This window comes from Shinella yambaruensis (genome assembly GCF_050859155.1).
GTDB classification, from domain to species: domain Bacteria; phylum Pseudomonadota; class Alphaproteobacteria; order Rhizobiales; family Rhizobiaceae; genus Shinella; species Shinella yambaruensis.
In genome coordinates, this window is record NZ_CP150638.1 from 4,315,001 (window position 1) to 4,532,982 (window position 217,982).

The 217,982-nt window shown below is 66.7% G+C and carries 214 protein-coding genes, 3 tRNA genes and 3 pseudogenes (1 of these 220 cut by a window edge); 121 read left to right on the plus strand and 99 right to left on the minus strand.

The window, feature by feature from the left end; genetic code table 11:
* The first annotated feature begins 84 nt into the window (after window positions 1-84).
* The 3 genes from WMC41_RS20960 to WMC41_RS20970 all read left to right on the plus strand — a co-directional run bounded on the left by WMC41_RS20960 (window position 85) and on the right by WMC41_RS20970 (window position 2,390).
* Window positions 85-161, plus strand: a tRNA-Met gene (locus WMC41_RS20960).
* A gap of 138 nt (window positions 162-299) precedes the next feature.
* Window positions 300-758, plus strand: coding sequence for a YbaK/EbsC family protein (locus WMC41_RS20965; protein WP_432346138.1), 459 nt, complete (start codon window positions 300-302; stop codon window positions 756-758).
* 339 nt (window positions 759-1,097) lie between these two features.
* Window positions 1,098-2,390 (plus strand): NCS2 family permease, encoded by a 1,293-nt coding sequence (locus WMC41_RS20970; RefSeq protein ID WP_244770449.1) that lies wholly within the window; start codon window positions 1,098-1,100, stop codon window positions 2,388-2,390.
* Between the two features lie 57 nt (window positions 2,391-2,447).
* Here WMC41_RS20970 and WMC41_RS20975 read toward each other — a convergent pair whose 3' ends face one another.
* From WMC41_RS20975 to puuE, 5 genes are all read right to left on the minus strand, one after another.
* The gene (locus tag WMC41_RS20975) at window positions 2,448-3,245 is read right to left on the minus strand and encodes an SRPBCC family protein (RefSeq protein WP_432346140.1); all 798 of its coding nucleotides are present in this window, start codon (window positions 3,243-3,245) and stop codon (window positions 2,448-2,450) included.
* Window positions 3,229-3,840 (minus strand): helix-turn-helix domain-containing protein, encoded by a 612-nt coding sequence (locus WMC41_RS20980; protein ID WP_432346142.1) that lies wholly within the window; start codon window positions 3,838-3,840, stop codon window positions 3,229-3,231. The genes WMC41_RS20975 and WMC41_RS20980 overlap by 17 nt, the downstream gene beginning before the upstream one ends.
* A 97-nt stretch (window positions 3,841-3,937) precedes the next feature.
* The gene (locus WMC41_RS20985; protein WP_432346144.1) at window positions 3,938-4,423 is read right to left on the minus strand and encodes an ureidoglycolate lyase; all 486 of its coding nucleotides are present in this window, start codon (window positions 4,421-4,423) and stop codon (window positions 3,938-3,940) included.
* The gene (alc, locus tag WMC41_RS20990) at window positions 4,420-5,436 is read right to left on the minus strand and encodes an allantoicase (RefSeq protein ID WP_432346146.1); all 1,017 of its coding nucleotides are present in this window, start codon (window positions 5,434-5,436) and stop codon (window positions 4,420-4,422) included. Before alc ends, WMC41_RS20985 begins: the two co-directional genes overlap by 4 nt.
* A gap of 10 nt (window positions 5,437-5,446) precedes the next feature.
* Window positions 5,447-6,865 carry an allantoinase PuuE gene (gene puuE, locus WMC41_RS20995; RefSeq protein WP_432346148.1) on the minus strand — a complete coding sequence of 473 codons (1,419 nt, stop codon included), beginning with the start codon at window positions 6,863-6,865 and terminating at the stop codon, window positions 5,447-5,449.
* A gap of 162 nt (window positions 6,866-7,027) precedes the next feature.
* Here puuE and uraH point away from each other — a divergent pair, with 162 nt between their 5' ends.
* Genes uraH through xdhC form a run of 4 tightly spaced genes read left to right on the plus strand, consistent with a single transcriptional unit; the run spans window position 7,028 to window position 12,145 of the window.
* Window positions 7,028-7,393 carry a hydroxyisourate hydrolase gene (uraH, locus tag WMC41_RS21000; RefSeq protein ID WP_244770443.1) on the plus strand — a complete coding sequence of 122 codons (366 nt, stop codon included), beginning with the start codon at window positions 7,028-7,030 and terminating at the stop codon, window positions 7,391-7,393.
* 3 nt (window positions 7,394-7,396) lie between these two features.
* A complete protein-coding gene (gene xdhA / locus WMC41_RS21005; protein WP_432346151.1) occupies window positions 7,397-8,881 on the plus strand; it encodes a xanthine dehydrogenase small subunit in 1,485 nt (494 codons plus the stop codon).
* Between the two features lie 3 nt (window positions 8,882-8,884).
* Window positions 8,885-11,251 carry a xanthine dehydrogenase molybdopterin binding subunit gene (gene xdhB, locus WMC41_RS21010; RefSeq protein WP_432346153.1) on the plus strand — a complete coding sequence of 789 codons (2,367 nt, stop codon included), beginning with the start codon at window positions 8,885-8,887 and terminating at the stop codon, window positions 11,249-11,251.
* A 48-nt stretch (window positions 11,252-11,299) separates the two neighbouring features.
* Window positions 11,300-12,145, plus strand: a complete 846-nt coding sequence (gene xdhC / locus WMC41_RS21015; protein ID WP_432346155.1) for a xanthine dehydrogenase accessory protein XdhC — start codon at window positions 11,300-11,302, stop codon at window positions 12,143-12,145.
* 6 nt (window positions 12,146-12,151) lie between these two features.
* Here the strand turns inward: xdhC and WMC41_RS21020 are convergent, their stop codons facing one another.
* The 3 genes from WMC41_RS21020 to WMC41_RS21030 are packed head-to-tail and all read right to left on the minus strand — an operon-like array spanning window position 12,152 to window position 13,837.
* Entirely contained in the window at window positions 12,152-12,580 is a 429-nt protein-coding gene (locus WMC41_RS21020) for a type II toxin-antitoxin system VapC family toxin (RefSeq protein ID WP_432346156.1), read from the minus strand.
* A complete protein-coding gene (locus WMC41_RS21025) occupies window positions 12,580-12,834 on the minus strand; it encodes a type II toxin-antitoxin system Phd/YefM family antitoxin (RefSeq protein WP_244770438.1) in 255 nt (84 codons plus the stop codon). The genes WMC41_RS21020 and WMC41_RS21025 overlap by 1 nt, the downstream gene beginning before the upstream one ends.
* A gap of 37 nt (window positions 12,835-12,871) precedes the next feature.
* Window positions 12,872-13,837 carry a LysR family transcriptional regulator gene (locus WMC41_RS21030; protein ID WP_432346158.1) on the minus strand — a complete coding sequence of 322 codons (966 nt, stop codon included), beginning with the start codon at window positions 13,835-13,837 and terminating at the stop codon, window positions 12,872-12,874.
* 140 nt (window positions 13,838-13,977) lie between these two features.
* Here WMC41_RS21030 and WMC41_RS21035 point away from each other — a divergent pair, with 140 nt between their 5' ends.
* Together WMC41_RS21035 and guaD are read left to right on the plus strand one after the other, a co-directional pair.
* Window positions 13,978-15,219, plus strand: coding sequence for a urate hydroxylase PuuD (locus WMC41_RS21035; protein ID WP_432346160.1), 1,242 nt, complete (start codon window positions 13,978-13,980; stop codon window positions 15,217-15,219).
* Entirely contained in the window at window positions 15,216-16,556 is a 1,341-nt protein-coding gene (gene guaD / locus WMC41_RS21040) for a guanine deaminase (RefSeq protein ID WP_432346162.1), read from the plus strand. Before WMC41_RS21035 ends, guaD begins: the two co-directional genes overlap by 4 nt.
* A gap of 182 nt (window positions 16,557-16,738) precedes the next feature.
* Here guaD and bhcR read toward each other — a convergent pair whose 3' ends face one another.
* Window positions 16,739-17,560 carry an HTH-type transcriptional regulator BhcR gene (gene bhcR / locus WMC41_RS21045; RefSeq protein WP_432346164.1) on the minus strand — a complete coding sequence of 274 codons (822 nt, stop codon included), beginning with the start codon at window positions 17,558-17,560 and terminating at the stop codon, window positions 16,739-16,741.
* A 265-nt stretch (window positions 17,561-17,825) separates the two neighbouring features.
* Here bhcR and gcl point away from each other — a divergent pair, with 265 nt between their 5' ends.
* From gcl to WMC41_RS21065, 4 genes are all read left to right on the plus strand, one after another.
* Complete coding sequence (gene gcl / locus WMC41_RS21050) at window positions 17,826-19,610, plus strand: glyoxylate carboligase (protein WP_432346166.1); 1,785 nt, start codon at window positions 17,826-17,828, stop codon at window positions 19,608-19,610.
* 20 nt (window positions 19,611-19,630) lie between these two features.
* A complete protein-coding gene (gene hyi / locus WMC41_RS21055; protein WP_432346168.1) occupies window positions 19,631-20,410 on the plus strand; it encodes a hydroxypyruvate isomerase in 780 nt (259 codons plus the stop codon).
* Between the two features lie 43 nt (window positions 20,411-20,453).
* Window positions 20,454-21,338, plus strand: a complete 885-nt coding sequence (locus tag WMC41_RS21060; protein WP_432346170.1) for a 2-hydroxy-3-oxopropionate reductase — start codon at window positions 20,454-20,456, stop codon at window positions 21,336-21,338.
* A 247-nt stretch (window positions 21,339-21,585) separates the two neighbouring features.
* Window positions 21,586-22,854 carry a glycerate kinase type-2 family protein gene (locus WMC41_RS21065; RefSeq protein ID WP_432346172.1) on the plus strand — a complete coding sequence of 423 codons (1,269 nt, stop codon included), beginning with the start codon at window positions 21,586-21,588 and terminating at the stop codon, window positions 22,852-22,854.
* 237 nt (window positions 22,855-23,091) lie between these two features.
* Here the strand turns inward: WMC41_RS21065 and WMC41_RS21070 are convergent, their stop codons facing one another.
* Window positions 23,092-24,090 (minus strand): aldo/keto reductase, encoded by a 999-nt coding sequence (locus WMC41_RS21070; RefSeq protein WP_432346174.1) that lies wholly within the window; start codon window positions 24,088-24,090, stop codon window positions 23,092-23,094.
* A 152-nt stretch (window positions 24,091-24,242) separates the two neighbouring features.
* Between WMC41_RS21070 and WMC41_RS21075 the strand changes: the two genes are divergently transcribed.
* A complete protein-coding gene (locus tag WMC41_RS21075) occupies window positions 24,243-25,133 on the plus strand; it encodes a LysR substrate-binding domain-containing protein (protein ID WP_432346176.1) in 891 nt (296 codons plus the stop codon).
* Between the two features lie 21 nt (window positions 25,134-25,154).
* On the opposite strand, the gene WMC41_RS21080 is transcribed toward WMC41_RS21075, so the two are convergent.
* Together WMC41_RS21080 and WMC41_RS21085 are read right to left on the minus strand one after the other, a co-directional pair.
* Complete coding sequence (locus WMC41_RS21080) at window positions 25,155-25,598, minus strand: GNAT family N-acetyltransferase (RefSeq protein WP_133035507.1); 444 nt, start codon at window positions 25,596-25,598, stop codon at window positions 25,155-25,157.
* Between the two features lie 3 nt (window positions 25,599-25,601).
* Complete coding sequence (locus WMC41_RS21085) at window positions 25,602-26,552, minus strand: aldo/keto reductase (protein ID WP_272807202.1); 951 nt, start codon at window positions 26,550-26,552, stop codon at window positions 25,602-25,604.
* 156 nt (window positions 26,553-26,708) lie between these two features.
* Here WMC41_RS21085 and WMC41_RS21090 point away from each other — a divergent pair, with 156 nt between their 5' ends.
* The gene (locus WMC41_RS21090; protein WP_432346179.1) at window positions 26,709-27,695 is read left to right on the plus strand and encodes a Gfo/Idh/MocA family protein; all 987 of its coding nucleotides are present in this window, start codon (window positions 26,709-26,711) and stop codon (window positions 27,693-27,695) included.
* A gap of 141 nt (window positions 27,696-27,836) precedes the next feature.
* Here WMC41_RS21090 and WMC41_RS21095 read toward each other — a convergent pair whose 3' ends face one another.
* The gene (locus WMC41_RS21095) at window positions 27,837-28,496 is read right to left on the minus strand and encodes a peroxiredoxin (RefSeq protein ID WP_432346181.1); all 660 of its coding nucleotides are present in this window, start codon (window positions 28,494-28,496) and stop codon (window positions 27,837-27,839) included.
* Between the two features lie 308 nt (window positions 28,497-28,804).
* A complete protein-coding gene (locus WMC41_RS21100) occupies window positions 28,805-29,386 on the minus strand; it encodes an IMPACT family protein (RefSeq protein WP_432346183.1) in 582 nt (193 codons plus the stop codon).
* Window positions 29,387-29,538: 152 nt separating this feature from the next.
* Between WMC41_RS21100 and WMC41_RS21105 the strand changes: the two genes are divergently transcribed.
* The gene (locus WMC41_RS21105; protein WP_244770423.1) at window positions 29,539-29,727 is read left to right on the plus strand and encodes a hypothetical protein; all 189 of its coding nucleotides are present in this window, start codon (window positions 29,539-29,541) and stop codon (window positions 29,725-29,727) included.
* 98 nt (window positions 29,728-29,825) lie between these two features.
* On the opposite strand, the gene WMC41_RS21110 is transcribed toward WMC41_RS21105, so the two are convergent.
* Window positions 29,826-30,827 (minus strand): glycoside hydrolase family 5 protein, encoded by a 1,002-nt coding sequence (locus WMC41_RS21110; RefSeq protein ID WP_432348389.1) that lies wholly within the window; start codon window positions 30,825-30,827, stop codon window positions 29,826-29,828.
* 316 nt (window positions 30,828-31,143) lie between these two features.
* Between WMC41_RS21110 and WMC41_RS21115 the strand changes: the two genes are divergently transcribed.
* Complete coding sequence (locus tag WMC41_RS21115; protein WP_432346185.1) at window positions 31,144-32,949, plus strand: ABC transporter ATP-binding protein; 1,806 nt, start codon at window positions 31,144-31,146, stop codon at window positions 32,947-32,949.
* Window positions 32,950-33,290: 341 nt separating this feature from the next.
* On the opposite strand, the gene polA is transcribed toward WMC41_RS21115, so the two are convergent.
* Entirely contained in the window at window positions 33,291-36,278 is a 2,988-nt protein-coding gene (gene polA / locus WMC41_RS21120) for a DNA polymerase I (protein ID WP_432346187.1), read from the minus strand.
* Between the two features lie 435 nt (window positions 36,279-36,713).
* On the opposite strand from polA, the gene WMC41_RS21125 reads away from it, so the two are divergent.
* From WMC41_RS21125 to WMC41_RS21145, 5 genes are all read left to right on the plus strand, one after another.
* A complete protein-coding gene (locus tag WMC41_RS21125; protein ID WP_432346189.1) occupies window positions 36,714-37,154 on the plus strand; it encodes a MarR family winged helix-turn-helix transcriptional regulator in 441 nt (146 codons plus the stop codon).
* 117 nt (window positions 37,155-37,271) lie between these two features.
* A complete protein-coding gene (locus tag WMC41_RS21130) occupies window positions 37,272-38,663 on the plus strand; it encodes a dipeptidase (protein WP_432346191.1) in 1,392 nt (463 codons plus the stop codon).
* A 196-nt stretch (window positions 38,664-38,859) separates the two neighbouring features.
* On the plus strand, window positions 38,860-39,807 hold the full coding sequence (locus tag WMC41_RS21135) for a lysylphosphatidylglycerol synthase domain-containing protein (protein ID WP_244770417.1): 948 nt from the start codon (window positions 38,860-38,862) through the stop codon (window positions 39,805-39,807).
* Between the two features lie 101 nt (window positions 39,808-39,908).
* The gene (locus tag WMC41_RS21140; protein WP_398432458.1) at window positions 39,909-40,337 is read left to right on the plus strand and encodes a BA14K family protein; all 429 of its coding nucleotides are present in this window, start codon (window positions 39,909-39,911) and stop codon (window positions 40,335-40,337) included.
* A gap of 206 nt (window positions 40,338-40,543) precedes the next feature.
* On the plus strand, window positions 40,544-42,760 hold the full coding sequence (locus WMC41_RS21145; RefSeq protein ID WP_432346194.1) for a transglycosylase domain-containing protein: 2,217 nt from the start codon (window positions 40,544-40,546) through the stop codon (window positions 42,758-42,760).
* A gap of 9 nt (window positions 42,761-42,769) precedes the next feature.
* Here WMC41_RS21145 and WMC41_RS21150 read toward each other — a convergent pair whose 3' ends face one another.
* Window positions 42,770-43,138 carry a hypothetical protein gene (locus WMC41_RS21150; protein WP_432346196.1) on the minus strand — a complete coding sequence of 123 codons (369 nt, stop codon included), beginning with the start codon at window positions 43,136-43,138 and terminating at the stop codon, window positions 42,770-42,772.
* 81 nt (window positions 43,139-43,219) lie between these two features.
* Window positions 43,220-43,699 (minus strand): hypothetical protein, encoded by a 480-nt coding sequence (locus tag WMC41_RS21155; RefSeq protein WP_432346198.1) that lies wholly within the window; start codon window positions 43,697-43,699, stop codon window positions 43,220-43,222.
* A 1,080-nt stretch (window positions 43,700-44,779) separates the two neighbouring features.
* On the opposite strand from WMC41_RS21155, the gene dnaK reads away from it, so the two are divergent.
* On the plus strand, window positions 44,780-46,696 hold the full coding sequence (dnaK, locus tag WMC41_RS21160; RefSeq protein ID WP_064332092.1) for a molecular chaperone DnaK: 1,917 nt from the start codon (window positions 44,780-44,782) through the stop codon (window positions 46,694-46,696).
* Window positions 46,697-46,936: 240 nt separating this feature from the next.
* The gene (gene dnaJ / locus WMC41_RS21165) at window positions 46,937-48,067 is read left to right on the plus strand and encodes a molecular chaperone DnaJ (protein WP_244770413.1); all 1,131 of its coding nucleotides are present in this window, start codon (window positions 46,937-46,939) and stop codon (window positions 48,065-48,067) included.
* Between the two features lie 182 nt (window positions 48,068-48,249).
* Here the strand turns inward: dnaJ and WMC41_RS21170 are convergent, their stop codons facing one another.
* Window positions 48,250-48,870, minus strand: coding sequence for an HAD-IA family hydrolase (locus WMC41_RS21170; RefSeq protein ID WP_432348391.1), 621 nt, complete (start codon window positions 48,868-48,870; stop codon window positions 48,250-48,252).
* Window positions 48,871-49,313: 443 nt separating this feature from the next.
* Between WMC41_RS21170 and recF the strand changes: the two genes are divergently transcribed.
* Together recF and moeB are read left to right on the plus strand one after the other, a co-directional pair.
* Window positions 49,314-50,438, plus strand: coding sequence for a DNA replication/repair protein RecF (gene recF, locus WMC41_RS21175; protein ID WP_272807209.1), 1,125 nt, complete (start codon window positions 49,314-49,316; stop codon window positions 50,436-50,438).
* A complete protein-coding gene (gene moeB, locus WMC41_RS21180) occupies window positions 50,435-51,208 on the plus strand; it encodes a molybdopterin-synthase adenylyltransferase MoeB (RefSeq protein WP_432346201.1) in 774 nt (257 codons plus the stop codon). The genes recF and moeB overlap by 4 nt, the downstream gene beginning before the upstream one ends.
* Before the next feature lie 94 nt (window positions 51,209-51,302).
* Here moeB and WMC41_RS21185 read toward each other — a convergent pair whose 3' ends face one another.
* Window positions 51,303-52,307: a 2-hydroxyacid dehydrogenase gene (locus tag WMC41_RS21185; protein ID WP_244770409.1), complete on the minus strand. Its 1,005-nt coding sequence runs from the start codon at window positions 52,305-52,307 to the stop codon at window positions 51,303-51,305.
* Between the two features lie 180 nt (window positions 52,308-52,487).
* Here WMC41_RS21185 and WMC41_RS21190 point away from each other — a divergent pair, with 180 nt between their 5' ends.
* Complete coding sequence (locus tag WMC41_RS21190) at window positions 52,488-53,027, plus strand: SH3 domain-containing protein (protein WP_244770408.1); 540 nt, start codon at window positions 52,488-52,490, stop codon at window positions 53,025-53,027.
* On the opposite strand, the gene WMC41_RS21195 is transcribed toward WMC41_RS21190, so the two are convergent.
* Together WMC41_RS21195 and efp are read right to left on the minus strand one after the other, a co-directional pair.
* Window positions 53,020-54,012 carry an adenosine kinase gene (locus WMC41_RS21195; protein WP_432346204.1) on the minus strand — a complete coding sequence of 331 codons (993 nt, stop codon included), beginning with the start codon at window positions 54,010-54,012 and terminating at the stop codon, window positions 53,020-53,022. The two genes, WMC41_RS21190 and WMC41_RS21195, sit on opposite strands and share 8 nt — an antisense overlap.
* A 278-nt stretch (window positions 54,013-54,290) precedes the next feature.
* A complete protein-coding gene (gene efp, locus WMC41_RS21200; RefSeq protein ID WP_064332100.1) occupies window positions 54,291-54,860 on the minus strand; it encodes an elongation factor P in 570 nt (189 codons plus the stop codon).
* Between the two features lie 161 nt (window positions 54,861-55,021).
* Here efp and epmA point away from each other — a divergent pair, with 161 nt between their 5' ends.
* The 5 genes from epmA (at window position 55,022) to WMC41_RS21225 (ending at window position 60,381) form a co-directional block, all read left to right on the plus strand.
* Window positions 55,022-56,077, plus strand: coding sequence for an EF-P lysine aminoacylase EpmA (gene epmA / locus WMC41_RS21205; RefSeq protein WP_432346207.1), 1,056 nt, complete (start codon window positions 55,022-55,024; stop codon window positions 56,075-56,077).
* Window positions 56,074-57,135: a lysine-2,3-aminomutase-like protein gene (locus WMC41_RS21210; RefSeq protein ID WP_432346209.1), complete on the plus strand. Its 1,062-nt coding sequence runs from the start codon at window positions 56,074-56,076 to the stop codon at window positions 57,133-57,135. Before epmA ends, WMC41_RS21210 begins: the two co-directional genes overlap by 4 nt.
* A 228-nt stretch (window positions 57,136-57,363) precedes the next feature.
* On the plus strand, window positions 57,364-58,068 hold the full coding sequence (locus WMC41_RS21215) for a GntR family transcriptional regulator (protein ID WP_244770404.1): 705 nt from the start codon (window positions 57,364-57,366) through the stop codon (window positions 58,066-58,068).
* 121 nt (window positions 58,069-58,189) lie between these two features.
* Entirely contained in the window at window positions 58,190-59,152 is a 963-nt protein-coding gene (locus WMC41_RS21220; RefSeq protein WP_432346211.1) for a dihydrodipicolinate synthase family protein, read from the plus strand.
* A 302-nt stretch (window positions 59,153-59,454) separates the two neighbouring features.
* Window positions 59,455-60,381 (plus strand): IS110 family transposase, encoded by a 927-nt coding sequence (locus tag WMC41_RS21225; protein ID WP_432346213.1) that lies wholly within the window; start codon window positions 59,455-59,457, stop codon window positions 60,379-60,381.
* Window positions 60,382-60,527: 146 nt separating this feature from the next.
* Here the strand turns inward: WMC41_RS21225 and WMC41_RS21230 are convergent, their stop codons facing one another.
* Window positions 60,528-61,565: an Ldh family oxidoreductase gene (locus tag WMC41_RS21230; RefSeq protein ID WP_432346215.1), complete on the minus strand. Its 1,038-nt coding sequence runs from the start codon at window positions 61,563-61,565 to the stop codon at window positions 60,528-60,530.
* A 149-nt stretch (window positions 61,566-61,714) separates the two neighbouring features.
* On the opposite strand from WMC41_RS21230, the gene WMC41_RS21235 reads away from it, so the two are divergent.
* The 7 genes from WMC41_RS21235 (at window position 61,715) to WMC41_RS21265 (ending at window position 69,514) form a co-directional block, all read left to right on the plus strand.
* Window positions 61,715-63,271: an aldehyde dehydrogenase (NADP(+)) gene (locus WMC41_RS21235; protein WP_432346217.1), complete on the plus strand. Its 1,557-nt coding sequence runs from the start codon at window positions 61,715-61,717 to the stop codon at window positions 63,269-63,271.
* Between the two features lie 178 nt (window positions 63,272-63,449).
* Entirely contained in the window at window positions 63,450-64,259 is an 810-nt protein-coding gene (locus WMC41_RS21240; RefSeq protein WP_064332107.1) for a transporter substrate-binding domain-containing protein, read from the plus strand.
* A 65-nt stretch (window positions 64,260-64,324) separates the two neighbouring features.
* Entirely contained in the window at window positions 64,325-64,990 is a 666-nt protein-coding gene (locus WMC41_RS21245) for an amino acid ABC transporter permease (RefSeq protein WP_432346220.1), read from the plus strand.
* Window positions 64,991-65,002: 12 nt separating this feature from the next.
* Window positions 65,003-65,653, plus strand: coding sequence for an amino acid ABC transporter permease (locus WMC41_RS21250; RefSeq protein WP_272807218.1), 651 nt, complete (start codon window positions 65,003-65,005; stop codon window positions 65,651-65,653).
* Entirely contained in the window at window positions 65,646-66,368 is a 723-nt protein-coding gene (locus WMC41_RS21255; RefSeq protein WP_272807219.1) for an amino acid ABC transporter ATP-binding protein, read from the plus strand. The genes WMC41_RS21250 and WMC41_RS21255 overlap by 8 nt, the downstream gene beginning before the upstream one ends.
* 7 nt (window positions 66,369-66,375) lie before the next feature.
* A complete protein-coding gene (locus WMC41_RS21260; protein ID WP_432346222.1) occupies window positions 66,376-67,626 on the plus strand; it encodes an NAD(P)/FAD-dependent oxidoreductase in 1,251 nt (416 codons plus the stop codon).
* A gap of 205 nt (window positions 67,627-67,831) precedes the next feature.
* A complete protein-coding gene (locus tag WMC41_RS21265; protein ID WP_432346224.1) occupies window positions 67,832-69,514 on the plus strand; it encodes an aconitase X in 1,683 nt (560 codons plus the stop codon).
* Window positions 69,515-69,629: 115 nt separating this feature from the next.
* Here WMC41_RS21265 and WMC41_RS21270 read toward each other — a convergent pair.
* Window positions 69,630-69,719, minus strand: a tRNA-Ser gene (locus WMC41_RS21270).
* 234 nt (window positions 69,720-69,953) lie between these two features.
* Here WMC41_RS21270 and WMC41_RS21275 point away from each other — a divergent pair.
* The 3 genes from WMC41_RS21275 to WMC41_RS21285 all read left to right on the plus strand — a co-directional run bounded on the left by WMC41_RS21275 (window position 69,954) and on the right by WMC41_RS21285 (window position 72,217).
* The gene (locus tag WMC41_RS21275) at window positions 69,954-70,274 is read left to right on the plus strand and encodes a hypothetical protein (protein ID WP_244770395.1); all 321 of its coding nucleotides are present in this window, start codon (window positions 69,954-69,956) and stop codon (window positions 70,272-70,274) included.
* An 82-nt stretch (window positions 70,275-70,356) separates the two neighbouring features.
* Window positions 70,357-71,007, plus strand: coding sequence for a peptide-methionine (S)-S-oxide reductase MsrA (gene msrA / locus WMC41_RS21280; protein WP_432346227.1), 651 nt, complete (start codon window positions 70,357-70,359; stop codon window positions 71,005-71,007).
* A gap of 217 nt (window positions 71,008-71,224) precedes the next feature.
* The gene (locus WMC41_RS21285; protein WP_432346229.1) at window positions 71,225-72,217 is read left to right on the plus strand and encodes a BMP family lipoprotein; all 993 of its coding nucleotides are present in this window, start codon (window positions 71,225-71,227) and stop codon (window positions 72,215-72,217) included.
* 106 nt (window positions 72,218-72,323) lie between these two features.
* Here WMC41_RS21285 and WMC41_RS21290 read toward each other — a convergent pair whose 3' ends face one another.
* Complete coding sequence (locus WMC41_RS21290; RefSeq protein WP_244770457.1) at window positions 72,324-72,548, minus strand: SlyX family protein; 225 nt, start codon at window positions 72,546-72,548, stop codon at window positions 72,324-72,326.
* 161 nt (window positions 72,549-72,709) lie between these two features.
* Here WMC41_RS21290 and WMC41_RS21295 point away from each other — a divergent pair, with 161 nt between their 5' ends.
* The 7 genes from WMC41_RS21295 to deoA are packed head-to-tail and all read left to right on the plus strand — an operon-like array spanning window position 72,710 to window position 79,637.
* Complete coding sequence (locus WMC41_RS21295; protein ID WP_432346231.1) at window positions 72,710-74,245, plus strand: ABC transporter ATP-binding protein; 1,536 nt, start codon at window positions 72,710-72,712, stop codon at window positions 74,243-74,245.
* A complete protein-coding gene (locus tag WMC41_RS21300; protein WP_064332134.1) occupies window positions 74,242-75,375 on the plus strand; it encodes an ABC transporter permease in 1,134 nt (377 codons plus the stop codon). The genes WMC41_RS21295 and WMC41_RS21300 overlap by 4 nt, the downstream gene beginning before the upstream one ends.
* A gap of 5 nt (window positions 75,376-75,380) precedes the next feature.
* Complete coding sequence (locus WMC41_RS21305; RefSeq protein WP_432346233.1) at window positions 75,381-76,352, plus strand: ABC transporter permease; 972 nt, start codon at window positions 75,381-75,383, stop codon at window positions 76,350-76,352.
* Between the two features lie 2 nt (window positions 76,353-76,354).
* The gene (locus tag WMC41_RS21310) at window positions 76,355-76,747 is read left to right on the plus strand and encodes a cytidine deaminase (RefSeq protein ID WP_432346235.1); all 393 of its coding nucleotides are present in this window, start codon (window positions 76,355-76,357) and stop codon (window positions 76,745-76,747) included.
* Window positions 76,744-77,556 carry a purine-nucleoside phosphorylase gene (locus tag WMC41_RS21315; protein WP_432346237.1) on the plus strand — a complete coding sequence of 271 codons (813 nt, stop codon included), beginning with the start codon at window positions 76,744-76,746 and terminating at the stop codon, window positions 77,554-77,556. Before WMC41_RS21310 ends, WMC41_RS21315 begins: the two co-directional genes overlap by 4 nt.
* A complete protein-coding gene (gene deoC, locus WMC41_RS21320; RefSeq protein ID WP_432346239.1) occupies window positions 77,549-78,322 on the plus strand; it encodes a deoxyribose-phosphate aldolase in 774 nt (257 codons plus the stop codon). The genes WMC41_RS21315 and deoC overlap by 8 nt, the downstream gene beginning before the upstream one ends.
* Window position 78,323: 1 nt before the next feature.
* Complete coding sequence (gene deoA, locus WMC41_RS21325; RefSeq protein WP_432346241.1) at window positions 78,324-79,637, plus strand: thymidine phosphorylase; 1,314 nt, start codon at window positions 78,324-78,326, stop codon at window positions 79,635-79,637.
* Here the strand turns inward: deoA and WMC41_RS21330 are convergent.
* The 7 genes from WMC41_RS21330 to WMC41_RS21360 all read right to left on the minus strand — a co-directional run bounded on the left by WMC41_RS21330 (window position 79,627) and on the right by WMC41_RS21360 (window position 85,163).
* Complete coding sequence (locus tag WMC41_RS21330) at window positions 79,627-80,163, minus strand: TIGR02281 family clan AA aspartic protease (protein ID WP_432346243.1); 537 nt, start codon at window positions 80,161-80,163, stop codon at window positions 79,627-79,629. The genes deoA and WMC41_RS21330 overlap by 11 nt on opposite strands.
* A 262-nt stretch (window positions 80,164-80,425) precedes the next feature.
* Window positions 80,426-81,055: a uracil phosphoribosyltransferase gene (gene upp / locus WMC41_RS21335; protein WP_064332141.1), complete on the minus strand. Its 630-nt coding sequence runs from the start codon at window positions 81,053-81,055 to the stop codon at window positions 80,426-80,428.
* A 105-nt stretch (window positions 81,056-81,160) separates the two neighbouring features.
* Entirely contained in the window at window positions 81,161-82,117 is a 957-nt protein-coding gene (locus tag WMC41_RS21340) for an adenosine deaminase (RefSeq protein ID WP_432348392.1), read from the minus strand.
* Between the two features lie 8 nt (window positions 82,118-82,125).
* Window positions 82,126-83,355 carry a phosphopentomutase gene (locus WMC41_RS21345; protein WP_432346245.1) on the minus strand — a complete coding sequence of 410 codons (1,230 nt, stop codon included), beginning with the start codon at window positions 83,353-83,355 and terminating at the stop codon, window positions 82,126-82,128.
* A gap of 98 nt (window positions 83,356-83,453) precedes the next feature.
* Window positions 83,454-84,065, minus strand: a complete 612-nt coding sequence (locus tag WMC41_RS21350; RefSeq protein ID WP_288078718.1) for a TadE/TadG family type IV pilus assembly protein — start codon at window positions 84,063-84,065, stop codon at window positions 83,454-83,456.
* Window positions 84,065-84,670: a TadE/TadG family type IV pilus assembly protein gene (locus WMC41_RS21355; RefSeq protein ID WP_432346248.1), complete on the minus strand. Its 606-nt coding sequence runs from the start codon at window positions 84,668-84,670 to the stop codon at window positions 84,065-84,067. The genes WMC41_RS21350 and WMC41_RS21355 overlap by 1 nt, the downstream gene beginning before the upstream one ends.
* Window positions 84,671-84,794: 124 nt before the next feature.
* The gene (locus WMC41_RS21360) at window positions 84,795-85,163 is read right to left on the minus strand and encodes a pilus assembly protein N-terminal domain-containing protein (protein WP_317633324.1); all 369 of its coding nucleotides are present in this window, start codon (window positions 85,161-85,163) and stop codon (window positions 84,795-84,797) included.
* A gap of 366 nt (window positions 85,164-85,529) precedes the next feature.
* Here WMC41_RS21360 and WMC41_RS21365 point away from each other — a divergent pair, with 366 nt between their 5' ends.
* From WMC41_RS21365 to WMC41_RS21405, 9 genes and pseudogenes are all read left to right on the plus strand, one after another.
* Window positions 85,530-85,709, plus strand: a complete 180-nt coding sequence (locus WMC41_RS21365) for a Flp family type IVb pilin (protein WP_244770379.1) — start codon at window positions 85,530-85,532, stop codon at window positions 85,707-85,709.
* Window positions 85,710-85,826: 117 nt separating this feature from the next.
* Window positions 85,827-86,330, plus strand: coding sequence for an A24 family peptidase (locus tag WMC41_RS21370; RefSeq protein ID WP_244770378.1), 504 nt, complete (start codon window positions 85,827-85,829; stop codon window positions 86,328-86,330).
* A 191-nt stretch (window positions 86,331-86,521) separates the two neighbouring features.
* Window positions 86,522-87,327: pseudogene (gene cpaB / locus WMC41_RS21375) on the plus strand (Flp pilus assembly protein CpaB).
* Between the two features lie 13 nt (window positions 87,328-87,340).
* A complete protein-coding gene (locus tag WMC41_RS21380) occupies window positions 87,341-88,888 on the plus strand; it encodes a type II and III secretion system protein family protein (RefSeq protein ID WP_432346250.1) in 1,548 nt (515 codons plus the stop codon).
* A 59-nt stretch (window positions 88,889-88,947) separates the two neighbouring features.
* Window positions 88,948-89,616: a CpaD family pilus assembly protein gene (locus WMC41_RS21385; protein WP_272807250.1), complete on the plus strand. Its 669-nt coding sequence runs from the start codon at window positions 88,948-88,950 to the stop codon at window positions 89,614-89,616.
* A 62-nt stretch (window positions 89,617-89,678) separates the two neighbouring features.
* Complete coding sequence (locus WMC41_RS21390) at window positions 89,679-90,962, plus strand: AAA family ATPase (protein ID WP_244770374.1); 1,284 nt, start codon at window positions 89,679-89,681, stop codon at window positions 90,960-90,962.
* A 36-nt stretch (window positions 90,963-90,998) separates the two neighbouring features.
* Window positions 90,999-92,465 carry a CpaF family protein gene (locus WMC41_RS21395; RefSeq protein ID WP_432346253.1) on the plus strand — a complete coding sequence of 489 codons (1,467 nt, stop codon included), beginning with the start codon at window positions 90,999-91,001 and terminating at the stop codon, window positions 92,463-92,465.
* A gap of 9 nt (window positions 92,466-92,474) precedes the next feature.
* A complete protein-coding gene (locus WMC41_RS21400) occupies window positions 92,475-93,485 on the plus strand; it encodes a type II secretion system F family protein (protein ID WP_432346255.1) in 1,011 nt (336 codons plus the stop codon).
* 11 nt (window positions 93,486-93,496) lie between these two features.
* Entirely contained in the window at window positions 93,497-94,480 is a 984-nt protein-coding gene (locus WMC41_RS21405; protein ID WP_244770371.1) for a type II secretion system F family protein, read from the plus strand.
* A 134-nt stretch (window positions 94,481-94,614) separates the two neighbouring features.
* Here WMC41_RS21405 and WMC41_RS21410 read toward each other — a convergent pair whose 3' ends face one another.
* Window positions 94,615-95,352: a tetratricopeptide repeat protein gene (locus WMC41_RS21410; RefSeq protein ID WP_432348394.1), complete on the minus strand. Its 738-nt coding sequence runs from the start codon at window positions 95,350-95,352 to the stop codon at window positions 94,615-94,617.
* A gap of 213 nt (window positions 95,353-95,565) precedes the next feature.
* Here WMC41_RS21410 and WMC41_RS21415 point away from each other — a divergent pair, with 213 nt between their 5' ends.
* The 3 genes from WMC41_RS21415 to WMC41_RS21425 all read left to right on the plus strand — a co-directional run bounded on the left by WMC41_RS21415 (window position 95,566) and on the right by WMC41_RS21425 (window position 98,279).
* Window positions 95,566-96,957: a leucyl aminopeptidase family protein gene (locus WMC41_RS21415; RefSeq protein WP_432346257.1), complete on the plus strand. Its 1,392-nt coding sequence runs from the start codon at window positions 95,566-95,568 to the stop codon at window positions 96,955-96,957.
* 68 nt (window positions 96,958-97,025) lie between these two features.
* A complete protein-coding gene (locus WMC41_RS21420) occupies window positions 97,026-97,376 on the plus strand; it encodes a MarR family transcriptional regulator (RefSeq protein WP_244770368.1) in 351 nt (116 codons plus the stop codon).
* Between the two features lie 36 nt (window positions 97,377-97,412).
* Window positions 97,413-98,279 carry an NlpC/P60 family protein gene (locus WMC41_RS21425; RefSeq protein ID WP_432346260.1) on the plus strand — a complete coding sequence of 289 codons (867 nt, stop codon included), beginning with the start codon at window positions 97,413-97,415 and terminating at the stop codon, window positions 98,277-98,279.
* Window positions 98,280-98,316: 37 nt separating this feature from the next.
* Here the strand turns inward: WMC41_RS21425 and WMC41_RS21430 are convergent, their stop codons facing one another.
* The 5 genes from WMC41_RS21430 to WMC41_RS21450 all read right to left on the minus strand — a co-directional run bounded on the left by WMC41_RS21430 (window position 98,317) and on the right by WMC41_RS21450 (window position 105,199).
* Window positions 98,317-99,276: a 2-hydroxyacid dehydrogenase gene (locus WMC41_RS21430; protein ID WP_432346262.1), complete on the minus strand. Its 960-nt coding sequence runs from the start codon at window positions 99,274-99,276 to the stop codon at window positions 98,317-98,319.
* 70 nt (window positions 99,277-99,346) lie between these two features.
* The gene (locus WMC41_RS21435) at window positions 99,347-100,981 is read right to left on the minus strand and encodes an ABC transporter ATP-binding protein (protein ID WP_432346264.1); all 1,635 of its coding nucleotides are present in this window, start codon (window positions 100,979-100,981) and stop codon (window positions 99,347-99,349) included.
* The gene (locus WMC41_RS21440; protein ID WP_432346266.1) at window positions 100,978-102,117 is read right to left on the minus strand and encodes an ABC transporter permease; all 1,140 of its coding nucleotides are present in this window, start codon (window positions 102,115-102,117) and stop codon (window positions 100,978-100,980) included. Before WMC41_RS21440 ends, WMC41_RS21435 begins: the two co-directional genes overlap by 4 nt.
* Window positions 102,117-103,196, minus strand: coding sequence for a microcin C ABC transporter permease YejB (locus tag WMC41_RS21445; protein ID WP_432346268.1), 1,080 nt, complete (start codon window positions 103,194-103,196; stop codon window positions 102,117-102,119). The genes WMC41_RS21440 and WMC41_RS21445 overlap by 1 nt, the downstream gene beginning before the upstream one ends.
* 152 nt (window positions 103,197-103,348) lie before the next feature.
* Entirely contained in the window at window positions 103,349-105,199 is a 1,851-nt protein-coding gene (locus WMC41_RS21450) for an extracellular solute-binding protein (RefSeq protein WP_432346270.1), read from the minus strand.
* Window positions 105,200-105,396: 197 nt separating this feature from the next.
* Here WMC41_RS21450 and mepA point away from each other — a divergent pair, with 197 nt between their 5' ends.
* The 6 genes from mepA (at window position 105,397) to WMC41_RS21480 (ending at window position 111,697) form a co-directional block, all read left to right on the plus strand.
* Window positions 105,397-106,452 (plus strand): penicillin-insensitive murein endopeptidase, encoded by a 1,056-nt coding sequence (gene mepA, locus WMC41_RS21455; RefSeq protein WP_244770362.1) that lies wholly within the window; start codon window positions 105,397-105,399, stop codon window positions 106,450-106,452.
* Window positions 106,453-106,709: 257 nt separating this feature from the next.
* Window positions 106,710-107,090 (plus strand): methylglyoxal synthase, encoded by a 381-nt coding sequence (locus WMC41_RS21460; protein ID WP_432346272.1) that lies wholly within the window; start codon window positions 106,710-106,712, stop codon window positions 107,088-107,090.
* 50 nt (window positions 107,091-107,140) lie between these two features.
* Complete coding sequence (locus tag WMC41_RS21465) at window positions 107,141-108,166, plus strand: glucokinase (protein ID WP_432346274.1); 1,026 nt, start codon at window positions 107,141-107,143, stop codon at window positions 108,164-108,166.
* Window positions 108,167-108,286: 120 nt separating this feature from the next.
* A complete protein-coding gene (locus WMC41_RS21470) occupies window positions 108,287-110,083 on the plus strand; it encodes an ABC transporter ATP-binding protein (protein WP_244770359.1) in 1,797 nt (598 codons plus the stop codon).
* 79 nt (window positions 110,084-110,162) lie between these two features.
* On the plus strand, window positions 110,163-110,981 hold the full coding sequence (gene dapB / locus WMC41_RS21475) for a 4-hydroxy-tetrahydrodipicolinate reductase (RefSeq protein ID WP_244770358.1): 819 nt from the start codon (window positions 110,163-110,165) through the stop codon (window positions 110,979-110,981).
* 80 nt (window positions 110,982-111,061) lie between these two features.
* Window positions 111,062-111,697, plus strand: coding sequence for a 2,3-bisphosphoglycerate-dependent phosphoglycerate mutase (locus WMC41_RS21480; RefSeq protein WP_133035461.1), 636 nt, complete (start codon window positions 111,062-111,064; stop codon window positions 111,695-111,697).
* Window positions 111,698-111,929: 232 nt separating this feature from the next.
* Here the strand turns inward: WMC41_RS21480 and WMC41_RS21485 are convergent, their stop codons facing one another.
* Window positions 111,930-112,802 carry a bifunctional helix-turn-helix domain-containing protein/methylated-DNA--[protein]-cysteine S-methyltransferase gene (locus WMC41_RS21485; RefSeq protein ID WP_272807263.1) on the minus strand — a complete coding sequence of 291 codons (873 nt, stop codon included), beginning with the start codon at window positions 112,800-112,802 and terminating at the stop codon, window positions 111,930-111,932.
* Window positions 112,803-112,925: 123 nt separating this feature from the next.
* A complete protein-coding gene (locus WMC41_RS21490; protein ID WP_432346278.1) occupies window positions 112,926-113,426 on the minus strand; it encodes a DUF2244 domain-containing protein in 501 nt (166 codons plus the stop codon).
* A 75-nt stretch (window positions 113,427-113,501) separates the two neighbouring features.
* Between WMC41_RS21490 and nth the strand changes: the two genes are divergently transcribed.
* The gene (gene nth, locus WMC41_RS21495; protein WP_432346280.1) at window positions 113,502-114,257 is read left to right on the plus strand and encodes an endonuclease III; all 756 of its coding nucleotides are present in this window, start codon (window positions 113,502-113,504) and stop codon (window positions 114,255-114,257) included.
* On the opposite strand, the gene WMC41_RS21500 is transcribed toward nth, so the two are convergent.
* Window positions 114,247-114,822 carry a TetR/AcrR family transcriptional regulator gene (locus WMC41_RS21500; RefSeq protein WP_432346282.1) on the minus strand — a complete coding sequence of 192 codons (576 nt, stop codon included), beginning with the start codon at window positions 114,820-114,822 and terminating at the stop codon, window positions 114,247-114,249. The two genes, nth and WMC41_RS21500, sit on opposite strands and share 11 nt — an antisense overlap.
* Before the next feature lie 138 nt (window positions 114,823-114,960).
* Between WMC41_RS21500 and WMC41_RS21505 the strand changes: the two genes are divergently transcribed.
* The gene (locus WMC41_RS21505) at window positions 114,961-115,386 is read left to right on the plus strand and encodes a VOC family protein (RefSeq protein WP_244770353.1); all 426 of its coding nucleotides are present in this window, start codon (window positions 114,961-114,963) and stop codon (window positions 115,384-115,386) included.
* Here the strand turns inward: WMC41_RS21505 and WMC41_RS21510 are convergent.
* Window positions 115,369-116,094 carry a sulfate transporter family protein gene (locus WMC41_RS21510; RefSeq protein ID WP_432346284.1) on the minus strand — a complete coding sequence of 242 codons (726 nt, stop codon included), beginning with the start codon at window positions 116,092-116,094 and terminating at the stop codon, window positions 115,369-115,371. The two genes, WMC41_RS21505 and WMC41_RS21510, sit on opposite strands and share 18 nt — an antisense overlap.
* 155 nt (window positions 116,095-116,249) lie before the next feature.
* Between WMC41_RS21510 and WMC41_RS21515 the strand changes: the two genes are divergently transcribed.
* Window positions 116,250-118,280, plus strand: coding sequence for a HAMP domain-containing methyl-accepting chemotaxis protein (locus WMC41_RS21515; RefSeq protein WP_432346286.1), 2,031 nt, complete (start codon window positions 116,250-116,252; stop codon window positions 118,278-118,280).
* A gap of 107 nt (window positions 118,281-118,387) precedes the next feature.
* Here the strand turns inward: WMC41_RS21515 and WMC41_RS21520 are convergent, their stop codons facing one another.
* Window positions 118,388-119,053, minus strand: coding sequence for a GntR family transcriptional regulator (locus WMC41_RS21520; RefSeq protein ID WP_288078708.1), 666 nt, complete (start codon window positions 119,051-119,053; stop codon window positions 118,388-118,390).
* Between the two features lie 192 nt (window positions 119,054-119,245).
* On the opposite strand from WMC41_RS21520, the gene WMC41_RS21525 reads away from it, so the two are divergent.
* From WMC41_RS21525 to WMC41_RS21535, 3 genes are all read left to right on the plus strand, one after another.
* On the plus strand, window positions 119,246-120,277 hold the full coding sequence (locus WMC41_RS21525; protein WP_244770350.1) for a trans-3-hydroxy-L-proline dehydratase: 1,032 nt from the start codon (window positions 119,246-119,248) through the stop codon (window positions 120,275-120,277).
* Between the two features lie 209 nt (window positions 120,278-120,486).
* Complete coding sequence (locus WMC41_RS21530) at window positions 120,487-121,164, plus strand: FadR/GntR family transcriptional regulator (RefSeq protein ID WP_244770349.1); 678 nt, start codon at window positions 120,487-120,489, stop codon at window positions 121,162-121,164.
* A complete protein-coding gene (locus WMC41_RS21535) occupies window positions 121,161-122,438 on the plus strand; it encodes a CynX/NimT family MFS transporter (protein ID WP_432346289.1) in 1,278 nt (425 codons plus the stop codon). Before WMC41_RS21530 ends, WMC41_RS21535 begins: the two co-directional genes overlap by 4 nt.
* On the opposite strand, the gene WMC41_RS21540 is transcribed toward WMC41_RS21535, so the two are convergent.
* From WMC41_RS21540 to WMC41_RS21555, 4 genes are all read right to left on the minus strand, one after another.
* Complete coding sequence (locus tag WMC41_RS21540) at window positions 122,402-123,115, minus strand: 5-formyltetrahydrofolate cyclo-ligase (protein WP_244770456.1); 714 nt, start codon at window positions 123,113-123,115, stop codon at window positions 122,402-122,404. The genes WMC41_RS21535 and WMC41_RS21540 overlap by 37 nt on opposite strands.
* Window positions 123,116-123,172: 57 nt before the next feature.
* The gene (metB, locus tag WMC41_RS21545) at window positions 123,173-124,339 is read right to left on the minus strand and encodes a cystathionine gamma-synthase (RefSeq protein WP_432346291.1); all 1,167 of its coding nucleotides are present in this window, start codon (window positions 124,337-124,339) and stop codon (window positions 123,173-123,175) included.
* A 119-nt stretch (window positions 124,340-124,458) separates the two neighbouring features.
* Window positions 124,459-124,806: a DUF488 domain-containing protein gene (locus WMC41_RS21550; protein ID WP_432346293.1), complete on the minus strand. Its 348-nt coding sequence runs from the start codon at window positions 124,804-124,806 to the stop codon at window positions 124,459-124,461.
* Window positions 124,778-125,413 carry a carbonic anhydrase gene (locus tag WMC41_RS21555; RefSeq protein ID WP_432346295.1) on the minus strand — a complete coding sequence of 212 codons (636 nt, stop codon included), beginning with the start codon at window positions 125,411-125,413 and terminating at the stop codon, window positions 124,778-124,780. Before WMC41_RS21555 ends, WMC41_RS21550 begins: the two co-directional genes overlap by 29 nt.
* 362 nt (window positions 125,414-125,775) lie before the next feature.
* Here WMC41_RS21555 and rnk point away from each other — a divergent pair, with 362 nt between their 5' ends.
* Window positions 125,776-126,201, plus strand: a complete 426-nt coding sequence (gene rnk, locus WMC41_RS21560) for a nucleoside diphosphate kinase regulator (RefSeq protein WP_244770344.1) — start codon at window positions 125,776-125,778, stop codon at window positions 126,199-126,201.
* 179 nt (window positions 126,202-126,380) lie between these two features.
* Window positions 126,381-126,887 carry a hypothetical protein gene (locus WMC41_RS21565; RefSeq protein WP_432346296.1) on the plus strand — a complete coding sequence of 169 codons (507 nt, stop codon included), beginning with the start codon at window positions 126,381-126,383 and terminating at the stop codon, window positions 126,885-126,887.
* A 17-nt stretch (window positions 126,888-126,904) separates the two neighbouring features.
* Here WMC41_RS21565 and gdhA read toward each other — a convergent pair whose 3' ends face one another.
* Both gdhA and WMC41_RS21575 read right to left on the minus strand, forming a co-directional pair.
* On the minus strand, window positions 126,905-128,260 hold the full coding sequence (gene gdhA, locus WMC41_RS21570) for an NADP-specific glutamate dehydrogenase (protein ID WP_432346298.1): 1,356 nt from the start codon (window positions 128,258-128,260) through the stop codon (window positions 126,905-126,907).
* 89 nt (window positions 128,261-128,349) lie between these two features.
* On the minus strand, window positions 128,350-129,501 hold the full coding sequence (locus WMC41_RS21575) for an HPP family protein (protein WP_432348396.1): 1,152 nt from the start codon (window positions 129,499-129,501) through the stop codon (window positions 128,350-128,352).
* On the opposite strand from WMC41_RS21575, the gene WMC41_RS21580 reads away from it, so the two are divergent.
* Window positions 129,497-129,655, plus strand: a complete 159-nt coding sequence (locus WMC41_RS21580) for a hypothetical protein (RefSeq protein ID WP_432346300.1) — start codon at window positions 129,497-129,499, stop codon at window positions 129,653-129,655. The genes WMC41_RS21575 and WMC41_RS21580 overlap by 5 nt on opposite strands.
* Before the next feature lie 247 nt (window positions 129,656-129,902).
* Here the strand turns inward: WMC41_RS21580 and WMC41_RS21585 are convergent, their stop codons facing one another.
* Window positions 129,903-130,874 carry a GlxA family transcriptional regulator gene (locus WMC41_RS21585; protein WP_432346302.1) on the minus strand — a complete coding sequence of 324 codons (972 nt, stop codon included), beginning with the start codon at window positions 130,872-130,874 and terminating at the stop codon, window positions 129,903-129,905.
* Window positions 130,875-131,005: 131 nt separating this feature from the next.
* On the opposite strand from WMC41_RS21585, the gene WMC41_RS21590 reads away from it, so the two are divergent.
* The 4 genes from WMC41_RS21590 (at window position 131,006) to WMC41_RS21605 (ending at window position 134,110) form a co-directional block, all read left to right on the plus strand.
* Entirely contained in the window at window positions 131,006-132,157 is a 1,152-nt protein-coding gene (locus WMC41_RS21590) for a DJ-1/PfpI family protein (RefSeq protein WP_432346304.1), read from the plus strand.
* A 161-nt stretch (window positions 132,158-132,318) separates the two neighbouring features.
* Window positions 132,319-132,762, plus strand: a complete 444-nt coding sequence (locus WMC41_RS21595; RefSeq protein WP_432346306.1) for an SRPBCC family protein — start codon at window positions 132,319-132,321, stop codon at window positions 132,760-132,762.
* 44 nt (window positions 132,763-132,806) lie between these two features.
* The gene (locus WMC41_RS21600; protein WP_272807541.1) at window positions 132,807-133,280 is read left to right on the plus strand and encodes a VOC family protein; all 474 of its coding nucleotides are present in this window, start codon (window positions 132,807-132,809) and stop codon (window positions 133,278-133,280) included.
* A gap of 110 nt (window positions 133,281-133,390) precedes the next feature.
* Window positions 133,391-134,110, plus strand: a complete 720-nt coding sequence (locus WMC41_RS21605; protein WP_432346308.1) for a GIY-YIG nuclease family protein — start codon at window positions 133,391-133,393, stop codon at window positions 134,108-134,110.
* 37 nt (window positions 134,111-134,147) lie between these two features.
* Here WMC41_RS21605 and WMC41_RS21610 read toward each other — a convergent pair whose 3' ends face one another.
* Both WMC41_RS21610 and WMC41_RS21615 read right to left on the minus strand, forming a co-directional pair.
* Window positions 134,148-135,053 (minus strand): LysR family transcriptional regulator, encoded by a 906-nt coding sequence (locus WMC41_RS21610; protein WP_432346310.1) that lies wholly within the window; start codon window positions 135,051-135,053, stop codon window positions 134,148-134,150.
* Window positions 135,054-135,056: 3 nt separating this feature from the next.
* Window positions 135,057-135,539: a GNAT family N-acetyltransferase gene (locus WMC41_RS21615; RefSeq protein WP_432346312.1), complete on the minus strand. Its 483-nt coding sequence runs from the start codon at window positions 135,537-135,539 to the stop codon at window positions 135,057-135,059.
* Window positions 135,540-135,646: 107 nt separating this feature from the next.
* On the opposite strand from WMC41_RS21615, the gene WMC41_RS21620 reads away from it, so the two are divergent.
* Together WMC41_RS21620 and WMC41_RS21625 are read left to right on the plus strand one after the other, a co-directional pair.
* The gene (locus WMC41_RS21620; protein WP_432346314.1) at window positions 135,647-135,856 is read left to right on the plus strand and encodes a hypothetical protein; all 210 of its coding nucleotides are present in this window, start codon (window positions 135,647-135,649) and stop codon (window positions 135,854-135,856) included.
* Between the two features lie 70 nt (window positions 135,857-135,926).
* The gene (locus WMC41_RS21625; protein ID WP_432346316.1) at window positions 135,927-136,964 is read left to right on the plus strand and encodes an aldo/keto reductase; all 1,038 of its coding nucleotides are present in this window, start codon (window positions 135,927-135,929) and stop codon (window positions 136,962-136,964) included.
* A gap of 303 nt (window positions 136,965-137,267) precedes the next feature.
* Here WMC41_RS21625 and cas7c read toward each other — a convergent pair whose 3' ends face one another.
* The 8 genes and pseudogenes from cas7c to WMC41_RS21665 form a co-directional block, all read right to left on the minus strand.
* On the minus strand, window positions 137,268-138,218 hold the full coding sequence (gene cas7c / locus WMC41_RS21630) for a type I-C CRISPR-associated protein Cas7/Csd2 (protein ID WP_432346318.1): 951 nt from the start codon (window positions 138,216-138,218) through the stop codon (window positions 137,268-137,270).
* A complete protein-coding gene (cas8c, locus tag WMC41_RS21635; RefSeq protein ID WP_432346320.1) occupies window positions 138,215-139,978 on the minus strand; it encodes a type I-C CRISPR-associated protein Cas8c/Csd1 in 1,764 nt (587 codons plus the stop codon). The genes cas7c and cas8c overlap by 4 nt, the downstream gene beginning before the upstream one ends.
* Entirely contained in the window at window positions 139,975-140,643 is a 669-nt protein-coding gene (gene cas5c, locus WMC41_RS21640; protein WP_432346322.1) for a type I-C CRISPR-associated protein Cas5c, read from the minus strand. The genes cas8c and cas5c overlap by 4 nt, the downstream gene beginning before the upstream one ends.
* 59 nt (window positions 140,644-140,702) lie before the next feature.
* Window positions 140,703-142,943: a CRISPR-associated helicase Cas3' gene (gene cas3, locus WMC41_RS21645; RefSeq protein WP_432346324.1), complete on the minus strand. Its 2,241-nt coding sequence runs from the start codon at window positions 142,941-142,943 to the stop codon at window positions 140,703-140,705.
* A gap of 36 nt (window positions 142,944-142,979) precedes the next feature.
* Window positions 142,980-143,117 (minus strand): hypothetical protein, encoded by a 138-nt coding sequence (locus WMC41_RS21650; RefSeq protein ID WP_432348419.1) that lies wholly within the window; start codon window positions 143,115-143,117, stop codon window positions 142,980-142,982.
* A gap of 123 nt (window positions 143,118-143,240) precedes the next feature.
* Window positions 143,241-143,827: pseudogene (locus tag WMC41_RS21655) on the minus strand (Arm DNA-binding domain-containing protein); the annotation flags it as partial.
* 118 nt (window positions 143,828-143,945) lie between these two features.
* Window positions 143,946-144,030 (minus strand) — tRNA-Leu (locus WMC41_RS21660).
* A gap of 136 nt (window positions 144,031-144,166) precedes the next feature.
* The gene (locus WMC41_RS21665; protein ID WP_432346326.1) at window positions 144,167-145,597 is read right to left on the minus strand and encodes a phosphomannomutase; all 1,431 of its coding nucleotides are present in this window, start codon (window positions 145,595-145,597) and stop codon (window positions 144,167-144,169) included.
* A 126-nt stretch (window positions 145,598-145,723) separates the two neighbouring features.
* Here WMC41_RS21665 and WMC41_RS21670 point away from each other — a divergent pair, with 126 nt between their 5' ends.
* Complete coding sequence (locus WMC41_RS21670) at window positions 145,724-146,101, plus strand: BA14K family protein (RefSeq protein WP_244770329.1); 378 nt, start codon at window positions 145,724-145,726, stop codon at window positions 146,099-146,101.
* 40 nt (window positions 146,102-146,141) lie between these two features.
* On the opposite strand, the gene WMC41_RS21675 is transcribed toward WMC41_RS21670, so the two are convergent.
* Complete coding sequence (locus WMC41_RS21675; RefSeq protein ID WP_244770328.1) at window positions 146,142-146,444, minus strand: SelT/SelW/SelH family protein; 303 nt, start codon at window positions 146,442-146,444, stop codon at window positions 146,142-146,144.
* A 178-nt stretch (window positions 146,445-146,622) separates the two neighbouring features.
* On the opposite strand from WMC41_RS21675, the gene WMC41_RS21680 reads away from it, so the two are divergent.
* Window positions 146,623-147,072: a DoxX family protein gene (locus tag WMC41_RS21680; RefSeq protein ID WP_272807290.1), complete on the plus strand. Its 450-nt coding sequence runs from the start codon at window positions 146,623-146,625 to the stop codon at window positions 147,070-147,072.
* Here WMC41_RS21680 and WMC41_RS21685 read toward each other — a convergent pair.
* A complete protein-coding gene (locus WMC41_RS21685; RefSeq protein ID WP_432346329.1) occupies window positions 147,063-147,461 on the minus strand; it encodes a hypothetical protein in 399 nt (132 codons plus the stop codon). The two genes, WMC41_RS21680 and WMC41_RS21685, sit on opposite strands and share 10 nt — an antisense overlap.
* Before the next feature lie 188 nt (window positions 147,462-147,649).
* On the opposite strand from WMC41_RS21685, the gene WMC41_RS21690 reads away from it, so the two are divergent.
* On the plus strand, window positions 147,650-148,411 hold the full coding sequence (locus WMC41_RS21690) for a Crp/Fnr family transcriptional regulator (RefSeq protein ID WP_244770325.1): 762 nt from the start codon (window positions 147,650-147,652) through the stop codon (window positions 148,409-148,411).
* 58 nt (window positions 148,412-148,469) lie between these two features.
* Here the strand turns inward: WMC41_RS21690 and pyrC are convergent, their stop codons facing one another.
* From pyrC to WMC41_RS21715, 5 genes are all read right to left on the minus strand, one after another.
* On the minus strand, window positions 148,470-149,510 hold the full coding sequence (gene pyrC, locus WMC41_RS21695; RefSeq protein ID WP_432346331.1) for a dihydroorotase: 1,041 nt from the start codon (window positions 149,508-149,510) through the stop codon (window positions 148,470-148,472).
* Window positions 149,511-149,632: 122 nt separating this feature from the next.
* Window positions 149,633-150,256, minus strand: a complete 624-nt coding sequence (locus tag WMC41_RS21700; RefSeq protein ID WP_432346333.1) for a nucleoside triphosphate hydrolase — start codon at window positions 150,254-150,256, stop codon at window positions 149,633-149,635.
* Entirely contained in the window at window positions 150,253-151,032 is a 780-nt protein-coding gene (locus WMC41_RS21705) for an ATP-binding cassette domain-containing protein (RefSeq protein ID WP_244770322.1), read from the minus strand. The genes WMC41_RS21700 and WMC41_RS21705 overlap by 4 nt, the downstream gene beginning before the upstream one ends.
* Window positions 151,032-152,141 carry an ABC transporter permease gene (locus tag WMC41_RS21710; RefSeq protein ID WP_244770321.1) on the minus strand — a complete coding sequence of 370 codons (1,110 nt, stop codon included), beginning with the start codon at window positions 152,139-152,141 and terminating at the stop codon, window positions 151,032-151,034. The genes WMC41_RS21705 and WMC41_RS21710 overlap by 1 nt, the downstream gene beginning before the upstream one ends.
* A 261-nt stretch (window positions 152,142-152,402) precedes the next feature.
* Window positions 152,403-153,428, minus strand: a complete 1,026-nt coding sequence (locus WMC41_RS21715; protein WP_244770320.1) for a sugar ABC transporter substrate-binding protein — start codon at window positions 153,426-153,428, stop codon at window positions 152,403-152,405.
* A gap of 288 nt (window positions 153,429-153,716) precedes the next feature.
* On the opposite strand from WMC41_RS21715, the gene WMC41_RS21720 reads away from it, so the two are divergent.
* The 4 genes from WMC41_RS21720 to WMC41_RS21735 all read left to right on the plus strand — a co-directional run bounded on the left by WMC41_RS21720 (window position 153,717) and on the right by WMC41_RS21735 (window position 156,501).
* Window positions 153,717-154,946, plus strand: a complete 1,230-nt coding sequence (locus WMC41_RS21720; protein WP_432346336.1) for an ROK family transcriptional regulator — start codon at window positions 153,717-153,719, stop codon at window positions 154,944-154,946.
* Window positions 154,947-155,375 carry an RbsD/FucU family protein gene (locus WMC41_RS21725; protein WP_244770318.1) on the plus strand — a complete coding sequence of 143 codons (429 nt, stop codon included), beginning with the start codon at window positions 154,947-154,949 and terminating at the stop codon, window positions 155,373-155,375. It begins immediately after the preceding gene.
* 96 nt (window positions 155,376-155,471) lie between these two features.
* Window positions 155,472-155,648 carry a hypothetical protein gene (locus WMC41_RS21730; RefSeq protein ID WP_272807296.1) on the plus strand — a complete coding sequence of 59 codons (177 nt, stop codon included), beginning with the start codon at window positions 155,472-155,474 and terminating at the stop codon, window positions 155,646-155,648.
* A gap of 127 nt (window positions 155,649-155,775) precedes the next feature.
* Window positions 155,776-156,501 (plus strand): type 1 glutamine amidotransferase, encoded by a 726-nt coding sequence (locus WMC41_RS21735; protein WP_432348398.1) that lies wholly within the window; start codon window positions 155,776-155,778, stop codon window positions 156,499-156,501.
* Window positions 156,502-156,514: 13 nt separating this feature from the next.
* Here the strand turns inward: WMC41_RS21735 and WMC41_RS21740 are convergent, their stop codons facing one another.
* Window positions 156,515-157,945, minus strand: coding sequence for a PLP-dependent aminotransferase family protein (locus tag WMC41_RS21740; protein ID WP_432346339.1), 1,431 nt, complete (start codon window positions 157,943-157,945; stop codon window positions 156,515-156,517).
* 43 nt (window positions 157,946-157,988) lie between these two features.
* Between WMC41_RS21740 and WMC41_RS21745 the strand changes: the two genes are divergently transcribed.
* Complete coding sequence (locus WMC41_RS21745) at window positions 157,989-158,705, plus strand: pyridoxamine 5'-phosphate oxidase family protein (protein ID WP_432346341.1); 717 nt, start codon at window positions 157,989-157,991, stop codon at window positions 158,703-158,705.
* Between the two features lie 832 nt (window positions 158,706-159,537).
* On the opposite strand, the gene lepA is transcribed toward WMC41_RS21745, so the two are convergent.
* Together lepA and WMC41_RS21755 are read right to left on the minus strand one after the other, a co-directional pair.
* Window positions 159,538-161,370, minus strand: a complete 1,833-nt coding sequence (gene lepA, locus WMC41_RS21750; protein WP_244770314.1) for a translation elongation factor 4 — start codon at window positions 161,368-161,370, stop codon at window positions 159,538-159,540.
* Window positions 161,371-161,431: 61 nt separating this feature from the next.
* Window positions 161,432-162,682, minus strand: coding sequence for an MFS transporter (locus WMC41_RS21755; protein ID WP_432346343.1), 1,251 nt, complete (start codon window positions 162,680-162,682; stop codon window positions 161,432-161,434).
* Between the two features lie 139 nt (window positions 162,683-162,821).
* Between WMC41_RS21755 and WMC41_RS21760 the strand changes: the two genes are divergently transcribed.
* Window positions 162,822-163,400, plus strand: coding sequence for a helix-turn-helix domain-containing protein (locus WMC41_RS21760; protein ID WP_432348400.1), 579 nt, complete (start codon window positions 162,822-162,824; stop codon window positions 163,398-163,400).
* Between the two features lie 14 nt (window positions 163,401-163,414).
* Window positions 163,415-163,951 carry a GNAT family N-acetyltransferase gene (locus tag WMC41_RS21765; RefSeq protein ID WP_244770312.1) on the plus strand — a complete coding sequence of 179 codons (537 nt, stop codon included), beginning with the start codon at window positions 163,415-163,417 and terminating at the stop codon, window positions 163,949-163,951.
* Between the two features lie 74 nt (window positions 163,952-164,025).
* Here WMC41_RS21765 and WMC41_RS21770 read toward each other — a convergent pair whose 3' ends face one another.
* Both WMC41_RS21770 and WMC41_RS21775 read right to left on the minus strand, forming a co-directional pair.
* Window positions 164,026-164,643, minus strand: a complete 618-nt coding sequence (locus WMC41_RS21770) for a transglutaminase-like cysteine peptidase (RefSeq protein ID WP_244770311.1) — start codon at window positions 164,641-164,643, stop codon at window positions 164,026-164,028.
* Between the two features lie 108 nt (window positions 164,644-164,751).
* On the minus strand, window positions 164,752-165,570 hold the full coding sequence (locus WMC41_RS21775; protein WP_432346346.1) for an alpha/beta hydrolase: 819 nt from the start codon (window positions 165,568-165,570) through the stop codon (window positions 164,752-164,754).
* Between the two features lie 232 nt (window positions 165,571-165,802).
* Between WMC41_RS21775 and infC the strand changes: the two genes are divergently transcribed.
* The 6 genes from infC (at window position 165,803) to pheT (ending at window position 171,695) form a co-directional block, all read left to right on the plus strand.
* Complete coding sequence (gene infC, locus WMC41_RS21780) at window positions 165,803-166,339, plus strand: translation initiation factor IF-3 (RefSeq protein ID WP_244770451.1); 537 nt, start codon at window positions 165,803-165,805, stop codon at window positions 166,337-166,339.
* 217 nt (window positions 166,340-166,556) lie between these two features.
* The gene (gene rpmI, locus WMC41_RS21785) at window positions 166,557-166,760 is read left to right on the plus strand and encodes a 50S ribosomal protein L35 (RefSeq protein ID WP_024270153.1); all 204 of its coding nucleotides are present in this window, start codon (window positions 166,557-166,559) and stop codon (window positions 166,758-166,760) included.
* A 39-nt stretch (window positions 166,761-166,799) separates the two neighbouring features.
* Window positions 166,800-167,204, plus strand: coding sequence for a 50S ribosomal protein L20 (gene rplT / locus WMC41_RS21790; RefSeq protein ID WP_064332218.1), 405 nt, complete (start codon window positions 166,800-166,802; stop codon window positions 167,202-167,204).
* A 100-nt stretch (window positions 167,205-167,304) separates the two neighbouring features.
* Window positions 167,305-168,168, plus strand: a complete 864-nt coding sequence (locus WMC41_RS21795; RefSeq protein WP_432346348.1) for a serine/threonine protein phosphatase — start codon at window positions 167,305-167,307, stop codon at window positions 168,166-168,168.
* Window positions 168,161-169,246, plus strand: coding sequence for a phenylalanine--tRNA ligase subunit alpha (gene pheS / locus WMC41_RS21800; RefSeq protein ID WP_432346350.1), 1,086 nt, complete (start codon window positions 168,161-168,163; stop codon window positions 169,244-169,246). The genes WMC41_RS21795 and pheS overlap by 8 nt, the downstream gene beginning before the upstream one ends.
* A gap of 22 nt (window positions 169,247-169,268) precedes the next feature.
* Window positions 169,269-171,695, plus strand: a complete 2,427-nt coding sequence (pheT, locus tag WMC41_RS21805) for a phenylalanine--tRNA ligase subunit beta (RefSeq protein ID WP_432346352.1) — start codon at window positions 169,269-169,271, stop codon at window positions 171,693-171,695.
* A 259-nt stretch (window positions 171,696-171,954) separates the two neighbouring features.
* Here the strand turns inward: pheT and mbfA are convergent, their stop codons facing one another.
* Window positions 171,955-172,938 carry an iron exporter MbfA gene (mbfA, locus tag WMC41_RS21810; RefSeq protein ID WP_432346354.1) on the minus strand — a complete coding sequence of 328 codons (984 nt, stop codon included), beginning with the start codon at window positions 172,936-172,938 and terminating at the stop codon, window positions 171,955-171,957.
* A gap of 221 nt (window positions 172,939-173,159) precedes the next feature.
* Here mbfA and WMC41_RS21815 point away from each other — a divergent pair, with 221 nt between their 5' ends.
* On the plus strand, window positions 173,160-173,984 hold the full coding sequence (locus WMC41_RS21815; RefSeq protein WP_244770305.1) for a lipo-like protein: 825 nt from the start codon (window positions 173,160-173,162) through the stop codon (window positions 173,982-173,984).
* A gap of 27 nt (window positions 173,985-174,011) precedes the next feature.
* Here WMC41_RS21815 and WMC41_RS21820 read toward each other — a convergent pair whose 3' ends face one another.
* The 4 genes from WMC41_RS21820 to WMC41_RS21835 all read right to left on the minus strand — a co-directional run bounded on the left by WMC41_RS21820 (window position 174,012) and on the right by WMC41_RS21835 (window position 177,399).
* Entirely contained in the window at window positions 174,012-174,677 is a 666-nt protein-coding gene (locus tag WMC41_RS21820) for an OmpA family protein (protein ID WP_244770304.1), read from the minus strand.
* 73 nt (window positions 174,678-174,750) lie between these two features.
* Window positions 174,751-175,656, minus strand: coding sequence for an EamA family transporter (locus WMC41_RS21825; RefSeq protein ID WP_432346356.1), 906 nt, complete (start codon window positions 175,654-175,656; stop codon window positions 174,751-174,753).
* A 153-nt stretch (window positions 175,657-175,809) separates the two neighbouring features.
* Window positions 175,810-176,835, minus strand: a complete 1,026-nt coding sequence (locus tag WMC41_RS21830) for a histone deacetylase family protein (RefSeq protein ID WP_432346358.1) — start codon at window positions 176,833-176,835, stop codon at window positions 175,810-175,812.
* Window positions 176,836-176,988: 153 nt separating this feature from the next.
* The gene (locus WMC41_RS21835; RefSeq protein ID WP_432346360.1) at window positions 176,989-177,399 is read right to left on the minus strand and encodes a hypothetical protein; all 411 of its coding nucleotides are present in this window, start codon (window positions 177,397-177,399) and stop codon (window positions 176,989-176,991) included.
* 127 nt (window positions 177,400-177,526) lie between these two features.
* Between WMC41_RS21835 and WMC41_RS21840 the strand changes: the two genes are divergently transcribed.
* Window positions 177,527-178,300, plus strand: a complete 774-nt coding sequence (locus WMC41_RS21840; protein WP_272807308.1) for a helix-turn-helix domain-containing protein — start codon at window positions 177,527-177,529, stop codon at window positions 178,298-178,300.
* 2 nt (window positions 178,301-178,302) lie between these two features.
* Here WMC41_RS21840 and WMC41_RS21845 read toward each other — a convergent pair whose 3' ends face one another.
* The 3 genes from WMC41_RS21845 to WMC41_RS21855 are packed head-to-tail and all read right to left on the minus strand — an operon-like array spanning window position 178,303 to window position 180,379.
* A complete protein-coding gene (locus WMC41_RS21845; protein ID WP_244770299.1) occupies window positions 178,303-178,668 on the minus strand; it encodes a transporter in 366 nt (121 codons plus the stop codon).
* The gene (locus WMC41_RS21850) at window positions 178,665-179,372 is read right to left on the minus strand and encodes a class I SAM-dependent methyltransferase (RefSeq protein ID WP_432346362.1); all 708 of its coding nucleotides are present in this window, start codon (window positions 179,370-179,372) and stop codon (window positions 178,665-178,667) included. Before WMC41_RS21850 ends, WMC41_RS21845 begins: the two co-directional genes overlap by 4 nt.
* Window positions 179,373-179,389: 17 nt before the next feature.
* Window positions 179,390-180,379: a glycosyltransferase gene (locus WMC41_RS21855; RefSeq protein WP_272807310.1), complete on the minus strand. Its 990-nt coding sequence runs from the start codon at window positions 180,377-180,379 to the stop codon at window positions 179,390-179,392.
* Between the two features lie 179 nt (window positions 180,380-180,558).
* Here WMC41_RS21855 and WMC41_RS21860 point away from each other — a divergent pair, with 179 nt between their 5' ends.
* From WMC41_RS21860 to WMC41_RS21870, 3 genes are all read left to right on the plus strand, one after another.
* On the plus strand, window positions 180,559-182,322 hold the full coding sequence (locus WMC41_RS21860) for a hypothetical protein (RefSeq protein WP_432346364.1): 1,764 nt from the start codon (window positions 180,559-180,561) through the stop codon (window positions 182,320-182,322).
* An 81-nt stretch (window positions 182,323-182,403) separates the two neighbouring features.
* Window positions 182,404-183,990 (plus strand): exodeoxyribonuclease VII large subunit, encoded by a 1,587-nt coding sequence (xseA, locus tag WMC41_RS21865; RefSeq protein WP_432346366.1) that lies wholly within the window; start codon window positions 182,404-182,406, stop codon window positions 183,988-183,990.
* A gap of 7 nt (window positions 183,991-183,997) precedes the next feature.
* Window positions 183,998-184,588: an NAD(P)H-dependent oxidoreductase gene (locus tag WMC41_RS21870; RefSeq protein ID WP_432346368.1), complete on the plus strand. Its 591-nt coding sequence runs from the start codon at window positions 183,998-184,000 to the stop codon at window positions 184,586-184,588.
* A gap of 59 nt (window positions 184,589-184,647) precedes the next feature.
* Here the strand turns inward: WMC41_RS21870 and WMC41_RS21875 are convergent, their stop codons facing one another.
* The gene (locus tag WMC41_RS21875; protein ID WP_432346370.1) at window positions 184,648-185,130 is read right to left on the minus strand and encodes a MarR family winged helix-turn-helix transcriptional regulator; all 483 of its coding nucleotides are present in this window, start codon (window positions 185,128-185,130) and stop codon (window positions 184,648-184,650) included.
* Window positions 185,131-185,213: 83 nt separating this feature from the next.
* Between WMC41_RS21875 and WMC41_RS21880 the strand changes: the two genes are divergently transcribed.
* Window positions 185,214-186,128 (plus strand): EamA family transporter, encoded by a 915-nt coding sequence (locus tag WMC41_RS21880; protein WP_432346372.1) that lies wholly within the window; start codon window positions 185,214-185,216, stop codon window positions 186,126-186,128.
* Here the strand turns inward: WMC41_RS21880 and WMC41_RS21885 are convergent.
* The 6 genes from WMC41_RS21885 to WMC41_RS21910 all read right to left on the minus strand — a co-directional run bounded on the left by WMC41_RS21885 (window position 186,079) and on the right by WMC41_RS21910 (window position 191,634).
* Window positions 186,079-186,867, minus strand: a complete 789-nt coding sequence (locus WMC41_RS21885) for a pyrroline-5-carboxylate reductase family protein (RefSeq protein ID WP_432346374.1) — start codon at window positions 186,865-186,867, stop codon at window positions 186,079-186,081. The genes WMC41_RS21880 and WMC41_RS21885 overlap by 50 nt on opposite strands.
* Window positions 186,864-188,117, minus strand: a complete 1,254-nt coding sequence (locus WMC41_RS21890; RefSeq protein WP_432346376.1) for an aminopeptidase — start codon at window positions 188,115-188,117, stop codon at window positions 186,864-186,866. Before WMC41_RS21890 ends, WMC41_RS21885 begins: the two co-directional genes overlap by 4 nt.
* A gap of 68 nt (window positions 188,118-188,185) precedes the next feature.
* Complete coding sequence (gene ybaK, locus WMC41_RS21895; RefSeq protein WP_432346378.1) at window positions 188,186-188,659, minus strand: Cys-tRNA(Pro) deacylase; 474 nt, start codon at window positions 188,657-188,659, stop codon at window positions 188,186-188,188.
* Window positions 188,660-188,948: 289 nt separating this feature from the next.
* Window positions 188,949-190,154, minus strand: a complete 1,206-nt coding sequence (gene pcaF / locus WMC41_RS21900) for a 3-oxoadipyl-CoA thiolase (RefSeq protein WP_432346380.1) — start codon at window positions 190,152-190,154, stop codon at window positions 188,949-188,951.
* 71 nt (window positions 190,155-190,225) lie between these two features.
* On the minus strand, window positions 190,226-190,930 hold the full coding sequence (locus tag WMC41_RS21905; protein WP_432346382.1) for a CoA transferase subunit B: 705 nt from the start codon (window positions 190,928-190,930) through the stop codon (window positions 190,226-190,228).
* Window positions 190,927-191,634: a 3-oxoacid CoA-transferase subunit A gene (locus WMC41_RS21910; protein ID WP_432346384.1), complete on the minus strand. Its 708-nt coding sequence runs from the start codon at window positions 191,632-191,634 to the stop codon at window positions 190,927-190,929. The genes WMC41_RS21905 and WMC41_RS21910 overlap by 4 nt, the downstream gene beginning before the upstream one ends.
* 306 nt (window positions 191,635-191,940) lie before the next feature.
* Between WMC41_RS21910 and WMC41_RS21915 the strand changes: the two genes are divergently transcribed.
* Window positions 191,941-192,696 carry an IclR family transcriptional regulator gene (locus WMC41_RS21915; protein WP_432346386.1) on the plus strand — a complete coding sequence of 252 codons (756 nt, stop codon included), beginning with the start codon at window positions 191,941-191,943 and terminating at the stop codon, window positions 192,694-192,696.
* A gap of 99 nt (window positions 192,697-192,795) precedes the next feature.
* Window positions 192,796-193,446: a sulfite oxidase-like oxidoreductase gene (locus tag WMC41_RS21920; protein ID WP_432346388.1), complete on the plus strand. Its 651-nt coding sequence runs from the start codon at window positions 192,796-192,798 to the stop codon at window positions 193,444-193,446.
* Here WMC41_RS21920 and WMC41_RS21925 read toward each other — a convergent pair.
* Window positions 193,431-194,315 (minus strand): helix-turn-helix domain-containing protein, encoded by an 885-nt coding sequence (locus WMC41_RS21925; protein ID WP_432346390.1) that lies wholly within the window; start codon window positions 194,313-194,315, stop codon window positions 193,431-193,433. The genes WMC41_RS21920 and WMC41_RS21925 overlap by 16 nt on opposite strands.
* 115 nt (window positions 194,316-194,430) lie before the next feature.
* Between WMC41_RS21925 and pobA the strand changes: the two genes are divergently transcribed.
* On the plus strand, window positions 194,431-195,603 hold the full coding sequence (pobA, locus tag WMC41_RS21930; protein WP_288078608.1) for a 4-hydroxybenzoate 3-monooxygenase: 1,173 nt from the start codon (window positions 194,431-194,433) through the stop codon (window positions 195,601-195,603).
* On the opposite strand, the pseudogene WMC41_RS21935 reads toward pobA, so the two are convergent.
* Together WMC41_RS21935 and pcaQ are read right to left on the minus strand one after the other, a co-directional pair.
* A pseudogene (locus WMC41_RS21935) lies at window positions 195,597-196,462 on the minus strand (aminoglycoside phosphotransferase family protein). The gene pobA and the pseudogene WMC41_RS21935 sit on opposite strands and share 7 nt — an antisense overlap.
* Before the next feature lie 31 nt (window positions 196,463-196,493).
* Complete coding sequence (pcaQ, locus tag WMC41_RS21940) at window positions 196,494-197,417, minus strand: pca operon transcription factor PcaQ (protein WP_245083295.1); 924 nt, start codon at window positions 197,415-197,417, stop codon at window positions 196,494-196,496.
* 95 nt (window positions 197,418-197,512) lie between these two features.
* On the opposite strand from pcaQ, the gene pcaD reads away from it, so the two are divergent.
* From pcaD to WMC41_RS22005, 13 genes are all read left to right on the plus strand, one after another.
* Window positions 197,513-198,325, plus strand: coding sequence for a 3-oxoadipate enol-lactonase (pcaD, locus tag WMC41_RS21945; protein WP_432346392.1), 813 nt, complete (start codon window positions 197,513-197,515; stop codon window positions 198,323-198,325).
* Complete coding sequence (pcaC, locus tag WMC41_RS21950; RefSeq protein ID WP_272807324.1) at window positions 198,318-198,722, plus strand: 4-carboxymuconolactone decarboxylase; 405 nt, start codon at window positions 198,318-198,320, stop codon at window positions 198,720-198,722. The genes pcaD and pcaC overlap by 8 nt, the downstream gene beginning before the upstream one ends.
* A gap of 7 nt (window positions 198,723-198,729) precedes the next feature.
* Complete coding sequence (pcaH, locus tag WMC41_RS21955; RefSeq protein WP_432346394.1) at window positions 198,730-199,479, plus strand: protocatechuate 3,4-dioxygenase subunit beta; 750 nt, start codon at window positions 198,730-198,732, stop codon at window positions 199,477-199,479.
* Window positions 199,479-200,093 carry a protocatechuate 3,4-dioxygenase subunit alpha gene (pcaG, locus tag WMC41_RS21960; RefSeq protein ID WP_432346396.1) on the plus strand — a complete coding sequence of 205 codons (615 nt, stop codon included), beginning with the start codon at window positions 199,479-199,481 and terminating at the stop codon, window positions 200,091-200,093. The genes pcaH and pcaG overlap by 1 nt, the downstream gene beginning before the upstream one ends.
* Before the next feature lie 195 nt (window positions 200,094-200,288).
* Window positions 200,289-201,344 carry a 3-carboxy-cis,cis-muconate cycloisomerase gene (locus WMC41_RS21965; protein ID WP_432346398.1) on the plus strand — a complete coding sequence of 352 codons (1,056 nt, stop codon included), beginning with the start codon at window positions 200,289-200,291 and terminating at the stop codon, window positions 201,342-201,344.
* Between the two features lie 139 nt (window positions 201,345-201,483).
* Window positions 201,484-202,656, plus strand: coding sequence for an ABC transporter substrate-binding protein (locus WMC41_RS21970; protein WP_245083316.1), 1,173 nt, complete (start codon window positions 201,484-201,486; stop codon window positions 202,654-202,656).
* 333 nt (window positions 202,657-202,989) lie between these two features.
* On the plus strand, window positions 202,990-203,853 hold the full coding sequence (locus WMC41_RS21975) for a branched-chain amino acid ABC transporter permease (protein ID WP_432346400.1): 864 nt from the start codon (window positions 202,990-202,992) through the stop codon (window positions 203,851-203,853).
* Window positions 203,853-204,860, plus strand: coding sequence for a branched-chain amino acid ABC transporter permease (locus WMC41_RS21980; RefSeq protein ID WP_432346402.1), 1,008 nt, complete (start codon window positions 203,853-203,855; stop codon window positions 204,858-204,860). The genes WMC41_RS21975 and WMC41_RS21980 overlap by 1 nt, the downstream gene beginning before the upstream one ends.
* Entirely contained in the window at window positions 204,857-205,621 is a 765-nt protein-coding gene (locus WMC41_RS21985; RefSeq protein ID WP_272807331.1) for an ABC transporter ATP-binding protein, read from the plus strand. Before WMC41_RS21980 ends, WMC41_RS21985 begins: the two co-directional genes overlap by 4 nt.
* The gene (locus WMC41_RS21990) at window positions 205,602-206,318 is read left to right on the plus strand and encodes an ABC transporter ATP-binding protein (protein ID WP_432346405.1); all 717 of its coding nucleotides are present in this window, start codon (window positions 205,602-205,604) and stop codon (window positions 206,316-206,318) included. Before WMC41_RS21985 ends, WMC41_RS21990 begins: the two co-directional genes overlap by 20 nt.
* A gap of 206 nt (window positions 206,319-206,524) precedes the next feature.
* Window positions 206,525-208,246 (plus strand): thiamine pyrophosphate-requiring protein, encoded by a 1,722-nt coding sequence (locus WMC41_RS21995; RefSeq protein ID WP_432346407.1) that lies wholly within the window; start codon window positions 206,525-206,527, stop codon window positions 208,244-208,246.
* Window positions 208,247-208,270: 24 nt separating this feature from the next.
* On the plus strand, window positions 208,271-208,804 hold the full coding sequence (locus WMC41_RS22000) for a 2,4'-dihydroxyacetophenone dioxygenase family protein (protein ID WP_432346409.1): 534 nt from the start codon (window positions 208,271-208,273) through the stop codon (window positions 208,802-208,804).
* Window positions 208,805-208,908: 104 nt separating this feature from the next.
* A complete protein-coding gene (locus WMC41_RS22005) occupies window positions 208,909-209,085 on the plus strand; it encodes a hypothetical protein (protein WP_432346411.1) in 177 nt (58 codons plus the stop codon).
* A 69-nt stretch (window positions 209,086-209,154) separates the two neighbouring features.
* Here WMC41_RS22005 and WMC41_RS22010 read toward each other — a convergent pair whose 3' ends face one another.
* The 7 genes from WMC41_RS22010 to WMC41_RS22040 all read right to left on the minus strand — a co-directional run bounded on the left by WMC41_RS22010 (window position 209,155) and on the right by WMC41_RS22040 (window position 216,298).
* Window positions 209,155-209,913, minus strand: coding sequence for an SDR family NAD(P)-dependent oxidoreductase (locus tag WMC41_RS22010; RefSeq protein ID WP_432346413.1), 759 nt, complete (start codon window positions 209,911-209,913; stop codon window positions 209,155-209,157).
* A 3-nt stretch (window positions 209,914-209,916) separates the two neighbouring features.
* Window positions 209,917-211,368 carry an aldehyde dehydrogenase gene (locus WMC41_RS22015; RefSeq protein ID WP_432346415.1) on the minus strand — a complete coding sequence of 484 codons (1,452 nt, stop codon included), beginning with the start codon at window positions 211,366-211,368 and terminating at the stop codon, window positions 209,917-209,919.
* A 21-nt stretch (window positions 211,369-211,389) separates the two neighbouring features.
* Window positions 211,390-212,103, minus strand: coding sequence for an ABC transporter ATP-binding protein (locus tag WMC41_RS22020; RefSeq protein ID WP_432346416.1), 714 nt, complete (start codon window positions 212,101-212,103; stop codon window positions 211,390-211,392).
* Window positions 212,096-212,824 (minus strand): ABC transporter ATP-binding protein, encoded by a 729-nt coding sequence (locus WMC41_RS22025; protein WP_432346418.1) that lies wholly within the window; start codon window positions 212,822-212,824, stop codon window positions 212,096-212,098. Before WMC41_RS22025 ends, WMC41_RS22020 begins: the two co-directional genes overlap by 8 nt.
* A complete protein-coding gene (locus WMC41_RS22030; protein WP_432346420.1) occupies window positions 212,821-213,744 on the minus strand; it encodes a branched-chain amino acid ABC transporter permease in 924 nt (307 codons plus the stop codon). The genes WMC41_RS22025 and WMC41_RS22030 overlap by 4 nt, the downstream gene beginning before the upstream one ends.
* Window positions 213,741-214,613 carry a branched-chain amino acid ABC transporter permease gene (locus tag WMC41_RS22035; RefSeq protein ID WP_432346422.1) on the minus strand — a complete coding sequence of 291 codons (873 nt, stop codon included), beginning with the start codon at window positions 214,611-214,613 and terminating at the stop codon, window positions 213,741-213,743. The genes WMC41_RS22030 and WMC41_RS22035 overlap by 4 nt, the downstream gene beginning before the upstream one ends.
* A 458-nt stretch (window positions 214,614-215,071) precedes the next feature.
* The gene (locus WMC41_RS22040) at window positions 215,072-216,298 is read right to left on the minus strand and encodes an amino acid ABC transporter substrate-binding protein (RefSeq protein ID WP_432346424.1); all 1,227 of its coding nucleotides are present in this window, start codon (window positions 216,296-216,298) and stop codon (window positions 215,072-215,074) included.
* A 181-nt stretch (window positions 216,299-216,479) separates the two neighbouring features.
* Between WMC41_RS22040 and WMC41_RS22045 the strand changes: the two genes are divergently transcribed.
* Window positions 216,480-217,379 carry a helix-turn-helix domain-containing protein gene (locus WMC41_RS22045; RefSeq protein ID WP_272807341.1) on the plus strand — a complete coding sequence of 300 codons (900 nt, stop codon included), beginning with the start codon at window positions 216,480-216,482 and terminating at the stop codon, window positions 217,377-217,379.
* Between the two features lie 104 nt (window positions 217,380-217,483).
* Here WMC41_RS22045 and WMC41_RS22050 read toward each other — a convergent pair whose 3' ends face one another.
* Entirely contained in the window at window positions 217,484-217,828 is a 345-nt protein-coding gene (locus WMC41_RS22050; protein ID WP_432346426.1) for an ArsC family reductase, read from the minus strand.
* 78 nt (window positions 217,829-217,906) lie between these two features.
* A protein-coding gene (locus WMC41_RS22055) for a YitT family protein (RefSeq protein ID WP_288078558.1) crosses the window boundary here: on the minus strand, window positions 217,907-217,982 show its end. Its footprint extends 545 nt past the window's final position; 76 of the gene's 621 nt are visible here — the last part of the coding sequence; its start codon lies beyond the right edge, outside the window; its stop codon occupies window positions 217,907-217,909.

Consider the following 217,982-nt stretch of genomic DNA (forward strand, 5'->3'; position numbering starts at 1 on the left):
GAAACAATCTTCTCGGAACAAAATCGGCCAAAACCGACAAGGACCGCAAAAGCGGAAACCCCACTTCTTGAAATACCGGAATATCGCGGGGTGGAGCAGCCCGGTAGCTCGTCAGGCTCATAACCTGAAGGCCGCAGGTTCAAATCCTGCCCCCGCAACCAACGATCCCAAAGAGCCCCCTCCGTGGGGCTTTTTGCGTTTCTGGGCTGTGCCGCCTCGCCGTAACCCGACAGCGCTTCATCCCACCCCGAACATCCCAAAACATTGCAACGCAAAGGCAGGCGTGGTTATAAGACGACATGTCGCTCGAATCCGTCCGTGCCTTCTTCTGCGAAAACGCTCCCGAAATCACCGTGCTGGTCACCGAACAGAGTTCCGCGACCGTGCCCCTCGCCGCGGCCGCGCATGGCGTGGCGCCTGAGCAGATCGCCAAGACGATCTGCCTGCGCGTCGGCGAGGAGATCGTGCTCCTCGTGGCCGCCGGCACCGCCAGGCTCAGCAACCGAAAGTTCAAGGACCGCTTTGCCGCAAAGCCCCGCATGCTGGAGGCTCAGGAGGTCCTCGCCGTCACTTCCCATCCGGTCGGCGGCGTCTGCCCCTTCGGCCTGCCCTCTCCCCTGCCGGTCTATTGCGACGCCTCGCTGAAGCCCTTTGCCGAGGTGGTGCCGGCGGCCGGCGCCACGAATGCGGCGGTGCGCATCGCGCCCGAGCGCATGGCAAGCCTCGTTCACGGCGAATGGGTCGACGTCTGCGACTAGAGCATTATCCGCCGAAGCGGCTTCGCTTCGGCGGGAAATGCTCCAGGGCCGAAAGGACCGCGAAGGCGCGCGCTGCTCCCTTCCGCCGTGAAAGAGTTTCAAGCAAATCCGGGGAAATGCCGGGCTGGCGCAATTCCGCTCGAACAAGCAATATGACGAAACTGTGATCAACCGCGGCCGGCTTCCGGCGGACAGCGGCGCGCGGGCGCGGAGGACATCCGCGAGGCAGGCGGTTCGCATGGCGGAGCGTCGCGCCAGGTCCCGGGTCGCTGGAGGAGCAAACTCGACCCGGAAGTTTTGCACGGCGGCGCCGACGAGCGCACGCCAGGGGGAGAAAACATGTTCGAACGGCTTTTCAAGCTGCGTGAGCACGGCACCACCGTGCGCACCGAGGTGATCGCGGGTCTGACGACCTTCCTCACCATGTCCTATATCATCTTCGTCAATCCGGACATCCTGTCGACCACCGGCATGGACAGGGACGCCGTCTTCGTCGCGACCTGTCTTGCCGCCGCGCTCGGCTCCATGGTCATGGCGACCGTCGCCAATTGGCCGATCGGCATGGCGCCCGGCATGGGCCTCAACGCCTTCTTCGCCTTCACGGTGGTGGCGGCGCTCGGCTTCACCTGGCAGCAGGCGCTGGGCGCGGTGTTCATTTCCGGCATCATCTTCGTCATCCTGACGGTGACCGGCGTGCGCAGCTGGCTGATCGCCGGCATCCCGCATTCGCTGAGGAGCGCGATCGCCGCCGGTATCGGCCTCTTCCTCGGCATCATCGCCCTGAAGAGCTCCGGCATCGTCGTCGACAATCCGGCGACGCTCGTCGGCCTCGGCGACCTCAAGCAGACCGGCCCGCTGCTCGCCATCCTCGGCTTCTTCATCATCGCCGTGCTCGATGCACTGCGCGTCAAGGGCGCGATCCTGATCGGCATCCTCGCCGTCACGGTCCTCTCCTGGATCTTCGGCGTCAGCGAGTTCCGCGGCCTCGTCTCCGCCCCGCCGTCGATCATGCCGACCTTCCTGCAGCTCGACATCATGGGCGCGCTGCACGGCGGCCTCCTGCATGTCATCCTCGTCTTCGTGCTCGTCGAAGTGTTCGACGCGACCGGCACGCTGATCGGCGTCGCCAAGCGCGCCAACCTCATCCAGGAAGGCAAGCCGAGCCGTCTCGGCCGCGCGCTCCTGGCCGACAGCACGGCGATCGTCGCCGGCTCGCTGATCGGCACCAGCAGCACCACGGCCTATGTCGAAAGCGCCTCGGGCGTGCAGGCGGGCGGGCGCACCGGCCTCACCGCCTTCACCGTCGCCATCCTCTTCCTCGCCGCCCTCTTCATCTCGCCGCTCGCCGGCTCCGTGCCGAGCTATGCGACGGCACCGGCCCTGCTCTATGTCGCCGGCCTGATGATGCGCGAACTGACGGAAATCGAGTGGGAGGACCTGACGGAAGCGGCCCCGGCGGCGCTGACCGCGCTCGCCATGCCCTTCACCTATTCGATCGCCAACGGCCTTGCCTTCGGTTTCGTCAGCTATGTCGTGCTGAAGTTCTTTACCGGCAGGTGGAAGCAGATCCACCCGGCAACGGCGATCGTCGCGGCGCTCTTCGTCATCCGCTTCGCCTTCTTCGCGGAGTAGGGGGATTTTTCTCCGACGGGAAACGGGCCGCGTGATGAACGCGGCCCGTTTTGCATGTCAGGATTTGGCGACGCCGTCGAGCCAGGCCTGCCAGACCGGCTCGCTTGCCGCGGCTATCTCCGCGGCCCTCTTTCCGTAGAAGAAGCGGCAGACGCTGAGGCGGATCGTCTCGCCCGAGCGGTAGAGGCCGAAGAGGCCGACGCCGGGCGCCTCGCCGTCGATGCGCACGAGGACATAACGCTGCCTGTCGTCCTGCCGCACGCCGACGACCTCGCCGAAAAACGTCTCGCCGGCTTCGACGGTCCAGTTCTCGCCGACATCGGCCGTCTCGTGGCCGAGCCCGTCGAGCAGCTTGCGCCAGACGACGAGGGCCTCGCCGGTCGCCTCGGCCGAGAGCTGGAAGGAGGCGGCAGGTTGGCCGGCATGGTGCGCGAGATAGAGCCGCAGCACCTCGATGAAGGCGGGCCAGCCGGATTCGAAGCCCTCCATCTGGTCGTCCCAGTCGTCCGTCGCGCTGAAGAGGGAATGCACCATGCGCACGAGGCACTGGTCGCCCGAGCGGGCGATGATGGAGATCTCGGTGGCGACCGGCGGGGCATTCTCCGCCCAGCCCACCTCCACATAGCCGAAGCGGTGCGGCGGCTCCCAGCCGGTGACCGTGCCGCCGGAGGTGACCCCCGGCATGAAGTGGAAGGTCAGCTGGCCGCCGATCTTCTCCTCGATCTCGGCCCGGGTGAACCAGGCGGCATTGCCGGGCCCGGTCGCCATGGCCTGCCAGACCTCCTCGGGCGTGCCGGGGACGAGAAACTCCATTTCCACCCAGCGCTTGCCGCTTGCGTCAAATTTCGTCGGCATCGGACTTCCTTTCCTGGTTTGTCGGTGCGGGATAGGCGGCGACCACCAGCCGGTGTGCCCGTCCGCCCGGGGTCTTTTCGTCGTGGTAGCGGGCGACGAGGGTCGCGACCGCCTCGGTGAGGTCGGCCGTGAAGGCGGCGCGCGCTGCGGGGGAGGCGAAGCGGATCGTCGTGTCGATGGAAAGCGTGGCAAGCCGCTTGTCCGCGGCGCGGGCGCCGCGCCAGAGCGCCCCAACCTCGCGCACGATGCGGGCGGCGAGCGCCACGAGATAGCTTGCCGAAAACCGGTCGCCGGAAATGCCGGGATCGGCGCCGACCGGCCCGAGCGCGGCGGGCGAGACGACATAGGAGCGCGCCGTCGCCACCATCAGCCGCTCCGTGATGCCGCCCCATCGGCGCGCCTCGGCCTGTTCCACCAGCTTTTCGTCTTCCAGCGCCTTGAGGTGATAGTTCACCTTCTGGCGCGTCAGGCCCACCCGGCCGGCGAGGGTCGCCGCGGAGGCGGGAACGGAAAGCTCGGCGAGCAGGCGCGCCTTGATCGGATCGAGGGCAAGCGCCGCGGCGGCCGGCGTGTCGAGGATATCGAGATCGAGCATGCGGCAGGATTCCATTGACAGGAAAATTTGTCAAGGAGAATAAAAAAATGCCGGCCCGTGGAGGCGGGCCGGCGGATCCGTGATCCCGGTGGGCGGATCAGCGGATCAGGAAGGGTTCGGCGTAGAAATGCTCCTCGAGGTTCACGCCCTCGCCGCCGCGGTCCACCACGGCGAAATCCGAGACCGTGTCGAGCGGCGTCAGGATGCCGTGCCAGACATTGCGGCCGATATTGACGCCCTGGCCGGGCGCGGTGCGGAAGGCGATCGGCTCGGCGGGGCCGTTCTCCGTCTCCTCGGCGACGACGACGAGGAAGGAGGCGTCGCCGAGCGGAATGAAGGCCTGGCTGCCGAGCGGGTGGCGCTCGACCATCGCCAGCTCCAGCGGCAGCGGATAGGGCTCGCCGCGCAGGAGGCTGATCATCGGCCGGGCCTTCTCGCCCGTCGTCTCGATATTGGCGAGGTCATGGTAACGGGTGCATTTGCCCGCATTGATCGGGAAGGTATGCGCGCCTTCCCGCTCGATCACCTGGCCGAAGGGCGCGAAGGCCTCGCGGGTGAGCGGCTTGATCTCGATGGTCTTCATGTCTTTCCTCCCTCGGCCGGATGGCCAAAAACACGCAGGCGGCTCACGCCGCCGTCCGGATGGATGTTCAGGCGGACATGCGTCACGGCACCCGCCCGTTTCACGAGAGTGCCGCCGAACGTATGGATGCGGTCGGCGGCGAGCTTCTGCTCGGGCAGGATCTCCTGCCAGAACATCGACGCGGCGGTGACAAGGGTGGGGAGGTCCCCCGTCGTGCCCGTCAGGTCGGCGGCCTGCAGGGAGCAGGCATCCGGGTAGTTGCCCTTGAAATGGGCGGTATCGACGACGATGCTTTCGATCGTCGCCCGTGCTGCGAGCCTGACCACGATCCATTCGTGGCCGGGCACGCGGCGGCGGCTGGTCTCCCAGCCGTCGCCCATATTGATGCCGCGGCCGGGCGCGAGCAAGCGCTGGTGGCCGTAATGCCCGTTCGAAAGCGCGACGACCTCTCCGCCGGCGAGCGCCGCCGCAAGGTCGATCGGCTCGCCGCCGATCGCCGTCCGGTCGAGCACCGGCTTGCCGTAGACGCGCAGCCGCGCCACGCCGCCGTCGGGATAGATGCGCAGCCGCACATGGCTGTAGAGCCCGTCGTCGCCGCAGTCGAAGAAATGCTGGGCGCCTGGCCCGAGCGGGCTTGGACCCAGCACCGCCGTCCAGGATGTCCGTGCATTCGGCCCTTCCGGCGCATGGCAGGCCTCGATGGCGCAGGCCGTCGGGAAGTTGCCGGTGAAATGGGCCGTATCGACGTCGAAGCCGCGGATGCGGCCGGGCGTTGCCAGCGCGATGACGGCATGGTCGTGGCCGGGTCCCCGGCGACGGCGGGTTTCCCAGCCGTCCATCCATTTGCCGTTGTCGTCGTAGACGCCCGGCCGGTAGACCGCGGGTTCATCGGCCAGCAGGCGCGACAGCGGCCCGAAGAACTCGTCCGTCGCGAAGATGGCCCTTGCCCCGAGACCCGCCGAGGCTAGGTTGATCGTTCCGCGCGTGAAGGCGGGCAGGGCGCCGGTCGACATGGTTCCGCTCTCAGGCCGGCAGCATGGCTTTGAGCCGCAGCAGCGCGATGCGCTCCACCTGCCGGCAGGCGGTGGAAAGCTCGGTGTCGCGGTCGTTGCCGATGCGGGCCTCGAAGGCGGCGAGGATGCCGGCCTTCGTGTTGTCGCGCACGGCGATGATGAACGGGAAGCCGAATTTCCTCACATAGGCCTCGTTCAATTCGGTGAAGCGGGCGCGCTCCGCGTCGGTCAGCGCGTCGAGGCCGGCGGAGGCCTGTTCCTCGGTGGAGCTCGCGGTAAGGCGTTTCGCCTGGGCCAGCTTGCCGGCAAGGTCCGGGTGGGCGACGAGCACGCGAAGCCGCTCGGCATCGCTGGCCGCGCGGAACTGGAAGGTGAGGGCGGCGGCAAGGCCGGTCGCCGTGTCGTTTGCCGGCGAAAGTTCGTCGGCGAAGGCGCGGCGGGCGACCCAGTCGGAATGTTCGAACACGCCGCCGAAACGCGCGACGAAGGCCTCTTCGGTCATCTGCGAGGGGCGCTCGGCCGGCGGCTGCGGCGGATGGATCTTCGCCCAGTGCTCGGCGATGTCGACGCGCCGCGCGATCCAGACCTTCTCGTGGCTCTGCACATAGTCGATGAAGCGGGCGAGCGCCATGACGCGGCCCGGCCGGCCGATCAGGCGGCAGTGCAGGCCGATGCTCATCATTTTCGGGCTGCCCTTGGCGCCTTCCGCGTAGAGCGCATCGAAGCTGTCCTTCAGGTAGCTGAAGAACTGGTCGCCGCTGTTGAAGCCCTGGGGCGTCGCGAAACGCATGTCGTTGGCGTCGAGCGTATAGGGGATGATGAGCTGCTGCCGGCCGCCGTGCTCGTACCAGTAGGGCAGGTCGTCGGAATAGGTGTCGGAGATATAGGCGAAGCCGCCCGCCTCGGCGACGAGGTCGATGGTGTTCACCGAACAGCGGCCGGTATACCAGCCACGCGGCCGCTCGCCGGTGACGAGCGTGTGCAGGCGGATCGCCTCGGCGATGGCGGTGCGTTCGTCCTCCGCCGTCATGTCCTTGTGCTCGACCCATTTGAGGCCGTGCGAGGCGATCTCCCAGCCGGCCTCCAGCATGGCGGCCACCTGGGTGGGCGAACGGCGGAGCGCGGTGGCGACGCCGTAGACCGTGACGGGCACGTTCTTTTCGGTCAAAAGCCGGTGCAGGCGCCAGAAGCCGGCGCGCGCGCCGTATTCGTAGATCGATTCCATGTTCCAGTGGCGCTGGCCCGGCCACTGGGCGGCGCCGACGATCTCGGAGAGAAAGGCCTCGGATGCCGCATCGCCATGCAGCACGCAGTTCTCGCCGCCCTCCTCGTAGTTCAGCACGAACTGCACGGCGACGCGCGCCTCGCCCGGCCACCGGGCGGCCGGCGGTGTCTGTCCATATCCGTGCATGTCACGGCAATATCGCATGGGAACGCTCCTCCAAACGTTTTCGATGCGGAATTTCTAACCGCAAATCGGCTGCGCCATTCCCCACGGAAATTTTGAAAGTCTCGAACGATCCTGCTGCTTTTCAGTGGCAGGGGGCTGGTGGATAGTGATTATCGGAGCGCTGTGTTCGGGAGGAAAGACATGCAAACTCATTCGCAAGGGGCCGGCCGCCTCACGACCCATGTGCTGGACACGGCGCGCGGCAAGCCGGCGGAAGGCCTGCGCATCGATCTCTATAGGGTGGAGGGCGACACGCTGCACCTTCTCAAGACCACCGAGACGAACGACGACGGCCGCTGCGATGCGCCGCTCTTGGCCGGCGAGACGATGAAGGCCGGCACCTACGAGCTGCGCTTCCACGCCGGCGATTATCTCGGCCGTACGGGGGATGGCCCGATGTTCCTCGACATCATCCCGATCCGCTTCGGCCTTGCCGACGAGGGCGTGCACTACCATGTACCGTTGCTCGTCTCGCCCTTCAGCTATTCCACCTACCGCGGGAGCTAAGCCATGGCGGCCGCCAACATCCGCTCGGAACTGCGCTTCATTCTCAATGGCCGCGACGTCGCGCTCAGCGACGTCGCGCCGGACCAGACGCTGCTCGACTGGCTGCGCCTCGCGCGCCTGCTCAAGGGCACCAAGGAAGGGTGCGCCGAGGGCGACTGCGGCGCCTGCACGGTGCTGGTGGGCCGGCTGACGCCTGCGGGCGGCCTTGTCTACGAGGGCGTCAATGCCTGTATCCGCTTCCTCGGCTCGCTGGACGGCTGTCATGTCGTCACCGTCGAGCATCTCGCCGCCGGCGACGGCCGCCTGCACCCCGTGCAGCAGGCCATGGTGGATTACCACGGCTCGCAATGCGGCTTCTGCACGCCGGGCTTCGTCATGTCGCTCTATGCGCTGTGGATGCAGTCGCCCAACCCGACCGACCAGGAGATCGAGACGGCGCTGCAGGGCAATCTCTGTCGCTGCACCGGCTACGAGCCGATCCTGCGCGCCGCCCGCGCCATCTCCAGCTATGGCGGCACGGAGAAGGACCCGCTGCTTGCCGAACGCCAGGCGATGATCGCGCGCCTCAAGGCGCTCGCCGACGGCGCGCGCGTCGAGATCGGCGAGGGCAAGAAGCGGTTCGTCGTGCCGACGGACCTCGATGATTTCGCCGCCGTGCTGGAGGCCGAACCCGCCGCCACGGTGGTGGCCGGCTCCACTGATGTCGGCCTGTGGGTCACCAAGCACATGCGCGACATCACGCCGGTCGTCTTCATCGCCGGCCTTCAGGAGATGAAGGCGATCACGGTGCAGGACGGCGTGATCACCCTTGGCGCGGGCGTTACCTATAGCGAGGCCATCGCGACGCTCTCGCGGCACATTCCGGCGCTCGGCCCGCTCATCACCCGCATCGGCGGCCAGCAGGTGCGCAACATGGGCACGATCGGCGGCAATGTCGCCAACGGCTCGCCGATCGGCGACACGCCGCCGGCGCTGATCGCGCTCGGCGCGTCGGTGACCTTGCGCAAGGGCGCGGAACGGCGCACCATCCCGCTCGAGGATTTCTTCATCGCCTATGGCAAGCAGGACCGCCAGCCCGGCGAATTCGTGGAATCCCTTACGGTGCCCGTTCCTCCCGCGGCGGAAAAGTTCGCCGTCTACAAGGTGACCAAGCGCCGCGACGAGGACATTACCGCAACGCTCGGCGCCTTCCGCCTGGCGCTTGCCGCGGACGGCACGGTCGCCGCCATCACCATCGCCTATGGCGGCATGGCGGCGACGCCGAAGCGCGCTTTCGCCGTCGAGAAGGCGCTGCTCGGCCAGAGCTGGACCGAGGCGACGGTGGAAGCGGCCATGGCGAAATATGCCGAGGACTACACGCCGCTGACCGACATGCGCGCGACCGCGGAATATCGCGCGATGGTGGCCAGGAACCTGCTCCTGCGGTTCTATGTGGAAACGACGACCAGCGGGGAAGCCACGCAGGTGTCCAGATACGAGGCTGCGTAAGCCATGAACAAGCACACTCCAGACCTCAAGGCGGAAAAGATCACCGGCGGCGTGCATGCGAGCCCGCGCCACGATTCCGCGCACAAGCACGTCGCCGGCACGGCCGTCTATATCGACGACATCACCGAGCCCGCCGGCACGCTGCATGCCGGCCTCGGCCTTTCCACCGTCGCCCATGGCGTCGTGAAATCTCTCGACCTTTCGGCCGTGCGCGCCGCCCCCGGCGTCGTCGACGTGCTGACCCACGAGGACATTCCCGGCGACAACGACATCTCGCCCTCCGGCATGCACGACGATCCCGTGCTCGCCGCCGGTAAGGTGGAGTTCCACGGCCAGCCGATCTTCTGCGTGATCGCTGAGACGCGCGAGGAGGCCCGCCGCGCCGCGCGCCTTGCCAGGGTCGAATACGAGGAGCTGCCCGCCAATATCGACATCTGGGACCTCGACCAGAAGACGCACCGCCAGGTCTTTCCGCCGCTGACGCTGAAGCGCGGCGATGCGGCCGCCGCCCTCGACAGCGCGCCGCGCCGGGTGAAGGGCCGCATGCGGCTCGGCGGACAGGACCATTTCTATCTCGAAGGCCAGGTCTCGCTCGCCGTGCCGGGCGAGGACGACGAGGTCACCGTCTACTGCTCCACCCAGGGGCCGAGCGAGACGCAGCATCTCGTCGCCCACGCGCTCGGCGTGCCGAGCCATGCCGTGACCGTGGAGGTGCGCCGCATGGGCGGCGGCTTCGGCGGCAAGGAGACCCAGGCCAACCAGTGCGCCGCGCTCGCCGCCATCGCCGCCAAGAAGCTGGGCCGCGCCGTCAAGCTCCGGCTCGACCGCGACGAGGACATGGTGGCGACCGGCAAGCGGCACGATTTCGCCATCGACTACGATGTCGGCTTCGACGACGAGGGCCGCATCCTCGGCATCAACTACACCTTCGCGCTCAGGGCCGGTTTCTCGGCGGACCTCTCTGGTCCGGTGGGCGACCGCGCACTGTTCCACTGCGACAATGCCTATTTCTTCCCGCATGTGCACGCCAGGACGGCGCTCCTGCACACCAACACCGTCTCGAACACCGCCTTCCGCGGCTTCGGCGGCCCGCAGGGCATGGTGGGCGCCGAGCGCGTCATCGACGAGGTGGCCTTCGCCGTCGGCAAGGACCCGCTCGAGATCCGCAAGCTGAACTTCTACGACGCGATGGGCGTCGAGGGGACCCGCAACCTCACGCCCTACCACCAGAAGGTGGAGGACTGCATCATCCAGCGTATCGTCGCGGAGCTTGAGGAAAGCGCCGACTATGCCGGCCGGCGCGAGGCGATCCGCGCGTTCAACGCGAAGAGCCGCATCGTCAAGCGCGGCCTCGCGCTGACGCCGGTCAAGTTCGGCATCTCCTTCACCAAGACGGAATCCAACCAGGCCGGCGCGCTGGTGCATGTCTACACGGACGGTTCCGTGCACATGAACCATGGCGGTACGGAAATGGGCCAGGGCCTGCACCTGAAGGTGGCGCAGGTGGTGGCGGAAGAGTTCCAGATCGACCTCGACCGGGTGAAGATCACGGCGACGACGACGGCCAAGGTGCCGAACACCTCGCCGACGGCGGCTTCGTCCGGCGCCGACCTCAACGGCATGGCGGCGCAGAACGCGGCGCGCCAGATCAAGGACCGGCTGATCGATTTCGCCGCGGAAAGCCATCAGGTGCCGCGCGACCAGGTCGTCTTCCTGCCGAACCGGGTGCGCATCGGCAATGCCGAGATGGCCTTCAACGATCTTGTGAAGAAGGCCTACATGGCCCGCGTCCAGCTCTCGGCGGCGGGCTTCTACAAGACGCCGAAGATCCACTGGGACCGCTCGAAAGGCCGGGGCCACGCCTTCTACTACTACGCCTATGGCGCGGCCTGCTCGGAGGTCTCGGTCGATACGCTGACCGGCGAATATGTCGTCGAGCGCACCGACATCCTGCACGATACCGGCCGGTCGCTGAACAAGGTCATCGACATCGGCCAGGTCGAGGGCGGCTTCATCCAGGGCATGGGCTGGCTGACCACGGAGGAACTGTGGTGGGACGGCAAGGGGCGGCTGCGCACCCACGCACCCTCCACCTACAAGATCCCGCTCGCCTCGGATCGCCCGAAGATCTTCAATGTGGCGCTGACCGACTGGTCGGAAGCCTATGAGCCGACGATCCACCGCTCCAAGGCGGTGGGCGAGCCGCCGCTGCCGCTCGGCCTTGCCGTGCTGCATGCGCTGTCGGACGCGGTGGCGAGCGTGGCGGACCACAGGATCTGCCCGCGGCTCGACGCCCCGGCAACGCCCGAGCGCGTGCTGATGGCGATCGAACGCCTCAAGGCGGCCCGAGCAATTCCAGGAAAAGTGTGATGCGGTTTTCCGTCCGGAATTGCGGCAAAGAAAGCAAGGGGTGAGGCCATGCCCGCCGTGCGCGAAGACATCCGGGATTTCCTGCGCCGGGCGCCGGGGTCGATCCTGGTCGAGGTGACGGGCGCGGCAGGGTCCACGCCGCGCGATACGGACGCCTTCATGCTGGTCTCGGAACGGGAGATCTTCGCGACGATCGGCGGCGGGCAGCTCGAATATATGGCGATCGACCAGGCCCGGCGCGCGCTGCGCTCGGGCGCGGCCGCCGCGCCGATGAGCGTGCCGCTCGGCCCGGAGATCGGCCAGTGCTGCGGCGGGCGCGTCGGCCTCACCTTCACCGCCATGAACCCGGCGCTTGCGCGCGACCTTATCGCCCGCAGCGACCGTGAGATGGCCCTGAGGCCGCATGTCTACGTCTTCGGCGCCGGCCATGTCGGCGATGCGCTCGCCATGGCGCTGTCGCTCGCCCCGCTGCGCGTCGTGCTGGTGGATACCCGCGAGGACGAGCTCGTCGCCTCGACGGTGCCGCGCATCGAGACCTGCCTCACCGCCATGCCCGAGGCCGTGGTGCGCGATGCGCCGGCCGGCAGCAGCTTCGTCGTTTTGACCCACGATCACGCGCTGGATTTCCTGATCACGGCCGAGGCGCTGAAGCGCAACGACGCCGCCTATGTCGGCATGATCGGCTCGAAGACCAAGCGCACGACCTTCCGCAACTGGCTGTCGCGCGAGATCGGCCAGCCCGACCTTTTCGACCGCCTCGTCTGCCCGATCGGCGGCACGTTCGTGAAGGACAAGCGCCCGGCGGTGATCGCGGCGCTTGCGACCGCCGAGATCATGACGGCCGCGCTGACCTGGGCAGGCGCGCGTCAGGATGCGGTTCCCGTCAGGGATTGAAGCAGTCTATTTCCCGGCAGCCTTTTCCCACGGGTTGAGGCATGGGACGCCGAGCGGCTGGAAGTCCGAAAGGTTGCGTGTGACGAGGACCAGATCGTTGGCGAGTGCGGTCGCCGCGATCATGCCGTCGGCAGTCGGTTTCCTGCCGGGTGTCGGCAATCGACCTGCGATCGAGGCCGCCTGCATATCGAACGGCAGGAGCCTTGCGGAAAATTCCGGCAGCACGACGGCCGTCAGCCACAGGGAAAGGTCATCGGCAAAATCGGGATTGCGAAGACGTTCGCGTTGTATGCCGAACTCGATCTCCATGATCGTTACCGTCGATAGATAAGCGGTCTCGACATCGAACGCGTGGAGAAATTCCTGGAACTCAGCGGCCTGACGCCCAGCCTTGCGGGATGCGGAAACAACGTTCGTATCGAGCAGGAATGCCATCAGAATTCGACGTCCCGGCCCTCGAAGCTGGCGCGTTCGGGCGCAAAATCGTCATCGAACCTGGAACCCTTGTGGTTGAGGGCGTCATACAGGCTTTTCGACTTTCGCCAATGGTCCTTGAAGTCGCTGTAGCGGACAAGCACATAGCGCGCCTCGCCATGCTCGGTGATGACGAGGGGGCCTTCGTTTGCCGCCTTCTTCGCCTTGCTCGGATTCTGGTTGAAGTCGGCGCTGGTCATGGAGGCGAAGGACATGGGCTTCTCCATCTAGTACATTCTTGGAAGAAATATACTATTTCTCGCTGTCTGCTTCAACCGCCTCGGCTTTGCCGCCGTCGATATCCTCTCCGAGCAGCCGGCCGATCAGCCGCTGACATCGCTCGGCCATGAAATCGATCATCAGCCGCACCTTGGGATCCTGGAAACGCTTGTGCGGATAGATCGCGGCGAGCTGCACGGAGGCGGGCGGGCTGTCCTTCAGGATCTCCACCAGGCGGCCCTCGGCAAGATGGGCCTTCACCTCGAAGAGCGGCTTGTTGATGATGCCGCGACCTTCCAGCGCCCATTGCGTCAGCACGTCGCCGTCGTCGCTGTCATAGGGTCCGGCGACCTCGAACTTGCGCACGCCCTCGGCGGTCACCAGCGTCCAGTAATATTCCTTCGAGCCGGGATAGCGCAGCAGCAGACAGTCGTGCTTGTCGGCGATCAGTGCATCGGCCGTCCTCGGCGTGCCGCGGCGGGAAAGATAGGCCGGCGAGGCGCAGAGCACCCGCTCGCAATTGAGGATGCCGCGCATGCGCAGGTTCGAATCCTCCAGCACGCCGAGCTTGAAGGCGACGTCGACGCCCTCGGCGAGGATATCGACATTGTGGTCCGACAGGCGCACCCGCACCTCGATGTCGGGATACTTGTCGTGGAATTCCGGAATGCCCGACGCGATCAGCCGCCGGCCGATGCCGAGCGGCGCGGTGATGCGGAGCGAGCCCTTGGGGTTGCGCGACAGGTCCGCGATCGCCGCCTCCGCCTCGTTCACCGCCTCGATGATCTTCACCGCGCCCTCGTAGAACACGCGGCCGTGCTCGGTCGGCGAGAGCTTGCGTGTCGTGCGGTTGAACAGCCGCACGCCGAGATGGCGCTCCAGTTCCTTGATGCGATTGCTGGCGACCGCGGGGGTGACGCGCTGGTCGCGCCCCGCCGCCGAAAGGGTACCGAGTTCGACCACGCGAACGAAGACGCGCACATTATCGAGATAGGACATGGCTCTTTCTACCACATCGGCGTGCCGAGCAAAGAGGCGGCCATCTTTTAGATTTTTTTGAAAGTGTTCGGGATTCACCGGGATTTCCGTGAAAATCACTTGATGGCAAACAAGCCCATGGAAAATGGGAGGAGGTCCCTATGTACGAATATGCCATAGCCTGGGATTGGTTGATGTTCGCCGTCCGCTGGCTGCATGTCATCACGGCGATCGCCTGGATCGGCTCGTCGTTCTATTTCGTCGCGCTCGACCTGGGCCTGAAGAAACACCCCGCGCTGCCGCCGGGCGCCCATGGCGAGGAATGGCAGGTGCATGGCGGCGGCTTCTACCACATCCAGAAATACTTGGTGGCGCCGGCCAACATGCCGGAGCATCTCGTCTGGTTCAAATGGGAGAGCTACGTCACCTGGCTGTCCGGCTTCGGCATGCTCTGTCTCCTGTATTACGCGGGCGCCGACCTCTACCTGATCGATCCGAACGTGCTCGATGTCTCCAAGCCGGTGGCGATCGGCATTTCGCTGGCCTCGCTCGCCTTCGGCTGGATCATGTACGACCTGATCTGCAAGTCGCCCTTCGGCAACGACAACACGCGGCTGATGATCGCGCTCTACTTCATCCTCGTCGTCGTCGCCTGGGGCTATACGCAGCTCTTCACCGGCCGCGCCGCCTTCCTCCATCTCGGCGCCTTCACGGCGACGATCATGTCGGCCAACGTGTTCTTCATCATCATCCCGAACCAGAAGATCGTCGTCGCCGACCTCATCGCCGGCCGCACGCCCGATCCGAAATACGGCAAGATCGCCAAGCAGCGCTCGACCCACAACAACTACCTGACGCTGCCGGTGCTGTTCCTGATGCTGTCGAACCACTATCCGCTGGCCTTCGGCACCGAGTTCAACTGGATCATCGCCTCGCTCGTCTTCCTGATGGGCGTCACGATCCGCCACTACTTCAACACCACCCACGCCAATGCCGGCAACCCGACCTGGACCTGGCTTGCCACCGCGCTGCTTTTCGTCATCATCATGTGGCTCTCTACCGTGCCGAAGGTGCTGACCGGCGAGACGGCCGACGCGAAGGTCTCGGCCAGCCAGCAGCCCTTCGTCACGGCTGAAGCGTTCCCCAAGGTGCGCGACACCGTTCTCGGCCGCTGCGCCATGTGCCATGCCAAGGAGCCGGGCTGGGAGGGCATCATCACGGCGCCGAAGGGCGTCGTCCTGGAAACGGACAGCGAGATCGCCAACCACGCCCGCGAGATCTACCTGCAGGCCGGCCGCTCGCACGCCATGCCGCCGGCCAACGTGACCCAAATCTCCGACGAGGAGCGCCGCCTGCTCGTCGCCTGGTACGAAAGCGCCATCAGCGGGGAGAAGACCCAATGAGCGAACTCCTGATCCGCGGCCGCGTGCTGACCTTCCTCGCCGAGCCGCAGGGCATCGACGACACGGCCGCCTGGCGCTACATCGAGGACGGCGCGGTCTTCGTGCGGGGCGGCAAGGTCGTCGAGATCGGCGAGCATGCCGAGGTCTCCAGGCGCGCCGGCCCCGGCGTTGCGGTCGCCGACCATCGTCCGCACCTCGTGCTGCCGGGCCTCATCGACACGCACCTGCATTTCCCGCAGACCCAGGCGATCGCCTCCTATGGCGCGCAGCTCCTGGAATGGCTGAACACCTATATCTTCGTCGAGGAGCAGAAGTTCGCCGAGGCCGCCCATGCCGTTGCCGTGGCGGACCGCTTCATGGACGAGCTGCTCTCGAACGGCACGACGACCGCCGTCGCCTATTGCTCGGTGCATCCCGAAAGCGTCGAGGCCTATTTCTCGGCGGCCGAGGCACGCGGCATGCGCATGGTCGGCGGCAAGGTGATGATGGACCGCAACGCGCCCGACGCCCTGCGCGACACGCCGCAGCAGGGCTATGACGAGACGAAGCGGCTCATCGAAAAATGGCACGGCCGCGGCCGCGCGCACTACGCGATCAGCCCGCGCTTCGCCATCACCTCGACGCCCGGGCAGATGGAGATGAGCCAGGCGCTCGTCGCCGAGCACCCGACCTGCTTCGTGCAGACGCATCTTTCGGAGAACCGCGACGAAATCGCGTTCGCCACCTCGCTCTACCCGCAGGCGAAGGACTATACGGACATCTACGCCCGCTACGGCCTGCTGAACGACCGCATGCTGCTCGGCCATTGCATCCATCTCAGCGACCGCGAGGTTTCCGTGCTCGCCGAGACGGGCGCCGTCGGCGTCTTCTGCCCGACGTCAAACCTCTTCCTCGGCTCGGGTCTCTTCGACCGCGACAGGTTCGACCGGCTCGGCGCGCGCTGGTCGGTGGCGACGGATGTCGGCGCCGGCACCAGCTTCTCCATGCTGGAAACGATGGACGAGGCCTACAAGGTGCTGCACCTCAACGGCCAGAAGCTGACGCCGTTCAATTCCTTCTACCGCCTGACGCTGGGCAATGCCCGCGCGCTCGGGCTTGAGAAGCACATCGGCTCGCTGCATGCCGGGGCCGATGCGGATATCGTCGTGCTTGATTCCTCCGGCAAGTCGGCGATGGAATACCGCATGCGCACCGCCACCTCGCTGGCGGAGGAGCTCTTCATCCTGCAGACCATGGGCGACGACCGCTGCGTCGCCGAGGTCTATGTCGCCGGCAAGGCGATGAAGGGGAAGGGCAAGGCGGGCGCTTCTGAAAAGCGGGTTCTCGAAACGGCCTGACACATCAGGAGGCCTGGCCCCTCATCCGGCCTGCCGGCCACCTTCTCCCCGCAGGCGGGGAGAAGGAAAGGTGCCGCACCCTCCTGCCTTGATCGAGGCGAGACATTACCCCGCTCTCCTTCTCCCCGCCTGCGGGGAGAAGGTCCCGGCAGGGGGATGAGGGGCATTCCTCAGCTTCCAATTCACTTCACCCGCCCGCCCATCGCCTTGGTCAACCCCTCCGCCGCCGCCCTGACGACCGGGCCGAAGGCGTCGACCTTGCTGTCGGGCAGGCGCACCGCCGGGCCGGACACGGAAATGCCGGCCACCGCCTCGCCATATTCGTCGAAGATCGGCGCGGCCACGCAGCGCATGCCGAGCGTGTGCTCCTCGTCGTCGATAGACCAGCCGCGGGCGCGGATTCTCCCGATATCCTCCAGCAGCGTCGGGATCGTGTCGCGCGTCTTGTCGGTGAAATGCTGCAGCGTGCGGCCGGAAAGCAGCGCCTCGATGCGGGCATCCGGCCAGGTGGAGAGGATCGCCTTGCCGATGCCGGAGGCGTGGATCGGCCCGCGCCGGCCGGGGCGGAAGAAGGCGCGCATCGGCGCATGGCTTTCCACCTGCGAGATGAAGACCACGTCGCCGTCGTCCTCGATGGCGATGTTGGCGGTCTCGCCGCAGCCCTCCATCAGCTGCTTGAGGAACGGCCGGCTGATCGTGCCGAGCTTGCGGAAGCGCAGATAGGCCGTGCCGATCTCGAAGGCCTTCACGCCGATCGTCCAGGCGCCGGTCTCCGCGTCATGGGCGACCATGCCGTGCTGGGCGAGCGAGGTCAGCAGGCGGTGCACGGTGGAGGGCGCCATGGCCGACTGGTCTGCAAGGTCGGTGAGCGCCGCGCCGTCCGCCCGTGCCACGAGATCGAGAAGTCTCAGGCTGCGGTCCAGCACCTGCACCGAGGACGGTGCCGCATTCTCGCCGGCCTTGCGGCCGGGCCGCCCCCGCGTCTTCTCCTGCTGCTCCGCCATGCCCTGCCTCTTCTTCCGCTTGCCGCAAGCCCCCTCGTCCGCCTGCCGGCACCTTCTCCGGGGAGAAGGTAGCCCGAAGGGTCGGATGAGGGGGATTGCGATATGACTGCCGTTGTCGACCCCGTCCATGACATAGCCGGCCCGTGGCGATTGTTCCAGTTTCGTTGAAAATGTTTATTTCCATCTGATGGGATTGATTTCCATTTTATGATTGCGCGCAGGAACAGATGCGCTACCTTCATTCTCAAGAGACGGAGGAAATCCCATGGCTAAAATGCGTGCTGTCGATGCAGCGGTCCTGGTTCTGGAGAAGGAAGGCATCGATTGTGCCTTCGGCGTTCCGGGCGCTGCGATCAATCCCTTCTATTCGGCGCTGAAGGCGCGCGGCACGGTCCGCCACGTGCTCGCCCGCCACGTCGAGGGCGCAAGCCACATGGCCGAGGGCTATACGAGGGCCCGCGCCGGCAATATCGGCCTGTGCATCGGCACGTCGGGCCCGGCCGGCACCGACATGATCACCGGCCTATATTCGGCCTCCGCCGATTCGATCCCGATCCTGTGCATCACCGGCCAGGCGCCGCGCGCCCGCCTCGACAAGGAGGACTTCCAGGCGGTCGATATCGCCAAGATCGCCGCGCCCGTCACAAAATGGGCCGTCACCGTCATGGAGCCGGGCCTCGTTCCCTATGTCTTCCAGAAGGCGTTCCACACGATGCGCTCCGGCCGTCCCGGCCCGGTGCTGATCGACCTGCCGATCGACGTCCAGCTCGCCGAGATCGAGTTCGACATCGACGCCTATGCCTCGCTCGAACCCTACAAGCCGGCCGCCACCCGTGCCCAGGCCGAAAAGGCCCTCGCCATGCTGAACGCGGCCGAGCGCCCGCTGATCGTCGCCGGCGGCGGCATCATCAACGCGGATGCCTCGGACCTTCTGGTCGAGTTCGCCGAGATCACCGGCGTTCCCGTCATCCCGACACTGATGGGCTGGGGCACGATCCCGGACGACCACGGGCTGATGGCCGGCATGTGCGGCCTGCAGACCTCGCACCGCTACGGCAACGCGACGCTGCTCGCCTCCGACTTCGTCCTCGGCGTCGGCAACCGCTGGGCCAACCGCCACACCGGCAATATCCCGACCTATACGGAAGGCCGCACCTTCGTCCATGTCGATATCGAACCGACCCAGATCGGCCGCGTCTTCACGCCGGATTTCGGCATCGTCTCGGATGCCGGCGCCGCGCTGAAGTTGTTCCTCGACGTCGCGACCGAATGGAAGGTCGCCGGCAAGCTGCGCGACTGGTCGGCCTGGGCCGAGGAGTGCCAGGAGCGCAAGCGCACCATGCTGCGCAAGACCCATTTCGACCACACGCCGCTGAAGCCGCAGCGCGTCTACGAGGAGATGAACAAGGCCTTTGCCCGCGACACCTGCTACGTCTCGACCATCGGTCTTTCCCAGATCGCCGGCGCGCAGTTCCTGCATGTCTACAAGCCGCGCAACTGGATCAACTGCGGCCAGGCCGGCCCGCTCGGCTGGACGCTGCCCGCCGCGCTCGGCGTGCGCGCCGCCGATCCCGATCGCCCGATCGTCGCCCTGTCCGGCGACTATGACTTCCAGTTCCTCATCGAGGAGCTGGCGGTCGGCGCCCAGCACAAGCTGCCCTACCTGCATGTGGTCGTGAACAATTCCTATCTCGGCCTCATCCGCCAGGCCCAGCGCGGCTTCAACATGGACTTCGAGGTCTCGCTCGCCTTCGACAACATCAATGCATCGGGCGATTCGGAAGCCGGCTATGGTGTCGACCACGTCGCCGTCGCCGAAGGCCTCGGCTGCAAGGCGATCCGCGTGCGCAGCCCGAACGAGTTCCAGGAAGCCTTCAACACCGCGCAGGCGCTGATGAAGGAGCACCAGGTCCCCGTCGTCATCGAGTTCATCCTCGAGCGCGTCACCAACATCGCCATGGGCGCCGACATCAATGCCGTCGTCGAATTCGAGGACCTGGCCGAACGCGGCGAAGACGCCCCGACGGCGACGCTGGCCCTCCTGGACTGAGACGAAGAGAGAAAAACACCATGCCGAAATTCGCGGCCAACCTGACCATGCTCTTCAACGAGGCGCCGTTCCTCGAGCGCTTCGCGCTGGCCGCCAAGGCCGGCTTCGAAGGGGTGGAATATCTCTTCCCCTACGATTTCGACAAGGAGGCGCTGCGCGCCGCGCTTGATCTCAATGGCCTGACGCAAGTGCTGCACAACCTGCCGGCCGGCAACTGGGCCGGCGGCGAGCGCGGCATCGCGGTCCTGCCGGACCGGGTCGACGAGTTCCGCCGCGGCGTGGCCTCGGCGATCGACTATGCGACGGCGCTCGGCTGCGGGCAGGTCAACTGCCTGTCGGGCATCGCCCCGGTCGGCGTCCCGGACGAGGTGCTGCGCACCACCTTCGTCGCCAACCTGAAGCTGGCGGCTAGCGAGCTCGGCAAGCATGGAATCCGGCTTCTGATCGAGCCGATCAACCGCTTCGACATTCCGGGCTTCTACCTCAACACCCCGGACCAGGCGGCCTCCATCATCGCCGAGGTGGGCAGCGACAACCTGTTCATCCAGTACGACCTCTACCACCAGCAGCGCACCGAGGGCGAGCTGATCGGCACGTTCAGGAAGCACCAGGCGCAGATCGCCCATGTGCAGCTTGCCGACAATCCGGGCCGGGGCGAACCGGGCACCGGCGAGATCGCCTGGCCCTTCGTGTTCAAGACGCTGGACGCGCTCGGCTACGACGGCTGGATCGGCTGCGAATACAAGCCGCGCACCACGACGCAGGAAGGCCTCGGCTGGCTGGCCGAAGTCGGCCGCTGAAGACACAAACACATTCAAAGCTGAAAGTCTGGGAGTTCAGATCATGGCAAATATCGGTTTCATCGGCCTCGGCATCATGGGCACCCCCATGGCGCGTCACCTTCAGGACGCCGGCCACACGGTGATCACCTCGAAATTCGCAATCCCGCCGCGTCAGGAACTCATCGACAACGGCCTGAAGATCGTCGACAGCCCGAAGGTGCTGGCCGAGACCGTCGACACGATCATCCTCATGCTGCCCGATACGCCCGAGGTCGAAGACGTGCTCTTCGGCGAGAACGGCGTCTCCTACGGTCTTACGGCCGGCAAGCTCGTCATCGACATGAGCTCGATCTCGCCGATCGCCACCAAGGAATTTGCCAGGAAGATCCGTGCGACCGGTGCCGAATATGTCGATGGCCCGGTCTCGGGCGGCGAGGTCGGCGCCAAGAACGCCTCGCTCTCCATCATGGCCGGCGGCTCGCAGGAAAGCTTCGACCGGGCGCTGCCGCTCTTCCAGCTGATGGGCAAGAACATCACCCTCGTCGGCGATTGCGGCGACGGCCAGGTGACGAAGGTCGCCAACCAGATCATCGTCGCGCTGACCATCGAGGCGGTGTCCGAAGCCCTCGTCTTCGCCTCGAAGGCCGGCGCCGATCCGGCGCGCGTGCGCGCCGCGCTGATGGGCGGCTTTGCCTCCTCGCGCATTCTCGAAGTGCACGGCGAGCGCATGGTCAAGCGCACCTTCGATCCGGGCTTCCGCATCTCGCTGCACCAGAAGGACCTGAACCTCGCGCTGCAGGGCGCCAAGGCGCTCGGCGTCGCCCTGCCCAACACCGCGTCCACGCAGGAGCTCTTCAACCAGTGCGCCGCCCATGGCGAGGCCGGCCTCGATCACTCAGGTCTCGTCAAGGCGCTGGAGCGCATGGCGAACCACGCCGTCGCATGACGGCCTGGCCGGGCGGGGAGGGGAGCCCCGCCCGGCCACCCCTTCCGGAGGCGGCGGCGCGGCTCCTCATCCCCCGCCGCGGCTCTTTTTCATCGGGAGGTGCTGGCGGGCGGGTGAGGGGCTGTGCTTAATTGCCCGGCCCGAAGCGCCGCGCGCCCCGCGCATAGCGACGGCCGCTGTAGAATTTTGAATCTGCTGCCGGAATCCCTCGTTTCGAGGCCCGGCGCAGCGTGACCCGGAGGAACCCATGCCGCCCATCGCCGATCCGCGCGCCTTTCTCGAACATCTGTTTTCCGTCGCGGTCTCCGCCGCCGATCCGGACAAGGTGCTGGCCGCCAACCTGCCGGAAAAGCCGAAGGGCCGTACGGTGGTGATCGGCGCCGGCAAGGGCGCGGCGCAGATGGCGCGCGCCTTCGAGCGGCTCTGGGACGGCCCGCTCACCGGCGTCGTCGTCACGCGCTACGGCTATGCCGTCGCCTGCGAGCGCATCGAGATCCTGGAGGCCGCCCATCCGGTGCCGGATGACAGCGGGCTCCTCGCCTCCGGCCGGCTGATGGCCGCCGTGCGGGGCCTCACGGAGGACGACCTCGTCGTCGCCCTCGTCTGTGGCGGCGGTTCGGCCCTGCTGCCGGCGCCGGCCGGCGACCTGACGCTTGCCGACGAGATCGCCGTCAACAAGGCGCTGCTCGCCTCCGGCGCGCCGATCAGCGCCATGAACGCCGTGCGCAAGCAGGTCTCGCGCATCAAGGGCGGCCGGCTTGCCGCGCTTGCCCATCCGGCCCGCGTCGTCTCGCTCGTCGTCTCCGACATTCCCGGCGACAATCCCGCCCTCGTCGCCTCCGGCCCGACCATCGCGGACGAGACCACCCGCGCGGATGCCCTGCGCCTCATCGAGCGCTACCGCCTCGACCTGCCCGAAGCCGTGATGCGCCACATCCGCGACGGCAAGGACGAGCCGCCGCTGCCGTCCGATGCCGCCTTCGCCCGCAATGCGGTCAAGCTCGTCGCCTCCGCCGCCGTCTCGCTGGAGGCCGCCGCCGAAGCGGCGCGCAAGGCGGGTGTCGAGGCCGTCATCCTTTCCGACGCCATCGAGGGCGAGGCGGCCGAGGTCGGCCGCGTGCATGCGGCGATCGCCGCCGAGGTGGTGCGCCGCGACCGGCCTTTCCGCAAGCCCGTCGTCGTGCTGTCGGGCGGCGAGACGACCGTGACGATCAGGGGCAAGGGCAAGGGCGGCCGCAACGGCGAGTTCCTCCTGTCCCTCGCCTGCGGCATCGATGGCCTGCCGGGTCTCTTTGCGCTTGCCGCCGACACGGACGGGATCGACGGTTCGGAGGACAATGCCGGCGCCTTCGCCGACGGGACCACCGTCGCGCGCCTCGCCGACCAGGGCAAGGATGCCGCCGAATTCCTCGGCCGCAACGACAGCTGGACCGCCTTCGACGCGCTCGGCGACCTCTTCGTGCCCGGCCCGACCGGCACCAATGTCAACGATTTCCGGGCCATTCTCATCCAGTAGGAGTGGGAGAATCCGGCTAAATACAGGGCCGGGAGTGATCCGCGACCCTTTGCCATCGGGAAAGCCCCTCATCCGGCTGCCGCCACCTTCTCCCCGCAAGCGGGGAGAAGGAGGAGGAGGCAAAGCTTTCCTTGATTTCCGAAGAACATCGCTTGCGGGAAACCGGCCCGACATCCCCTTCTCCCCGCTTGCGGGGAGAAGGTCGCGGCAGCGGGATGAGGGGCGGCTGTGAACACGCTACCGGTTGGCCATCGAGGCCATGCGCTGCGGGTAGCGTCCGCCGGCCACCTTGGCCGGCGACAGGAGGTCGCCGAGGCGGGCGGCTTCCTCCGGCGTCAGGACGATAGCTGCGGCGGCGGCGTTCTGCTCCAGGTGTGGCACCTTGCTGGCGCCGGGGATCGGCACGATGAAATCGCCCTGCGCCAGCACCCAGGCAAGCGCGAGCTGCGCCGGGGCGACGCCCTTTTCCGCCGCCATCTCCTCCAGGAGGGCGACCAGCGCGAGGTTGGCGTCGAAATTCTCCGCGGCGAAGCGCGGCAGCGAGCGGCGGAAATCGTCGGCGGCAAGGCCGTCCAGCTTCTTCAGCGCGCCGGTGAGCACGCCGCGGCCGAGCGGGCTGAAGGGCACGAAGCCGATGCCGAGCGTGCGGCAGGTCTCCAGCACGCCGTTTTCCTCGACGTCACGGGTCCACAGCGAATATTCGCTTTGCACGGCGGCGATCGGGTGCACGGCATGGGCCTTGCGGATCGTCTCGCTGCCGGCTTCCGAAAGGCCGAGCGCCTTCACCTTGCCCGCGCGCACCAGCTCCGACATGGCGCCCACCGTCTCCTCGATCGGCACGTCCGGGTCGACGCGGTGCTGGTAGTAGAGGTCGATGACCTCGATGCCGAGCCGCTTCAGCGAGGCCTCGGCAACGGCCCTGACGTTTTCCGGCCGGCTGTCCGTACCCGTGATCATCTCGGCCGAGGGTTTGGCGGGATCGATGCGGAAGCCGAACTTGGTGGCGATCGCCACCTTGTCGCGCACCGGCTTCAGCGCCTTGCCGAGGAGGATCTCGTTCCTGTAGGGGCCGTAGACCTCGGCCGTGTCGAACAGGGTGATGCCGAGATCGACGGCGCGGTGCAGCGTGTCGATGGCCGCCGTCTCGTCGCTGGAGGGGCCGTAGGCATGGCTCATGCCCATGCAGCCGAGGCCGAGGGCGGAAACGTCGAGAATACCGAGCTGTCTGTGTTTCATGGCGAAATCCTTCTTCTGTGGACCCCGGGAGGCAGGTCCGCGCGGCCGGGCGGCGAACGGTCCGCCGTCATCCGGGCAAGGCCAATCTAGGACGCGGCGCCTCATCGGAAAATTGCTGCAAAAGCCAACGGCTTGTTCTATCTGTTGGAACAATGAACCGGACCCAGCTTTCCCAGCTCGCCGTGCTCGCCATCGTCGCGGAGACGCGCAGCTTTCGCAAGGCCGCGGGCGAACTCGGCATCGCGCCCTCCGCCGTCAGCCATGCGGTCTCGGCGCTGGAGGCGAGCCTCGGCGTGCGCCTCATCGCGCGCACCACCCGCTCCGTGGCGCCGACCGAGGAGGGACGCTTGCTGCTCGACACGCTGGCGCCGGCGCTTTCCGACATCGGTTCGGCCATGGAGGCGCTTGCCGACCGGCAGGGCCGCCCCGCCGGTCCGCTGCGCGTCACCATGCCGCTGATCGCCGCCGAGGACATCGTCATGCCGCGGCTCGGCGCCTTCCTCGCCGCCTATCCGGAGATCGAGCTGGACCTTCGGACCGACGACCGCTTCGAGGATATCGTCGAGAAGGGGTTCGATGCCGGGCTGCGGCTCGGCGAACATCTGGAGGCGGACATGATCGCGGTCCGGGCGAGCGGCCCCTGGCGCGGCCTCATCGTCGGCGCGCCGGCCTATTTCGAGAGTCATCCGAAACCCGTCCAGCCGCGCGACCTCATGCAGCACCGCTGCATCCGGCGGCGCTTTTCCAGCGGGCGGATCTATCGCTGGGAGCTGGAAAAGGACGGGCGGCTGGTGACGGTCGACGTCGCCGGCCCGCTGATCGTCTCCGACCAGCGGCTGATGCGCGCGGCCGCGATGGACGGCGCGGGCCTTGCCTATGTCTTCGACCAGCGCGTCGGCGAGGATATCGAGGCCGGCCGGCTCGTCGCAGTGCTGGAAGACTGGTGCCCGGCCTTCGACGGCTTTTCGATCTACTATCCCTCGCGCCGGCAGATGCGCCCGGCGCTGCGCGCCTTCGTCGATTTCTTCCGGTTCCGCGGCTGACCCGGGCTCAACGGAACTGTGTCAGGTTTTCAGCCGGTAGCGGATATGCCCGTCGGCCTCGACATAGCTGTCGTAGAGCTTGCGGGCGCGCGCATTGTCCTGGCGGGTGTGCCAGTAGATGCCGCGCCAGCCGTTGCGCCTGGAAATGGTGACGAGGTCGTCGATCAGCGCCCGGCCGATGCCCCTGCCGCGCGTGCCCTCGTCGACGAACATGTCCTCGAGATAGCCTTCCGGCGCGATGCCCCAGGTGGAATCGTGGTAGTGGTGGATGGCAAAGCCCAGCACCGTCCCGTCCTCCTCGGCAAGCCGCATCGAGACGCGCGAGCCGGGATCCAGGATGCGTGCCCAGGTGAAGGCGGTCACCTCCTCCGGCACGTCGGTCTCGTAGAAGGCGAGGTAGCCGGCCCAGAGCTTTCTCCAGGCCGCCTCGTCACCCTCCAGCGCATCGCGGATGGTGATGGCCATGGCTCACGCCCCCGCCGTGTCGAGCGCGGCCATCTGCTCCGCGCTCAGCGTGAGGGCTGCCGCCTTCATCAGGCTTGCGAGCTGGCCGAGGCTGGTCGCGCTGGCGATCGGCGCGGTGACCGCAGGCTTGGCCATCAGCCAGGCGAGCGCGATTTCGGCCGGCGTCGCGCCGGTCTCGGCGGCCACCTTGTCGAGGGCGGCGAGGATGCGCAGGCCCTTGTCGTCGAGATAGCGCACGACGCCCTCGCCGCGGGCCTTGCCCTCGGTGTCCGCCTTCGTGCGGTACTTGCCTGTCAGGAAGCCGGAGGCGAGGCTGTAATAGGTGATGACGCCGAGGTCCTCCTTCCGGCACAGATCGGCCAGCGCGCCCTCGAAACCGGCGCGGTCATAGAGATTGTATTCCGGCTGCAGCGCGCCGTAGCGCGGCAGGCCGGCCTTGTCGGCGGCTTCGAACGAGGCCTGCAACTGGCCGGCATCGAGGTTCGAGGCGCCGAAGGCGCGCACCTTGCCGGCCTTCACGAGGCCTGCATGGGCCTCCAGCGTCTCCTCGTAGGGCGTCTGCGGATCCGGCCAGTGCGAGAGATAGAGGTCGATATGATCGGTCTGGAGCCGCTTCAGCGAGTTCTCGACCGCCTCGACGATCCAGCGCCTGCGCAGGTCCCGGCGCCCCTGGCCCATGTCGGAGCCGACCTTGGTGATGACCACCACCCTGTCGCGGGCGATGCCGGAGCGCTTCAGCCACTTGCCGATGATCGTCTCGGATTCGCCGCCCTGGTTGCCCGGCGCCCAGCGGGAATAGACGTCGGCCGTGTCGATGGCGTTGAAGCCGGCGCCGGTGAAGGCGTCGAGCAGGTCGAAGGAGGTCTTCTCGTCGGCCGTCCAGCCGAAGACATTGCCGCCGAAGACGAGGGGGGCGATCGAAAGGCCGGTCTTGCCGAGGGCGCGAAACTGCATGGGGTCCTCCAAGGGGTTCGTGCTGAAAAAGCTTCCTGCAACATAGGGCGCGGCCGGCGCCTTTGCACGCCGTGGATCCGACTTTTTGCCGGCCGCCGCGCTTGCGAGGAACGTACCTCGCGACTAGTCTCCTGTCGCAATCAGGGAGAGATCATCATGCTGCGTTTCGGAATCCTGTCGACGGCCAAGATCGGCCGCGAACTCGTCGTGCCGGCCATCCAGGACGCGGAAAACTGCGTCATCACCGCCATTGCCAGCCGTGACCTCGCCAAGGCCCGCGCCATGGCCGACCGTTTCTCGGTGCCGTATGCCTTCGGCTCCTACGAGGAGATGCTGGCCTCGGACACGATCGACGCCGTCTATATCCCGCTGCCGACGTCCCAGCATGTGGAATGGTCGATCAAGGCGGCGGATGCGGGAAAACATGTGCTGTGCGAAAAGCCGATCGCGCTCAAGGCCGGGGAGATCGACGCGCTGATCGCCGCGCGCGACCGCAACGGGGTGCTGGTCTCGGAAGCCTTCATGGTCACCTACAGCCCCGTCTGGCGCAAGGTCCGCGCGCTGCTTGCCGAAGGCGCGATCGGCCGGCTGCGCCATGTGCAGGGCGCCTTCACCTATTTCAACCGCGACCCCGGCAACATGCGCAACGTGCCGGCGCTCGGCGGCGGCGGCCTGCCCGACATCGGCGTCTACCCGACCATCACCACGCGCTTTTCCACCGGCAAGGAGCCGGTCCGCGTGCAGGCGAGCACGGAGCGCGACCCGGAATTCGGCACGGACATCTATTCGAGCGTGCGCGCCGATTTCGGCGACTTCGAGCTCTCCTTCTACGTCTCCACCCAGCTCGCCCAGCGCCAGGTCATGGTCTTCCACGGCGACAAGGGCTTCATCGAGGTGAAGTCGCCCTTCAATGCCGATCGCTACGGGGCGGAGGAGATCGAGCTCACCAACCAGAGCCACAGCGAAAGCCAGCTCTTCCGCTTCCAGGATGCCCGCCAGTACAGGCGCGAGGCCGAAGCCTTCACCCGGGCGGCGCTCGGAGGGGACGAGGAGGTCGTGTCGCTGGAAAACTCGCGCCTCAACCAGAGGCTCATCGACGCCATCTACCGCGCCAGCGAGAAGGACGGCTGGGAGCCGGTCTGAGGCAGGAGGCATCCATCTCCGCCCCGGAAACGGCGCGGCGTCCCCGCTCTTCCCTTCTCCCCGCCGGGGAGAAGGGAAGAGCGGGGACGCCTCGTTTCACACGGGCCTCCGCTGCCTGGAGGGCGGAGGCGAAATGCCGGATCAGGCGGCCGGCTGCTTCGTCTTGCGCAGGTAGGGCAGGACGGTGTCGAAGGCGCCGAAGCGGGTGATGGCGTCCTCGTTGGAGACGGTGGCGGTGATGATCACGTCTTCGCCCTGCTGCCAGTTGGCGGGCGTCGCCACCTGGTGCTTGCTGGTGAGCTGGATCGAATCGATCGCGCGCAGGATCTCCGCGAAGTTGCGGCCCGTCGTCATCGGGTAGGTGAGGATCAGCTTGATTTTCTTGTCCGGGCCGATGACGAAGACGGAGCGCACGGTGGCATTGTCGGCGGGCGTGCGGCCTTCCGACGTGTCGCCGGCGGCGGCCGGCAGCATGTCATAGAGCTTCGCCACCTTCAGGTCCTTGTCGCCGATCAGCGGGTACTCGACGTCGAACCCCGTGGCGGTGCGGATGTCGTCCTTCCACTTGGCGTGGCTGTCGACCGGATCGACCGAGATGCCGATGATCTTCACGCCGCGCTTGCGGAACTCGCCCTCGACGCCGGCCATGGCGCCGAGCTCGGTGGTGCAGACTGGGGTGAAGTTCTTGGGGTGCGAGAAGAGCACCGCCCAGCCGTCGCCGATAAAGTCGTGGAAGCTGACCGGGCCGATGGTGGTCTCGGCGGTGAAGTCCGGAGCGATGTCGTTGATGCGCAGGCTCATGGGGATCGTCCTCTCTTTCATGCGGGGATCGCAGGATCGCCCCCGCGAAAATATGTCCGAGGCGGTAGATAGAACGAAAAAAACGCCTTGCCTATAGCGGCCCGCCGTCGCCTGCCGTCCGCGCGGAAGCGCATCTTTGCGCCCTTTGCGCCGGCGGGATGAAGGCTTTCGGCGGCTTGCGGATGACGCGCCAAACCGTTCCGCGAAGCCAGCGGGAAATGGAAGGGGATTTCTTTTGACCGGAAGGGCAAATTTCCGGCCCCGGCGCCATTCCGGCAAGAGAGCGCCGCGGTTTGCGCCCGAACCGTCTACTTGCCGATCCCGGCGCGCCCGCTCGTCAGGTCCGCGATCATCCGGCCGATCTCCTCCGCCTTTTCCGCCGGCACGCGGAAGGCAAGGCGCGCGCCTCGTTCATGAAAGGCCTCCTCGTCCATCACGAGGCCGGCAAGGGCGGAAAGCCGCGCCTTGACCAGCGCGAGATCGGAAAAGCCGAGCGAGACGGACAGCGCGACGCGCTCGACATATTCGGTCTTGGCGGCGGCGCGCAGGCAGGCGGCCGCCGTGCCGCCATAGGCGCGGATGAGCCCGCCGCTGCCGAGCAGGATGCCGCCGAACCAGCGGGTGACGACGACGAGCGTGCGGTCGAGCGCCTGGCCGTCGATCGCCTGCAGGATCGGCTTTCCGGCCGTGCCGCTCGGCTCGCCGTCGTCGCTGAAGCGGTAGGTCTGGCCGATGCGCAGGGCCCAGCAATTGTGGTTGGCCGCGGGGTCCGAGACCTCGGCCAGCCGGACCTTCGCCTCGGCCTCGCTCTCGACGGGGCAGGCGATCGCGCGGAACCGGCTCTTGCGGATTTCCTCTTCGAACAGCTCTGTCTGGTCCAGCGTGTACAAGGCGTCTTCCCGGTGGCGTCGGGCTGCCTCGTACTCCCTCGGCGCGGTGCGTTTCAAGGGCGGAATAGAGCACAAATTCTATAGACTATTGACAGGTGCCACGATTCCGCCATGATGTTGACCGGGACGTTAAACGAACGGGAGCCTACCGCATGATCTATCTCGGCGGCGTGACGCTTGGTTACTTCAACCTCTACCCGGTCGGCTTCCAGCCGAAGGACGAGCAATCCGCAAGCGACGACACGGCCGGCCGCGCGACGGAAGACAGGCTGCCGCTCGAAGGCAGCCGGCTTTCCTCCTCCCGCCGCCCGGTCCAGTGGCCGCTGCACGTCTTCTTCTGAGGAGGGATACTCCCTCTACAGGAAATCATCGTTGATTTCCTGTGGTCGGGCAAAGGCAGCGGGACATGACCGCTCCGCCATCGTGCCGGAGCTGGGGGTCAGGGAAGCGCCGCGCAGGTGCCGGCCTTGGCCGGCAGTCCGCCGCCGGCGATGAGCGCGGCAAGCTGGGGCCGGTCGCCCTCGGCGGTCGGCTGGATGTTGAGCGGCTCCGTCGCCGGCCACCAGTCGCCGCCCGCCCAATAGGCCCAGCCGGTCCAGACCGCGCTTTCCTTGCCGACCAGCGTGGTCATGCGGGCGAGCCCGTCGAGGCAGGCCTTGTCCGCCGCGCCGCCGAACTCGCCGAGGAAGCCGCGCTTGTTGTTGCGCTTCAGCCAGTCGGTGAAGCGCTCCAGCGCGGCCACGGCGTCGTCCGCCCGCGTGCAGGTGTCCGCCTTGCCGGAAAAATCGGCGTCGAGATACTGGTGCACCTCGTAGGCGTGATTGTCGGCGGGGTCCTCGATGCCGAGCATGACGGTGCCGTTGGCGCCGCCCTCCCGCTCCTCTTCCCAGCTGTGCGCCCCCGTCCAGATCGTGCCTGGCACGAGCACGAGGTTCTTCGCGCCCGCCTCGCGGATCGCCGCGATCGCCGCATTGGCGGAGGCGAGCCACTGCGGGGCGGATACGTCGTGCGGCTCGTTCATCAGGCCGAATTGCACGCCGCCGTCATCCTTGTAGTCCTCGGCGAGCCGGCGCCAGAAATCGGCGAAGGCGCTGTCGGGCACCTCGGCCGAGCCGACCTGCTTGTCACCGTAATAGGCGTAGTTGTGCGGGTCGAGGATGACGGTCAGGCCGGCGCCGCGCAGCGCCTTGACGGTGTCGGTGAGCCGCTTGCGCTCCGCCTTGTCGAAGCCGCGGTTCAGCCGCGGCTGCAGCCGTTCCCATTTGAAGGGAAGGCGCACGGCATTGAAGCCCTTGCCGGCGAAATAGGCGATCGTTTCGGCGGACGGATAGGTATAGTCCTTGCCGAAGGTGCCGCGCCCCTCGCCGAATTCGGCGCCGGCGAGGTTCACGCCGCTGAGGCATGCCGCGCTCGCCTGAACGGGAAGAATCAGGGCCGCCATGGCCGCCACCAGTCGAAAGCGCGCCGCCGCGCCGGATAGGGATTGCACGCCTGCCTCCGTTCCGGCCGGGCGCCGGTTGGTTCCGTGGGGTATCGCACCCCGTGCTTGGGAGCCGATCAAGACGCACACGATCTTAAGGCGGTGTTAAGGCGGCCCGTCTTTTCGTGGAATGAATTGAGAGAATACGGCGTCCCGGTGCCGTTTCGGCCTGCATCCGCCCAGGCATGCGGCCCGGGCGATTCCACTCCGCTGCAAAATGTTCTAGAGGCGGAGGGCCGTCCGATGGATCGGCCGGCCCCGACAACAGGTTCCTTCCATGCCCGCTCCCGAGACGTCCGCTCCCCTTTCCTCCGGCAAGCGCCATCCGCTGCGTGTTCTCCTGTCGCTCGTCAGCGACGAGAAGGGCCGCGTGATGCGGGCGGTCGCCTCGTCGGTCATCAACAAGATCTTCGACGTCATGCCGGAGATCCTGATCGGCATCGCGCTCGACGTGGTGGTGCGCGGCAAGGATTCCTTCGTGGCGCAGGTCGGCATCACCGATCCCGTGCACCAGCTCACCCTGCTCGGCATCGCCACCTTCCTCATCTGGTTCGGCGAATCGCTGTTCGAATATTTCTACCAGATCCTCTGGCGGGGCCTGGCGCAGGACGTGCAGCACCGGCTGCGCATCCTCTGTTATGACCACGCCCAGCACCTGCCGACGAGCTTTTACGAGGAGAACCGCTCCGGCGACCTCGTCGCCGTGCTGAACGACGACATCAACCAGCTGGAGCGTTTCCTCGACCGCGGCGCGAACGAGCTGATCCAGACCTTTTCCGCCGTCATCCTCGTCGGCGCGGTGTTCTTCATCGTCAGCCCGCTGATCGCCGTCATCGCCTTCACGCCGGTGCCGGCGATCATCGCCGGCGCCTTCTGGTTCCAGCGCCGGGCGCAGGCGCGCTACGATGCGGTGCGGGCGCGGGCCGGCGGGCTCGGCGCGCGGCTCACCACCAACCTGCAGGGCCTCCAGACCATCCGCGCCTTCGGCGCCGAGGCGCGCGAGACAGCGGCGCTGACGGCGGAAAGCCGCGGCTATGTCGAGGCGAACCGGGCGGCGATCCGCGTCTCCTCCGCCTTCATCCCGATCATCCGCATGGCGATCCTGTCCGGCTTCCTCGCCACCTTCCTGATCGGCGGCTGGCTGACGCTGAACGGTGAGATGCAGGTCGGCGCCTATGGCCTGCTCGTCTTCCTCACCCAGCGCCTGCTCTGGCCGATGACCGGCCTTGCCGAGATCGCCGACCTCTACGAGCGCGCCATGGCCTCGACGCGCCGCATCCTGCGCCTGCTCGACGAGCCGCGCGGCGAACCGCACGGCACGCACGAGGCAAAGGTCTCCGGCCGCTTCGAGATCGACGGCGTTACCTTCCGCTATGCGACGAGCCCCGGCGGCGTCACCGACATCAACCTCGCCATCAAGGCGGGCGAGACGGTCGCCCTCGTCGGCCCCACAGGCAGCGGCAAGTCGACGCTGATCAAGCTGCTCGGCCTCTTCATCCGCCCGCAGAAGGGCCGCATCCTCCTCGACGGCGTGCCGCTCGCCGACTGGTCCGGCGAATGTCTGCGCAAGAGCATGGCCTGGGTGCCGCAGGAGGTGACGCTGTTTTCCGGCTCGATCGCTGACAACATCGCCTATGGCCGGCCCGGCGCGAGCCGCGAGGAGGTCGAGGCCGCCGCGCGCATGGCGGAGGCCGACGGCTTCATCCGCGACCTGCCGGACGGCTATGAAAGCCAGATCGGCGAATACGGCCAGAAGCTCTCGGGCGGCCAGCGCCAGCGCATCGCGCTCGCCCGCGCGCTGCTGATCGATCCGGCGATCCTCATCCTCGACGAGGCGACGAGCGCCGTCGACAACGAGACGGAGGCGGCGATCCAGCGCTCGCTCGCCAGGATGAAGGGCAAGCGCACGGTCATCCTCGTCGCGCACCGGCTGAGCACAGTGGTGCATGCCGACGCCATCCATGTGATGGAGGCGGGCCGGGTGATCCAGTCGGGCTCGCACGGCGCGCTTGTGGAGCGGCCGGGGCTTTATCGCAATCTCTGGAACATCCAGACGGGACATGCGGAGATCGCGGAGGCGTAGGGGTTCCTCATTTCGCTGCTGGGACTTTCTTTCCGAAGTCCGAAGGGCAATTGCAGATAGGATTCGACGTTGCCGGTGTTCCCTTCTCCCCGCTTGCGGGGAGAAGGTGGCCCGAAGGGTCGGATGAGGCGCCAATGCAGGTGAAATCCCGCGCTCTTCCTGCCTTGGGGCTGCCCCTCATCCGCCTGCCGCCACCTTCTCCCCGCAAGCGGGGAGAAGGGGTATGTCGCACGGGTTTCCCGAAACAATGCCCTTGGGAAGGGAAGCTTTGCTCCTCGATCCCTTCTCCCCGCCTGCGGGGAGAAGGTGCCGGCAGGCGGATGAGGGGCCGTTCGCTGCCTTCAGTGTGCCTCGTCCCAATTGTGCGCCGCCCGTGCATCCACCTTCAACGGCACCTTCATCGCGAGCGCCGGCAGGGAGGCGTTTTCCATCACGCCGATGATGACGGGGATCGCCTTTTCCACCTCGCCGTCCTCGACCTCGAAGATCAGTTCGTCATGCACCTGCAGCAGCATGCGGGCGGAAAGGCCGGCGGCGGCGAGCGCCGGCTCCATCTTGACCATGGCGCGGCGGATGATGTCGGCGGCCGAGCCCTGGATCGGGGCGTTGATCGCGGCGCGTTCGTTGAAGGCGCGCACCGAGGGATTGGACGACTTGATCTCCGGGTAATGCGCGCGGCGGCCGAAGATGGTTTCGACATAGCCGTTCTCGCGGGCGAAGGCCTTGGTCTGGTCCATGTAGTCCTTGATGCCCGGGAAGCGCTCGAAATATTTCTTGATGTAGTCGCCGGCCTCCGAGCGCTCGATGGAGAGCTGGTTGGCAAGGCCAAAGGCCGAGATGCCGTAGATGATGCCGAAATTGATCGCCTTGGCGCGGCGGCGGACCTCCGGGGGCATGCCGTCCACCGGGACGCCGAACATTTCGGACGCCGTCATGGCATGGATGTCGATGCCGTCGGCAAAGGCCTGTTTCAGCTGCGGGATGTCGGCGACATGGGCGAGCACGCGCAGTTCGATCTGGCTGTAGTCGGCCGAGACCAGCTTGTGGCCGGGCGTCGAGATGAAGGCCGTGCGGATCTTGCGGCCTTCCGCCGTGCGCACCGGGATGTTCTGCAGGTTGGGATCGGAGGAGGAGAGGCGGCCGGTCGTCGTGGCGGCAAGCGCGTAGGACGTGTGCACGCGCTTCGTGTCGGGATGCACGAAGCCGGGCAGGGCGTCCGTATAGGTGGATTTCAGCTTGGTGAGCTGGCGCCAGTCGACGATCTTGCGCGGCAGGGGAATGCCCTGGGCGGCGAGGTCCTCCAGCACCTGTGCGGAGGTCGACCACTGGCCAGTCTTCGTCTTGGAGGCGCCGGGCAGGCCCATCTTGCCGAACAGGATGTCGCCGAGCTGTTTCGGCGAGCCGATGTTGAAGCGTTCGCCGGCAAGCTCGTAGATCTCCTCCTCGAGGCCGGCGGCGCCCTGCGCGAGTTCGCCGGAAAGGCGGGACAGCACCTGGCGGTCGATGGTGATGCCGCGCTCCTCCATGCGGGCGAGCACCGGCACCAGCGGGCGCTCCAGCCGCTCGTAGACGGTGGTCATGCGGTTGGCGGCGAGCCGCGGCTTCAAGACGTGCCAGAGGCGCAGCGTCACGTCGGCGTCTTCCGCCGCATAGGCCGTGGCGCGGGAAATATCCACCATGTCGAAGGTCTGCGCGCCCTTGCCCGAGCCGGCGACGTCCTTGTAGGAAATCGGCTTGTGGCCGAGCCAGCGTTCGGAGAGCGTGTCCATGCCATGCGTGCCGGCGCCCGCGTCGAGCGCGTAGGACATCAGCATCGTATCGTCGAAACCCTGAACGGTGATGCCGTGGCGGCGCATGACGAGGTAATCGTATTTGAGGTTCTGCGCGACCTTCAGGACGGAAGGGTCCTCCAGCAGGCTTTTCAGCCGTTCCAGCGCCGGCCGGATCGGGATCTGCCCCTCGGCAAGGCCGCCGCCGAGCAGGTCGCCGACGCCGTTCTTGTGGTTGAGCGGCACGTAGCAGGCGCGGATGACGGTGCCCGTCGGGTCCTTGGCATTGTCGGCGATCGCAAGGGAAAAGCCGCAAAGCTCCGCCTGCATGGCATCGAGCGAGGTCGTCTCGGTGTCGAAGCCGACGAGGCCGGTCTCGCGCGCGGCGGCGATCCAGCGGTCCAGCGTCTCGATATCCCGCACGGTCTCGTAGCCGGCATGGTCGATGGGGGCGGCCGAAAAGCGTTCGGCACGGGCCCTGGCGAGCGCCGAGGGCGTGTCGCCATCCGCGCCGGCGGTGGGCAGCAGCGTCGCGGCGGCCTCGGCCGCCGTCTCCTTGCCATCGAGCACGAGGGCGGGGCCGGCGACGTCGCCCTTGTCGAGGTCCGGGCCATGCGCCTCGGCGCCCCATTCGACCGGCACGTCCGCCGGCGCGATGGCGCCCGCGTCGCAATCGCAGGCTTCGGCGACACGGCGCGTCAGCGTGGTGAATTCCATCGCCTTCAGGAAGGCGATCAGCCGCGGCCCGTCCTGCGGGTGCAGGATCAGGTCGTCGAGCGGCGTGTCGAGCGGCGTATCGGTCTTCAGCGTCACGAGCTGGCGGGAGAGCAGCACGAGCTCGCGGTTGGCGATGATGTTCTCGCGGCGCTTGACCTGCTTGATCTCCTCGGCGCGGGCAAGCAGCGTGTCGAGGTCGCCATATTCTTCGAGGAGCTGCGCGGCGGTCTTCGGGCCGATGCCGGGAACGCCCGGAATATTGTCGGTCGAATCGCCGGTCAGCGACTGGAGGTCGATCATCTTTGCCGGCGGCACGCCCCATTTCTCGACGACTTCCGGAATGGAGATCTGCTTGTCCTTCATGCCGTCATACATCGAGACGTTCTCAGTCACGAGCTGCATGAGGTCCTTGTCGGAGGAGACGATGGTGACATCCGCGCCGTCCGCCTCCGCAAGGCGGGCATAGGTGGCGATCAGGTCGTCGGCCTCAAAGCCTTCCTTCTCGATGCAGGGCAGGTTGAAGGCGCGCGTCGCGTGGCGGATCAGGCCGAACTGCGGGATCAGGTCCTCGGGCGGTGCCGTGCGGTTCGCCTTGTAGAGATCGTAGAGGTCGTTGCGGAAGGTCTTCGAGGAATAGTCGAAGATGACCGCGAAATGGGTCGGCGTCACGCCCACATCGGTGTTGCGCGCATCCTTCAGGAGCTTCCACAGCATGTTGCAGAAACCCGAGACGGCATTGACCGGCAGCCCGTCCGATTTGCGGTTGAGCGGCGGGATGGCGTGGAAGGCGCGGAAGATGAAGCCGGAGCCGTCGACGAGGAAGAGATGATCACCTTTTTTCATGGGGTGAATGGATAGCGCGGGCGGCTTTCCGCGTCCATCTTTCATTGTGGGCAAACAGGCCTTTCCAGGGGCCGGAAAGCCTCACACGAACGTTACCGATTTGTAATTTTCCCGGGCGCTTGAAACCCTTGAAAAGCCACATTCGAACCCACAGATATTGTTCATCGGCACCTGATCAAAGCCGTTGTCTGGCACCCGGCCTGTCCCCCGCCGCGCCAGACAAAGGACAAAGGCCTCATCCCCCTCTCCGGGCCTTTGTCCATCATTCGAAGAAGCCGCCGCGACAAGCCTCCTGTCGTCGGCGGCTTCTCGTTTCTGGGGCCGCGTCGCTGAATGGGGCGAGTGCAGGGAGAAAGGCTGGGGAGCTCTCCCGCTCGCCAAAGCATCGCCTGCGATCCATTGTCTTCCGCCCAAAACCGGCTTAGCTTTCGCTTCATGGAATTTGACCGGAAGGAGTCGGCAGCGTACCTCGCCAATCTCCTGGCGAAGGCGGCGTCCCGCGCCCTTCAGGCGCGGGCGGACGGGGCCGGTTTCGCGCCCGGCCAGTTCCCGGTCCTCCTGGAGCTGTGGAGCGGCGACGGCCTCACCCAGCGCGAGCTTCTCGACCGGCTCGACATCGAGCAGGCGACCATGGCCAGCACGCTCGCCCGCATGCAGCGCGACGGGCTCATCTCTCGCCGGCGCCACCCGAAGGACAGGCGGGCCCAGCTCGTCTTCCTGACGAGCCGCGGCAAGGCGCTGCGCGAGACCGCGATGGCGGCGGCCTCGGCCACCGAGGACGCGCTCTTCCGGGGCTTCCGGCGCTTCGAGCGGGAGCTGCTCCTGGAGTATATGCGCATGGTGCTCGCCAATCTCGGCCGCGATCCGCGCCTCTGATCGTCATACGATTTGCCCTGACCGAGCCGATCGGTCTAATGTCGCGCCGAAATTCATTTGATTTGCTGCATGTTGCACCGCAAGAGCGCGCCCGCACCATGTCCTGGGGGTTCATCCATGACCAACATCCTGCCCGTTCTCGATCGCGCCAGCGCCGGCGTTCCGGCCAGCCTCGAACGCCTGTTCGAGCTGGTGCGCATCAAGTCCATCTCCACCGATCCGGCCTTCAAGGCGGAGTGCCGACGGGCGGCCGAATGGCTGGTCAAGGAGCTGCGCTCGCTCGGCTTCGATGCGACGGTGCGCGACACGCCCGGCCATCCGATGGTGGTCGCCCATCACGACGGCGCGAAGCCCGATGCGCCGCATGTGCTCTTCTACGGCCACTACGACGTCCAGCCGGTCGACCCGCTGAACCTGTGGGACCACGATCCCTTCGAGCCGGCGGTGCGCGATGCCGGCAAGGGCCGGCGCATCATCACCGGCCGCGGCACGTCGGACGACAAGGGCCAACTCCTGACCTTCGTGGAAGCCTGCCGCGCCTACAAGGAAACGGCGGGCAGCCTGCCCTGCCGCGTCACCATCCTCTTCGAGGGCGAGGAGGAATCCGGCTCGCCCTCGCTCAAGCCGTTCCTCGAGGCCAATGCCGCCGAGCTGACGGCCGATTTCGCCCTCGTCTGCGATACCAGCATGTGGGATGCCGACACGCCGGCCATCTCCGCGGGCCTGCGCGGCCTCGTCGGCGAGGAGATCGTCATCAAGGCGGCCGACCGGGACCTGCATTCGGGCTATTTCGGCGGGGCGGCGGCAAACCCGATCCATATCCTGTCGAATATCCTCGCCGGCCTGCACGACGAGACCGGCCGCGTGACGCTCGACGGCTTCTATGACGGCGTCGAGGAAACGCCGAGCCAGATCAAGGCGGCGTGGGAGACGCTCGGCAAGACGGCCGAGAGCTTCCTCGGCGAGATCGGCCTGTCGATCCCCTCGGGGGAAAAGGGCCGCTCCGTGCTGGAGCTCACCTGGGCGCGCCCGACAGCCGAGGTCAACGGCATCACCGGCGGCTATACGGGCGAGGGCTTCAAGACGGTGATCGCAGCCGAAGCCTCGGCAAAGGTCTCCTTCCGCCTCGTCGGCAAGCAGGATCCGGCGAAGATCCGCGATGCGTTCCGCGCCTATGTGCGGGCGCGCGTCCCGGCGGACTGCTCGGTGACGTTCCATGCCCATGGCGGCTCGCCGGCCATCCAGCTTCCCTACGATTCCGCGCTGCTCGGCAAGGCGAAGAGCGCGCTCTCGGACGAATGGCCGAAGCCCGCCGTCGTCATCGGCATGGGCGGCTCCATCCCGATCGTTGGCGATTTCCAGAAGATGCTCAGCATGGAATCCTTGCTTGTCGGCTTTGCGCTGTCGGACGACCGCATCCATTCGCCGAACGAGAAATACGAGCTGCGCTCCTTCGAAAAGGGCATCCGCTCGTGGGTGCGCATTCTTTCGGCGCTCGCGGCGCGCTGACACAGATGTGATGACATGGGAGGCCAGCATTAACCGGACGGAACGGAAATGCTGGTTTCCTCAAAAGACAAGGACCGCGCGCGGACAGGCGACGACGGCCCGGACATGGGGAAAGGGTGAGAATGGCGTCAGGAAAGATTGCGAGAACACCTCGCTGCCCGGGCTGTGGGGCGCCGGCAGCAGGGGGGAAGGCGGGATGAAGCGGCTGAAAAAGTTCTTCTGGCCGCTCGTCAGCACCGCCGCGATCATCCTGTCGGTCTATATCCTCTACAAGGATCTCCGCGGCCTGTCGCTCGACGAGTTCATGGCGAGCCTCCATGCCATTCCGGTCTCCGGCTGGCTGCTGGCCTGCGGCGCCACGCTCGTCGCCTATGCGGCGCTCGCCGCCTACGACCACCTGGCGCTCGAGCATCTCGGCCATCGCATCTCGCTGTGGTTCATCACCATCACCTCGTTCACCACCTATGCGCTGTCGCACAATATCGGCGCCTCGGTGTTCTCCGGCGCGCTGGTGCGCTACCGCGCCTATACGTCGAAGGGGCTGACCGGATCGGAGGTGGGCGTCCTCGTCGCCTTCTGCTCCTTCACCTTCGCGCTCGGCACGGTCATGCTGTTCGGCCTGGTGCTGGTGCTGGAGCCGGAGATCGTCGGGCGGTTCGCCGAATTCCTGCCGATCGAGGCGGCGTTCTCGACCGGTGTCTTCATCCTGGCGCTGGTCGTGCTCTATGTGGTGGGCAGCCTCGTCGGCTTCCGGCCGATCAATACGCGCTGGCTGAAGCTGGAATATCCCAAGCCCTCGCTGGTCTTCCGCCAGCTCATCATCGCGCCGATCGAGCTGATCGGCGCGGCGGCGATCATCTATTTCGTGCTGCCGGCGGAGGGCAATCCGGGCTTCTTCGTCGTGCTCGGCATCTTCCTCGCCTCCTTCTCGGTGGCGCTGCTGTCCCATGCGCCGGGCGGCATCGGCGTCCTGGAGCTCGTCTTCATCGCCGGCCTGCCGGACATGGATCCGGCGGCGGTGCTGGCCGCGCTCGCCGTCTTCCGGCTGTTCTACCTGATCATCCCCTTCATCATGGCGCTGGTGGTCATCCTCGTCTTCGAGCGGCAGCGTTTCCTCAGCCGGCTGGGCAACGGCGAGGACTGAGGCGATGGAGAAGTTCGGTTCATCCTGCATTCAGTCGAATTGTTTCATGCTGTCATCCGTCTTGATCACTGTGAAACAGTGACAATCCAAGGGAGACCGACATGAAGACAACGATCAAGGGCGGCATTGCCGCTGCCATGGCCGTCGCCATGTTCGCCACGACATTCGTATCCGCACCGGCCTTTGCCGTGCCGATGCCGAAGGTCGGCGCTTCTCAGGCGAGCGATGTCCAGCAGGTCCAGTGGCGCGAGCGCCGCGGCTGGCACAATGGCCATCGCGGCTATCGCTACGAACGTCGCGGCTATCGCCGCCATTCGGATGGCTGGTGGTATCCGCTGGCCGCCTTCGGTGCGGGTGCGATCATCGGCGGCGCGATCGCCAATGACGGCTATGCCCGGCCGCGCTACGAGGGCATCAATCCGCGCCACACCGAATGGTGCTATGCGCGCTACCGCTCGTACCGGGCCTACGACAACACGTTCCAGCCCAACTATGGCGGCCGCCGCGAGTGCCTCTCGCCTTACTATTGAGCAAGGTAAACGTGCCTGAACGGTCTGCGCCGGCAACGACGCAAGACCGGAACGCGATATCCCGGGCGGCCCGCAAGGCCGCCCGATCTTCTCTCAAATCCCCCTCAAACTGTCGCCTGCGCGTTCACCGCTTCTTAACGACCCCTTAAATCGCCGCATTTAAGGTCCACCGGACGGCGACGTTTTCGAGGTGTATCCGACCGCTTATGGCAGCCAATCGCAAATCCCAGCGCATCGAACCGTCCTTCCGGGGATCGGGTGGGCACGACGACGAGGATGATTTCCACGTCGGCGCGGGAGATCGCGTGGCAGGCGGCGGCCGCAAGGGGCGCGGCAAGCCACCGAGGGTCGAGCGGCCGGGGCGCGGCTCCGGCGGGCGCCGGCGGGCGGCCGGCGGCGGTTTCTTCGGCCTTTTCCGCCGGCTCTTCTACTGGTGCGTCGTGCTCGGCATCTGGGGCGCCATCGGCGTCGGCGGCCTCGTCCTCTACTACGGCGCGCGCATGCCGAGCGCCACGAGCTGGTCGATCCCCGACCGGCCGCCGAACCTGAAGATCCTCGCCGTCAGCGGCGACATCATCGCCAATCGCGGCGTGACCGGCGGCGAGGCGCTGTCGCTGGAGAACATGTCGCCCTATATCCCGCAGGCCGTCATCGCCATCGAGGACCGGCGCTTCTATTCGCATTTCGGCATCGATCCGCTCGGCCTCGCCCGCGCGATGCTGACCAACATCACCACCGGCCGCATGGTGCAGGGCGGCTCGACGCTGACCCAGCAACTCGCCAAGAACATGTTCCTCTCGCCGGAGCGCACGCTGGAGCGCAAGGTTCAGGAAGTTCTGCTCGCCTTCTGGCTGGAGCACAAATATTCCAAGGACCAGATCCTGGCGATGTATCTCAACCGCGTCTTCTTCGGCTCGAATTCCTACGGCGTCGAGGCCGCGGCGCGGCGCTACTTCAACAAGTCGGCGCGGGACGTCAATCTCGGCGAGGCCGCCCTTCTCGCCGGCCTCCTGAAGGCGCCCTCGCGCCTCTCCCCGGCGCGCGATCCGGAGGCGGCGGAAGCGCGTGCGCAGATCGTGCTCGGCGCGATGCGCGAAGAGGGCTTCGTCACCGACACCGAGATCAAGACCGCCATGTCGCAGACGCCGGCGCGGGCGAAGAGCTACTGGTCCGGCGCCCAGCATTATGCCGCCGACATGGTCATGGCCCAGCTGCCGGGCATGATCGGCGACATCACCGAGGACCTCGTCATCGATACGACGATCGACCTCGACCTCGAGAAGAAGGCCGACGAGGCGATCACCGCGCTCCTCGACAAGGAGGGCGAAAAGTCGAACGCCTCGCAGGCCGCCCTCGTCTCGATCGACGGCACCGGCGCCATCCGGGCCCTCGTCGGCGGGCGGGACTATGCGGAAAGCCAGTTCGACCGCGCCTCCAAGGCCAAGCGCCAGCCGGGCTCGGCCTTCAAGCCCTTCGTCTATGCGGCGGCGCTGGAAGCCGGCCGCTCGCCGCTTTCCGTGCGCAACGACGCGCCGGTCAGGATCGGCAAGTGGACGCCGGAGAACTACGACCAGAAATATCGCGGCGAGGTGACGCTCTCCTCCGCGCTCGCCCAGTCGCTGAACACGATTGCCGCGCAGCTCGTCATGGAGGTCGGCCCGGACGACGTCATAAAACTCGCCCGCAGGCTCGGCATCGAATCGGAGCTTCAGTCGAACGCCTCGATCGCGCTCGGCACGTCGGAGGTGACGCTGGTGGAACTGACCGCCGCCTACGCCCCCTTCATGAACGGCGGCTACAAGGCGACGCCGCACATCATCCGCCGCATTTCGACGGCCGACGGCCGGGTGCTCTACGAGAACACCTACGACAACCCGCCGCGCGTTTTGGAACCCGGCGTCGTCTCCCAGATGAACGGCATGATGATGCGCGTCATCACCGAGGGCACCGGCAAGAACGCCCGCATTCCCGGCTGGCCGGCGGCCGGCAAGTCGGGCACGACGCAGTCCTTCCGCGACGCGCTCTTCGTCGGCTACACCAGCAATCTGACGACCGGCGTCTGGTTCGGCAACGACGACGGCAAGTCGATGAAGAAGGTGACGGGCGGCGGGCTTCCCGCGAAGGCCTGGAGCCAGTTCATGACCGCCGCCCATGAGGGCCTTGCGCCTTCGCCGCTCTTCGGCACGGCCGGCGGCGAGCCTGCCGTGGACGGGACGGAACCGGCCCCGGAAGGCGACCAGCTCTTCGACATCATCTCCCGTACGCTGGGCAACGAGCCCGCCCGTGACGGGCAGGCGATGGCGAACGGCGAGACGGGCGCCGTTCCGCTCGACGACGGCCTTACGCCGCCCGCAGACGTCGGCCAGCAGGGACAGACCGGCACGCGCCGGACGACGCTTCTCGACGTGCTGCTGGGGGGCTGACGGTCGCGTTTATCCGAAGGCGATGACGACATTTTCCGGCTCCCTCGGGTGATCGATCCAGATCCGTATGCGCGTTTTAACGGTAGGCACCGATACGCTGGCAAACTCCGGCTCGTTGGCACCGAAGAAGACAAGCCTCTTGTCGGGCGTGTCGAGAAACCCGTCGAATGTCGGGGGCGTCGACATGGTTATTTCCGAAGCTTCTCCAACGGAAAAACTGGTGTCGCCATCATTCCAATATGTGCATGGAATACTGATGCAATCGGGAGTAGACGGTATGGTCTTCTCCCTGAAATTGTGTGAGACATCAGGTATTGGACGGCTTGCCAGATAAACACTATTGTATTCAGGCGCTATGCTGAAATGAAGAATAGCCATTTCAGAGTTTCCATCCAGCAACGATTTCATATTCTTCCGGAAAGGCAATGAAGCCGTTTGAACCATTCTGGCTCGCCATTTCTACCCCCATGCAATGATAACGTATTCGGGTTCGGTGGGGTGATCTATCCAGACCCGAATACGCGTTTTCGTGGATGGTACATCCGCGATGGCATATTGAGGCTCGTTGGCGTCGAACAAGATGAGCTCTTTGTCGGGTGTGTTCAGAATGCCTTCGAAATCGGGTTTTCTCGCCTCCGTGATCTCTGAAGCCGGTCCGAATGTCACATGCGTGTCGCCATCGTTCCAATAGAGCGCCGGAACGTTGATGCAGTCCGGTGAAGAGAATATTCCTTGCTTATCCATGTGAAGGGGAATTTTAACATTCCGACGCCCGGCGACATATATGCTGAGGTATTCAGGTGCGATTACAAGCGTTGTGACGGACATCGATTTAGTAACTCCCTTGAGAGACCAGACCGCCTTGCGACTTGCTGCACCACGAACAATGCGGATAAATCCTGCTTGGTTTACCCAGTGATCTTGGTATCTGATGGTCACCGATAAAATGACCTTTCTTGGTTCCCGACGTCTTTGTACCACACCAGTGGCATCCGTACGTGCGGCCGATGCGATCAATGTCTGCCTGCTCCGTTCTGGTAAGCCGCCTGTTGGTTGCTGGCGCGGCAATCCACTCCTTTGCAAACGGCCCGGGACCGGTCCGCGGTAGTTTTAGCTGAAGTGCGCGGAGCATCGCCTCTTGCGCTGTCGCTTCGTTGGCTCGTATCAACCCTTCAACCGTCTCGTAGATTTGCGGCGTTGGTTTCCAGTTCGGTTCACGCCTATGAACGGCGCGTAGTGCCTCTTGCATCCGACTTGTACTGATCGCCAGCCGCACCTCTTGCGCGGGCGTGATAGTTTGCGACCTGCCGAGGATACGAACTTGTCTCCCACCGCGTGGTCCGCGGCGGCTAACAAGAATCGGCCGGTTGCCGGAACCCTCCCTCACCCATTGTCCGCCATCGGGATTGCCTGCGGGGACACGCGGCTGTTCAGGGCGGAAGCCGGCTTTCAATCGAAGGCACAGGGCTAGCGCGCGGATTTCGACTGTTATCGCCGCATATCGGTAGCTTGATTGTAAAAAGCTTGGTTCGGTAGGGTCCGTCGAGATCATTGCCACACAATCCGCTCGCAATTTAGTCGGAAAAGTGTGCGCGCGTTGTCGACGACGGGGATGAACTGACCTGGAGAAAAATTTTACACTGCGTACAAGTGAAGGAAAATATTATATGTTTCCTTCCGTCGCTCTCTATTCGACATCTCCGTTCATGCCGGACGCTCTACATTTCCGGGCCTTAAGATCCCATCTCTCGGGGAGCCGCCAAGACCTCGAGCCGTTGCTTGAAACACCTGAGAGGATTGTGGTTGATTGCGGGTTGCGAGGGCGGTACACCAAGTCCATCGGACGCGCTGATTTTGCGAGCTTTGCGGCCCGGCAATGTCTTGCAGTCGTCTGGAGGGCTCCTTATATACGCCGCAAGGCAGGGCTGCGGCCCATGCTTTCGTGAAGACCATACCATTAGGGGCTGCCAATCGAATGCCTGAATGGGTTCCGGCAGTTCGCTTCAAGGAGAGAATGACATGGCTAAAGTAATCGGTATCGACCTCGGGACGACCAATTCCTGCGTTGCCGTCATGGATGGCAAGGACGCAAAAGTTATCGAAAATGCCGAAGGCGCGCGCACGACGCCTTCCATGGTCGCCTTCACCGAAGACGGTGAGCGGCTGACCGGCCAGCCGGCCAAGCGCCAGGCGGTCACCAACCCGGAAAACACCCTTTTCGCCGTCAAGCGCCTTATCGGCCGCCGCTACGACGACAAGCTCGTCGAGAAGGACAAGGGCCTCGTTCCCTACAAGATCGTCAAGGGCGACAATGGCGATGCCTGGGTCGATGCCCGCGGCAAGGGCTATTCCCCCTCGCAGATCTCCGCGATGATCCTGCAGAAGATGAAGGAAACCGCCGAATCCTATCTCGGCGAGACCGTCACCCAGGCCGTCATCACGGTTCCGGCCTATTTCAACGACGCGCAGCGCCAGGCGACCAAGGATGCCGGCAAGATCGCGGGTCTTGAAGTGCTGCGCATCATCAACGAGCCGACGGCCGCCGCGCTCGCCTACGGCCTCGACAAGAAGGACGGCAAGACCATCGCCGTCTACGACCTTGGCGGCGGCACGTTCGACATCTCGGTTCTGGAAATCGGCGACGGCGTCTTCGAGGTGAAGTCGACGAACGGCGACACCTTCCTCGGCGGTGAAGACTTCGACATGCGTCTGGTCAACTACCTCGCCGACGAGTTCAAGAAGGACCAGGGCGTCGACCTGAAGAACGACAAGCTCGCCCTTCAGCGCCTCAAGGAAGCCGCCGAGAAGGCCAAGATCGAGCTCTCGTCCTCGCAGCAGACCGAGATCAACCTGCCGTTCATCACGGCGGATGCGACCGGTCCGAAGCACCTGACGATGAAGCTGACCCGCGCCAAGTTCGAAGCGCTCGTCGACGACCTCATCCAGCGCACCGTCGCGCCCTGCAAGGCAGCCCTCAAGGATGCCGGCGTTTCGGCGGCCGAGATCGACGAGGTCGTTCTCGTCGGCGGCATGAGCCGCATGCCGAAGGTGCAGGAAACCGTCAAGCAGCTCTTCGGCAAGGAGCCGCACAAGGGCGTCAACCCGGATGAAGTGGTCGCCATGGGCGCCGCCATCCAAGCCGGCGTTCTGCAGGGCGACGTCAAGGACGTCCTCCTCCTCGACGTGACCCCGCTGTCTCTCGGCATCGAAACGCTGGGCGGCGTCTTCACCCGTCTGATCGAGCGCAACACGACGATCCCGACGAAGAAGAGCCAGACCTTCTCGACCGCCGAGGACAACCAGTCGGCCGTGACCATCCGCGTCTCGCAGGGCGAGCGCGAAATGGCTGCGGACAACAAGCTGCTCGGCCAGTTCGACCTCGTCGGCATTCCGCCGGCCCCGCGCGGCATGCCGCAGATCGAAGTCACCTTCGACATCGACGCCAACGGCATCGTGCAGGTCTCGGCCAAGGACAAGGGCACCGGCAAGGAGCACCAGATCCGCATCCAGGCCTCCGGCGGCCTTTCCGACGCCGACATCGAGAAGATGGTCAAGGACGCCGAGGCCAATGCCGAGGCCGACAAGAAGCGCCGCGAGGGCGTCGAGGCGAAGAACCAGGCCGAAAGCCTGATCCACTCGTCGGAAAAGTCGCTGAAGGAATATGGCGACAAGGTTTCCGAGGCCGACCGCAAGGCCATCGAGGACGCCATCGCCGCGCTGAAGACCGCCGTCGAGGCCTCCGAGCCCGATGCGGACGACATCAAGGCGAAGACCAACACGCTCATGGAAGTCTCCATGAAGCTCGGTCAGGCGATCTACGAGGCCCAGCAGGCCGAGGAGAACGCTTCTTCTGCCTCGGGCGAGGCCGGCGACAATGTCGTCGATGCCGACTACGAGGAAGTCAAGGACGAGGACGACCGCAAGAAGTCGGCCTGAGCCTCCTGAACTGCCGGCCGCGCTCTCTCGCGGCCGGTGCAACGGTAGCGAGAAGGCGGAAGTCAGCGCGAAGGGAAAAAGACAAGATGATCACTCCCGTTTACCGCGGCGACGATGTCTTGGCTTTTCCTTCGCTCCGGCTTCCGCCTTTTGCATGCGCGCTTTTCAGGCATGCAGGCTAAGGCAAGCTTCCAGGTCCATAACAAGAAGACCGTTCCCACGAAACGGACGTGAACCCGAATGGCAAAAGCTGATTTTTACGAGACGCTGGGTGTTTCCAAGAGCGCCGACGAGAAGGAGCTGAAGAGCGCCTTCCGCAAGATGGCGATGAAGTACCACCCGGACAAGAATCCGGGCGATGCCTCCGCCGAGCAGAAGTTCAAGGACGTCAACGAGGCGTATGACACGCTCAAGGACCCGCAGAAGCGCGCGGCCTACGACCGTTACGGCCATGCGGCCTTCGAGCAGGGCGGCATGGGCGGCGGCTTCGGCGGCGGCGGTTTCCAGGGCGGCGGCTTCTCCGATATTTTCGAAGACATTTTTGGCGAGATGATGGGTGGCGGGCGCCAGCGGCGCTCGGCCGGCGGCCGCGAGCGCGGCGGCGACCTGCGCTACAACATGGAGATCTCGCTGGAAGAGGCCTATGCCGGCAAGACGGCGCAGATCCGCGTGCCGACCTCGATCACCTGCGACGTCTGTTCCGGGTCCGGCGCCAAGCCCGGCACCAGCCCGAAGACCTGCGCCACCTGCCAGGGCTCCGGCCGCGTGCGCGCGGCACAGGGCTTCTTCTCGATCGAGCGCACCTGCCCGACCTGCCATGGCCGCGGCCAGACGATCAGCGATCCCTGCACCAAGTGCCACGGCCATGGCCGCGTCACGGAAGAGCGCTCGCTGTCGGTCAACATCCCGGCCGGCATCGAGGACGGCACGCGCATCCGGCTCTCCGGCGAGGGCGAGGCGGGCGTGCGCGGGGGGCCTGCGGGCGATCTCTACATCTTCCTGTCGGTGAAGCCGCACGAGTTCTACCAGCGCGACGGGGCGGACCTCTACTGCACCGTGCCCATTTCCATGACGACGGCGGCGCTCGGCGGCACCTTCGACGTGGCGACGCTCGACGGCACCAAGTCGCGCGTCTCGGTGCCCGAGGGCACCCAGGCCGGCCGCCAGTTCCGCCTCAAGGGCAAGGGCATGCCGGTGCTGCGCTCCACGCAGGTCGGCGATCTCTACATCCAGATCCAGATCGAGACGCCGCAGAAGCTGACCAAGCGCCAGCGCGAGCTGCTCAAGGAATTCGAGGAGATCTCCTCGAAGGACAACAACCCGGAATCCGCCGGCTTCTTCGCGCGGATGAAGGAGTTCTTCGAGGGCTGACCGCTCTCTCGAACAAACATCGCCCCAAGCACTCCGTCATCCTCGGGATTGGCCCGAGGATCCATTTTTCAATGGGTTATGGGCGGCCATGACAGAGGGGAGCTTGGCGGACTTTGTCAGCAGCGGAAAGCCGGGATGGAAACATCCCGGCTTTCCTGTTTCGTGAAACGGGAGCCTGCGTGTCAGCCCGCCGCCCGCAGCAGCGTCAACCGGCCGTCCGCATCGGCTTGCGTGGTGATGCCCTCGTAGCTCTGCAGCGTCGGATGGCCGGTCTCGATGGGGTGATGGTGCGTCGCGGTCATCACCACGACATGGGCGCCGGCGCCCTCGCCGGCAAGAATGCCCGCCGGCACGTCCTCGAAGACGAGGCAATCGGCCGGGTCGAAGCCGAGCCGCTCGGCGCCCAACCGGTAGCCGTCCGGTGCCGGCTTGCCGCGCGTCACGTCGTCGGCCGTCACGATGACCGCGGGCAGCGGAATGCCGGCGGCGGCGAGGCGGCGATGGGCGAGCGCCACCGGCGCCGAGGTGACGATGCCCCAGCGGCCGGCCGGCAGCGCGGAAAGGAAGGCGATCGCGCCCGGGATCGGCAGCACGCCCTCGACATCCTCCATCTCCTCGCGCTCGACTTCCTTCGCCTCGGCGACGGGATCGACGCCCGGCAGGCCGAGCCGCGTGATCGTGTCGATGCCGCGCACGCCATGCATGGTCGGCAGGAAGGTCGCCACGTCCAGCCCGTGCTTCAGCGCCCAGCGCGTCCAGACGCGCTCGGTGGCCGGAATGGAGTTGATGATCGTGCCGTCCATGTCGAAGAGGAAGGCGGAGAACGAACGGTCGAAGACGGGAAGGAAAGAGGACAAGGCGGAGGACCTGCGGGCTGGGAGGGGGAGAATGCAAGGCACGGCGGGAGGTTCTGGCTTACCTGCTCCGCATCATGCAGGCAACCGGCCCGGCGTCGCCAGGGGCTCATCTTCCGGCTAGCGTAGCGCGATCGGCTGCAAAGATCCCTCTGCCTGCCGGCATCTCTCCCCAAGAGCCATCGCCTATGGAAGCAAGCCGCTGCCACATTCCTTTCTCCCCGCGAGGAGAAGGGGAGAGCGGCAGGGCCGAACTCCATATGCGATAGTCTGCCCCTGCGGGCCGGGGCGGCTTGTGCGGCGCCCGGCGCCTGCCCATCTTTCTGTTGTTGCCCGATTTATGCGCCGCAGGGTGATTCCCCTTGGCGGCAAAATGCTCTAGCTCTCACCCCATGCCGCACAAGGTTTCCCTTTCCCGCCTCAAGCTCACGGATTTCCGCAACTATGCGGGCCTGTCGCTGCCGCTCGACGGCCGGCATGTCGTGCTGACGGGGCAGAACGGTGCGGGCAAGACCAACCTGATGGAGGCGGTCTCCCTGCTTTCGCCGGGCCGGGGCCTGCGCCGCGCGCCCTATGGCGATGTCGTGCGCGCCGGCGCAAGCGGCGGCTTTTCCGTCTTCGCAACGCTCGACGGCATGATGGGCGAGGTCGACATCGGCACGGGTACCGAGGGCGGCGACGAGGGCCAGGCGCGAAAACTCCGGCTGAACGGCACGCCCGCCCGCACCGTCGACGAACTGCTCGATCATCTGCGCGTCGTCTGGCTGACGCCGTCCATGGACGGCCTCTTCACCGGCCCCTCCGCCGATCGCCGCCGTTTCCTCGACCGGCTGGTGCTGTCGCTCGATCCCGAGCACGGCCGCCGGGCGGCGGATTTCGAGAAGGCGATGCGCGGCCGAAACCGGCTGCTCTCCGAGCCGCGGCCAGATCCCGCCTGGCTGACGGCGCTGGAGCGGCAGATGGCGGAGCTCGGCATCGCCATGGCGCATGCCCGCCACGAGCTCGTCGGCCTCCTTTCCGGCCTCGTGGAGGCGGCGCGCGACGACGGGCCGTTCCCCTCGGCCACCATGCGCCTTTCCGGCTTCCTCGACGGGGAATGGCAGCGCCCGGCCTACGAGATCGAGGACATCTATCTCGGCATGCTGCAGGACGGCCGCTACCGGGACGCCGCCGCCGGCCGCACGCTGGACGGCCCGCACCGCGCCGATCTCATGATCCGCCACCGCGAGAAGGACATGGAGGCCGAGCGCTGCTCGACGGGCGAGCAGAAGGCACTGCTCGTTGGCCTCATCCTCGCCCATGCCGGCCTTGTCGGGGGCATGACCGGCCATGCGCCGGTGCTGCTGCTCGACGAGATCGCCGCCCATCTCGACGCGGGCCGCCGGGCCGCGCTGTTCGACCGGGTCGATGCGCTCGGCGGCCAGGCCTTCATGACCGGCACCGACCGGTCGATGTTCGACGCGCTCGGCGAGCGCGCGCAGTTCCTCACCGTCTCGCATGGAGGCATCGTGCCATGACCGATCCGCTCAGCCCCGAAGAGATCGACCGCTACCGCCGGCATATCGTGCTCGCCGAGATCGGCGGCGCGGGCCAGCAGAAGCTGAAGCAGGCGCATGTGCTGATCGTCGGCGCCGGCGGCCTCGGCGCGCCGGTCATCCAGTATCTCGCCGCCGCCGGCATCGGCCATATCGGCGTTCTCGACGACGACACGGTCTCCCTCTCCAACCTCCAGCGCCAGGTGATCCATGACACGGCCGGCCTCGGCACGCCGAAGATCGCGAGCGCCGAGGCCGCCGTCGCCCGCCTCAACCCGCATGTCGCCTTCACCGGCATCGCCGAGCGGCTGACGGCCGGAACGGCCGCGCGCCTTCTTGCCGGCTACGACCTCCTCGTCGACGGTTCGGACAATTTCGACACGCGCTATGCCTCCGCCGATGCGGCGGAGGCTGCGCGCATTCCGCTCGTCACCGGCGCCGTCGGCCGCTTCGACGGTTCGCTGACCGTGCTGAAACCCTATGAGGCCGGGCCGGACGGCACGCTTCACCCCGGCTACCGTGACCTCTTCCCCACGGCCCCGCCGCCCGGCGTCGTTCCGGCCTGCGCCGAAGCCGGCATCGTCGGCGCGCTGACCGGCGTCGTCGGCACGCTGATGGCGATGGAGGTGATCAAGCTCGTCACGGGCGCCGGCGACCCGCTGGTCGGGCGGCTGCTGCTTTACGACGGGCTGGCGGCGCGGTTCGAAACACTGAAATACAGGCGGCGGAAGGGGAGTAGCGTTCGTTCCTGAGAGCCGGGTTGCCACCCCCCTCTGCCCTGCCGGGCATCTCCCCCCTTGAGGGGGAGAGGCCCGGCAGGGCAGAGGGGGGCTCAGCCCGCGTCGATCACACCCGGTTCGGCAGCACGCGGTCCGGCGGGCGGTGGCCGTCGAAGAAGGTGCGGATGTTGATGACGACCTTCTCGCCCATGTCGACGCGGCTTTCGAGCGTCGCCGAGCTCATATGCGGCAGGAGCACGACCTTGCCCTCGGCGGCGAGCTTCAGGAGCTTCGGGTTGACCGAAGGCTCGTTCTCGAAGACGTCGAGGCCGGCGCCGGCCATCTTGCCTTCGCGCAGGCACTTGATCAGCGCCGTCTCGTCGATGATGCCGCCGCGCGCCGTGTTGACGATATAGCTCGTCGGCTGCATCAGTTCGAGCCGGCGGGCCGACAGAAGGTGATAGGTCGCCGGCGTCGAGGGGCAGTTGACCGAGACGATGTCGACGCGCGCCAGCATCTGGTCGAGGCTGTCCCAATAGGTCGCCTCCAGCGCGTCCTCCGTGTCCGGGCGCACGCGGTGGCGGTTGTGGTAGTGGATGGAGAGGCCGAAGGCCTTGGCCCGGCGGGCGACGGCGGTGCCGATGCGCCCCATGCCGACGATGCCGAGACGCTTGCCCCAGATGCGCCGGCCGAGCATCCAGGTCGGCGACCAGCCGGCCCATTCGCCCCTGCGGTCCGTCAGGATGCGCGCCCCTTCCGCCAGCCGGCGGGGGACGGCGAGGATCAGCGCCATCGTCATGTCGGCCGTGTCCTCGGTGAGAACGTTCGGCGTGTTGGTGACGGTGATGCCGCGCCGTGCCGCCGCCTCCACGTCGACATTGTCGACGCCGTTGGAGAAGCAGGCGATCAGCTTCAGTTGCGGGCCGGCCTGCTCGATGAGCGCGGCGTCGATCCGGTCCGTCAGCGTCGGCACCAGGACGTCGGCCGATTTGACGGCGGCGACGAGCTCGGGCTGGCTGCGCGGCGTGTCGTCGATGTTGAGCTCCGCGTCGAACAGTTCGCGCATCCGGGTCTCCACGACCTCGGGTAGGCGGCGGGTGATGTAGACCTTCGGTTTTTTCTTCTGGGTCATGGGCTGTTCCGGCGTCCTGTTGACGGGTCCTTAACCAAGTTGGGCAAGGATTGCTTCATCAGGGGCATTTTCTACCAGACCCGGTCGCGAAGACAATCCGCCCTCTTTGGCGTTCCTGCGATTTGCCAATTTGCACCGGTTCGGCAGCGTCATGCCCCCTCCAATCTGTGCGGATCGTCCATGCGTCACCTTGTCCTGCGTCTCAGCCTTGCCGCCCTTGCGGGCCTCCTCGTCTCCGTTGCCGGCGTCCAGTTCGCCCATGCCCAGGCGGCCAAGGGGCCGAGCGGCCTGCCGCTGCCCCGCTTCGTCAGCCTCAAGGCGAAAAGCGTCAACCTGCGCGTCGGCCCCAGTGTCGATTATGCCGTCGCCTGGCGCTATCTCAAATCCGGCGTGCCGGTGGAGATCATCCAGGAATACGATAACTGGCGCCGCATCCGCGACGCGGATGGCACGGAGGGCTGGGTCAACCAGGCGCTGCTCTCCGGCGAGCGCACCGCCGTCACCGCGCCATGGATGCGCGGCAAGGGCGAGGGCATCTTCGTCAACATGCGCCGCGAGGCGATGTCGAACTCGACGGTCATCGCGAAGATCCAGCCCGGCGTCGTCATCAAGGTCGGCGAATGCAACGGCGACTGGTGCCGCGCCGAAGCAGACGGCACGGCCGGCTGGGTCTCGCAGAACGAGATTTGGGGCGCCTATCCGGGCGAGGCCTTCAAGTAAGGCCGGCCTTCCTGGCCTCTTCCGCCAGCGAGAGCAGCGGGCGGGGACCGACCTGCTGGATGACGAGGCCGGCGGCAAGGCTGCCGAGCCGGCCGCAATCGGCCAGCGACCGCCCGGCCGTATAACCGTAGAGGAAGCCGGCGGCGTAGAGATCGCCCGCGCCCGTCGTGTCGACGACGCTCGGAATGCTGATCGCCTCCACCCTGGTGCGTTCGCCGCCGGTCAGGATGACCGAGCCTTCCTCGCTCATCGTCACCACCGCCAGCCGGCAATCCTTGGCGATGCGCGACAGCGCCTCCTCGAAATCCTCGGTCTCGTAGAGCGCCAGGGCTTCGGCCTTGTTGGCGAAGACGATGTCGATCGTGCCGGAGCGCATGAGGTCGAGGAACTCGTCGCGGTAGCGGTGCACGCAGAAGCTGTCCGACAGCGTCATCGACATTTCCCGGCCGTTCGCATGGGCGATGCGGGCGCAGTCGCGGATCGCGTCCTTGGCGCGCGGCGGATCCCAGAGATAGCCTTCGAAATAGGTGACCTTGGCCTCGGCGACGACGCTTTCCTCCACGTCCTCCGGCCCGAGTTCCACGCAGGCGCCCAGATAGGTGTTCATCGAGCGCTCGCCATCGGGCGTGACGAAGATCATCGAGCGGGCGGTCGGCGGCGGGCCGGCCAGCGGCTTGGTCTCGAAATGCACGCCCTGGGCGCGGATGTCGTGGATGAAGATCTCGCCGAGCTGGTCGCGCGCCACCTTGCCGAAATAGGCGGCCCTGCCGCCGAAGCTGGCGACGCCCGAGGCTGTGTTGCCGGCACTGCCGCCCGAGGCCTCGAGCGCGGGGCCCATGCGGGAATAGAGCAGTTCGGCCCGTTCGGCATCGATGAGGTTCATCGCGCCCTTGATGATGCCGTTGTCCGTGATGAAGTTCTCGTCGCAGCGCGCGATGATATCGACGATGGCATTGCCGACCGTCAGCACATCGAATTTGGTCATGCGAAAGTTCCGTCTCCGTTGGGTGAGAGCCGGGAGTCGGTCTTAACGGTTTTTCCGGAAACTGGAAGGAAAAAAGCCGCCTGCCGGAAACGGCGCGGCGGCTTGGATTGTTGGCGAAGTCCGCCAAGCCTCTCTTTCGTCATGGTCGGGCCTGATGCGACCACCCATCCACCGGCACACCGTGGATTGTGGATCCTCGGGTCGAGCCCGAGGATGACGGAGGGCTTGGTGCAGGGCGTGCATCGACCCCGATCGCCCGCCGCTTCCCGCAAAACCGGTCAGTCCTTGGCGCGTTCCACGTAGGAACCGTCTTCCGTCGCGATGACGACGCGCGTGCCGGCGGTGATGTGCGGCGGCACCAGCGTGCGCACGCCGTTCGACAGGATCGCCGGCTTGTAGGAGGACGAGGCCGTCTGGCCCTTGACGACCGGTTCGGTCTCGACGATCTCGAGCGTGACGTGGCGCGGCAGGTCGATGGCGATGGCGACGCCCTCATGCACCGACAGGATGACCGTCATGCCTTCCTGGAGATAGGCCTTCAGGTCGCCGATGTCCTCGTGGGACATGGTCAGCTGGTCGTAGGTCTCCGGGTTCATGAAATGGTAGCCGTCACCATCCTCGTAGAGGAAGTTGTGCTCGCGGTCTTCCACGAAGGCGCGCTCGACCTGTTCGGTCGTGCGGTAGCGTTCGGAAACCTTCACGCCGTCGGAGATGCGGCGCATGTCGATCTGCGTGACCGGCGTGCCCTTGCCCGGGTGGAAGTTCTGCGCCGTCAGCACGACATAGAGCTTGCCTTCGACCTCGAGGACATTGCCCTTGCGGACGGAAGAGGCGATGATCTTTACCATAAGTCTTCCTTGTAACTGGATGGATCACGGCGTAGAGGACCGCCTTGAGACGCCTTCCCCGGGTGCCGAAAATGTGTTTTCGGGGCCGCAACTACCCTATATTCCGGCAAAAGACCAGTCTGTCCGCCGGCAAGCGCGAAGAAACCTGCCACAGGAACGCCATGAGCCTGAAGCCCTCGCCCTGGTGGACGCCCGATGTCCATGCCGATCGCCGGCCGTTCCTTCTTGCGCGAAACCGCATCCAGGCGGCGCTGCGCGGCTGGTTCGCCGCGCGCGATTTCATCGAGGTCGACACCGCGACGCTGCAGGTCTCCCCCGGCAACGAGGCGCATCTGCACGCCTTCGAGACCGCCGCGATCGGCCATTCCGGCGCAAGGACGCCGCTCTACCTGCACACCTCGCCGGAATTCGCCTGCAAGAAGCTGCTGACGGCAGGGGAAAGGCGCATCGCCTGCTTCGCTCATGTCTATCGCAACCGCGAGCGCGGGCCGCTGCACCACCCGGAATTCACCATGCTGGAATGGTATCGTGCGGGCGAGGCCTATGACGTGCTGATGGAGGATTGCGCGGAGATCCTCGCGCTGGCCGCCGGGGTGGCGGGAGCCGCGATGCTCGCCTACCGCGGCGCGACCTGCGATCCGGCCTTGCCGCCCGAGCGGCTGACGGTGGCGGAGGCCTTCCGGCGCCATGCCGGCATCGACCTCCTCGGCTCGATCGATCCCGACGGTGCGACGGATCGCGCGCGCCTTGCCACATCCCTGCGGGCGGCCGGCCTGCGCGTGGCGGAGGACGACACCTGGGCCGACCTCTTCAGCCGCGTGCTGGTGGAAAAGGTGGAGCCGCAGCTCGGTTTCGGCCGCGCCACCATCCTGTGCGAATATCCGACCGCGGAGGCCGCGCTCGCCCGCCCGGCGGCACGGGACCGGCGCGTCGCCGAGCGCTTCGAGCTCTATGCCTGCGGGGTGGAGCTGGCCAATGCCTTCGGCGAATTGACCGATGCGGGCGAGCAGCGCCGGCGCTTCGAGCTGGAAATGGCGGAAAAGGCCCGCGTCTATGGCGAGACCTATCCGCTCGACGAGGATTTCCTCGCCGCGCTCGCCCATATGCCCGAGGCCAGCGGCATCGCGCTCGGCCTCGACCGGCTGGTCATGCTGGCGACGGGCGCCGCGCGCATCGACCAGGTGATCTGGGCGCCGGTGGCGGAGACCGCGCCATGACGGCGGCGCGCAGCCTGACGACGGTGGCCGAGCTGGTCGAGGCCGGCCTCGTTCCCGAGGCGCGACGGGCGGGCGCGGCGGCGGTCGCCGCGCGCTATGCCGTCGCCGTCACGCCGTCGCTCGTCGCGCTGATCGATCCGGCCGATCCGAACGATCCGGTCGCCCGCCAGTTCGTGCCCGATGCCGCGGAGCTCGTGACCCTGCCGGAGGAGCGCGCCGACCCGATCGGCGACCTCGCGCACAGCCCTGTCGAGGGCATCGTGCACCGGTATCCCGATCGCGTCCTCCTGAAGGCCGTGCATGTCTGCCCGGTCTATTGCCGCTTCTGCTTCCGCCGCGAGATGGTCGGGCCGGAAGGGCTCGGCACCCTCTCCGCCCTGGCGCTCGATGCGGCGATCGCCTATATCGCGGCCCGGCCGGCGATCTGGGAGGTGATCCTGACCGGCGGCGATCCGCTCGTGCTCTCGCCGCGCCGGCTGCAGGCCATCCTGGAACGGCTTGCCGCCATTCCTCACGTGAAGATCGTGCGGTTCCACAGCCGCGTGCCCGTCGTCGATCCGGCGCGGGTGGATACCGCGCTGATCGCGGCGCTGAAGGCTTCCGGCAAGACGACCTATGTGGCGCTGCATGCCAACCATCCGCGCGAATTCACGGCCGAGGCCCGCGCCGCCATCGCGCGCATCGTCGATGCGGGCCTGGTGATGGTTAGCCAGACGGTGCTGCTGAAGGGCGTCAACGACGATGCGGCGGTGCTGGCCGACCTGATGCGCACCTTCGTCGAGAACCGGGTCAAGCCCTATTACCTGCATCATCCCGACCTGGCGCCCGGTACCGCGCATTTCCGCCTGACGCTTGCCGAGGGCAGGGCGCTGGTCGAAAGCCTGCGCGGCCGCGTCTCCGGCCTCTGCCAGCCGGCCTATATCCTCGACATTCCCGGCGGGCACGGCAAGGTGCGGGCGGATTCGGCGGCGGTCGAAGAGGCCGACGACGGCTGTTTCCGCCTTCGCGATTTCCGCGGGGAAACGCATCTCTATCCGCCGCGGCAGGACGAGACGTAGCGCCGGCGCGAGCGGCCTGCACGGGACGGAAGCGCCGTCGGGACAAAGGAGCGTTTTGCCGGGCGGGGCTTTCACACGCGTTTTTTCATCTTTGTGTGCGGCAGACGCCGGATTTCGCGGAATCCCGGCCCTCGGAGACTTGACGACAGTTTCGTCAAAATGCCCACTTTAAACGATTGATAGCGCTGCCGGACAATTGTATTTCTTTTGTCGACAAGAGGATTTTCGATGACCGATACCGATTCCAGTTCCCTGCCCGAACGCAAGCGCGGCTCCGGTGTGAAGATGGTCTATGACCTCCTGCGCGACGAGATCCTCGACCTGAAGCTTGCCCCCGGCAGCCCGATCGACGAGGTGCAGCTTGCCGAGCGGTTCAAGATGTCGCGCACGCCGATCCGCGAGGCCCTGGTGCGGCTGGCCGGCGAGGGGCTGATCGAGACCCTGCCGAACCGCTCGACCATGGTCTCGAACATCGACTTCCTCAACCTGCACACCTTCTTCGACGCGCTGGTGCTGATGTACCGCGTGACGACGCGGCTTGCGGCGCAGGCGCACCGTCCGGAGGACCTCGCCGTCATCAGGGGCTTCCACGAGGACTATGCGGCGGCGCTCGAGGCGCGCGACGCCCTGAAGATGATCGCCACCAATGCCGCCTTCCATGCCGCCATCGCCGAGGCGGGGCGCAACCCCTATTTCACCAGCCTGTTCCGCCGGCTGCTCGACGAGGGACGGCGCATCCTGCAGCTCTACTACCAGTCCTACGACGAACAGTTCCCCCGGCGCTTCGTGGACGAGCATGCCGCGATCATCGCCGCCATCGCGGCGCGCGACATCGAGGAAGCGGACCGCCTCGGCAAGGCCCATGCCGAGGCGATCGTCGCCCAGGTGCAGAAGCTGTTCAGCCGCAACGACAGGCTCGACATCACGCTCTGATGGAATTTGTATTTTTCTTGTCGACAAATAAAATACAAGATGCTATACCCGTCATCAGAGAGGGGAAAGGCCCCGTGCATGTGCCGGCCGCCCATCCGACGAACCGCCAAAGGAGACCGACATGAAGGCCAAGATTTTTTCCGGTGTCATTCCCGCCCTGATGACCCCCTGCAAGGACGACCGCACGCCGGATTTCGACCAGCTGGTGCGCAAGGGCAGGGAACTCATCGAAAAGGGCATGTCGGCCGTCGTCTATTGCGGCTCGATGGGTGACTGGCCGCTTTTGACCGACGAACAGCGCATGGAAGGCGTCGAGCGTCTCGTCAAGGCGGGCATCCCGGTCATCGTCGGCACCGGTGCCGTCAACACCGCCTCGGCCGTCGCCCATGCCGCGCATGCCCAGAAGGTCGGCGCGCAGGGCCTCATGGTCATCCCGCGCGTGCTCTCCCGCGGTTCCGTCGCCGCCGCGCAGAAGAACCATTTCAAGGCGATCCTCTCGGCCGCCCCGGACCTGCCGGCGGTCATCTACAACAGCCCCTATTACGGCTTCGCCACCCGGGCCGACCTGTTCTTTGCGCTGCGCGAGGACCACAAGAACCTCGTCGGCTTCAAGGAATTCGGCGGCGCGGCCGACATGCGTTATGCGGCCGAGAACATCACCAGCCGCGACGATGACGTCTCGCTGATGATCGGCGTCGATACCTGCGTCTTCACCGGCTTCGTCGATTGCGGCGCCGTCGGCGCGATCACCGGCATCGGCTGCGTGCTGCCCAAGGAAGTGCTCCACATGTGCAATCTCGCCCAGGCCGCCGCCAAGGGCGACCCGGATGCCCGCGCCCGCGCGCTGGAGCTGGAATCGGCGCTCGCCGTGCTCTCCTCCTTCGACGAAGGCCCGGACCTCGTCCTCTACTTCAAGCACATGATGGTGCTGAAGGGCGACAAGGAATACACGCTGCACTTCAACGAGACCGACGCGCTCTCCGACAGCCAGCGCGGCTATGTCGAGACCCAGCTGAAGCTGTTCGACACCTGGTATGCCGAATGGAGCAAGCTGCCGGGCGCCGTGCAGACCTACAAGGCGTAAGGTTGTATGCCTCTAAAGCGAAAGGCCCTCCGCAAGGAGGGCTTTTTTGTTTCGGCGGCGATGATCGGCCGCTCCTCCCGCACTCCGCACTCTGTACTCTCCGTCGTCATCCTCGGGCTTGATCCGAGGATCCTGTGTGTTTGGTCTGATGTAAGATGGTTGCGGGAAGGAGGCCGAGAGGATCCAGGCCGCCGTTTGTGACGGCAGGCCGCGGCATGGCTTGGCCCCTTCCCGCTTCGCCCATCAACCTGAACAGTTGCACGGGGCTGTCGCCACAGACCCCGCACACAGGAGCAGGCGCCATGACGATACACCATACCTTCATCGGCTGCGACATCGGCAAGGACATGATCGACATCTTCGATCCGAAAACGGCCAGGTTCTGCCGCATCCCCAACGAGCAGACCGCGCTGTCCGCTTTTGCCCGTGGTCTCGACCCGGCCACCGACCTGGTCGTCTTCGAGGCGACAGGTCATTGCGACCGGATGCTGCGCCTGTGTCTGGCACAGGCCGGCATCGCCTTTGCCCGCGTCAACCCGAAGACGGCCCGGCGCTTTGCCGAAGCGCGGGGACGGCTGGCCAAGACCGACCGCATCGATGCCCGCTCGCTTTGCGAGATGGGAACCATGTTCGGCCTGACGGCCGAGGCGCCGCCTTGCCCGGTGCGCGAGCGCCTGGCGGCCCTTGCCCGCCGCCGGGATCAGCTCGTCGATGCCCGTGCAACCGAGCGCCGGCATCTTTGCGATGCCTTCGATCCCGCCGTCCGCGCCGACATCGAGGCCATGATCGCCATCCTCGGCGAGAGGATCGCCTCGATCCAGGCTGCGATCGACGAGCAGATGAAGAATGGACATCTCGCTCAGCAGGCGCACCGCCTTACCTCCGCGCCCGGCGTGGGCAAGGTGACAGCCTTGACCCTGCTGGCCCATATGCCCGAACTCGGCAGCCTTTCGCCCAAAACAGCCGCAAGCCTTGCCGGCCTTGCTCCCTTCAATGACGATTCCGGCAGGAGATCCGGCCGCCGCCGCATCAAGGGCGGCAGGCCACGCGTGCGAAAGGCCCTCTACATGGCGGCCCTCGGCGCCATCAAGGCCTCAGCGCGCCTGCGCGCCTTCCATCAGGCCGTCTCAGCCAGAACAGGTTCCGCAAAGGCCGGCATCATCGCCGTCGCGCGAAAGCTCATCACGATCCTCAACGCAATGCAGCGCGACAAAACCAACTTCGCTTGAACACAGTTGCCATTTCACAGCGAGGACGTAGCGGGAAGGTGGATCTTCGGGTCAAGCCCGAGGATGACGACGGTGGGTGGAGCGGATATGCGTTAATGCGCCAGAGCCGCGAGACTATTCGCCGGCTAATAAAAACAACCGCGCGATCAGGAGATCGCATCCAGCCCCTTCTCCAGCAGGCGGTCGAGCTGCTCGATCTCGGCGGCGGTGAGCGTGACACCGTCCGCCTCGGATTTCCTGCGCGCCACGAAGCGGCGCTGCGAGGGCAGGCGGGCGCCCTGGCCGACGATGGCCTCGAACAGCACTTCGGCGCGGGCGAAGGGATCGCCGGGCCGGCCGGCGGAGAAGGCCTCCGGCGACATTGCGATGATCAGCTCGCCATGGAAGGGCGCAAGCGTCGTGGTGCCGAGATAGTCGAGCACTTCCGGGCTCGTCAGGTCGCCGATCATGATGCCGGCGAGCAGTTCGATCATCGTGCCGATGGCCGAGCCCTTGTGGCCGCCGAAGGGCAGCATGGCGCCGGCGAGCGCGGCTTCCGGGTCGGTGGTCGGGTTGCCCTCGGCGTCGATCGCCCAGCCCTCGGGCAGCTGTTTGCCGGCGCGGCGGTGCAGCTCGATCTCGCCGCGGGCGGCGACCGAGGTGGCGAAGTCGAAGACATAGGGCGCATCGCCCTTGCGCGGCCAGCCGAAGGCGAAGGGATTGGTGCCGAGCAGCGGCTTGTTGCCGCCGGTGGGCGCGACGGTGGCGTAGCTCGGGCACATGACGAGGCCGGCAAGGCCTTCTTTGGTCACGGCCTCCACTTCCGGCCAGAGGGCGGAGAAATGCGTGCAGTCGTTGATGACGAGCGCGGCAAGGCCGAGCGTGCGGGCGCGGGCGGCAAGAACCGGCACGCCGAGTTCGAAGGCCGGGTTGGCAAAGCCGCCGCCGGCATTGACCTTGACGATGGCCGAGCCCTCTTTGGCATCCAGCACCGGCACGGCGTCCGGCTTGACCTTTCCGGCCTTGACGGTGCGCAGCGCACCCTCGATACGGTAGATGCCGTGCGACTTGCAGGCGTCGCGCTCCCCGGCGACGATGACGCGGGCGAGCGCGCCGGCCTGCACGGCATTGAGGCCGGCCTTGCGGAAGATCGCTTCCACCCGTTCGTGAAGGGCGGCAATCGTCAGGGTGGAGGTCTGCGTCATCTTTGGTCTCTTCCGCTTTTGCCGACCGGGGCAGGTTGGCGATTGATCATTTGCATACATAGAGTATACAAGATTTCGACAAGTGCAATTCGCCCAGCAAGAGTCTATGTCAGGGGCGAATCCCTCTTCCCGTGAGAAAGGTACGTCTAATGGCTTTCACTCCCAACGGTAAACATCTCGTCGCAGGCGAATGGCTTGATGGAAACGGCACCTTCACCTCCTCGCCCGCCCATGGCCCGGCGCACGACTTTGCCGTCGGCACGGTCGAGCTGGTGAACAAGGCCGCGGAAGCCGCCGAAACGGTCGAGCTGGTGAACAAGGCCGCGGAAGCCGCCGAAGACGCCTTCCTCAGCTACGGCTATTCCTCCCGCGCCGAACGCGCCGCGTTCCTGCGCGCCATCGCGGACGAGATCGAGGCCCGGGCAGAAGCGATCACCGAGATCGGCACGCAGGAGACCGGCCTGCCGGTCGCGCGCCTGCAGGGCGAGCGCGGCCGCACCACCGGCCAGCTCCGCCTCTTCGCCGATCATATCGAGAAGGGCGACTATCTCGACCGCCGCTTCGACGCGGCCCTTCCCGACCGCCAGCCGGCGCCGCGCCCCGAAATCCGCCTGATCCAGCGGCCGATCGGCCCGGTCGCCGTCTTCGGCGCCTCCAACTTTCCGCTCGCCTTCTCCACTGCCGGCGGTGATACGGCTGCCGCGCTTGCCGCCGGTTGCCCCGTCGTCGTCAAGGGCCACTCCGCCCATCCGGGCACGGGCGAGATCATCGCCGAGGCCATCGAGGCTGCCATCAGGAAGACCGGCGTGCATCCCGGCGTCTTCTCGCTCATCCAGGGCGGCAACCGCCAGGTCGGTGAGGCGCTGGTGCAGCATCCGCTGATCAAGGCCGTCGGCTTCACCGGCTCGCTCGCCGGCGGCCGCGCCCTCTTCAACCTGTGCGCCGCCCGCCCGGAGCCGATCCCGTTCTTCGGCGAGCTCGGCTCGGTCAACCCGATGTTCCTGCTGCCGCAGGCCATGAAGGCCCGCGCGGAAGGCCTCGGCCAGGGCTGGGCGGGCTCGCTCACCATGGGCGCCGGCCAGTTCTGCACCAATCCGGGCATCGCCATCGTTGAGGACGGCGCGGATGCCGACCGTTTCACCGCCGCTGCCGTGGAAGCGCTCGGCAAGGTCGGCCCGCAGACCATGCTGACCGACGGCATCGCCAAGGCCTACCAGGACGGCCAGGCGCGCTTTGCAAGCCGCAACACCGTCAAGCCGCTGCTGACGACGGAATCCGCCGGCCGTAACGCGCTGCCGAACCTCTTCGAGATCTCCGGCGAACAGTTCCTCGCCGACCACGCGCTTTCGGAAGAGGTCTTCGGCCCGCTCGGCCTCGTCGTGCGCGTTTCCTCGGTCGACGAGATGGAGAGGCTCGCCCGCAATTTCGAAGGACAGCTGACGGCGACCATCCACATGGATGAAGGCGACCTTGAAGATGCGAAGCGCCTGCGCCCTGTCCTCGAACGCAAGGCCGGCCGCGTGCTCGTCAACGGCTTCCCGACCGGCGTCGAGGTGGTGGATTCCATGGTGCATGGCGGCCCCTATCCGGCCTCCACGAACTTCGGCGCCACCAGTGTCGGCACCATGTCGATCCGCCGCTTCCTGCGCCCGGTCTCCTACCAGAACATGCCGGAAGGCCTGCTGCCGGAAGATTTTCTGAACTGATTCAATATTCTAGCGCTCCTGACGGCCGGGCTTCCCGTGAGGAAGCCCGGCCGTCATATTTTCTCCTTCCGGGTATATACTTTTTGTATATTAGTTGTATTTTAGTGGCGGTTTACAGTCTCGGCGCAGGACGGACCTCCGCCGCGTGAATCGACAGACCAATCCAGGGAGAGAGTTTATGAAGAAGACCTCGGTCCTCGCCTTCGGCCTCGTGGCCGCCACCGCTCTGACCAGCCCGGCCAAGGCCGACAAGCTGGACGACATCATCTCGTCCGGCACGCTGCGCTGCGCCGTCGTTCTCGACTTCCCGCCGATGGGCGCGCGCGACGAGAACAACAACCCGATCGGTTTCGACGTCGATTACTGCAACGATCTGGCCAAGGCCCTCGGCGTCACCGCCGAGATCGTCGAAACGCCCTTCCCGGAGCGCATCCCGGCGCTGATGTCCGGCCGTGTCGATGTCGGCGTCGCCTCGACCTCCGACACGCTGGAGCGTGCCAAGACCGTCGGCATGTCGATCCCCTACTTCGCCTTCGAGATGGCCGTGACGGCCAACGACAAGTCGGGCATCAAGTCCTTCGAGGACATGAAGGGCAAGACGGTCGGCGCCACCGCCGGCACGTTCGAGGCCATCGCGCTCGAAAACTCGGTCAAGGAATGGGGCGCCGGCGAGTTCCGTCCGTACCAGACCCAGGCCGACGTCTTCCTCGCGCTGAGCCAGGGCCAGATCGACGCCACGGTCTCCACCTCGACGGTCGCCCAGTCCAACGTCAAGAGCGGCAAGTTCGCCGGCATCTCCGTCGTCGGCAAGGCGCCCTATGACATCGACTATGTCGCGCTCTTCACCAACCGCGAAGAATACGGCCTGATCAACTACCTGAACCTCTTCGTCAACCAGCAGGTTCGCACCGGCCGCTACAAGGAACTCTACGAGAAGTGGGTCGGCGGCGACGTGCCGGACCTCTCGGTCGGCGGCGTCTACCGCTAGGAGCCGTTTCCAAGGCGGCGCGGGACATCCCGCGCCGTCCATCGTTTCCGAAGGGTGAGACGGCAATGTTCAGTTACACTTTCCATTGGAACCAGGCGCTGAAGGCGTTGCCCCAGATGCTGGACGGCGCGCTGGTCACGCTCCAGATCGCGCTGCTCTCCATGGCCGTCGGCCTTGCCGTCGCCCTGGCGCTGACGCTCTTCCGGCTGTCCGGCAACCGCATCCTCGGCGGCTTCGCCACCGCCTGGGTCGAGATCGCGCGCAACACGCCGGCCCTCTTCCAGATCTATATGGCTCATTTCGGCCTCGGCAGCTTCGGCATCCATCTCAGCCCCTACACGGCGCTGCTCGTCGGCATCGCCTTCAACAATGCCGGCTATCTGGCGGAAAATTTCCGCGGCGCGCTGAAGGCGATCCCCGAGACGCAGACCCGCGCCGGCCGTTCGCTCGGCATGACGCCGCTCATGGCCTTCCGCTACATCGTCATGCCGCAGATGCTGCGCATCGCCTTCCTGCCCGCCACCAACCAGGCGGTCTGGGCGATCCTGATGACCTCGCTCGGCGTCACCGTCGGCATGAACACGGATCTTGCGGGCGTCACGCAGGCGCTGAACGCGGTTTCCTTCCGGACCTTCGAATTCTTCGCGCTTGCGGCGGTCATCTACTACCTGATCGCCAAGGCCGTGACGCTGGCAGCGCGCCTCGCTGCCACGCGCATGTTCCGCTACTGAGAGGGGTAAGCCATGTTCGATACCGCTCTCACCCTTGCCGATCTCGGCTTCCTCGCCAAGGGCGCGGCCATGACGCTCGCCGTCACCGCCGTCTCCGTCCTTGCGGGCACCGTGCTCGGCATCCTCTTCGGCGTCATCCGCAACCAGGCCGGCCCCTACTGGTCGATGCCGCTCACCTTCCTGCTCGACATCTTCCGCTCCGTGCCGCTGCTCATCCAGCTCGTGCTCGGCAATGCGCTGCAGTCGATCATGAAGCTCGGCTGGGCGCCGTTCACCACCTCCTGCGTGGTGCTGTCGCTCTATACGGCGGCCTATTGCACCGAGATCGTGCGCGGCGGCATCTCTTCCGTGCCGGCCACCACGCGCCGCGCAGCCAGATCGCTGGGCATGACCTGGTGGCAGGACATGCGCTACATCGTGGCCCCGCTCGCCACGCGCGTCTCGCTGCCCGCCTGGATCGGCCTGACGCTCGGCGTCATGAAGGATTCGGCGCTCGTGCTCTGGCTCGGCCTCATCGAGCTCCTGCGTGCCTCGCAGATCCTCGTCACGCGCCTGCAGGAGCCGCTGTTCATCCTGCTCATCTGCGGCGCCATCTACTTCATCATCAGCTTCCCCATCGCCCGGCTCGGCGGTTATCTCGAAAGACGGTGGTCCAATGATTGAGATCGAAAACGTCCGCAAATCCTTCGGCCAGCTCGAAGTCCTGAAGGGAATCAACCTCACCGTGGAGAAGGGCGAGGTGCTGACCATCATCGGCGGCTCGGGCTCGGGCAAGTCGACGCTGCTCACCTGCATCAACGGGCTGGAGACCATCGACAGCGGGCGCATCGTCGTCGACGGCACCGACGTGCATGCCAAGGGCACGGACCTCAACAAGCTGCGCCGCAAGCTCGGCATCGTCTTCCAGCAGTTCAACGCCTTCCCGCACCTGACCGTGCTCGAAAACGTCATGCTGGCCCCCGTCAAGGTTCTGGGCCAGTCGAAGGCCGAGGCCGAGGCGATGGCCGTCAGGCAGCTCACCCATGTCGGCCTCGGCGACAAGCTGAAGGTCTATCCGAGCCGCATGTCCGGCGGCCAGCAGCAACGCATGGCGATCGCCCGGGCGCTTGCCATGTCGCCGGCCTACATGCTGTTCGACGAGGTGACCTCGGCGCTCGATCCGCAACTCGTCGGCGAAGTGCTCGATACGCTGCGCATGCTCGCCTCCGAGGGCATGACGATGATCTGCGTCACGCACGAAATGAAGTTCGCCCGCGAGGTCTCCGACCGCGTCGCCTTCTTCCACAAGGGCGTGATGGCCGAGATCGCCCCGCCGGAAGCGCTGTTCGGCGCGCCGAAGGATGCCGACCTGAAAACCTTCCTCGCTGCGACGCACTGAGGCGATGATGAAGACTGGAATCGAACCGGGCGTCGTCGTCATCGGCGCCGGCGTGGTCGGCCTTTCCGCGGCCATTGCCGCCCAGGCCCGCGGCCTCGCCGTCACCGTGCTCGAGCGCGAAGCCCCCGCCGCCGGCGCTTCCGCCGGCAATGCGGGCGCCTTCGCCTTCACCGACATCCTGCCGCTCGCCTCGCCCGGCATCCTCAGGAAGGCGCCGAAATGGCTGCTCGACCCGCTCGGGCCGCTTTCCGTGCCGCCGTCCTATGCGCTGCAGATCGCCCCCTGGATGGTCCGCTTCTGGCGCGCCTGCTCGGCACGCCGCGTCGCCCATTCCACCGCCGCGCAGACCGCGCTGATGGACCTTTCCAGGGCCGAGCTGGAGCCCTTCCTCGGCGCGACCGGCACACTTGCCATGCTGCGCAGGGAGGGCAATCTCCAGGTCTATGAAAGCCGGGCCGACCTGACCTCCTCGCTGCCGGGCTGGAGGGCCCGCGAAGCGCACGGCATCGAATTCCGCCACATGGATGCCGCCGAAATGGCCACGATCCAGCCCGGCCTCGCCCCGCGCTTCACGCACGGCACCTTCACGCCCGGCTGGTATTCCATCGCGGACCCGAAACTCTACACGCTGGCGCTCGCCGATCATTTTCGCGCGAAGGGCGGCAGGATCGAGCGCGCCGAGGTCGCCGGCCTCAGGCCCGTCGAGGGCGGCGTCGAGATCGCGACGGCGGATGGCGGGACGCGGCGCGTGGAAAAGGTCGTGCTCGCGGCCGGCGCCTTCTCGCACCAGGTCGCCCGCACGCTGGGCGAGAGCATCCCGCTCGAGACCGAGCGCGGCTACAACACGACCCTGCCGCCCGGCGCCTTCGACCTCAGGACGCAGGTCACCTTCGGCGGCCACGGCTTCGTCGTGACCCGGCTGTCGACCGGCATCCGCGTCGGCGGCGCGGTGGAACTCGGCGGGCTGAAGCTGCCGCCGAACTTCCGCAGGTCCGAGGCCATGCTGGAAAAGGCGAAAGCCTTCCTGCCCGGCCTGAAGCCGGCGGGCGGCGTGCAGTGGATGGGGTTCCGCCCCTCGCTGCCCGACAGCCTGCCCGCCATCGGCCGCGCCCGCGCCACGCCCGATGTTGTCTACGCCTTCGGCCACGGCCATCTCGGCCTCACCCAGTCCGCCGGCACGGCGCGGCTCGTCGCCGACCTCGTGACCGGCCGGCCGGCGGCGATCGACATCGCGTCCTTCTCGCCGCAGCGTTTCTAGGCGGCTGCGCCGGAGCGGTATCGCTTCGGCGCGGGAAAACACTATCCTGGAGCAATCCGGCGCGCCGGATGTCACCGGACCTGCTCCAGGCCGTGCCCGCGTCCCTCGGGGATCGCGGGCGCCCATACCTTGGTTTTCGCGCGTTTCCGGCAAGCGCGCGCCGCCTATCCTTGATGGAACCACGCAGCAGCACAGGACCCGTCCCATGGCCGACCTCTCCGCCCGCAGCCTCCTTTCCGGCACCGCCGCCGGCCCGGTCATCGCGACGGGCGAGGCGCTGAGCTTCTGGGGCGGCGTCGATCCCGCCACCGGCCGGGTCATCGACGTGCACCACCCGCTGCATGGCGTCACGATCACCGGCGGCATCCTGATGATGCCGTCGAGCCGCGGCTCGTGCACCGGCTCCGGCGTCCTGCTCGACCTTGCCCTCACCGGCCGCGCCCCCGGCGCCCTCGTCTTCAGCGAGGCGGAGGACGTCCTGACCCTCGGCGCCCTGATCGCCGCCGAGATGTTCGGAAAATCCCTGCCGGTCCTGCGCCTGTCGCAGGCGGCCTTCGATGCCCTCTGTCGCGCCGGGACCGCAAGGATCGGCGAAACCGCCATCGAGGCTGACGGCCTCACGATCCCCGTCACCCCGCCCGCCACCGCCGCGCTCGATCTGACGGAAGACGACCGCGCCATGCTGGACGGCCGCGACGGCATCGCCGTTGCGCTCGCCATGCGCATCACCACGGCCATGGCGGCCCAGCAGGGCGCACGCGAACTCGTCGACGTCGTGCAGGGCCATATCGACGGCTGCATCTATGCCAGCCCTGCCAACCTCACCTTCGCGGAAACGATGGCGGAGATGGGCGCGAAGGTCCGCGTGCCGACCACGATGAACGCCATCTCCGTCGACCGTGCCAACTGGCAGGCGCAGGGCGTGCCGCCGTCCTTCGGCGATCCCGCCGCCCGCCTCGCCGATGCCTATGTCCGCATGGGCTGCCGCCCGACCTTCACCTGTTCGCCCTATCTGCTGGACAGCGCGCCGAAGACCGGCGAGGCCATCGCCTGGGCCGAATCCAATGCCGTGATCTTCGCCAACACCGTGCTCGGCGCCCGCACGGCGAAGCACCCCGATTTCCTCGACCTGTGCATCGCGCTCACCGGCCGCGCGCCGCTGTCCGGCGCCTATCTCGACGAGCACCGCAAGGCGCGCCGCGTCATCGACGTCGATCTGCCGGAGGGGATCGACGATGCCTTCTGGCCGCTCATCGGCTACCTTGCCGGCCGTGCCGCGCCCGACCGCATCCCGCTGCTGCGCGGCCTTGCCGCGGCAAGGCCGACGCGGGACGACCTCAAGGCCCTCTGCGCCGCCTTCGGCACCACCTCCGCCGCGCCCATGCTGCACATCGAGGGCGTGACGCCCGAGGCGGACGGCGCGGCCTTGTCCGCCGCCGACCGGGTGACGATCACCCGCGCCGACATGGTCGAGGTCTGGACGATGTTCAACGAAGGCCCCGCCGAGGTCGAGCTCGTCGCCATCGGCAGCCCGCATGCCTCGCTCTCGGAATGCGCGGCCCTCGCCGATGCCCTCGCCGGCCGCAGGTGCCACGCGGACGTCGCCGTGATCGTCACCGCCGGCCGCGACGTGATGGCGGAAGCCGGGGATACCGTTGCCCGGCTGAGGGAAGGCGGCGTCCAGGTCCTGCCCGACCTCTGCTGGTGCTCGATCTCCGAACCGGTCTTCCCGCCCAAGACCCGCACGCTCCTCACCAATTCCGGCAAATACGCCCATTACGGCCCGGGCCTTTCCGGCCGCACCGTCCGCTTCGGCAATCTCTCCGACTGCATCGAAGCCGCCCTGACCGGCCGCGTCCCCCCGCGCCTGCCCGCCTGGCTTTCCTGACCGCAGGACGACAATGCCCGCCGGGGCTTGCCGGGCGGGCGTTCAGGGAACGCCAAGGCATACGCCTTGGCGTGGATTTCCTGCGGAAAATCAGGGGAGAACCTTGAAGGGGATATGGCGGACAGAGAGGGATTCGAACCCTCGATAGAGTTTCCCCTATACACGCGTTCCAGGCGTGCGCCTTCAACCACTCGGCCACCTGTCCGTCCGCTCGCAGCCGACGGTCAATCCGGCGCGGACCGCTTTCCTGTTTCCATTCCGGCGGGACGGCGCGATATATACCGAGGTTTGCGGCGGGATCAACCGCTTTCTGACAGATTTTTGAAGGATGTTCTGGTTCGGGCGAAGGATTGCGCAGGGCTGGACGTCTCCCTATCTATAGGCAGGAATGAAGCGGAGCGGATTTGGGCTTGCGCGGGCGATATCTGGAGAGTGCGCGATGATACGGTTCATCCTGAAGGCCATCAGCCTCGTTGCTCTTGTCGTCGCCGTCATGGCGGGCACGATCGATGCGATCCAGTCGGTTTCGGCCTCCGAGCCGGTGCTCACGCCGCTGGCCGTCGCCTGGAGCACGGCCAGCCCGGACACGATCGCGCTCGTCGCCGACGGCATCATGCGCAACCTCCATCCCTATGCCTGGGATCCGGCGGCCATGTGGGTGCTCTCGCAGCCGGCCTTTGTCGTCCTGCTCGCCGTCTCGCTGTTCTTCTGGGTGATCGCCTACCGGCGCCCGCCCGTCGCGGGCCGCTTCACCGCCTGAAACACGCCTTTTCGCGCAGGTGCCGCCAAGCCAGACGCTTTGCACCTTCGCTGGAATTGCCCAACCGGCCAGGAGGCCAGAAATGTTCCTGATCGACATGTTCAACAAGAAGACCGTCATGCCCGCGCCCGGCGCAGCCCTGCCAGGCCGCGCCGAACCCATCCCGACGTCCAAGACCCACTTCGTCAACGGCCGGCCGCTGGAAGGCCCCTATCCGGACGGTTTCAAGACCGTGCTGCTCGGCATGGGCTGCTTCTGGGGCGCCGAGCGGCTGCTCTGGAAGATCCCGGGCGTCCATGTGACGGCGGCCGGCTATTCCGGCGGCTTCACGCCCAACCCGACCTATCACGAGACGACGACGGGCCTGACCGGCCATGCCGAGGTCGTACGCGTCGTCTACGATCCCGCCGAGGTGAGCCTGGAGACGCTGCTGAAGGCGTTCTTCGAGGCGCATGACCCGACCCAGGGCATGCGCCAGGGCAACGATATCGGTACCACCTACCGCTCGGCGATCTATCTCGACGACGCGGCGGACCTTGCGACCGCGCGCCGCGTGCGCGATGTCTACCAGGCCGCGCTGACGGCGGCGGGACGCACCGACAGGATCACCACCGAGATCGCCGAGGCCGGGCCGTTCTACTTCGCCGAGGATGTGCACCAGCAATATCTTGCCAAGAACCCGGGCGGCTATTGCGGCCTGCGGGGCACGGGCGTTTCCTGCGCCATCGGCTGATTTCGCAGAATTTTCAGAAGGATGCGCGCCGCCGCGAAGGGCTTTCGCGGCGGCTTCTATTTTTTACCAGTTGAAAAATTTCTGGTGAATTTTTCCCGGAGCCGTGCAAGGATGCCGCCAGCCTGACCCAAGGGAACGGGTCGGTGGCTCCGTTGCGCGCCTTTCGGGCGCCCACGCGGAAGGTCCCTATAAAACCAATAGCGAACAGGGCTGCACAATGAAAAAACCCCTTCTCACCCTTCTTGCCACGGCCGCCATGTCGGCAAGCGCGTTTGCCGCGGACATCAAGCCGGCGATCATCTATGACCTCGGCGGCAAGTTCGACAAGTCGTTCAACGAGGCAGCCTATAACGGCGCGGAGAAGTTCAAGGCCGAGACCGGTATCGAATATCGCGACTTCGAAATCGCCAATGACGCCCAGCGCGAGCAGGCGCTCCGGCGCTTCGCCAGCGACGGCAACAACCCGATCGTGATGGCCGGCTTCTCCTGGGCGGCCCAGCTCGAGAAGGTCGCGGCCGAATATCCGGACACCAAGTTCGCCATCATCGACATGGTCGTCGACAAGCCGAATGTCCGTTCGGTCGTCTTCAAGGAAGAAGAGGGCGGCTGGCTCGCCGGTATCCTCGCCGGCATGGCGTCCAAGACGAAGACCGTCTCGTTCGTCGGCGGCATGGATATCCCGCTGATCCACAAGTTCGCCTGCGGCTATATCGGCGGCGTCAAGTCGCTCGGCTCCGACATGAACGTGCTCGAAGCCTATACGGGCACGACGCCGGATGCCTGGAACGACCCGGTCAAGGGCGGCGAGATCGCCAAGTCGCAGTTCGACCAGGGCTCCGACGTGGTCTATCATGCGGCCGGCGGCACGGGCGTGGGCGTCCTCCAGGCGGCGGTCGATGCGGGCAAGCTCGGCATCGGCGTCGATTCCAACCAGAACGGCCTGCATCCGGGCAAGGTGCTGACCTCCATGGTCAAGCGCGTCGACGTCGCCGTCTACGACGCGTTCATCACCGCCAAGAACGACACGTTCCAGCCCGGCGTCAACGTGCTCGGCCTCAAGGAGAACGGTGTCGACGTCGCCATGGACGAGAACAACGCGCCGCTCATCACCCCGGAAATGAAGGCCGCGGTCGACAAGGCCCGCGCCGACATCATCGCCGGCACGGTGAAGGTACACGACTACATGTCGGACGAGACCTGCCCCTACTAAGCGGCAGCGACGGCCCGTCTGCATCGCGCAGACGGGCCGATTCCGTCTTCCCGGATCCCGGGCTTGCCTTGCGCAGGCAAACCGGTGCGCGCCTGCTGGACGTGCTTCAGTAATGCGGCGGGCGGGTGATGGCCGGGGCGTCGAGAGAGCCCTCTTCCAGCGCGAGGAACCGTTCCGTCAGCCGGTCGAGCTTCGACCGCAGTTGCTCGACCACGCGCCATTGCTCGGCGAGCTGGTCGGAAAGCTCCTCGATCGTGTTGGCCTGATGGGCGACGTGTTCCTCCAGGCGGGCGAGGCGGTCGGCCCCAGTCTCGTCGGGGCGGTCGGGCATGGTCATGGCTTTCCTCCTCGGTCGAATGCCGGGCGACAGGAGCTATAGCGGCAGAGGCCGGGGCCCGCAATCGGACTGGACAAGGGCGGCGGAAGCAACAAGACTAAGACCGGTCGGCCGAAAGGCCCGTCGGCCTCAAATCCCCGTAAGAGTGGATCGTCATGAGCGAATTGGCAATCGAACTGCAGGGCATCGACAAGAGCTTCGGCCTCGTCCACGCCAACCGGAACATCAACCTGAAGGTCCGCAAGGGTACCATTCACGGCATCATCGGCGAAAACGGCGCCGGCAAATCCACCCTCATGTCGATCCTCTACGGCTTCTACCAGGCCGACCATGGCGACATCCTCGTCGACGGCCGGAAGGCCGATATCCGCGATCCGAACGCGGCGATCGCCGCCGGCATCGGCATGGTGCACCAGCATTTCATGCTGGTGGAGAATTTCACCGTGCTGGAGAACATCATGCTCGGCGCGGAAGAGAGCCAGATCCTCAATGCCGGCATCACCAAGGCGCGCGCCGAGCTGAAGCGGCTGGAGAAGGAATATGCGCTGGAGGTCGATCCGGACGCCGTCATCGAGGAACTGCCGGTCGGCATCCAGCAGCGCGTGGAAATCCTGAAGGCGCTCTACCGCAGGGCCGATATCCTCATCCTCGACGAGCCGACGGGCGTCCTCACCCCGGCCGAGGCCGACCACCTCTTCCGCATCCTCGAGCAGCTGAAGGCCGAGGGCAAGACCGTCCTCCTCATCACCCACAAGCTGCGCGAGATCATGGCGATCACCGACGAGGTTTCCGTCATGCGCCGCGGCGAGATGGTGGCGACGCGCACGACGAAGGAAACCTCGGTGGAGGAGCTGGCCGAGCTGATGGTCGGCCGCCGCGTTCTGCTGCGCGTCGAAAAGGGCGAGGCGAAGCCTGCCGACGTCAAGCTCTCGGTGAAGAACCTCACCGTGCGCGACAGCCGCGGCGTGACCATGGTCGACGACGTCTCCTTCGACATCCGCGCCGGCGAGATCGTCGGCATTGCCGGCGTTGCCGGCAACGGCCAGTCCGAGCTGCTGGAGGCGATCTCCGGCATCCGCCGCGCGAAATCCGGCACCGTGCTGCTCAACGGCAGCCCCATCGACGTCACAGGCCATGCCGACCCGGCCGAGCTGCGCAAGCGCGGCCTCGCCCATGTGCCGGAGGACCGGCACCATGTCGGGCTCGTGCTGAAATTCGAGGAGAGCGAGAACGCCATCCTCGGCTACCACGACGATCCGAAGTACCGCAAGGGCATGCTGCTCGACATCGACGCCATCCGCGCCGATGCGGAGGAGAAGATCGCCGCCTATGACATCCGCCCGCCGAACCCGCGGCTGAAGACCGCCAATTTCTCCGGCGGCAACCAGCAGAAGATCGTGCTGGCACGCGAGATGGAGCGCGATCCGGACGTGCTGGTCATCGGCCAGCCGACGCGCGGCGTCGATGTCGGCGCCATCGAGTTCATTCACAGGCGCATCATCGAGATGCGCGACCAGGGCAAGGCGGTGCTGCTCGTCTCGGTCGAGCTCGACGAGATCCGCGCTCTGTCCGACCGCATCCTTGTCATGTTCGCCGGCCGCGTCGTCGGCGAGCGCACGCCCGATGCCACCGAAGGAGAACTCGGCCTCCTGATGGCCGGGGTGGAAGGCCGGAAGGAGGCCGCGGAATGAGTGTCCCGCACGCGAAACTGCCCGGCTGGGCCGAATACGGCTTGATCCCGCTCGTCAACCTCGCCGTCGCCTTCCTGATTTCCGGCCTCGTCGTGCTCATCGTTGGCGAAAGCCCGCTGGAAGCCGCCTATCACATGATCAACGGCGCCTTCGGCCGCGGCGAATATATCGGCTTCACGCTCTACTATACGACGACCTTCATCTTCACCGGCCTTGCCGTGGCCGTCGCCTTCCATTGCGGCCTGTTCAACATCGGCGGCGAGGGGCAGGCCTATATCGGCGGCATCGGCGTGGCGCTCGCCTGCCTGTCCTTCGACCATACGCTGCCCTGGTATCTCGTCTTCCCGATCGCGATCCTCGGCGCCGCCTTCTTCGGCGCGCTCTGGGCGCTGATCCCCGGCTGGCTGCTGGCCAGGCGCGGCAGCCATATCGTCATCACGACGATCATGTTCAACTTCATCGCCGCCAGCCTGATGAACTATCTGCTCAACAAGGTGTTCAAGCCGCTCGGCTCCATGTCGCTGGAAACCCGTACCTTCGATGCCGGCGGCCAGCTGCCCAAGCTCGACTGGCTGATGTCGATCTTCGGCCTTTCCGTCGGCACGGCGCCGTTCAACATCTCCTTCCTGCTGGCGCTTCTTGCCGCCTTCGGCGTCTGGGTGCTGATCTGGCGCACGCGGCTCGGCTACGAGATGCGCACCATGGGCCACAGCCCCGCCGCCGCGCGCTATGCGGGCATCAAGGAGGCGAAGATCATCGTCATCACGATGATGATCTCGGGCGGGCTGGCCGGTATGATGGCGCTGAACCCGATCATGGGCGAGCAGTTCCGCATGCAGCTCGACTTCGTGCAGGGCGCGGGCTTCGTCGGCATCGCCGTGGCGCTGATGGGCCGCTCGCATCCGGCGGGCATCATTCCCGCCGCACTGCTCTTCGGCATGCTCTACCAGGGCGGGGCCGAAATCTCCTTCGAGATGCCCTCCATCTCGCGTGACATGATCGTCATCATCCAGGGCCTCGTCATCCTGTTTGCCGGCGCGCTCGAGCACATGTTTCGCCCGGCCATCACGCGCCTCGTCCTCGGGCTGTCGCCGAAGACGCGCGACGTCGCCGCCACCAAGGGAGCCTGACGCCCATGGATTTCTTTCAGGTCTTCATCGAGTTGGCCCAGTCGACCGTCCGCCTCTCGACGCCGCTGATCCTTGCCGCGCTTGCCGGCCTCTTCACCGAACGGGCCGGCGTCTTCGACATCGGCCTCGAGGGCAAGATGCTGGGCGCGGCCTTCGCGGCCGGCTGCGTCGCCTATATCAGCCAATCCGTGATGATGGGGCTTTTCGCCGCCGTGCTCGTCTCGGTGCTGCTCTCGCTGGTGCACGGCTATGCCTCGATCACCCAGCGCGGCAGCCAGATCGTCTCGGGCGTCGCCATCAACTTCGTCGTCGCCGGTTCCACGGTCATCCTCGGCGAGGCCTGGTTCCGCCAGGGCGGGCGCACGCCGGCGCTGACGGAGGACGGCCGCTTCGGGCGGATCACGCTGCCGTTTGCCGATACCGTGCGCGAGGTGCCGATCCTCGGCCCGCTCTATTCGGGCCTGCTGTCCGGCCATTCGCCGCTGACCTATCTCGCCTTCCTGATGGTGCCGGCGAGCTGGTGGATCCTCTACCGCACGCGCTTCGGCCTTCGCCTTCGCGCCGTCGGCGAGAATCCGGGCGCGGTCGATACGGCCGGCATCTCGGTGATCTGGCTGCGCTACCGCGCCGTCATCTGCTGCGGCATCCTGTGCGGCATTGCCGGCGCCTACCTTTCGCTTGCCGCCAATGCCGGCTTCACCAAGGGCATGACGGCGGGCAAGGGCTATATCGCGCTCGCGGCCCTCATCTTCGCCAAGTGGCGACCGAAGAACATCCTCTTCGCCTGCCTGCTCTTCGGCTTCCTCGATGCCTTCGCCATCCGCTACCAGGGCTACGCCTTCCCGCTGATCGGCAGGGTACCGGTACAGTTCATGCAGGCGCTGCCCTATATCCTGACGGTGATCCTGCTTGCAGGCTTCATCGGCAAGGCCATTCCGCCGAAGGCCGGCGGCGTGCCCTACGTCAAGGAGCGCTGAAAATGTCCCACGACCTCTTCGAGGCGGCGCGCGCCGCGATGGCCTTCGCGCATGCGCCCTATTCGAAATTCCCCGTCGGCGCGGCGATCCGCGCCGAGGATGGCAAGATCTATGCCGGCGCCAATATCGAGAACCTGTCCTTCCCGCAGGGCTGGTGCGCCGAGCCGACCGCCATCAGCCACATGATCATGGCCGGCAACAAAAAAATCGTCGAAATGGCCGTCATCGCCGAGAAGCTGCCGCTCTGCCCGCCCTGCGGCGGCTGCCGGCAGAAGATCGCGGAATTCGCCACCGCCAGGACGCCGATCTACCTGTGCGACGAGGCCGGGGTGAAGAAGACCATGACCATGGAAGAATTGCTGCCGCACGGCTTTGCGACGGATGTGATCGGATGAGCGCGGAAACGACAGAACTCCTTCGCGCCCGCCTCGGCGGCGTCCTGCCGCGCTACGGCATCGTGCTCGGCTCCGGCCTCGGTTCGCTTGTCGAGGCCGTCGAGAACCCGCTGTGCATACCCTATTCGGACCTGCCGAGCTTTCCCGTCGGTTCCGTCTCGGGACACGCCGGCGAAATGGTCATCGGCACGCTCGGCGCGGTGCCGGTCATCATGCTGTCCGGCCGCGTGCACTATTACGAGCGCGGCGATGCCAATGCCATGCGTCCGCCCATCGAGGTGCTGAAGGGGCTCGGCGTCACGTCGCTCATCCTCACCAATTCGGCGGGATCGCTGCGCGAGGACATGCCGCCCGGCTCGGTCATGCGCATTTCCGACCACATCAATTTTTCGGGCGCCAATCCGCTGATCGGCATCGACAGCGATGACCGCTTCGTCGGCATGACCAATGCCTATGACGCGGACCTTGCCGCCCGCATGGACAGGGCGGCCGGGAAACTGGACATCCCGCTGTCGTCGGGCGTCTATATGTGGTTCTCGGGACCGAACTTCGAAACGCCGGCGGAGATCCGCATGGCGCGCGTCCTCGGTGCCGATGCCGTCGGCATGTCGACCGTGCCGGAAGTGCTGATCGCCCGCCATCTCGGCCTGAAGGTCGCCGCCGCCTCGGTCATCACCAATTTCGGTGCGGGCATGACGGGCGGCGAACTCAGCCATCACGAAACCAAGGACATGGCCCCGATCGGCGGGAAGCGGCTCGCCGCGATCCTTGCCGAAATGATCGCGGGCGGAGACGAAGACCATGCATGAGGACAGCATCAAGGCCACCGCGCTGAAGGCGCTCTCGCTGCTCGACCTGACGGACCTCACCGACACTTGCGATGCCGCCGCCATCGACACGCTCTGCGCCCAGGCGCAGACACGTTTCGGAAACACGGCCGCCATCTGCATCTGGCCGCGCTTCGTGGCGCAGGCGCGGGGCATCCTCGGCGCGGGCCACGCGGTGAAGATCGCGACCGTCGTCAACTTCCCCTCCGGCGACCTTGCGGTCGGGGACGTGCTGGCGGAGACGCAGCAGGCGATCGCCGATGGCGCTGACGAGATCGACCTCGTCATCCCCTACCGCGCCTTCCTCGCCGGCAACGCGGCGGCGGTGAGCGGGATGGTGGCGTCGGTCAAGGCCGCCTGCACGCCGCCGGTGCGTCTCAAGACCATCCTGGAAACCGGCGAGATCAAGGATGCGGCGCTTATCCGCAAGGCGTCGGACCTCGCCATTGCCGCCGGCAGCGACTTCATCAAGACCTCGACCGGAAAAGTGTCCGTCAATGCGACCCTGCCGGCCGCCGAGATCATGCTGACGGCGATCAGGGACAGCGGCAAGCCGGTCGGCTTCAAGCCGGCCGGCGGCGTGCGCACGGTCGCCGATGCCGGCGAATACCTCGCGCTCGCCGCCTCGATCCTCGGCGAAGGCTGGGCGACGCCGCAAACCTTCCGCTTCGGCGCCTCCGGCCTTCTCGGCGACATCCTCTCCGTGCTCGGCGGCCAGTCCGCGCCGCCGCCGCCCGCGAGCTACTAGCATGCTCCCGCAGGAGACGATCCGCCGCAAGCGGAACGGCGAGCCCCTCACCGCCGGGGAGATCGCCCGCTTCGTCGCCGGCCTCACGGATGGCAGCGTCTCGGAAGGGCAGGTGGCGGCCTTCGCCATGGCGGTCTGGTTCAACGGCATGGCGCGCGAGGAGACCGTTGCGCTGACGCTCGCCATGCGCGATTCGGGCGATGTGCTCGACTGGTCGGATATCGACCGGCCGATCGCCGACAAGCACTCGACCGGCGGGGTGGGCGACAATGTCTCCCTCATGCTGGCGCCGATCGCGGCGGCCTGCGGGCTTGCCGTGCCGATGATCTCCGGCCGCGGCCTCGGCCATACCGGCGGCACGCTCGACAAGCTGGAATCGATCCCCGGCTACACGATCATGCCCTCCGCCGAGCGCTTCCGCCGCACGGTCCGGGAGGTCGGCTGCGCCATCATCGGCCAGACGGCGGACCTCGCGCCGGCCGACAAGCGCCTCTATGCCATCCGCGACGTCACGGCGACGGTCGATTCGGTGCCGCTGATCACCGCCTCCATCCTCTCCAAGAAGCTTGCCGCCGGCCTCCGGTCGCTGGTGCTCGACGTGAAGGTCGGCAACGGCGCCTTCATGGCGGAGACGGGCGAGGCGGAGACGCTGGCCCGCTCGCTGGTCGCGGTCGCGAACGGGGCCGGGGTCACGACCGCCGCCCTCATCACCGACATGAACCAGCCGCTCGCGGATGCCGCCGGCAATGCCGTCGAGATCGCCAACTGCATCGCCTTCCTGAAGGGCGGGAAGGCCGGGACGCGCCTGGAGCGCATCGTGCTCGCCTTCGCGGCGGAAATGCTCGTGCTCTCAGGGCTGGAGCGGGATATCGCCGCCGCCGAAGGCCGGGCCGCCACGGCCCTTGCCAGCGGCGCGGCGGCCGAGACGTTCGGGCGCATGGTGCAGGCGCTCGGCGGCCCGGCCGACCTCATGGAGCGGCCGGAGGCCTATCTTGCGCCCGCCCCTGTCATCCGGCCGGTCATCGCGCCGCATTCCGGCTATCTTGCCGCCTGCGACACGCGTGGGCTTGGCCTTGCCGTCATCGAACTCGGCGGCGGGCGCAGCCGCCCGGACGACGGGATCGACCATCGCGTCGGTTTCGACCGGCTGCTGCCGCTCGGCACGACGGTGGAGAAGGGCGACGAGATCGGCCGCGTGCATGCGGCGGATGCGGAGAGCGCGGCGCATGGCGCGGCGCGGCTTGCCGGGCTCTACCGGATCGCGCCGGAGGCCCCCGTGCCCTCGCCGGACATCCTGACGCGCATCAGCGGGTGAGGTGCAGCTTGCCGCCCTCCACGCGGTAGGACGACAGCCCCTTCAGGAAGCTCATGCCGATCAGCGTGCCCGACAGCGCCTTGTCGTCGAGCACCATGGCGCCGACATTCTCCATGCGCACCGGGCCGATCTCGACGCGGTCGAGGCGGATATAGGCGGCGCGCGCCTTGCCGTTCGCCGTATCGACGGCATAGCGGAAATCGAGGTCCGTCCTGGCGATGCCGAGGCGCTGCGCCGTCGAGATGTTGATGGCGACCATGCTGGCGCCGGTATCGACCAGGCCCTCCTCCTTGCGGCCGTTGATGGCGAAGAGGCCGGTGAAATGACCGCTCGGATCGGCGCTGATGACGGCGCTGCGGCTGCCGGTATAGCGTGCCGCGGCCTTGCCTGTCTCCACGGCCGCCTTCTCCACTTTCGTCTCGGGCGCCTTGGCGGTCGCGTCGAGATAGCGGGTCGCAACGCCGGGCACGAAGGCCGCGGCCGCGACGAGGGAACCGACGAGAAAGACAAGGCTGCGAACGAACATGGGACAGTCTCCGGGAGGATCTGTCCCGAAATAGCACGCATCCGGCTAACGGATGGCAAAAGGGGCGCTCGACGGCGCCCCTCTCCACGATCTTCGATCGGTTTGGTAAATGGCGCGTTAAATGCTTTTGCAGCACCCAGGCCCCCCCCTCAAGTCATCCTCGGGCTTGACCCGAGGATCCATGCGGCGGGTGTGGCGTGGATGGTCGGGTCAAGCCCGACCATGACGGAGGAGAGGGCAGAGGCCCTGTCCGGTCAGCCGCTCACTTCGTGCCGTACATGCGGTCGCCGGCATCGCCGAGGCCGGGCACGATATAGCCCTTCTCGTTGAGCTGGCGGTCGATGGAGGCAGTATAGACCGGCACGTCCGGGTGGTGCGCGCGGAAACTCCTGATGCCTTCCGGCGCGGCGAGCAGGCAGAGGAAGCGGATGTTCGTCGCCCCGCGGCTCTTCAGCGTGTCGATGGCGGCGATGGCGGAGTTGCCCGTCGCGAGCATCGGATCGACGACGATGACGAGGCGCTCGTCGATGCTGTCGGGCGCCTTGAAGAAATATTCGACCGCCTCCAGCGTCTCGTGGTCGCGATAGACGCCGATATGGGAGACGCGGGCGGACGGCACCAGTTCCAGCATGCCTTCGAGCAGGCCGTTGCCAGCGCGCAGGATCGAGGCGAAGACCAGCTTCTTGCCTTCGAGGACGGGCGCGTCGATCTCCTCCAGCGGCGTCTCGATGCGCGCGGTGGTCAGCTCCAGGTCGCGCGTGACCTCGTAGCAGAGCAGGGTGGAGATCTCGCGCAGGAGCCGGCGGAAACTTCCCGTTGAGGTCTCCTTCTTGCGCATGATGGTCAGCTTGTGCTGCACGAGCGGGTGATCGATGACTGTGACGCCGTCCATGGCCAACCTTCCGAAAACGAGTAAACGCCTCTTTTTCCACGGAACGGCGCAAGGCCGCAAGAGTGGAGCGCGCCCGGCCGGCAACATCCCCAGCCGGCTTGCCCGTCAAAGCCGCGAAAGCAGCCTCTGGCGCGTCGGTTCGTCGACGAAGGCGGCCTCGATCGCGGTCCGCGTCATGCCGAGCAGCGCCTCGTCGCTGAAGCCCATGACGGAGGAGGCGACCTCGTATTCCCGGGCGAGCGAGGTGTGGAAGAACGGCGGGTCGTCGGAATTGAGCGTGACGCGCACGCCCGCGTCGTGAAGGGCGCGCAACGGGTGATGCTCGAAGTCCGGGAAGACCTTCAGCGCGATATTCGAGCCTGGGCAGACTTCCAGCACCACGCCCTCGTCGGCCAGCCGCCTTACAAGGTCGCCGTCCTCGATGGCGCGCACGCCGTGGCTGATGCGCGTGGGGCGGACATGGTCGAGCGCATCGCGCACGCTGAAGGCGCCCGAAAGCTCGCCCGCATGGATGGTGATGCCGAGGCCGGCATCGCGGGCGATGTCGAAGGCGCGCGCGAAATCGGCGACGCGGTGCATGCGCTCCTCGCCGGCAAGGTTGAAGCCCGAAATCAGCGGATGCGGCCGGCGGGCGGCATATTCCGCCGCCTTCATCACCCGTTCCGGGCCGAAATGGCGGATGCCGACGATGAGAAGGCGCGTCTCGATGCCGGTTCTCGCCCGGGCCCGCTCGGCGCCCTCGGCAAGGCCGCTTATATAGGCATCGGCGCCGATGCCGACGGCGTCCCCCTGGTCGGGCGAGACGATCAGCTCGCTATAGACGGCGCCGGCTTCGGCGATCCCGGTGAGGTAGGTCTCGGCGAGCAGGGCATAGTCCTCCTCCGTGCGGAAGAGGTTTGCCGTTGCGTCATAGCTTGCGACGAAGCTGGTGAAATCCTGCCAGGCATATTCGCCGTCGCGGATGAAGGCGGAGGTGTCGATACCGTAGCGCTGCGCCTGGGAAAGGGCGAGGGCCGGCGGGGCCGCGCCTTCGATATGGCAGTGCAGCTCCGCCTTGGGCATGGGTTTCGTCACAGAAAGCTCCTTCCATGCGGGCCCGGCGCAATGCCGAGATGGCGTGCGACGCTTTCGCCGATGTCGGCGAAGGTGGTGCGGGTTTCGAGCAGGCGCGAGCGCAGGCCCGGGCCGAAGCTCATGATCGGCACGCGCTCGCGCGTGTGGTCCGTGCCGCGCCAGGTCGGGTCGCAGCCGTGGTCGGCGGTGAGGATGACGATATCGCCGGGTTTCAGCTTGCGGTCCACCTCCGGCAGGCGCCGGTCGAAGGCCTCGAGCGCGGCGGCGTAGCCCGCGACATCGCGGCGGTGGCCGTAGAGCATGTCGAAATCGACGAAGTTGGTGAAGACGAGATCGCCGTCCGTCGCCTCGTCCATGATGCGGAGCGTTGCGTCGAACAGCGCCATGTTGCCGTTCGCCTTGGTGAGGCGGCCGATGCCCTGGTGGGCGAAGATGTCGCCGATCTTGCCGACGGCATGTACGGTGCGCCCGGCCTCCGTCAGCCGGTCGAGCAGGGTCGGTTCGGGCGGCAGCACGGAATAGTCGCGGCGGTTGCCGGTGCGCTCGAAGGTCTCCGGCGTCTCGCCGACGAAGGGCCGCGCGATGACCCGGCCGATGCGCCCGCCCGGCCGCTCGTCGAGGATCTTTCGCACCGTTTCGCAGAAGGCGAGCAGCCGGTCGAGGCCGAAGGCGTGCTCGTGCGCGGCGACCTGGAAGACGGAATCGGAGGAGGTGTAGCAGATCGGCTTGCCGCTGCGCATATGGTCGAGGCCGTGGCGGGCGATGATGTCGGTGCCGGAGGCATGGCAATTGCCGAGGATGCCCGGCACCTTGCCGGCCGCCGTTATGGCTTCCACCAGATCCGGCTCGAAGGCGTCGCCTTCCGCCGGAAAGTAGCCCCAGTCGAAGCTGACGGGCGTGCCGGCGATCTCCCAGTGGCCGGAGGGCGTGTCCTTGCCGTTGGAGACCTCGCTGGCGGCGCCGTGATAGCCGAAGACGCGCTGCGGCACGTCCATGCCCTGCGGAAAACGGCCCGTGGCGGCGCGGGCGGCGTGCAGCAGGCCGAGCGCCGACATGTTGGGGAGCTTCAGGGGCCCCTGGCGCAGACCCGGCCGGTCGGCAACGCCCGCCGCGCAGAACTCGGCGATGTGGCCGAGCGTGTCGGCGCCGAGATCGCCGAAGGCGGCCGCATCCGGACCGCCGCCGATGCCGAAGGAATCAAGAACGAAGAGAAAGGCTCGCGCCATGGATCACCTGCCGTCTGTCCGCGTCCGGATGAACTGCGAGACATGACACGGGCCTTGCAACGGGTTCAAGCGAAATCGCGAGGCGAACGGGATCGGGATCAGCAGTCGGAGCAGTCGATCGTCTTGCCGACGCGCTGGCGGAAATAGCTCGTGCGGGAAAGGTTGATCTTGTTGAGCCGCGAATCGAGGTTCGGCGCCAGAAGCAGGATGGAATAGGGCACCGACAGTTCCGTGCGCACGATGAACGTGTCCTTGGCTTCCATGTGGCTCGGCAGCGTCACCGCGCTTCCCTTGGCATAGGGCGTGCTCGCCGCCTGGTCGCGCGACCAGGCGACCTTTGCCTTGCCGTCGGCCGCAACGGCGATGCCGGTGATCTTCAGCGTATAGGCGCTTTTGGTGGGGAAAGGCGCCACGACCTTGGCGACGACGTCCTTCATCGTGTCGAGTGTCGCCTTGTTGGTCGAACTGCTCTGCGTCAGGAGGTCGGAAACGGTCGCGGAGGCCCTGCTGACCTTGCGCAGGGAGGTGATGGCGACGGTGATCTCGAAGGCACCCACATAGGCCATCATCAGCAGCGGGGCGACGATGGCGAATTCGATGGCGCCGATGCCGCGGCGATCCTCGACGAAGCGGCGCAGCCGCAGCAGCACGCCGCGCCCGGCACCCTGCCAGCCCTTGACGACATCCGGTGGGGAAAGGACCTTGCGCATCACGGATAGTCCTCGTTCTGGACGACGGCCGTCGCGATCATCAGGTAGTTCTGCCGGGAGCCGTCGGCCGCGCGGATGTTGGAGACATAGGGACGGATGAGGTCCGTCACGATGTCCCAGCGATAGTAGGCACGCACGATGTTGATGGTCCGCTTGCCGCCGGGGGCGATCTTGAAGGACGACGTGTCGAGGTCCGCGCCGACGAGCGGTGTGGTCTTCGGGATGTCCGAGAACTTCGCGAAGCTCCTGACGTCGAGAAACAGCTTGTCCGCCGTTTTTATCTCCTGGGGCGAGCAGGGCATCAGGATGGCGATCTCGTCGCAGAAGGCCTTGCGGAACGTCTCCGTGTCCACGGTGGCGTTGCCCGAGGAGCGGATTTCGCCCGTCCTGATCTTGCGCGCCATGGTTTCGGTGGCGTTGGCGAGAAGCTGTTCGGCGGAAAAGGCGACGAAGGTCTCGAGCGAGGCGAAGACGATCATGAAGAAGGGCAGGCTGAGAAGCGCGATCTCGATGGACGTCGCGCCGTCACGCCGGGCAAGGAAGCGGCCGAACAGGCCCTTCTTCGGCCTTCGGCGGACAGGTGCATCATCATGATCGAGCGACATCGCGATCCGTTCCCAAATGCTGGACACGGGCGAGGATAGGCCGCAGACCGTTTATATTTCGTATGCGGAAAGGGGAAGAATTGAACGGTTTCCCGCATTCGGACGCCCGAAGCGGGACGGGGCGTCAGCCACCGCTCCTGTTCCGGGCGACGTGCTCTTCGCAATTGGGCGTGCAGGAGAGCACCGACCGGTCCGTCTGCCGGAAAACGCGCACCGTGTTGCCCTCGTCGATCGAGACGAGGATGCGTTCGTCGATGATGGCGTTGCCGTCCGCATCGAGCAGGACCAGGTTGGTGGTTCCGAAATTGCGGCCGGTCAGGACGATCGTCTGGGAATCGGCCACGGTCGCATCGGCGACCTCCGCATTGCCGATGATCACCTTGCTGACGGGGCGGTCGAGCTTGAGCACGCGGGCGTGGTCCATGTAGACGCGCATCAGCGGTTCGTCGGCAAGGGCGGAAGCGGCTGTCGCCACAACGACGAAGCCCGCCATCACCAGCTTTGCGGTACCCGTAGCGAAGATCAAGTCGCGTCCCATAAACAGTCATCCCGGCGATAAAACACCAACAGCATCGCTGCGAATGGTGAACGAAGACTTAAGCCACTCGCTAACCTTGTAGATTTATCTGCCGCCCGTTTGACCCGCCTATCCCGTCGAGCGGCGCCAAACAAAGGGAAATACGCGCGCGTAAGGGGATTAACCGAATGCTCACCATAAATCCGGCCACCGCGTGGCAAGGCTTTGTTAACCGGTTTCCTTAAGTCGATGGAAATGGCTTGCCTGTAGGTTGCAACCATCCGAACAACGGAAACAGTTGGCGGACGTGCTGAACCAACATCGTGGAGTTAGGAGAATACCATGACCAAGATTTTCGCTCGCCTTATGAAAGACGAATCGGGCGCCACCGCCATCGAATACGGCCTGATCGCCGCACTAGTTTCCGTTGCCCTGATCGCCGGTGCCGGCGCGCTCGGCGACTCGCTGAACAACACGTTCAGCACGCTCGGCTCGAAGATGGAAGCCGAAGTGCCGAAGTAATCGGCGACCGGAGGCGTAGCCCCTATATCGGAAAGCCGCCCCGCAAAGGCGGCTTTTTGCTTTCAGTTATCCTTTCCGAAACGGACGAGGCGCATCATGCGCCGAAAGGAGAGCATCATGGCCCAGGCAATCATCTTCGTGGTATTCCCGCTTTGCCTTGCGGTCGCGGCCTGCTCCGATTTCCTGACGATGCTCATCCCCAACCGGGTCTCGGCGATCCTCCTTGTCGCCTTCGTCGTCGTGGCGCCGCTGGCGGGCCTCGGCCTGACGGAGATCGCCATGCATCTTGCGGCCGGCCTTCTCGTCTTCTCCGTCTGTTTCGCGCTCTTCGCCCTCAATGTCATGGGCGGCGGCGATGCCAAGCTCCTGACGGCCAGTGCCGTCTGGTTCGGCATGAGCCTCTCCCTCGTCGAATACCTGGTCTATGTTTCCGTCTTCGGCGGATTGCTCACCATTGCAATCCTCTCCCTGCGCGCCAAGACGAACCTGATCCTCGCATCGGGCCTGCCGGTTCCCGATCACCTGCTCAAGGCCAAGAAGGTGCCCTATGGCATCGCGATCGGGATCGGCGCCTTCCTCGCCTACCCGTCCTCGCCGCTGATGGTCGCGGCGCTCGGCTGAGGCGACCGGCCGCCATTTCATCACGATGCCTGCCTTGCCAGCCCCGGTTGAAGCGCCGGGGCCGACGCATGTCCCGCGCCTGGTTTCGTTAGTCTTGCGTTAACCATGCGCGTAAGGCGGTTATTAACCATAATTACACCATTGCCGGTTAGCGTGGGTGGATAGAAAAGTCCGCAGCCCAGGGAAACCACATGAGACCGGCGCGAATCATCATTCTGGCAGTGGCCGTCGTTTCGGCGGGCGTCGCGGGCCTTCTGGCCCTGCGGTCGCCGGCGGGGGCGCGCCCGTGCAGACCGAAGCCGTCGTCGAGCGCGAGGCGACCGTCAACGTGCTGGTCGCTAAGGAAAGCCTGCCGGTCGGCGCGCGGCTCAATCCGGAAACGATCGCCTGGACGGCCTGGCCGGAAGGCTCGATCGTCGAGGGCTTCATCACCGACAAGAACCGGCCGGATGCGATGGAGAGCCTCAACGGCGCCATCGCCCGCATGCCGATCTTCAATGGCGAACCGATCCGCCAGGAGAAGATCGCCGATTCGAGCAACCGCATCATGTCGTCGCTGCTGCCCTCCGGCAAACGGGCGGTCGCGACGGAGATCTCGGTCGCCACCGGCGCCGGCGGCTTCATCCTGCCGAACGACCGCGTCGACGTCATCATGGTGCGCAAGAGCCCGGAAGGCTCCTACATCACCGAGACCGTGCTGTCGAACGTGCGCGTGCTCGCCATCGACCAGCAGATCCAGGAAAACGAGGACGGCTCGAAATCCGCCATCGGCACCACCGCGACGCTGGAGCTCACGCCCGACCAGACCAAGGTGATCGCCGTCGCCCAGCAGATGGCCGAACGCCTGTCGCTGGCGCTGCGCAGCATCGCGGATGCACAGGAGGCCGATACCGGCGCGGCCGACTACCTGCTCAGTGGCGGCGACGGCATGCCGATCATCCAGGTGATCAAGACCGGCGAAATCGTAAACGGCGGCGAGCCCGCGGCCCAGAAGTGATCAGGAGCTGACCGTGTTTGGAACCACAAGGACATTTCGGGCTTCTGTCGCCGGCGGGCTGAGCTTCTGCCTCGCCCTTTCCGGCCTGGCGGAGACCGTGTTCAGCGGCACGCCGGCGCTCACCGCCGAAGCGGCGACCGCTTCCGTCATCCGCATCAACGACAGCGGCCCCGGTGCCCGCAAGGCGGTGAAGCTCGGCCTCAACAAGGCGATCGTTGTGGATCTGCCGACCGACGCGCACGACATCCTCGTCGCCGATCCGGGCAAGGCGGACGCGGTCACCCGCACCTCGCGTCGTATCTACCTGTTCGGCAAGGAAGTCGGCCAGACCAACATCTTCATCTTCGGGCCGGGCGGCGAGGAGATCGTCAGCATCGACCTCACCGTCGAGCGCGACATCGACGGCCTGCAGGCGAACCTGCGCCGCTTCATTCCCGACTCCGACATCCAGGTCGAGATCATTTCGGACAACATCGTGCTGAACGGCACCGTGCGCACCCCGCAGGATGCCGCCCAGGCGACGCGACTTGCCGAAATCTTCCTGAGAGGCGGCGAGGCGACGACCCGCAACATCACGGCCCAGGGCAACAATGGCGATGCGGCGATCTTCGGCGAAGTGCGCCAGCGCTCCCAGGTCGTCAACATGCTCAAGATCGACGGCGAGGACCAGGTGACGCTGAAGATCACCGTGGCGGAGGTCAGCCGCCAGGTGCTCAAGCAGCTCGGCTTCAACGGCTCCGCCCAGGGATCGAGTGGCGGCATCTCTTTCCGCAACCCGACCAATCTCGGCGGCGCGGCCGACTGGGTCTCCAATGGCGCCCTCTCCGGCACGGTCGGGGGCCTTGCCCTTTCCAGCAGCATGAGCGCCATGGAGCAGGCCGGCGTGATGCGGACCCTTGCCGAACCGAGCCTGACGGCGATTTCCGGCGAGGAGGCCCGCTTCTATGTCGGCGGCGATTTCCGCCTCCCGAGCGAGCAGACGATCGAAAGCGGCGAGGCCGGCAAGTCCCCGACCATCACCCGCACGATCACCGAGGTCGAATACGGCATCCGGCTGAATTTCCGCCCGGTCGTGCTGTCGCCCGGCCGCATCAGCCTGCGTGTCGAGACGGAGGTCTCCGAACCGACTTTCGAAGGGTCGGCGACCTATGGCGGCACCCAGGCCATTCCCGGAATGACGGTGCTCGGCATCCGGCGCCGCGAGGCCACGACGAGCGTCGAGCTGCCGTCGGGCGGCTCGATCGTCATCGCCGGCCTCGTCAAGGACGATATCCGCCAAGCCGTCTCCGGCCTGCCGGGCCTTTCGAAGATCCCGATCTTCGGCACGCTGTTCCGCTCCAAGGACTTCGTACGCAACGAGACGGAAATGGTCATCATCGCCACGCCCTATCTCGTGCGGCCCGTCGCGCGCACCGCGCTCCAGCGTCCGGACGACAATTTCAACGCGACCAACGATGCGGCGAGCTTCTTCCTCGGCAAGGTGAACAAGATCTACGGCCGCAAGGAAGACGCCATGCCGGCGGGCAACTACCACGGCTCCATCGGTTTCATCTACAAGTGACGGGACGGGACATGCGCGACACGACCAGCAAGACTTGGCTCCCCGCAAGGAACCGCACCATGCACAGGCCCCTGCCGATGCGCGCCGCGCTCGCGGCGACCCTCATCCTGTCCGCCACGCTGCTCGCCGCTTGCGGCGCGCGGCCGGACCGGTCCACGACGGCCTCGATCCCGGACGACTACCGTACGCGCCACCCGATCGTGCTGTCCGAAACCGCGCAGACGATGGACATTCCGATCGCCATCGGCGACCGGGCGCTGACGGCGGCCATGCGCGACAACATCCGCGGCTTTGCCGCCGACCACGCCGCGAAATCGCGCAGCGCCGTGCAGATCATGCTGCCGCGCAGCTCGGCCAATGCCGCGACGGCCAACCATCTGCGCAAGGACATCCGCACGACGCTGACGGCGGCGGGCATCAAGCGCGACCAGCTGATCGAGACGAGCTACGATGCCAGCGGCTACGGCGCCAATGCGCCGATCCGGCTTGCCTTCTTCGCCATCACCGCCCAGGCGGGACCCTGCGGCGAATGGCCGGAAGATCTCGTCGTCAACACGATGGAAAACAAGAACTACCAGAATTTCGGCTGCGCATCGCAGGCGAACCTTGCCGCCCAGATCGCAAATCCGATGGATCTCGTGCAGCCGCGCGGCATGACCCCGATCGATGCTGAGCAGCGCAATGTGGTGATTCAGGACTACCGCGAGTTTGGCCAGCCGCCGCTGTAATCGCCGGCTAGGGCCAGGCACATATCCATCCGGTCCGCCGGACACCAGGAACGGGCATGACGATGAGCACAGTAGATTACACCATCGAGCGCGCGGGCGCAGCTGAGGCGGAAGAGGCGGTCCGGTCCGCCGAACTGGAGGGCGTGCGTCCGCTGCCGCGCATCTCGGTCCACGCCTTCTGCGAAAGCGAGGCCATGCTGCGCACCATGGAGCGCTGCGGCCAGGACCGCCGCATGGCCAAGGTGAGCCTCCGTGTCTCCAGCGCCAGCATCGCGGCGGCGGCCAACATGTTCGCCTCGGCCCCGACGCCGAACCTTTTGATCCTGGAGACCTCGACGGAACCGCGCGGCATCATGGACGAGCTCGCCCCGCTCGCCGAGGTCTGCGATCCGAGCACCAAGGTCATCATCGTCGGCAGCTACAACGACATCCCGCTCTACCGCGACCTCCTCCGCAACGGCATCTCCGAATACATGGTCGGCCCCGTCGGCATGGCCGACATCCTCAACGCCATGTCGACGATCTTCGTCGATCCCGATGCCGAGCCGCTCGGCCGCACCATCGCCTTCATCGGCGCCAAGGGCGGGGTGGGGTCCTCGACGATCGCGCACAATTGCGCCTTCGACATTTCGAGCCTCTTCCAGACGGAGGTGATCCTCGCCGACCTCGACCTGCCCTATGGCACGGCCAATATCGACTTCGACCAGGATCCGCCGCAGGGCATTTCCGAGGCGATCTACGCGCCGGACCGGCTGGACGAGGTGTTTCTCGATCGCCTGCTGACGAAGTGCTCGGAGCGCCTGTCGCTGCTCGCGGCCCCTTCCATGCTCGACCGCGCCTACGATCTCGAGCGCGGCTCCTTCCAGCCGATCGTCGAGGTGCTGCAGCGCAGCGCGCCGGTGACCGTGCTCGACGTGCCGCATGCCTGGTCGGAGTGGACGCGCACGCTGCTGTCGGAGGTCGACGAGCTGGTCATCACCGCGGTGCCGGACCTTGCGAACCTGCGCAACACGAAGAACATGCTCGATGCCTTGAAGAAGCTTCGTCCGAACGACAAGCCGCCGCACCTGATCCTCAACCAGGTCGGCCTGCCGAAACGGCCGGAGATCGCGGCGGACGACTTCTGCGAACCGCTCGGCATCCAGCCGATCGCGGTCATTCCCTTCGACGCGCAGCTCTTCGGCACCGCCGCCAACAGCGGCCGCATGATCGCCGAGATGGATCGAAAGTCGCCGACGGCGGAAACCTTCTCGCAGATCGCCCATCTCGTGACGGGGCGCGCGACGATCAAGAAACCCAGGAAGACCGGCCTCGGCAATCTGCTCGGCCTCATCGGCAAGAAATAGGCCCGACGGGCGGCGCAACAGACTGGATGAAGTGGCATGTTCGGCAAACGCGGCAATGAAGGTTTCGGCAAGAGCGGTTCGGCGGGCCAGGCGGTCCAGGCCACGCCGGCTTCCGTCACGACCGTGACGGCGGAGCGCCCGGTCGTGGCCGCGCCGCCGCAGCCCGTCTTCGAGCCGGCCCCCGCTCCGGCACCGGCCGCGGCCGCCCGCCGCCGTGCGCCGCGCACGGAAGACTATTACGACACGAAGAGCCAGGTCTTCTCCGCGCTCATCGACACGATCGACCTGTCGCAGCTCGCCAAGCTCGATACCGAGAGCGCGCGCGAGGAAATCCGCGACATCGTCAACGACATCATCACGATCAAGAATTTCGCGATGTCGATCTCCGAGCAGGAGGAGCTGCTCGACGACATCTGCAACGACGTGCTCGGCTACGGCCCGCTGGAGCCGCTGCTGGCGCGCGACGACATCGCCGACATCATGGTGAACGGCGCGGGCAAGACCTATATCGAAGTGGCCGGCAAGGTGCAGGAATCGGAGATCCGCTTCCGCGACAATGCCCAGCTCCTGTCGATCTGCCAGCGCATCGTCAGCCAGGTCGGCCGCCGCGTCGACGAATCGAGCCCGATCTGCGATGCGCGCCTGCCCGACGGCTCGCGCGTCAACGTCATCGCCCCGCCGCTCGCCATCGACGGCACGGCGCTCACCATCCGCAAGTTCAAGAAGGACAAGCTGACGCTCGACCAGCTGGTCAAGTTCGGCTCGATCACGCCGGAAGGCGCGACGCTGCTTCAGATCATCGGCCGGGTGCGCTGCAACCTCGTCATCTCCGGCGGCACCGGCTCGGGCAAGACGACGCTGCTCAACTGCCTGACGAACTATATCGACCGTGACGAGCGCGTCATCACCTGCGAGGACTCGGCCGAACTCCAGCTCCAGCAGCCCCATGTGGTGCGCCTCGAAACCCGCCCGCCGAACATCGAGGGCGAGGGCGAGATCACCATGCGCGACCTCATCAAGAACTGCCTGCGCATGCGGCCCGAGCGCATCATCGTCGGCGAAGTGCGCGGCCCGGAGGTGTTCGACCTCCTCCAGGCGATGAACACCGGCCATGACGGCTCGATGGGCACGATCCACGCCAACACGCCGCGCGAATGCCTGTCGCGCATGGAATCGATGATCGCCATGGGCGGTTATACCCTGCCGGCCAAGACGGTGCGCGAGATCATCTCCGGCTCCATCGACATCATCATCCAGGCCTCGCGCCTGCGCGACGGGTCGCGCCGCATCACCCACATCACCGAGGTGGTCGGCATGGAAGGCGACGTCATCGTCACGCAGGACCTGATGCGCTTCGACATCCAGGGTGAGGACGCCAACGGGCGCCTCATCGGCAAGCACACGGGCACCGGCATCGGCAAGCCGCATTTCTGGGAGCGCGCCCGCTACTTCAACGAGGACAAGCGCCTGGCGGCAACGCTCGACGCGATGGAAAAGCCGTAAGGGGCCGGGATGTTCGGACTGGATATCACCATCGTCGCGATCTTCGCCCTGGCGGCCCTTTCGACCGCGGGCCTTGCCTATGGCCTGCTCTTCTCGCGCATCGAGGCGGCGAAGAAGACGGAAAGCCGCATGCGCCGCGTCCAGGCCGCCGAAACCGACCAGGGCAAGGCCAAGGCCGCGCGCGACCGCATGCAGGAATTGTCCAAGCGGCGCAAGTCGGTGCAGGATTCGCTGAAGGACCTTGAAAAGAAGCAGCAGGAACAGACCAAGCGCGCCGCCACCACCCTGAAGGCGAAGCTGGTCCAGGCCGGGTTCTCGATCAGCATCCCGCAGTTCTACCTTCTCAGCGCCGCCGCCGGCATCTTCGTCTTCCTTCTGGCCCTGCTTGCCGGCTCGGGCCTGCTCGTCAGCCTCGGCGCGGCCTTCATCGCCGGTGCCGGCCTGCCGCGCTGGGTCGTCGGCTACCTCGTCAAGCGACGGATGAACAAGTTCCTCGAGGAGTTCCCCAACTCGCTCGACGTGATGACGCGCTCGATCAAGTCCGGCCTGCCGCTGACCGACGCGCTGCGCCTGATCGCCGCCGAAGGCCAGGAACCGGTGCGCACCGAGTTCCGCCGGCTCGTCGAGGCGCAGCAGGTCGGCCTCAGCGTTCCGGAAGCCTGCGCGCGCATGTTCACCAACATCCCGCTGCAGGAAGTCAACTTCTTCTCCATCGTCATCGCGATCCAGAGCCAGGCCGGCGGCAACCTGTCCGAGGCGCTTGGCAACCTCTCCCGCGTCCTGCGCGAGCGGCGCAAGATGAAGGCCAAGGTGAGCGCGCTCTCGATGGAGGCGAAGGCCTCGGCCGCCATCATCGGCGCCCTGCCGTTCATCGTCGCCTTCCTCGTCTACCTGACCTCGCCCGACTATATCGTGATCCTGTTCCAGGATCCGCGCGGCCATCTCATCCTCGGCATCTCCGCCGTCTGGATGTCCATCGGCATCCTGGTGATGCGCAACATGATCAACTTCGACATCTGAGGGGCAGGGGCATGTCGGGACTCGTTACCACCCTTACCGATCCGGCCGTGCTGCTGCCGGCCTTCGTGATGATCGCGGTGCTCGCGACCTTCTACACGCTCGCCGCTCCCTATCTCGACCGCGGCGATCTCGACAAGCGCATGAAGTCCGTGGCGCTGGAGCGCGAGCAGATGCGCGCGCGCGAACGCGCCCGCATGAACGCCGAAGCCTCCCAGAGCAAGGCGTCGCTGCGTGCCCAGCACAACACCTCCGTGCGCCAGGTCGTCGAGCGGCTGAACCTGCGCGAGGCGCTGGTCGACGCCCATACGATGAACCGGCTGCGCCAGGCCGGCTACCGCTCTCAGAACGCGCTCAACATCTTCCTCTTCGCGCGCTTCGTGCTGCCCTTCGTCTTCGCCGCCATCGGCGCCTTCTACATCTTCTTCCTCGGCTATCTCGGCGACAAGCCGCTGGCGATGCGCATCCTGGCGACGGTCGTCATCGCCTATATCGGCTTCTACGCGCCGAACCTCTACATCTCCAACCGGGTGTCGAAGCGCCAGCTTTCGATCAAGCGCGCCTGGCCTGATGCGCTCGACCTGATGCTGATCTGCGTCGAGTCCGGCATTTCCATCGAGGTCGCCTTCAAGCGCGTGGCCGGCGAGATCGCCATGGCCTCGCCGGAGCTGGCAGAGGAGCTGGTGCTGACCACCGCGGAACTCTCCTTCCTCCAGGAGCGCCGCGCGGCCTACGAGAACCTCGGCACGCGCGTCGGCCTCGATACGGTGAAAGCCGTGACGCAGGCCCTCATCCAGGCGGAGCGCTACGGCACGCCGCTCGCCCAGGCGCTGCGCGTTCTCGCCCAGGAATGCCGCGACCAGCGCATGAACGAGGCGGAGAAGAAGGCCGCCGCCCTGCCGCCGAAGCTGACCGTGCCGATGATCCTGTTCTTCCTGCCGGTGCTTGTCGCCGTGATCCTCGGCCCCGCCGGCATCCAGGTCTCCGACCGCTTCTAAAAGAGGCTGCGGGCCGATCAAAAAAGCGCCCCGGTCGAGATATCGGCCGGGGCGAGGTCGTGCTTGGGAGCGAGTTACGAGCAGTTCCAGCAGAACTGTAAGGCGGTTTTACGTCCGCGCATCGGAGAAACGGATCAGTTGGTGTTGCCGCTGTCGTCGGCCGCGAGCTTCTTCCAGGCGTTCTGCTGGGTCATCATCGAGCGCAGATAGGTGACGTTCGCCTCGGCCTGCTCGGAGGTCAGTTCGCGGCGGGCGATGGTCTCCGCCTCCTGGAAACGGCCCTGGAGGCCGACGGCGAGCGCGAGGTTCTGGCGCACGCCGCTGTCGGCGCCGGGCTGGGAGGCGGCGGAGCGCAGATAGGTCTCGGCCGTCTTCAGGTCCCTCGCCAGGAGATAGGACATGCCGAGATTGGAGAGCACCGACGGCTCGTTCGGATTGATGTCGAGCGCCTCGCGATAGCGCGCGCGGGCTTCACCAGCGCGGCCGAGCTGGTCGAGGATCGCGCCTTCGGCCGATTTCAGCCGCCAGTCCGGCCGGTCCGGCGTCTGCGCGCGCAGGATCGTGTTCAGCGCCTGCTCGAGCTGGCCGGCGGCGGCCTGCGCCTTGCCATAGGCCGCCAGCACCTCGCGGTCGCTCGGATTGTTGATGGCGACCTGCTGCATGACGGCGAGCGCCTGGTCGTTGCGCCCGTTCATGCGCAGCACATTGGCATAGTTCATGCCGACGGTGCGGTCCTTGGGGTTCTTCGCATAGGCCCGGCCGATCGTATCGGCGGCGCCCCGCAGTTCCGTCGCATTCATCTCGGACACCGGCTTCGACATTTTCGGAATGGAGCCGGTCGTGATGTTGCTCTTGCCCGCGCAGCCCGCCATTGCCACCGCGATGGCAAGACATGCTGCGCCTCTCAAAAATCCAGCGCGAAGTGACGTACGCGTGACGGAAGCGGCCATGATCTGTCCCCGAAGCGATTCCCGCATGTCGCGGCGGTCAAGGAATCACGCCGCAATCTCCACTCCAGCAATAATCTGTTAACCCTAACAGAGTGTTAATCGCCTGATTCTCAAGCCCTGCCCAAAGGTTCCGCCATGGCCCCCTTCCAGTTCATCGACCGGCCCTCTCCCTTCAACACGAAGAACGGCAGGACGCTGCCGATCTTCGCGATCACGCCGGCCCATATCGAGACCGGCACGATCGACCCGATCGCGCTCGACTGGGCAAGGAAGGCCGGCTTCAAGGCGGAATCCGGGGCGCTGCTGATGGTGCCGACGGCGGACGGCCATCTCGGCGGCGCGCTCTTCGGCCTCGGCAAGAACCCGTCCGACGCGCCGTTCCTGACGGGCAGGCTCGCCCGCGCGCTGCCGGCCGGCGACTGGCATATCGAGACCGCGCCGCTGACGGCCAACCGCCTCGCGCTCGGCTACGGCCTCGGCAGCTACCGCTTCGAGCGCTACAAGGCCTCCGCCGCCGAAGCCCCGACCCTGCTCATCCCCAGCGATGCGGACGCCACCGACATCAAGCGCCAGATCGCCGGCGTCTTCCTTGCCCGTGACCTCATCAACACGCCGACCAACGACATGGGCCCGGACGCGCTGGAGGACGCTTTTCGCGCGCTCGGCGAACATTACAAGGCGAAGGTCTCCGTCATCATGGGCGATGATCTCCTCAAGGAGAATTTCCCGCTCATCCACACGGTCGGCCGCGCCGCCGCGCAGGCGCCGCGCCTGCTCGAACTCACCTGGGGCAAGAAGGGCCACAAGCGCGTGACGCTCGTCGGCAAGGGCGTCTGCTTCGATACCGGCGGCCTCGACATCAAGCCGGCCTCCTCCATGCTCCTGATGAAGAAGGACATGGGCGGGGCGGCCAATGTCATGGGCCTCGCGCTGATGATCATGGATGCCAAGCTGAAGGTGGACCTGCGCGTGCTCCTGCCGGTGGTGGAGAACGCGATCTCCGCCAACGCCTTCCGCCCCGGCGACATCTACAGGAGCCGCAAGGGCCTCACCGTGCAGATCGACAACACCGATGCCGAGGGTCGCCTGATCCTTGCCGATGCGCTCGCCTATGCGGACGAGGCGGAGGCCGACCTCGTCATCGACATGGCGACGCTGACGGGCGCCGCGCGCGTCGCGCTCGGCCCCGACCTGCCGCCCTTCTTCACCGACGACGAGGACCTTGCCCACGACCTCACCGAGGCGAGCCTGACGGTCGACGACCCAATGTGGCGCATGCCGCTTCACATGGGCTACGACAAGGACGTCTCCGCCCGCATCGCCGACCTCACCAACGCGCCCGCGGGCGGCATGGCGGGCTCGATCACCGCGGCGCTGTTCCTCAAGCGCTTCGTTACCCGCAACAAGTGCTGGGCGCATTTCGATATCTACGGCTGGGCGCAGGCCGAGCGGCCGCATTCGCCCGTCGGCGGCGAGGCGCAGGCCATTCGCGCACTCTACCATCACCTGCGCAAGGCGACGGCCTGAGGCGGCGGCTTTTCTTCCGGTAAACGATACGGTATCGTAACGAAAATGCCGTCCTGCCCGGAGACGCCGTGCCGCTAGATCTGACCCCATCGCAGGCGCTCGGCCTCTGGCACGCGGTGACGCTCCAGCAGGTCCATGAGGATGGACGCGACCTGACCTTGCGCCAGATGGCGATCCTGCTGGAGATCTATCTGGTGCCCCCGCCGCACACGGTGCGGGGGCTGGCGGCGAAGCTGGGCGTGACCAAGCCGGTGATCACCCGCGCGCTCGACACGATGGGCGAGCAGGGCCTCGTCACCCGCATGCGCGACGACCGCGATCGCCGCAACGTCATCATCAAGCGCACCGTGGACGGCGCGCTCTATCTCGAACGCCTCGGCGATCTCATCATCGCCCGGGGCCGCGCGCAAAACCCCTGAAACGGCCCGTTGAAACGGCCCCGTGAGATCAGATCCATGAACGCCCTTCCAGACCGCCGCCTCAACGCCTTCCGACCGGACCTTGCCGAGGAGGCCCTGCGCGGCACCGTCGCGGCCGCGCACTATGTCACGGGCACGCCGGCCGTCGTGGCGCAGCCCGTCGCCGCGCTGCGCCCCCGGCCGGATGCCGCCGCCGGCATCGATACCGAGCTCCTGTTCGGCGAAGGCGTGCGCGTGCTCGATCGGGCGGAGGGCTGGGCCTGGGTGAAATCCGATTTCGACGGCTATGTCGGCTACCTGCCGGAGGCGGCGCTCGATGCGGACGGCCCTGCGGCGACCCCTGCAGCGACCCATGTCGTCGTCGTGCCGCGCACCTTCGCCTATTCCGGCCCGGACCTGCGCACGCCCGCCGCCTTCGCCCTGTCGATCGGTAGCCGGGTAACGGTTGCCGGTGAGAGCGAGACGCGCGGCACCCGCTACCTGACGCTCGCCGGCGGCCAGTCGGTCGTTGCCGGTCACTGCCTTGCGATCGGGGAGAGGGCAGGGAACGACTATGTCGCCATCGCCGCCCGGTTCCTGGAGACGCCCTATCTGTGGGGCGGCCGCTCGGGCTTCGGCCTCGACTGCTCGGCCCTGGTGCAGCTTTCGATGATGATGACGGGCCGCACCGCGCCGCGCGACAGCGACATGCAGGCCGCCGGCCTCGGCACGCCGATCGAGCGCGGCGCGCTTCGCCGCGGCGACCTCGTCTTCTGGAAGGGCCATGTGGCGATCATGGAAGACGAGGCGACCATCATCCACGCCAACGGCCATACGATGAGCGTGGCGCGCGAGGGGCTGGATGCGGCCATCGAGCGCATCGGCTGGCTCTACGCGCAGCCGACCGGCTATCGCCGGCCCTGACACGCGCCGGGCTGCGCCGGCCGGCGCAAGCGGGGTCTCAATATCCTGCGCTGCGGTCGACCAGATGCTCCAGCGGCCTGCCGCTTTCGAGCCGTTCGATCTGCGCCGCGACGTGGCGGAAAAGCGCGGCGACATCCGATGCCGCCGAGGCATGCGGCGTCATGAACACCTTGTCCATCGACCAGAACGGGCTTTCGAGCGGTAGCGGCTCCTGCTCGAAGACGTCGAGCGAGGCGCCGTGCAGCGTGCCGTCGTTGAGGGAGGCGACGATATCGGCCTCCACCTGGCTGCCGCCGCGGCCGGCATTGATGAAGACCGGCGCGCCGAACGGGCCCTTGCGGCTGAGGCGGGTGAAGAGGCCGGTATTGTAGATGCCCTTCGTCTCCGGCGTCAGCGGCAGGAGGCCGACGAGGATGTCGGTCCTGCCGAGGAAGGCGTCGAGGCCGGCCTCGTCGAAGGTCTCGAAGCCCTCCACCTTGCGGCCGCTCTTCGACCAGCCGATGACGTCGAAGCCGAGCGTCTTCAGCTTCCTGGCCGAATCCTGGCCGAGCACGCCGAAACCCATGATGCCGACGGTCAGGTCCCTCGCTTCGGGCTGGGCGAGCTCGCGCCAGACGCGCGCTGCCCGCTGCGCCTCGTAGGCCTGGTGCTGGCGCAGGTGCAGCAGGCATTGCATCACCACCCATTCGCTCATGCGCGTCGTCAGCGTCTCGTCGACGAAGCGCACGAGCGGCACGTCGGGCAGGCCCGGCAGCGTCAGCACATGGTCGACGCCCGCGCCGCCGGAAAACACCACCTTCAGGTCCTTCGCCCGTGAGAAGAGATCGGCGCCCGGCTTCCAGACCACGGCATAGTCGATGCCCGAGAGGTCGCGGTTGCGGTTTGCCGGATGCGAGAGGTTGATCACCTCGCGGTCCGCAAAGGCGCCCTTCAGCGCGGCGGCGACCTGCTCCTGGTCGAATTTCAGATCGATGATGACAGGGCTTTTCGTCTGCATGCTGGTTCCTGATGAAGCATTTCAGCCGAAGCGAAATCGCTTCGGCGTCGGATAATGTATAAAAAATGCCTTACTGGCGGATGCTCTCGCTGCGGACCGCTTCGAGATTGAAGGCGGCGGCCATCAGCGCCCTGGTATAGGCCTCGTGCGGCCGTTCGATGATGTCCCTGGCCGGCCCCTTCTCCACCACCTGACCGCCGCGCATGACGATGATGTCGTTGGCGAGCGCGCGCACGACCTTGAGGTCATGGCTGATGAAGAGATAGGCGAGATTGTGCTTGGCCTGCAGGTCGCGCAGGAGCTCCACCACCTGCGCCTGCACGCTCATGTCGAGCGCCGAGGTCGGCTCGTCGAGCATGACGAATTCGGGTTTGAGCACCATGGCGCGGGCGATCGCGATGCGCTGGCGCTGGCCGCCGGAGAATTCGTGCGGATAGCGCCAGCGTGTCGTGGGATCGAGGCCGGTCTCCTCCAGCGCGGCGGCGACGCGGCGGTCGCGCTCCGCCTCGGAGAGCGACGGCTCGTGGACCTTCAGGCCCTCCGCGACGATATCGGCGACCGACATGCGCGGCGAGAGCGAGCCGAAGGGATCTTGGAAGACGATCTGCATGCGCCGGCGCAAGGGCCGCATCTCGCTGAAGGAATGGCCGGCAATATCCTGCCCGACGAAGGCGATGCGGCCCTTCGAGGCGATGAGCCGCGTCAGCGCGAGGCCGAGCGTCGTCTTGCCGGAGCCGGATTCGCCCACCACGCCGAGCGTGTGGCCGGCGCGCAGTTTCAGGTCGATGCCGTCGACGGCCTTCACGTGATCGACGACTCGGCGGAGAAACCCGGCCTTGATCGGGAACCAGACCTTGACGTCCTCCGCCTCGATGACGACGGGCTGGCTGTCGTCGCCCGGGCGCGGCTCGCCCTTGGGCTCGGCGGCGAGCAGGTGGCGGGTATAGGCGTGCTGCGGGCTGGAGAAGATCTCCTCCACCGGGCCGGTCTCGACGATTTTGCCCTTGGTCATCACGCAGACCCGGTCGGCGAACTTGCGGACGATGCCGAGGTCGTGGGTGATGAAGAGCATGGACATGCCATGCTCTTCCTTCAGCGACTTCAGGAGTTCCAGGATCTGCGCCTGCACGGTGACGTCGAGCGCGGTGGTCGGCTCGTCGGCGATCAATAGCTCCGGGCGGTTGGCGAGCGCCATGGCGATCATCACGCGCTGGCGCTGGCCGCCGGACAGCTCGTGCGGATAGGCGGCGAGGCGCTTTTCCGGCTCGCGGATGCCGACCTGGTTGAGCAGTTCGAGAATTTTGGCGCGCGCGGCCGGGCCTTCGATGTCCTGGTGCAGCTTCAGGATCTCGCCGATCTGCCGCTCGATGGAGTGCAGCGGATTGAGCGAGGTCATCGGCTCCTGGAAGATCATCGTGATATCGTTGCCGCGCACGTTCCGCAGCGTCGTATCGGAGGCCTTCAAGAGGTCCTTGCCGTTGAAATGGACCTCGCCGGAGGGGTGGCTCGCGGCCGGGTAGGGCAGCAGCTTCAGGATCGAATTCGCCGTCACGGACTTGCCGGAGCCGGATTCGCCGACAAGCGCCACGACCTCGCCGCGCCGGATGTCGAAGGAGACGCGGTCGACGGCGAGCGTGGTGTTGCCGCCCTGGTGGAAGGCGACGGAGAGGTCGCGGACGGACAGGATGGTTTGGGGATCGCTCACCGGAAGGTCTTCCTCGGATCGAAGGCGTCGCGCGTCGCTTCGCCGACGAAGATCAGCAGCGACAGCATGACGGACATGACGACGAAGGCGGTGAGGCCGAGCCACGGCGCCTGGAGATTGTTCTTGCCCTGCGCGACCAGCTCCCCGAGCGAGGGCGAGCCCGGCGGCATACCGAAGCCGAGGAAGTCGAGCGAGGTGAGCGTGGTGATCGAGCCCGACAGGATGAAGGGCAGGAAGGTCAGCGTCGCCACCATGGCGTTCGGCAGGAGGTGCCGGTACATGATCGTGGCATTGCCGACGCCGAGCGCGCGGGCCGCCCGCACATATTCGAAGTTCCGCGCGCGCAAGAATTCGGCGCGCACCACGCCGACGAAGCCGACCCAGGAGAAGAGCAGCATGATGCCGAGCAGGATCCAGAAGCCGGGCGGCAGGATGGCGGCGATGATCAGCAGGATGTAGAGCACCGGCATCGAGGACCAGATCTCGATGAAGCGCTGCATCAGGAGGTCCGTCCAGCCGCCGAAATAGCCCTGCACGGCGCCCGCCGTCACGCCGACGATCGCCGAGGCGATGGTGAGCACGAGACCGAACAGCACGGAGATGCGGAAGCCGTAGATGACGCGGGCGAGCACGTCGCGCGCCTGGTCGTCGGTGCCGAGCCAGTTGAGGTTGGCGAGCGTGCAGTTCGGGTCCGCCGCGCCGCCCGGATAGCCGGCGCAGCGCTCGTCCCCGGCCATCAGCCAGAAGGGTTTCGTCGGCGCGGAATGCGGGATGTTGGAATTCGTCGTGTTGTAGGAATAGCGGATCGGCGGCCAGACCATCCAGCCATTGGCCTCGATCTCTTCCGTGATGAAGTCCGAGCGATAGTCCGTCTCGGCAAGGAAGCCACCGAACTTCTCCTCCGGATAGTCGACAAGGACGGGAACGAGGATCTCGCCCTTGTAGGAAGCGAGGATCGGCCGGTCGTTGGCGATGAATTCGGCGAACAGGCTGAGGACGAAGATGACGAGGAAGATCCACAGCGACCAGTAGCCGCGACGGTTCGCCTTGAAATTCTCCCAGCGGCGCAGGTTCGTCGGGTTGAGCAGGCCCTTCCTCGGCGGGGCGATCGGCGTTGTCTCCGTGACGGCGCTCATCACACGTCCCTCCGCTCGAAATCGATGCGCGGATCGACCCAGGTGTAGATGAGGTCGGAGATGAGGCTGACGACGAGGCCCATCAGCGAGAAGATGAACAGCGTCGCGAAAACGATCGGATAGTCGCGCCGCACGATGGAATCATAGCCGAGGCGGCCGAGGCCATCGAGCGAGAAGATATATTCGATGAGCAGCGAGCCGGTGAAGAAGGCCGAGATGAAGGCGCCGGGGAAGCCGGCGATGATGATCAGCATGGCATTGCGGAAGACGTGGCCGTAGAGCACCTGCCGCTCGGTGAGGCCCTTGGCGCGGGCGGTGGTGACATACTGCTTCTTGATCTCGTCGATGAAGGAATTCTTCGTCAGGAGCGTGGTCGTGGCGAAGGCGGACAGCAGAAGCGTGATCAGCGGCAGCGTCATGTGCCACATGTAATCGAGCGGCTTCTGCCACCAGGCGAGGCTGTCGAAATTGTCCGAGACGATGCCGCGCAGCGGGAACCAGTCGAGGAAGGAGCCGCCGGCGAAGAGCACGATGAGGAGGATGCCGAAGAGGAAGCTCGGCACGGCGTAGCCGATGATGATGATGCCCGAGGTCCACACGTCGAAGGCCGAGCCGTCCTTCACCGCCTTGCGGATGCCGAGCGGGATGGAGATGGCGTAGGAGAAGACGAGGATCCACACGCCGAGCGAGATGGAGACCGGCATCTTCTGGGCGATCAGGTCGACCACGGAGGTGTTGCGGAAGAAGCTCTCGCCGAAATCGAAGCGCAGATAATCCCACATCATGGTGAAGAAGCGTTCGAGCGGCGGCTTGTCGAAGCCGAACTGCTTTTCCAGCTTGGCGATGAATTCCGGATCGAGGCCGCGCGCGCCGCGATAGGCGCTGTCCTGCCCGATATCCTGCAAAACGTCGCCGCCACCGCCGGAGAGGCGGTCGCCGGAACTCTGGCTGGTGAGGTCGGAAATCACCTGCTCGACCGGGCCGCCGGGGGCGAACTGCACGATCGCGAAGGAAATCGCCATGATGCCGAAGATCGTCGGGATCATCAGCAGGATGCGTCGCAGGATATAGGCGCCCATCAGCGATTACCCGCTGCAGCCGGTTGCCGGTCTTCTCGTCTTGGCGCAGTCCCGTCGGTCAAGCCCAAACCTTCCTTCTGCCGCCGCTTCGCGCGGCGGTGATTCGTCATCGCTATATGGAGCCGAGGACGCCGCACGGCGCAAGCCCCGGCTCATTTCGCGGCATTCTTCGACCACCAGACGTCGGGGAAACCGAGGCTGTAATAGGGCAGTTCCGCCGGGCGGGCGAGGTGGTTCCAATAGGCGACCTGCTGGGATTTGGAATAGAACATCGGCACCAGATAGTGATGGGCGAGCAGGACGCGGTCGAGCGCATGGGTCGTCGCCACGAGTTCGGCACGGTTCGGCGCAAAGACGATGCGGCGGATCAGTTCGTCGATCGCGGGATCGGCGATGCCGGCATAGTTCTTCGAGCCCTGCTGGTCGACGGAGGCCGAGCCCCAGTAATCGCTCTGCTCGTTGCCCGGCACCAGCGTCTGCGCCCAGATGCCGTAGATCATGTCATAGTCGAAGGCGCGCACGCGGTTGGTGTACTGCGAGGCGTCCACCGTGCGGATGCGGGCATCGATGCCGATGTCGTTGAGGCTCTTGACATAGGGCAGGACGGTGCGTTCCTGCGAAGGATTGGAGAGCAGGATTTCGATGCCGAAGGGCTCGCCCGTCTTGACGTTCGTCATCTTCCTGTTCTTGAGCTCGTAGCCCGCCTCCTTGAAGAGCATCATGGCCTTGCGCAGGTTCTCGCGTGTCTTCTGCGGGTCGCCGGCGACGGGATTGGTATAGGGCGTGGTGAAGACGGCGGGCGGGACCTTGTCCTTCAGCTCCTCGAGGATTTCCTTTTCGCGCCCTTCCGGCAGGCCGGAGGAGGCCAGCTCGGTGCCCCAAAAATAGCTGTCGATGCGGTTGAGCCTGCCATAGGCGAGGTTCTTGTTGAGGCTTTCGAAGTCGTAGGCGTAGTTCAGTGCCTCGCGCACCCGCTGGTCCTTGAACCGTTCGCGGCGCAGGTTCGGCACGAAGGCCTGCATGATGCCGACGGCACGCAGCGGATTTTCGATCTCCTCGCGCACGATGCGGCCGTCCTTCACCGCCGGAAAATCATAGGCCGTCATCCAGTGGCTGGAGCTGTTGTCGCGGTAGAAGTCGACATTGCCGGCGCGGAAGGCCTCGAACTCCACATTCCGGTCGCCGAAGAACGTGTAGCTGATCACGCCGAAATTGTTCTGGCCGACATTGACGTTGAGGTCCTTGGCCCAATAGTCGTCGCGCCGCTCAAAGCGGATCGAGCCGCCTGCCTGGAAGGAGGCGATCCTGTAAGGCCCGGAGCCCATGACGGGCTCCAGCGTCGTGCGGCCGATGTCGCGCTTGTTGCCCTTGGCGTCCGTTCCTTCCCACCAGTGCTTGGGCACGATCGGGAACTGGCCGAGAATGTTGGGGAGCTCCTGGTTGTTCTTCTCGTCGAAGCGGAAGGTGACGTCGCGCTCGCCGGTCTTCTCCGCGGAAATCACGTGGCGGTAGTAGTTGGCAAGAAGCGGATTGTGCTCCTTAGACTTGTCGAAGGAGAAGATCACGTCGTCGGGCGTCACCGGCTGGCCGTCGGCCCACGTCGCCTCCGGGCGCAGGCGGAAGGTGGCGTAGGCGATGTCGTCGGGATAGGAGACGGCTTCGGCGAGCAGGCCGTAGGAGGCGGTGATCTCGTCGTCGGCGGATTTCAGCAGCGTGTCGAAGACGAGGGACGTGACGCCGGTCGCGGCCTCGCCCTTCGAGAGAATGGGATTGAAGGTGTCGAATGTGCCGGTCTCGGACAGTTTCAATTCGCCGCCCTTCGGCGCGTCCGGATTGACATAGTCGAAGCGATCGAAGCCGCCCGGGCGCTTCAATTCACCGATGGTCGAGATGCCGGTGCGCCAGACGGGCTCCTTCGCCTCCTGGGCCCTTGCACCGCTCGCGGCCGACAGCGACAGGGCGAGGGCGATGGTGAACACGATTTTCCCGGAGGCTGCCTGCATGCCGAAATCCCTTTCGTTTCGTTTGCCGAAGCGTGAACCAGAGAATAGGCAAAATCCGGGCAAATGACAGGCCTGCCATGAAAGGGGCGGTTTTTGGCCTGCCTATTCCGGGCGACGATTCACTTCCGCGAAAGGATGATCCCTTAACCTTTCGTCAGCGATTGCGATTTTCAGACCGGACGACGCCCGTGCATTCCATGCTTTCCCGATTGACCACCTGCCTTCTTGCCGCCGGACTTGCGCTGACCGCGCTTGCCGGGCCGCTTGCCGCCGAGGAGCGGCCGGCCAAGGAACTGTTCGGCGCCAAGCGCCTGCCGGCCAGAATGGCGGCGAGCCCCTATGGTTCCTATGCCAAGGGCTGCATTGCCGGCGCGGTGGCGATCCCGACGGACGGCCCGTCCTGGCAGGCCATGCGCCTGTCGCGCAACCGGCGCTGGGGGCATCCCGACATGATCGCGCTCATCGAACAGTTTTCGCAGGATGCGCAGAAGCTCGGCTGGCCGGGGCTGCTGCTCGGCGATATTTCCCAGCCGCGCGGCGGGCCGATGCTGTCGGGCCATGCCTCGCACCAGGTCGGGCTCGACGCCGACATCTGGTTCACGCCCATGCCCGACCGCCGGCTTTCGGCCGAGGAGCGCGAAAAGCTGCCCTTCACCTCCATGCTCGACAAGAGCAAGTTTCTGACCGTCGATTCGCGCCGCTGGACGTCCACGCACGCCCGGCTGGTCATGAAGGCGGCGAGCTACCCGCAGGTCGAGCGCGTCTTCGTCAACCCGGCCATCAAGAAGAAGCTGTGCGAGACCTGGCAGGGCGACCGCGCGCTGCTCGGCAAGGTGCGGCCGATCTACGGCCATGACGAGCACTTCCATATCCGCATCAAGTGCCCGGAAGGCGCGGCCGGCTGCAAGCCGCAGGCCCGCGTGCCGGCCGGCGACGGCTGCGACCAGTCGCTCGCCTGGTGGTTCACCAAGGAGCCGTGGGCAAAGCCCACGCCGAAGAAGGACGCCAAGCCCGTCAAGCCGCGCTATGTCAAGCTCTCCGACCTGCCGAACGCCTGCAGCACGGTGCTCGCCAGTGCTTCGCCCGCCTCCGAGCAGGAAGTGACCTATCAGGGCAATGGCGGTGTTTCCTCCACCGCGCTCGCCTTCTCCGGCGGCGGCGAAAGCCCGGCGGCCTCCATCGAATCGGTGATCGCCGCCGACACGCTGCTGCCGGCCATCGTGCCGATCCCGATCCCGCGGCCGTTCCAGTAGCGCTGCATAAACCCTGCACGCCCCTCATCCGGCTGCCGCCACCTTCTCCCCGCAAGCGGGGCGAAGGGAAGGAGGCACCCTTTTCCTAAGCAACCAGCATTGGATGGGAAGGAATGCCTTTTCCACATATCCCTTCGCCCCGCTTGCGGGGAGAAGGTGGCGGCAGCCGGATGAGGGGCATGTCGGGCTGGGGCTTTTCAAGCTCCCGCTGCTTTTGTATAAGGCGATCAAATCGATTTAAAATCGCGGGGAACGCCATGTCGCGCCAGAAATGCATCGCGCTCATCGCGCATGACGAGAAGAAGGACGACATGGCCGCCTTCGCGCTTAACAACGAGAAGGTGCTGGCGCAGGCGAAGATCGTCGCGACCGGCACGACGGGCGGCCGGGTGCTGGAGGCCTGTCCGGGCCTCGACGTCACCCGCCTCAAGAGCGGTCCGCTCGGCGGCGACCAGCAGATCGGCGCGCTGATCGCGACGGGCGAGGTCGATCTCCTCATCTTCTTCGTCGACCCGCTGACCCCCATGCCGCACGACGTCGACGTCAAGGCGCTGATGCGGCTCGCCATCGTCTACGACATTCCGATGGCGCTGAACCGCGCGACGGCCGAACATCTGCTCGACTTTGCCGCCGTTTGACGGCACGTTCACCGGAAACCACCTCCACGCGAAATGAACGGGACAGCCTGATGGTACGGCCGAACGACAGCGAAACGAACTTCCCCTTTCCCATCCTGATCGGCGATATCGGCGGCACCAATGCGCGCTTTGCCCTGCTGGTCGATGCCTTCGCCGAGCCGAAGCAGTTCCCGATCGTCCAGACGGCCGATTTCAAGAATATCGACGACGCGCTCCAGCAATGCATCCTCGACACGACCTCGGTGCAGCCGCGTTCGGCCATTCTCGCGCTCGCCGGCCCCATCGAGGGCGACGAGGTGCCGCTGACCAACTGCCCCTGGGTCGTGCGCCCGCGCGACATGATCGCCAATCTCGGCTTCGACGACGTGCTGCTCGTCAACGATTTCGAGGCGCAGGCGCTCGCCATCGCCTCGCTCAGTGAGGGGGACCGCGAGAAGATCGGCCCCGGCACCGAGCGGCACGCCGCCTCGCGCACGGTGCTCGGCCCCGGCACGGGGCTCGGCGTCGCCGGCCTCGTCTATGCGCGCCACAGCTGGATCCCGGTCCCGGGGGAGGGCGGGCATGTGGATGTCGGCCCGCGCAGCGAGCGCGACCACCAGATCTGGCCCTTCCTCGAGCCGATCGAGGGCCGCATTTCCGCCGAGCAACTGCTGTGCGGCCGCGGCATCATGAATATCTACCATGCCGTTTCGGCTGCGGACGGCGTCGATGCCCCGCTCGAGACCCCGGCGGACGTGACCTCCAAGGCGCTGGCGCAGGAGGACCGCGCGGCGATCGAGACCGTCTCGCTGTTCTCCACCTATCTCGGCCGTGTCGCCGGCGACATGGCGATGATCTTCATGGCCAAGGGCGGCGTGTTCCTGGCCGGCGGCATCTCGCAGAAGATCCTCCCCGCCCTGCGCGGGCCGGAATTCCGCTCCGCCTTCGAGGACAAGGCGCCGCACAGCGCGCTTTTGAAGACAATCCCGACCTATGTGGTCACCCATCCGGTCGCAGCCCTTGCCGGTCTTGCCGCCTTCGCGCGCATGCCGGACCGCTTTGGTGTTGCAACCGAGGGACGCCACTGGAAAAGGTGAAGCCTCCGCTGGCGCTTCGCCGCGCCGCGGACTCGCCAAAGAGGGGCCGAGCCCCTATAGAGCGGATCCAGCGCGGCACATCCTCCCGGTGCCGCAGGACCGTGCAGGAAAGTCAGTTTATTGGCCGATAAGAGTCGAACCGAGCGCCCACACGTCAGCTCCGACACCGTCGCCACCGTGCTCAAGCGCATCATCGCCGAAAACGGCCGCGAGCACGTCCGTGGCTATGTTCTGGCCATCCTCTGCCTCGCCGTCGTCGCCGGCACGACGGGTTTTACCGCCTGGATCATGGAATCGGTGGTCAACGAGGCCTTCGCCAACAAGCGCGCCGACCTCGTCGCCCTCATCTGCGGCTCGATCTTCATCGCCTTCGTGCTGCGCGGCTTTGCCACCTATTACCAGGCCGTCATCCTGTCGAAGATCGGCAACAACATCGTCGCGCGCTACCAGCGCCGGCTCTATTCGCACCTGATGGCGCTCAGCGTCGGCTATTTCAACGAATCGCGCTCGGCCTATCTCGCCGCCCAGATCAGCCAGAACGTCACCGGCATCCGCGATGTCCTGAACATGACGGTGACGTCGGTCGCGCGTGACTTCCTGACGCTCGTCGCCCTCATCGGCGTGATGATCTCCAAGGACTGGCTGCTGACGCTGATCGTCTTCGTCGTCGCCCCGCCGCTGCTGATCGGCCTGCGCTACGTCTCCAGGCGCCTGCGCAGCGCCACGCGCGAATCCGTCGAGCTCAACAGCCATGTGCTCGGCGCCATGCAGGAGACGATCCAGGGCATCGCCATCGTCAAGGCCTTCACCATGGAGGCGCAGCTGAAGGCCAAGGTCGAGGGCATCATCGACCGGGCCGAAAGCCGCTCCAACCGCATCGCGCGGCTGACCGAGCGCACCGCGCCCATGACCGAGACCTTCGCCGGCGCGGCGATCGCCGGCGTGCTCGCCTATGCCGCCTATCGCTCGATCTATGGCGGCGTGCTGCCGGGCGCCTTCTTCTCCTTCGTCGCGGCGCTGCTGATGGCCTACGACCCGGCAAAGCGCCTTGCCCGCCTGCAGGTCTCGCTGGAACGCGCGGTCGTCAATGCCCGCATGATCTACGAGGTCCTCGACCTGAAGCCGCGCCAGGCCGACCGGCCGGATGCAAGGCCGCTCGTCGTTTCCGATGCCACGATCACCTTCCGGGGCGTGCGCTTCGGCTATTCGGAAAACGAGGCGATCCTCAAGGGCGTGAGCTTCACCGCCGAGGGCGGCCGCACGACCGCGCTCGTCGGACCGTCCGGCGCCGGCAAGTCGACGGTCATCAACCTCATCCCGCGCTTCTACGATCCGGAAGAGGGCGAGATCCTCATCGACGGGCAGGACATCGCCCATGTGACGAAACAGTCGCTGCGCAACGCCATCGCCTATGTCTCCCAGCAGCCCTATCTCTTCGAGGGCACGATCCGCGACAATATCCGCTACGGCCGCCCCGATGCGACGGATGCGGAGATCGAGGAGGCGGCGCGCCATGCCTATGCGCATGATTTCATCCTCGCCCAGCCGCTCGGCTACGACACGCCCGTCGGCGAGAACGGCGTGACGCTTTCCGGCGGCCAGCGCCAGCGGCTGTCGATCGCCCGTGCGCTGGTGCGGGGTGCGCCGATCCTCCTGCTCGACGAGGCGACCTCGGCGCTCGACACGGAATCCGAGCAGGCGGTGCAGAAGGCGCTCGACGAGGCGATGAGCGGGCGCACCGTGGTCGTCATCGCGCACCGGCTCTCCACCATCGTGCGGGCCGACAAGATCATCGTCATGCAGGGCGGAACGGTCGCCGAAGAGGGCACGCACGAGGCGCTTGCGAGCCGGGAGAACGGCCTCTACGCTCGCCTCAACAGCCTCCAGGCACCCGCCGCCGGCAGCACGGGCAAATAGGCCGCTCCAAAACGGGCAGCCTTGCGGAAAGACAGGAACGGGAGCGCGCCGGCGCTCCGCAGAAGGGATGGAACGGGACATGAGCGGCAACGCAATGAAGCTGGTCGTCGTGGGGGCGGCGGGCCGCATGGGCCAGACGCTGATCCGCACGATCCACGCGATCGAGGGCGCGGCGGTCTTCGCGGCGGTCGAGCGCGAAGGCTCGCCCTTCATCGGCCGCGACGCGGGAGAGCTGGCCGGCCTCGGGCCGATCGGCGTTCCCGTCACCGACAAGCCGCTCGAAGCCTTCGTCGCGGCGGAGGGCGTCCTGGATTTCACGGCGCCCGCCGCAACGATCGAATTTGCCGGCCTCGCCGCGCAGGCGCGCATCGTGCATGTCATCGGCACCACCGGCTGCTCGCCGGCCGATGACGAGAAGATCAAGGCCGCCGCCCGCCACGCCCGCATCGTCAAGTCCGGCAATATGAGCCTCGGCGTCAACCTGCTCGGCGTCCTCACCGAGACCGCCGCCCGCGCTCTCGGCCCCGGCGACTGGGACATCGAGGTGCTGGAAATGCACCACAAGCACAAGGTCGATGCGCCCTCGGGCACCGCGCTGCTGCTCGGCGATGCCGCCGCGAAGGGCCGCGGCATTTCGCTGGCCGACCATTCGGTGCGCGTGCGCGACGGCCATACCGGGCCACGCCCCGCGGGCTCGATCGGCTTTGCCACGCTGCGCGGCGGCTCGGTCATCGGCGACCATTCGGTGATGCTGGCCGGCGAGGGCGAGATCGTGACCCTGTCGCACAGCGCGACGGACCGCTCGATCTTCGCCCGCGGTGCCGTGCAGGCGGCGCTCTGGGCGCGCGACAGGAAGCCCGGCCTCTATTCCATGCTCGACGTGCTCGGGCTCAACTGACTTTTTCTTTCTTTTTCGCATCGTTCCGAAAACCGGTATCCACGTTTCGGAACGATGCCAACCCTCGGGAGACAGACCATATGAGCGGAACCCTCGTCCTCGTTCGCCACGGCCAGAGCGAATGGAACCTGAAAAACCTCTTCACCGGCTGGCGCGATCCGGACCTGACGGCGCTCGGCGTCGAGGAGGCCAAGACCGGCGGCAAGGCGATCGCCGAGACCGGAATCAAGTTCGATGTCGCGTTTACCTCCGATCTTTCCCGCGCGCAGAAGACGCTGTCGCTCATCCTCGACGAGATCGGCCAGCCCGGCCTGGAAACGATTCGCGACCAGGCGCTGAACGAGCGCGACTACGGCGACCTCTCGGGCCTCAACAAGGACGATGCCCGCGCCAAGTGGGGCGAGGAGCAGGTGCATATCTGGCGTCGCTCCTACGACGTGCCGCCGCCGGGTGGCGAGAGCCTGCGCGATACCGGCGCCCGCGTCTGGCCCTACTATCTCACGGAGATCCTGCCCCGCGTGCTGCGCGGCGAGAAGGTGCTCGTCGCCGCCCACGGCAATTCGCTGCGCTCGCTGGTGATGGTGCTCGACAAGCTTTCCAAGGAAGAGATCCTGAAGCTCAACCTCGCCACCGGCGTGCCGATGGTCTACGTGCTGAACGCGGATTCGACGGTGAAGTCGAAGGACGTGCTCGGGGACATGTCGGGCGCGCACTGAGCAACGGTGCGCAAGCAGGGGCGCGCGGCGGCAATCTGCTCCGCTGGCGTCCCATCGCCACCGCTCTTGCCGGCATCTCCAGCCCGCTGCCCTCTCCTTCGTCATGGTCGGGCTTGACCCGACCATCCACGCCGCAAGCGCCGCCTGGATCCTCGGGTCGAGCCCGAGGATGACGGAGGAAGTGGACGTGCATTCAAGGACAAGGCCGGCGTTTCCGCCGGCCTTTCCGTTTTCAGGCCTTGCCCGATTCCCAGCCCAGCATCGCGCGCTTGCGCGTCAGGCCCCAGTGGTAGCCCGTCAGCGCCCCGCTCTTGCCGAGCGCCCGGTGGCAGGGCACGACGAAGGAGATGGGGTTGCGGCCGACGGCGGCGCCGACGGCGCGCGAGGCGGTCGGCTGGCCGAGCTTTTCGGCGATCGACGAATAGGTGACCGCGCAGCCCATCGGAATGCGCAAGAGCGCCTCCCAGACGCGGACCTGGAAATCCGAGCCGATCAGCACGACGCGCAGCGGCGCCTTGGGATCCCAGCGCTTCGGGTCGAAGATGCGTTCCGCATAGGCGGCGGTCGCCTCTCGGTCTTCCACATAATGCGCGTTCGGCCAGCGCGAGGACATGTCCTCGAAAGCGTCCATGCCGTCGGCCTCGTCGGTGAAGGCAAGGCCGGCAAGGCCGCGGTCGGTGATCATGACGAGCGCCCCGCCGAAGGGCGAGGGGTGCAGGCCGTAGCGGATCGTCAGGCCCGCGCCGCGCGCCTTCCATTCGCCGGGCGACATCGCCTCGTGCGTGACGAAGAGGTCGTGCAGGCGGCCCGGGCCGGAAAGGCCGACCTCGAAGCTCGTCTCGAGCAGCGGCAGTTCCTCCTGGCGCAGCAGCCGCTTGGCATGGTCGAGCGTCACCGCTTGCAGGAAGGCCTTCGGCGAGAGGCCGGCCCAGCGGGTGAAGGTCTTCTGCAGCTGCGTCGGCGACTGGTCGAGCCGGCCGGCGATTTCGTCGAGGCCCGGCTGTTCGCGATAGTCCTCGGTAATCAGCTCGATGACCCGGCGGACGGTCGCGTAGTCGTCGCCCTCGGGCGTGATGTCGGTCTTCAGGGTTGCGGCAATGTTCATCGTTCTTCTCCTGTGCCGCCAGAAAAGCATGCCGCCGGCGTCCCCGCCACCCGATTCCTGCGGTCGGGCCAATCGAGCGAGGACTTGCGGCGCCTTGCGTCCGGGACCGGATGAGAACGACGCTCAGTAGCCGCGCTTGACCCGCGCCAGCGCGCCGGAAAAGGCCGAGGCGAAGCGTTCGCGGTCGTCGAGCGGCAGGAAGGTGCCGACATCCGTCTGGCGGCCGTTGCCGCGCACATGCATGGCGGTGATGCCGATCTTCGCCTTGCGCGAGACGAGGAAGCGCGCCCAGAACGGGTTGAAGACGTGCTCGGTCTCGCGGCCCGACGGGCTGATCTTGCGGATCGAGATGTTGGTGCGCGAGAGTAAGACCACCTCGCGGGCCTTCGCCGCCCGGTTGTTCAGCCAGAAGGCGCCGAAGAGCACGAGGAAATCGAGACCGAAGAACAGGACGACCGGCCAGGCGCCGGAGATCATGAAAACGGCCATGTGGGCGAAGCTGAGCGCGCCCGCGATGAGGAAGAAGATGCGGTGGCCGCTCCGCCCGAGCGACCGGTAGGGGTGCAGTTCGGCGGAAAAGACCGGCAGGTCGTTCATCGTGATGTCGGCGTTGCCTTGCGTCATGGGGCATGACTATAAGCAAGTCGCGCAAAACTGTGTAGCGGTTTTGCGCGATGACATGCGTCCTGCGGAAGCACCATGGAAAACGGAACGATCAAGAAGAAAGCGGCGCCCCGGCGCAAGGCGCCGGCACGGCCGAAGAGCCTCTATTCGCAGGACGAGCTGAAGGAGATCTTCCGGCGCTTCTCCATCCAGCGGCCGGAGCCGAAGGGCGAGCTGGAGCACGTCAATCCCTTCACGCTCGTCGTCGCCGTGGCGCTGTCCGCCCAGGCGACGGATGCCGGCGTCAACAAGGCGACCCGCGCGCTCTTCAAGGTCGCCGACACGCCGGAAAAGATGCTGGCGCTCGGCGAGGAAAAGGTCCGCGACCATATCAAGACGATCGGCCTTTACCGCAACAAGGCCAAGAACGTCATCGCGCTCAGCCGGATGCTCGTCGACCGCTTCGGCGGCGAGGTGCCGCGCACCCGCGAGGAGCTGGTCATGCTGCCCGGCGTCGGGCGCAAGACGGCGAATGTGGTGTTGTCCATGGCCTTCGGCGAGGCGACGCTGGCGGTCGATACGCATATCTTCCGCATCGCCAATCGCCTCCGCCTCGCGCCCGGTAAGACGCCGGACGAGGTGGAGGACCGGCTGATCCGCATCATCCCGGACGAATATCTCTATCACGCGCATCACTGGCTGATCCTGCACGGGCGGTACTGTTGCAAGGCGCGCCGGCCGGAATGCGAGCACTGTATCATCGCCGATCTGTGCAAGTCGCCGGAAAAGACCTGCGACGTGCCGGCGCCGCTCGTGGAGCTGCCGCCGCAGCTTTTCGGCCCTACGCCCTGACGAGCCCGTCCAGCAGGCTGGCGACCGCGCCCTCATAGGCCTTGCGGTCCGCGCCCGTCTCGATGGCGATCGCCGCGCGGTCGAAGGCGGCGGAGATGAGGTCCGTGAGGGCCTGCAGCCTTGCTGCGTCCACGCCCTTGCCGATGAGGTCGGAAAGCCCTGCCTTCAGCGTGCCCTCGGCATTGTCCCGGTCGATCGCGCCGGCGCTCTCGAAACCGAGCACGGCGGGCGCCTCGAGCAGCAGCAGGCGCGTGCGGCCGGGCACCGCCATGGCATCGAAATAGGCGGCGGCGCCGAGCAGCAGCGCCTCGCGTGGCGAGCCGGCGGGCAGCGAGACCGTGTCGATATGGGCGGCGACGGCCTCCGCTTCGCGCTCCAGCGTGGCGCGGAACAGCGCCTTCTTGTCCTCGAAATGGTGATAGAGCGCGCCGCGCGTCACCCCGGCCTCTGCCACGATGTCGGGCGTCGCCGTGTCCGCATATCCCCTGTCCACGAAAAGCCGCCGGGCCGCCTCGATCAGCGCGAGGCGGGTCGCTTCCGTACGCTCCTTGTTGCTGCGTGCCATTTTTCCCCTTTACATACAAACAGAATGTATGTTAACTGATAGAAACATGCAGACTGTATGTTTAACGCGCCGGCAAATCCAGCGAAACCGTACGTGGTTTGCCGTCCGACATGTGGAAAACGGAAAAGGAGCAACCCGATGAAGACGACCAGCTATTATCCGGTGATCATGACCGACGACGTGGCGGGCACCGCCGCCTTCTACGAAAAGCATTTCCGCTTCGAGGCGCTCTTCACCAGCGACTGGTACATCCATCTGCAGTCCAGCGAGGACGAGAAGGTGACGCTCGCCGTGCTCGACGGCAGCCACGAGACGATCCCGGCCGTCGGCCGCGGCAAGGTTTCCGGCCTGCTGCTGAACTTCGAGGTGGAGGACGTCGATGCGGTCTATGAGGCGGTGCGCGCCGCCGGCCTGCCGATCCTGCGCGACATCCGCGACGAGGACTTCGGCCAGCGCCACTTCATCACCGCCGATCCGAACGGCGTGATGATCGACGTGATCACGCCGATCCCGCCGAACGCCGACTATGCGGCCATGTACGACGCGTCAGTTCTGCCGCAGTGAAAAGCCGGGATCCTTGCCGCTCAGCGCCTTGTGGAGATGCACCATGAGGCCGGCGGCAAAGAGCGGCGTCAGCAGGTTGACGACCGGGATCGCCAGGAAGGCGGCAATGAGCAGGCCGGCCATCAGCACCGTCGCGGCGTGCTTGGCCCTAAACAGGCGCGCCTCCGCCGGCGGGCGGTGGCGCATCGCCGCGAACTCGAAGAACTCCCGGCCGAGCAGGTAGCCGTTGACCAGGAAGAAGGCGACGAGGTTGATGCCGGGGATGAACAGCAGGAAGAGCGCGAGAAGGTTGCCGAGGATGACGACGCCGAGGAACTTGACCGAGCCGGCGATCGCCTGGCCCATCGGCAGCGCCCGTCCGGGCGCCTGCGCGGGATAGTCGCGTTTCTCGATGACCTCGGCGACGTCGTCGAGGAAGAAGCCGGCGATGATCGCCGTCACCGGCGCGAGCAGGAGGGCGAGCCCGAGCGCGAGGCCGATGCTGGCGAGGACGCCGAAGACGAAGGTGAGCCAGCCTGCCCATTCCGGCAGGTCGGGCATCATCATGCCCTGCAGAAAGGGCCAGGCGAAGGCGATGAAGGTTTCCCGAAGGCCGAACCACAGGACGATGAGCGCGAGAAGGGTGAGTCCGATGACCTTCCAGAACACGCCCCGCGTCTCGGGGGCGAAGAGATTGGCGAGCGAAAGGCGGGCGGCGTTGAGGATCATCGAAAACTCCTGTTCGCTTGCGCATGTAGGGTGTGGAAAAGCGGCCGGCAAGGCAGGAGGTCGGGACTGTCCATTAAGCCGGCGTTAAACGACCGCTCCTAAACTTCTGCGCATCCGCACGAAGCCGTGCCGCCGAAGACAATCAGGGAACTGTCATGCGTAATGTCCGGATCAGCAGGCTCCTGCCCGCCCTCTTCGTCCTCATGGTCGTGCTGGGCGCCCTGCAAGGCGCCGTCGCCTTCCGCTCCCTCTCGGCGATGACCGGCCATATCGAGCGCATCGGGGCGGAGCGCATGCCCGAGATGAGCCGCATCCTGCAGCTCAGCCACGCCTTCGCCGAGCTCAATGCGATCTATTCCGAACACCTGCTCTCGATGGATCCAGACGAGATCGGCCGTATCGAGGGGCGGATCAAGGAGCGCGCCGATGCCTTTGCCGGCATGGTCGACAGCTATGGCGCGGCCAACAGCGGCAACGCCGCCACGGCCACGGAAGTCGACGGCATCAAGGCGGCGCTGAAGACCTATCTCGACGACGCCGCAAAGCTCATCCAGTTCTCCGCCATCGCCGCCAAGGGGCCGGCGCTGGAAGTCTACAAGGGGCCGATGCAGGCGAGCGCCGACGCGATCAGCGCCTCGCTGGGCGACCTTGTCGCCAGCACCCAGAAGGTCACCGACGAGACGATCCTTTCGGCGCGCAGCGAGGAAGGCTCGGCCTTTGCGCTGACCTGGGCATCGCTTGCCATCTCCATGGGCCTGGCGATCGCCGCGATCTTCCTCGTCAACCGCCGCGTCGTCAGGCCGCTCACCGGCCTTGCCGGCGCGATGAAGAAGCTGGCGGACGGCGATACGGCGCTCGCCATTCCCCATGCCGACCGCAGCGACGAGATCGGCGAGATGGCCGGCACCGTCGCCGTCTTCCGCGACAATGCCGCCGAGCGCCAGCGCCTGGAGCGCCAGAGCGACGAAGACCGCCGTCGGGCCGAGGGCGAACGTCAGGCGCGCGAGGCCGAGCGCACCCGCGACAGCGGCCGCGTGCAGGAGGCCGTCGCCAGCCTTGCCGATGCGCTCGGCAGGCTTGCGAGCGGCGACATGACCTGCCGCATCGAAAAACCCTTCGACGGCGACCTCGACCGGCTGCGCGAGGATTTCAACGCCTCCGTCTCGCGCCTCAGCGATGCGCTGCGCGAGGTCGGCGAGAATGCCCGTGCGATCGATGCCGGCGCCAGCCAGATCCGCGCCGCGGCCGACGATCTTTCGCGCCGCACCGAGCAGCAGGCCGCCTCCGTCGAGGAGACCGCCGCCGCGCTGGAACAGATCACCACCACTGTCAGGGATTCCACCCGGCGGGCGGAGGAGGCGGGCCAGCTCGTCGCACGCACCCGTTCGGGTGCGGAAAAATCCGGCGAGATCGTGCGCCGCGCCGTTTCGGCCATGCAGGAGATCGAAAAGTCCTCCAGCGAGATCACCAGCATCATCGGCGTCATCGATGAGATCGCCTTCCAGACCAACCTCCTCGCCCTCAATGCGGGCGTGGAAGCGGCCCGGGCGGGCGAGGCGGGCAAGGGCTTTGCCGTCGTGGCGCAGGAGGTGCGCGAGCTCGCCCAGCGCTCGGCCAAGGCCGCCAAGGAGATCAAGGCGCTGATCACCACCTCGGGCGAGCAGGTGCGCTCCGGCGTCTCCCTCGTCGACGATACGGGCCGCGCACTGCAGGCGATCGTCACCGAGGTGCAGGAGATCAACGGCCACGTCCAGGCGATCGTCGAGGCGGCGCGTGAGCAGTCGACCGGCCTCCAGGAGATCAACACCGCCGTCAACGCGATGGACCAGGGCACGCAGAAGAACGCCGCCATGGTGGAGGAGACGACCGCCGCAAGCCACGGCCTTGCCTCCGAGGTCCAGGCGCTCAACGCCCTGATCGGCCGCTTCAATGTCGGCGGCAGCGCGGCTGCCGGCCGTACCGTGCACGCGCCGCACCTGCATGTCGTGTCGTCCGCCGCCACCCCGCCGCCCGTTGCGCCCGCCCCGGCGCCGGCTCGCAAGTCGCCCGGCCAGTGGAACGTCAAGCCGGCCACCGGCGGTTCGCGTCCCGTCACCTCGCCGGCCCTGGCGCTCGGCGAAAAGCTGGCAGGCGCCCTCGGCGTGCGGCAGGACAAGGGAAACGACGGGGACTGGGAAGAGTTTTGACGAAAGGCGGTGCCGGCGGTTCCCGCTCGCGCCGCGCCGGTCTTCCGGCCGATAGGGTAGTCCAAGGCAGGCGCTGCTGACAAACGAATGGCCGGGGAGCCTTCCGCTCAGCCGCGCTGCTCCCGCAGGAACGTCATCAGCGATCGGCCGGCATCGAGGATGTGGTCGCGCGTCAGCCGCGAGGCGAGCTCCGCGTCGCCCTGCTCGCAGGCGGCAAGGATCGCCTCGTGCTCGCGCCCGGCGCGCGGCACGCCGTTGGTGAAGGTCAGCTGGGCGCGCAGATACCGGTCGATGCGGTCGAGCGAGGAGCGCACGTTCTGCAGATAATACGGCCGGCGCGAGGCCTCGTAGAGGCTGTAATGGAAGTTGCGGTTGATCTCGCCCCAGCGGTGCGGGTCGGTCTCCCGGTCGAAGGCATCGCAGTAGCGCCGCGCCTTTTCCAGCGTTTCCCGGTCGAGATTGGGCACGGCGAGGCGGATGACCTCCGCCTCGATCAGCGCGCGGAACTCGAAGATCTCCTCGATCTCCTCGACCGACAGGCCAGCCACCACGGCGCCCTTGTAGCGCTGGGTGGTGATGAGGCCGTGCTGCTCCAGCCGTGACAGGGCCTCGCGCACGGGGATGCGGCTGATGTTGAACATCTGCGCGATCTGGTCCTGCCGAAGGTTCTCGCCCTCGGCAAGGTCGCCCTCGATGATCGCCTTGCGCAGGGCCTCGTAGACGATATCGGCCGCCGAAGCGGCCTGCCTGACATCGACGGCAGCAAATTTCATCACGTCGAACCCCGGTGGAATGAAGCGATCGGTCATAGGTCGAAACCGGGAGCGGGGCAACAGAGCCCTGCCGCGGCGGCGCCGCGAAGAACGCGATTGTATATTGGATCCAATTTTTCTATGAAAGCGGGATCGCGTCGGCAATTCAAGCCTGCAACGCGCCGAAACAGCCTGGAAAACCGGAGAAGAACCATGCGCAGCAGCAAGGTCATCCACATCGTCTCCTGCCACGCCGAAGGCGAGGTGGGCGACGTCATCGTCGGCGGCGTCGCCCCGCCGCCCGGCAAGACGCTGTGGGAGCAGCGCAATTTCATCGCCGAGGACAAGACCCTGCGCAATTTCGTGCTGAACGAGCCGCGCGGCGGCGTGTTCCGCCACATCAACCTGCTCGTGCCGCCGAAGGATCCGCGCGCCACCATGGGCTTCATCATCATGGAGCCGGAGGACACGCCGCCGATGTCCGGCTCCAACTCGATCTGCGTCTCCACCGTGCTGCTCGACAGCGGCATCGTGCCCATGGTCGAGCCGGAGACCCGCATGGTGCTGGAGGCGCCGGGCGGGCTGGTGAATGTCGTGGCCGCCTGCCGCAACGGCAAGGCCGAGCGCATCACCGTCACCAACGTGCCCTCCTTTGCCGACAAGCTGGATGCGAAGCTGGAGGTGGAGGGCCTCGGCACGCTCACCGTCGATACCGCCTATGGCGGCGACAGCTTCGTCTTTGCCGATGCCCGCGCGCTCGGCTTCGCCGTGACGCCGGACGAGGCGCGGGAGCTTGCCGAGACCGGCATCCGCATCACCAGGGCGGCCAACGAGCAGCTCGGCTTCACCCATCCGGAAAACCCGGAATGGAACCACATCTCCTTCTGCCAGCTGACGCTGCCGGTGGAGGAGCGCGACGGCGCGCTGCACGGCCGCAACACCGTCGTCATCCAGCCGGCCAAGCTCGACCGCTCGCCGACCGGCACCGGTTGCTCGGCCCGCATGGCCGTGCTGCATGCGCGCGGCCAGATCAGGCTCGGCCAGAGCTTCTCCGGCTATTCGATCATCGATTCGCGTTTCGACTGCCGCATCGTCGGCGAGACCACGGTCGGCGGTCGTCCGGCCATCGTGCCGGAAATCTCCGGCCGCGCCTGGATCACCGGCACCAGCCAGGTCATGCTCGACCCGGACGATCCGTGGCCGGCGGGCTATCGCCTGGCCGATACCTGGCCGCGCAAGCAGTAATCCCCTCTGCCTGTCGGCATCTCTCCCACGGAGCAGGAGTTTTTTCACTCTTTGCGTTTGGGGCGGGGCGGGCGTTAAAACCCTTCCGCCTCGTGGGAGGGGGCCAGCCGAATGCGATCGGGCCTGATAAAAAGGTGTCCGAATTCATTTGACCGTCGTCCGGAAGCGGGCTAGTCATAAAGTCATCTGATGACTTTATGACTGACGCCATGCACTCTCTGAGCAAGATCAATCTCGCCGACACGGCCGTGGAGGCGATCCGCACCGAAATCCTCGGGCGCCGCTGGGCGGTGGGCGCGAAGCTGCCGAACGAGGCGGCGCTCTCGGCCATGCTTTCCGTCAGCCGCGGCACGGTGCGCGAAGCCGTGCGCGTCCTTGTCTCGCAGGGCTATCTCGAGACGCGGCAGGGCTCCGGCACCTATGTGGTCTCGACGGCGGATACCGTGCGTCCGCTCGGCATGGCCCGGCGCGCGGGCCTGCGCGACCAGTTCGAGGCGCGCCTGGCGCTCGATGTAGAGGCCGCGCGGCTTGCGGCGCTGCGCCAGACGCCGGCCGTCATCGCCGGCCTTCGGGCCCTGCTTGCCGCACGCGGCCCATACGCGGAAAACGACAAGACGGATTTCATCGCCCGCGATTTCGCCTTCCACCAGGCCGTCATCGCCGCCTCGCGGAATGCGGTGCTGATCGGCATGTACGATTTCTTCTCCACGCTCATTGCCGAAACCATCGAGGCGACCCTCGGCCAGGACCTGCCGGAACCCGACATGGCCGCCCATGTCGCCATCGTCGATGCCATCGAGAGCGGCGATCCGGATGCCGCCGATGCCGCCGTCCGCCGCTTCATGGCGCCGGTCCTGTCCGCCCTCGACCGGTTGCTGATGTCATGACCCGTCTCGCCGAAAACGATTCCGGCGCGATCGACCTGATCGATGCCGAGGCCGACAGCGTGCCGGCGCCCGCGCCGCACCGGCCGAAGGCCGCCGCCGCGCGTTTCCTGCTCGGCGCCAGCCTCGTGCTCATCGCCTTCAACCTGCGGCCGGTCTTTTCCAGCGCCTCGGCGCTGCTGCCGGAGATCCGCGACACGCTCGGCCTTTCGGCCACCGGCGCCAGCCTCCTGACGACATTGCCCGTCGTCTGCCTCGGCTTGTTCTCGCCGCTGGCGCCGCGCCTTGCCCAGCGCATCGGCACGGAGCGCACGCTGCTCCTCGTCGTCTTCCTCCTGGCGCTCGGCACGGCGCTGCGCGGCCTTTCCTCCGTTCCGCTGCTTTTCCTCGGCACGGCGCTCGCCGGCGCCTGCATCGCGGTCGGCAACGTGCTGCTGCCCGGCCTCGTCAAGCGTGATTTCCCCGACAAGGCAGCGCTGATGACCGGCTGGTACACGATGGCGCTCTGCGCGGGCGCGGCGAGCGCGGCCGGCCTGACGCTGCCGATCGAGCATGCGCTGGGCGGTTCGCTCGATGGCGCGCTCGCCATCTGGGCGCTGCCGGCGCTCGTCGTCGGCTTCCTGTGGCTGCCGCAGGTGCTGGCGACGCGCAGGCAGGCCGCGCGCACCGGCTTCTGGGTCGAGGGGCTGTGGCGCGACAGGCTGGCCTGGCAGGTCACGCTCTTCATGGGCCTGCAATCGGCACTCGCCTATTGCGTCTTCGGCTGGCTGGTGCCGATCCTGCGCGAGCGCGGTCTCGACGGCGTCACCGCCGGGGCCATCGTGTCCGTCTCCGTCATGGTGCAGGCCGCGTCCTGCCTCGTCGCGCCGCATATCGCCGTGCGCGGCAAGGACCAGCGGCTGATCAACGTCGTGCTCTGCGGCCTGGCCGTCGTCGCCCTTCTCGGCCTGCTCTTCGCGCCGCTCTCCACGGTCTGGATCTGGGCGGTGCTGCAGGGCATCGGGCAGGGCGGGCTGATCGCGGTGGCGCTCACCGTCATCGTGCTGCGCACGCGCGATCCGCATGTGGCGGCGCATCTGTCCGGCATGGCGCAATGCGTCGGCTACCTGCTCGCCGCCATCGGCCCGCTGATCGTCGGGCTCATCCGCGGCTGGACCGGCAGTTTCGCCTGGAGCGCCGTGCTCTTCGTGCTGCTCGGCCTCGGCGCGGCGGTCAACGGCTGGTTCGCCGGCCGGGCGCTCTACGTCAAGGCGCGCACGGTGGAAACGTCCGCCTGAGGCGCGGGGCGCACGGTGCCGGTTTCCGTCACGATCAGGTCCATCGGAATGTCGTGCAGCTGCGGATAGATCGTCTGAAGACGCGCCGCGCTGTAGCCGAGGCCGATGACGCGCGGCCGGGCCGGCATGGCCGCCAGCGTCCGGTCGAAGAAACCGCCGCCATAGCCGAGCCGGTAGCAGGCGGGATCGTAGCCGACGACCGGCGAAAGCACGATATCGGGCAGGACACGGTTGCGCTCAGCCGGTATCGGGATGTTCCAGACACCGCGGGAAAGCGGATCGCCCGCCTGCCAGAGATGGAACTCCAGCGGCCGTCCCTTCTCGACGACGACCGGCAGCGCCGTGCGCCCGCCTCGCCTCGCGACCTCGGCAAGCAGCGGTCGCAGGTCCGGCTCGCCGCGGAAGGGCCAGTAGGCGCTGACGACGCGTCCCTCGACATCGCCGATCTCGGCCAGGATGCCGGCGGCGATCGCCTCGCCTTGGCGCGCCCGCATCTCGGCCGGCACGGCGAGGCGCGCGGCGATCAGGCGTTCGCGTTCGTTTCTGCGCCAGCGGTCGACATCCGTCCAGGCCTGCCGGTCGAGCGGGCCAGGCAGGCCCGTGTAGCGGGGGTCGACCTCGTGCATGAAGCAGGCCGGCGAGGCGAAGGTGGCGGGAATGTCGTCATCGGCCTCCATCATGTCCTCCCTTTCGACAGTGCAGGGCGTCTGCGGGCAAGTGCGAATGAAAACACGTCAACAGCCTGAAAGACCGGCTTCGAGCCCGGCGAGCAGGTCGTCGGCATGCTCGAGCCCGACGGAAAGCCTGAGCAGTCCGTCGCCGATACCGGCCCTGCCGCGCGCTTCCGCCCCCATGTCGACATGGGTCATGGTGGCGGGATGCGCGACAAGGCTCTCGACGCCGCCGAGCGATTCGGCGAAGGTGAAGCAACGCACCCCCTTCACGAAACGCCGCACCGCCGGAACGCCGCCGGCAAGCTCGAAGCTCATCATCGCGCCGAAGCCTCGTTGCTGGCGCGCGGCGAGCGCGTGGTCCGGATGGTCGGCAAGGCCTGGATAGTGCACGCGGGAAACGGCGGGATGCGCGCAAAGCCGCTCGGCGATCGCCATGGCATTGCGCTCCTGCGCGGCCATGCGGGCAAACAGGGTCCTGAGCCCGCGCAGCGTCAGCCAGGAATCGAAGGGCGCGGCCGTCGCGCCGGTGACGTTGGCCCAGTGCTTCAGGCCGCGCGCCTCCTCCGCATCGGCCGCGATCACCGCGCCGGCGATGACGTCCGAATGGCCGTTGAGGAATTTCGTCGTCGAATGCAGCACATAGTCGGCGCCGAGCGACAGCGGTTTCTGCAAGGCGGGCGAGAGGAAGGTGTTGTCGACGGCGACGCGCGCGCCTGCCGCCCTGGCAAGGCCAGCGAGGGCGGCAATGTCCACCACGCGCATCAGCGGGTTGCTCGGGGTCTCGACCAGCATGAGCGCCGGACGGTCGAGGAGCGATGCCTTGACGGCCCCGATATCCGACTGGTCCACCAGCCGGAGCGAGAGCTGGCCGAGCGCGGCGCGCGCTTTCAGCAGGCGCATCGTGCCGCCGTAACAGTCGTGCGGCGCCAGGACCAGGCTGCCGGTCGCAAGCCGCCCGACCAAGAGATCAACGGCCGCCATGCCGCTCGGCGTCATCACCGCGCCGGCCCCGCCTTCCAGCGTGCTGATGGCATCCGCCAGGAGATCGCGCGTCGGATTGCCGACGCGGCCATAGTCATAGGCGCGCGGCGTGTCGAAATCCGCGAACTCGTAGGTGGTGGAGAGGTAGAGGGGCGGGGCCACCGCGCCGAAGGCGGTGTCGCTCGCCACGCCATGCGCCGCGGCAACGGTTTCCGGTTGAACTTCGATCGCCGTTCGCTCGGACATCGATGCCTGCTCCTCATGTTACGAGGAGAAAATGGCCGGCTTGCCGGTCCGTGACAAATGAATTCTCTTGCAGCCAGCCAGCAAGAATTTTGCAGTCATTGCCGGACCGCGCGGGGGCTTCAGGTTCCGTCCTTGAGGACGTCGGCCAGTACGGCCGCGTGGTTGAATTCCCGGTTGCGCGCGCCGTAGAGCAGCGTGACCGTGCCGGCCTCGGCGCGCTCGCGCAGGTCCTCCAGTGCCGGATTGCCCTGCAGCTCCTCCCGGTAGCGCGCCTGGAATTCCGGCCAGCGCTCCGGCTTGTGGTCGAACCATTTGCGCAGCGCGGAAGAGGGCGCCACATCCTTCATCCAGAGGTCGAAGCCGGCCTTTTGCTTCGAGAGGCCGCGCGGCCAGAGCCGGTCGACGAGGATGCGTGTCCCGTCCGCCGGATCGGCTTCGTCATAGATGCGCTTGATCGCCACCGGCATGGGCTTGCCCTCCCTTTCTGCCGCTCACCGTGCATTTGAGATCAGAAAGCAGCCCGTCCTTCAAGCCGTAGACCCAGCCGTGGATGGAAACGTCGCGGCCGGCCTGCCAGGCCGCCTGGAGGGTCGGCGTGCGGGCGAGCCGCTCCACCTGCGCGGTGATCGAGGCCTCGCAGAGCCGGTCGAGGTCGGCATCGCTCCAGGGCGTGCATTCCCGGCATGCGAAGCGCCGGTCCGCCACGTCGCGGACCGGCTGAAGCCAATGGTCGATGAGGCCGAGGCGCTCGCCGCTGACGGCGGCGCGGATGCCGCCGCAGCCATAGTGCCCGCAGATGATGATGTGCGTCACCCCGAGCTGGTGCACGGCATATTCGGCCACGGACAGCATGTTGAGGTCCGCCGGATGGATGAGGTTGGCGACGTTGCGGTGCACGAAGACCTCGCCCGGCTCCAGCCCGGCGATCACATTGGCCGGCACGCGGCTGTCGGAACAGCCGATCCACAGATAGTCCGGCTGCTGCAGGTTGGCGAGGCGGTCGAAATAGTCGGCCTTCTCGGCCTTGCGCTCGGCGGCCCAGGTTTTGTTCCGGGCGAAAAGGTCTTCGATCATGGCGTGACTCCGGCGCTTGGGGGATGAGGCGTTCTCCGCGCCAACCTGGCTTCTGTCAAATCGCCAGACCGTCGCAGGGGCGGCGTTCGGCCGCGCCGCGGCGTCTCGGCTTGACTTTGCCCGTGCCCTCAAGCCATCATGGCAATATGACCACGACGCAATCCATCGCCCGGTTCTTGAAACGGTTGTTTCCTCTCGCAGGACACTAGCCCCTCGGCTTGGTCGCGTCGCGCCCCGGCCGTGGGGCAATGGCGGTTTCGTTTCAGCACGAAAGCCGCTCCGGAAAAGCGCGACATTCCCCCCCAATCTTTGATTTTCCGCGTGCCCGCCGGGCCGCGAAGACCCCGCGCCGTGAGGTTCCCATGACCGCGAAGACCAAGGCCATCCGGCCGCCCGCCATCACCATCGCCCGCTCCGAACACGCGCGCCTGTCGAACCTTGCCGACATGCTGGCCGAGCGCGACCCGCACGCCGCCGAGCAGCTCGCCGTCGAGCTCGACCGCGCCAAGGTCGTCGACGACGCCCGCATGGCGCCGGGCATCATGCGCATGGGCTCGGTCGCCGAGTTCCGCATCGACGACGAGCCGCCGCAGACCGCCGAGCTCGTCTTCCCGAAGGATGCCGACATTTCCCGTCAGCGCATCTCCGTGCTGACGCCGGTCGGCGCCGCCCTGCTCGGCCTTTCGGCCGGCCAGTCGATCGAATGGGCCGCGCGCGACGGCAAGGTGCGGCGCCTCAGCGTCATTGCCGTGCATGCGGCGGTGCCGGATGCGGCCGAGGCCTCCTGAGGGTCGTCTGCCGTGAAATTCCTGTCCTTCTTCCAGTCCGGGCGCATCGGAGGCTGCCTCGTCGCAGGATCGTGACCCCCTGTGCCGCAGGTGCGGCCAGGGGGCTTCTCCACCATGGGTTTTCAGGCCGCGCTTGCGCGCGGGCAGGATGGAGAATGGCTATGGGACGGGATCCCGCTATGCTCACGGCAAGAGATGGATATGTGCTGGAAAAGATGCTGCGCGACTGGCCGCCGCTGACGGACGAATGGCTGGCGCTGCTGAAGCGCAAGCTGTCGGGCGGCCGCCTGCCGGCCGGGGCGCGCGTCCCCGCCGACCTCGCGATGATCGATGCGCGCGTGACGTTCCGCTGCGAAAGCGGGCTCAGCGATACCCGTACGCTCTGCCTGCCGGGCACCTATGCGCCGGGCAGCGCCTTCCTGCCGGTCACGACCTTCTACGGCCTTGCCCTGCTCGGCCTGCGCGAAGGCCAGGCGATGACCTTCGACCGGCCGGAGGGCCGGCGCGACTGGATCGTCCTGGAAAAGGTGCTGTTCCAGCCGGCAGCCGGCGGCCCCGTGCCGGAAGCGCCGGCAGAAGCGGCCCGCGCGCCCTTCCGGGTCATCGCCGGCGGCCTCACTGAGCGCGCCTTCACGGCGGCCAATGAAAACGGCCCCGGACAGGGTCCGGGGCCGTCGGCTGCCTGAGGCTCGGCGTAGGGCGATCAGATCACGCCCTGCGCGCGCATGGCTTCGGCGACGCGCGTGAAGCCGGCAATGTTGGCGCCGAGCACGTAGTTGCCCTTGGCGCCATATTCCTCCGCCGTCTCGGCGCAGCGGTCGTGGATGCCCTGCATGATCTGGCCGAGCCGTTCGCGGGCCGTCTCGAAGCTCCAGCTGTCGCGGCTGGCATTCTGCTGCATTTCCAGCGCCGAGGTGGCGACGCCCCCGGCATTCGCCGCCTTGCCGGGGCCGAAGAGCACGCCCGATTCCTGGAAGGTCCGCACGGCTTCCGGCGTCGAGGGCATGTTGGCGCCTTCGGCGACGGCGATGACGCCGTTCTTGACCAGCGTCTTGGCATCCTTGCCGGACAGCTCGTTCTGCGTGGCGCAGGGCAGCGCCACGTCGCAGGGCACGTCCCAGATCGAACCCTTGCCGGCCGGGATGAAATGCACGCCAGCCGTCTTGGCGCGGGCATATTCCGACATGCGCTCGCGGCGCACTTCCTTGATTTCCTTGACGAGCGAAAGGTCGATGCCCTCTTCATCATGGATGTAGCCGCTGCTGTCCGAGCAGGCGACGACCCTGGCGCCGTACTTGATGGCCTGCTCCATGGCGTAGATCGCCACATTGCCCGAGCCCGAGACGGTGACCCGCTTGCCCTCGAAATCGGTGCCCCTGGTGGAGAGCATGGCCCGGGTGAAATAGACCGCGCCGTAGCCGGTCGCTTCCTTGCGCACCAGCGAGCCGCCATAGCTCAGGCCCTTGCCGGTGAAGACGCCGGCCTCGAAGCGGTTGGTCAGGCGCTTGTACTGGCCGAACATCCAGCCGATCTCGCGGCCGCTGACGCCGATGTCGCCGGCCGGCACGTCGGTGTGCTCGCCGAGATGGCGGTGGAGCTCCGTCATGAAGGACTGGCAGAAGCGCATGATCTCGCCGTCCGAGCGGCCTTTCGGGTCGAAATCCGAGCCGCCCTTGCCGCCGCCGATCGGCAGGCCCGTCAGCGCGTTCTTGAAGATCTGCTCGAAGCCGAGGAACTTGATGATGCCGAGATTGACGGAGGGGTGGAAGCGCAGGCCCCCCTTGTACGGCCCCAGCGCCGAGTTGAACTGCACGCGGAAGCCGCGGTTGATCTGCACCTGGCCCCTGTCGTCGATCCACGGCACGCGGAAGATGATCTGGCGCTCCGGCTCGCAGATGCGCTCGATCAGCGCGTCCGTCAGGTAGTCGGGATGTTTGGAGACGACGAGCCCGAGGCTTTCCAGGACCTCGCGCACGGCTTGGTGGAATTCCGGCTCGGCAGGATTGCGCTGCAGCACCTGGGCAAGGATCGGTTCAAGCTTCTCGTCGACGGTCGCCATGGCGACACTCCTTTCGTCTCGGTCTCACATCTCTTGGGAAGGCCGCCGGTCTGGCGCCGGCAGGCCCGGGTGACATCGTCCGGGCATGGTCAGATGCCCTGCCCGTGGCCGCCCATCAGGCCCGTCGGGCCGGTCTGGGAGAGGCTTTTCGCGAGCGTGGCCAGAAGATCGGTCTGGGAAATGATGCCCACCACATGGCGCTCATCGTCCACGACGACGACGGCATGGATGGAGCCGTCCGTCAGCCGCGGCAGGAGGCCGATGGCGGGGTCCGACGGGCGGGCGGTCGCCGCCTCGGAGATGGGCAGATGGGCGTCCGGCGCCATGGCGGCCAGTTCCCGCAGCCCCACGGTGCCGAGCAGTCGCCTCTCGCCGTCGAGCACGGGCAGCGTGCGGATGTCGTGGTCGAGCAGGAGGGCGCGGGCCTCGTCGGCCGTCGCATCGCGCGTCACCGTCACCACGTCGCGCGACATGATGTCGGCCGCGCTCAGGTCGCCGCGCTGGCGCAGCAGGGCCTGCAGTTCGACCTGGCGCAGCAGCGCGTCGAGGTCGGCGCGGCTGATGTCCAGCGTCTCGTTGAGGCTGGCGATGGCGGCGTCGATGTCCTTGGTGTTGAAGCCGACGCGGAAGGCGGCCGGCGGATCGGCGGTCTTGTGCGTGTTGACGGGCGTGATCGTCTGGCGGTGCGGATATTGCCGCCCGGCCAGCCGGTGGAAGATCATGCCGAGCGCCACGAGGATCAGCGAGTTGATCGCGATCGGCACGAGCGGAAACCAGAAGCCCGCCCGGCTGACCGCCGCCCCGCCGATGACGGCGGTGAGCGCGGCCGCCCCGCCGGGGGGATGCAGCGAGCGGGTCAGCGACATGACGAGGATCGCCAGCGCCACCGCAAGGCCGATGGCGATGGCCGGATCCTTCACCAGCGTGGTGACGGTGACGCCGACAAAGGCGGAGATCGTGTTGCCGCCGACGATCGACCAGGGCTGGGCGAGGGGGCTGGCGGGCACGGCGAAGAGCAGAACCGCGGAGGCGCCTATGGGCGCGACGATCAGCGGCAGATGCGGATCCTGCCCCATGACGAAGCCGCAGACGAGCCCGGTGAGGCAGATGCCGATCAGGGCCCCGAGGCAGCCGATCAGCCGCTCCTTGAACGTGGCGCCGGCAAGAATGGGCGCGAACAGCTGAAATTTGGACGCAGTGCCCGTTTTATGGGCATCGTGTTGAGGCGGAGCCACGATGATCCTGACCGTAAAAAGGCAAATGATTATTTTGCAGGCTTATGTGCCTATCGCGCCCATCACGCAAGGGCGCAAGGGGAAGATTCTGTTTTGCCAGAAAGGAAGGGGAGGGCTTTGCGCGCGGACGACAAAACTCGGCAGGCCCGGGCTTTCTTGACGTTTCGGAAAACCGGAGCGGGAATTGGCGCGGGGGCTGCCGCCTATCGAAAATCGCCTCGAAGGACGCGTGCCGGCAGGGGCAGGTGCGGGATCCCGCATGGCATGTCGAACGGGATTCGAACTGCAACTGCATGATCGAACACAAGCGTAAGCCTGCTGTCCTTGCCTGGCCTTCCCGAAGTGGCCGGTTTCCTTCCGGTCCCTGAACTACCGGTCAGCGCATCTCCGAAGCCACCTTTCAGCATTCACAACGCGGCGTGCATGTCGCGGAAGAGGCGCGGGGTGACGCCGAAGCGGCGCTCGAAGGCTTCGGCGAGGCGCGCGGGCGGGAAGAGGCCGACCTCAGCCGCGACCGATTTCAGCGACAGCCCGCGTGAAAGAAGCATGCGCGCGGTGTCGAGCCGGGCGGTCTCGACGAAGCGGGCCGGCGTCTCGCCGGTCGCCGCCGCGAACCTGCGATGGAAGGTGCGTTCGCTGAGGCCCGCGCGCGCGGCGAGCGAGGGTACGTCCAGCGATGCGCCGAGGTTCGACTGAATCCAGCCGATCAGGTCGGCAAACGGGCTGTCGCCCTTCACCTGCGCCTTGAGAACCGGGCTGAACTGCGACTGGTAGCCGGGCCGCCGCGCATAGAGCACCAGCCGCTTGGCGACCTCGCCGGCAATCGCCGCGTCGAGATCCTGCGCGACCATCGCCAATGCCATGTCGATGCCGGTGGTCACGCCCGCCGATGTCCAGAGCCTGCCATCGATGACATAGAGCGAGTCGGGATCGACCGTGACCTTGGGAAAGGCTTTCGTGAAGGGCTCGCAGGAATCCCAGTGCGTCGCGATGCGATGCCCGTCGAGCAATCCGAGCGCGGCCAGCACGAAGCCGCCGGTACAGACCGCGCCGAACCGATCCGCCGTCGCGGCCAGTTGCGGCAGGGCCTTGCCGATGGCCGGGTCCACCATGGCCTTGAGGAGGGGTTCACGCTCTGCCCCGGCGACCAGCACGGTCTGGATCTCCGCCGGTCGAAGCTCGGCAACCGGCCATGTCTCCATCGCAAGGCCGCTGCTGCTTTCGATGGCGCCGCCGTGAGCGGATGCGAGCACGACCTTGTAGAAGGCCGGCTTTTCCCGCTGGCCCAGGGCGCGATTGGCGCCGTTGAAGACCGATGCCGGCCCCGAGACGTCGAGCAGCTCGAAACCCGGATAGACGATGAAAACAACATGGTGCATTGGCGGAAATTACCATATCTTTGTCATTTCTGCCAAGCAATCCCGGTGGTAGATTCCGGCTAACCGACAAGCGGCGGGAAAGCCGGGCCATCGCTCGGAGGCGTTTCCGCTCCTGTTCGGGAGGTGTACCCATGTCGAAAGCCTGTCTGATCTGGTGCGGCATCGGCTTGATCATCCTGTCGATGGCAGGTTTCGGGGGCTGGCTGCTCAGCCTGCCGGCAGCGACGACGGCGGCGGTCGCGCCGCTGGTCCCGCAGGAAGAGGCGGACGCCATGCTCGCTTCGCTCCGGCCGTCGAAGCGTGAACGTCCGCTGGTCGCGGTGATCGGCATCAACGACGCCACCGAGACGACCGACTATCTCGTGCCCACCGGCATCCTGCGACGCGCCGATGTGGCCGACGTGGCGATGCTGGCGACCGATGCCGGCCCGGTGCAGCTCTATCCGGCGCTCGCGGTCGAACCGGATGCGACGATCGCTGAGTTCGATGCCGCGCATCCCGAAGGCGCCGACTTCGTCATCGTGCCCGCCATGAGCCGCGACGACGATCCCGCGGTAATCGCCTGGCTCCGGGACCAGGCGGAGAAAGGCGCGACGGTCATCGGCATCTGCGCCGGTGCGAAGGTCGTGGGAGCGGCGGGCCTGCTCGACGGCAAGCGTGCGACGACACACTGGTATTATCTGGCCGAGATGCTGAAGCGCAGCCCGACGATCCGATATGTCGCGGACAGGCGGATGGTCGCGGACGCGGGCGTGGCGACGACCACCGGCATCTCCGCCTCCCTGCCGATGATGCTGACGCTGGTCGAGGCGATCGCCGGACGGGTGAAGGCGGAAGCGGTCGCCCACGATCTCGGCTTGGAACAATGGGACGCGCGGCATGCGAGCGGTGTGTTCCGGCTCACCCGCCCGTTCGCGACGACGGTGCTTGCCAACAGAATGGTCGTATGGAACCGGGACGAGCTCGGCATCCGGCTGGAGCCGGGCATGGACGAGGTGTCGCTGGCGCTGGTTGCCGACGCATGGTCGCGAACCTACCGGTCAAATGCGACGAGCTATGCCGGCTCTCCGGACACGGTAGTGACCATGAACGGCATTCGCATCGTGCCCGACCGGGCGGGTGCGGACCGGCCGGAGGAGCAGCGCGTATCGACCTTTCCCGACCGCAAGCCGGCCGATGCGCTCGACCTCACGCTTGACACGATCACCTCGCGCTATGGCGCCGGCACCGCCGACGTGGTCGCCATGCAGCTCGAATATCCGCGTCATATCGCGAGCCGGTGAAGGAATCGGCCGACGCCAAACTTATTCCGATGTCATGTCGGACTCTCTTTGCTTCGTTCGTCTTAACTGCATCGGGCAACGATTGGCTGCCCGCAAGGTGCCCGACAGAGGAGGCGGCACCCGACCGAACACACGATGAAACCGAACCACAGGAGAGCATCATGCCCAGCACGATCCGTCTGCACCGCGTCATCGCCGTCAAACCGGAAAAACTCTATCGCGCGTTCCTCGAACCGGACGCCGTCGCAAGCTGGCTTCCGCCCTATGGGTTCCTCTGCACCGTCCATGAACTCGACGCGAAGGCCGGCGGCCACCACAGGATGTCGTTCCGCAACTTCACGACGGGCGAGAGCCACTCTTTCGGCGGCACCTATCTGGAGCTCGTTCCGGGCGAGCGCCTCGTCTACACCGACAGTTTCGACGACCCCAACCTGCCGGGCGAGATGACGGTCACGGTGACTCTCAAGGCCGTGTCGGTCGGCACGGAAATGAACATCGAGCAGCAGGGCGTGCCGGATATCATCCCCGCCGAGGCCTGCTATCTCGGCTGGCAGGACTCGCTGGACAAGCTCGCGAAGCTCGTCGTGCCTGAGATCAACCAGTAGGCTCGGCGCTTACGACCGGAAAACGAAAGGAAAAGCAAATGACGATCGCCAAGAACACCATATGCCTCTGGTACAACGGAGATGCCGAGGCTGCGGCCAACTTCTACGCTGAGACGTTTCCCGACAGCTTCGTGAGCGCGGTCCACCGCGCGCCCAGCGACTTCCCGTCCGGCAAGGCCGGCGACGTGCTGACGGTCGACTTCACCGTCGCCGGCATTCCCTGCATCGGTCTCAACGGCGGCACGACGTTCAAGCACAGCGAAGCCTTCTCGTTCCAGATCGCCACGGACGATCAGGAGGAGACGGACCGTTACTGGAACGCCATCGTCGGCAATGGCGGCCAGGAGAGCGTGTGCGGCTGGTGCAAGGACAAATGGGGCATCTCCTGGCAGATCACCCCGCGCACGCTGACCGAGGCAATGGCCGCCGGCGGCGCCGAGGCAAAACGCGCCTTCGAGGCGATGATGGAGATGAAGAAGATCGACGTCGCCGCGATCGAGGCGGCCCGGCGCGGTTAGTGGTTCATGTCGATCCGGGCCGTCAGCCTCGGCGACGGCCCGATGTCGCCTTCGTCCGCCACAAAAATAGCGTATGCTCACGCGCACACGCTATCCGGACATGCAAATCGATGGGTAAAGGCGCCCGTTACATCCCAAATCCACAGCTTCGGGAATTCCGGCTCCGGTTGAAAGCGGAAGTCGAGAGGATCGGAAAGCTTGCTCAAGGCCGGGGCTATGTAATTTATGCGATTCGCGACCCTACTCTCCCCGATCGCCATCGCCACCATCCCGACGGCCCGCCGATATATGTCGGTCAGAGCAAGCAGCTTCATACTCGCGCCGATGCCCACATGAAAGACGGCGGCAGGGGGACGCATGGCGGCCGCCTGAAGGCTGGTCGTCTTTATCGGATCATGAAACGGCTCGTCGTCCCGAAATTCCAGATACTCGATGAGGCGCCCACGCACTTGACCTCCCTGATTGCAGAGACGGTATGGGCGAGACGGTATTGCTGGTACGGCTATGAGCTTGCCAATCAATGGGGCGAGCATCGAAGCAAGGAGGCGCCGAGAGGTCTCGATAGCGTGCCGACCAAGCGCCTGTGGAATCTCACCGTGGCGGACGCAATCGAGGACGAGGTCTCTCTTTTCCTGCAATGCAAAGGCTGCGGCATCCACAGCCCCATAGACCTGGAAACTTTGAGGCCTGAAACACGCCTCGGACAATTGCGGCGTTTCGAAATGAAATGCCCTGGCTGCTCTGGCCCGTTTCTGCAGATAGAGCGGCCCGATATGACACTATGGAAGTGGCGTTCATACGTGCCCAGCTCGATGAAAGCAGAATGTTAAGTGCTTTCATCGAATTGGCTTTCTCGTCCATACCGGATCAGGACACCTTGCCGTGCTCCGTGAGAAAGTCGAGCAGCGCCCGCACGCGTGAGGGCAGCGGTCCGCCCTGGCCGACATGGACGGCATGGAAAGCCTCCTTCTCGCCGGTATAGAGGTGGCGGAGTATCGGCACCAGCCGTCCGGCGGCGATGTCTTCCCGCACGGTGAAGGCGGCAAGGCGGGCGAGGCCGACGCCGGCCAGCGCCAGATGGCGCAGGCCCTCGCCGTCGCTCGCCTGCACGCGGCCCGTCGCCGGCACGACGATGGTTTCGCCGTCTTCCCGAAGCGGCCAGCCATCGACCGCGCGGGCATAACCGAAGCCGAGGCGATTGTGCCGTTCGAGATCGGCAATGGAGCGCGGTTCGCCGCAGCGTTCCAGATAGGACGGCGCGGCAACGATGGTCAGCGCCGTCTCGCCGAGCTTGCGCGCGATCAGGCTGGAGCTTTTCAGCGGCCCGGCGCGGATCGCGACATCGGTGCGCTCCGCCAGCAGATCGACCACCGCATTGGTTTGAACGATATCGAGCGTGACGCCCGGATGACGCGCCAGAAACGCCGGCAGCGCGGGCGTGAGGACATGGTTGAAATAGGAGGCGCTGGTATTGATGCGGACGCGCCCCACCGCCTGTTCGCCGGCGCCGGCCACCCGTTCCGCATCCTCAAGATCGGCAAGAATGCGCGTCGCCCGCTCATAGAAGGCACAGCCTTCCGGCGTGAGCTGGAGCTGGCGTGTCGAACGGTTGAGCAGCCGCGCGCCGAGCCGGGATTCCAGCCGCGCGATCAGCTTGCTGACCGCCGAAGGCGTCATGCGCTCGGCGCGCGCGGCAGGCGAGAACCCGCCGAGCTCGACCACGCGCACGAACACTTCCATCTCGCCGGACCGGTTGTTATGCGGGCTTCCCATGTCCTACCAGGTCCTTTCCAGCACTTCGCCCGGCAGGCCGTCGAAATCCTTGAATTCCTTTGAGACGAAACCATTGTTGATCAGGATCTTTCTCGATGGAATGTTAGCCGGATCAATGATGGCGAAGAGGCTTCGCAGCGCGGGTAGCCGTTCGGCCCGCGCCACCAGGAGGCCGGCGATCCGGCTGGCTATTCCCTTGCCCCAATATTCCGGGGCGAGCATGTAGCCCAGCTCGGCCTGATCCGCCGCCGCTGCTTTCACCGCCAGCTTGCCCAGACCGATGAACGTTCCTCGCTCATCGAGGACGCGGAAGTGGCCGAGCTCCGGATGGAGGGCATTGTCGGCCAGAAGCTCTTCGTAGTCGCGCCGCGCCTCTTCGGCGGGAATGGCCCGCTCCGTGATCATGGCCATGACCTTGGGATTGCTCGCCAGCCGGAAATAGTCGGCGAAGTCTCGCGGACCGAATTTTTCGAGCGTGAGTTCCATGGCATCCTTTGAATTCAATTCATGAATGATGTTCCTAAACGCAGGCTACTTCATCCAACAGACAGCGTCTATCTTCCGGGCAAAGGAAACATCATCGGATACCATTCATGCCCGTCGCGCCCTTGCAGATGTGGGTGCTGTCCAAGGCCGAAGGCGCGGGCCGGAGCCTTGCATCCAACTTCAACATCGAAGCCTTCAATCTCGGCAACGCCACCAGCGCATGGCCGGCGGCGTGGTCATCGACAAAGGGCCGGACCTCGCCGTGGTGCCGATCACGGCTGCGCTGTTTCCGCTATTCGCCATTGCCATTGCGTTGATCGCCGTCTGGGTGAGCAAGGGCGTGGTCCTCTCACCTTCCTGCAATCCCGTTCACTAAGGAGCATTCCCATGGACTATCGACCTCTCGGAAAATCCGGCCTCAAGGTGCCGGTCCTCAGCTTCGGCGCCGGAACCTTCGGCGGCTCCGGCCCGCTCTTCGGCAATTGGGGCAATTCGGACGCTGCGGAAGCCCGCCGCCTCGTCGACATCTGCCTGGAAGTCGGCGTCAACCTGTTCGACACGGCCGATGTCTATTCCAACGGCGCTTCCGAGGAGGTGCTTGGCGAGGCCATCAAGGGCCGGCGCGATGCGGTGCTGATCTCGACCAAGACCGGCCTGCCGATGGGCGACGGGCCGAACGACGCAGGCTCCTCCCGCTTCCGGCTGATCCGGGCTGTCGAGGACGCGCTGCGCCGCCTCCAGACCGACTATATCGACCTCTTGCAACTGCACGCCTTCGACGCCGGCACGCCGGTCGAGGAAGTGCTTTCGACGCTCGATACGCTCGTGCGCGCCGGCAAGGTCCGCTATGTCGGCGTCTCCAACTTCTCCGGTTGGCAGATCATGAAATCGCTGGCTGTTGCCGATCGTTATGGCTGGCCGCGCTATGTCGCCAATCAGGTCTATTATTCGCTGGTCGGGCGCGACTACGAATGGGATCTGATGCCGCTGGGTGCGGATCAGGGCCTCGGCGCGATGGTCTGGAGTCCGCTCGGCTGGGGTCGGCTCACGGGAAAAATCCGGCGCGGCACGCCGCTGCCCGAAGGCAGCCGCCTGCATGAGACCGCAAGTTTCGGCCCGCCGGTGGACGACGAACACCTCTATCGCGTCGTCGATGCGCTCGATGCTATTGCCGAGGAAACGGGCAAGACGGTCCCGCAGATCGCGCTGAACTGGCTGCTGCGACGCCCGACCGTTTCCTCCGTCATCGTCGGCGCGCGCAACGAGGAACAGCTTCGCCAGAACCTCGGCGCGGTCGGCTGGAGCCTGACACCCGAACAGGTGGCAAAGCTGGATGAAGCCAGCGCCGTCACTGCGCCCTATCCCCATTTCCCCTATCGCCGGCAAGAGGGCTTTGCGCGGCTGAGCCCGCCGATAGCCGGCTAACGGTGGCTCCTGGCGACTATCCCCACGATGATCTCATGCAGTTCGGCTTGCGCCTGATGAGGCGACGCGATGCGACGGGTAACGACATGACGCACCGAAGCCCTCCCACCCGTCGCGATCCGCCCCTCTCGGCCACGGCATGCAGCGCGTTGCCTCCCGCCGTGAAGCGATTGTCGGGCCTAAAACCTCTCGACATGGATCAACGGCCGCCTGGCGCAGACAACAGACGGCATGTTGAAGGGCAGAGAGCGGAATGGGCTCTCCTGCATCCTGCCCCTCGTCACCGTCATCGATGGCCATGGTTCAAAGCAATTCCAGAACCTCGACACCTTCGGGCAGGCCGTCACGATCGATCGTCACGATATAATCCGAAAAGGCTCTCGCCGGCGGCAGATTGTCCAGCCGCTGGTCGATGACACGAAATTCGCCCTCCACATTGCGGCCGATACGGATGCGCTCGAACAGGGCATGCGCCGGCGCATTGCCGAGCGCGTTGTCATGCTTGAACGCCACCAGCCTGCGCGTCGCCATTTCGCCACGCGCGGCGGAACGGTCGTGCTCGAACATGGCCGCGAGCGCCTCGAACAGCAGGGAAAGGTCGCTTTCCGAAAAGCCCGTGCGCTCCGCGAACTTGGCGGAAATGAAGCCGTGCGCGATATAAAGACCGTAGGGGACGATATGCTTGCGTCCCATGGTGCGATTGTCGGTGCGCTCGCTGGAATCGTCGCCCTCGGCCTTCTGCTTCTTTTCAGCCTCGTTGGTGGCTGCCATGCGGGTGATCGAGATTTCGAGCGGCAGGATCGGCTCGACGGAGCGCGCAAAGGTCATCTGCACCGGCCCCTTCACCTGGCCGGCATTGACGCCGGTGGACATGACGGCGCCGAAGGTGCGCACATCGAAGAAGTTGCGGCACATGAAGGCGGTAATGGCCTTCGCCTCCGCATCGTCCCTCGGATTCAGCTTGGCGTCCTTCTCGACCTTCGGGTCATCCTCGCGGATTGCCCGATAGGCCTGCCGGTGCTTGTGGTTGAGGATTGCGCCTTCCTCGACATAGATGTGGAAACCGTCCTCACCGTGGCGGGCGAGATCGACGTAGTTGCGGATCTTGCGCTTGAGGCTGACATCCGTCACCAGCCCCCTGTTCGTCTCCGGATCGAGCCGCGGCAGGTTGCCGGCATCCGGATCGCCGTTGGGATTGCCGTTGACGACCTCGAAGATCAGCGCGAAATCATAGCGGTTGGCAATCGCGGTCATGCGTCAGTCTCTCTCGAAACAGCGGCTTCAGCCGGCTTTTTGAAAAACTCGTTGCGTTGATGATAGTAGCCGAGGCCGAAAAGCGCCTGGTCCTCGGCAGAAAGCGAAGCCGGGAAAGGGTCCGCGCCGGGACTCATCAGTTCCATGATGGCGCTGACCTGCTTTTCCAGAACGACCTTGTAGCCGGGCTTCTGCTTGCCGACCTTGGACAGATGATTGGCCGAGCCGCTTTCGAGCAGGTGAAACACCTTGCGCGGCTGCGCGGACGCCGAACCATAGAACTTGTCCTTGATCGTGGCGTTGACCTTCGGACCGAGCGCCGCAGCCTGGATGTGCTCATAAACGGCAAACAGCCGCCCCAGCAGATAGCCCTTGTTCGTGTTTGTCGGATCGAGCACCACGGATGCCTCCTTGCTTTTGAAATTACGGATGAGCAAAGCCTTGAGAATGCCGGCGCGCAGGGCATTGATCTCGCCATCGGCGCGGATGCGGGTCAGGACCGACGACAGGAGCGTCTGCGGATAATGCGTGCCGGAGAGAATCGAACGCATCCACTCCCCGGCCAGATTTGGCGTGACATTCTCACTCTTGCCGAGGACGGCGGTTTCGCGAAGATAGCGCCAGAGCGGCGGGAAAGGCTCGCGCGGCGGTGGCTCGATCCGCATGTCGGAGACGAACTGCTGGTAATGCCGGGTCAGCTCGCCGAAATTGCCGGAATGGAAGAAACGGATGGAGAGCCGGGCGGCATTGGGCGCAAGTCCGAGCACGTAGAACTGCACCTTGCCGAGGTTCGGCTCCACTTCCTCCAGCGGCACCCCCTTGCGGATCTGCTCCAGCCGCTCGCGGATACGTTTCGCCCCGATCTTCTCTTCTGCTTCCTGCTCTTGATCGACGGTATCGAAGAAGACGGGAAACAGCATCTCCGCCTCCTCCGCCGCACCCGCCTCGGACGCATCCGCCCAGAATACCGTGGAGGCATCACCGATCTGGATGCGGTGTCCGCTGTCCCTTTCCAGAAACCGGTTAAGCGCCGTCGTATAGGCGAAGGCCGCTGCCTCGGAGACGGGAGCATTGTCACCTTGTTCGTGGCCGTAGGAGGTGAAGGCGTCGAGATTGAAGGAGACAAGCGCCGCGCCGGAAGATTGCGCGCCCCAGACGCCCTTGATCGATGGATGAAGGCGCGCGACCGCTCCGGGCTCCCCGCGAACGAGGCAGATTTGCTCCCTGCCGCTTCCCCGGCTCGGCAGGCGCTCCCATAGGGTCCTGGCCGCGGGACGATCATGCAGGAAGATGTTCGCGCGCCGGTCGCTTTCCAGCGCAAAAACCACGTTCTGGTCCTTTATGTCGTCCTGCCAGGGCGAAGCCGTGAACTGTTCCGGCGACCACGCCGTCAAGAACGACAGGAAAGCGCGCAGACCGGGATCGTCACTTTCCCCCAAGTCCCCCAGATGTCGTTCCACGAAAGCCCGGTGCTCGTCTGCGGTGCGTCGCCCCTCGCCAGCAGTCACCCCCAGGACATAAGAGGTCTTGTCCCAGAGAAAGTTCGGCGCGATGCCTGCCGTGCGCTTCACGGGCTGTGGCACCAGCATCGGCCGAGGCCGCGCCTTCCTGCCCTCGCCCTCGCGCCAGTCGGTGACGCTGGCGACCGACCCGTCATCGTTCAAGCCGACGACGACGCCGATCTTTTCCGAAGAATACCCGAACGGCGGCGCATTCGGCAGGCGATCATAGGCCCGTGCAAGCGAGGAAAGGATCGTCATCGCCGAACCTCCGGGGACCTCGGCGACGGAACTCTCACCACGCCATTCTCCAGCGCGGCGCGAAAGAACAGCGACGGCCGCCCGTCCGTCGCGTGATCGATGTCGAACAGCATGAAGCCGAGATCGCGGCTCTCGCCGATGGCCTGCGGCAGCGGCGCATCGGGCGGGAGCAACTCGAAATGCGCCGCGAATTCCCGCGTGCCGAGGCAAGGCTGATGGAAACACTGACCCCGCGCCGCACGACGGTTGAAAATATCGAGATGCTTGCCCTCGTTGTCATCGGGACCGGCCTTCTTCGTCAGCTCGAAATGCGCCTCGATCACATAGGCCGGCTTCACCAGCACGGTGGCGGCACGCTGCTGGCGATCCTCGTCCACCAGCAGGTTCAACCCCTCCAGATCGCCGCGTTTCATCGCCGACCTGATCTTGCCCGCCGGCGCCTTGTGGCCGACCTCGTTGCGCCGGATCGATTGGAAGCGGATGGGCTCCAGCACATGGATTGCGTCGATCACCCAGCGGATCGCCGGCTTCCAATGGATCGCCTCCAGCAGGCCGCGCGCCGCGGAAGGCGTCATGACATCGTAGGAGACACGCTCGACCTTCATCTCCGGGCGTGTGAAACACGCGTAATCACCCCAGACTTTCAGGCGAATTCCGTAGGTCATTGGCGCCCTCCCAAAAACATTCGAAAACGCGTGAGAACACCGCTGCAGAGCGGATTCAGCTAGAAAATCATGTCTTCCACGCCGAGATAGCCCGCATCCTCCCAAAGCAGACCTACCTCCTGAACGTACAGGCTGGCTGTCTGCAGAACAGCAAACTGGTCTCCCCTCCATTGCGGCGCAGCGAACGCGACATGGCCGTTCCTGATCAGCAGGTCCCTCGCTTTCGGAGGCATCGACACTGCCGAGGATTGCAGTTTCCGCGCCAACGATCCAGACGGAATCGCCTCCACCTCCAGTTGATCAACGGCTTCTTTTGCCCCCTCGTCCAGTGCCACGATCACCGGCGCCAGACCGCTTTCAATCATGCGGAAATCCCGGCCGACCGTGCGATAATCGAAATGGCAGCCCGTACGGCCGCTCAGCGCAAATCGGTCGAGGATATTCTTGCCGTCCATGCCCTCGCCCATGCGCCAGTAGACCTCGCCGAAATAATCCTCCACGGCGGCGAGCGAGGTGAGATCGGCGTGCTTGTCGATGATCCGCTTCATATCGCCGATCAGGCCGCGGATTTCGACAGGAGGCCGGTGGGCGGGTGGATTGAAGACCGTAACGATGCTGCTTTCACGGTCGCGCCTGCCTTCCCGATTGACCCTGCCGGCAGCCTGTATGATCTGGTCCAGGCCTGCCTCGGCCCGCCAGGCAACGGGAAAATCGACATCGACTCCGGCCTCGATCAGGCTGGTGGCGATCAGGCGACAAGATCGACCGTCTTTCAGGCGGTCCTGCACATCCGCCAGAATCCGACGGCGATGCGCCGCATATTGCCGTGTCGTCAGGTGGACGATTCCCTCCAGCCCGGCCTCGGACGCCTTCCGGTAGAGTTCCAGCGCATGGCGCCGGCTGTTGACGATGACCAGCGCCTGTTCATGACCGGCAAGGGCATCCAGCAGTGCGCCATCGTCCATATCACCGGCATGGACGATACGCGTGCGTGCAAGTCTCGTTGCCAGACCCGGCGGGTCCGGCGCCAGTTCCCGGCCTTCCAACGGCAAGCCGCCGGGCAATTCCGGACGCTTGCCGAGCGCCGGCTGTGTCGCCGTGCACAGGACGATCGTGCAGCCGTAGTTGCGCGCCAGTTCCTCCAGCGCCCGCATGATCGGCATCAGCAAGGCCTTCGGCAGGGTCTGCGCCTCGTCCAGAACCAGGATGGAACCGGCGATATTGTGCAGCTTGCGCGCCCGTGACGGGCGGGCCGTGAACAGGCTTTCAAAAAGCTGCACGGTCGTCGTTACAATGACCGGAGCTGCCCAATCCTCCATCGCCAGCTTCAATTTATCCTTGCGCTCGCGCTGCTTCGCGTCGAACGATTCTTCCTCGATGGAGGAATGGTGTTCGAGGACATTGTCCTCTCCGAGCACGGAGCGAAAGATTGCCGCCGTCTGGTCGATGATGCTGGTGAAGGGAATGACATAGATGATCCGGCGGTGCCCGTACCGACGGGCATGATCCAGCGCGAAGCCGAGGGAGGACAGCGTCTTGCCCCCGCCGGTCGGCACCGTGAGAGTGAACAGGCCCGGCTCCCGTTCGGCCCCTCTACGCACATGGGCCAGCACCTCACGGCGCAAGGAATTCAACGCCCCCTCCCGTCCCGAGAGCGCGGTCGTGTACACATCGAAACGCGCGATGAAATCATCGATCAGCGCGGCCAGCGCCGGCCAGTCGCGGTCCGCCTCCTTCTCGCCGAGCGTCACATAGTAGCGCTCGGTGTCCGAAAAATCCGCATCCACCAGCGTCGAGAACAGCATCCGTCCCATGAAGGCCCAGGAGAAGGCATGGCCGGCCCGGTCGGTGGGAAAGCGTTGAATCATGTCGGGCACGAGGCCGGAAATCTCGACATGCAGCTCTTCCATCCAGACCGGATCGATTGCCTGCGGCTGCTTCATGCGATGATCGAAGGTGCCGGGTCCGTCCAGCCTGTCGGGCAGGCCTGCATGGTGCCCGAGGATGCCGTAGCCGACGACCTGCGCCATGGCGGCATCGCTCCCCCTGGCAAGATCGCGCAAAACCTGCGCGCCGGCCGTGGAATGATCGGCAGGCTCCGTCGCGCCATCCAGGCGCCGTTGAAAAGCCGGGTTGTATTTGCCGAGATCGTGAAAAAGCCCTGCGATAAACGCTGCTCGCTCAAGTCCGAACGGACGAGCCTTCTCTCCTGCCAGCCGTGCAACGGCAAACAAATGCTCCTTCAAGGTCTGCCAGTCGGATTTGCCCGGATCACGACCAGAATGTGCATAAAATTCCATGCATTCCCCCAGCGCTTGAAGAATGCATGACGCAGATCAGGCAGGCAATGCACTGAATGGTTGTGTCTTGGTGCGGCAATCGACTTCGCCAAAGCCGAAGGCGAGAAGCGCCATAAGCTTCAGCGCCGCGATGATGGTCGGTTGGCCGCTTTCCCACGAATAGACGGCGCGCATCAGCGTACCGAGCGGTTCTGGCTTCACGATTGCAGCACGATGCCGGACATTGGGGGCTGTCAGCGCGCCCCTGAGATCAGCCGTCGCATCCCGTTCCGCCCAGCCGTTGGCGACAGCGAACCGCAGGACGCGGCCAATCGTTGATCGCAAGCGCCGAGCCGTTTCGTGTTCCCCTTGGCTTCGACAGGGCGAAGTACGGCGAGAACGTCTTTCGGTGCGACCTCATGCACCGGCTTATCCGCCAAACCCTTTGTCAGGTCGATCAGCAGCCATCGAGCCTTGCTCATCGTGATGGCCGCTCGACCTTCTTTCTCTGCCTTGGTCAGATACTTTTCCGCGACTGCCGCAAATGTATTCTCCGCCGCCTCTTTGGCAGCCTTGACGGCCACCTTGCGCTCTTTCTTCTCTTCTCCCGGATCGATGCCGGCCTCAAGCAGCCCCTTTGCCTTCCGGCGTGCTTCCCGCGCGTCGGAAAGCGATGTTGCCGGATATGAGCCGAGAGCGAGCAGCTTTTGGCGACCACCGAAACGATAGGCTAGTCGCCACAAGCGACTGCCGTTCGGGGTTACGAGCAGAAACAAGCCGCCACCGTCCGACAGCTTGAATTGTTTGTCGCGCGGCTTGATGGATCGGAGCGCCGCATCACTGAGTCTATCCGTCGCCATGTGCTGGTGCGTCGTTGGTACCGTGATTCCGATACCAACAATCATACCAGCAAATTTTGTGGATGCCAACAGATGCCAGAAAACGTCCTTGGACGTATGCTGGTGAAATTCCTTGAGAATTTCGGATTTCTCAGACGTCCTTGGACGTTGAAAAACTAGGAAATGGTGCCCAGAAGAGGACTCGAACCTCCACGCCTCGCGGCACAGGTACCTGAAACCTGCGCGTCTACCAATTCCGCCATCTGGGCGACGGAGAGGCATGTAGAAGGAGCGCTCGCCGGTGTCAACAGGCTTTTTGAAGTTTTCGCAACAGCTTGGCAAAAAATGCCTTTTCCGCAAAAGCGCGCGGCGGTTTTGCGGGGAAACCGGGCCGCCGGAAAAGGCTCAGCGGCTCGTGGCCCAGGCGCGAACACGCTCCAGCCCGGCCGCAAGCAGGTCCGCGGCGGCGGTCTCGCTCTTCGCCTCGACATAGCAGCGCATTTCCGGCGCATTGCCGGAAGGGCGGAAATGGATGACGCTGCCGTCCTCCAGCGTGACGCGCAGGCCGTCCAGGTCGCTCACCTTGGCCGGCACGCCGATCGGCGCGAGGAAGGCGGCAAGGGGCCCCGCGCCCGAGCGCAGCTCCGCCATCAGGGCGGCGCTGGTCTCCACCGGCATGTTCTCCATGCGGTCGCTGGCCGCCGCAGGCAGGGCGAAGCCGGCGGCGATGGCGGAAAGCGGCCGGTCTTCTGCCGCCGCGAGCGCCAGGACGGCGAGCACCGGCATCAGGCTGTCGCGGGTGGGGAGCGCGGCGAGCGTGCGGCCGTTCACGGCAAAGGGCGTCGCCGTCAGCGTGCCGCCATTGGCCTCGAAGCCGGCGACGGCCGTCTCGCCGGCGGCGACCGCCTCGTTCATCGCGGCGATCACGAAGGGCGAGCCGACCCGGGTGCGCAGCACCGTGCCGGAAACGGCGGCCTCGATGCCGGAATTCGAGGTGACCGGCGTTGCGATCACGGTGGCGCCGAGGAAGCGGCTGGCGATGAGGCCGACGAGGTCGCCGCGCAGGGGCGTTCCGGTCTCGTCGGTGACGAGCGGCCGGTCGCCATCGCCGTCGGCGGAGACGATGGCGGCCAGCCCGTGCTGCACGGCCCAGCCCTCTAGAAGGGCGATCGTCTCGGCGGAGACGGCCTCCGTGTCGACGGGGATGAAGCGTTCCGAGCGGCCGAGCGCGACGACGTCCGCGCCGTAATGGGCGAGCACGGAAACGAGAAGGTCGCGCGCCACGGTCGAATGCTGGTAGACGCCGACGCGGAGGCCGGCCAGCGCCCGCTCGGGCAATAGCGTGTGGTTGCGGGCGGTGTAGAGCGCCATGGCGGCGTCATGGAGGTCGTCGGCGGCCTCCGGCGTGGCGGGAAGGTCCGCGCCTTCGTTGCGAAATGCCGCGGCGGCGGCGGTGATGGCGGCCTCGTCCGCCTTGTCGATCTCGCCGTCCGGCCGGTAGAACTTGATGCCGTTGCGGTCGGCGGGAATGTGCGAGCCCGTCACCATCAGGCAGGCGGCCTTGCGGGCAAGGCCGAGCAGCGCCAGCGCCGGTGTCGGCAGCGTGCCGCAATCGCGCGGGCAAAGGCCCGCCCTGCCAAGGGCCGCGATCGCGATGGCCGCGATGGCCGGGCTGGAGGCGCGGAAATCGCGGCCGATCAGAACCTCGTCGCCCGGCCGGGCGATGCCGGCGGTGAGGAGATGACGGGCAAAGGCGGTGGCATAGAGCGCGGTGGCCGGCCCTTCGAGATCCACCGAAAGGCCGCGCAGGCCGCTGGTTCCGAATTTCAGGCTCATGCAGCACCTCCTGTCGCTCGCGGTCCGGCCCGGTGAAGGGCGCGACATGAATAAAACAAAATGCGTGAACGTAATGCAAAGCAGGGACGTGACAGGGAAAAATCCCGCCAGAACAGTGAGGATCACATGTCGAAGATTCGAAATCTCGTTTTCGGTTGCGCGATGGGGATTGCCTCCGCGATCGCGCCCATGGGTGCGGCCCAGGCCGTTCCGCTCGCCGTGCCGGACATGAAGGTACAGACGAAAAGTGACGTCACCCAGGCGCAGGTGCAGTTCTGCTATGGTTACGGCTGCGACCGCCGTTACTATCGTCGCCACTATCGCCCGAACTACGGCTATGAGCGTCGCTACTATCGCCCGCGCTACGAACGGCCGCGCTATTACGGCGGACGCCGGGCGCATGTGAACTGGTGCGCCAACCGCTACCGCACCTACGACCCCTACACCAACCGCTACCATGCCGGCGGCGGGGTGTATCGCCTGTGCTATTCGCCCTATCGATAAGCACGGCGGGAACGGCGGGCTTCGGCCCGCCGTTTTGGTTTCAGCCCTGGCCGGCGTCGGTGACGCGGTCCGTGTGGCCGAGGTCCCGGCCCGGTTCGATGACGTCGCGCACACGCTGCTTCAGTTCCTTCGGTCCCGGAAAGCCGCCGTCGCGCTTGCGCTCCCAGACGAGCGCCTCGCCGACGCGGATCTCGAAACTGCCGCCGGTGCCGGGAATGAGCGCCACTTCGCCGAGCCCGTCGGAGAAGGTCGAGAGCAGCTCCTGCGCCATCCAGCCGGCGCGCAGCAGCCAGTTGCACTGGGTGCAGTAGAGAATGGAAACGCGCGGCTTTTCCCCGGACATGGTCACCTCCTGATCGATGCCGAAAGCATATAGCAGCGGGGGCGTCTTGGCACGCGCCGGCTCGCGCGCCTCTCACAGAATTGTCAACTCAATTCATCATGTTTTGTTGGCGGACATCTTGTCGCAGCTCGATTCCTGGAGGAGACGTGGTGCACTGCAACATCCCACAGGAGATCCCATGTCAGAGCTTGCCACCAATCGCCCGCGTCTCATCATCCCCTCGCTCGGCAGCATTTACGCGGCGCTCGGCGAGAGCGCGGAAACGATCCTGCGCGTTGCCGCCGGCCTCCTGCTCGTCACGCACGGCTATGGCAAGATCCTCAATCCCTTCGGCGCCAGCGGCATGGTCGAGAGCCTCGGCTTCTATCCGGGCGTCTTCTGGTCGCCGCTGCTCGCCGCGACGGAATTCTTCGGCGGCATCCTGATCGCCATCGGCCTCTTCACGCGCCCGGCCGCCTTCGCGGCGATGATCGTGCTCGCCGTCACCGTCTACTTCCACGGCATCGTGCAGGCCGAGGGCCTGATGGGCGCGGAAAAGTCGATCCTGTGGACGCTGATCATGTTCTATTTCGTGATCCGGGGCGCCAACAGCCATTCGGTCGACGCCAGGCTCGGCCGTCAGTTCTGATCGGCCTCTTCCGGCGGTGGCGGCCTCTGCCGCAGCCGCCGCTTGACCCCTGCGGCAAGCGTCTCGGCGTCATGGGGCTTCATGACGACGGGAATGGCCTCGAAGCCCTTGACGCCGTCGCGATGGATGTCGCCGACGGTCGTGAAGAGAAGCGGCACGCCTTCTGCCACCAGCCGTTCGATGCGCGCCGTGATCTGCGTGGCATCGAGCGGCACGTCGAGCAGGCAGAGGTCGACATCGGCCAGCGCGGCCGCGCCCCACTGGTCGAGCTGTTCGGGCCGCAGCAGGGTGGTGCGGCAATCCAGCGCCGCCTTGATCAGGTATTCCGCGTCGAGCGCGATCAGGAATTCGCGTTCGGCGATCAATATGTGCGGAAGTGAATGGTTCATGGCGCCGCACTCCTCGTCCATGTGCGACCGCCGGAGAAGCGGCGGTTCGGGAGGCGGACTTTGGGCTTGCCTGCCGGGGGTGTCATTTAAAAAAGACATAGTGCCCATGCGATGGAACAACCGCGCATGCTGCGCGTTTTCCGGGCCAGCTCATGGGGCTGGGCGGGATCGGAACAGGCGGGGGCGCAATGGCGGGCAGTACGGCGGTCAACCAGCAATCCAGATGGCGCACGCCCTGTCAGCAATGTCCCCTGCGCAACCTTTCGACCTTCCGGGATTTTTCGGCGAAGGAGCTCGACTTCGTCTCGCAGTTCAAGAGCGGCGAGCTTTCCAGCGAACGGGGCGCGACGATCCTCGTCGAGGGCATGCACAGCGCCCATCTCTTCACGGTGCTCTCCGGCTGGGCCTTCCGCTACAAGCTGCTGCCGGACGGGCGCCGGCAGATCATGAACTACGTGCTGCCCGGCGATCTCATCGGCCTGCAGGGCAGCCTGCTGGGTGAAATGGACCATTCCATCGAGGCGCTGACGCCCGTCACGCTCTGCGTCTTCGAGCGTTCGAAGCTGGAGCGGCTGTTCGAGCGCCATGCCTCGCTCGCCTACGACCTCACCTGGATCGCCGCGCACGAGGAGCGCATCCTCGATGAGCACCTGCTCAGCGTCGGCCGGCGCTCGGCGCTGGAGCGCACGGCCTACCTGCTCTCCTTCATCCACCAGCGCGCCCGTTCGGCGGGCGTCGATGGCGGGCGGCGGGTCATCCCGATCACCCAGCAGCATGTCGCCGATACGCTCGGCCTCTCGCTCGTGCACACGAACAAGACGCTGCGCAAGCTGGCCGACCGCAAGCTGATGCGCTGGCAGGACAAGGGGTGCGAGATCCTCGACGGCGACGGACTTCTGGCGCTGGCCGGCTGGGAGGGGCTGAAGAAGCAGCCCCGTCCCTTCATCTGACCCTCTCGCCAACGCAGTTCCCGGCACGCAAACCGGCGTGCGGTTTTGCTGGAATGGCTCAGGCGACGTCCCAGTGCAGCGGGAACATCGGGTCGAACACCGTCACCGGCCCCGCGCCCGTCTCGATCTTTGCCGGGAAGGCGACGGGTTGCGCGCGCCTGACGAGACGGATCGTCTCCGTGTTGGCCGGCAGGCCATACCAGGCGGGGCCGTTCAGCGAGGCGAAGGCCTCGAGCTTGTCCAGCGCGCGCTCCTCCTCGAAGACATGGGCAAGGCAGCTCATCGTGTTGATCGAGGTGTAGATGCCGGCGCAGCCGCAGGCGCATTCCTTCAGCGGATCGACATGCGGCGCCGAATCGGTGCCGAGGAAGAAGCGCCCGTCGCCCGAGGTTGCGGCGGCGCGCAGCGCCAGCCGGTGCTCCTCGCGCTTGGCGACGGGCAGACAATAGTAGTGCGGCTTGATGCCGCCGACCAGGATGGCGTTGCGGTTGATGATCAGGTGATGCGTGGTGATCGAGCCGGCAAGGTTCGCCTTGGCGGACTTGATGTAGTCGACGCCGTTCTTCGTCGTCACATGCTCCATGGTGACGCGCAGCTCCGGCAGGCGCGCGCGCAACGGATCGAGCACCGTCTCGATGAACACGGCCTCGCGGTCGAAGATATCGACGTCGGGCGTCGTCACCTCGCCATGCACGCAGAGCGTCAGGCCGATCTTCGCCATGCGCTCCAGCACGGGCATTGCCTTGTCCATGTCGCGCACGCCGCCGTGGGAGTTGGTCGTCGCGCCGGCCGGATAGAGCTTGACGGCGCGGATCAGGCCGCTTTCATAGCCGGCTTCGACGTCGTCGGGGTCGGTATGCTCGGTGAGGTAGAGCGTCATCAGCGGCTCGAACCGGTCGCCCTCCGGCAGGGCGGCGAGGATACGGTCGCGGTAGGCGGCGGCGTCCGCGGTGGTCACGACCGGCGGCACGAGGTTCGGCATGATGATCGCGCGGGCGAAATGCCGGCTGGTATCGCCGATCACGCCTTCGAGCATGGCGCCGTCGCGCAGGTGCAGGTGCCAGTCGTCCGGCCGGCGGATGGTGAGTTCTGTGGTCATCGGTGTCGCCCCCGCCCTTGGCTTTGCGTTTGCGGCAATCCCGCACGCAAGACGTTCAGGCATCCTTGCGAAAATTGCTCTGGCGGCTGCGATAGCATCCGCGGGGCGGAACGACAATCGTTTCAGAACATGTCGATGGAGAGGTCGGCGGGGCGGGAGTTCTCCAGGATGCGCCTTCCGTTCGGCAGGTCGTTGCCGTAGAGCTTCCAGTGGATCTGGTCCTCCGGCAGCGCGTAGCGCATCCAGCGCTGGCGAAGCCGCTCTTCCAGGATCTTGTAGGGCGGGCCGACGAAGATGGTGAAGTCGAAGAGGCCGTCCAGCCTGTCCCACGGCGCATCCTTGAAGAGCAGGTAATTGCCTTCGGCGAGGATGAAGCGGGTTTCCCCGGGGATCGCGCGGGCCGCGTTGATCGCCAGCTCGCGCGAACGGTCGAAGACCGGCACGAGGACTTCGCCCTCGGCGCGTTTCAGCGCCGTGACGATATCGATGAAACCGCGGCCGTCGAAGGATTCCGGCGCGCCCTTGCGCGGCAGGAGGCCGCGTGCGGCGAGAATGCCGTCGTCCATGTGGAAGCCGTCCATCGGCAGGATCTCGGCCGTCTCGCCGCGGGCGACGAGGCCGTCCCGCAGCGCTTCGGCCAGCGTCGACTTGCCGGCGGCCGGCGGGCCGGCAAGGCCGACGAGGAAGCGGCGCGCGTCCCCCGCGCGCCGCAGCAGGGCATCGACGATCGTCGCAGGGGCGATCATGCCGCGATCGCCTCCGCGGGCAGCTTGGCGCCGGTCATGAAGGCGACGGCGTCGGACATGGTGTAGTCCTTCGGGTTGATGACGGTGAGCCGCCGGCCGAGCCGGTGGATGTGGATGCGGTCCGCCACCTCGAAGACATGCGGCATGTTGTGCGAGATCAGCACGATCGGGATGCCGCGCCGGCGCACGTCGAGGATGAGTTCCAGGACGCGCCGGCTCTCCTTGACGCCGAGCGCCGCCGTCGGCTCGTCGAGGATGATCACTTTCGAGCCGAAGGCGGCGGCCCGCGCCACCGCGACCCCCTGGCGCTGGCCGCCCGAAAGCGTCTCCACCGCCTGGTTGATGTTCTGGATCGTCATCAGCCCGAGCTCGGAAAGCTTGTCGCGGGCGAATTTCTCCATCGCCGTGCGGTCGAGCTTGCGGAACCACTGGCCCATGACGCCGGGTTTGCGGATCTCGCGGCCGAGGAACATGTTGTCGGCGATCGAGAGGGCCGGGGAGAGTGCGAGGTTCTGGTAGACCGTCTCGATGCCGGCGCTGCGCGCCTCGATCGGCGAGCGGAAGTGCACCGGCTGGCCCTCCAGCTTGATTTCGCCCTCGTCCGGCGTGATGGCGCCGGAGATCGCCTTGATCATCGAGGACTTGCCCGCGCCGTTGTCGCCGATCACGGCGAGGATCTCGCCGGGATAGAGGTCGAAGTCCGCATGGTCGAGGGCGGTGACGCGGCCGTAGCGCTTGACGAGACCGCGGGCGGTGAGAATGGGTTCGAGAGCCATCAGCCTGCTACCTTTCTGATCCACTGGTCGATTGCGACAGCCGAGATGATGAGGACGCCGATCAGGAGATAGGTCCATTGCGGGTCCGTGCCGATGAGGCGAAGGCCGAGCGAGAAGACGCCGACGATCAGTGCCCCGAAGATCATGCCGAGGATCGAGCCGCGCCCGCCGAACAGCGAGAGGCCGCCGATCACCACGGCGGTGATCGATTCGATGTTGGCGAACTGCCCCGCCGTCGGCGAGACCGAGCCGATGCGGCCGATGAGCGCCCAGCCGGCGAGCGCGCAGATGAGGCCGGAGAGCGTATAGACCGAGATCAGCATGCGCTTGACGTTGACGCCGGCCAGCTCCGCCGCGTCCGGGTCGTCGCCGACCGCATAGACATGGCGGCCCCAGGCGGTGTGGTTCAGCACGTACCAGAGCAATGCCACCAGCAGCACCATGGCGATGACGCCGTAGGTGAAGACCGCGCCGCCGAAGCGGATGTTGTTGCCGAAGAACTGCAGCAGCGGGGCCTGCGCGGAGATGTCCTGCGAGCGGATCGTCTCGTTGGCCGAATAGAGGAAGTTCGAGGCGAGGATGATCTGCCACATGCCGAGCGTGACGATGAAGGGCGGCAGCTTCATGCGGGCGACGAGCAGGCCGTTGATATAGCCGCAGAGCGCGCCGCAGGCGAGGCCGCAGAGAACGGCGAGCGACGGCGGCAGGCCGTAGCGGAAGGTGAACTGGCCCATCACGACGGAGGAAAGCACCATGATGGCGCCGACCGACAGGTCGATGCCGGCGGTGAGGATGACCAGCGTCTGCGCCGCGCCGACGATGCCGACGATGGCCACCTGCTGGAGGATGAGCGTCATCGTGAAGGCGGAGAAGAATTTTCCGCCGAGGATGATGCCGAATACCGCCACCGAGAGCACCAGCACGATCAGTGGCACCGCGGAGGGGCTGCCGTGCAGGAAATGCTGGAATTTCTGAATGGGCGTCTTGTCGTGCGTATCGAAGGAGGCGACCTGCGTCGCACTGCCGGTCAGCACCTTCTCGAATTCCTGCGAGGGTTGCGAACCCTGCGAGGGCTGCGCGCCCTGCGGGACCGTCGATGTCTCACTCATGATCCTGTTCCTCCCCTTCCGGCGCCGACCGTCGCGGCTGACCGGATGAAATGGTAGACGGACGCACCGGTCGGGCGCCTTGCGCACCTTCCGCCATCGCCGGGCGGTCTCCTCCCCTATGCGGCCCCGGCTGTCGCCGTGCCCCATGGAGAAGGGTGCCCATGTCTTGTTGCGAATGTCAAAGCAGGGTCGGTCTTACCCGCGACCCGGGCCGCGTCCGTAGCGGAAAGCCGGCCCGGTCAAGCCGGGCCGGCGGGGGCATCAGCCCCAGCACTTGTCCTTGCCGGCCTTGGTGTCGATGGACTCGACGCCGGCTGCCGGCTTGTCGGTGACGAGCGTCACGCCCGTGTCGAAGAAGTCCTTGCCTTCGGTGGCCTTCGGCTTCTCGCCGGTGTCGGCGAAGGTCTTGATGGCTTCGATGCCGAGGGCCGCCATCATCAGCGGGTACTGCTGCGAGGTGGCGCCGATGACGCCGTCCGCGACGTTCTGCACGCCCGGGCAACCGCCGTCGACGGAAACGATCAGCACGTCGCCTTCCTTGCCGACGGCCTTCAGCGCTTCATAGGCGCCGGCAGCGGCCGGTTCGTTGATCGTGTGCACGACATTGATGGACGGATCCTTCTGGAGAAGGTTCTCCATGGCGGTGCGGCCGCCCTCCTCGTTGCCGTTGGTCACGTCGTGGCCGACGATGCGGGCATCGTCCTCGTCGCCGATCTTGGAAATGTCCTTCACGTCGATGCCGAAGCCCTTCATGAAGCCCTGGTTGCGCAGGACGTCGACCGAAGGCTGCGAGGGCGTCAGGTTGAGGAAGGCGATCTTGGCGTCCTTGGCGGCGTCGCCGAGCGTGGCGGCGGCCCACTTGCCGATCAGTTCGCCGGCGAGCAGGTTGTCGGTGGCGAACGTCATGTCGGCGCTGTCGAGCGGCTCCAGCGGCGTGTCGAGCGCGATGACGAGCAGGCCCGCGTCACGCGCCTTCTGCACGGAGGGGACGATGCCCTTCGTGTCCGATGCGGCGATCAGGATGCCCTTCGCGCCGTCGGCGATGCAGGTCTCGATCGCCGCGACCTGGCTTTCCGAATCGCCGTCGATCTTGCCGGCATAGGACTTCAGCGTCACGCCGAGTTCCTTGGCCTTCGCCTCGGCGCCTTCCTTCATCTTGACGAAGAACGGGTTGGTGTCGGTCTTGGTGATCAGGCAGGCGCCGACATCGGCGGCGGAGGCCGGCGCGGCAAAGGCGACGCCGAGCGCAAGCGCGCCGAGAGCGGCGGAAATCACGGTTTTCTTCATAAGATCCTCCCAAGGACAAAACGGGATGCGCCCCTCTCCTGGGGCCATCCGGTCGCAGGGTGGCGGGCGGCTCCTCCGCCGGCCGATCCTTGCTTCCGGCCGTAAAGAGAACACCAAAAGAAATGCCTGTCAATAAATAAATCGAATTGAATTATTAATTCGATGTGGCATGCTGCAGGAAAGATCGGGCGAAAAGCCCGGCTGCGCGTTTCCGGTGGAAGAGCGGAACGCCAGCCGATAAGAGGACCGGAAAGGGCGCGGGCGCCCGGTCCGGCACGGGAGGAGACGATGATCAGAAAGGACGCGACGGCACACGCCGTGCCGGCCGAAATCCTCGATCCGAGCGGGGGCGCGAACCAGGTGCGCGTCCGGGCCTATAACGAACGCCTGGTCATGTCGCTGGTGCGCCGGCACGGCAGCCTGTCGAAGGCCGAGATCGCCCGGCGCAGCGGCCTTTCCGCCCAGACCGTCACCGTCATCATGCGCGCGCTGGAGGCGGAGGGGCTTTTGATGCGCGGCGAGCCGATGCGCGGCAAGGTCGGCCAGCCCTCCGTGCCCATGCGGCTCAATCCCGATGCGGTCTATTCCTTCGGCCTGAAGATCGGCCGCCGCAGCGCCGATATCGTCATGATGGATTTCGTCGGCGGCATCCGCCGGCAGGTGCGCCGGACTTATCCCTATCCTATGCCCGGCCCGCTGCTCGCCTTCGTCGTGGAGGGGCTCGCCGAGCTGGAGGCCGCGATCACGCCGGAGGAGCGCGCCCGCATCGCCGGCTTCGGCGTCGCCGCGCCGTTCGAGCTCTGGAGCTGGGCGAGCGAAGTGGGCGCGCCGCAGGCCGACATGGACCAGTGGCGCGGCGTCGACCTCGGGGCGGAGATCGCAAGCCGCGTGCCCTATCCCGTCGTGCTGCAGAACGACGCGACGAGCGCCTGCGCCGCCGAACTCGTCTTCGGCCTCGGGCCGCAATATCCCGATTTCCTCTATCTCTTCATCGGCTCCTTCATCGGCGGCGGCGTGGTGCTGAATTCGGCGCTCTTCACGGGCCGCACCGGCACGGCCGGCGCCATCGGCCCCCTGCCCGTGCAGGGTCGTGACGGCGAAACGGTGCAGCTCCTGAAGATCGCCTCGATCTACCGCCTGGAAAACCTGCTGCGCGAGCATGGCATCGATCCAAAGCCGCTCTGGTATTCGCCGGACGGATGGATCGATTTCGGTGCGCCGCTCGCAATCTGGATCGAGGACACGGCGGCCGCGCTCGCCCAGGCCGTCGTCGCCTCCGCCTCCGTCATCGACTTCTCCGCCGTCATCATCGACGGCGGCTTTCCCGCCTGGGTGCGCGAGCGCGTGGTCGCGGCGACGCAGGCCGCCGTCGCCCGCCTCGACCTCCAGGGCGTCACCCTGCCCGAGATCGCCGAGGGCGCGGTCGGCAGCGCCGCGCGCTCGATCGGCGGAGCCAGCCTGCCGCTCTTTTCCCGCTATCTTCCGGACCAGAACGTCCTCTTCAAGGAGCTTGCCTGAATGCTGAAAGGTCTTGACCCCATCCTGGGCCCGGAGCTGCTCGCGACGCTGCGCGCCATGGGCCACGGCGACGAGATCGCCATTGTCGACGGCAACTATCCGGGCGTCGAGCACGCCCGCCGCCTCATCCGCCTCGACGGCGTGCCGCTCGTCCCCGCGCTCAATGCCGTGCTCTCGGTGCTGCCGATCGACGATTTCGTCGAGGAGGCGATCTTCCGCTCCACCTTCCGCCAGGAGCGCGACACGCTGGAGCCCGTGCACCGCGAGATCATCGACTGCTGCGCCCGCCATGCGCCGGATCGCGCGGTCGTGCCCCTCGTCGGTGCCGACTTCTATGGCCGCGTGCGCGCCGCCCACACGCTGGTGCAGACCAGCGAGCCGCGGCTCTATGCCAATGTCATCCTGCGCAAGGGCGTCATCTATCCCTGACCCTGTTTCCCGAGGAACAGCGCGGGGCGGGGGGATGTGAGACCTTCTGATCACCGGATGAGAGAGGCTCATCCCCAACCGATCAGGAGAGACCCCATGCGCAAGATCATCGTTTCCGCCACCGTCGCCCTCGTTGCCGCCGTTTCCTTCGCGGCCCCCTCGCAGGCCGGTTACTACAGCTACGGCTACCAGCCCTCCTGCTTCATCAAGAAGGTGAAGGCCTACGACTATTACGGCAACGTCATCGTCAAGAAGATCCGCGTCTGCCACTGATCCCTTCCTTCCGTCGATCCTCCCCCGACTTGCCCGGCTCGAAAGAGCCGGGTTCTTTTTGTTTGGCCCTTGAATGAAGGGGAGGGCCGTGTTTGTCTCGCGCCATGCCGAAGAATGGGAGTATCGCATGCGCGTGCTGGTGGTGGAAAACGACAGGGTGACCTTGCTGGGGCAGATCGGCGTCGCGCTGGACGAGGCGGGCGCCGAGATCGACCTCTGCCGCCCCCATGCCGGCGACACCATCCCGGCGGACGACGCGGCCCACGACGCCATCGTCGTCATGGGCGGCCCGCAGAACGCCCGCGACGACGAGCGCCACGGCTACCTGCCGGCGCTCGCCGCGCTGATGCGCGGCTTCGGCGACGCGGACAAATCGGTGCTCGGCGTCTGTCTCGGCAGCCAGCTTCTCGCCCGGGCCTATGGCGCGGAGAACCTGATCGGCGCGGCGCCGGAATTCGGCTGGTGCACGGTGGCGCTGACAACGGACGGCGCCGGCGATCCGGTCCTGTCGGCGGCGGCCGGCGCGTTCCCGATCTTCCAGTGGCACAGCGACACGTTCACGCTGCCGGACAAGGCCGTGCGCCTCGCCACCAACGGTGCCGCCGAGAACCAGGCCTTCCGCATCGGCCGCGCCACCTACGGCACCCAGTTCCATTTCGAGGCGAGCCGCGCGGTGGTGGACGGCTGGGCGGAGACCTTCCCGCAGCTCATCGAGACGCTCCAGCCCGGCTGGCTTGCACGGCGTGCCGCGCTGGCCGACGAGAGCGGCCCGCGCGCCGACGCCACGGGCCTTGCCATCGCGCGGGCCTGGGTGGCGACGATCGCCGCCGCCGCAACCCGCCGGGTCGCCTGAAGCGGATACGGCCTTAGGACCCGGACAGCGCCGCCGCGAATCGCGACGCGGCGGCCTGCAGGATTTCGGGTGCGAAGCCGGAAAAGCCGATGACCAGGCCCTGCCGCGGCGGATTGGTGACGGCCATGGCCGAGAGCGCCCGCACGCCGAGCCCGGCGCGCGCGGCAATCTCCACCGCATCCGTATCGGCAAGCGCGGCCGGCAGGCCGGCGACGAGGTGCAGGCCCTGGTCCGGCACGCCGACCGAAAGCGTGCCCGCCGTCGAGAGCCCCGCCACCAGCGCGTCGCGTGCCGCCTGCGCCTGCCGCCGGGCGCGGCGCAGATGCGCGGCGAAGTGGCCCTCGCGGATGAGGTCGGTGAGGGCGGCCTCGGCCAGCGTCGGCGGGCTGCGGTCGCTGCGGCCGCGCAGCGCCACCACCGTCTCGAGCAGCGGATCGGGAATGACGGCATAACCGAGCCTGAGGCCCGGGAAGAGCACCTTGGAGAAGGTGCCGAGATAGATCACGCGCCCGCTGTCATCCATGCCCTGCATGGCGGCGAGCGGCGGCCCGGCGAAGCGGAACTCGCTGTCATAGTCGTCCTCGATGATCCAGCCGCCGGTCTCCCGCGCCCAGTCGATCAGGGCGAGCCGTCGGCGCATGCTCATGGTGACGCCGAGCGGGAACTGGTGCGACGGCGTGACATAGACCGCGCGGGCGCTCGGCGCCGCCAGCGCGATATCCGCCCCCTCGCCATCGACGGCAAGGCCGCAGAGCGCCAGGCCGTTGCCGGAAAAGGCCGCCCGGGCGCTCGGATAGCACGGGTCCTCGATCATCACCCGGTCGCCCGGCGCCAGCGCGCTGCGGATGACGAGGTCGATGCCCTGCTGCGTGCCCGTCGTGATGACGATCGAGCGCGCCGCGCAGCGCACGCCGCGCGCCTGCCGGAGATAGGCGGCGACCGCCTGGCGCAGCGCTTCGCCGCCGCGCGGATCGCCATAGTGGAAGTGCTCGGGGCCCGGCCGGGCGAGATGGCGCGCCAGCAGCGTGCGGAACTGTTTCAGCGTGCGTGCGTCGGCCATGGCGACGCCGAGCGTGCCGGGCAGCGGCATTGTCGGCGCGCGTCTCTCCCGCTCGACCGGTTCCGTCGGCTTCAGCGTCGGCACCCGGTCGGCAACGAAGGTGCCGGCCCCGGTGCGGGCGACCGCGAAGCCCTCGGCGATCAGCGTCTCGAAGGCGGCGACCACGCTGCCGCGCGAGGTCTTCAGCCGCTGCGCGAGGTCCCGCGTCGGCGGCAGCTTGCTGCCGGGCGGAATGTCCCCCGCCTCGATCAGCCGCCGCAGTTCGCGGTAGAGCGCCGGCGTGCGCCGGCCCGCCGCCGGAAGAACGGGAACGAGCGAGGACCAGTCCGGCAGAATGGTCCGGATTTTTTGCTCGGAATTGGTGCTTTTTCGATCCAATGCCATGGCGCACCATGGCGGCCTCTCCCTTGAAAGGCAAGCCCCGCACATGAGCACCGAGACCGCCGCCTATCCCGTCACCCCGCGCAACCGCGTCAAGCGCATGCACGAGCGCGGCAGCTACGACCGCGAAAGCGTCCACGCCATTCTCGACGCCGCCATGCTCTGTCACGTCGCCTATGTCATCGACGGCCAGCCCTATGCGACGCCCACCCTCTTCTGGCGCAGGGGCGACACGCTCTACTGGCACGGCTCCTCCGCCAGCCGCATGCTGCGGCACCTGAAGGCCGGCACGCCCGCCTGCCTCACCGTCGCCCATCTCGACGGGCTGGTGCTCGCCCGCTCCGGCTTCAACCATTCGGCCAACTACCGCTCCGCCATGTGCTTCGGCACGGCGCGGCTCGTCGAGGACCCGGCGGAGAAGATCGAGGCGATGCGCGACGTCGTCGACCGCTTCTATCCGGGGCGCAGCGCGCTGCTGCGTCCCCTCACGCCGCAGGAGGCCAAGGCGACGACGATCGTCGCCATGCCGATCGACGAGGCGGCGGCCAAGGTGCGCGCCAAGGGCGTCGGCGACGACGAGGCGGATTTCGCCCTGCCGATCTGGGCCGGCGTCATCCCCGTCACCACCGTGCTCGGCCCCGCCGAGACCTGTCACCGGCTGGTGGCGGGCGTGGAGAAACCCGAAACGCTGGCGATCTTCCCCGAGGGCGGCCGGCTGGACGCCGCGCTGCGGACGGGACAGCAGCTCTACGAGAATGCCTGAAGTCCATGCGCCACGGTCCACGCGGCGGATCTCGCCCGTGGGTTGTCAAAGAGCATCGGACGGGGCGCTGGAAGCTGCCTCATCTGAAAAATTGTATCTGCGGCACCTTTCAGCGCCCCGTTCGGCGGTTTTTGCCCGCGACTGCGGTCCCTCTGCAAGGACCGGACCCGTGGATGCCTGTCGCCGGTTTCCGGGATGGGCGTCTCCGTTTTGGCATCCGCGATCGCGCGCCATGGCGATCGCGGACGGAAAGGCGCTCTCGCACCCTTCCCGGAGAAGCTTCACCCCGGCGGACGATGCCGACGCATCCGCCGGACCCGGCCCCCTTGTGTGCCGCACAGGCACGCCCGGCGCGCCGTCCGGGGCATGAAACGGCAGGGTCGGTCCGACGCCCCGCCGCTTCCCCCGTGTCGCCGGAGGGAGACCATTTTCCGCAGGCCCTTGCGGTGCGGGCTCACGTCCTTCCCCCGCCACAAGCGCCGGCCCCGCCTCACTGCCACGCCTGGCAGCGTATCCGTGGCGGGACGGGAGGATTGTAGGCATGGATCTGGCGGGCGGGGAAAACGGGGCGTGTTTTTTCGGGCGTGCCGTGCGGGTGGATCCTCGGGTCGAGCCCGAGGATGACGACAGAAGGAAGGGGGGCGGATGAAGGCAGCGGTTCCGCATGCCGTGCCGTTCAATGGGGTCCCGGGCTTCTCCTCCCCTCCGTCATCCTCGGGCTTGACCCGAGGATCCACCCGCACGGCACACCTTCTCCTCCAATCGCGAGAAAGCCCCGGATGCAGGGGCATCCGGGGCTTTCGGGTTCTGTCGCAGACGGCGGTGCCGGCCTTTATTCGTCGCCCATCTTGAGCGCGGCGATGAAGGCTTCCTGCGGGATCTCCACCTTGCCGAACTGGCGCATGCGCTTCTTGCCGGCCTTCTGCTTTTCCAAGAGCTTGCGCTTGCGGGTGGCGTCGCCGCCGTAGCACTTGGCGGTCACGTCCTTGCGCAGCGCCGAGATGGTCTCGCGGGCGATCACGTTGCCGCCGATGGCGGCCTGGATCGGGATCTTGAACATGTGCTTCGGGATCAGCTCCTTGAGCTTCTCGCACATTTCGCGGCCGCGCTTTTCGGCGGCCATGCGGTGCACCATCATGGAGAGCGCATCGACCGGCTCGCCGTTCACCAGGATCGACATCTTCACCAGGTTGCCTTCCTTGTGGTCGGTGATCTGGTAGTCGAAGGAGGCATAACCCTTGGAGATCGACTTCAGGCGGTCGTAGAAGTCGAAGACGACCTCGTTGAGCGGCAGGTCGTAGGTCAGCATGGCGCGCGTGCCCACGTAAGTCAGCTCGACCTGGATGCCGCGGCGGTCCTGGCAGAGCTTCAGGATGCCGCCGAGATAATCGTCCGGCGTCAGGATCGTCGCGCGGATCCACGGCTCGTGGATTTCCGAGATCTTGACGACGTCGGGCATGTCGGCCGGATTGTGCAGCTCGCGCTCGGAACCGTCGGTCATGAAGAGCTTGTAGACGACCGAGGGGGCCGTCGCGATCAGGTCGAGGTCGAACTCGCGCTCCAGGCGCTCCTGGATGATCTCGAGGTGCAGCAGGCCGAGGAAGCCGCAGCGGAAGCCGAAGCCGAGCGCGGCGGAGCTTTCCATTTCGAAGGAGAACGAGGCGTCGTTGAGGCGCAGCTTGCCCATCGCCGAGCGCAGGTCCTCGAAATCGGCGGCATCGACCGGGAAGAGGCCGCAGAAGACGACAGGCTGGGCCGGCTTGAAGCCCGGCAGGGCCTTTGCCGTCGGGCGCTTGTCCTCGGTGATCGTGTCGCCGACGCGGGTATCGGCCACTTCCTTGATCGAGGCGGTGATGAAGCCGATCTCGCCCGGGCCGAGACTGTCCATCGCCACCATCTTCGGCGTCAGCACGCCGACGCGCTCGATCGTGTATTTCGCGTCCGTGCCCATCATGCGGATGGTCTGGCCCTTGCTGATGCGGCCTTCGATGACGCGCACGAGGACCATGACGCCGAGATAGGTGTCGTACCACGAATCGACGAGGAGGGCCTTCAGCGGGGCCTTCTCGCCGCCTTCGCTCTTCGGCGCGGGCAGGCGCTCCACGATCGCTTCGAGCACGTCCGGGATGCCGAGGCCGGTCTTGGCCGAGATCAGCACGGCGTCGGAGGCGTCGATGCCGATCACCTCCTCGATCTGTTCCTTGATGCGGTCGGGCTCGGCGGCCGGCAGGTCGATCTTGTTGAGCACCGTCACGAGCTCGTGGTTGTTGTCGATCGCCTGGTAGACGTTGGCGAGCGTCTGGGCCTCCACGCCCTGGGAGGCGTCGACGACGAGCAGCGAACCCTCGCAGGCCGACAGCGAGCGCGAGACCTCGTAGGCGAAGTCGACATGGCCGGGCGTGTCGATGAGGTTCAGCACATAGGTCTCGCCGTCCTTCGCCTTGTAGTGCAGGCGCACGGTCTGGGCCTTGATGGTGATGCCGCGCTCGCGCTCGATGTCCATGTTGTCGAGGACCTGTTCCGACATCTCGCGGTCGGCAAGGCCGCCGGTCGACTGGATCAGCCGGTCGGCGAGCGTCGACTTGCCGTGGTCGATATGGGCCACGATCGAGAAGTTGCGGATATGGTCGAGGGGCGTCGAAGTGTTGGTGCTCATGCGCGCCATATAGCAGCGGGGAAGATTCCCGCAAAGCGGTAAATGAAGGGTTTCGTGCGCGCGAACGCCGCTATTCCGGGGCTTTTTCGCCTTCGACGAGCGCGCCGGCATTCGGCACCTGGGCGCTTCGGATCTCGAAGGTCTCCCGCGCCTCCGGCGGCACCGTCTCGCGCAGGCGCAGGCGCTGGGCGACGAAGGCGGCATAGGCGAGCGCCACGGCCATGGCGGCATAGATGAAGGTCTTCGGGCCGAAGGCCGGCGTCAGCGCCGTCACGGCCAGCGGAACCAGCGTCGCCGAGGTCGACCAGGCGACGAGCAGCGTCGAGGCGAGGGGCACGAAGTCCTCGGGATCCGTGCGGTCGTTGGCATGGGCGTTGGCGATCGAATAGACGCTCTCGACGGCGCCCGCCCAGAGCGCGAAGACGATCATCAGGACGACGAAGGCCTGGAAGGAGACGAAGAGGGCGGCGACCGCGGTGCCGGCGATCAGCAGGCAGGTGGCGATCAGCACGATGCGCCGGTCGATGCGGTCGGAGAGCGTGCCGAGCGGGTATTGCACGAAGATGAGGCCGAACTGCATGACGAACATCAGGAGCGCCACATCCGCCTGGCCGACCTTGTTGGTGGCGGCGTAGATCGGGGTAAACCCCTGCACCACCATGGAAAGGCCGCCGGCGGCCAGCACGCCGATCAGCGCGACCGGCGAGTTGCGCCAGGCCATGGCGAAATCGACGCTGACCCGGGCGGGCGCCGGCGGGGTGGGCAGCTTGGTGAGGCCGATCGGCAGCAGGGCGATCGTGGTGACGAAGATGGTGACGAGCGGGGCGAGGTTGCCGTCCGCCGGCATGCGGCCGAACAGCCAGGCACCGACGCCGAGCCCCAGCACATAGGCCATGTAGAAGAAGGACATGGCCTTGCCGCGCCAGCGGTTGTCGCTGGCATGGTTCAGCCAGCTCTGGGCGATGATGAAGTTCGCGTTGCCGGCCACGCCGTAGAGGCCGCGGGCGAGGATCCACAGGATCGGGTTGACGCCGAGCGCGACGAGGAAGGCGGCGATGATGACCAGCGCCAGCGAGCAGGAAAAGGCGCGGGCATGGCCGACCCGGCGGATGACGGGGCCGGCGATGACGCAGCCGACCAGCCCGCCGAAGGCGATCGCCGTGACGGCCGCGCCCGGCGTCCAGGAGGGCGCACCGGCCTGCGACAGCACATAGGGCACATAGGCAAGCATCACCCCGTTGCCGATGGCGACGAAGGTCATCGAAACGACGATGGCGGTGATGGAAAAGAGCGAGGACGCCCGCCGTGCTTCACCCGTCATCCGCCCGCCCTCCGATTCTCGCTGCGGCACCTTATCCGGCGGAAGGATGTCGCATTGTCGCCGGAGCGGCATGGCCGGAAAATATTTTCGGGCGGGTTTGCCCGTTGACTCCATTATAAGGGAGAACTATTCCATGATAATGGAAAATGGAATCGACCCTCTGGAAAGCGCCATCGGCGAGCGGGTGCGGCTGCTGCGCTCGGCGCGCGGCCTGACGCTGGACGACCTCGCCGGGGCCTCCGGCGTGAGCCGGGCGATGATCTCGCGCATCGAGCGCGGCGAGGCGAGCCCGACGGCGCAGCTGCTCGCAAGGCTCTGCGCGGCGCTGGACCTGACGCTCTCCGCCTTCTTCGCCTTTTCCGGGGAGGCGGGCGATCCCCTGTCGCGGCGCGAGGACCAGGTGGTCTGGCGGGATCCCGAGACGGGCTACCAGCGCCGCGCCGTCTCGGCGCCCAACACGGCCTCGCGCGTCGAGGTGATCGAGGTGACGTTTCCGCCGGGCGCGCGCATCGCCTATCCGCCGGAAACGGCCAGGGCGGGCATGACGCAGCATGTCTGGCTGTTTTCGGGCCGCCTGCGCATGACCCTTCGCGAGACGGTGCATGACCTGCGCCCCGGCGATTGCCTCTACATGAGCATCACCGAGGGCCATGTCTTCGACAATCCCGGCGACGCGCCGGCGCATTATGCCGTGGTGCTGGACCGCGGCCGCCCCTGAGCCATGAGGACGAGATGAGCGAGATCAGGCTGCTCGATGCCGAGGAAACCCGGGCCCGGATGGGCGAATTGGCGGATGTGCTGGCCGATTGCGTGACCGGCGGGGCCTCCGTCGGCTTCATGGCGCCCTATGGGCCGGCCGATGCGCTGCCCTTCTGGCGGGACGTGGCGGCGGCGGTCGGCGAGGGGGCGACGCTGCTCTTTGCCGCCGAGCGGGCGGGGCGCATCGTCGGCACGGTGCAGGTCGGCATCCGCCAGATGCCGAACCAGCCGCACCGGGCGGACGTGAAGAAGCTGCTCGTCATGGAAAGCGAGCGCGGCCGCGGCATCGCCCGCGCGCTGATGGCCGCCGCCGAGGCGGAAGCCGCCCGGCGCGGCAAGACCGTGCTGGTGCTCGACACGGCCACCGGCAGCCCCGCCGAGACCGTCTACGAGCGCCTCGGCTGGCAGCGCGCCGGCGTCATCCCCGACTATGCGCTCTATCCGGACGGCCGCTTCTGCGCGACGACCTTCTTCTACAAGCGGATCGGCGCGGCCGCCCTGGCGGCGTGACGAGGCGGCTCCGGAAAAGACAAAGGCCGCGGATCGCTCCGCGGCCCTCGCAGTCCCCCTGCGAAAAACGTGTCTTACTGGCCGACCGACGACACCATGACGGCATCGCCGTTTTCGATCGAGACCCAGCGGCCGGCGTGGAACGAGGCCTGGCGCTTCAGGTAGCGGTAGGGCGTTTCCGTCCAGAGCTTGACGTCGTTGTTGAGGTTGTCGAGGACGAAGTCGCCCTGCGTGGTGCGCAGCGTCAGCACGGCATGGCCTTCGCCGTCCGGCTTGCGCACGACGGTGATCAGCAGGTCGCCGGCGGCAAAGCCCTTTTCCATCAGCTTCTTGCGCTTGAGCAGCACGAAATCCTCGCAGTCGCCCGCGCCGTCCGGATAGGACCAGACCTCGTCCTTGCCGTAGAGGTCCTTGTCGGTCATCGGCGTGATGGCGTTGTTGGTGCCGGCGTTGATCTCGCGCACCACCGTCCAGCCGTATGCCGTCACCTTGGCGGGCGCCTGGCCGCGCACGCCGGCGCGGCACTCCGAAGCGTTGGCCTGACAGAACTCGTAGTGGCCGATCGGCTGGGAGGTTATGCCGCCGGTCTGCATGGCAAGTGCCGAAGCCGGCGCGGTGAAAGCCGAGGAAGAAGAAGCGAGGAGGGCGAGCACCGCCGCAACCCCAGCCTTCGCACCAATCATTCGTGCCATGAAACGTCCCCTAATCGTTAACAAAGAGTTAACGGTCAGGTGGGGCCTTCGTCAATCATGAGAATTGGCGATGCGGGAATATGGTTAAAATGTGATTCGGCCGGGGCCTCATTGCCCGCGGGCAAGGGCCTCCGCCGCCTCGAGGAGCTTGGCGATGTCCTGCGGGCGCGACAGGCGATGGTCGCCGTCGCGGATCATGGTCAGCACCACGTCGTCGCCGGAAAGGTGCTCCATCAGGCGCACCGCATGGCCATAGGGCACGTCCGGATCGGCCATGCCCTGCAGGATATGCACGGGGCAGCCGGTCTCGATCGCGCCGGTCAGCACGCGGTTGTCGCGGCCGTCCTCGATGAGCTTTCTCGTGTAGATGTTCGGGTCGGGGCCGTAGGGCGTCGGCTCCTCGAACTGGCCGCGCTCGGCCAGCGCCGTGCGTTCGGCCTCCGTCAGGTTCGGCTCGATCAGCTCCGAGGTGAAGTCCGGCGCCGGCGCGATGAGCACCAGGCCGGCAATCTCGATGCCGCCGCGCCGGGCAAGCTCGGCCACGGCGCGCAGCGCGATCCACCCGCCCATCGAGGAGCCGACGAGCACGGCGCGGCGCGTGCCGAGCGTCCCTGCCGCGTGGTCGATCACCGCGAGCGCCTCCTCCAGCCAGCGCGAGATCGTGCCCTCGACGAAGGCGCCGCCCGAGGCGCCGTGGCCGGAATAGTCGAAGCGCACGCAGCCGGTGCCGAGACGGGCGGCAAGCCCGGCCAGCTCCACCGCCTTGGTGCCCGTCATGTCGGAGCGGTAGCCGCCGAGCCAGACGAAATGCGCAAGCCCGTTGCCGCTGGCCGCCGGCTGCAGCGCGACGGCGATCCTGCGGGCGTCGTCGCCCGCGCCGACGGTGATGAATTCTATCGGGGTCCCATTGCCGTTCGCCGCCGTCATGCCTATCTCCTTGTCCTGCGTCCCGACCGCGGCAAACCGCCCGTTGGCCGGTCTTTTGCCGAGAGCTAGACCAGATTCGCGCCTGCAAGGACAGGTGGTGATTTTTTCCACGCGGCATGCTATTGACTTCACAAGCGCGATCAACACATTGCCGGAAAACGCCGCCAGGCGGGCAAACGGCCCGGTCGACGCAGATCCATACCTATCGAAACAGTTCGAGGAGAACACGACCATTCGCAGACCCTTCAAAGCGGAAGCTCCCGTCAAGGACGGCCCGCGCTCCAACAAGGAAATCCGGATTCCCCGGGTTCAGCTTATCGATGCCGACGGCAACAACCACGGTATCGTCCCGACCGATCAGGCGCTCCGCATGGCCGAAGAAGCCGGCCTCGATCTCGTGGAGATTTCGCCGAACTCCGAACCGCCCGTCTGCAAGATCCTTGACCTGGGCAAGCTGAAATACGCCAACCAGAAGAAGGCGGCCGAAGCGCGCAAGAAGCAGAAGATCGTCGAGATCAAGGAAATCAAGATGCGCCCGAACATCGACACGCATGACTATGACGTGAAGATGAAGGCGATGAACCGCTTCTTCGAAGAGGGCGACAAGGTCAAGGTGACGCTGAAGTTCCGCGGCCGCGAAATGGCCCACCAGGAACTCGGCATGAAGCTCCTGATGCAGGTCAAGGAAGACACGCTGACCATCGCCAAGGTGGAGGCCGAGCCGAAGCTCGAAGGCCGCCAGATGATGATGGTGCTGGCTCCGCGGTAAACGCGACCTCACGACCACCGGATCGAAGCCGCCTTTCGGGGCGGCTTTTCCGTTTCTGCGTGCCGGATGCCGCAATTCACGGATTCCGGTTGCGCTTTTGAGGGACATCGGTTACAAGCCGCCGTCCGAACGGTCCGGCAGGGCATGCCGTGGCCGTTCTTTACGCTGGAGATGGCCTCGTCAGCCGTCTCGAATTCAAGAAGAATGGAGTAGCAAAATGCCCAAGATGAAGACGAAGTCGTCTGCCAAGAAGCGGTTCAAGATCACCGCGACCGGCAAGGTCGTCGCTGCCGCTGCCGGCAAGCGCCACGGCATGATCAAGCGTACCAACAAGTTCATTCGCGACGCGCGCGGCACCATGGTGCTGGCCGAGCCCGATGGCAAGAAGGTCATCAAGAACTACCTGCCGAACGGTCTCTGAGACTAATCGCGCGATTTGATACGTTAAGGAGATCATGACATGGCACGTGTAAAACGCGGCGTAACCTCCCACGCCAAGCACAAGAAGACGCTGAAGGCAGCCAAGGGCTTCTACGGCCGCCGCAAGAACACCATCCGCGCCGCCAAGGCCGCGGTTGATCGTTCCAAGCAGTTCGCCTACCGCGACCGCAAGGTCAACAAGCGCAATTTCCGCGCGCTCTGGATCCAGCGCATCAACGCTGCCGTCCGCGAGCACGGCCTGACCTATGGCCGCTTCATCGACGGCCTCAACAAGGCCGGCATCGAAGTCGACCGCAAGGTTCTGTCCGACATGGCGATCCATGAGACCGCAGCGTTCGGCGCGCTCGTCGCAGCCGCCAAGAAGGCGCTGGAATACCTCAAGGATGCCGGCACGAAGAACGAGTTTGAAGCCGCCGTCAACTGACCGGCGCTTCCACAACCAAAACATCGTTTCGTTGTGAAACCCGCGCCGGGGAACCGGTGCGGGTTTTGCTTTATGGACCGGCCTCGCTAAAGGACTGGAGATGGATGGCAGGCTGAACGATCTTTCCGCGATCCCGGACGCGACGGCCAAGGATATCGAGACGCTTCTCGCCGTCCTTGCCCGTGGCGCGCGCCGTATCGAGCGCGTGGAGATGTCGTTCGGCACCGTCTGGGTGAAGCGCTACGGCACGGAGCGGCCGGTTTTCTGGTCGTGGGCGCAAAACGCTCTCGCCCTTCTGTTCCGCAAACCCTTCCTGCGGCCCTCGCCGCAGCTCGACAGGAAGGCGATGGTCGACCGCGAGGTGCGGCGGATCGCGGCCTTCGCGGCGGCGGGCCTGCCGGTGCCGAGGGTGCTCTACCGCTCCGGCAGCGCGCTCGTGCTCTCCGATGCCGGCCCGACGGTCGGCGCGCAGCTCGGGGTGTTGAAATCGGCCGATCCGGCCGACCACGACGACCTGCTTGTCGCCTGCGCCGCCGATCTCGGCGCGCTGCATGCCAAAAGGCTCTGTCATGGTCGCCCGCACCCGCGCGATCTCTTCCTTGAGGGCGGCCGTGTCGGCTACATGGATTTCGAGGAGGAGCCGGAAGCCGTCATGCCGCTGCCGACCGCCCAGGCGCGCGACCTCTGGCTGCTGTTCCTCCAGCTCGTGCCGAGCGCGCTGGAGGGCGAGACGACCGCCGGCCGGGCCCTTTCCGCCTGGATGGAGAGCGCGCCGGGCGATGCGCTTGCCGAACTCTGTCTTCTCGTGGCGTTCCTCGCCAAGTTTTTATGGCTCACCCGATTGATCGGGCGCGTGCACATGGGTAGTGATCTGCGGCGTTTCCTCGCCGCAACCCGCTATCTGTCGCAGGTTCTCCTGCCGCCCCGCGCGGCCGACGCAAGCAAAGCAGGTAAAGATGACTGAACTCGACACACTGGAACATGGCCTCCTTTCCGCCGTCGCCGAAGCGTCCGACGAGGCGGCGATCGAAGCCGTGCGCGTCGGCGCCCTCGGCAAGAAGGGCTCCGTCTCCGAACTCCTGAAGACGCTCGGCACCATGTCGCCGGAAGAGCGCCAGACCCGCGGCGCGGCGATCAACGCGCTGAAGACCCGCGTCACCGACGCGATCACCGCGCGCAAGTCGGCGCTGCGCGACGCCGCCATCGAGGCGCGCCTTGCGGCCGAGACGGTGGATATCAGCCTGCCGGTGCGCTCCTCGCCCGCCGAGCGCGGCCGCATCCATCCGATCAGCCAGATCGTCGACGAGATCACCGCGATCTTCGCCGACATGGGCTTCTCCATCGCCGAGGGTCCCGATATCGAGACGGACTACTACAACTTCACGGCGCTGAACTTCCCGGAGGGCCATCCGGCCCGCGAGATGCACGACACGTTCTTCTTCCCGGCGGACGAGAACGGCGAGCGCAAGGTGCTGCGCACGCACACCTCGCCCGTGCAGGTGCGCACCATGGAGGCGCAGCAGCCGCCGATCCGCATCATCATCCCCGGGAAGACCTACCGGCAGGATTCGGACGCCACCCATTCGCCGATGTTCCACCAGGTCGAGGGCCTCGTGGTCGACAGGAAGGCGAACGTCGCCAACATGCGCTGGGTGCTGGAGGAGTTCTGCAAGGCCTTCTTCGAAGTCGACAGCGTCACCATGCGCTTCCGCCCGTCCTTCTTCCCCTTCACGGAGCCGTCCTTCGAGGTCGATATCCAGTGCGACCGCTCGTCGGGTCCGATCGTCAAGTTCGGCGAGGGCACGGACTGGATGGAGATCCTCGGCTGCGGCATGGTGCACCCCAACGTGCTGCGCGCCGGCGGGCTCGATCCCGACGAATACCAGGGCTTTGCCTGGGGCATGGGCCTCGACCGCATCGCCATGCTGAAATACGGCATGCCTGACCTGCGCGACTTCTTCAACGCCGACGTCCGCTGGCTGAGCCACTACGGTTTCCGCCCGCTCGACATGCCGACCCTGTTCGGCGGCCTCAGCGCGTAACCGGCATCCAAGGAGAAAGATCATGAAATTCACCCTCTCCTGGCTGAAGGACCATCTCGACACCGACGCCACGCTCGAAGAGATCTGCGCGAAGCTGACGGCGATCGGGCTCGAAGTGGAGGACGTCGACGACAAGGCGGCCTTCAAGCCCTTCGTCATCGCCAAGGTCGTTTCCGCCGAGCAGCATCCGAACGCCGACAAGCTCAAGCTTCTGATGGTCGATACCGGCAAGGGCGATCCGATCCAGGTCGTCTGCGGCGCGCCGAACGCGCGCACCGGCCTTGTCGGCGCCTTCGCCGCGCCCGGCACCTATGTGCCCGGCATCGACGTGACGCTCGCCGTCGGCACCATCCGCGGCGTCGAGAGCCGCGGCATGATGTGCTCGGAAAAGGAGCTGCAGATCTCCGACGACCATGACGGCATCATCGACCTTCCCGCCGATGCGCCGGTGGGCACGAGCTATGCCGCCTATGCCGGCCTCGACGACCCGGTCATCGAGATCAACCTGACGCCGAACCGTCCGGACTGCACGAGCATTTTCGGTATTGCCCGCGACCTCGCCGCCGCCGGCCTCGGCACGCTCAAGGCCGCGAAGGCACCGTCCTTCAAGGTCGAGGGCGAGACGCCGGTCAAGGTCAGGCTGGAACTCGGCGGCGACGATCACCTGTGCCCGGGCTTTGCGCTCCGGCTCGTGCGCGGCGTCAGGAACGGCCCGAGCCCGCGCTGGATGCAGCAGCGGCTTCTCGCCATCGGCCTTCGCCCGATCAACGCGCTCGTCGACATCACCAACTACATGACCTTCGACCAGGGCCGCCCGCTGCATGTCTTCGACGCGGCCAAGGTGAAGGGGAACCTCGTCGTGCGCCGCGCGGCGGAAGGCGAAAAGGTGCTGGCGCTCGACACGCGCGAATACACGCTGAACCCGTCCAACGTCGTCATCGCCGACGATGACGGCGTCGAATCGATCGGCGGCATCATGGGCGGCGAGCATTCGGGCTGCGACGAGAACACCGTCGATGTGCTGATCGAATCGGCGCTCTGGGACCCGATGAACATCGCCAAGACCGGCCGCGCGCACGGCATCATCACCGATGCGCGCTACCGCTTCGAGCGCGGCGTCGACCCGCAATACATGGTGCCCGGCCTCGAACGCGCCACCGAACTGGTGCTGGAGCTCTGCGGCGGCGTGGCCGCCGAAACCGACGTCGTCGGCTACAAGGGCTTTTCGGCCAAGGTCGTCGATTTCCCGTTCTCCGAGGTCAAGCGCCTGACGGGCCTTGACGTCTCCCCGGAAGAGAGCGTGGACATCCTGACGCGTCTCGGCTTCACCGTCACGGGCGCGGGCGAGCGCGTCTCCGTCGCGGTGCCCTCCTGGCGTCCCGACGTCGAGGGCAAGGCGGATCTCGTGGAAGAGGTCATGCGCATCCACGGCGTCGACAATATCAAGCCGGCGCCGCTCGAAAGCCACGGGGCGGTCAACGGCCGCATCCTGACCACGCTGCAGATCCGCTCGCGCCTTGCCAAGCGGGCGCTTGCCGCGCGCGGCATGCTGGAGGCCGTCACCTGGTCCTTCATCCCGAAGGCCCATGCGGAGCTCTTCGGCGGCGGCGCGGCCTCGCTGGCGCTCTCCAACCCGATCGCGTCGGACATGTCGGACATGCGCCCCTCGCTGCTGCCGGGCCTCATCGCCGCCGCGCAGCGCAATGCCGACAAGGGGCATAGTGACGTCGCGCTCTTCGAGGTCTCCGGCACCTATGAAAACGACAGGCCCGAGGGGCAGCGCCGCGTTGCCGGCGGCGTGCGCCGCGGCACGGCCTCGCTTTCCGGTTCCGGCCGCCTCTGGTCGAACGCCGCCAAGGGCGGCGGCAAGCCGGTCGACGTCTATGACGCCAAGGCCGACGCGCTTGCCGTCATCGAGGCCTGCGGCCTGCCGATGGGCAATGTGCAGATCGAGCCGGGCGCGCCCGCATGGTATCACCCGGGCCGGTCCGGCACGATCAAGATGGGGCCGAAGATCGTACTCGGATATTTCGGCGAGTTCCATCCGAAGGCGCTCGGCGCGCTCGACGTCTCCGGCGCGCTCTGCGGCTTCGAGATCTTCGTCGACGCCATGCCGGACCCGAAGAAGAAGGCGACCCGCACCAAGCCGGCGCTCGACCTTTCGCCCTTCCAGGCCGTCAGGCGCGACTTCGCCTTCGTCGTCGACAAGACGGTGGAAGCGGGCGCCATCGTGCGCGCGGCCACCGGCGCCGACCGCAAGCTGATCGCCGCCGTCAACGTCTTCGACGTCTTCGAGGGCGCATCGCTCGGCGAAGGCAAGAAGTCGGTCGCCATCGAGGTCGTCTTCCAGCCGACCGACAAGACGCTGACCGATGAGGATTTCGAGGCGCTCACCGCCAGGATCGTCGGCAATGTCGCCAAGGCCACGGGCGGCACGCTGCGCGCCTGACCGGGACAGGAGCGGGGCGGCGACGCCCCGCTTGCCAATTCGTGAGCGTCGGTCGCATTTTGTGAACGGACCGTCGCCTGCTCGTGGATTGAAGATTGGTTAGCAAGACCTTAATTCCCTTGTCGGGAGGGTATAGAGGTCGACATGGATTCTGCTGCCAATCTCCTGCCGCTCGCCATCATGGGCGTCGGCGTCTATCTTTTCTTCCGCTGGGTGGTGCGCGACATGAACCGCCCGACAGGCCGGTAGAACTTCTCCTTTACGCATTGCCGATCAGCACGCCCGCGGCCAGGACGAGGCTGCCGCCGAGCACGACCTGGAGAACGGCGCGGAAGAACGGCGTTTCCATGTAGCGGTTCTGGATGAAGGCGATCGCCCACAGCTCCACGAAGACGACGAAGACGGCGATGGTCGTCGCCAGCATGAAGTTCGGGATGAGATAGGGCAAAGCGTGGCCGAGGCCGCCCAAGGCCGTCATGATGCCCGAGGCAAGGCCGCGCTTGACCGGCGAGCCGCGGCCGGAGAGCTTTCCGTCGTCATGCGCCGCTTCGGTGAAGCCCATGGAGATGCCGGCGCCGACGGAGGCCGAGAGGCCGACGAGGAAGGTCTGCCAGGTGTCCTGCGTGGCGAAGGCGGCGGCGAAGATCGGCGCGAGGGTCGAGACCGAGCCGTCCATCAGGCCGGCAAGGCCCGGCTGCACATAGGTCAGCACGAATTGCCGCCGCGCCGTCTGGTCCTCCTCCGCCTTCACATCGGCGGGTATGTGCTGCTCGCCGAGCCGGCGGGCGAGCGATTCATGGGATTTTTCCGCCAGCGCCAGGTCGCCGAGCAGTTTTCGCGTCGCCGCGTCCTGCGTGCGCGAGGCGGCGGCGAGGTAGAAGCGGTGCGCGGCGTCCTCCATCGCCTCGGCCTGGGCGCGGATCGCCTCGAGCGGCATGTTCGCGATCAGCCAGTCCGGCTTGAGCTCGGGGAAATCGCGCACATATTCGCGCCGCACCAGCGGGATGCGGTCGCCGAAGCGCGCCACATGCCGGTCGATCAGCAGCTGGCGGTGATGGCTCTCCTCCTCCGCCATTTCCTCGAAGATGCGGGCGGAATGCGGATAGGCGTCGCGCAGCGCATCGGCATAGGCGAGATAGATGCGCCCGTCATCCTCTTCCGAGGAGATGGCGAGGGCGAGGATTTCCTGTTCGCTGAGGGATTCGAGGCTGCGTTTGCCGGGATGGAGAAGACGGGAGAACATTGACGACAATCCAGTTTAGAATAATTCTAAATATAGGATCGAAGCTGCTCCGGTCAACCTCGACAGGATGTCGCGCGTAAGGCTAGAGTGGCCGGGGCCTGGAGCAATTCCAGCAAAAGTGCGCAGCGGTTTTGCGTCCGGAATTGCGTAAAGACAAACAGATGGAGCGTTTTCGCGATTCGGGGAAAAGCGGAAACGATCCACACTGCGAAGGACGCGACGTGACCGCCGGACTGAAGCCGCTTAACGCAAGCCGCGACACGCTGCTCGATCGCATCGGCCGCCGTTTCGCCGACAAGCTGCAAAGCCAGACCTCCGGCTACGAGCCCTATACGCCCTCCGACCCCGAAACGCTGGCGCGCACGCTGCGGCCCGGCGACGTGCTTCTGGTGGAGGGCAACCAGAAGGTCTCGGCGGCGATCAAGTACCTGACGCAGTCCACCTGGTCCCATGCCGCGTTCTTCGTCGGCGACGAGGTGCCGCTGACGCTGGACCAGGCGGCGCTGCCCGCCACGCAGCGCCCGCAGCTCATCGAGGTCAATCTCGGCGAAGGCTGCGTCGCCGTGCCGCTCACCAAGTACCGTACCTACAACACGCGCATCTGCCGCCCGGTCGGGCTGACGCCGGAGGATCGCGACGCGCTCATCGCCTTCATGGTCTCGCGCCTCGGCCTGAAATACGATCTGAAGAACATCACGGACATGCTGCGCTACTTCCTGCCGACGCCGCCCGTGCCGGTGCGCTGGCGCCGCCGCCTGATCGCCTTCGGCTCAGGCGATCCGACGCGGGCGATCTGCTCGACGCTGATTGCGGAAGCCTTCGAGATGATCCGCTACCCGATCCTGCCGGACGTCACGCGCGCGCCCGGCCATGCCGCGGCGACCTCGACCTATTCGCGCGAGGAGATCCTGCATATCCGCCATCATTCGCTCTATACGCCGCGCGACTTCGACCTCTCGCCCTATTTCGAGATCGTCAAGCCGACCTTGAAATACGGTTTCGACTACAAGCGGCTGGAATGGGGGCCGGGCCGCGAAGGGCCGTGACGGCCCGACGCGCCAACCGCCGACGGATCAGCCCTGCTTGAGCGGCGAGATCGCGATCTCGACGCGGCGGTTCTGCGCGCGGCCGGCTTCCGAGGCGTTGGATGCGATCGGGCGTTCCAGGCCGTAACCCATCGCCGACATGCGGCGCGGGTCGACGCCGCGGCCGGCCAGATAGTTGGCGACCGAGTTGGCGCGGCGGTTGGAGAGGTCCATGTTGTAGCCGGCATTGCCGACCGAATCGGTGTGGCCGTCGACGTCGATCAGCGTCTTGTCGAACTTGCGCAAGACGAGCGCGACCGAATCGAGCGTCGGATAGAACGGCGGGATCACCTGGTCCTGGTCGGTGGCGAAGGTGACGTTCGACGGCATGTTGAGGATGATGCGGTCGCCCATGCGCGTGACGGAAACGCCGGTGCCCTGAAGCTGGGCGCGCAGCTCGGCTTCCTGGTTGTCCATGTAGTTGCCGATGGCGCCGCCCGCCAGCGCCCCGACGCCGGCGCCGATCAGCGCGGCATTGCGGCGCTGCACCGGGTTGTTGCCGATCAGGAGGCCGGCAACCGCGCCGACGCCCGCACCGATCGCCGCACCGCCGGCCGTGTTGGAAACCTTCTGCTCGCCCGTATAGGGATCCGTCGTCGTGCAGGCGGAAAGGTAGGTCGCGGCGAGCGCGACGAGCGCAACTTTCTTGTACATGGAGTGTCCCCGGAAACGTCGATGATTCTGCTTCAACCTAGCGATTGCGGCAGGAACATGAAAGAGGCCGCTTTCAGGCGGTTTTCCCCTCGCCTTCGCCCTTTCCGCTGGACGTGACACCCGCGCTTGCCGCCACCACAAGCGCCGTGCCGAGCATCTGCAGGGGCGTCATCGGCTGGCTGAGCACGAGGAAGCCGGCGAGCGCGCCGAGCGCCGGCTCCAGGCTCATCAGGATGCCGAAGGCCGACATCGGCATGCGGCGCAGCGCGGTCATCTCCAGCGCATAGGGCAGGAGCGGCACGAGCACGGCGAGGCCGAGGATCATGCCGAGCCCTTCCGGGTTCAGCGCCTCGGCGGCGCGCGGCAAGCCGAAGGGGGCCGCGACGATGGCCGCGAAGACCAGCGACATGGAGAGCCCTTCGAGCCCCTTGAACGCTGCGCCGGTCTTCTTCATGAGGATGATGTAGGTGCCCCAGCCGACGCCGGCACCGCAGGCAAACAGCATGCCCATGGGATCGCCGACCCAGCCTGCGCCGTCATGCGACAGCAGCACGACGCCGATAAAGGCCGCGCCAGGCCAGATCAACCGCCAGCCCGCGCCGAGCGACCAGGTGGCGACCGCCAGCGGTCCGAGGAATTCGATGGCGACGGCAAGGCCGAGCGGGATGCGGTGGATCGCCGCGAAGAAACAGAGTGTCATTGCCGCCATGGTGGCGCCGAGCAGCATGGCGCTCTTCCACTGGTCGCGGCTGTAGGCGCGCATCGGCGGCCGAACGATCAGGGCCAGGATCGCAGCCGCCATGACGAGGCGCAGGAATGTGGTGGTCGAGGGACCATAGGCATCGATCGCGGTCGCCGAGAAAGCGGAGCCGAACTGGATGCTCGACATCGAGCCGAAGCATAGCAGGACGCCCGTGAGGAGCCCCGCATTGCCCGAGCCCGAAAGCCTGCCGCCCGTCGCTGTCTGTTGGTCGGCCATGAAAAGCCCTCCCGGTGCTCCAGATTCTTGTTTTTACCGCATTATCCGACGCAAAAAGCGACTTCGCTTCGGCTGGAAATGCTCTAGAGGAGGGGGCGTCACGCGGCAAATGGATAATCGTGACGCCTTGCTTCAGGAAAATTGATGCTGGCCTCAGCCCGCAATGCCCTTCAGCGTGTTGGCGACGTTGGGGCCGATTTCCGGCACGCCGTAGCCGCCTTCCATGACGACGAGCACCGGCACGCCGCTTGCCGCGACCGCCCGTCCCATCGTGATGTAATCCGGCGAGGTCAGCTTGAAGAAGGAGATCGGGTCCTTCTCGAACGTATCGACGCCGAGCGAGAGCACGATGATCTCGGCGCCGAAGGCCGAAATGCGCTTCAGGGCATCGGTGAGCGCCGCTTCCCAGACGGAGAAGGGCGTGCCGGGCGGCATGGGATAGTTCTGCGTCGTGCCTTCGCCGGCGCCCTTGCCGGTCTCTTCCGCATAGCCGAGGAAATGCGGGAAGGCTTCGGCCGGATCGCCGTGCAGCGAGGCGAAATAGACGTCGCCCCGCTCGTAGAAAATGTCCTGCGTGCCGTTGCCGTGGTGGAAGTCGACGTCGAGCACGGCAACCTTCTTCGCGCCCTTGTCGAGGAAGCGCTGGGCGGCGACGGCGGCGTTGTTGATGAAGCAATAGCCGCCGAAGCTGTCGATGCCGGCATGGTGGCCCGGCGGGCGGCAGAGCGCGAAGGCGGCCTTCGCGCCGTCCGCGACGATATCGGCCGCGGTCACCGCGCTCTGCATGGAGGAGACGGCGGCTTCCCAGGTGCCGGGCGAGATCGCCGTTTCCGTGGCGTTGCAATAATAGCCGAGCAGGCCGTCGATCTGGGTCGGGATGCGCGGCGAGGTGCGGCGCACGGGGAACGAGGTGGCGATGGCCTCGCCCTTGTAGCCGGCGGCCTTCCATTTCTCCCAGGCCCCTTCCAGGAAGGAAAGGTAGCCGGCGTCATGCACCTTCAGCGCGGTCTCGAGCCCGTGGCGTTCCGGCGCGGAAACGTCTGTGAAGCCGGCATCCTTGACCGCCGCCAGGATCCATTCCGCCCGGAACGGCGCCTCGAAGGGCGCCACCAGCTCGCCGCCGTAAAGCTCGCTGCGGGCGTTCCTGAGCTTGTGGTCCTCGGAAAAAATGACGCGCATGAAAGGCTCCCCGTGTTCAATCGGGCGCGACGGTAGTGCATTTTCCGGGGAAGGGGAATCTCCCCCAGGTGATAGATGGCATGTTGCGCGGGACCTGGAACGGCAGCGCCCCCGCTTTTGGCGGGGGCGAAGGGGATGCGGGCATCGGCACGTTCAGGCAAGCGCGGCGCGCTGCTGCCGGCCAAGGCCGATCTGCTTGAGCAGCATGATGTCGGCGACCGCGACGGCGGCGAGCGCGATGAGGCCCATGCCGGCGAAGGTCAGCCCGCCGCTGGCGAAGACGAGGACGGCGAGGCTGCCGATGAGCCAGGCCGTATCGCCGGCGATGGCGACGCGGATGGCGGCGGGCGAAGGCCGCGCCTGCCGGCCGACGGCGACGTGGAAGACGCCCCAGACGACGAAGAAGGCGGCAAAGCCGTGGAGGACGGCCGGCGTCGCATGCGGGCCGACGAGGGTGCCGACCGGGCCGGAGAAGGCGAAGAGGCCGGCGGCCACGGCCAGCGAGAAGGCGCCGTCGAAGAGCATGACGGACTTCAGGAGGTTGCGGTTGAGGGTGGCGAACATGGTGGGCTCCTTTCGTTTCGATGGGCCCATCCTGCCGAGGGCGGGGATGCAAACCAATTACCTTGGAGGTAATGGAAATCATGCCGCGCTTCCTGTTGAGTACGCGGGCACCGAACAGGAGGCGACAATGGAATTCGGCGAACACCTGAAGGAATGGCGCAGCCACCGGCGCATGAGCCAGCTGGAGCTGGCGACCGAGGCCGGCATCTCCGCCCGCCATCTCTCGTTCCTCGAAACCGGCCGCTCGCGCCCCTCGGAAGGCATGATCCTGCGCCTTTCCGCCGTGCTCGACATTCCCGCGCGCGACCAGGGCATGCTGTTTTCCGCCGCCGGCTTCCGCCCGCGCTTCGCGACGGCGCCGGCGGCGAGCCTTGCGGCCTTTCCGCCGGCCGTGGCGGAGGCGATCGGCCTCATCCTCGCGCGGCACGACCCCTATCCGGGCGTCGTCTTCGACCATGAATACAACGTGCTCGCCGCCAACCAGGCCTTTCTCGGCCTTGCCGGCATGGCGGGCATCGCGGTCTTGCCGGGCGACAATTTCCTCGATGCCTATCTCGGTCCGACGCCGCTGCGCTCGATCGTCGTCAACTGGGCGCAATCGGCCGCCGACCTCGTGCATCGCATCCGCGCCGAGGCCTGGCTGCAGGGCCCGCGCAGCCCGCTTTCGAAGCGCATCGAAAGGCTGGCCGCCGCCGCCGACATCCGGGCCGCGCTGGAGGCCTTTCCGGAGACGGACCGGCTGCCGATCCTGCCGATCGAGATGAAGATCGGGACAAAGCACTTCAACTGGATCACCACGCTCACCTCCTTCGGCTCGGCGCAGGACGCGCTGGTGCAGGGCGTGCTGATCGAGAGCTTCTTCCCGGCGGATGCCGAGACGCGGGCGCATTTCGAAGGATAGGCTCAGCCGTTGATGACGAGCATGCCGCCGATGATGAGAAAGGCGCCGAGCGCATAGCGCAGCGTCAGCGCCTCGCCGAGGAAGAGGCTGGCGAGGAGCGGCACGAAGCAGAAGGTCAGCGCCATGAAGGAATAGCCGATCGTCAGCGGCACTGCCTTCAGCACGAAGATCCAGATGACGGTGCCGGCCCCGTAGATCGCGAGCGCCAGCAGCAGCAGCGGGTTGAATGCCAGCGCCGCCAGCCCCTTGAGGCCGAAGTCGCCGGTCGTGCCGCTCGTCAGCTTGAACAGCACCTGTCCTGCCGCGATCAGGAGCGGCGTGCCGAGGAGGCCGGCCCAGATCGCGGGGCTGTAGGCGCTCGTCGTCACGCGTCCGGCTCCGCGCGGTCTTCCATGTAGAAGATGTCGCGGCCGATATCGACGCAGACATGGCGCTGCGGCACGGGATGCACGGCGCGCAGGAAGGAATGCGTATAGGGGAAGAAGTTGAAGTGCGGGTTGAAGCTGTAGCGGTATTCCCGCTCCCGCGGCACGACGATGATCAGCCGCCGGCGGGCGATGCGGCGCAGCTCGGCGATCGCCTGGCGGTATTCCAGCACGTGCTCGATGACATGGGTGCAGACGACCGTGTCGAACTCGCCGTCCGCGAAGGGCAGGGATTCGATCATCGCCGCGACATATTCGACACCGGCGATGCTCGCGGCATCCTCCACGACGAAATCGACGCCCGTCAGCCGCTTCAGGCCGGGATTGCCCGCCTTGATGTGGCTGAGCAGCGCGCCGGTGCCGCAGCCGACGTCGCAGACGCTGTCCCCGACGATGGAGGCGACGATGCGGTCGATGCAGGCCCGCGAATTGTCCGTACCGGCATGGACGCGCGGATGTTCGCGATAAAGATCCTCATATTCCGCGGCGGTGAGGAAGGGCGCGCGCTCGCGGAACGTCGCGAGCTTGCCGATATGCTTGCCCCAGACGAGGCTTGCGGCCTGCTTGAACAGCACGGAATCGCGCAGGATCGGTGGCAGCACGTCCTCGATCACGAAACGGATGCGGTTGGTGGTTTCCCTGTTCATGGTCGTCTTCCGTTCGATCAGGCCGCGAGATGCCGCGCCGCCTTGTCCGCCTTGCGGGCGGTGCGGACGTACCGGCCGGCGGACTGGTTCATGTAATGGATGCGCAGCTGCTCGGCTCTGGCGCGCGCCAGGGAATCGAGGATGAGGCCGGCGGAAAAGACGAGGAACGAGATCATCATCAGGGCGAGCGAGAACACCCAGGTCGGCATGCGCTCGACGAGGCCGGTGCGGAAATAGGCCGCCAGAACCGGCGCCATGAAGGTGAGGCTCGCCGCCATGAAGAGGCCGCTGATCGTGCCGAAGAACACGAAGGGCCGCGTCTCCTTCATCAGCATGGCGAACATCCAGAGGATCTTCGCGCCGTCCTTGAAGGTCGAGAGCTTCGAATGCGAGCCTTCCGGCCGCCGGCCGTAGTCGAGTTCCAGCTCGGCGATCGGCATGCGCAGGCGCGAGGCGTGCACCGACATTTCCGTCTCGATCTCGAAGCCGCCGGAAACGGCCGGGAAGCTCTTGGCGAACCGGCGCGAGAAGGCGCGGTAGCCGGAGAAGATGTCCGAGAAATCGTTGCCGAACAGCGAGCGGAAGAGGGTGTTGAAGATGCGGTTGCCGAAGGCGTGGCCCTGCCGGCCGGCATCGGCGGTGACGCCGCGGCGCGTGCCGACCACCATGTCCGCGCCCTCGGTGATCAGCGTGCGGATGAGCTCGGGCGCGTCGGAGGCGGCATAGGTGCCGTCGCCGTCGGCCATGATGTAGATGTCGGCCTCGATGTCGGAGAACATGCGGCGCACCACGTTGCCCTTGCCCTGGCGGCGTTCGCGCACGACGGTCGCGCCGGCCAGCGCCGCGCGCAGCGCGGTCGAATCCGTGGAGTTGTTGTCGTAGACATAGATGCGGGCCGAGGGCAGCGCGGCGCGGAAACCGCTCACGACGTCGCCGATCGTCTGCGCCTCGTTGTAGCAGGGCAGCAGCACGGCGATCTCAAGGTCTTCCAGCAAGGCTTCCGTCATGGCGTGCATTCTCCCGTGTGGGGCGGCCTCATGCGACCCACGGTTTTACTATTTCTTGAGAAGGTTAAGGCTAGGTTTCGGCTGGCTTCCAATGACGGACGAAGGGGCGAAACGTGTCGAAATCCATGCCTGCGGCCCTGCCGTTCGCAACCGGGGACGCGCCTGCCGGGCGCACCGGGATGACCTTGCGCGTGCTCGCCTTCTACAGCCTGCTGACGATCGCGGTGCTGCTCGCGCTGTCGCTGCCCTTCGCGAGCGACTATGTCGGGGCGGACAATGACGATGCGATGCGGCTCGTCGTGGTGCGTGACCTCCTGGCCGGGCAGAGCTGGTTCGACACGACGCAATACCGTCTCGGCCTTGCGGGCGGCACGCCCATGCACTGGTCGCGCTTCGTCGACCTGCCGATCGCCAACCTGATCAGCTTCTTCTCGCTTTTCGCCGGCCAGCGGCAGGCCGAGGCACTGGCGCTCGCGGTCTGGCCGTCCTTCCTCGTCGTGCCGGTGCTCTTCGGCGCGGGGCTTGCCGGCTACCGGCTGGGCGGCACCATGGCGATGCATGCGACGCTGGTCCTGACCGCCATCCTCATCGTGTCGCTCAATCGCTTCCAGCCCGGCTCGATCGACCATCACAACGTGCAGATCGCGCTGGTGACCGGCATTGCGGCGATGCTGCTCTCGCCCGACATGCGGGCGCGCGACCATGCCATTGCCGGCGTGCTTGCCGGCTTTGCCATCGCCATCGGCGCGGAAACGACGCCGCTGATCGGCACGGTCTGCCTCGTGGTCGCCCTGCGCTGGGCCTGGCACGGCCGTGCCTTCCGCGATGCGGCCACCGCCTTCAGCCTCGCCCTCGCCCTGACGGTGACCGGCGCCTTCTTCGCGACCGTCGCGCCGTCGCACTATACGCAGGTGACCTGCGACAGCCTGTCCTACGGTTTCTATGCGCTGGCGACGCTGGGCGGCGGCACGCTGTTCCTGACGGCATCGCTGGCGAGCGCCTGGCCGTTTTACGGCCGGCTTGCCGCGCTTGCGGGCGCGGGGGGCGTCGTTGCCGCCGCGGTGCTGCTGATCGCGCCCGGATGCCTTGCCAATCCGCTCGACGCGCTCGACCCGCTGCTGAAGACCTTCTGGCTCGACATGGTCATCGAGGCCCAGTCGGCCGCCGCCCAGTTCCGCCTCGATCCCGCGTCGATCGCCAGCTTCTACGCCACCGGCCTTCTCGCCATCGCCGCCTGCCTCTGGAGCGTGCGTCGCCGCGAAGCCGCCGAGATGCACCTGATCCTGCTTGCGCTGCTGGTCGTCGCCTTCGCCGTGTCGATCATCCAGATCCGCGGCGCGATCTTCGTCTACGGGCTCGCGGCCATCCCGCTCGGCCGGATGATCGCCCAGCTGCGCAGCGCTGCCAATGCGCAGCCGAAGAACCTGAAGCTCGGCCTTGCCTTTGCCGGCCTGACGCTTGCCTCGACGCCCGCCACCTGGGCGCTGGCCGGCGCGCTCTTGCCCGGCCAGTCGGGCGACGTGCTGCGCGCCCAGTTTACGGCGGGCGCGAAGCCGCCCTCCTGCACCGACGAGGCCGTGCTGGCGCCGCTCGCCCGCGAGCCGGTCGGCGTGGTCGCTGCCGTCTCGGATCTCGGTGCGCCGATCCTGCGCTTCACCGGCCACCGCGTGCTCTCGGCGCCCTACCACCGCAACCAGGGCGGCATGCTGACGGAACTGCATATCGGCCTGTCCAATCCCCGGCAGGCCGAAGCGTTCCTGCGCGGCGCCGATGTGACGCTGCTTGCCTTCTGCCCGCGCAACGCCCAGACGAACCTGATCGCCGACGCGGAGCCGCAGGGGCTCTATGCCAGCCTCCTGAAGGGCGAGGTGCCGGCCTATCTCGAACCGGTCGAAGCCACGCAGGGCGCCGTGCTGCGTCTTTACCGGGTGAGGCCCGAATAGCGCGGGGGAACGGCAAAGTGGGCTGGGGATGCCGGCCGCGGCACCCTGTCATCCGCCGGCAAACGCACTACACTTTGCCGCATGAGCTTTTTCCCCGAGACTGATTCGCCCAGCAATCTTGCCGAATATTCGGTGTCGGAGCTTTCCGGCTCCATCAAGCGCACGGTCGAGCAGGCTTTCGACCAGGTGCGCGTGCGCGGCGAGATCTCCGGCTATCGCGGCCGGCATTCCTCGGGCCATGCCTATTTCTCGCTGAAGGACGATCGCGCGCGCATCGACGCGGTGATCTGGAAGGGCAGCTTCTCGCGCCTGCGCTTCAAGCCGGAAGAGGGCATGGAGGTGATCGCGACAGGCAAGATCACCACCTTCCCCGGCTCCTCGAAATACCAGATCGTCATCGAGGCGCTGGAGCCGGCCGGGGCCGGCGCGCTGATGGCGCTGCTCGAGGAGCGCCGCCGCAAGCTCGCCGCCGAAGGCCTCTTCGATGCGGAGCGCAAGAGGCCGCTGCCGTTCCTGCCGAAGGTGATCGGCGTCGTCACCTCGCCGACGGGCGCCGTCATCCGTGACATCCTGCACCGCATCGCCGACCGCTTCCCGGTCCATGTCGTCGTCTGGCCGGTCAAGGTCCAGGGGGAGGGCTCGGGGCAGGAGGTCGCCGCGGCCATCGAGGGCTTCAACGCCTTTGCGCCCGGCGGGGCGGTGCCGCGGCCGGACGTGCTGATCGTCGCGCGCGGCGGCGGCAGCCTGGAGGACCTCTGGAGCTTCAACGACGAGATCGTCGTGCGCGCCGCGGCCGCCTCGACGATCCCGCTCATCTCCGCCGTCGGCCACGAGACGGACTGGACGCTGATCGACCACGCCGCCGACCGCCGTGCGCCGACGCCGACGGGGGCTGCCGAAATGGCGGTGCCGGTGAAGGCCGATCTCGATGCGGAGGTCGCCTCGCTCACCGCGCGCCTGCGCGGCGCCACGGCGCGCCAGATGGACAGCCGCCGGCAGGGCGTTCGCGCGCTCGCCCGGGCGCTGCCCTCGCTCGACCAGCTCCTCGCCCTGCCGCGCCGCCGGTTCGACGAGGCGGCGGCGGGCCTCGGCCGCGGCCTGCAGATGAACACGGCGGGCAAGCGCCGCGCCTTCGAGCGCACGGCGGCGCATCTGCGGCCCGACATGCTGCTCACCCGCATCGCCGAGCGCCGCCAGCGCGTCGCCGACCGCCTGCAGCGCGCCGAGCGCATCGTCGAGCGCCGGCTCGACCAGCTCCGCGCGCGCCTCGCCGCTTTCGACGTCTCGCTGCGCGCGACGCCCGCCCGCATCGCCGCGCAGACCGGCCGGGCGCGCGACCGCCTGTCGGGCCTTGCGCTGCGCGCCGAAAGCGCGCTCGCCGGCGATCTCGCCCGCCGCCGCGCCCTCCTGCAGGCGCAGGACCGCGTGCTGCAATCGCTCTCCTACCGCAACGTGCTGAGGCGCGGCTACGCGCTGGTGCGCGACGAGGAGGGTTCGCCGGTGAAGGGCGCTGCCGGCCTCGGCCCCGGCCGCACCATCGCCATCGAGTTCGCCGACGGCACGGTGGACGCCGTCACCGGCGCGGGCGGCGGCGCGCCGCCGCGCAGGAAGGCCGCGAAGGGCGAGGCGGAGGAGAAGCCCGCGCCCCGCCAGGGCTCGCTGTTCTGAGGCCGGCATGCGCATCCTGCTCGTGCTCGCCCATCCGCTGGAGGAAAGTTTCGCCGCAAGCGTCGCCGGCACGGTGCGGCGGCGGCTGGAGGCGAACGGCCATGCGGTCGATCTGCTCGACCTCTACCGCGAGGGCTTCGACCCGCGCCTGACGCCATCCGAGCGCGCCCGCTACTTCGAACCGGGCTACGACCCGTCCGAAGCCGAACCTTTCGTTTCCCGCCTGAAAGAGGCGGAGGGGCTGGTGCTCGTCTTTCCGCAATGGTGGTTCAATTTCCCGGCCATCCTGAAGGGCTTCTTCGACCGGGTGTTCGCGCCCGGCGTCGCCTTCGAGAACGATCCGGCCGGCGGGCGCATCCAGCCGCGGCTCGGCAATATCCGCCTGTTCTGGGCGTTCAGCACGACCGGCTCGCCCTGGTGGGTGGTGCATCTCTACATGGGCAATCCGGTGAAGCGGCTCCTGAAGCGCGGCATCGCCGCCTTCTGCGCCAAGGGCCTCGATTTCAGGATGGTGAGCCTGCACGACATGGACCGCGCGAGCGAGGAAAAACGCAAGGCGCATCTTGCGCGGGTCGAGCGGCTCGCCGGCCGCATCTGACCGGGAGCAATTCCAGCAAAGGTGCCAAGCGGTCCTGCGCCGAGAAAAGCGGACATGCGCTATTCGAACGCGGCGAGGAACTTTCGCAACAGGCCGTCCAGCGCCGCGCGCTCGTCCGTGCCGAGCGCCTCCAGCAGGCGATGCTGGTTCTCCACATGGGCCGTCACCGCCGCATCGACCAGCGCAAAACCCTTCGGCGTCAGCGCGATGATGACGCTGCGCCGGTCCTCGGGATTGTGCGCGCGTTCGATGAGGCCCGCCTTTTCGAGCTGGTCGAGCCGGTTGGTCATCGTGCCCGAGCTGACCATGGTGGTGGCGAGCAGGTCGCCCGGCGAAAGCCGGTAGGGCGGGCCGGCGCGGCGCAGGGTCGCCAGCACGTCGAAACTTGCGGCGTTCAGCCCGTGCGCCGCCAGCGCCTTCTCGGTTTCCCGGGCAAGATGGGTGCGCAGCCGCGCGAGGCGGCCGAGCAGGCCCATCGGCTCGACATCGAGGTCCGGCCGTTCGCGGTTCCACTGGGCGAGAATTCTGTCGATGTGATCCATAACGCGACTTAACGGCGCCATTGTCTTGACGTCAAGATAAAATGATATATCTTGATATCAAGATTCTTTGTTTGGAGATAATTATGTCCCGCGCCTCCGACGTCCTTCTCACCGCGACCGCCCCGGCCATCTGGGGCAGCACCTACATCGTCACCACCGAACTCCTGCCGGCCGGTTATCCGCTCACCGTCGCCATGCTGCGCGCGCTGCCGGCAGGGCTTCTCCTGCTTCTCCTCGTCCGGCGCCTGCCGCAGGGTGTGTGGTGGCCGCGGACCGTCCTGCTCGGCGCGCTGAACTTCTCGTTCTTCTGGGCGATGCTGTTCGTCTCGGCCTATCGCCTGCCGGGCGGGGTCGCCGCGACGGTCGGCGCCATCCAGCCGCTGATCGTGCTCGGGCTCTCCCGCGCCGTGATCGGCACGGCGGTGCGGCCGCTCGCCGTCTTCGCCGGCCTTGCCGGCATCGGCGGGGTGGCGCTGCTGGTGCTGACGCCCTCGGCGGCCCTCGATCCGATCGGGATTGCCGCCGGCCTTGCCGGCGCGGTCGCCATGGCCTTCGGCACGGTGCTGTCGCACCATTGGAAGCCGCCGGTGCCGCCGCTCACCTTCACCGCATGGCAGCTCACCGCGGGCGGCCTGCTGCTGGTGCCGGTGGCGCTCTGGTTCGAGCCGGCCCTGCCGGCGCCGACGGCGGAAAACCTGCTCGGTTTCCTCTATCTCGGCCTGATCGGCGCGGCGCTCACCTATATCGTCTGGTTCCGCGGGCTTGCGCGGCTCGACCCGGCGACGATCTCGCCGCTCGGCTTCCTGAGCCCGCTCGTCGCCGTCGTGCTCGGCTGGGTGCTGCTCGGGCAGGATCTCGGCCTCCTGCAGGTCGCCGGCATGGTGGTGGTGCTTGGAAGCGTCTGGCTCAGCCAGCGGGCCCAGGCCGCCCGCCCGGCGCCGGCCGGGATCAGTCCGCGCCGTCCTGCGCCCGCCGGCGCGCAGCCGTCAGCCCGCTGAAGACGGCATGGGCGAGATCGGCGTCGATCATCGCGGAAAGGCCGGCCGCCGTGGTGCCATGGTACTCCATGAACAGTTCCACGATATCGGCCGGCGTGTCGCTGACGCTCGCCATCTGCGTGGCGGCGCCGAGGAAGAGCTGGCGCACCGCAAGGACCGCCGTCTCCGGGCCGATGCCCGCTTCGATCGCATGGCGGATCATCGCATCCGCCATCAGCGCCGGAAAGGCCGCGCCCGATCCTGTCAGTGCGGTGAAATAGTCGAGCTCCTGCTCGTCGGTGATGAAATGCGGCCGGCCCGAGGCGGCAAAGAAGCGCCGCGCGAAGTCCATTTCCGCTTCGCGCACGTCGTCGGTCATGTACCAGGGCGTGAAGGAGAGGCGCTGCTCGGCGCAGGCATTCGGCATTGCCCGCACGATGCGCCGGGCGCCGAACCGGTCGCCGATTTCCTCCACCGTCACCCCCGCCATGACGGAGATGACGAAGCGCCCGCGCAGGTCGACGTCGATCTCGTCGAGATCGCCGGGGCGGACGGACAGGACGACGGTGTCGCAGGCATCGACGAGGATCGCATTGTCCGTCGTCATATGCACGCCCGGCCAGGCCTCGAAGCCTGAAATATTGCCCGAGCGCGAGGACAGCACGAGGTCGGCCGGCATGACGAGGCGGTCGGCCAGCACCGGCCGGAGCAGGGCCCCGGCCAGCCATCCGCCGCCGCCGATCACGCCGAGATGGGTCATGCCCACTCGCCGCCGCGCATGACGGGAACGCGGCTGCCATCGGCGCGCACGCCGTCGATGTCCACCTTGTCCGAGCCGATCATCCAGTCGATATGGATGAGGCTTTCATTGCCGCCCTGCGCGCGGATCTGATCCGGCGTCAGGCTTGCGCCGTTAAGGAAGCATTTCGAATAGCACTGGCCGAGCGCGATATGGCAGGAGGCGTTCTCGTCGAACAGCGTGTTGTAGAAGAGGATGCCGCTTTCCGATATCGGCGAGGAATGCGGCACGAGGGCCACCTCGCCGAGCCGGCGCGCGCCCTCGTCGGTGTCCAGCACCTTGTTCAGCACCGCCTCGCCCTTCGATGCCTTCGCCTCGACGATCCGGCCGCCCTCGAAGCGCACCTGGATGTCGTCGATCAGCGTGCCCTGGTGGGAGAGCGGCTTGGTGGAGGAGACATGGCCCTCGACGCGCAGGGCATGCGGCGTGGTGAAGACCTCTTCCGTCGGGATGTTCGGGTTGCAGGTGATGCCGTTCTTGGCCGTCGAGGCGCCGCCGTGCCATTCGTGGCCGTCCGCCAGCCCCACGGTGAGGTCCGTGCCCGGCCCCTTGAAGTGCAGCGCGGCAAAGCGCTCGCCGTTCAGCCAGGCCGAGCGCCTGGCAAGGCCCGCATTGTGCGCCGCCCAGGCGGCGACGGGATCGGCGACGTCGACACGCGAGGCGGCGAAGATGGCATTGGCGAGCTTCTCGACCGCCACGTCCTCGGGGTCGTTCGGGAACACCTGCCTGGCCCAGGACGGGTTCGGATAGGAGACGATGTTCCAGTTGATGTCGAAATTGGCGATCTTCTCCAGCGCCGGCTTGTAGGCCATGGAATTCGCCTTGTTGGCGCGGGCGACCTTGGCCGGGTCCTCGCCGGAGAGCAGCATCGGGTTGTCGCCGGCAATGGCAAGGCGCGCGGCGCCGTTGGCATAGGCCTTGGCCATGCCCTCGTAGAGCCAGTCGCTGGCCCGGTCGAAGCTTTCGTCCGGCGCATGGTGGTAGCGGGCGAGCGTCGCCTCCTCGTCGGCATAGAAGGTGCTGACGAGGCCGGCGCCGGCCTTATAGGCGTGCTTGGTGATGAGGCGGGCGAGCGGCAGGGTGGCGATGGGCGCCGTCATCACGAGATCCTGCCCCTTCTGGAGCTGAAGGCCGACACGCACGGCGACTTCGGCGAGCTTGTCGAGCTTTTGCGGATCGACGGCGGGGGCGGAATTGGCGGGATAGGTCATGGCATGCCTGTCTGTTCTCTTCGGATGAAGGAAACTTAGTGTGCCCGGCGCCGAAAGAGAAGGCGCAATCAGGCGATGACGGCTGCGGCGATCGCCTTCAGCGCCGCCAGCGCGTCGCGCGGGGCAAGGCGCACCTGCAGGCCGCGCTGCCCGCCGTTCATGTAGACCCGGTCATGGACCAGCGCCGCCTCCTCGATCGCGACCGGCACCGGCTTCTTCTGGCCGAACGGGCTGATGCCGCCGACGACGAAGCCCGTCAGCCGTTCGGCATCCGCCGGCTTCATCATGTTGGCCGACTTGCCCCTGAAGGCGCTCGCCAGCTTCTTCATGCTGACCTCGCGATCCGACGGCACGATGACGCAGACCGGCTTGCCGTCCACCTCCGCCATCAGCGTCTTCAGCACCCGGCCCGGATCCTCCCCCAGCGCCTCGGCCGCCTGGATGCCGACGCGGTCGGCATCGGGGTCGTAGTCGTAGGTATGGACGGTGAAGGAAACGCCGGCCCTGGCGAGGGCCTGGGTGGCGCGGGTGGTCTTGGACATGGCGGACCCGTCATCGATGCGAGAAGTACGGTCCGCATGGGTGCAGGAGCCCGGAGGTGCTGTCAATGTTGGATTGCTTGGGGGCAAGACTTGCGTGAGGGGAGGAGCGCCGCGGTGGCCCGATCTACCCCCTCTGCCCTGCCGGGCATCTCCCCCTCAAGGGGGAGATTGGCAAGACGCGAAAACCTTGCTTAACCGGCACCGCTGAAGGTGGGCGAGACGGTCCCCCATCCAAATGCCCGGCAGGACAGAGGGGGCTCGCGGCGGCGGCAAGAGTGGTGAACGTCCGTCACGCCCGCTCCAGCGCGACGGCGATGCCCTGTCCGACGCCGATGCACATGGTGGAGAGCGATCGTTTCTTGCCGGTGAGGCTGAGTTCGAGCGCCGCCGTCCCGGTGATGCGGGCGCCGGACATGCCGAGGGGATGGCCGAGGGCGATGGCGCCGCCGTTCGGATTGACGTGCTCCGCGTCCTCGGTGATGCCGAGAGCGCGGAGCGTCGCCACGCCCTGGGAGGCGAAGGCTTCGTTGAGTTCGATCACGTCGAAGTCGGTCGGTTTCAGGCCGAGGCGGGCGCAGAGGCGTTCGGTGGCCGCGACCGGGCCGATGCCCATGATGCGCGGCGGAACGCCGGCCATCGCGCCGCCGAGGATGCGGGCGATGGGGGTGAGGCCGTACTTCTTGAGCGCCGCCTCCGAGGCGATGACCAGCGCCGCCGCCCCGTCATTGACGCCGGAGGCATTGCCCGCCGTCACCGTGCCGCCCTCCTTCCTGAAGGGCGTGCCGAGCCTGGCGAGCGCTTCGATGGTCGTTGCGCGCGGATGCTCGTCCTTCTCGACCACGACCGGATCGCCCTTCCTCTGCGGGATGGTGACGGGCGTGATCTCCTTCGCCAGCCGCCCGTTCGCCTGCGCGGCGGCAGCTTTCGCCTGCGAGCGAACGGCGAAGGCGTCCTGATCCTCGCGGGAGATGGAAAAATCCTCGGCGACGTTCTCGCCGGTCTCCGGCATGGAATCGACGCCGTACTGTTTCTTCATCAGCGGGTTGACAAAGCGCCAGCCGATGGTCGTGTCGTGGATCTCGGCATTGCGCGAGAAGGCCGTCTCCGCCTTGGGCATCACGAAGGGCGCGCGGCTCATGCTCTCCACGCCGCCGGCGATGACAAGCTCCGCCTCGCCGGCCTTGATCGCGCGGGCGGCGGCGATGACGGCATCCATGCCGGAGCCGCACAGCCGGTTGATCGTCGTGCCGGAGACGGAGACGGGAAGGCCGGCCAGGAGCGCGGACATGCGCGCGACATTGCGGTTGTCCTCGCCCGCCTGGTTGGCGCAGCCGAAGATGACGTCGTCGACCGCCTCCCAGTCGATGCCGGCATTGCGCGCCATCAGCGCCTTCAGCGGGATGGCGCCGAGATCGTCGGCACGCACGGAGGAAAGCGCACCGCCGAAGCGGCCGATGGGCGTGCGGATATAGTCGCAGATATAGGCTTCGGACATGGTGTTCCCCTCAAGCAGTTCCAGCAGACGTGCGCAGCGGCTTTGCGGCCGGAAGTGCGTACAACGCTGTTCTAGAGTTGCGGCACGACGAGATCGGCGACATCGCCGTCGACATGCAGTTTCGCGCCGGTCATCGCCTGCAGCTCCTCGATCGTCATGGCAGCAAGCTTCTCGCGCAGCACGAAGCGGCCGCCGGAGACGTCGACGACGGCATGGCTGGTATAGACGCGCGTGATGCAGCCGACGCCGGTCAGCGGGAAGGTGCAGCGCTCGACGAGCTTGGGTTCGCCGTTCCTGGTGACGTGCTCGGTGATGACGACGACCTGCCTTGCGCCATGCACGAGGTCCATCGCCCCGCCGACGGCCGGCACGCCCTTGGAGCCGACGCGCCAGTTGGCAAGGTCCCCGTTCTCCGCCACCTGGTAGGCGCCGAGGATGGCGACGTCGAGATGGCCGCCGCGCACCATGGCAAAGCTGTCGGCATGGTGGAAGAAGGCCGAGCCCGGCTTCAGCGTCACCGCCTTCTTGCCGGCATTGATCAGGTCCCAGTCCTCCGCGCCTTCCGGCGGCGCCTCGCCGAAGTCGAGGATGCCGTTCTCCGTGTGGAAGATCGCCGACCGTCCCTCGGGCTGGTAGCGGGCGACCATTTCCGGAAAACCGATGCCGAGGTTGACATAGGCGCCGTCGAAAATGTCCTGCGCGGCGCGCCAGGCGATCTGGGCGTTGGAGAGTTTTATGTCCTCGCGGGTGTTCATGGGGTGCGTATCGACGGTCATGCGTAGGCCACTCCTGTCCGGATGAGGTCTTCTTCCTGCTTCGGATCGGCAACCTCGACGATGCCGTCGACGAAGATGCCGGGGGTGACGACATGCTCCGGGTCGATGCCGCCGGGCTGCATCAGCCGGGAGACCTGCACGATGGTCTTTGCCGCCGCCATGCACATCAGCGGGCTGAAGTTGCGGGCGGCCTTGTTGTAGGTGAGGTTGCCGTGCGTATCGCCCACTTCGGCCTTGATCAGCGCGACGTCCGCCTTCAGCCAGCGTTCCTGCACATACATGCGGCCGTCGAATTCGGCGACCGGCTTGCCCTTAGCGAGCTCCGTGCCGAAACTCGTCGGCGTGTAGAAGGCGGGGATGCCCGCGCCGCCGGCGCGGATGCGCTCGGCGAGCGTGCCCTGCGGCACCAGCTCCAGCTCGATCTTTCCGGCGAGATACCGGTCCGTGAAGGCGCGCGGATCGGTGGAGCGGGGGAAGGAGCAGATCATCTTGCGCACCATCCCCGCATCGATCATCGCGGCGATGCCGATGCGGCCGTTGCCGGCATTGTTGTTGATGACGGTGAGGTCCTTCGGCCCCCTGTCGATCAGCGCGTGGATCAGCTCGATCGGCGCGCCCGAGCCGCCGAAGCCGCCGATCATCACGACCGAGCCGTCGCCGATGCACGATACGGCGGCCTCAAGACTGCTGAGGGTCTTGTCCATGCAAAATCTCCCGTTGTCGGCAACAGAGGTAAATCCAAACGGGAAAAACGACAATCCAGCTTGTGCGATAATTGACTTTTGTTCATATATCGCACAAAATAAATGGAAGCGTTATGGATGCGGCGCGTCGCTCACTCCACGCTCTGCTGTCACCCTCGGCCTTGAGCCGAGGATTCACGCGGCACCCGTGGCCGTGGATACTCGGGTCAGGCCCGAGCATGACGGAGGAGAGGGCGGAGACAGAATGGAGGCGGGGCGCCTTGCAGCATGCACAGGCCGAGCCGGCTGGCCGATGAGGAGACAACAATGCGGGAAACGGATTTCGTCGGCGGGTTCGCCAAGGGGCTGACGGTCATCGAGGCCTTCGGCGAGGCAAAGCCCCGCCTCACCATCACGGATGTCTCGAAGGAGACCGGCCTCGACCGGGCGACCGCGCGGCGCTGCCTGCTGACGCTGGCCGAACTCGGTTATGCCGCCTATGACGGCAAGTTCTTCGAGCTGACGCCGAAGATCCTGCGCCTCGGCCATGCCTATCTCTCGGCGACGCCCCTGCCGCGGCTGGTGCAGCCCTATCTCGACCAGCTCTCGGAGAAGGTCGGCCAGAGCGCCTCCGTTTCCGTGCTGGACGGGGTGGAGATCGTCTATGTGGCGCGCGCGGCGCAGAAGCGGGTCATGTCGATCAACCTGATGGCCGGCTCGCGCCTGCCGGCCTATTGCGCCTCGATGGGCCGCGTGCTCTTGGCGGCGCTCGCGGAAGCCGAGGCGCGGGCGATCGTGGAGGCCTCCGACCGCAAGGCGAACACCCCCTACACGAAGACGGCGCCGGAAGCGCTGATGGAGGAATTCGCCCGGGTGCGGCAGAACGGCTTTGCCCTGATCGACCAGGAGCTGGAGATCGGGCTGCGCTCCATCGCCGTGCCGCTGGAAAATGCTCGCGGCCGCGTCGTCGCCGCGCTCAATATCGGCGCCCCGGCGGCCCATGCCTCGGCGGAGGACATGGTGGCGCGCTACCTGCCGGCAATGCGCGAGGTGCAGGCAGCGCTGCGGCCGGTGCTCGCCTAAAGCATTTCCAGCCGGATGCGCCAACCGGCCTTGCCGGGAGCCGATCTTGACAGATGCAAGGTCGCGGCCCCACCTTTTGCACCGCAGCAGGAGGCCGCCATGAGCGACGACGACAGCAAGCTCACCCGCACGAAACGCCGCTGGGCGGACGAGGGCAGGTTCCTCACGGGCCGTGTTTCCCGACCCGGGACCGACCGCCTGCCGCCGGGCCAGCATCTCGTGACGAACTGGCCGGTGCTCGATCTCGGCCAGCAGCCGGTGATCCGCCCGGAAAGCTGGCGGCTCGATGTGAAGGGCGGCGCGGAAAACCCGCAATCCTTCGGCTGGGCGGAGTTCCTGGCGCTGCCGCAGAGCCGAAGACTTTCCGACATCCATTGCGTGACCACCTGGTCGCGCTACGACAACCGCTGGGAGGGCGTCGCCACGCGCGACCTGCTCGACCGCGTCATGCCGCGGCCGGGGGCGAATTTCGTCATGCTGACGAGCTATGACGGCTATACGACAAACCTGCCGCTTGCCGATTTTGCCGCCGAGGACGCCATCCTCGCCACCCATTGGGAGGGCCGGCCGCTCTCCGTCGAGCATGGCGGGCCGATGCGCCTCGTCGTGCCGCATCTCTATTTCTGGAAGAGCGCCAAGTGGTTGACGCGCATCGATTTCCTGCCCGGTGACCAGGCGGGTTTCTGGGAGCGCAACGGCTATCACATGCGCGGCGACCCCTGGGCCGAGGAGCGTTATTCCGACGCCTGAGCGGAAAGCCGCGCCCGTTCCCGCAGCCGCCAGGCGCGCGGCGTCTCGCCGGTCTCGCGCAGGAAGTAGCGGGAAAAATAGGCGGGATCGGCAAAACCGAGGCCGAGCGCGATCTCCTGCGCCGGCGCCTCGGTGAAGACGAGTTCGCGCTTCGCCTCGTCGATCAGCTTGCGGCCGATATAGGCATGGGCCGTCAGGCCCGTCGCGGCCTTGACGATGCGGTTGAGATGCGTCGGCGAGATGCCGAGTTCGCCGGCATAGAAACCGGCCGGCTTCTGGCCGCGGAAATGCTGCTGGATCAGGCCGTTGAGGTGCTCCATGCGCCGTGCCGCCTCGCCGGCGTCGCCTGCCGCCTCGCCCCGGCTCCAGAGCCGTGCGGCAAGCGTCAGCACCGAGACCAGATAGGCCTGCATCAGGTCGGTGCGCCCGCTTCGCCGCGTCGTCCATTCGGCGGCAAGCCGCCCGAGCGTCGAAAGCACGAAGGCGCCGTCCGCATCGCCGGGATCGAGCGGCGTCACGCGCGGCGCGGAAACGAAGCGTGCGGCCTCGCCGGCAAGGCGCAGATGCGAGGCGAGCAGGGTGAAGACATGGCCGTCGACATCGCGGGAAAACCGGAAGCCGTGGTCGAGCGCCGGCGGTACCGTGGCGATGGCGGGCGGGGCCAGCGTCAAGCGCCGGTCCCCGAACAGCGCATCGCCCGAACCGGCGGAAATATACAGGATCTGGAAGAAGCTCTCGTGCCGGTGCAGGCCGATCTCATAGCGATGCAGGCTGCTGCGCGAGGGGATCGTTTCGCAGTGCAACCAGAAATCCGGACCGTTTCCGGCCTTTTCGCCATAGAGATCGTAGGTCGGGGCCGGTCGCTTCATCCTGGTGCCGCTGTCTTGCGATGTTCGATTTGTACAAGTTCATGGCCGATCCGTCCATTGCCCGGCGCCGCCCTTCCCGCCGACAATTTGCGAAATGCCAGTTCGGGAGGTCACTATGCGCGTTCAGGTCGTCATCATCGGGTCGGGTCCGTCGGGCCTGTTGCTCGGCCAGCTGCTCGGCAATGCCGGCATCGAGACGGCGATCCTCGACCGGTCGAGCCGTGCGCATATCCTCGGCCGCGTGCGGGCCGGCGTGCTGGAGGAGGGCACGGTCGCGCTGCTCGACAAGGCCGGCGTCGGGGCGCGCATGCATGCCGAGGGCCTGCCGCATGACGGCTTCTCGCTCGCCTTCGACGGCCGCGACCACCGCATCGACCTTTTCGATCTCACCGGCGGCAAGCGCGTCATGGTCTATGGCCAGACGGAGCTGACGCGCGACCTCATCGAGCAGCGGGAGGCCGACGGCCGGTTGACCATCCACGAAGCGGCGAATGTCACGCCGCACGCCTTCGACGGCGCGGCGCCCTGCGTCACCTACGAGAAGGACGGCGTCACCCACCGGATCGACTGCGACTTCATCGCCGGCTGCGACGGCTTCCACGGCGCCAGCCGCAAGGCCGTGCCGGAACAGGCGATCCGCACCTTCGAGAAGGTCTATCCCTTCGGCTGGCTCGGCCTTCTCGCCGAGGTGCCGCCGGTCAGCGACGAGCTGGTCTATGCCAACCATCCGCGCGGCTTCGCCCTCTGTTCCATGCGCTCGCCGACCCGCAGCCGCTACTATCTCCAGTGCGCGCTCGACGAGAGGATCGAGGCCTGGCCCGATGCGCGCTTCTGGGACGAGCTGCGCCGCCGCCTTCCCGCCCATCACGGCGAGGCGCTGGTCACCGGGCCGAGCTTCGAGACGTCGATCGCGCCGCTGCGTTCTTTCGTCGCCGAGCCGATGCGGTTCGGCCGGCTGTTCCTCGTCGGCGATGCCGCCCACATCGTGCCGCCGACGGGCGCCAAGGGGCTGAACCTTGCGGCAAGCGACGTGCACTATCTCTTCTCGGGCCTCCTGGAGCACTACCGGGAGCGCTCCGGGGCCGGCCTTGACGCCTATTCGGCAAGGGCGCTCGCCCGGGTCTGGAAGGCCGTGCGCTTCTCCTGGTGGATGACGAGCATGCTGCACCGCTTTCCCGGGACCGGCGATTTCGACCAGAAGATCCAGGAAGCCGAGCTCGATTATCTCACCCATTCCCGCGCGGCCGAAACGGTGCTGGCGGAAAACTACGTCGGCCTGCCCTACTGACGCGCCGCCCAGGCGGCGACGGAGGCGATCATCGTCGCATGGTGCTCCGGCGCCTCGGCAAGAGCCGCGAGTTCCCAGAGCCGGTGCACGCCGGTCAGGAGGTGGATGCGGCCACGATCGAGCGTCCGGCCCGTCAGCCGCTCGTAGCCGTCCGCGATCCGGGCGGTGAGGTCGGGGCTGATGAAATTCGTGTAGATGAAGTCCTGGTGCAGCGGGCCGAAACCGGAATCGGCGAAATCATAGATGCCGTTGAGCCGTCCGGCGGCGTGGTCGAAGGCCATGTTCCAGCCGTGGCCGTCGAAGAAGCCGTAGGTTTCGCCATGGGGATCCGGCGGGAGCGCGCGCCAGCCGGAAAGGGTTTCGTTCGCAAAGCCGAGGAGGTCTTCCGGCAGCAGCGGCAGGGCCCTTGCCGCGATGGCATCGGCATCCAGCCAGCGCTCGACAGGCCGCGCGCCGGCCGCCTCCATCAGCGGGCGGGGGAGGGCGTGCAGCTGCGCATAGAAGCGGGCGAGCGTCTCGCCGAGCGCCCCTCGCGCCGGTTCCGGCAGCGTCTCGTAGCGTGCCGTTTCCAGGTGGTCGCCGGGGATGATCGCATGTTCGGAAAAGAGCGGCGCGCCCTCGTGGAGGCGAAGGTCCGGAACGCGCATCGCAAGGTGCGGGCGGATGGCGGCGAGGATGGAGGCCTCGCGGCGTAGCGCCGTTCCGCCGCCTCGCCCTGCGGGAACTTGAAGACGCGGCGCTCGTCCACCGCCACCGCACGCGAATGCCAGCCGCCCGGCAGCAGCCGGAAGGCGGCATCCGCCAGATCGGGATGAAGCGCGACGATCGCGGTGCGGAAAGGGGCGAGTTCGCTTGTCATGCACCCCTCCTAGCCGCGGGGAGAAGGAGGCTCAAGCCGCGGGCGATACCTTGCCCGCCACCTCGCGGATGGTCTGGATGAGGATCGACAGCGGCATGGACGGCACGGCGTCGGTGCGCATGGTGAGGCCGACGGGGCCTTTCGTGCCGCTCGTGTCGATCGGCAGGGCCGCGAGCGCGCCATCGGCGATATCCGCCGCCACCACCCCTTCGGAGATGATCCAGATCGCATCGCTCTCGCGCACGAAGGCGCGGCCGAAGGCGTCGGACACGGTCTCGATCTGGTTCGCCAGCCCGGCAATGCCGTTGGCGATCAGGAAGCTTTCGACGAAGGGGCGGATGATCGAGGCGCGCGTCGGCATCAGCACGGGATAGGCGTCGAGGCCGGCAAAGGCCGAGCCGCCGGCAAGCAGCGGATGGCCGGCGCGCACGCAGAACACCACCTTTTCCGAATAGAGATGCTCGAAGGAGAAGCCGGCCATCTTCTCCGGCGCGGCAAGGCGCCCGACGACGAGGTCGAGGTCCCCGACGCGCAGCTGTTCCAGGAGAACCGCGTTTTCGCCCGTGACGATCTTGATGCGCGCGCCCGTCTCCTCCGCGAGGAACAGCGCCATCGCCTTCGGCATGATGCGCGTGGAGACGGTCGGCAGGGCGCCGATGCGGATCGGCGGGGCATCGCCGGAAAGCGCCTGCGAGACCGAATCGAAGCCTTGGCGGAGCGCGGCCAGCACCGCGCCGGCATGCTTGAGGAAGACCTCGCCATGCCGGGTGATCTTGATGCCGCGCCCCTCGCGCTCGAAGACGGCGACGCCGAGAACCTCCTCCAGCTCGCGGATCGTCTTCGTCACGGCGGGCTGGCTGACATGCAGGATCTCCGCCGCCTTCATCACGCTTCTCTGGCGGGCCACCTCGACAAAGGTTTGCAGATGGCGGAACTTGACGCGGCTGTCGATCACGGCTCTCATAACCCTCAAGTTAACGAAACGGCATGAAATATCATTTTACCTAACCAGATCAAGGGGCCAATCTGCGGAAACGGGAGGAGACAGAAGTGCAGTTCGCAACCGTCAACGACGTCATCTTGCACCATCAGCTGATCGGCGGGCCGGCGGGCCGGTCGGTGATCGTCTTTGCCAATTCGCTCGGCACCGACTTCCGCATCTGGCGCGATGTCGTCGTGCGCCTCGCCGGCGACTTTCCCATCGTCACCTACGACAAGCGCGGCCATGGCCTGTCCGATCTCGGCCAGGTGCCCTATTCGATCGACGACCACGTCCTCGATCTCGCCGCGCTGCTCGACCGGCTCGACGTGAAGGACGCCGTCGTCTGCGGCCTCTCCGTCGGCGGCATGATCGCACAGGGGCTTGCGGCGAAGCGGCCGGACCTCGTCCGGGCGCTGGTGCTCTGCGACACCGCGCACAAGATCGGCACGGCCGAGATGTGGAACGCGCGCATCGAAAGCGTCGAGGCGAAGGGCATCGAAAGCCTTGCCGACGCCGTCATGGAGCGCTGGTTCACGCCGGCCTTCCGCCGGCCGGAAAACGCGGCCTACCACGGCTACCGCAACATGCTCACCCGCCAGTCCGCGGTCGGCTACGCCGCCACCTGCGCGGCGCTGCGCGATGCCGACCTCACCCATTCGACGGAACGCCTCGCCGTGCCGACGCTCTGCGTCGTCGGCGACCAGGACGGCTCGACGCCGCCGGATGTCGTGCTGTCCATGGCAAAGCTGATTGCCGGCGCCCGCTACGAGGTCATCAAGGATGCCGGGCACATTCCCTGCGTCGAGCAGCCGGAAATGCTGACGGAGATGATCCGCGCCTTCATCGCCACCCTACCTGCCGGAGACGAGCCACATGGCTGATGCGCATACCTTTTCCGACCGCTACCGCCAGGGCATGGTGACCCGGCGCGCGGTGCTCGGCGACAGCCATGTCGACCGCGCCTCCTCCGGCGCCACCGCCTTCGACCAGCCCTTCCAGGAGCTGATCACGGAAGCGGCCTGGGGCACGGTCTGGTCGCGGCCCGGCTGGACGATGCGCGAGCGCTCCATGGTGACGATCGCGCTGCTGGCCGCGCTCGGCCATGACGAGGAGGTGGCGATGCATGTGCGCGCCACCGTCAATACCGGCGCGAGCCGCGAGGATATCGCCGAGGCGCTTCTGCATGTGGCGATCTATGCCGGTGTGCCGGCGGCCAACCGGGCGATCAGGATCGCCAAGCACGTCTTCGAGGACATGGACGCCGAAAAGGCGGCCTGAGGGAACCATGACGGACCTTTCCAATCGCAAGCCCGAGACGGGCGCCTTCTTCTCCCGCGATCGCCTGTGGCACCCGCCGGGCCTGACGCCGGGCTACAAGACCTCGGTGCTGCGCTCGCCGCAGAAGGCCTTGCTGTCGCTCGACGGCACGGTCTCGGAGATCACCGGCCCGGTCTTCGGCCATGCGATGCTCGGCGAGCTCGACAACGACCTGATCCACAATTTCGCAAAACCCGGCGAAAGCGCGATCGGCGAGCGCATCATCGTGCACGGCCGGGTGCTTGACGAGCGGGCGCGGCCGGTGGCGGGCGCGCTGCTCGAATTCTGGCAGGCCAATGCCGGCGGGCGCTACCGCCACAAGAAGGAGAGCTACCTCGCCCCGCTCGATCCGAATTTCGGCGGCTGCGGACGCACCATCACCGATGCGGACGGCCACTATGCCTTCCGCACCGTCAAGCCCGGGCCCTATCCCTGGCCGAACGGCGTCAACGACTGGCGGCCGGCGCATATCCATTTCTCCGTCTTCGGCCACGGCTTTGCCCAGCGGCTGATCACGCAGATGTACTTCGAGGGCGACCCGATGATCTGGAAATGTCCCATCGTGCAGACGATCCCGGACAGGGCGGCCATCGAGCAACTGGTCGCCGCGCTCGACTGGGGCAACACGATCCCCATGGATGCGCGCGCCTACAAGTTCGACATCGTGCTGCGCGGCCGCCGCTCGACGCTCTTCGAAAATCGGATGGAGGGCAACTGATGGTGCAGCCGCTCGGTTATCTCAAGGAAAGCGCCTCGCAGACGGCGGGGCCCTATGTCCATATCGGCCTCACGCCGAATTTTTCCGGCATTACCGGCGTCTACGAGAGCGATCTCGGTGCGACCATGGTGAACGACAGGACGCTCGGGCGGCGCATCACCATCACCGGCCGGGTGCTCGACGGCACCGGCACGCCGCTGAAGGACGCGCTGATCGAGATCTGGCAGGCGGATGCGGCCGGCCTCTACAACAGCCCCTCGGAGCTGCGCGGCAGCGCCGATCCCAATTTTTCCGGCTGGGGCCGCGCGGCCACTGACGGAGAGACCGGCGAATACCGCTTCGAGACCGTCAAGCCCGGCCGCGTGCCCTTCAGGGACGGCCGCCTGATGGCGCCGCACGTCTCGTTCTGGATCGTCGCCCGCGGCATCAATCTCGGCCTCAACACCCGCCTCTATTTCGGCGACGAGGTGGCGGCCAATGCCGAGGACCCGGTGCTCGCCCGCATCGAGCACCGCGTGCGCGTGCCGACGCTGATCGCGGCGGCGGACGGCGACAGCTACCGCTTCGACATCCACCTGCAGGGCGAGAAGGAAACGGTGTTCTTCGATATCTAGGCTGTGTGTTAAGCTCGTCACCTGCCGCGTGGATCCTCGGGTCGAGCCCGAGGATGACGAAAGAAGAGAGGTTTGCAGTCAGATTGACGGCGCCGCATGCCGCATCGTTCATGAGGCCCGTGGCCTCTCCTCCCCTCCGTCATCCTCGGGCTCGACCCGAGGATCCACGCGCTCCCCATTAGAAAAGAGCGCCCCATGACCGTCTCGCCCTTCGACCACCCCTATCTCTCCGGCCTCCTCGGCGACGAGGCGGTGGCGGCGCTGTTTTCCGTCGCGGCGGAACTCGAGGCCATGCTGGCCTTCGAGGTGGCGCTGGCCAAGGCCGAGGCGGAGGCGGGCGTCATCCCGGCGGACGCGGCCGGGGCGATCGAGGCGGCTGCGCACCGCTTCTCGCCCGATGTCGCGAGCCTCAGGGCCGCCACCGCCCGTGACGGCGTGGTGGTGCCCGATTTCGTTCGCCAGCTCCGCGCCGCCGTCGGCGAGCCGCATGGCCGGCATGTGCATGTCGGCGCGACCAGCCAGGATGTCGTCGACAGCGGGCTGATGCTGCGCCTCTCCCGCGTCTTGCCCGTCCTTGAGAAACGGCTGGGAGGGCTGGCCGGCGTGCTCGATGGCCTCGCCGCCACCTTCGGCGACCGGGAACTGATGGGGCGCACCCGCATGCAGGCCGCCATCCCCGTCACCGTGGCGGACCGCGTCGGCGCCTGGCGCGCGCCGCTGGAGCGCCATCGCACGCGCGTGACGGGCCTGATGGAGGAGGGGCTTGCCGTGCAGTTCGGCGGCGCGGCGGGCACGCTGGAGAAACTGGGCGAGAAAGCACCGGCCGTGCGCGCCGCGCTTGCCCGCAACCTCGGCCTTGCCGACGCCCCGCAATGGCATAGCCAGCGTGACCGCATCCTGGATCTGGGCGCCCTCCTTTCCGGCATCACCGGCAGCCTCGGAAAGATCGGGCAGGACGTCGCCCTTCTGGCCGACCGGGGCGACGAGATCGCGCTCGCCGGCGGCGGCGGTTCCTCCGCCATGCCGCACAAGCAGAACCCGGTCGCCGCCGAAGTTCTGGTCACGCTTGCCCGGTTCAACGCGGCGCAGCTCGGCGGCCTGGCGCAGGCGATGGTGCACGAGCAGGAGCGTTCCGGCTCGGCCTGGACGCTCGAATGGCTGATCCTGCCGCAGATGGTGGTCGCCGCCGGCGCTGCCCTCCACCTTGCCGACGCGCTGCTGTCGTCGCTTCGCCGACTGGGTGCCGCCTGAGGTATTTTAATAACTCCTAAGTTATGAAATGGCCATACCTTTTCATTTTACATTACCGTTTCATCTGTCAATCTGACAAAAATCCAGTTTGGGACAGGATCGGGCACCGGCGGGAGACCGGCCTTTCAGGGAGGAAAACATGAAACATGTCGCGATCGCCGCGCTGGCGGCTGTGCTGATGGGCGGCGTCGCCCATGCCGATACGATCAAGGTCGGCGTCGTCGGGCCGTTCTCCGGCCCCTTCGCGCTCCAGGGCAAGAATTTCAAGGCAGGCATCGACGCTTATATGGCGCTGAACGGCAACACCGTCGGCGACGATACGATCGAGGTGATCTACCGCGACATCCCGACCGCCGATCCGGCCCAGTCCAAGGCGCTGTCGCAGGAGCTCGTCGTCAAGGAAGGCGTGCAGTACTTAGCCGGATTCTACTTCACTCCGGACGCCATGGCTGCGACCCCGCTGCTCGAACAGGCGAACGTGCCCATGGTGGTGATGAACGCGGCGACCTCCGCCATCGTCACCAAGAGCCCCTATGTGGTGCGCACCTCCTTCACCACCTGGCAGACCTCGACGCCGATCGCCAAGGTCGCCTTCGACGGCGGCACCAGGAAGGTCATCTCCGTCGTCAGCGACTACGGGCCGGGCGTCGATGCGGAAGCCGCCTTCAAGGCGGGCTTCGAGGCGGCGGGCGGCGAGATCGTCGAGGCGATCCGCATGCCGCTCCAGACCAACGATTTCTCGCCGATCATGCAGCGCATCAAGGATTCGGGCGCCGAGGGCGTCTTCGCCTTCCTGCCCTCCGGCCCGACGACGCTCGGCTTCGTCAAGGCCTTCAACGAGAACGGCCTCAAGGCCGGCGGCGTCAAGTTCTTCGCCCCCGGCGACCTGACGCAGGAATCCGACCTGCCGGCGCTCGGCGAGGCGGCGCTCGGCCTGACCACCACCTTCCACTATGCCGTCTCGCACGATTCGGCGGAGAACAAGAAATTCGTCGAGGCCGCCGGCAAGGCGATCGGCAACCCGGCGGAGCTCTCCTTCCCCGCGGTCGGCGCCTATGACGGCATGCATGTCATCTACAAGATGATCGAGGCGACGGGCGGCGCGCAGGACGCGGCCAAGGCCGTCGAGGCCGTCAAGGGCCTTTCCTGGGAAAGCCCGCGCGGGCCGGTGACGATCGATGCGGAAAGCCGCCATATCACGCAGAACATCTATCTGCGCGAAGTGGCCAAGGCCGACGACGGGACCTATTACAACAAGGAGGTCCAGACCTTCGAGAAGCAGGGCGACCCGGGCCTTGCGGCGGCGAAGTAACGTGTTTTGCGCCGGGCGGGTGGATCCTCGGGTCAGGCCCGAGGATGACGGCGGGGAGGAGAGGTCGCGAACCCCGCCCGACGTTGCGGCAAGCGGAACCGTCGCATTGATCCACCGTCCTTCTCTTCTTGCGTCAGGCGGGTGGATCCTTGGGGCGAGCCCGAGGATGACGGCGGGCAGGAGAGGTCGCGAACCCCGTCCGACGTTGTGGCAAGCGGAACCGTTGCATTGATCCACCGCCTTCTCTTCTTGCGTCATCCTCGGGCCTGACCCGAGGATCCACCCGCATATCCGGACAAACGGCCGCAAGCCCGGCCACAGCAGGATAGTTTGATGCAAACGGTTTTCAGCATCGGCGTCGATGCGCTCGCCTACGGCATGGTGCTCTTCGTCATCTCCATCGGCCTCTCGGTGACGATGGGGCTGATGCGGGTCGTCAACCTGGCGCATGGCGCCTTCGCGATGATCGGCGGCTATATCGCCTCCTATGCCGCGCGCGACCTCGGCCTTGCCTATGCCGTCGCCGTCATGCTCGCCGTCGTCGGCACCATCCTCATCGCCATTCCGGTCGAGCGCCTGCTCTACCGCCGCATCTACGGCCAGCCGGAGCTGACGCAGGTGCTGATGACCATCGGCATCACCTTCTGCGTCATCGGCATCGCCAACTATGTCTTCGGCCCGACGCTCAAGACCATCCCGACGCCGGACAGCCTGCGCGAGCCGATCAGCCTCGGCTTCCGTACGGTCTCGGCGCACCGCCTCTTCGTCATCGCCTGCGGCGCCGCGGTCGCGCTCGGCCTCTGGTATTTCATCGAGCGCACCGCCTTCGGCGTGAAGCTGCGCGCGAGCGTCGACAATGCGGCCATGGCCGCCGCCCTCGGGGTGAAGACCGAGGTCGTCTATGCCGTCAGCTTCGCCGTCGCGGTCGGCCTTGCCGCCTTCGGCGGCGTCGTCGGCGCCGAGCTGCTGCCGATTGAGCCCTATTATGCGCTGCGCTACATGGTGACCTTCCTCGTCGTCGTCTCGGTCGGCGGGGCGGGGTCCATTCCGGGTGCCCTCGCCGCCTGCCTGCTGCTCGGCGCCATCGATACGACGGGACGCTACCTGATGCCGGAATTCGGCGAATTCTTCTTCTATCTCGCGGTCATCGCCATCGTCTGGATTTTCCCGCGCGGCCTTGCCGGAAGGGCGAAGTGATGGCGCTGACCATGAACACCGATACCCTCTCCACCGCCCGGGACCGCCGCGCCCGCCTGACGCGCGACGCGGTCGGCGTTCTCGTCATCCTCGCGGTCGCCGTCCTCGGCTATCTCCTTTTCCCCAACAACCTCGCGCTGCTGACGCGCATCACGGCGATCGCGCTGCTGGTCCTCTCTCTCGACCTCGTCACCGGCTATTGCGGCGTGGCGACGCTCGGCCATGCCGCGCTGTTCGGCGCGGGGGCCTATGGGGCCGGCATCGCGGCGGCCCATTTCGGCATCACCGATCCGATCGCCATGCTGGCCGTCGGCGTGGTCGCGGGCGCGCTCGCCGGCCTCGTCTCCGGCGCCGTCGTGCTTCGGGCGCATGGCCTGCCGCAGCTCGTGCTCTCCATCGCCATCATTCACCTCGCCCACGAGGCGGCGAACAAGGCGTCCGGCTGGACCGGCGGCAGCGACGGCCTTGCCGGCATCATGCCGGATGCCGTCTTCGGCCTCTATCCATTCGACCTGTGGGGCCGCACGGCCTATGTCTTCGGCATCGTGCTGCTCATTGCCGCCTTCGTCATCCTGCGCCAGATCGTGCGCTCGCCCTTCGGCATGCTCTGCCGCGGCATCAAGCAGGATCCGCTGCGCGTGCGCGCCATGGGCGCCTCGGTGCGCGGCACGCTGATCCGCATGTATGCCATATCGGGCGCCGTCGCCGGGGCGGGCGGGGCGCTCAACGCCATCTCGACCCAGGTCGTCGGCCTCGACAGCCTGTCCTTCACGCTCTCGGCCGAAGCCCTCGTCATGCTGGTGCTTGGCGGCACCGGCTCGCTCTACGGCGCGCTGATCGGCACGCTTTCCTTCCTGTGGTTCGAGGATGTCGTCTCGGCGGCCAACCCGTTCCACTGGCTCACCATCGTCGGCGCGCTGCTGATCGCGGTCGTGCTCTTCGCGCCGAAAGGGCTCTACGGCTCGCTCGCCGCCTTTTTCGAACGCCGCGGGAGGAAGGACCGATGAGCGCGATCTTCGACGTCCGCAACCTGAAGCGGACCTTCGGCGGCCTCGCCGTCACCAACGACGTCTCCCTTTCGATGGCGCCGGGCGACCGGGTCGCGCTGATCGGGCCGAACGGTGCCGGCAAGACGACCTTCGTCAACCTCGTCACCGGCAACCTCCTGCCGAATTCCGGTTCCGTCGCGCTCGGCGGCGAGGACGTCACCCGCCTCGGGCCGACGGAGCGCGTGCGCCGCGGCCTCGTGCGGTCCTTCCAGGTGACGCGGCTCTTCTCCGAGATGACGCCGGAGGAGCATGTCGCGCTCGCCATCCTGCAGCGCGAGGGCCGGACCGGCCGCATGTTCGCCAGCCACCGCGCCATGCCCGACGTGATGGACGAGGTCCATGCGCTTCTTGCCCGGCTCGGCATCGCCCAGCTTGCCCGCCACCGCGTCAGCGAGATCGCCTATGGCCAGCAACGCCTCCTGGAGCTCGCGCTTGCCCTTGCGCTCAAGCCCCGGGTCCTGCTGCTCGACGAGCCTGCCGCCGGCGTGCCGCAGAGCGATACGGCGCGCATCGAGCAGGCGATCGCCGACCTGCCGGCGGACCTCGCCGTGCTGATGATCGAGCACGACATGGACCTCGTTTTCCGTTTCGCAAGGCGCGTCGTCGTGCTGGCGGCGGGCGAGATCATCTTCGACGGATCGCCGGACGCGGTGACGAAGGATGCCCGCGTCCGCCAGGCCTATCTCGGGAGTTATGCCGATGCCCGCAGCGTCGCTTGAAATATCCGGCCTTTCCGCCGGCTACGGCCCGACGCGGGTGCTGGAGGACATCTCCTTTGCCGCCGATGCCGGCCGCAGGCTCGCCGTGCTCGGCCGCAACGGCATGGGAAAATCCACGCTCTTCGCCACGCTCGCCGGCCAGACGAAGCGCTATGGCGGCGCGATCCGCCTCGGCGGCGAGGCGATCGAGGGCATCGGCAGCTCCGCCCGCGCCCTGAAGGGTCTCGGCTATGTGCCGCAGTCGCGCGACGTCTTCCCGACGCTGACGGTGGAGGAGAACCTCTTCGTCGGGCTGAAGGGCCGTCCGCGCGGGGCCATCGAGGAGGCCTACCAGATGTTCCCGCGGCTCAAGGAGCGGCGCCGGAACCTCGGCTCGCAGCTTTCCGGCGGCGAACAGCAGATGCTGACGACGGCGCGTACCATCCTCGGCCAGCCCTCCGTGCTCCTGCTCGACGAGCCGCTGGAGGGCCTTGCCCCGGTCATCTGCGAGGAGCTGATGGCGGCGTTCGGCACGCTCGCGGCCTCCGGCGAAATGACCATCCTCATCGTCGAGCAGCGCATCCAGAGCGCGCTCGACTTCGCCGACGACGTGATCATCCTCGAACGCGGCCGCATCGCCTGGACCGGCACCCCGGCGGCGCTCTCCGCCGACCGGCACACGGTCGAAACCCTGCTCGGCGTCGGCGGGCTGCACTAAAGGAATTCCAGCAAAAGTGCGCAGCGGTTTTGCGGCCGGAATTCCGTAACTCCAAGCGCAATTCATACGGCTTTCGTTATGTGTCGCGGCCGGCATTTCATTTTACATCACCGTCCCGCCTGTCAGAGTGCGGTCTGAGGCCTGTGCCGCCCGGTTCGAGGAGACCGGCGGCCGCGGGCAGGCTGCCGCACGACGGGGAGGTTCCGATGGGCGAAGACGATCTTGCCGGGGTGCCGGCGATGACGGCGGGCGGTGCGCTGCTCGCCCGGCTGAAGGCGGTCGGCATCGACTATATCTTCGCCAATTCCGGCACGGATTTCCCGCCGATCATCGAGGGCCTGGCCGAGGCGGAGGCGAAGGGAATCGCCCTGCCGCAGGCGCTCGTCATGCCGCACGAATCGGCGGCGATGGGCATGGCGCACGGATATTATCTGGCGACGGGCCGTGCCCAGGCGGTGATGGCGCATACCAATGTCGGCCTTGCCAATTGCGCCATCGGCGCGATCAACGCTGCGATGGAGCATGTCCCGGTCCTGCTCTTCTCCGGCCGCACGCCGGTCACCGAGCGCGGCCGAAAGGGGTCGCGCACCGTGCCGATCGGCTGGGGGCAGGAGATGCGCGACCAGGCGGCGCTGGTGCGCGAGGCCTGCAAGTGGGACGACGAGCTGCGCGTTCCCGAACACATCCCGCAGATGGTCGACCGGGCGCATGCCATCGCCTGTTCCACGCCGCGCGGGCCGGTCTATATGAGCCTGCCGCGCGAGGTGCTCTGCCAGCCCTGCCCGACGGAGGGCCTGGAAGCGCCCGCAACGATGATGCCGGCCGTTGCCGCGCCGCCGGCGGAAGCGGTGGCGGAGGCCGCGCGCCTCCTGGCGGCGGCGGAGAACCCGGTGGTCTTCGCGCAGCGCGGCGCCGGCTCGGCCGAGGGTTTTGCCGCCCTTGCGGCGCTTGCGGGCGAATGGGGCATTCCCGTCTGCCAGTATTGGGCCGTGCAGCTCGCCATGGCGACGGACCATCCGATGGCCGCGCAGGCCGATCCCGGGCCGCTGCTGGAGGCGGCCGACGTGGTGCTGGTCCTCGATGCGCTGGCGCCCTGGTCGCCGGATGCCCATGCGCTGCGGCCCGGCTGCAAGGTCATCCAGCTCGCCCAGGACCCGCTCTACCAGCGCCAGCCGGTGCGCTACTTCCGCTCCGACGTGACGCTCGCCGGCGATGTCGATGCCGGCCTCATTGCCCTGAAGGCGGCGATGGACCCATTGCTGCCCGCCCATCGCGTGCGGGCGGAAAGCCGCGCCGCCGCAGTGGCGAAACGCAACGGGAAAGCCCGCACCGCCGTGCTCGATGCGGCCCGGCGCGGGGGCGGCACGCCGATGACGAAGGATTTCGTCAGCCTGACACTTTCCGAGGCGCTGGCGGGCCGGGATGCCACCGTGCTCTCCGAACTCGGCTGCCCGCTTTCGCCGATAACGCTCTCCCATCACCAGGCCTGGTATCAGGAGCCGCATTCCGGCGGCCTCGGCTGGTGCTTTCCCGCCGCGCTCGGCATGCAGCTGGCGCGGCGCGGGCGGCTCGTCGTCGCCACCATGGGCGACGGCTCCTATATGTTCGCCAATCCCGTCGCCTGCCACCAGATCGCCGAGGCGCTGGAACTGCCGATCCTCATCCTCATCGTCAACAATGCCGAATGGGGCGCGGTGCGCCAGTCGGTGCTCGGCCTCTATCCGGACGGCTATGCGGCGAAGACCAACCGCATGCCGCTGACCGCGCTCTCGCCTGTGCCGGATTTCGTGAAGGTCGCCGAGGCGAGCCGGGCGTATGCAAGGCGCGTCACCGACGGCGCGGCCCTTGCCGGCGCGCTTGCCGAGGCGATCGACCATATCGAGACGAAGCGGACGCTCGCGCTGCTCGACATCGCGGTCCGCGCCTGAACCATCACACGAGGAGGAGAAGCCATGCCCGAGCTTGCCACGAACGAATTCTGGAAGGACCTGAAGCCGATCGACAAGGTGTTCCAGCCGGATGCCCTGCCGGAAGTCTATCTTCAGAACGCGCCGACCGACGAGGAGCGCTACTACGTACCCTTCACCGAGACCGTCTCCTCCCGCCCGCTGTGGATCTCCCCGACGCAGAACAAGTGGTGCGACATCCTGATGGCGAAGAAGGCGGGCCTGGTGAACCGCCACTACCACCCGCACGAGGTCTTCGCCTACACGATCTCCGGCAAGTGGGGCTATCTGGAGCACGACTGGACGGCGACGGCCGGTGATTTCGTCTACGAGACGCCCGGCGAGGGCCACACGCTCGTCGCCTACGAGCACGAGCAGCCGATGAAGGTGTTCTTCCAGGTCAAGGGCCCGCTCATCTGGCTCGACGACAAGGGCGAGCCGGACGGTTTCTTCGACGTGCACAACTACATCGCTCTCTGTCGCGACCACTACGAGAAGGTCGGGCTCGGGCGGGATCATGTGGAGCGGCTGTTCCGTTAGTTCTTGCTTGTTTCCTGCGGAACAGCGGGCGGCGGGGCGCTATGCGATCTTCTGATCACCGGATGAGAGAGGCTCATCCCTAACCAGAGATCAGGAGAGACCCCATGCGCAAGATCATCGTTTCCGCCGCCATCGCCGCCGTTGCCGCCATCTCCTTCGCCGCCCCCTCGCAGGCCGGCTATTACAGCTACGGCTACAAGCCGCACTGCTTCATCAAGAAGGTCAAGGCCTACGACTACTACGGCAATGTGATCTTCAAGACGGTCAAGGTCTGCAAGTAAGCGCTTTTCCCGCTGACCTCCCCGAAGGCCCGGATGTCCCCTGCATCCGGGTCTTCTGCCGTTCCGGCTTCAGATGCTCATGCCGCCGTCGACCATCAGCATCGTGCCGGTGACGAAGCTCGACTGGTCCGAGGCGAGGTAGAGCACCGAGCGGGCGATCTCCCCGGAGCTGGCATGGCGGCCCATGGGGATGAGCGCGTTGAAAAAAGCCGTTCCGTCCATGCCGGTCGCGGCGCCGAGACCCTGTTCCACGGCAAGCTGGAAACCGTTGTCGACGGGGCCGGGATTGACCGTGTTGACGCGGATGCCGCGCGGGGCGAGCTCCTTGGCAAGGCAGCGCATCAGGCCGGTCTGGGCGTGCTTGGCGGTGATATAGGCATAAACGCCGGGATCGCCCCGCGTCGCCGCCACGCTGGAGGTGATGACGATGCTGCCGCCGCTGCGCATGTGCGGCACGGCATGCTTGGCGGCAAGGAAGGCGCCGCGCACATGGACCGCCTGCACCATGTCGAAGATGTCCAGCGGATAATCAGCGATGGGGGCGACGGTGCCGAAGACGCCGGCATTGGAGAACAGGACGTCGATGCCGCCGAAGCGCTCGATGGCGAGCTTGACATAGGCCTTCGTCGAAAGGCTGTCGGTGACATCGGCCGCCGCGAGCGCCACGCGCTCCCGCGGCAGGCCGGCGGCGGCCCTTTCGAGCCCCGCGCGATCACGGTCGACGAGGACGACATTGGCGCCCTCGTCGAGGAAAAGCCGGGCGGTGGCAAGGCCGATGCTGCCGGCCCCGCCCGTCACGATGGCGGTCTTTCTGTCGAGGAGCGCCATGGTTCAGATCGGATAATGGATGGCGCCGTCCTGCACGGTGATCCAGCGCAGCTCGGTGAATTCGGCGATGCCGGCCTTGCCGCCGAAACGTCCGTAGCCGGATTCCTTGACGCCGCCGAAGGGCATCTGCGCCTCGTCGTGCACGGTCGGGCCGTTGATGTGGCAGATGCCAGATTCGATGCGGCGGGCGACCTGCATGGCGCGGTTGACGTCCCGGCCGAAGACGGCGGCGGAAAGACCGTATTCCGTGTCGTTGGCAACGCGCACCGCCTCGTCGATCGAGCCGACGCGGATGATGCTGACGACCGGGCCGAAGCTCTCCTCGCTGTAGATGCGCATGGCGGGCGTCACCCGGTCGAGCAGGGTGGCGTCGACGATCGTGCCCCGCACGCTGCCGCCGGCGGCAAGCACCGCGCCCTTGCCCACGGCATCGCGGATGAGCTGCTCCAGCCTCTGGGCCGCATGGGCATCGACGACGGAGCCGAGCGGCGTGTTGCCCTCGCGCGGATCGCCGGCAACGAGGGTTGCCGCCTTCTCGGCGAGCGCCGCAACGAAACGGTCGGCGACCGTCTCGTCGACGACGATGCGCTCGGTCGACATGCAGATCTGGCCCTGGTTCATATAGGCGCCGAAGGCCGCGGCGGCGACGGCCGCGTCGATATCGGCATCGTCGAGCACGACGAAGGGTGCCTTGCCGCCGAGTTCCAGCAGAGCGGGCTTCAGGTAGCGCCCGGCGGTCTCGGCGATGATGCGGCCGACGCGGGTGGAGCCGGTGAAATTGACGCGGCGCACGGCGGGATGGGCGATCATCGCCTCGACGATGGCGGCGGCGTCCTCCGGCGCATTGGAGACGGCGTTGAGCACGCCTTCCGGCAGGCCGGCCTCGTGCAGCGCGTCGACGATCAGCCGGTGGGTGCGCGGGCAGATCTCCGAGGTCTTCATGACGACCGTGTTGCCGCAGGCAAGCGGGGTGGCGAGCGAGCGCACGCCGAGGATGACCGGTGCGTTCCACGGCGCCATGGAAAGGACCACGCCGGCCGGCTGGCGCACGCCCATGGCGAGCGAGCCGGGGCGGTTGGAGGGGATGATCTCGCCGGTGATCTGCGTCGTCAGCGATGCGGCCTCGCGCAGCATGTCGGCGGCAAGGCCGACATTGAACATCGCCCAGCCGGCCGTCGCGCCCGTCTCGGCGGCCATGGCGGCGACGAAATCGGCGGTTCTCGCCTGCAGCTTGTCGGCGGCGGCAAGAAGCAGCTTGCGGCGCTGGCCGGGGCCGGTCGCCGCCCAGGCGGGAAAGGCCTTCGCGGCGGCATTGACGGCCTGGCGCGCATCCTCCAGCGAGGCGGCGGCGACCTCCGAGGCGACCTCGCCGGAAATCGGGTTGATGCGGGTGAAGGTGCGCCCGTCGGAGGCGGCCTGGTCGAGGTTGTTGATCTTCAGTCCAAGGACGGACATGGTTTGCTCCCTGCTTGACATTCAGACGGTTGCGCCGAGGAACGCGCGCTTCACTGCATCGTCGTTCATCAGTCCTGCTGCGGTATCCTCGCCGACGATGCGGCCTGCCTCCAAGAGGTAGCCGCGGTCGGCGATCGAAAGGCTCATCTTGACGTTCTGCTCGACGATCAGGAACGCCAGCCCGCTCTCGCGCACCCGGCCGAGCGCGGCGAAGAGCTCGCCGACGACGACGGGGGCAAGGCCGAGGCTCGGCTCGTCGAGCATCAGCAGGTCCGGCTTCGACATCAGTGCGCGGCCGATCGCCACCATCTGCTGCTCGCCGCCCGACATGGTGTTGACGAATTGCCGCCGCCGGTCCGCGAGTTTCGGGAAGAGGCCGTAGACCAGCTCGCGGCTCGCCTTGCCATGGGCGCGGGCGCGCCGGGCATAGGCGCCGAGGGCAAGGTTCTCCTCCACCGTCAGGTCGCCGAAGACGCCGCGGCCCTCCGGCACCAGCGCGATGCCGGCTTCGAGCACGAGATGGGCGGGCCGGCCGGCAATGTCGCCGCCGGCAAAGCGGATATCGGCGCCGGGATCGGGCCGGACGAGGCCGGCGGCGGCCTTTAGCAGGGAAGACTTGCCCGCGCCGTTGGCGCCGAGCATGACGACGGTCTCGCCCTTGCCGACGGTGACGGAGATCCGGTCGAGGGCGAGGTGCGGGCCGTAGTGGAGGGAAAGGTCGCGGATCTCAAGCATGACCGTCTCCGAGATAGGCGCGCACGACCTCCGGGTCCCGCAGCGTCTCGGCGGTCGGGCCGTCGGCGATCTTGCGTCCGGCATTCATGACGATGGCGCGCCCGCAGAGCGCCCGGATCGCATCCATGACATGCTCGACGAGGAGCACGGTGATGCCGCGCTCCTTGAGCGACAGGATGAGGTCGATGCCGGTGCGAAGCTCCGTCGGGTTGAGCCCGGCGAGCCATTCGTCGAGCAGTAGCAGCTCCGGCTCGGCGGCGAGCGCCCGGGCAAGCTCCATGCGCTTCTGGTCGATATAGGTGAGGGCGCCGGTCGGCTGGTCGGCGCGTCCGGCAAGGCCGACGGCGGCAAGATGGGCCTGGGCGGCCTCGTGGGCCGCCTTGCCCCAGAGCGTCCGGCGGCCGAAGGCGAGCGCGGTGACGACGTTTTCGCCGACCGTCAGCGAGGGAAGGGCGCGCACCAGCTGGAAGGTGCGGGCGACGCCTCTCCTCGCGATGCGGTTCGGGCGAAGGCCGGAAATCGCCTCGCCGTTGAGGGCGATGCGCCCGCCGGTCGGCGCCAGGAAGCCGGAGATCATGTTCAGCACCGTCGTCTTGCCGGAGCCGTTCGGGCCGAGCAGGCCGACGACCTCGCCGCGCTCCAGCGAGAAGGAGACGGCATTGACGGCGGTGAGCCCTCCGAAGCGCTTGGTGAGGCCGCTCAGCGCAAGAAGCTCGCTCATCGCGCACCGCCTTTCCTTAGCCGGCTTTCGGCAGCCGCCAGCACGCCCTTCGGCAGAAGGAAGACGATGGCGATGAAGACGAGGCCGAGGATGATCGGATAGTGGTTCGGGAAGTTGGCGGAAAGCCACTCGAAGAGCAGGAAGAGCGGGATGGCGCCGAGCAGCGGGCCCCACAGCCGGTCCGCCCCGCCGAGCAGCGCCATGATCAGCGTCAGGAAGGAGATGGTCGGGTTGAAGACGATGCTCGGCTCGATATAGGTCCAGCGCGGCGCCTGGATGGCCCCGACGAGCGTGATGATCACGGCGCTGACGGCAAAGAGCGCGAGCTTGAGCCGGGTGATGTCGATGCCGCAATGGCTCGCCACCACCTCGTCGTCGCCGATGACCTTCAGCGCGAGGCCCCAGCGCGTGCGGCCGATGCCCCAGGAAAAGAGGAAGGTGGCGGCGGCGAGCGCCAGCAGCTGCCAGTAGATGCCCTCCGGCGTCACGGGCAGGAAGATGTAGCGGCCGAGCGTGCCCGTCACGTTGACCTCGTACCAGGTGACGAGCTGGCGGATGAGTTCGGCAAGCCCGAAGGTGAAGATCACGAAATAGACGCCGGCAAGCCGGAGCGTCGAGAGCCCGACGACCAGCGCCACGGCAAGGCCGATCAGTGCCGCGACGAGGAGGACGAGCGGATAGGGCAGCGTCTCGCTGAGGACGCCGACCGTATAGGCGCCGATGCCGAAGAAGGCGACGGTGGCGAGCGAGACATAGCGCGTCGGACCGGAGAACAGGCCCCAGGCGGTGGCGAGCACCACATAGCCGGTCATGCCGATCATCAGCGTCACCGCATAGGGCCCGGCGAAGAGGGGCAGGGCGGCGAGCGCGGCGAGAACGAGGCCGGCGACGAGGAGGCCGAGAAGCGTGCGTGCCGTCATCGCGCGCTCCTCCCGAAGAGGCCGGCGGGGCGCCAGAGCAGGATGGCGAGGAAGATGAGGTAGGTGGCGGCGAGCGTCAGGCCGGGGTCGACATAGGTCGCCACGAAGGTCTCGACGAGGCCGAGCAGCAGGCCGGAGAAGAGCGCGCCGAGAATGTTGCCGACGCCGCCCATGATGACGACGATCAGCGCCTTCATGGTGAAGACGACGCCGGCCGTGGCGGTGAAGGTCTGGTACATGGAGATGACCACGCCGCCGGCGGCCGCCAGCGCCCCGCCGATGGCGAAGGCCGTGCGGGCCGCGCGCTCGACATCGATGCCGACGAGCGGCGCGGAGGTCGGCGAGACGGCGACGGCGCGCAGCGCCGTGCCCCAGAGCGTGCGGGTAAGCAGCAGATACAGACCGCCGCCGAGGACGATGGCGAGCGCGAAGGCGAGGAGGCGGTTGGCCGCGATCGTGGTGCCGAGCACGCTGACGCCGATATTGAGATAGCTGTAGCTCGTATAGTTGCTGCCGAAGAAGACGAGCATGACGCCCTGGATGACGAAGAGCAGGCCGAAGGTGGCGAGGATCGAGTCGATCTCCAGCGTCTCCCGGCTCTTGGCGCGGCGCACCAGTGGGCGCATCATCAGGCCGTAGACGAGATAGCCGAAGACGAAGCCGAGCGGCACGGCGGCAAGAAGGCCGAGCACCGGATTGATGCCGAGGCCGTTGAACAGCACATAGGCGAGGAAGGCCGCCGCGATGATCGTCTCGCCATAGGCAAGGTTCATGATGCGCGCGATGCCGTACTGGAGCGTCAGCCCCATCGCGACCAGCGCATAGGTTCCGCCGAGCACGAGCCCGGACAACAAGGCCGTGACGAGCATGGCCGCTCCTTACATTTGTCGGCCGGTGACAGCACCGCGCCGTTTTCAGTCGATGACAGAATGCCCCTCATCCGGCCTGCCGGCCACCTTCTCCCCGTGAACGGGGAGAAGGAAACCCTGCCGCGCCGTCTTCTCAGACCGCCAGCGTTCCGTGGGGCACGTCCCCTCTCCCCGCTTGCGGCAGGCGAATTGCATATGACAGCACGCTGCTGCTTTCCCCTTCTCCCCCGCGGGGAGAAGGTGGCCCGAAGGGCCGGATGAGGGGGCTCGCACATCGTCTGACGTCTGCGCCACCCCCTCATCCCGCTGCCGCGACCTTCTCCCCGCGGGGGAGAAGGGGAAAGACGCGTCGCCTCATTCCATATGCAATTCGCCTGCCGCTTGCGGGGAGAGCGGCAGGGTGAGGGGCACATTTTGGTCCGCCGGAGCGCCCTTCGATCCCCTCGCGAGGCGTGCGGCTACTTCTTCCACGCCTGCCGCGGCAGGATCGGCTGGCTGGCGCCGGCGCGGTCCGCGGGCGCGATGCCGACGAACTGGCCGTTCTGCCACTGGCCGGTCCACCAGAGCGTGCGAAGCTGGTTGTCTTCCATCTTCGTCTCGCCGAGCACGGTCTGGAACGTGCCGGCCGAAAGTTCCGCCGAGACGGCCTCGCGGTCGAGGCCCTTGCGCTTGATCGCCTCCTGCAGCATCTGCAGCGAGGCATAGGTGATGACGCTGCCCCAATAGTCTGGGCCCTGGCCGGTCACCTCCTCGTGGCGCTTGCGATAGGCGGCGTTCGCCTCGTTCGCCGGGTCGATACCGCCGAGGCTCATGATGCCGGTGGCGTTGTCGCCATTGTTCTTGCCGTAGACCGGAAAGCCCGTGCCGACGCCGAGATAGAGCAGCTTCGGATTGAAATCGGCGACCTGCGACTGCTGGGTCAGCGCGAAGGTATCCGGCGGATAGGAGAAGGCGACGAAGCTGTCGGCGCCGCTCGCCTTCGCCTCGTTGATCATCGGCGTGAAGTCCGACGTGCCGACCGGGTAGGTCTTGTCGTAGACCAGCTCGATGCCGGCGTCCGCGAAGGCGGGCCGCGCGGCCGTCACGAGGTCGATGCCGAAGCCGTCGGCGACCGAGACCATGGCGACCTTGTTGTTGAGCGTGCCGTCGGCGGCGGCCTTTTTGATGAGGCCGGCGAGCGCGCCCGCATAGTCGTGGCCGCCGCCGAGCATCCAGAAGCTCTTCTTCCAGCGCTTGACGAAATCCGGCGCCTTGTCGGTGACGGAGGAGACGGCGAGCTGCGGGTAGCCGTAGCGGTCGAAGAGCGGCGCGGCCGCAAGGTTGAAGCCCGTGCCCCAGGGCGCGAGGATGAAGTCCGCCTCGTCCTGCGTCGCCAGGCGCTCGACGGCGCGCACCAGTTCCTCGGAAGCGGACCGGTCGTCGTATTCGATCACCTCGATCGGCAGCTTCGTGCCGTCGGGCAGTTCCAGCCCGCCGGCATCGTTCACGTCCTTCACCCAGAGCTGGTAGTTCGGCAGCGTCGTGATGCCGGCGCCGCCGGCATTGGGGCCGGTCTTGGAAATGGCATAGCCGATCTTCACCGAAGTGCGGTCCTGGGCAAGCGCGCCCGGTGCGATGCCCGTTGCCAAGAGGGCCGAGGCAGCCGCCATCACGCGCAGGACGTGCCTGCGTTGCAGAGATTTCATCGTCGATTCCTCCCAAAAGGCCTGCTCTTCGGCAGGCGTCGCGCCAAGGCGGGCAGCGGCCACGTTCTCCTCCGGGCCTTCTGTCGCTGCTTGACGGATGAAAGGTTAGCCGCAGGCGGGGCAGGGCGGAATAGACTTTTACAAGAGATACTTGTACTTTTCACGGCAAGGAGATCTCGCCATGCCCTTCCAGGATGCTCTCGCGCCGCAGCATCGCGCTGCGGCCGCTACGCCGCCGCTGCCGACGGAGGCGCGGCTCTTCCGCGGGGCGCTGTCGCAATCCGGCTGGACCTTCCGCGGCGGGCGCAACCGCGTCTTCCTGCTCCTGTCCGGCAGCGGGCGGGTGTCGCTCGGCCCGGCGGATCTCGGGCTTTCCGGCCCCTCCATCGTCTGGGCGCCGGCCGGCGAGCGCGGCACGGTGCTCTTCGATGCCGGCGCGGAGGGGGCGGCGCTGGCGATCCCGGAGCTGGCGCTCGGCCCCGCCATGCCGACGGGCGCGATCTTCGCCGACGTGCGCGATGCCATCGCCCGGCCCATCCTCGGCGCCAAGCTGGCGCTGGCGGATGCGAGGAAGATGCTCCAGACGGTGGAGACGATCGAGGCGGAACTGCGCGAGAACGCGGCGGGTATGCAGGAGGTGGTGCGTCATCACCTCGCCCTCCTGCTGATCGCCATCTGGCGCCGCGCCAATCCGGCGACGGAGAAGCCGAAGCCTTCGCCGCGCGCCACCGTGCGCAGCTTCCTGCATCTCGTGGAGTTGCACATGCGCGAGCAATGGCCGCTCGCCCACTATGCCGCCGTGCTGGGCGTGACGCCGGACCGGCTGAACACGGCGGTGCGGCGCGCCACGGGGCGTTCGCCGATGGAGCTGATCCATGCGCGGCTGATGATGGAGGCGGAAATGCTGCTCGACGGGTCGAGCCTGCAGATCGCCGAGGTCGCCGAAGCGCTCGGCTTTCGCGATGCGGCCTATTTCAGCCGGTTCTTCAAGCGGCTGGCCGGCGTCTCGCCGCGCGCCCGGCGGGCGGGGCTCGCCAGCCGGCAGGTGCGCGCGGAAACCTCCTATGCCGCCTGGCCGTAGAGCAATTCCAGCAAAAGTGCGCAGCGGTTTTGCGTCCGGAATTGCGTAAAAACAAAGAGATAGAGCATTTTCGCGATTCAAGGAAAAGCGGAAATGCTTTAAGCTCAGAAAAGCGTTTCGTAGATCTCCGGCTTGAAGCCCGCCGTCAGGGCGCCGTCGCGGTCGAGGATCGGGCGCTTGATCATCGAGGGCTGGGCGAGCATCAGCGCGATCGCCTTCTTCGCATCGAGATCCTGCTTGTCGGCATCCGGCAGGGCGCGGAAGGTGGTGCCGGCGCGGTTCAGCACGGTCTCCCAGCCGAGCGTATCGACGAAGCGCGCCAGGCTTGCCGCATCGATGCCTTCGGCCTTGTAGTCGTGGAAACGGTAGGCGACGCCCCTGGCGTCGAGCCAGGTCCGGGCCTTCTTCATCGTGTCGCAGTTCTTGATGCCGTAGATCGTGACGGTCACGCCTGTCTCCTTCGTTTGATGGTCGCCGCCTTCATAGAGCGATTCCCGCAAGAGTGCGCAGCGGTTTTGCGCCCGGCGTCACGTCACGCCGAGATAGCGGCCCGGGCGATGGTTGATGGCGAGCGTCATGTTGACGACGACGGCGCCGAGCACG

What these genes read in the sequence shown, in the direction of transcription:
- WMC41_RS20965 (WP_432346138.1), top strand. Translation starts at nt 300, where the DNA reads ATGTCGCTCGAATCCGTCCGTGCCTTCTTCTGCGAAAACGCTCCCGAA.
- WMC41_RS20970 (WP_244770449.1), top strand. Translation starts at nt 1,098, where the DNA reads ATGTTCGAACGGCTTTTCAAGCTGCGTGAGCACGGCACCACCGTGCGC.
- WMC41_RS20975 (WP_432346140.1), bottom strand. Translation starts at nt 3,245, where the DNA reads ATGCCGACGAAATTTGACGCAAGCGGCAAGCGCTGGGTGGAAATGGAG.
- WMC41_RS20980 (WP_432346142.1), bottom strand. Translation starts at nt 3,840, where the DNA reads ATGCTCGATCTCGATATCCTCGACACGCCGGCCGCCGCGGCGCTTGCC.
- WMC41_RS20985 (WP_432346144.1), bottom strand. Translation starts at nt 4,423, where the DNA reads ATGAAGACCATCGAGATCAAGCCGCTCACCCGCGAGGCCTTCGCGCCC.
- alc (WP_432346146.1), bottom strand. Translation starts at nt 5,436, where the DNA reads ATGTCGACCGGCGCCCTGCCCGCCTTCACGCGCGGAACGATCAACCTA.
- puuE (WP_432346148.1), bottom strand. Translation starts at nt 6,865, where the DNA reads ATGCGATATTGCCGTGACATGCACGGATATGGACAGACACCGCCGGCC.
- uraH (WP_244770443.1), top strand. Translation starts at nt 7,028, where the DNA reads ATGCAAACTCATTCGCAAGGGGCCGGCCGCCTCACGACCCATGTGCTG.
- xdhA (WP_432346151.1), top strand. Translation starts at nt 7,397, where the DNA reads ATGGCGGCCGCCAACATCCGCTCGGAACTGCGCTTCATTCTCAATGGC.
- xdhB (WP_432346153.1), top strand. Translation starts at nt 8,885, where the DNA reads ATGAACAAGCACACTCCAGACCTCAAGGCGGAAAAGATCACCGGCGGC.
- xdhC (WP_432346155.1), top strand. Translation starts at nt 11,300, where the DNA reads ATGCCCGCCGTGCGCGAAGACATCCGGGATTTCCTGCGCCGGGCGCCG.
- WMC41_RS21020 (WP_432346156.1), bottom strand. Translation starts at nt 12,580, where the DNA reads ATGGCATTCCTGCTCGATACGAACGTTGTTTCCGCATCCCGCAAGGCT.
- WMC41_RS21025 (WP_244770438.1), bottom strand. Translation starts at nt 12,834, where the DNA reads ATGTCCTTCGCCTCCATGACCAGCGCCGACTTCAACCAGAATCCGAGC.
- WMC41_RS21030 (WP_432346158.1), bottom strand. Translation starts at nt 13,837, where the DNA reads ATGTCCTATCTCGATAATGTGCGCGTCTTCGTTCGCGTGGTCGAACTC.
- WMC41_RS21035 (WP_432346160.1), top strand. Translation starts at nt 13,978, where the DNA reads ATGTACGAATATGCCATAGCCTGGGATTGGTTGATGTTCGCCGTCCGC.
- guaD (WP_432346162.1), top strand. Translation starts at nt 15,216, where the DNA reads ATGAGCGAACTCCTGATCCGCGGCCGCGTGCTGACCTTCCTCGCCGAG.
- bhcR (WP_432346164.1), bottom strand. Translation starts at nt 17,560, where the DNA reads ATGGCGGAGCAGCAGGAGAAGACGCGGGGGCGGCCCGGCCGCAAGGCC.
- gcl (WP_432346166.1), top strand. Translation starts at nt 17,826, where the DNA reads ATGGCTAAAATGCGTGCTGTCGATGCAGCGGTCCTGGTTCTGGAGAAG.
- hyi (WP_432346168.1), top strand. Translation starts at nt 19,631, where the DNA reads ATGCCGAAATTCGCGGCCAACCTGACCATGCTCTTCAACGAGGCGCCG.
- WMC41_RS21060 (WP_432346170.1), top strand. Translation starts at nt 20,454, where the DNA reads ATGGCAAATATCGGTTTCATCGGCCTCGGCATCATGGGCACCCCCATG.
- WMC41_RS21065 (WP_432346172.1), top strand. Translation starts at nt 21,586, where the DNA reads ATGCCGCCCATCGCCGATCCGCGCGCCTTTCTCGAACATCTGTTTTCC.
- WMC41_RS21070 (WP_432346174.1), bottom strand. Translation starts at nt 24,090, where the DNA reads ATGAAACACAGACAGCTCGGTATTCTCGACGTTTCCGCCCTCGGCCTC.
- WMC41_RS21075 (WP_432346176.1), top strand. Translation starts at nt 24,243, where the DNA reads ATGAACCGGACCCAGCTTTCCCAGCTCGCCGTGCTCGCCATCGTCGCG.
- WMC41_RS21080 (WP_133035507.1), bottom strand. Translation starts at nt 25,598, where the DNA reads ATGGCCATCACCATCCGCGATGCGCTGGAGGGTGACGAGGCGGCCTGG.
- WMC41_RS21085 (WP_272807202.1), bottom strand. Translation starts at nt 26,552, where the DNA reads ATGCAGTTTCGCGCCCTCGGCAAGACCGGCCTTTCGATCGCCCCCCTC.
- WMC41_RS21090 (WP_432346179.1), top strand. Translation starts at nt 26,709, where the DNA reads ATGCTGCGTTTCGGAATCCTGTCGACGGCCAAGATCGGCCGCGAACTC.
- WMC41_RS21095 (WP_432346181.1), bottom strand. Translation starts at nt 28,496, where the DNA reads ATGAGCCTGCGCATCAACGACATCGCTCCGGACTTCACCGCCGAGACC.
- WMC41_RS21105 (WP_244770423.1), top strand. Translation starts at nt 29,539, where the DNA reads ATGATCTATCTCGGCGGCGTGACGCTTGGTTACTTCAACCTCTACCCG.
- WMC41_RS21110 (WP_432348389.1), bottom strand. Translation starts at nt 30,827, where the DNA reads ATGGCGGCCCTGATTCTTCCCGTTCAGGCGAGCGCGGCATGCCTCAGC.
- WMC41_RS21115 (WP_432346185.1), top strand. Translation starts at nt 31,144, where the DNA reads ATGCCCGCTCCCGAGACGTCCGCTCCCCTTTCCTCCGGCAAGCGCCAT.
- polA (WP_432346187.1), bottom strand. Translation starts at nt 36,278, where the DNA reads ATGAAAAAAGGTGATCATCTCTTCCTCGTCGACGGCTCCGGCTTCATC.
- WMC41_RS21125 (WP_432346189.1), top strand. Translation starts at nt 36,714, where the DNA reads ATGGAATTTGACCGGAAGGAGTCGGCAGCGTACCTCGCCAATCTCCTG.
- WMC41_RS21130 (WP_432346191.1), top strand. Translation starts at nt 37,272, where the DNA reads ATGACCAACATCCTGCCCGTTCTCGATCGCGCCAGCGCCGGCGTTCCG.
- WMC41_RS21135 (WP_244770417.1), top strand. Translation starts at nt 38,860, where the DNA reads ATGAAGCGGCTGAAAAAGTTCTTCTGGCCGCTCGTCAGCACCGCCGCG.
- WMC41_RS21140 (WP_398432458.1), top strand. Translation starts at nt 39,909, where the DNA reads ATGAAGACAACGATCAAGGGCGGCATTGCCGCTGCCATGGCCGTCGCC.
- WMC41_RS21145 (WP_432346194.1), top strand. Translation starts at nt 40,544, where the DNA reads ATGGCAGCCAATCGCAAATCCCAGCGCATCGAACCGTCCTTCCGGGGA.
- WMC41_RS21150 (WP_432346196.1), bottom strand. Translation starts at nt 43,138, where the DNA reads ATGGCTATTCTTCATTTCAGCATAGCGCCTGAATACAATAGTGTTTAT.
- dnaK (WP_064332092.1), top strand. Translation starts at nt 44,780, where the DNA reads ATGGCTAAAGTAATCGGTATCGACCTCGGGACGACCAATTCCTGCGTT.
- dnaJ (WP_244770413.1), top strand. Translation starts at nt 46,937, where the DNA reads ATGGCAAAAGCTGATTTTTACGAGACGCTGGGTGTTTCCAAGAGCGCC.
- WMC41_RS21170 (WP_432348391.1), bottom strand. Translation starts at nt 48,870, where the DNA reads ATGGACGGCACGATCATCAACTCCATTCCGGCCACCGAGCGCGTCTGG.
- recF (WP_272807209.1), top strand. Translation starts at nt 49,314, where the DNA reads ATGCCGCACAAGGTTTCCCTTTCCCGCCTCAAGCTCACGGATTTCCGC.
- moeB (WP_432346201.1), top strand. Translation starts at nt 50,435, where the DNA reads ATGACCGATCCGCTCAGCCCCGAAGAGATCGACCGCTACCGCCGGCAT.
- WMC41_RS21185 (WP_244770409.1), bottom strand. Translation starts at nt 52,307, where the DNA reads ATGACCCAGAAGAAAAAACCGAAGGTCTACATCACCCGCCGCCTACCC.
- WMC41_RS21190 (WP_244770408.1), top strand. Translation starts at nt 52,488, where the DNA reads ATGCGTCACCTTGTCCTGCGTCTCAGCCTTGCCGCCCTTGCGGGCCTC.
- WMC41_RS21195 (WP_432346204.1), bottom strand. Translation starts at nt 54,012, where the DNA reads ATGACCAAATTCGATGTGCTGACGGTCGGCAATGCCATCGTCGATATC.
- efp (WP_064332100.1), bottom strand. Translation starts at nt 54,860, where the DNA reads ATGGTAAAGATCATCGCCTCTTCCGTCCGCAAGGGCAATGTCCTCGAG.
- epmA (WP_432346207.1), top strand. Translation starts at nt 55,022, where the DNA reads ATGAGCCTGAAGCCCTCGCCCTGGTGGACGCCCGATGTCCATGCCGAT.
- WMC41_RS21210 (WP_432346209.1), top strand. Translation starts at nt 56,074, where the DNA reads ATGACGGCGGCGCGCAGCCTGACGACGGTGGCCGAGCTGGTCGAGGCC.
- WMC41_RS21215 (WP_244770404.1), top strand. Translation starts at nt 57,364, where the DNA reads ATGACCGATACCGATTCCAGTTCCCTGCCCGAACGCAAGCGCGGCTCC.
- WMC41_RS21220 (WP_432346211.1), top strand. Translation starts at nt 58,190, where the DNA reads ATGAAGGCCAAGATTTTTTCCGGTGTCATTCCCGCCCTGATGACCCCC.
- WMC41_RS21225 (WP_432346213.1), top strand. Translation starts at nt 59,455, where the DNA reads ATGACGATACACCATACCTTCATCGGCTGCGACATCGGCAAGGACATG.
- WMC41_RS21230 (WP_432346215.1), bottom strand. Translation starts at nt 61,565, where the DNA reads ATGACGCAGACCTCCACCCTGACGATTGCCGCCCTTCACGAACGGGTG.
- WMC41_RS21235 (WP_432346217.1), top strand. Translation starts at nt 61,715, where the DNA reads ATGGCTTTCACTCCCAACGGTAAACATCTCGTCGCAGGCGAATGGCTT.
- WMC41_RS21240 (WP_064332107.1), top strand. Translation starts at nt 63,450, where the DNA reads ATGAAGAAGACCTCGGTCCTCGCCTTCGGCCTCGTGGCCGCCACCGCT.
- WMC41_RS21245 (WP_432346220.1), top strand. Translation starts at nt 64,325, where the DNA reads ATGTTCAGTTACACTTTCCATTGGAACCAGGCGCTGAAGGCGTTGCCC.
- WMC41_RS21250 (WP_272807218.1), top strand. Translation starts at nt 65,003, where the DNA reads ATGTTCGATACCGCTCTCACCCTTGCCGATCTCGGCTTCCTCGCCAAG.
- WMC41_RS21255 (WP_272807219.1), top strand. Translation starts at nt 65,646, where the DNA reads ATGATTGAGATCGAAAACGTCCGCAAATCCTTCGGCCAGCTCGAAGTC.
- WMC41_RS21260 (WP_432346222.1), top strand. Translation starts at nt 66,376, where the DNA reads ATGAAGACTGGAATCGAACCGGGCGTCGTCGTCATCGGCGCCGGCGTG.
- WMC41_RS21265 (WP_432346224.1), top strand. Translation starts at nt 67,832, where the DNA reads ATGGCCGACCTCTCCGCCCGCAGCCTCCTTTCCGGCACCGCCGCCGGC.
- WMC41_RS21275 (WP_244770395.1), top strand. Translation starts at nt 69,954, where the DNA reads ATGATACGGTTCATCCTGAAGGCCATCAGCCTCGTTGCTCTTGTCGTC.
- msrA (WP_432346227.1), top strand. Translation starts at nt 70,357, where the DNA reads ATGTTCCTGATCGACATGTTCAACAAGAAGACCGTCATGCCCGCGCCC.
- WMC41_RS21285 (WP_432346229.1), top strand. Translation starts at nt 71,225, where the DNA reads ATGAAAAAACCCCTTCTCACCCTTCTTGCCACGGCCGCCATGTCGGCA.
- WMC41_RS21290 (WP_244770457.1), bottom strand. Translation starts at nt 72,548, where the DNA reads ATGCCCGACCGCCCCGACGAGACTGGGGCCGACCGCCTCGCCCGCCTG.
- WMC41_RS21295 (WP_432346231.1), top strand. Translation starts at nt 72,710, where the DNA reads ATGAGCGAATTGGCAATCGAACTGCAGGGCATCGACAAGAGCTTCGGC.
- WMC41_RS21300 (WP_064332134.1), top strand. Translation starts at nt 74,242, where the DNA reads ATGAGTGTCCCGCACGCGAAACTGCCCGGCTGGGCCGAATACGGCTTG.
- WMC41_RS21305 (WP_432346233.1), top strand. Translation starts at nt 75,381, where the DNA reads ATGGATTTCTTTCAGGTCTTCATCGAGTTGGCCCAGTCGACCGTCCGC.
- WMC41_RS21310 (WP_432346235.1), top strand. Translation starts at nt 76,355, where the DNA reads ATGTCCCACGACCTCTTCGAGGCGGCGCGCGCCGCGATGGCCTTCGCG.
- WMC41_RS21315 (WP_432346237.1), top strand. Translation starts at nt 76,744, where the DNA reads ATGAGCGCGGAAACGACAGAACTCCTTCGCGCCCGCCTCGGCGGCGTC.
- deoC (WP_432346239.1), top strand. Translation starts at nt 77,549, where the DNA reads ATGCATGAGGACAGCATCAAGGCCACCGCGCTGAAGGCGCTCTCGCTG.
- deoA (WP_432346241.1), top strand. Translation starts at nt 78,324, where the DNA reads ATGCTCCCGCAGGAGACGATCCGCCGCAAGCGGAACGGCGAGCCCCTC.
- WMC41_RS21330 (WP_432346243.1), bottom strand. Translation starts at nt 80,163, where the DNA reads ATGTTCGTTCGCAGCCTTGTCTTTCTCGTCGGTTCCCTCGTCGCGGCC.
- upp (WP_064332141.1), bottom strand. Translation starts at nt 81,055, where the DNA reads ATGGACGGCGTCACAGTCATCGATCACCCGCTCGTGCAGCACAAGCTG.
- WMC41_RS21340 (WP_432348392.1), bottom strand. Translation starts at nt 82,117, where the DNA reads ATGCCCAAGGCGGAGCTGCACTGCCATATCGAAGGCGCGGCCCCGCCG.
- WMC41_RS21345 (WP_432346245.1), bottom strand. Translation starts at nt 83,355, where the DNA reads ATGGCGCGAGCCTTTCTCTTCGTTCTTGATTCCTTCGGCATCGGCGGC.
- WMC41_RS21350 (WP_288078718.1), bottom strand. Translation starts at nt 84,065, where the DNA reads ATGCGCAAGGTCCTTTCCCCACCGGATGTCGTCAAGGGCTGGCAGGGT.
- WMC41_RS21355 (WP_432346248.1), bottom strand. Translation starts at nt 84,670, where the DNA reads ATGTCGCTCGATCATGATGATGCACCTGTCCGCCGAAGGCCGAAGAAG.
- WMC41_RS21360 (WP_317633324.1), bottom strand. Translation starts at nt 85,163, where the DNA reads ATGGCGGGCTTCGTCGTTGTGGCGACAGCCGCTTCCGCCCTTGCCGAC.
- WMC41_RS21365 (WP_244770379.1), top strand. Translation starts at nt 85,530, where the DNA reads ATGACCAAGATTTTCGCTCGCCTTATGAAAGACGAATCGGGCGCCACC.
- WMC41_RS21370 (WP_244770378.1), top strand. Translation starts at nt 85,827, where the DNA reads ATGGCCCAGGCAATCATCTTCGTGGTATTCCCGCTTTGCCTTGCGGTC.
- WMC41_RS21385 (WP_272807250.1), top strand. Translation starts at nt 88,948, where the DNA reads ATGCACAGGCCCCTGCCGATGCGCGCCGCGCTCGCGGCGACCCTCATC.
- WMC41_RS21390 (WP_244770374.1), top strand. Translation starts at nt 89,679, where the DNA reads ATGAGCACAGTAGATTACACCATCGAGCGCGCGGGCGCAGCTGAGGCG.
- WMC41_RS21395 (WP_432346253.1), top strand. Translation starts at nt 90,999, where the DNA reads ATGTTCGGCAAACGCGGCAATGAAGGTTTCGGCAAGAGCGGTTCGGCG.
- WMC41_RS21400 (WP_432346255.1), top strand. Translation starts at nt 92,475, where the DNA reads ATGTTCGGACTGGATATCACCATCGTCGCGATCTTCGCCCTGGCGGCC.
- WMC41_RS21405 (WP_244770371.1), top strand. Translation starts at nt 93,497, where the DNA reads ATGTCGGGACTCGTTACCACCCTTACCGATCCGGCCGTGCTGCTGCCG.
- WMC41_RS21410 (WP_432348394.1), bottom strand. Translation starts at nt 95,352, where the DNA reads ATGGCGGGCTGCGCGGGCAAGAGCAACATCACGACCGGCTCCATTCCG.
- WMC41_RS21415 (WP_432346257.1), top strand. Translation starts at nt 95,566, where the DNA reads ATGGCCCCCTTCCAGTTCATCGACCGGCCCTCTCCCTTCAACACGAAG.
- WMC41_RS21425 (WP_432346260.1), top strand. Translation starts at nt 97,413, where the DNA reads ATGAACGCCCTTCCAGACCGCCGCCTCAACGCCTTCCGACCGGACCTT.
- WMC41_RS21430 (WP_432346262.1), bottom strand. Translation starts at nt 99,276, where the DNA reads ATGCAGACGAAAAGCCCTGTCATCATCGATCTGAAATTCGACCAGGAG.
- WMC41_RS21440 (WP_432346266.1), bottom strand. Translation starts at nt 102,117, where the DNA reads ATGAGCGCCGTCACGGAGACAACGCCGATCGCCCCGCCGAGGAAGGGC.
- WMC41_RS21445 (WP_432346268.1), bottom strand. Translation starts at nt 103,196, where the DNA reads ATGGGCGCCTATATCCTGCGACGCATCCTGCTGATGATCCCGACGATC.
- WMC41_RS21450 (WP_432346270.1), bottom strand. Translation starts at nt 105,199, where the DNA reads ATGCAGGCAGCCTCCGGGAAAATCGTGTTCACCATCGCCCTCGCCCTG.
- mepA (WP_244770362.1), top strand. Translation starts at nt 105,397, where the DNA reads ATGCTTTCCCGATTGACCACCTGCCTTCTTGCCGCCGGACTTGCGCTG.
- WMC41_RS21460 (WP_432346272.1), top strand. Translation starts at nt 106,710, where the DNA reads ATGTCGCGCCAGAAATGCATCGCGCTCATCGCGCATGACGAGAAGAAG.
- WMC41_RS21465 (WP_432346274.1), top strand. Translation starts at nt 107,141, where the DNA reads ATGGTACGGCCGAACGACAGCGAAACGAACTTCCCCTTTCCCATCCTG.
- dapB (WP_244770358.1), top strand. Translation starts at nt 110,163, where the DNA reads ATGAGCGGCAACGCAATGAAGCTGGTCGTCGTGGGGGCGGCGGGCCGC.
- WMC41_RS21480 (WP_133035461.1), top strand. Translation starts at nt 111,062, where the DNA reads ATGAGCGGAACCCTCGTCCTCGTTCGCCACGGCCAGAGCGAATGGAAC.
- WMC41_RS21485 (WP_272807263.1), bottom strand. Translation starts at nt 112,802, where the DNA reads ATGAACATTGCCGCAACCCTGAAGACCGACATCACGCCCGAGGGCGAC.
- WMC41_RS21490 (WP_432346278.1), bottom strand. Translation starts at nt 113,426, where the DNA reads ATGACGCAAGGCAACGCCGACATCACGATGAACGACCTGCCGGTCTTT.
- nth (WP_432346280.1), top strand. Translation starts at nt 113,502, where the DNA reads ATGGAAAACGGAACGATCAAGAAGAAAGCGGCGCCCCGGCGCAAGGCG.
- WMC41_RS21500 (WP_432346282.1), bottom strand. Translation starts at nt 114,822, where the DNA reads ATGGCACGCAGCAACAAGGAGCGTACGGAAGCGACCCGCCTCGCGCTG.
- WMC41_RS21505 (WP_244770353.1), top strand. Translation starts at nt 114,961, where the DNA reads ATGAAGACGACCAGCTATTATCCGGTGATCATGACCGACGACGTGGCG.
- WMC41_RS21510 (WP_432346284.1), bottom strand. Translation starts at nt 116,094, where the DNA reads ATGATCCTCAACGCCGCCCGCCTTTCGCTCGCCAATCTCTTCGCCCCC.
- WMC41_RS21515 (WP_432346286.1), top strand. Translation starts at nt 116,250, where the DNA reads ATGCGTAATGTCCGGATCAGCAGGCTCCTGCCCGCCCTCTTCGTCCTC.
- WMC41_RS21520 (WP_288078708.1), bottom strand. Translation starts at nt 119,053, where the DNA reads ATGAAATTTGCTGCCGTCGATGTCAGGCAGGCCGCTTCGGCGGCCGAT.
- WMC41_RS21525 (WP_244770350.1), top strand. Translation starts at nt 119,246, where the DNA reads ATGCGCAGCAGCAAGGTCATCCACATCGTCTCCTGCCACGCCGAAGGC.
- WMC41_RS21530 (WP_244770349.1), top strand. Translation starts at nt 120,487, where the DNA reads ATGCACTCTCTGAGCAAGATCAATCTCGCCGACACGGCCGTGGAGGCG.
- WMC41_RS21535 (WP_432346289.1), top strand. Translation starts at nt 121,161, where the DNA reads ATGACCCGTCTCGCCGAAAACGATTCCGGCGCGATCGACCTGATCGAT.
- WMC41_RS21540 (WP_244770456.1), bottom strand. Translation starts at nt 123,115, where the DNA reads ATGGAGGCCGATGACGACATTCCCGCCACCTTCGCCTCGCCGGCCTGC.
- metB (WP_432346291.1), bottom strand. Translation starts at nt 124,339, where the DNA reads ATGTCCGAGCGAACGGCGATCGAAGTTCAACCGGAAACCGTTGCCGCG.
- WMC41_RS21550 (WP_432346293.1), bottom strand. Translation starts at nt 124,806, where the DNA reads ATGCCGGTGGCGATCAAGCGCATCTATGACGAAGCCGATCCGGCGGAC.
- WMC41_RS21555 (WP_432346295.1), bottom strand. Translation starts at nt 125,413, where the DNA reads ATGATCGAAGACCTTTTCGCCCGGAACAAAACCTGGGCCGCCGAGCGC.
- rnk (WP_244770344.1), top strand. Translation starts at nt 125,776, where the DNA reads ATGACCGCGAAGACCAAGGCCATCCGGCCGCCCGCCATCACCATCGCC.
- WMC41_RS21565 (WP_432346296.1), top strand. Translation starts at nt 126,381, where the DNA reads ATGCTCACGGCAAGAGATGGATATGTGCTGGAAAAGATGCTGCGCGAC.
- gdhA (WP_432346298.1), bottom strand. Translation starts at nt 128,260, where the DNA reads ATGGCGACCGTCGACGAGAAGCTTGAACCGATCCTTGCCCAGGTGCTG.
- WMC41_RS21580 (WP_432346300.1), top strand. Translation starts at nt 129,497, where the DNA reads ATGATCCTGACCGTAAAAAGGCAAATGATTATTTTGCAGGCTTATGTG.
- WMC41_RS21585 (WP_432346302.1), bottom strand. Translation starts at nt 130,874, where the DNA reads ATGCACCATGTTGTTTTCATCGTCTATCCGGGTTTCGAGCTGCTCGAC.
- WMC41_RS21590 (WP_432346304.1), top strand. Translation starts at nt 131,006, where the DNA reads ATGTCGAAAGCCTGTCTGATCTGGTGCGGCATCGGCTTGATCATCCTG.
- WMC41_RS21595 (WP_432346306.1), top strand. Translation starts at nt 132,319, where the DNA reads ATGCCCAGCACGATCCGTCTGCACCGCGTCATCGCCGTCAAACCGGAA.
- WMC41_RS21605 (WP_432346308.1), top strand. Translation starts at nt 133,391, where the DNA reads ATGGGTAAAGGCGCCCGTTACATCCCAAATCCACAGCTTCGGGAATTC.
- WMC41_RS21610 (WP_432346310.1), bottom strand. Translation starts at nt 135,053, where the DNA reads ATGGGAAGCCCGCATAACAACCGGTCCGGCGAGATGGAAGTGTTCGTG.
- WMC41_RS21615 (WP_432346312.1), bottom strand. Translation starts at nt 135,539, where the DNA reads ATGGAACTCACGCTCGAAAAATTCGGTCCGCGAGACTTCGCCGACTAT.
- WMC41_RS21620 (WP_432346314.1), top strand. Translation starts at nt 135,647, where the DNA reads ATGCCCGTCGCGCCCTTGCAGATGTGGGTGCTGTCCAAGGCCGAAGGC.
- WMC41_RS21625 (WP_432346316.1), top strand. Translation starts at nt 135,927, where the DNA reads ATGGACTATCGACCTCTCGGAAAATCCGGCCTCAAGGTGCCGGTCCTC.
- cas7c (WP_432346318.1), bottom strand. Translation starts at nt 138,218, where the DNA reads ATGACCGCGATTGCCAACCGCTATGATTTCGCGCTGATCTTCGAGGTC.
- cas8c (WP_432346320.1), bottom strand. Translation starts at nt 139,978, where the DNA reads ATGACGATCCTTTCCTCGCTTGCACGGGCCTATGATCGCCTGCCGAAT.
- cas5c (WP_432346322.1), bottom strand. Translation starts at nt 140,643, where the DNA reads ATGACCTACGGAATTCGCCTGAAAGTCTGGGGTGATTACGCGTGTTTC.
- cas3 (WP_432346324.1), bottom strand. Translation starts at nt 142,943, where the DNA reads ATGGAATTTTATGCACATTCTGGTCGTGATCCGGGCAAATCCGACTGG.
- WMC41_RS21650 (WP_432348419.1), bottom strand. Translation starts at nt 143,117, where the DNA reads ATGCGCGCCGTCTATTCGTGGGAAAGCGGCCAACCGACCATCATCGCG.
- WMC41_RS21665 (WP_432346326.1), bottom strand. Translation starts at nt 145,597, where the DNA reads ATGAGCCTGAAATTCGGAACCAGCGGCCTGCGCGGCCTTTCGGTGGAT.
- WMC41_RS21670 (WP_244770329.1), top strand. Translation starts at nt 145,724, where the DNA reads ATGTCGAAGATTCGAAATCTCGTTTTCGGTTGCGCGATGGGGATTGCC.
- WMC41_RS21675 (WP_244770328.1), bottom strand. Translation starts at nt 146,444, where the DNA reads ATGTCCGGGGAAAAGCCGCGCGTTTCCATTCTCTACTGCACCCAGTGC.
- WMC41_RS21680 (WP_272807290.1), top strand. Translation starts at nt 146,623, where the DNA reads ATGTCAGAGCTTGCCACCAATCGCCCGCGTCTCATCATCCCCTCGCTC.
- WMC41_RS21685 (WP_432346329.1), bottom strand. Translation starts at nt 147,461, where the DNA reads ATGAACCATTCACTTCCGCACATATTGATCGCCGAACGCGAATTCCTG.
- WMC41_RS21690 (WP_244770325.1), top strand. Translation starts at nt 147,650, where the DNA reads ATGGCGGGCAGTACGGCGGTCAACCAGCAATCCAGATGGCGCACGCCC.
- pyrC (WP_432346331.1), bottom strand. Translation starts at nt 149,510, where the DNA reads ATGACCACAGAACTCACCATCCGCCGGCCGGACGACTGGCACCTGCAC.
- WMC41_RS21700 (WP_432346333.1), bottom strand. Translation starts at nt 150,256, where the DNA reads ATGATCGCCCCTGCGACGATCGTCGATGCCCTGCTGCGGCGCGCGGGG.
- WMC41_RS21705 (WP_244770322.1), bottom strand. Translation starts at nt 151,032, where the DNA reads ATGGCTCTCGAACCCATTCTCACCGCCCGCGGTCTCGTCAAGCGCTAC.
- WMC41_RS21710 (WP_244770321.1), bottom strand. Translation starts at nt 152,141, where the DNA reads ATGAGTGAGACATCGACGGTCCCGCAGGGCGCGCAGCCCTCGCAGGGT.
- WMC41_RS21715 (WP_244770320.1), bottom strand. Translation starts at nt 153,428, where the DNA reads ATGAAGAAAACCGTGATTTCCGCCGCTCTCGGCGCGCTTGCGCTCGGC.
- WMC41_RS21720 (WP_432346336.1), top strand. Translation starts at nt 153,717, where the DNA reads ATGATCAGAAAGGACGCGACGGCACACGCCGTGCCGGCCGAAATCCTC.
- WMC41_RS21725 (WP_244770318.1), top strand. Translation starts at nt 154,947, where the DNA reads ATGCTGAAAGGTCTTGACCCCATCCTGGGCCCGGAGCTGCTCGCGACG.
- WMC41_RS21730 (WP_272807296.1), top strand. Translation starts at nt 155,472, where the DNA reads ATGCGCAAGATCATCGTTTCCGCCACCGTCGCCCTCGTTGCCGCCGTT.
- WMC41_RS21735 (WP_432348398.1), top strand. Translation starts at nt 155,776, where the DNA reads ATGCGCGTGCTGGTGGTGGAAAACGACAGGGTGACCTTGCTGGGGCAG.
- WMC41_RS21740 (WP_432346339.1), bottom strand. Translation starts at nt 157,945, where the DNA reads ATGGCATTGGATCGAAAAAGCACCAATTCCGAGCAAAAAATCCGGACC.
- WMC41_RS21745 (WP_432346341.1), top strand. Translation starts at nt 157,989, where the DNA reads ATGAGCACCGAGACCGCCGCCTATCCCGTCACCCCGCGCAACCGCGTC.
- lepA (WP_244770314.1), bottom strand. Translation starts at nt 161,370, where the DNA reads ATGGCGCGCATGAGCACCAACACTTCGACGCCCCTCGACCATATCCGC.
- WMC41_RS21755 (WP_432346343.1), bottom strand. Translation starts at nt 162,682, where the DNA reads ATGACGGGTGAAGCACGGCGGGCGTCCTCGCTCTTTTCCATCACCGCC.
- WMC41_RS21760 (WP_432348400.1), top strand. Translation starts at nt 162,822, where the DNA reads ATGGAAAATGGAATCGACCCTCTGGAAAGCGCCATCGGCGAGCGGGTG.
- WMC41_RS21765 (WP_244770312.1), top strand. Translation starts at nt 163,415, where the DNA reads ATGAGCGAGATCAGGCTGCTCGATGCCGAGGAAACCCGGGCCCGGATG.
- WMC41_RS21770 (WP_244770311.1), bottom strand. Translation starts at nt 164,643, where the DNA reads ATGGCACGAATGATTGGTGCGAAGGCTGGGGTTGCGGCGGTGCTCGCC.
- WMC41_RS21775 (WP_432346346.1), bottom strand. Translation starts at nt 165,570, where the DNA reads ATGACGGCGGCGAACGGCAATGGGACCCCGATAGAATTCATCACCGTC.
- rpmI (WP_024270153.1), top strand. Translation starts at nt 166,557, where the DNA reads ATGCCCAAGATGAAGACGAAGTCGTCTGCCAAGAAGCGGTTCAAGATC.
- rplT (WP_064332218.1), top strand. Translation starts at nt 166,800, where the DNA reads ATGGCACGTGTAAAACGCGGCGTAACCTCCCACGCCAAGCACAAGAAG.
- WMC41_RS21795 (WP_432346348.1), top strand. Translation starts at nt 167,305, where the DNA reads ATGGATGGCAGGCTGAACGATCTTTCCGCGATCCCGGACGCGACGGCC.
- pheS (WP_432346350.1), top strand. Translation starts at nt 168,161, where the DNA reads ATGACTGAACTCGACACACTGGAACATGGCCTCCTTTCCGCCGTCGCC.
- pheT (WP_432346352.1), top strand. Translation starts at nt 169,269, where the DNA reads ATGAAATTCACCCTCTCCTGGCTGAAGGACCATCTCGACACCGACGCC.
- mbfA (WP_432346354.1), bottom strand. Translation starts at nt 172,938, where the DNA reads ATGTTCTCCCGTCTTCTCCATCCCGGCAAACGCAGCCTCGAATCCCTC.
- WMC41_RS21820 (WP_244770304.1), bottom strand. Translation starts at nt 174,677, where the DNA reads ATGTACAAGAAAGTTGCGCTCGTCGCGCTCGCCGCGACCTACCTTTCC.
- WMC41_RS21825 (WP_432346356.1), bottom strand. Translation starts at nt 175,656, where the DNA reads ATGGCCGACCAACAGACAGCGACGGGCGGCAGGCTTTCGGGCTCGGGC.
- WMC41_RS21830 (WP_432346358.1), bottom strand. Translation starts at nt 176,835, where the DNA reads ATGCGCGTCATTTTTTCCGAGGACCACAAGCTCAGGAACGCCCGCAGC.
- WMC41_RS21835 (WP_432346360.1), bottom strand. Translation starts at nt 177,399, where the DNA reads ATGTTCGCCACCCTCAACCGCAACCTCCTGAAGTCCGTCATGCTCTTC.
- WMC41_RS21840 (WP_272807308.1), top strand. Translation starts at nt 177,527, where the DNA reads ATGGAATTCGGCGAACACCTGAAGGAATGGCGCAGCCACCGGCGCATG.
- WMC41_RS21850 (WP_432346362.1), bottom strand. Translation starts at nt 179,372, where the DNA reads ATGAACAGGGAAACCACCAACCGCATCCGTTTCGTGATCGAGGACGTG.
- WMC41_RS21855 (WP_272807310.1), bottom strand. Translation starts at nt 180,379, where the DNA reads ATGACGGAAGCCTTGCTGGAAGACCTTGAGATCGCCGTGCTGCTGCCC.
- WMC41_RS21860 (WP_432346364.1), top strand. Translation starts at nt 180,559, where the DNA reads ATGACCTTGCGCGTGCTCGCCTTCTACAGCCTGCTGACGATCGCGGTG.
- xseA (WP_432346366.1), top strand. Translation starts at nt 182,404, where the DNA reads ATGAGCTTTTTCCCCGAGACTGATTCGCCCAGCAATCTTGCCGAATAT.
- WMC41_RS21870 (WP_432346368.1), top strand. Translation starts at nt 183,998, where the DNA reads ATGCGCATCCTGCTCGTGCTCGCCCATCCGCTGGAGGAAAGTTTCGCC.
- WMC41_RS21875 (WP_432346370.1), bottom strand. Translation starts at nt 185,130, where the DNA reads ATGGATCACATCGACAGAATTCTCGCCCAGTGGAACCGCGAACGGCCG.
- WMC41_RS21880 (WP_432346372.1), top strand. Translation starts at nt 185,214, where the DNA reads ATGTCCCGCGCCTCCGACGTCCTTCTCACCGCGACCGCCCCGGCCATC.
- WMC41_RS21885 (WP_432346374.1), bottom strand. Translation starts at nt 186,867, where the DNA reads ATGACCCATCTCGGCGTGATCGGCGGCGGCGGATGGCTGGCCGGGGCC.
- WMC41_RS21890 (WP_432346376.1), bottom strand. Translation starts at nt 188,117, where the DNA reads ATGACCTATCCCGCCAATTCCGCCCCCGCCGTCGATCCGCAAAAGCTC.
- ybaK (WP_432346378.1), bottom strand. Translation starts at nt 188,659, where the DNA reads ATGTCCAAGACCACCCGCGCCACCCAGGCCCTCGCCAGGGCCGGCGTT.
- pcaF (WP_432346380.1), bottom strand. Translation starts at nt 190,154, where the DNA reads ATGTCCGAAGCCTATATCTGCGACTATATCCGCACGCCCATCGGCCGC.
- WMC41_RS21905 (WP_432346382.1), bottom strand. Translation starts at nt 190,930, where the DNA reads ATGACCGTCGATACGCACCCCATGAACACCCGCGAGGACATAAAACTC.
- WMC41_RS21910 (WP_432346384.1), bottom strand. Translation starts at nt 191,634, where the DNA reads ATGGACAAGACCCTCAGCAGTCTTGAGGCCGCCGTATCGTGCATCGGC.
- WMC41_RS21915 (WP_432346386.1), top strand. Translation starts at nt 191,941, where the DNA reads ATGCGGGAAACGGATTTCGTCGGCGGGTTCGCCAAGGGGCTGACGGTC.
- WMC41_RS21920 (WP_432346388.1), top strand. Translation starts at nt 192,796, where the DNA reads ATGAGCGACGACGACAGCAAGCTCACCCGCACGAAACGCCGCTGGGCG.
- WMC41_RS21925 (WP_432346390.1), bottom strand. Translation starts at nt 194,315, where the DNA reads ATGAAGCGACCGGCCCCGACCTACGATCTCTATGGCGAAAAGGCCGGA.
- pobA (WP_288078608.1), top strand. Translation starts at nt 194,431, where the DNA reads ATGCGCGTTCAGGTCGTCATCATCGGGTCGGGTCCGTCGGGCCTGTTG.
- pcaC (WP_272807324.1), top strand. Translation starts at nt 198,318, where the DNA reads ATGGCTGATGCGCATACCTTTTCCGACCGCTACCGCCAGGGCATGGTG.
- pcaH (WP_432346394.1), top strand. Translation starts at nt 198,730, where the DNA reads ATGACGGACCTTTCCAATCGCAAGCCCGAGACGGGCGCCTTCTTCTCC.
- pcaG (WP_432346396.1), top strand. Translation starts at nt 199,479, where the DNA reads ATGGTGCAGCCGCTCGGTTATCTCAAGGAAAGCGCCTCGCAGACGGCG.
- WMC41_RS21965 (WP_432346398.1), top strand. Translation starts at nt 200,289, where the DNA reads ATGACCGTCTCGCCCTTCGACCACCCCTATCTCTCCGGCCTCCTCGGC.
- WMC41_RS21970 (WP_245083316.1), top strand. Translation starts at nt 201,484, where the DNA reads ATGAAACATGTCGCGATCGCCGCGCTGGCGGCTGTGCTGATGGGCGGC.
- WMC41_RS21975 (WP_432346400.1), top strand. Translation starts at nt 202,990, where the DNA reads ATGCAAACGGTTTTCAGCATCGGCGTCGATGCGCTCGCCTACGGCATG.
- WMC41_RS21980 (WP_432346402.1), top strand. Translation starts at nt 203,853, where the DNA reads ATGGCGCTGACCATGAACACCGATACCCTCTCCACCGCCCGGGACCGC.
- WMC41_RS21985 (WP_272807331.1), top strand. Translation starts at nt 204,857, where the DNA reads ATGAGCGCGATCTTCGACGTCCGCAACCTGAAGCGGACCTTCGGCGGC.
- WMC41_RS21990 (WP_432346405.1), top strand. Translation starts at nt 205,602, where the DNA reads ATGCCCGCAGCGTCGCTTGAAATATCCGGCCTTTCCGCCGGCTACGGC.
- WMC41_RS21995 (WP_432346407.1), top strand. Translation starts at nt 206,525, where the DNA reads ATGGGCGAAGACGATCTTGCCGGGGTGCCGGCGATGACGGCGGGCGGT.
- WMC41_RS22000 (WP_432346409.1), top strand. Translation starts at nt 208,271, where the DNA reads ATGCCCGAGCTTGCCACGAACGAATTCTGGAAGGACCTGAAGCCGATC.
- WMC41_RS22005 (WP_432346411.1), top strand. Translation starts at nt 208,909, where the DNA reads ATGCGCAAGATCATCGTTTCCGCCGCCATCGCCGCCGTTGCCGCCATC.
- WMC41_RS22010 (WP_432346413.1), bottom strand. Translation starts at nt 209,913, where the DNA reads ATGGCGCTCCTCGACAGAAAGACCGCCATCGTGACGGGCGGGGCCGGC.
- WMC41_RS22015 (WP_432346415.1), bottom strand. Translation starts at nt 211,368, where the DNA reads ATGTCCGTCCTTGGACTGAAGATCAACAACCTCGACCAGGCCGCCTCC.
- WMC41_RS22020 (WP_432346416.1), bottom strand. Translation starts at nt 212,103, where the DNA reads ATGCTTGAGATCCGCGACCTTTCCCTCCACTACGGCCCGCACCTCGCC.
- WMC41_RS22025 (WP_432346418.1), bottom strand. Translation starts at nt 212,824, where the DNA reads ATGAGCGAGCTTCTTGCGCTGAGCGGCCTCACCAAGCGCTTCGGAGGG.
- WMC41_RS22030 (WP_432346420.1), bottom strand. Translation starts at nt 213,744, where the DNA reads ATGACGGCACGCACGCTTCTCGGCCTCCTCGTCGCCGGCCTCGTTCTC.
- WMC41_RS22035 (WP_432346422.1), bottom strand. Translation starts at nt 214,613, where the DNA reads ATGCTCGTCACGGCCTTGTTGTCCGGGCTCGTGCTCGGCGGAACCTAT.
- WMC41_RS22040 (WP_432346424.1), bottom strand. Translation starts at nt 216,298, where the DNA reads ATGAAATCTCTGCAACGCAGGCACGTCCTGCGCGTGATGGCGGCTGCC.
- WMC41_RS22045 (WP_272807341.1), top strand. Translation starts at nt 216,480, where the DNA reads ATGCCCTTCCAGGATGCTCTCGCGCCGCAGCATCGCGCTGCGGCCGCT.